Origin of the sequence: Lentzea waywayandensis (assembly GCF_900115955.1) — a bacterium.
Classification (GTDB): Bacteria; Actinomycetota; Actinomycetes; order Mycobacteriales; family Pseudonocardiaceae; genus Lentzea; species Lentzea waywayandensis.
Map to the genome: position 1 here is coordinate 113042 of NZ_FOYL01000012.1, position 193503 is coordinate 306544.

Genomic DNA, 193503 nt, shown 5'->3' on the forward strand with positions numbered 1-193503 from the left:
GTCGATGTCGTCGTTCGCGCGCTTCGGGTTCCTGGACGAACGCGCCGAACGCGTCCGGTCGGCGCAGCTCACCGAGACGCTGGACGTCCGGCCGGCCGGCGTCGACCGCGTGGTGCGGGGGCTGTCCGGAGGCAACCAGCAGAAGGTCGTGCTCGCGCGGTGGCTGCTGCGGGAGTGCCGGGTGCTGCTGCTGGACGAACCCACCCGCGGCGTGGACGTGGGTGCGCGCAGCGAGATCTACGAGCTCATCCGCGCACTGGCGGACTCCGGCGTGGCCGTCGTCGTCGTGTCCAGCGACGTCGAGGAGGTCCTGGGTCTGGCCGACCGGGTCCTGGTGGTGCGAGAGGGCCGGGTGGTCCACGACGGTCCTGCCGACGAGATCGACGAGTCCCGGGTCCTCGACCTGGTCATGGAAGGACATTCCGCATGAGCGAGGACACCGCCGCCGTGGCCGCGCCCCAGAGCACTCCGGTCGCCAAGGAGTCCAGCGTCGCGGCGCTGCTCGCCTCTCCTGCCGGGCGCAACACCGGTCTCGTGGTCGCCCTGGTCCTGTTGTGCCTGGGCGGCGTGGTCACCGCGGGCGACCGGTTCGCCGACGTCGACAACGTGCTCACCATCCTGCGGCTCGCGGCGGTGATCGGCGTCGTGAGCGTCGGCATGACGTTCGTGATCACCGGCGGCGGGATCGACCTGTCGGTGGGCGCGATCGTCGCGTTGTCGTCGGTGTGGGCGACAACCCTTGCCACCCAAGGGATCGCCAACGACACGCACTGGATCGTCATCGTGTTCACCGCACTGCTGGTGGGCGGGGCGTGCGGACTGGTCAACGGCATGCTCATCGCCTACGGCCGGGTCGTGGCGTTCATCGCGACGCTGGCGAGCCTGGCCGCCGCCCGCGGACTCGCCGAGATCATCTCCAACCGCAAGACGCAGATCGTGAACGTGCCGGGCTTCGCCGCGTTCTTCGACGCATCGGTGCTGGGGGTACCGGTGCTCGTGGTGATCTTCGCGGTGGTCGCGGTGGCCGGATGGGTGCTGCTCAACCGCACCACGTTCGGCCGCCGCACGTTCGCGGTCGGCGGCAACCCAGAGGCGGCCCGGCTGGCGGGCATCGACGTGCGGCGGCACACCGTCCTGCTCTACGCGCTGCTCGGCCTGTGCTGCGGGCTGGCCGCCGCCATGCTCATCGCCCGCACCACGACCGGCAGCGCGACCCACGGCGGTCTGTACGAGCTCGACGCGATCGCCGCGGTCGTGATCGGCGGCACGCTGCTGTCCGGCGGCCGCGGCACGATCGCGGGCACCGTCTTCGGCGTCCTGATCTTCACCACGCTGTCGAACGTGTTCACCCTCAACAACCTCTCCATCTCCGCCCAGGCCGTCGCGAAGGGCGCGATCATCGTGGTCGCCGTCCTCCTCCAGCAGCGGCTGGCCAGACGCAGCGGCGCTTGACGCCGCATCCACGACCGCTGCCACCCGAGGAGACAAAGAAACCCATGCAATTCAAGAGAATCACTCTTCTCGTCGCCGCCTCAGCACTCGCGCTCACCGCCTGCACGGGCAACACGCCCGAGCCGCAGGGCGGTGGCAACCAGAGCGGCGGTGTGAAGGTCGCCAACGACGAGCCGGGCAAGAAGGTCGTCATCGGCTTCTCCGCGCCGGCCGCCGACCACGGCTGGATGGCCGCCATCACCAACGCCGCCAAGGCCGAGGCGACCAAGTACTCCGATGTGGAGCTGCGCGTCGTCGAGGGCACCAACGACGTCAACCTCCAGATCAGCCAGGTCGAGACGTTCATCAACGACAAGGTCGACGCGATCGTCCTGCTGCCGTTCGACGGCGCGGCGCTCACCCCGGTGGCGCTCAAGGCCATGAAGGCCGGCATCACCGTGATCAACGTGGACCGCCAGTTCGACAGCCCGTTCGCCGCGCGGTCCACGGTGCTGGGCGACAACTACGGCATGGGCGTGTCCGCGGGCACCTACGTCTGCGAGCGGCTCAAGGACAAGCCGGGGTCCGTGGTCGCGGAGATCGCCGGCATCGACTCGCTGCCGTTGACCCAGGACCGCAGCAAGGGCTTCGCCGAGGCGCTCGCGGGCTGCGGGCTGAAGGTGAACAACCGCGTGGCGGCCGAGTTCACCGTGGAGAGCGGTGAGCGGGCCGCCGCGAACCTGCTCCAGGCCGCACCCAAGATCGACGCCCTCTGGAACCACGACGACGACCAGGGCGTCGGCGTCACCGCCGCGATCAAGAACTCCGGCCGCAGCGAGTTCTTCATGGTCGGTGGCGCGGGATCGGCCAACGTGATGCGGGAGATCAAGGCGGACAACGGCCCGCACAAGGCGACCGTCATCTACCCGTCCACCCAGGGCGCCGACGGCATCCGGCTCGCGCGGCTCGCGGTGCAGGGCAAGAGCCTCGGCGACCTCGTCGAGGTGGAGGTCCCCCGAGAGGTCCAGCTGTACGCCCCGGTTGTCACGAAGGACAACGTCGACCGCTACCTGCCGACCGCCTTCGAGTCCTGAGAACACGAGAGGACCGCACGTGACTGAACTTGGCATCGCGATGATCGGCCACGCCTTCATGGGAGCGGCCCACTCCCAGGCGTGGCGGGTCGCGCCGCACTTCTTCGACCTGCCGGTGCGGCCGGTGATGTCCGTGCTGTGCGGCCGGGACGCCGACCGCGCCCAGGCGGCCGCCGAACGCCTGGGCTGGGCGGAGGCCGTGACCGACTGGAAGTCCGTGCTGGAGCGCGACGACGTGCACGTGGTGGACATCTGCACGCCGGGTGACACGCACGCCGAGATCGCGGTCGCCGCCCTGGAGGCGGGCAAGCACGTGCTGTGCGAGAAGCCGATGGCCAACACCGTCGCCGAAGCGGTCGCCATGGCGGAGGCCGCCGAACGCGCCGCCCAGCGCGGTGTGCGCGCGATGGTCGGGTTCAGCTACCGGCGAGTGCCCGCCCTGGGGCTGGCCCGCGACCTGGTCGCCCAGGGCAGGCTCGGACGGATCCACCACGTCCGCGCCCAGTACCTCCAGGACTGGATCGTCGATCCCGCCGCGCCGCTGTCCTGGCGGCTGGACAAGGAGAAGGCCGGTTCGGGCGCGCTGGGCGACATCGGCGCGCACATCGTCGACGCCACCCAGTTCATCCTCGGCGAGAAGATCAGCGAGGTGATGGGGACGCTGGTGACGTTCGTGCCGGAGCGTCCGCTCGCCTCCACCCACTCCGGTCTGTCCGGTACCGCCGCGACCGGACAGACCGGGCCTGTCACCGTCGACGACGCCGCGCTGTTCCTGGCGCGCTTCGCCGGCGGCGCACTCGGCTCGTTCGAGGCCACGAGGTTCGCCAACGGCCGCAAGAACGCGCTGCGCATCGAGATCAACGGTTCGGCGGGCAGTCTGGCCTTCGACTTCGAGGACATGAACGTGTTGCAGTTCTTCGACGGCACCGAGGACGCCGCCGTCGCGGGGTTCCGCCGGATCATGGTCACCGAGCCGGAACATCCGTACGTGGCCGCCTGGTGGCCGGCCGGGCACGGCCTGGGCTACGAGCACGCGTTCACCCACCAGGCCGTCGACTTCGTGCGGGCCGTGGCCGAGGGCACGGACCCCGCGCCGTCGTTCGCGGACGGTCTCCAGGTGCAGCGCGTCCTGGCCGGGGTCGAGGCCAGTTCGGCGTCCGGTTCGTGGCAGCAGGTCTGAGGAGGAGACATGGCACGTCCGATCACGTTGTTCACCGGGCAGTGGGCCGACCTGCCGTTCGAGGAGGTCTGCGGACTGGCCTCGGGCTGGGGCTACGACGGCCTGGAGATCGCCTGCTGGGGCGACCACCTCGACCCGTGGCGGGCCGCGGAGGACGACGACTACGTCGCGGACCGGCTCGCGATCCTCGCCAAGCACGACCTGAAGGTGTGGGCGATCTCCAACCACCTCACCGGTCAGGCCGTCTGCGACGACCCCATCGACGAGCGGCACCAGGGCATCCTTTCCGCCCGCAACTGGGGTGACGGCGATCCCGAGGGGGTGCGGCAGCGCGCGGCGGAGGAGATGAAGATGACCGCGCGGGCCGCCGCGAGGCTCGGCGTCGACACCGTCGTGGGCTTCACCGGCTCGTCGATCTGGAAGACCGTCGCGATGTTCCCGCCGGCGCCCCAGTCGATGATCGACGCCGGTTACCAGGACTTCGCCGACCGCTGGAACCCGATCCTGGACGTGTTCGACGAGGTCGGCGTCCGGTTCGCGCACGAGGTCCACCCGTCCGAGATCGCCTACGACTACTGGACCACCGTCCGCGCGCTGGAGGCGATCGGGCACCGGCCCGCGTTCGGCCTCAACTGGGACCCGTCGCACTTCGTCTGGCAGGACCTCGACCCGGTCGGGTTCCTGTGGGACTTCCGCGACCGGATCTACCACGTCGACTGCAAGGACGCCCGGCGTCAGGTCGGCAACGGCCGCAACGGGCGGATGGGCTCGCACCTGCCGTGGGCGGACCCGCGACGTGGCTGGGACTTCGTCTCCACCGGACGCGGTGACGTGCCGTGGGAGCAGTCGTTCCGGATGCTCAACACGATCGGCTACTCCGGCCCGATCAGCGTCGAGTGGGAGGACGCGGGGATGGACCGGCTCGTCGGTGCGCCTGAGGCGCTGGAGTTCATCCGCCGCAACGCTTTCGACCCGCCGTCGGCCTCGTTCGACGCCGCGTTCAGCTCGGGCGGCTGACCCGGCCCGCGCACTGCCTTCCGGTTCCGATGTGACAATTGTTCGATGGAGAGCACCTTGGGTGTAGAGGCGGGTTCGCCGGCCGCTGTGCTGCGCATGCTGATGGACGGCAGCCCGCGCACCCGAGCGGAGATCGTGGCCGCGACCGGCCTCGCCCGGTCCACCGTGCGCGCCAGGCTGGACCTGCTCGTGGCCGCCGGCCTGGTGAGCGACAGCGGCACGGGGGAGTCCACCGGCGGACGCCCGGCGGGCCGGTTCGGGTTCAACCCCGGCGCTCACCACGTGCTGGCGGCCGAGGTGGGCGCCACCCACGCCACCGTCGCCGTCTCCGACCTGGCGTGCCGGTTGCTCGCCGTCGAACAGGTGGACCTCGACGTGGCGGACGGCCCGGAGAAGATCCTGCCGCTCCTCGCCACGACCTGGCGTTCGCTGCTGAAGACCGTTCCCGACGCGGAGATCGCCGGCGTGGGCATAGGCCTGCCGGGGCCGGTCGAGCACTCCACCGGCAAACCGAACAACCCGCCGATCATGCCGGGCTGGGACGGGTTCGACGTGCCGGCGGCGATCACGGCGGAGTTCGGTGTGCCGGTGCTGGTCGACAACGAGGTCAACCTGATGGCGCTGGGCGAGCACACCGCCTCGCATCCGGACGTGCGGCACATGATCGTGGTGAAGGCGGCGACCGGCATCGGCGCCGGTCTGATCAGCAACGGCGTGCTGCACCGCGGCGCGGCGGGCGCGGCCGGCGACCTCGGCCACATCCGCGTGCCCCAGGGTGGCGAGGCGCTGTGCCGGTGCGGCAACACCGACTGCCTGGAAGCCGTCGCCGCCGGTCCCGCGCTCGCGGCGAGGCTGCGGGACCTCGGACATCCGGCGCACTCGACGGCCGACGTGGTGAACCTGGTCCGCTCCGGCAACCTCGAGGCCGGTCGGGTCGTGCGGCAGGCGGGCCGGGACATCGGTGAGGTGCTCGCCGGGTGCGTGAGCATGTTCAACCCGTCGCTCGTGGTCATCGGCGGCCTGCTGGCGGAGGCGGGGGAGATGCTGCTGGCGGGTGTGCGCGAGTCGATCTACCGGCGTTCGCTGCCGCTGGCGACCGAGAACCTGCGGATCGTCGCGTCGGGCGCCGGTGTCACCGCCGGGGCGCTGGGCGCGGCGGCGATGGTGGTGCGGCACGTGTTGTCGCCGGAGGTGCTGGACGCGCGGCTGGACGAGGTGTCCGCCGGTGCCTCCACCGGTGAGGTGCAACTGGCGGAGTAATGGCGGCGCTCATCCTGAAGATAGGTGCGATCTGACAGCGAACAGCCGACTTTTGATTGACAGCCGCCAATAGTCCGGCCTACCGTCGCCGTATGACGGTGACCCACGTAACACCGGGGGTGGTCGCACACCCCGTAGGGCGGACGCGCGCGCTCGTGGGGTCCGTGGGCAAGGAACCCACGACGGCGACCCAGCACCTGTTGCGGCTCATGCGCACCGGCGCGACCGACCGGGCGATCGCCCGTGAGCTGGACGTCAGCCTGCGCACCCTGAACCGGCGCATCGCGCGTCTTCAGTCGTTGCTCGGCGTGCAGTCGCGGTTCCAGCTGGGCGTGCTCGCCGCCGAACTGGAGTGGCTCGCGGTGCCTCTACCGGCGCAGGCCTCGGGCGAGTGAGCGACGGCTCCCGCGCGGAAGCCGTCGCTCTGATTCACGCCACCAGCTCTAAATGCCGCAGTTCGGTGCGGACCAGAAGCGGCTCGACTTGTGGGCGACGTGCACGTGGTCGTTGTGTCCGGTGTAGCCCGGGCCGAGGATCTCGTTGAAGCCGTGGTTGCGGGCCTGCTGCGCCAGTGCGCAGAAGCCCTGCGGCCCGGCGCCGAGGTCGACGGCGTCGCCGTACAGGTGCCGGCTTCCGGCGGCTCCGCCGACGGCGTTGTTGCACGAGACGCTGCGGAAGCCGCCGTTGACGTCGATCGGCCGGTCTCCCATGGCGTGCCGCATGGCCTGGAGCTTCCACATGGACACCAGGGCGTTGGCGCGTGCGGTCGCCGCCGAGACGTTGCCGCCCGACCAGTCGGAGTTGCAGTTGTTGAGCTCGTCGTAGGTGAAGTTGACCGGCGTGCAGTCGTTGTCCTGCAACGCGTAGATCTTCGAGAACGTCGCGGACCCGGCGATGCCGTCGGCGCCGAGGCCGTAGGCCTGCTGGAACCGGGTCACGGCCGCCTTCGTGCCGGCCCCGAACTGCCCGTCGATGGCGAGCACGGCGCCGTAGCCGGGATAGCCGGCCACGCGGATCTGCAACTGCCGGACGTCCTCGCCCGACGCTCCTTGCGAGAGGGTGCGTCCCCAGGTGTAACAGGCGTCGGCGGCCTGCACGGGGTCCGCCTGCGCCGTCGCGGCAGGGGTGACGACCACGGCGGAGAGCAGGGCGAGGACCGGTAAGGCAAAGCGGAGTTTCATGACAAGCGGCACCTTTCGATCACAGGGAGGTGCAGCGTGTCGAGTCCGCGCCGGGTCTGTCAATGAGCAACCAAATGAACTTCGAGTGTGGCGAGGAGAAACCACCCGAACAGCCGTCGCGACAGAAGAAGCGCTCACGATCATGACATCTGTCATGGCCAGGTCGTGACGCCTGAGCCCCGCACCGTCCCGCTCCGGCGCCGAGCATCAGGGCATGACGGAGACAGCTGTGCGGGCAGGCGCCGCGGTGGCGCTGAGCGGCCTGCGAAAGCGGTTCGGTGAGGTCCGCGCGGTCGACGGGGTCGACCTGGTGATCTCGCCCGGCGAGGTGGTGGCGTTGCTCGGGCCGAACGGCGCGGGCAAGTCCACGACGGTGGACATGCTGCTCGGACTGTCCGTTCCGGACGCGGGGGAGATCAGGGTCTTCGGCAAGTCGCCGCGGGACGCGGTCGTGGCGGGGCAGATCTCGGCGATGCTGCAGAGCGGCGCTCTGCTGGACGACGCGACGGTGGCCGAGGTCGTGGGCCTGATCGCGGCGCTGCACCTCAAGCCGATGCCGGTCGCGCAGGCGTTGCGGCAGGCCGGGATCGCCGACCTGGCCGGGCGCAGGTGCACGAAGCTGTCCGGCGGGCAGAAGCAGCGGGTGCGGTTCGCGCTGGCGCTGGTGTGCGAGCCGGACCTGCTGGTGCTCGACGAGCCGACGGTCGCGATGGACGTGGAGACGCGGCGGGCGTTCTGGCAGCAGATGCGCGCGTACACCGACACGGGCCGCACGGTGCTGTTCGCGACGCACTACCTCGACGAGGCCGAGGAGTACGCGGACCGCGTGGTGCTGATGCGCTCGGGCCGGATCGTGGCGGACGGGTCGGTGGCGCAGGTGCGTGCCACGGTGTCCGGCCGCACGTTGCGCGCGGTCGTGCCGGGAGCGGCGGACCTCGACCTGCCCGGTGTGCGTGCGGTCGAACGGCGCGGCGACCAGATCATGTTGACCTGCTCGGATTCCGACGCTGCCGTGCGCGCCCTGCTGACCCGCTATCCGCACGCCCACGACATCGAGATCACCGCGCTGGGCCTCGAGGACGCGTTCCTCGCGCTCACGGGGGAGGACAACCGATGAACACGCGTTTTCTGGGCCTGGAACTGCGGCGCGCGGTGCGCAACGGCCGGTACCTGATCTTCACCGTGGTGCTGCCCTCGGTGATGTTCGTGCTGTTCGTGAACCTCTACGGCGACGGTGAGGGCACGTTCCCGAACGGGCTGCCGGTCACCACGTCGCTGATGATGAACATGGCGTTGTTCGGGGTGATGGCCGGGCCGTTGTCGATCGGCGCGCGGATCGCCGTGGAGCGCGGGCTGGGCTGGCAGCGGCAGCTGCGGCTGACGCCGTTGACCGGGGCGGGCTACCTGACCACCAAGGGCGCGCTCGGCATGCTGGTCGGGCTGCCGGGGATCCTGCTGGTGTGCGTGATCGGCGCGGTCGAGGGCGTGCGGATGGACGCGCCGCACTGGTTCGGCGTGCTGGCGACGCTGTGGCTGGGCGCGATCCCGTTCGTGTTGCTGGGCATCGTGATCGGGCTGATCGCGACCCCGGACGGCATGCAGGCCGTCACCGGTCTGGCGTCGATGCTGTTCGGTCTGCTGGGCGGGATCTGGATCCCCGCCGACGTGGCGCCGGCCTGGCTGGCGGGGATCATGAAGGCGCTGCCGACGTTCTGGGTGAAGCAGCTGACGCAGGCGCCGTTCGTGTCCGGAGTGGACGTCAAGCAGGCGTTGCTGGTGATCGCGCTGTGGGTGGCCGGTCTGTCCGTGATCGCCGTGCGCCGCTACCGCGCGCAGAACTAGGTTCATGGTCGTGCGCCGCGGCAAGGACAACACCAAGTGGTTCTGGTTCGCCCTCGTCTTCGTGCTGCTCTACATCCCGTCCGTGATCTACGAGGTCGTCGTCAGCGATCGGGGTGTGGTGGCACGGGTCGTTCTGGTGCTGTTGCTGGTGGCCTACGCGGTGGGCTGGATGGTGGTGCCGCGGTGGTTCTGGAGCAGCGGCAGCGAGAACCTCAACACGCTGCTGGCTGTGGGGCTCGCGGCGCTCGGCCTGGTGGTCGTGTACTGGCTGGGGATGTCGTACGCAGGGCTGATGGTCTACATCATGTCGTCGGTCGCGGTGGTGCTGAAGCCGTGGCGGGCGATCCTGATCGACGGCACGGTGCTGCTCGCGCTGGCCGGCACGATGTTCCTCGAACAGGACCTGGCCATCGACGGCGGCCAGCTCGCCACCCTGCTCTCGATCTCGCTGGGGATGCTCGCGGTCGGCAGGATGATCAGGGCGAACATGGCGTTGTCCGCGGCACAGGAGGAGATCGCCGCGATGGCGCGCACCGAGGAACGCAGCCGCCTGGCCCGCGACCTGCACGACATCCTGGGGCACAGCCTGACCACGATCGCGCTGAAGGCAGGGGTGGCGCGGCGGCTGCTGGAGAGCTCCTCGCCCGACCGGGCGCTGGAGGAGATCCGCGAGGTCGAGCACCTGAGCCGGCAGGCGCTCGGCGACGTCCGCACCACCGTGTCGGGCTACCGCGAGGTGTCGCTGTCGGCCGAGGTGGCCGGGGCGCGGGCGGCGTTGCGCACGGCCGGGGTGGAGGCGGACCTGCCGCACGCGGTGGACAACGTGCGACCCGAACTTCAGGGGGTGTTCGGGTACGTGTTGCGCGAGGCGATCACCAACGTGCTGCGCCACGCCGCCGCGACTCGGTGCTCGGTGCGTCTGGGCGACACCTGGCTCGAGGTGTGGGACAACGGACGGGGCACCGGGGTGGGGACCCCGGGGAACGGGTTGAAGGGCCTGGAGGAACGGCTCGCGCCGCACGGCGGCACCGTCCTCGCGGGACCGTTGGACGACGGTGGCTACCGGCTGCGTGCCGAGGTCGCGTGACAGAGGAGAACGGTGTGATCAAGGTGCTGCTGGCCGACGACCAGGCACTGGTGCGGGGCGCGTTCGCCGCGATGCTGGGCCTGGAGCCCGACATCGAGGTCGTCGCCCAGGTCAGCGCCGGTGACGAGGTCGTGGCTGCCGCCCGGCGCACCACGCCCGACGTCGCGTTGCTCGACGTGCAGATGCCGGGCAAGGACGGCCTGAGTGCCGCGCTGGACCTCCGCCAGGCCGTGCCGAGCTGCCGGGTGATCGTCTGCACGACGTTCGGGCGGCCCGGTTACCTGGCGCGGGCGATGGCGGCGGGCGCGGCGGGGTTCGTGGTCAAGGACGCCTCCCCGGAGCAACTGGTCGACGCGGTCCGCCGGGTGCACGCGGGACTGCGTGTGGTGGACCCCGTTCTGGCGGCCGAGTCGCTGGCAACGGGCCACAGCCCGTTGACCGACCGGGAACGGGACGTGCTCGCCGTCGCCAGGGACGGCGGCACGGTGGCGGATCTGGCGAAGGCGCTGCACCTGTCCGAAGGCACCGTGCGCAACCACCTGAGCGCGGCGATCGGCAAGACCGGGGCCCGCACGCGGGCGGAGGCGGTCAAGGTCGCGGAGGACAGCGGCTGGCTTTAGAGCCCGTGCCCGTGCAGGAACCGGCGCACGACGGCCTCGGGGTCGGCGGGCGCCTGGGTGGCCCGCTGGTCGACCCGCCGGGCGATGGCCCGCATCATCACCGGTCCGACCAGTGCGAAGAACGTGTGCCGCGGCGGTTCGACGACGAGAGCGCCGCGTCGTTGGTGGTGCAGGATGACCGCGTCCACCCGTTCCAGCAGCGTCTCCGGTTCGGCGAGCACCGATGCCACCTCCGGGCTGAACTTCGCTTCTCTCATCAGGGTGAGCACCACGCCGCCGCGGGTCTCGTAGAGCCTCGAGTAGTAGCTCACGATCGTGAGCAGATCGGCGGCCACGTCGTCGCCCGGTGCGTCGAGGTCGAGCGCGAACCCCGCGAAGTTGCCGCGGACGGCCTGGCGCAGCAGGTTCTGCTTGGAGGTGAACCGGCGGAACAGCGTCGCCTCGTTGATCCCGGCGGCGTCGGCGATCGCGCGGGTGGTCGCCCGTTCGTAGCCCTGTTCGGCGATCACCGCCAAGGCCGCGGCGAACACCGTCTCGTCGGTGACCCTGCTAGCCACACACCCTCCTCGATCCGCTGATGCAAGTGGACACTTGCATCAGCGTGACCGGATGGCTACCTTGTTTGCAAGTGACCGCTTGCAAATCAGCCTACCGAAGGACAGGGCACATGGCCGACACCAGCCTCCCCGCTCGCTCCTCAGTGCTCGCGCCCAGCGTCGGAGAGGTCGTCGTCGGCCTTCTCGGTGCCGCGGTGATCTCGGTCGTGGTCAACTCGCTGATCGCCCTGGTCGCGGGCAAGTTCGTCCCCGCCGGCGTGGAACGCATGGGCCTCGCGTTCGCGGAGTACGCGCCCGCCACGGTGCTCGGCATCGCGCTGGGCACGCTCGGCTGGTACCTCGTGCGCCGCTTCGCCCGCACTCCGCAGCGCGTGCTGCGCGTCCTGGTTCCCGTGGTCGTGGTGCTGTCGTGGATTCCGGACCTGGGCATTCTCGCGGGCGGCGCCTCGGTGGTGAACTCGCTCGCGCTGATCCTGATGCACACGGTCGTCGCCGCGGCCACGGTGCCCGTGCTGTCGCGGGTCATGCCGCTCGGTGCCAGGTGAGCATCAGCCGGCCGCGGTGACCCGCTTGGTCTCGGCCCGGTGCAGCCAGCTGTCGAACAGGTCCCGGTAGTGCCCCGCGCGGGGCGAGTGGTCGTCGGCGCCGATCCGGTCGTAGAACTCGAACGGCCGGATGCGCCCGTTCTCCGTCCACTGAAGGTAGGACAGGAACACCGTGCCGTCGCCGAACCGGAAGCCGTGCACGACGGGCACGCACGCATAGGCCCGGATCTCCACGCTGATCCGGTGCCGGGCCAGGTAGTCGGACTCCTCGGCGAGGAACGACCGGATGCGCTGCTGGCTGCGCCGCGCCTCACCGGCCCACTCGGCGGGCAGTTCGCCGGAGCGCGCGACGAAGTCCGGGTCGAGGCAGTGCAGGGTGATCTGCCAGCCGTGCGGCTGTGCGTTCGAGGTGAGCCACGTCGCCAGCGCGGGCCACGTGGTGTTCAACGTCAGCCCCAGCACCTCGACCCGCCGCGCTCGCCGCCCGGTCCCGGTCCGCGCCGTGGCCGACAGCACGTCGGTGATGGAGTGCGTGACGTCCTGCCGTTCCCGTTCGGTCAGGAGGGCCCGCAGCGCCCGGACCTCCTTGCCGTGCTGGTAGATCGCGATGGTGGCGATCTCCAGCATCACCGCGACCAGCGCGACGAGTCCCTGCAGGTCGAGCTTGCCGACGTAGCGCTCCAGCACGATCCGGGTCGGTTCGATGGTGATCAGGATCAGGTAGACCCCGGTCAGCAGCGCCAGTGAGGTGGTGACCACCTCCCACCCCCGCCGGACCCGAGCAGAGACCCCGCCGCCGGCTCGTCGCTTCTTGATCGCCACCGCCGAACCCTCACCCACCCAGCCGTCACGCACAACGTCCGAACGGATGACCGCGTCCTAAGCGAACCAACCGGCCCACGCGTTTGTAGGCTTGCTGCTGCGTGCGGAACCTGCGGCGGTCGGCGCGCGTCGACTCGAACGGACAAGGCGCTCGGGACACGAGGACGATGACGGAAGAGACGTTCGGGCCGTACCGGATCGAGCAACTGCTCGGTCGCGGCGGGATGGGCGAAGTGCACCGCGCCTACGACACGGCGCACGACCGGTTCGTGGCGCTCAAAAGGCTTACGCCCGGCTACCACGACGACGAGGACTACCGCGCCCGCTTCCGCCGCGAAGCGCGGATCGTCGCACGGCTGCGCGAACCGCACGTCATCCCCATCCACGCCTACGGCGAGATCGGCGACCGCCTCTACCTGGACATGCGGCTGGTCGAGGGCTCCGACCTCTCGGACATGATCCGCGACCAGACCCTCGAACCGGCCCGCGCCGTGCGCATCGTCGACCAGGTGGCGAGCGCTCTGGACGCCGCACACGCCGACGGACTCGTCCACCGCGACGTGAAGCCGTCGAACATCCTCGTGACCTCCGGCGACTTCGTGTACCTGGTGGACTTCGGCATCGCCCGCAGCGTCTCGCCGTCCGCCACGGGCCTCACGGCCTCCGGCTCGGTGGTCGGCACCCTCGACTACATGGCCCCGGAACGCTTCGAGAGCGGCCCGGTCGACGGCCGCGCCGACGTGTACGCCCTGGCCTGCGTCCTGTTCGCCTGCCTGGCGGGCCGGCGCCCGTTCACCGCCGACGGCACCGCAGCCCAGATCTGGGCGCACCTCAACGAGGCGCCGCCCAAGGCGTCCCCGCTGAACCCGGCGGTCCCGGCGGCGCTGGACGACGTCATCGCGAAGGGCATGGCCAAGGACCCGGCCGACCGGTATGCCACGGCGGGTGCGTTGGCCCAGGCGGCGGCTCAGGCCCTGACGACGGGCACGCCGCCGCCTGCGGGACAACCCGGACCAGCCGCTCTCGCTGCACCGCTCGCGGGGCTGCCCGCTCCCGCGACGCCGCCCGCGGGACAGCCCGGGCCAGCCGCTTCCGCTGCGCCGCTCGCGGGGCTGCCCGCTCCCGCGACGCCGCCAGCGGGACAACTCGGACCAGCCGTTCCCGCTGCACCGCTCGCAGGGCGACCCGGACTATCCACGCCGCCCTCGGGGCAGCCTGACCTCGCCGCTCCCGCGATCCCACCGGGCGGCCAGTCCGCACCCGCGACCCCGCCGGGCGGGCACGTCACACCTGCGGCCGGTTGGCCCCCGCTGGCGAGCCCTCCACGCGGCCTGCCACTGCCCGTCGCGACGGGCCCGCAGTTCCCCCAGTCGGGACCCCAGTCCGGACCACCGACCCCACCCGCCTTCCAACACCCGGCGACCGGCCCCCAACCCGTCGCCGCACAGCCGTACCCACCAACGCGTGCCCACACCGGCGTCGTGTCACCGGCCAGACGCGCCGCCCTCGCGGTCGGCGTGCTCGCCGTGGTGGTCGGGATCGTCGTGACGTCCCTGATCGTCGCGAACAAGGACAAGATCCTCGGCACGGGCACGACGTCCAGCAGCAGCCCGAGCAGCACCCCCACCAGCACTCCGTCCAGCACGGCCGGCACCTCGACGCCCACCACGACGACGCCACCGACCAAGACCCGAACGCCCCAGGACAACGCGCTGCTGGACGCCCTGCCGGCGGTCTACCGGACCGTCAGCACCACGTGCGCGCCCACCGCGCCGGACGACGGCACGGTCGCCACCGTCCGCTGCGGCGACGTGAAGTCCGACGACCCCTACGCGCCGCCGCCCGCGGCGGCCGAGTTCCGGTTGTTCGCCGACCGCGCCAAGCAGGACGCGTTCTTCCTGGCGCTGGTGAGCAGCCGGGGCATCCCGCGGATGGACGAGCGCGGCGGGTGCCGGCCCAAGTCCGACCCCATCCACTACGCGCTCTTCTACCGGGACACCTCCGGGCCGCTGGAGGGCGAGTTCACCACCTGCTTCCTCGCCGACGGCAACGCCCAGGTCTGGTGGGTCGACACCAAGAACCTCACCATCGGCACGCTGAAGAAGCCGGGCGACGTCGACACCCTCGACAAGCTCGACCTGTGGTGGAACCACCAGATCCTGTCGGCGTTCTAGGCCGCCGACCGATGCCGATCGCCGCCGCGGCAACTGTCCACAGTGGACTGGCCGTGAGTGGCTCCTGTGACCCCGAAGTGCACCCACGGGAACGGAAACCACTCACGACCCGGACACCCCACCCGGCCGTGCGCAGGCCGAACTGAGCACCGTCGGGGGTGCCCGCTGGGGGGTTCGATGACCGAGCCCTGGGCGATCGTGTCGCCGGCTCGGGATGCGGGCCGCGCTGTGGCGTGCCCGTGCGGATCAAGTGTGGCAAGGGCCGGGTCCGGGGCCCAGGGGCCAATCGCGGTCAGATCAGGCCGAGTCGCCTGGCCACGAGCACGGCGTCACGCCGCTGGTTGACGCCCAGCTTGCGGTAGATGCCGCGCAGATGCGTCTTCACGGTGTTGACGGAGACGAACAGGGAGTTGGCGATCTCTTCGGTGGTGCGCATGGACGGCAGCTCGACGAGCAGGTCGCGTTCGCGGCTCGTCAGCACGCCCGTCGACGTCGTCGCCGCCGCCGGCAACGCCGTCATCGTCGTCGTGGCGAACCGGTCGAGCCTGCCGAACCGGCCGGCGCCGCGGGCGAGGAGCTCGCGGACCGGCTTGCCCGCGTGGACGAACGGCCGGATCGTGCCGACGGGCTCTGCGACCGCCAGCGCCCTGGTGACGGCCTCGTGGGCGCGTCGCTGGTCGCCGGAACGCTCCACCAGCACGGCTTCCAGCAGCCAGGCGTCGACGACGGTCGGTGCGGCGACCGCGGGGAGATCGCCTGACAGCAGGGGCTCCACCAGTTTGCGGGCCTGGTTGACGCGAGAGTGGTGGGAGTGCAGCACGGCCTGGAGCACTGCCTGTTCTCCGCACGGGCCGAACATCGCCTCGACCTGGCCGGGCATCGCCGCGGCCCACTGCTCGTCCCCGGTTCGCAGCGCCATCCGTTGCAGCGCCGGTGCTATGTGCGCGACCACCGGTGGCGTCACCTCGCGCCCGGCGACGTCCTGCCACTGCCTGCGCAGGCGGCCGGCGACGGCGCGCGGGTCGCCGGCGGTGGCGAACGACACCGCCGCGTCGAGGGTGCGGACCGCGATCCCGACCCCGAGGTCTGGCCGGTCGCCCAACGCCGCGGTCGCGCGCATGGACAGGTCCGTCGCGTTCGCGTCCTCCATGCGCAAGTAGGCGTGCACACCCATCAGCGAGTAGGCGAGCGCGCAGGTGAAGGTCGACTGCCACCCCTCTCTTTCCGCGAACTCGACGGCCGCCCGCGCCTGCCGCGCTCCCTCCGCGATGTCGCCCATCGCGCTCGCCAACGCCGCCAGGTGCACCCGGCAGTCCAGTTCCGCGTGGGTGAACCCCTCCTTCCTGGCGAGCGCCGCCGCACGGATCAGGTCGGCCTCCGCGGCGCGGTACTCGCCGCGCGACAACGCCGCGACGCCGCGGTCGAGCAGGGCGGCGACGTCCGCGTCCGGTGCGCCGCTCAGACCGGCGGCCGTCCTCGCCATGATGTCGAGCGCCTCGCCGACGTGCGCGTCGAAACGGCCGCGCCGCAGCAACGCGGTGCCGTGCAGCACCCGGACCCGTTCCGGCCGCAACGCGGGTGAACCGCCGCCGATTCCCCCGAGTGCCCGGTCTGCGGCGGCGAGGTCACCCGCGTCGAGCGCTACGAGCGCCGCGACCACGCCGACCGCGGGTCTGGCCAGCACGTGGCCGGGCACCGCGCCCAGCACCGCGTGCACCTTCGCGCCGCCCACGTGGAGCATCTCCCGCAGAATCGAGTGCTCGACGATCTCCGCGGTGAGCTGGTCCTCGCCGGCCGCGACCGCGTGCCGCAACGCAGTCAGGGGCAGGTCCTGCTCGTGGTGCCAGCGTGCCGCGTTCCGGTGCAGCGCTGTCTCGTCGGCCGGTCTGGTGCGGCGGAGCTCGGCGAGAAGATGCGCCCGCAGCACCGGATGGCAGCGGTACCACTCGGGTGTGCTGCTCAGCCTGGTCACGAACGCGTTGCTGCGCTCGAGCTGGTCGAGCACGACGCCGGGACTCGCGTGCTCCGGTGCCAGCGCGCTCGCGAGGCCCGTGCTCACCGTGTCGCAGACACTGGTCGAGACCAGCAGATCGTGCGTGCTCGGTGAGTGGGGCGCGAGCACCTCCTCGGTCAGATAGCTGTTCACGATCTCGTCCTGCCCGGTGAACATGAGCAGGTCGGCCGGTCTGGTGCCGGTCGTGTTCATCCGCATCGCCGCGAACGTCAGCCCGCCCGCCCAGCCCTCGGTGGCGTTGAGCAGCGGCACGACCTCCTCGGGTGAGAGCGGGACGTCGTACGCGGCGAGCAGCGCCTCGGTCTCCGCCCGGTCGAACGCGAGCTCGTCGGGCAGCACCTCGCGCAGCCGTCCCTCCAGGTGCAGCCGGGCGAGGTGCAGTGGTGGTGGGAACCGGCCGAGCAGCACCAGCCTCAGCCGGTCTGGTGGCTGCCTGGTGAGCAGGTCGATGGTGGCGAGAGCTTCCGGATCGCGCAGTTCGTGCACGTTGTCCAGCACCAGGCACGCGGACGCGGGCAGGTGGTCGAACGCGGCCACGATCGCCGAGGAGAAACCCGGTTCCGACCACGGGATCGCGTCGAGATGGCCCTGGTCCGGCCAGACGCCGGTGAGCGCGTCTCTGATCGCGACGCGCAGCCGGGCGGGCATGCTGTCGTGTTCGTTCAGGGTCAGCCATGCGACCCGGCCGGCGCGGCGTCTCGCCCACTCCGCGAGCAGCGTGGTCTTGCCGCACCCCGCGGGCCCGGTGACCAGGGTGACCGGTGCCGCCGCGACGTGACCGTCCACAATGGATAGCAAATGGTCTCTTGACACGAGTGGAACGGCCGAGACGGGAACCCGGAACCTGGGCGGACTGGTGTCGTGCGCTGCTCGCTCGCACTCCGAACTGTCGGACATGAAGATGACTCTCCCCGATGGAATTGCCGTGAATGATCATGCGATCGAACCGCATCACTTCGCCGCGCAGGGGGGCCGGATCGCCTTGCCCGGCTGGGCTAACAGCACCAGTACGCGTCCCGCCACCCCGATCATCCTGGGCAGCAGACCGGCGGCCGCGAGGACACCGGTGACCGTGAGCGGAGAGGTCTCCCCGCACTCGTCGTCGCCGGGGGCGGCGACGATGAAGGCGAACAGCGCGACGGCGAGCACGATGCGACGGGAGCGGGAACGATCAGGTTGACGGCTCATGGAAGTCCGCACCTCCTTAGAGCTCCGACGCTGCTCGCCGCGCACGGGGCGGACTTCCCCCGCACGGGGCGAGCGCCGCACCCGTGCGGGTAAGCCGGTTCATCCGCGCCGGGTGAAGAAGCGGATCACCGCCGCCCCGGACTCTGTGGCCAGTCCACGAAGGGGAAGAGGAGTCGCTGCTGTGCCCAAGACCTGCCTGCCCGCACTGCGGGATCTGATCGACGTCGTCCGGCCCGCACGGCCGGTCGCGTCCGTCTACATGGGATCGAGTCCGTTGCGTTCGTGGCGGTCGCGCTGGGTTCGCCTCGCCGACCAGCTGCGCAGCGACGGAGCGGGTGACGACGTGGTCGGTGCGATCGGTGCCGCGCTGCACCGGGCCCACGACGATGATCCGTCCGCGGGAACGCTGGTGGGGTTCGCGGGCGGCGAGGTGCCCCCGCGCGTCTTCCAGGCGCCCGGACTGAGCCATCTGGACCTCGCGTGGTTCAGCTCGCCCGCGCACGTCCTGCCACTGCTCGCCTGGGTGCAGGACCGGCCGCCGTGCGTGGTCGCCGCCGCCACCCGCGAGACCGCCGAACTGGGTACGCCCTCCGCGGAGTGGATGTCGCTGCACTACGAGGATCGGGACTGGCACGAGGGCGTGCGATCCGCGGCGGCGGCGGTCGCGGCGATGCTGGTCCGGCAGCAGGCCAGGCTGCTGATCGTGGCGGGACAGGACGAGGTGGTGGCCACGCTGTGGAGCGCGCTGCCGGCTCCCGTCCGGCGGGAGACGACGGTGCGCTGGGTCGGCACCGACCTGAGCCCTGCCCGGATCGAGGACGAGGTGCGCGCGGCCGCCCGCACCTGGACCGAGGGGGTGCTGGCGGACTTCCACGAACGCGGCCGGGCGCGGCGGCTGGGGGTCGAGGGTGTGGACGACACCCTCGGCGCGCTGGCCGACGGCCGGGTGGACGAGCTGTTCGTCGGTCAGCCGGAGGACGTCACCGCCACCGCGTGGTACGGCCTCGCGCCGACGGACGTGGCTCCGGGGCAGCCGGAGGGGTCCCGCCGCCGCTGCGGGCTGCTCGCGGACGTGGCCGTGCGAGCGGCGTTGCTCAGCGGCACGCGGGTGCACGTGATCAACGCGGGTACCCGGCAGGCTCCCGAGGACGGCATCGGGGCGCTGTGCCGCGTGCCGCTGACGCTGGTGCGGCCGTGACCGCGGAGCTGGTGCCGCTGCGCACCGGGTTCGACGTCGCGTGGCTGGGCTTCCGGCGCGACCAGGTGTGGCACTACGTCCACGAGGCCGAGCGCGATGTCGAGACCCTCACCGCGGACCGCGACGCGGCGGAGGCCAGGGCGGAGGCACTGGCCCGGCACCTGGAGTCGGAGCGGGAGGACAACCGCGCGTTGCGGGAGCGGCTCGACCGGCTGCGTGCCCTGCCGCAGTCCCCGTACGCGGTCGGTGAACGTCTTCGGTACGTCGTGGAGCGCACGCTCGCACAGGCGGCCGAGATCACCGACCGGGCCACCGCGCTGGAGGACCACGCGTGGGAGTCCGCGCGCCGCACGCACGCCGAGCATCGGGAGCTGCTGGCGGAGACCCGTGTGCGGATGGCGCGGATCCTGCGGGACGGGGAGGCGGGCCGCCGTGCGCTGGACGAGGCGGCGGCCCGCCATCGGGCGGAGGTCACCGAGGACTTCGAGCTGGCGCTGGCGTTGCGGCGCAAGCAGACCTGCCAGGACGTGCGGCTGATGGAGGAGACCGCGCGCCGCCGGGCGGAGAGCGTCGTGCGGGAGGCGACCCGCCGGGCCGAGGTGATCAGCGAGCACCGCGACCACGTCGCGGACGTGCTGCGGGTCGTGCACTCGCTGCTGGGCGAGGCGGCCGCGCGGGTGCGGGTGGCGGGCCCGGCACGGTGAACGCAGGAACCGGCCGGAGCGCGCGGTCGTCCGCGCTCCGGCCGGTTCATCGGCAGGCGGTGGCAGGCCGGCATCGGCACCCCGGCAGTCGTTGCCGGACCGTCACCGCCGAGATCATCGAGTGGTCAGGACGCGAACGTCTCCCGCAGCAGCTCCTCCTGCTCCTTGGTGAGGTTGGTGGTCAGCAGGGTGGCGCCGGTCTGCTTGAACCTCTCGGCCACCCGGTCCACGACGGCGCCCTCGGACATCACGAACAGAGCGGACGTGCCAGGCGTGACGGTCTCCCGGATCTCCTTCACGAAGTCGTCGTCGATGCCCGCGCGGGACATCGATCCCGCCAGCGCGCCGACACCGGCCCCGATGGCCGCGCCCAGCACGGGCACGAAGAAGATCAGCCCGAACAACAGCCCCCAGAAGCCGCCGCCGAGCGCTCCCGCGCCGGTGAGCTTGCCGAGCTCCCTGGTCTTCGGCCTTTTCGCGTCCGGGTCCCAGTACACGTAGGCCGCGTCGCGAACGATGATCAGCTGCTGGTCCTGCAGCTTCGTCAGCTCCTGCAGCGCGCTGTGCGCCCCGTCGGTCGTGTCGAACTTCCACACGGTCAAAGTCGCCATGCCGATCACTGTGCGAGGCGGGCGCCGCCGCGTCCTCACCCGTCGCGAGTGAGCTGCTCGTCGAGGGTGACGGCGGCGTCGATGAGGGCCAGGTGGGTGAACGCCTGCGGGAAGTTGCCCAGCTGCTCCCCGGTCACCGCGATCTCCTCGGCGTAGAGGCCGACGTGGTTGCCGTAGGTCAGCATCTTCTCGAACACCAGCCGTGCCTCGCGGGCCCGCCCGGACAACGCCAGCGCGGTCACGTAGTTGAAGGTGCACAACGAGAACGAGCCCTCCGAGCCACGCAGCCCGTCGGGTGCCGCGTCCGTGTCGTAGCGCCGCACCAGGCTGTCGCTGACGAGTGACTCCATCGCGGCGAGAGCATCCAGCCAGACCGGGTCCCGTGGCGCCACGAACCCCACCTGTGCCATCCGCAGCAACGACGCGTCGAGGACCTGCGAGCCGTAGCGCTGCACGAACGCCCCGGTGCGGTGATCCCAGCCCTGGTCCCACACCTGGCCGTAGATCCGGTCGCGCTGCGAACGCCACCTCGCCACCGGCGCGGGTTTGCCCTCGCTCTCGGCGATGCGGATCGCCCGGTCGAACGCGACCCAGCTCATCACCCGGCCGTAGGTGAAGTCCGCGCGTCCGGCCCGCGTCTCCCAGATCCCCTCCTCCGGCTGGTTCCAGTTCTCCGCCAGCCAGTCCAGCAACTCGACCACCGCGTGCCAGCCGCGATGCCCGATGCGCACGCCGTGCAGGTGGGCGGCGTGCACGCTGTCCAGCAGTTCGCCGTAGATGTCGAGCTGCAGCTGCCCTGCCGCGTCGTTGCCGACCCGCACCGGCGACGACCCCCGATGTCCCTCCCAGTGGTCGAGCACGTGCTCGGTGAGGTCGGCCGACCCGTCGACCGCGTACATCACCCGCAGCGGCTCACCCTCCACGAACCGCTCGCCGAGCCAGCCGCCGAACGCCGCCGCCTCGTCGGTGAATCCCAGCCGCAGCAACGAACCGACGGCGAACGAGGCGTCCCTGATCCAGGTGTAGCGGTAGTCCCAGTTCCGCTCGCCGCCGAGCTGTTCCGGCAGGCCGGCCGTCGGGGCGGCGACGATCGCCCCGGTCGGCGCGTAGGTGAGCAGCTTCAGGGTGATGGCCGAACGGTCGACGGCCTCGCGCCACCGGCCCCGGTAGTTGCCGCGGGCGAGCCACTCGTGCCAGAACCGCACGGTCCGCTCGAACAGCTCCTGCGCCTCGGCCGCGGCGACGGCACGCGGTGGACCGTCCACACCGGACTCCAGCACGATGCCGCGGGTCTGCCCCTCCTCCAGGCCGATCGTCGCGCGCAGGTCGCCGGTGTCGGTGATCTGCCCGGACACCAGCCGGGCGTCTCCCGGTTCGCGCACGGCGTGCAGCACCAGGCCGAACTGGCCGCACGCGAAGATCACGCCGTCGTCGGTGAGATGCGTGCGGTGCGCCCGGCGGCCGTAGTCGAAGCGAGGGGCGACGTCGAGCTCGAACGTGATCCGCCCCCGGACGCATCGCACGAGGCGCACGATCCGGTGCCGTTCGGTCGGGCCCTCGTCCGGCAGCGGCGGCATGAAGTCGATTACCTCCCCGGTGCCGTCCTCGGTCATGAAACGGGTGATCAGTACCGCCGTGTCCGGGAAGTACAGCTGCTTTCCCGTGCCGGTGAACCCGGCGGGCCGGATCCGGCAGAACCCGCCGCGCTTGCGGTCCAGCAGCGAGGCGAACACCGAGGGCGAGTCGAACCGCGGGCAGCAGAACCAGTCCACCGTGCCGTCGGTGGACACCAGCGCGGTGGTCTGAAGGTCGCCGATCAGCCCGTGGTCGGCGATCGGCGCGTACGGGGGTGTGGTCATGGTGACGAGGCTTGTCCGCCGAACGGCCCAGGTCTTCACCCGCCGGAGCGGACACGTGCCCAGGCACTCACACGCGGCGGGTGAAGATCCACCCGACGGCGCCGGGGGACGGTGGGCCCGACCAACGCTTCGGGAGACAACGGAGGCACGATGCAGGACACAGGCTGGCTCGGCTGGATCTGGTTCGCGGGCATCATGATGATCGTCATGGGGGCGTTCAACGCCATTGAGGGGCTCGTCGGGTTGTTCCGCGGCGAGTACTACGTCGCCACCGGCGAGCAGGTGATCGTCTTCGACCTCACCACCTGGGGCTGGATCACCCTGCTGCTCGGCGTGCTGGTGGCGCTCGCGGGAGGCGCGCTGCTCTCCGGCGCCGCGTGGGCCAGAGTGGTCACGGTGATGCTCGCCGCGGTGAACGCGGTGGCACAGCTCGCGTTCGTCTCGGTGCACCCGCTGTGGTCCACGATCGTCATCACGCTGTGCGTGGTGGTGATCTGGGCCGTGGTGGTGCACGGCAACGAGGCGGCGGCAACGCTTGAGTCGTCATCTCGTTGATGCCACGCGCATTGACGATTCTGCTCGGCGCCGCGTCGGCGGTGGTCGTGGTCGCCGGGGTGAAGGCGGTCGCGTGGCTGGTGGCGCCCACCGTGCTGGCGGGGCTGATCGTGATCGCGATCAGCCCCGCGCACCGGTGGCTGCGCGGCCGGGGCGCACCGTCGTGGCTCGCGACCACGGCAGTCGTGGTGCTGGTGTACGCGGTGCTGGGCGCGATCGCGGTGACGGTGGTGGTGTCCGGTGTGCGGCTCGCCGGGATGCTGCCGGAGTACGCGGCCCACCACCTGGTGCAGCAGGCGGAGCACGTGCTCGCCGGCCTGGACCGGGGCAAGGTCCTCGCCTCGATCACCGGACTGCTCTCCGACCTGACCGGGCTCACCACGAGCCTGGTGTTCCTGCTGGCGCTGCTGCTGTTCCTCGGCGTCGAGGTGCACTGGACCGACAGCAGGCTGGCCGAGATCTCCGACCAGCGGCCGAAGTTGACGGTGGCGCTGCGGGAGTTCGCCCGCCGCACCCGGCGCTACCTGCTGGTGACGACCGTGTTCGGGGCGGTGGTCGCGGTGCTGGACACGGTGGCGCTGGCGTTGCTGGGCGTCCCGCTCGCCCTGCTGTGGGGCGTGTTGTCGTTCGTCACCAACTACGTTCCCACCGTCGGGTTCGTGCTCGGGGTGCTGCCGCCCGCCGCGCTCGCCCTGCTCCAGCACGGTCCGCGCCGCGCACTGGCGGTGCTGGCCGTGTACGGGGTGCTGAACTTCATGGTGCAGTCACTGGTGCAGCCGCGCTACACCGGGGACGCCGCGGGGCTGTCGACGACCACGACGTTCCTGTCGCTGGCGTTCTGGGCGTGGGTGCTCGGCCCGCTCGGCGCGTTGCTGGCGGTGCCGCTCACCGTGCTGGTGAAGGTGTTGCTGGTGGACGCGGACCCGCGCGCGGGCTGGGCAGCCGCCCTGCTCCGCGCGCGGGTTCGATCAGGCCACCGACAACACGTGGAAACCCCACGGGCGCAGTGACACGAAGAGTCCCTCGGCGGTGAGGTCGCGGTCGAAGACCTCACCGCCGAGCAGGTCCGTGAACCGCCAGGGCCGCGGCTCCCAGTCGAGCGGGATCCGGGCCTGCGCGGGTGAGTCGGAGAAGTTGACCACCACGACGTGCCGGGCCCCGCCGACCTCGATCCACTCCCACGCGAGCAGCGAGCGGTGCGACTGGTTGTCCGGCCAGCCCTCGGTGCCGAGCTGGAACCACTCGCCGCACCGGAGGCGGTGCTCCCGCACGGTCGCCAGCAGGTGCCGGTACCAGGCGGCCAGGTCGTGGTCGAGCGGCTCGTCCGGGCGGCGGTTGAGGAACACCGGCGGCCGGACCGTCCTGCCCTCGAACTGGCCCTCGTGCCACAGCGTCGCGCCGGGCAGCGTGGCGATGACGACCGCGGCCGCCCTGGCGGCGTCCGGCGGGAGCGTGGCCGCGAGCCGCGGCTCGTCCTGGTTCTCCAGGAACCGCACCAGCCCCGACTGGTAGCCGATGTCGGCCCCCAGGTGGGCGCGCACCCCTTCCACGTCCCGTGAGACGAGCCGGTCGTAGAGGCGTTTGTCGTAGCAGAAGGCGAAACCCTGCTGCTGCAACGTCCACTCCATGTCCCAGTACGCCTCGGCGATCAGCACGGTCTCCGCGTGTTCGGCGCGCAGACCTTCGATGATCTCGGGCCAGAACTCCCGTTCGGGCGCCTCGCGGCCCCACGTGCGGGTGAACACGTCGTTGGTCATGAGCATCGCCATGTCGCAGCGGATGCCGTCGCAACGGGCCGCGATGCCGGCGAGCGTCATCGTGGCCGCGGTCCGCAGGGCGGGGGAGGAGGCGTCGAGCTGCACGACGTCCGGCCACGGCGGGAAGTACGGATCCCGCCCGCGCGCGAAGATGTGCTCACCGATCGCGAGCCAGTGCTCGGGGTTGTCCGCGTAGTCGTCCACGTCGCCGCGGACGAACAGCTCCGGGTGGTCGGTCACCCACGGGTGGTCCGGCGCCACGTGGTTCGGCACGTAGTCGAGCACCAGCCGCACCCCGCGCGAGGCGAGCTCCGCCCGTGCCTTCGCGAGCGCCTCGTCGCCGCCGAACTCGTCGGCCACGACGTAGCGCCGCACGCAGTACGGCGACCCGCTCACGTCCTGCGGGCGCAGGTCCGGCAGCGCGGCCTGGAACGAGGCCCGCAACCCGCTCCGCGCGTTGGCGAGCGCCAGCCCGGTCGTGCTGCGCTCCCACACGCCCATCAGCCACACCGCGTCGACTCCGGCCGGTGTCACGGAGTCCCAGGCGGAGGCGGGCACCTCGGCGAGCGTCACGGGCCGCTCGGCCTCGCGCGCCAGTTCGCCCAGCCACACCGCGGTGTTGACCTCGTAGACGACGGGCCGGTCCGGCCATCCGCTCATCGCACGCCCTCCCTCACCGGCACGCGGGACAGCAGTGCCACGAGCGCCGTCCAGCCCGTCTGGTGGCTCGCGCCGATGCCCGCTCCGTTGTCACCGTGGAAGTACTCGTAGAACAGCGGCAGGTCCCGCCAGTGCGGGTCGTCCCGGTACCGCGTCTGTCCACCGTGGACCGGACGGCGGCCGTCCTCGCCGGGCAGGAACGTCGCGAGCAACCGGTCGCCGATCTCGCGCGCCACCTGCTCGAGAGTGAGGCGCCGCCCCGACCCGGTCGGGCATTCGACGGTGAAGCCGTCCCCGTAGTAGCTGTGCAGGTGCAGCAACGCGCGCACGACCATCGCGTTGATCGGGAACCACACCGGGCCGCGCCAGTTGGAGTTGCCGCCGAACATGGAGCTGTCCGACTCCGCGGGCTGATACCCGACGCGGTGCTCCACGCCGTCCAGCGTCAGCACGTACGGATGCTCGGCGTGCCACCGGGAGAGCGACCGGACGCCGTACGGCCCCAGGAACTCGTTCTCGTCGAGCACCCTGGTGAGGATGCGGCGCAGGCGGCTCTCGTCGAACAGCGCGAACAGCACCGGCCCGTCGGTGTCGGTCTGCGCGCCGTGGCCCCACAACGCGGCCCGCACCGCGGGATGCCGGTCGAGGAACCCCCGCATGCCGTCGACGAGTCCGGGATGCTCGTGCCGCAGTTGCGCCCCGACCACGGTCGCGGCGGCGAGCGGGATCAGCCCGACGGCCGACTGGACGCGCAGCGGCGTGGACGTGCCGTCCGGGTGCCGCAGCACGTCGTGGAAGAAGCCGTCCTCCTCGTCCCACAGCCCGTTGCCGACGTGGTTGGTCGCCGCCGCGATCCACGCGAGGTTCTCCAGCAACGTCGCGGCGTGCTCCAGGTACGCCGGGTCCTCGTGCGCGAGCTCGAGCGCGATCTGCAGCAGGTTCTGGCAGAACAGCGCCATCCACGCGGTGCCGTCCGCCTGGTCGGTCCGCCCGCCGGCCGGCAGCGGCGCGTTGCGGTCGAACACGCCGATGTTGTCCAGCCCGAGGAAACCGCCCTGGAACAGGTTGCGGCCGTCGGCGTCCTTGCGGTTGAGCCACCAGCCGAAGTTGCGCAGCAGCGGCGGGAACACGCGTTCCAGGAACGCCCGGTCACCGGAACCGGTGGTGTCGCGGTCGTACTGGTAGACGAACCAGGCCGCCCACGCGTGCACCGGCGGGTTGACGTCCCCGAAGTTCCACTCGTAGGCGGGCAACTGCCCGTCCGGGTGCAGGTAGCGGCGGCCGAGCAGCAGTTCCACCTGCTGTTTCGCGGCCGCCGGGTCCACCACCGCGAGCGGCACCGCGTGGAACGCGAGGTCCCACGCGGCGAACCACGGGTACTCCCACTTGTCCGGCATGACGACGACGTCCCCGGCCACGAGATGCCGCCAGTCCTCATTGGACAGACCGGTCGGCGCGCCGATCGGGTCCGCGCCGCGTTCGGTGAGCCAGCGTTCGACGTCGAGCCCGTAGTACTGCCGCGACCACAGCAGCCCGGCCAGCGCCTGCCGGCACACCAGCCGTTCGTCGCTCGCCGGATCGCCGCCGAGCACCTCGTCGTAGAAGTCGTCGGCCTCCTCGCGGCGGGCGGAGATCACCGCGTCGAACCCGCCGAACGGCTCGTCCGTGGCCGCGGTGGTGAGGCGGACGCGGACGGTCTCGCTGCCGCCAGGAGGAATCGTCAGGACGTGGTGGGCGGCGGCCTTGGTGCCGACGCCGTCCGGCGCGAGTGCGGTCAGATCTCCGTGCAGCACAGCGCGTTCGATGCCGTCCTTGACGTACGGGGTGGTGTTGGGAATGCCGAAGACCCGTTCGTCGTCGGTCTCGTTGCCGGTGACCATCAGCTGGCCGTCGGCGTACCACCACCACACGCCGAGATCGGGGTGCGCGGCCCGCACCGTGCCCGTGCCCAGCGTGTGCAGCGAGGGCTCGGTGGTGCCCGCCCACGACCACGTGTGCCGGAACCACAGCGTCGGCAACAGGTGCAGCGTCGCCTCGTCCGGCCCGCGGTTGTGCGCGGTGACCCGCATCAGGACGTCCTCGGGTCCCGCCTTGGCGTACTCCACGACGACGTCGAAGTAGCGGTCGTCGTCGAAGACACCGGTGTCGAGCAGCTCGTACTCCGGGTCGTCACGGCCGCGCTTCCCGTTGGTGGCGACCAGGTCCTCGTAGGGGAAGGCCCGCTGCGGGTACTTGTAGAGCATCCGCTGGTACGACGAGGTGGGTGTGGCGTCGAGGTAGAAGTAGCACTCCTTGACGTCCTCGCCGTGGTTGCCCTCGCCGTTGGTCAGGCCGAACAGCCGTTCCTTGAGGATCGGGTCGGCCCCGTTCCACAACGCCAGCGCGAGACACACCCGCTGCCGGTCGTCGCTGAAGCCCGCGAGCCCGTCCTCGCCCCAGCGGTAGGCGCGATAACGCGCCTGGTCGTGGGTGAACGACGTCCACGCGTCGGCACCGTTCGAGGCCTCCCGGACCGTGCCCCACTGCCGTTCCCCCAGATACGGTCCCCAGCGCCGCCACTCGTCCGGTTCTCGCAGCCTTTCCTTCTCCGCACCGGCCACGTCGTCCGCCTTTCGCTCGGCACATCAGGTGATCGCCAGGCTGGTGGCGGGCGGCCTGCGGCGGGTCACCCGGCGCGGGTGGTTCGGCCGGGCGGGCGGGGGACTGGCGCCTGGTGGTGCGGGGCGTCTGGCGCGGCGTGGTCGGGCAGGGCGGGTGGGGGACCGGCTGCTCGTGATGTGGGCACCTGGTGTGGGTGGTTTGGCTGGGGGTCGGTTTCTCGTGATGCGGGCATCCGGCGTGGGTGGTTCGTGGCCGGGGGCCGGCCTCTCGTGACGCGGGCACCCGGCGCGGGTGGTCCGGCCTGGGACTGGCCCCTCGCAGGCCGGGAAACCCGGCGGCAGAATGGCTCGATGAAGACCGCGTTCGTATTCGCTGGCGGCGGAAGTCTGGGCGCGGTCGAGGTGGGCATGCTCGCGGCGCTCGTCGCCGAGGGCATCCAGCCCGACTTGGTCGTCGGTACATCAGTTGGCGCGGTCAACGGCGTTTGGCACGCGGCCCACCCTGGCCCCGAGGGGGTCGGCACCCTCACGGATCTGTGGACGTCGTTGTCCCGAAACGACATCTTCCCGATCCGGCCGGTGCGCGGCCTCCTCGGTGTCTTCGGGCTGAGCGACCACCTCGTGCCCAGCGCGGCGCTGCGGCGCCTGCTGCGGACCCACCTCTCCGGCATCACGCTCGGGACCATGCCGACGCCCGCGCACGTCGGCGCCACGGACGTGTTGTCCGGAGAGGAGGTGTTGCTCTCCGAGGGCGACGCGGTGGACGCGTTGATGGCGAGCACCGCGATTCCGGCGGTGTTCCCGCCGGTGTCGCTCGGCGGCCGGTACCTGATGGACGGTGGCGCTGTGAACAACAACCCCGTGTCGTACGCGGTGGCGCTGGGCGCGGAACGGGTGTGGGTGCTGCCGACCGGGTACGCGTGCGACCTCGAACAGCCGCCGCGCAGCGCTCTCGGGATGGCGCTGCACGCGTTGACGTTGCTGGTGAACCACCGGCTCGCGGTCGACGTCGAGCGCTACCGGGACGAGATCGACCTGCGCGTGGTGCCGCCGTTGTGCCCGCTCAGCGTGTCACCCGCCGACTTCAGCCGGTCCCGAGAGCTCATCGACGCCGCCCATCGGAGCACTCAGGAGTGGCTCTCGGCCGGTCGGCCGGTCGGACACGGCCTCCTGCACTCCGTCACCGGATGAGGCCGGCCCGGCGGTCCGCCGAGGTCACGATCACCAACGGGCAGGGCGCGTGCGAGACGAGGGCCTGACTCGTCGAGCCGATCAACATGCCGTCGAACCCACCGCGGCCGTGACTGCCCACCACCAGAAGTTGTGCCTCGGCGCCGTATCGCATGAGCGCCCGCACGGGGCGGTCCCGCGGCAGCGCGCGTTCCACTCGCACGTCGGGATACCGGGTCTGCCACCGATGGAGCACCTCGCGCGCGTCGTCGTCGGCCTCGTCGCGGGCCGCGGCGAACCGGGCGGTGCGGTAAGCGCTCTCCACGGTGAATCCGGGCCTGCACAGGATCACCGTGAGCCGGGCGGCGCGCAGCGAGGCGGCGGCGAAGGCGAACCCCACCGCGGCCTCGCTCGCGGCCGAACCGTCGTGGCCCACCACGATCGGGCCGTCGGTCGCCGCCAGGCCGCGCACGATCACCAGCGGGCACCTCCCGTGCGAGGCCAGTGCGGCCGCCGTCGACCCGACCAGGAGACCTCGTACGTTGCCGAGGCCCTGCGCCCCGAGCACCAGCAGCCGCGCGTGCTGGGACTCCTCGATCAGCAGGCTCGTCGCGCCACCGCTGACCGGTTCGGTCGAGATCTCCACGTCCGGACCCGCGGCGAGGGCGGCCTTGGCGGCCTCGGCCAGGCACGCCGCGGCCCGCTCCTCGGCCGCGCACCGGACGTCCTCGCCGGTCCCGGCGAACGCGAGATGTCCTTCCACGGGCAACGAGAACGCGTGCACCAGCCGCAGCGGCGCGTTGCGCCGGGCGCATTCGTCGGCGGCCCACATGACCGCGGCCAGCGCGGACGACGAGCCGTCGACACCGGCCACCACCGGTGCCGTCATCGCAGGGGCCCGAACGGGAGGAGCTCCTCGACGCCGCCCCGCGCGACGACGCAGGTCGACTCGGGCACCTCGCGCCACGCGCCGTGCAGGTCACCCAGCGGCTCCGACACCACCAGCCGCGTGTCGGGGGACAGCCCGTGCAGGGTCGGGTTGTCCGGGTACTGCTGTCGCAGCGTCGTGATGTCGGTGCTGTGGAACAGGGTGCGCGAGCGGCGTTCGCTGGAGTAGCGGAAGGCCCAGGTGGTCTCGCCGTCGGTCGTGGCGACCGTCATCTGGAGCGGATGCGCCACGCCGTGGTTCCTGCCGATCGCCTCGACGAACCCGGCGGTGCGGGCGACGGCAGTGGGCGGGTCGTGCTCCAGGCCGAAGGTCAGCGCGAGGAAGAAGAGGACCTCCGAGTCGGTCGATCCCTCGATCTCCGCGTAGAGCGAGGGATCGACGACCAGCGAGAGCTCCCGGCGCAGCAAGGGGAAACCGGTGATGAGCCCGTTGTGCATCCACAGCCTGCGGCCGTGCCGAAAGGGATGGCAGTTGGTCTGCTGGACCGCCGTGCCGGTGGACGCGCGGACGTGTGCGAAGACGAGGCCCGCCGTGATCTGCGCGGACAACTCCCGCAGGTTGCGGTCGTTCCAGGCGGGTTCGGTGCTCAGGAACAGGCCAGGCAACGGCGCGGTCGAGTACCAGCCGACACCGAAGCCGTCACCGTTGGTGGTCTCCACTCCCAGCCGCGAGTGCCTGCTCTGGGTGACCAGCGAGTTCGCCGGCGCGTAGAGGAGCTCCTCCAGCAGAACCGGGGAACCGGAATACGCGAGCCATCGGCACATGTGGCCTCCTCAGAAGGAATTCTTTCCTGGCAAGAGATCGTCAGAGTCCACTTCGGACCTTGATGCGTCCGTCCCGCGCCGCCCGCGTGACGAGCCGGTAGTCCTGTTCGTTGCGGTCCGCGTAGCTCTCGGCGAACTCGACGAGTGCGTCGTCGAACGTCCTGCCGTCGTCGAGGTACGCGGCCATCGCGATCCGGTCGCCGGTGCGCGCGTGCGCTCGGGCCAACGTCCACCCGCACAGCGCGCCGTACAGCCGCAGGCCCGCCGCGTCCATGGTCTCGATCGACGCCGAGCCCTTCCAGTCGCGCAACTGCCGGACGTGGAAGTCCCTGGTGAGCCCGTCGATGCCCTCGGCGGTCTCCCAGCCGAGGAAGATGTCGCCGGCGGCCTGCATCAGCCGTTGCCCGGCGACGACCCGTTCACCCTCGCTGCGGTGGTTCGCGCGCACGCCGTCGGGAACGTGGTCCGCGAGAACCGACCGCGACGCCTCCTTCACCTGGAGCAGCAACGGATCGTTCTCGTCCCGTCCGTACAGCAGCACGATCCAGCACCGGGTCCCGACACTGCCGACACCGACGACCTTGCGCGCCATGTCGACGAACCGGAACCCGTTCATCAGATGACGCCGATCGGCGGACAGGGTGGCCGTGTAACCGGCGAGCAGGTCCTGGATCATGAACTCCAGGTCCTCGCGGTCCGCGTCGGGCACCAGATGCCCGACCGGCACGAGCAACGGCGGATCCGCCGTGATGCGGCGGCATCCGTCGACGACGGAGGTCAGCTTGCGGTAGGCCTGCAGGCTGTCCCGCGCACGGGCTTTCGCTTGCTCGTGCGCGAAACGGCGCTGCTTCGCCTTGTCCGCACGTGCCTTGAGCAGGATCTCGACCTCGTCGACACCGGCGTGGGCGTACCACACCTCGAGATCACCCTGCCCCGCGAAGCCGATCATCGCCGACCGGTAGCGGCCGACGGCGGTGCGCACGGCGGCCGCCCGTGCCTTGCGCCCCAGCCCGTTCTCCCGGCCGGCGACGGCGATGCTGGCCGCGAGGCGTTTGACGTCCCACTCCCACGGACCGGGCAGCGTCTCGTCGAAGTCGTTGAGGTCGAACACCAGTCGCCGCTCCGGGGAGGCGAAGACCCCGAAGTTGCTCACGTGCGCGTCCCCGCTGAGCTGGCAGGTCAGGCCGGAGTACGGCGTCGTCGCGAGGTCACCGGCCATGACCGCGGCCGCGCCCCGGAAGAACGCGAACGGCGAGGCCAGCATCCGTCCGTACCGGATCGGCACGAGCTCCGGCAGCCGCGTGCCGTCCTGCCCGGTGAGCACCTCCACCGGGTCGGGACGGTCACGATCGGCGGGGAGGTCCGCGTGACCGGCGAGCGGAACCACCTTGCGGGCAGCCAGACCCGTGGCGATCCTCGCGGCCACTGAACCGGTCATCGCGCACCTCCCCGCCGACGGGACCGGTGGGGCTCCGGTCCACCTCCGACGCAACACCGCCGCGGCCGCCGGCACACCACCCGCCGCGGGGGAGCACCGCCGCGGGACCTCATCCGCGCCGCGTGAAGCGCTCGGGACGTGGCCGCCGGAGTCTGCGTGAGTGGACTCCAACGCCTTGCGCAGAGTGCTCGTGCCCCTCGCCCTCGCCCAGTTCATCTGCAGCTTCGCCGGCTCCAACATGAACGTGATGATCAACGACATCAGCCGGGACCTGGACACCACCGTCCAGGGCGTCCAGCTCGCGATCACGATCTTCCTGCTGGTCATGGCGGCGCTGATGATCCCCGGCGGCAAGCTGACCGACCGCTACGGCCGCAAGCGATGTCTCACCGCCGGTCTCGCCGTGTACGGCCTCGGCGCGGTGCTGAGCGCGTTCGCGCCCGGCCTGCCCGTCCTCATCGTCGGCAACTCGATCCTGGAGGGTGTCGGCACCGCGTTGCTGATCCCGCCCGTCTACATCCTGGCGACGATGCTGTTCACCGGCGTCACCTCGCGGGCCCGTGCCTTCGGCGTGATCAACGGCATGGCCGGCATCGGCGCGGCCACCGGGCCGTTGATCGGCGGGCTCATCACGACGATGCTCAGCTGGCGGGTGGCCTTCCTGTTCCAGGCGCTGGTCGTCGTGGTGATCTTCGTCCTGAGCCGCAGGTACGTCCGTGATCCGCGGCCACCGGATCCGAGCCGTCCGTTCGACATCCGCGGCGCGGTGCTGTCGTCGGCCGGGCTCGTCCTGATCGTGTCGGGCGTGCTGGCTGCGGACAACAACGTTTGGCTGATGCTGGGGTTGCTCGTCGCCGGAGCACTGACGCTCGTGTGGTTCTTCCACTCGGTGCGCGCCAAGGAACGAGCCGGCGTGGAACCGTTGCTGTCGACGGAGTTGTTCCGCAGCCGCACCTCGAACCTCGGCCTGGTCACGCAGAACGTGCAGTGGCTCGTGCTCATGGGCATCTCGTTCGTGGTCTCGGCCTACCTCCAGGTCGTGCGCGGCTACAACGCGATCGAGACCGGCCTGATCCTCACGGCCGCCACGGCGGGCGTGCTGCTCGCGTCCCTCTCGGCCGAGCGCCTCGCGCGCCGGCACGCCCAGCGCAGCCTCGTGCTGACCGGTTTCGCCGTCACGATCGGCGGCATCGCGCTCTTCCTCGCGCTGCTCGCGCTGTCGCAGCAGGCGTGGACCTTCCTACCTGGCCTGTTCCTGATCGGGCTCGGCATCGGCGCGATGCTGACGCCGTCGGTGAACGTCGTGCAGTCGAGCTTCCCGGACGCGCTGCAGGGCGAGATCTCCGGCCTGTCCCGCAGCGTGTCCAACCTCGGGTCCTCCCTCGGCGCCGCGATCGCGGGCACCATCCTCGTCGCCGGCATCACCAGAACTCCCGAACGTTCCTACGCGCTGGCCTTGGTGGTGCTGGCGGTGATCGCACTCGGCGGCATGGTGGCGGCCGCGTTCCTGCCGCGGGCCGCGCAGAGCCAGGCCCGGTGACCGCGATGACCGGCGAACCTGACGAGCTGCCCCGGTTGCGGGCAGAGGTGTACGCGTTGCAGGCACGGCTGGACCGTCGGGAGCGGCGCGCTGCCACGGTGCGGATGCTGCGCCGCATCGGTGCCGCCGTGCTGATCGCGGTGACGGCGTTCGCGCTCGTGATGAGCGTCGTCGGCATCTGGAGCGCGCGCACCGCGCTCAACACCGACCGGTGGGTCGCCACGGTCGCGCCCCTGCCGAAGGACCCGGAGGTCGCGGCGGCGGTGGCGGACTTCGCGACCGTGAAGCTCTTCGAGGCGGTCGACGTCGAACAGCGGCTGCGATCGGTGCTTCCCGAACAGGCCGCGTTCGTCGCCGGGCCGCTGGCGAGCCAGCTGCACGCCCCGGTGCGCGCGACGGCCACCAAAGTCCTGGGCAGCGACCAGTTCCAGCGTGTCTGGATCGAGCTCAACCGCCGCACCCACCAGCGCGCGCTCGCCGTCGTCGAGGGCGACAGCGAGCTCGTGGCCGTCCACCAGGACCGGGTCGAGATCGACCTGCTGCCGTTGATCAACGAGGTGCTCCGGACGCTCAGCGCGCAGCTGCCCACCCTGTTCGGCAGACAGCTCTCGTTGCCGGACCTGAGCAGTGGTGAGATCCCGGCGGATCTGCGGGTCCGGGTGGAGGACTCGCTCGGCGTCACGCTGCCGGAGAACTTCGCGCAGTTCACCGTCTACGACTCCGGGCAGCTGTGGGCCGCCCAGCAGGCCGTGGCGACGGCCAAGCGAAGCCTCGTCCTGTTCCTGCTCAGCACACTCGTGCTGCTCGTACTCGCACAGCTCGTCTCGCCCGATCGCCGGCGCACGTCGTTGCAACTCGGCCTGTGGCTGGTGGTCGCCGCCGTGGCGGTCACGGCGGTGCTGCGCGCGGTCCGTGAGCAGATCCTCCAGAACGTGCCGGAGGGGCTTTACCGCGACGGCGCCGCGGACGTGCTGACGGCGGTCTTCAGCCAGCTGCGCACACGCGGCTGGCAGATGCTCTGGACAGGCGCGTTGCTCGCCCTGCTGATGTACGTGATCGGACCCGGCAGGGGACCGGTGTGGTTGCGCCGCAGGACAGTCGCGGCCTGGCACGCGATCCGCCGCGGTGCCGTGACGGGTGGGCAGGCGCTGGCCGCGCACGGTCCAAGTTGGACAGCGCGGCATCTCGACGCTGTGCGCGTGGGCGGTGTCGCCGTGGCTGTCGTGTTCGCGCTGCTGCTCTCGTCGTGGACGGCTCTGTTGGCGATCGTGGTGGTACTGGCGGCCTACGAATTGCTCGTGACGGTGTTCGCCCTGCGTTCCACCCGTGCCGGATGAGGTGACCGGCGCCGGTGCGCCGTGACGATGAGGCAACTGATCGAGTCGAGGAGGAGTCGTATGGCCATCGGGCCGATCCAACTGATCGTGCTGGGCTTCACACATCCGGACTTCCGCGGTGAGGTGATCGCCGAACTGGAGAAGCTCCGCAGGACCGACACCATCCGCGTGATCGACGCCATCGCCGTCCACAAGGACCCGAAGGGCACCATCGCGGTCGAGCACCTGAGCAACCTCTCGCCCGCCGAAGCGGTCGAGCTGGGCAGCAAGATCGGCGCGCTGATCGGCCTCGGCGCCGCGGGACAGGAGGGTGCCGAGGCCGGCGCGGTCAAGGGAGCCGAGTCGGTGCGGGAGAAGGGAGGCGTCCACCCGTTCAACGACGCGGACGCGTGGGACGTGCTCGCCGAGATTCCCAACGACAGCGCGGCGGCGTTGCTGCTCATCGAGCACCACTGGGCCGTGCCGCTGCGTGACGCCGTCGCCCGCGCCAAGGGCTTCCGCATCTCCGACGGGTTCATCAGCCCGTTCGACCTGATCGCGATCGGGCTGGTGAACGCGGAGGAGGCCCAGGAACTGCACGACCTGGAAACAGCAGGATCGACGCGCTGAGGAGGCGGACATGTTCGGTTCACGCCGCGTGGCCCGCCGCACCGCACGACGCACGGTGCGGCGAACCGGGGGAGCTCCGGGGATGTTCAGGGCACGCCGGATAGTCCGGCGCCGCTAGCTGGTGGCCGGTGGCCGTGAGCCGGTGGCCGCGAGCCGCGAGCTGGTGACTGGTGGCCGGTGACTGCCAGCCTGTGGCCGCGAGCCGCGAGCCGCGAGCCGTGGCCGGTGGCCGCGAGCTGGTGACCGGTGGCCTGTGGCCGGTGGCTGTCAGCCTGTGGCCGTTAGCCGCCAGCCGCGTACCCACCACCCGCGTACCGCCAGCCGCCAGCCGCCAGCCGCCTGTCCCGAGCCGCTAGCCGGTGGCTCGGGTCAGGGCCAGCCTGCGCAGCCGCGCCCAGTCCAGCTCCGGCCGCGGCTGCGGCACCCCAGGCCGGTGGCGCGGCACCCGCACCCGCAGCGCCCCCGGCCTGACCACGCACCGCACGGGAGTCGTCATCGTGACCGCCTCGCCGTCCACGCCGACCGGCAGCAACGGGGTGTCGGCCGTGATGACGACCTCCGTCGCGGTCCGCAGGAGCACGGCTTCCGACCGCCGCCGGCCACGCACCAGGCCGGCGGCCTCCGCCGCGTCGCGCACCGTCACCGCGAGCACGCCCAGCACGCCGCCGTCCAGTCGCGGCCTGCGGCCCAGCCCGGCCAGATCGCTTGACCCGTAAGGGTTGTTGCTGACCAGTACCGCCTGCGCCCCGGCCAGCCAGGCCCCGCCCGCCCGCAGCCGCAGTGCCGCCGACCGCGGCCCGATCAGCAGGCCTGGCAACAGGTTCAGCGTCGTCCGGGTCTTGCCGTCGCGGTAGGCGGGGCTCCGCACCACCTCGGCGTACGCGCCGAACGACGCGTTGTTGACGAAGGTGCGGTCCCCGGCCACGCAGAGATCGACCCGCACCTCGACGCCGTCGGTGAGCGCGTCGAGGCAACGGCGGGGATCGTCGCGGTCCAGGCCGAGGTCGAGCGCGAAGTGGTTGCGGGTGCCTGCGGAGATGACCATGAACGGCACCCCGTGTTCCGCCGCGATGCCGGCCACGATCGCCTGGGTGCCGTCGCCTCCGGCCACCCCGAGCAGGTCGGCGCCGTTGTCGAGGGCGTGCCGGGCGAGCGCGGCGACGTCCTGCGAGCCGTCGAGCACGCAGACCTCCGCACCCAGCACCGCGGCCAGGTCGGGAAGTCCGAACCGCCCGACCTTCCCCTCACCGGACCGCGGGTTCATGATCAGGTACGGTCGCCGGGGCCGGGGCACCTCGAACTCGACCGGACGGCCGGCCCCGCCGTTCGTGACGAGCGCGCGCCGTCCGCAGGCCACCGCGACTAGCCACAGCAGGGCGCACACCACGACCACCCACGCCAGGCGGGCCTGGACGTACAGGACGACCACGGTCAGCGGCACGAGCACCACGAGCGCGCCGGCGAGCCACCGCACGAGACCGCGGTGGGCGAGGATCCACCAGGCGCCCGCCAGCGTGATCACCGTTCCCGTCGCACCGACCAGCACCAGCCCGACACCGGCGCGCACCCCGGCCGCCACCAGCACGACCACGACGGCCGCTCCCGCGGCCAGGAACGCGAGCCGGGCCAGCCGGCGTTGTTCCGGCTTCGTCACATCGGTCAAGGCTTCCTCCAAAGTGGAATGTGCCCCCAAGCCTTGCCATCCACGGCGCGGGCGGCCTCACCCCCGGCGGATGAACGGGCCCGGCGGGCTCACCCGCGACGGCGGAAGCGCCCCGGTCGGATCGGCACGACGCTCGGTGCGGTGAAATCGTTGTGCGTCAACAAAGTCCTCTGCTCGGCGACCGCGGGGCTGCTGGCCCTCACCGCCTGTTCGGCTCCCCAGCGCGTCGCCCAGGTCGCTTCGGCACCGGCGGCCACGGTCACTCCCGTGCCGATAGCCACGAACTCCACCGCGCGGCACTTCAGCGCACAGGTCCTCGCGCGGGTGCCCACCGACCGGGCCGACGCGCGTGGCCTGGAACTGGTCGGCGACCTCCTGGTGGAGAACACGGGCCCGGTGATCCGTGCGGTGGCCCCCGCCACGGGTGAGGTTCAGGCTCAGCAGACCGTGCCGCCGGGCAGCGGAACCGCGCTGACCCCGGCCGGGCTCTGGCACACCGGCGCCGTCGCCGCGGTGCTGCTGGATCCGCGCTCACTGGCGGAACGACGCCGGGCCACGATCGCCGGCGAAGTCTGGGGACTGTGTTACGACGGAACGCACCTCGTGCAGTCCGACGGCACCACCAGACTGCTGCTGCGCGACGGCGACACCGCGGAGCTGGTCCGCGAACTGCGGGTCGACGCCCGCGAGTGGGGAGCCGCACGGCTCGGTGAACTCCACTGCGTGACCGTCAACGGCCGCTCGCAGGTGTGGGCGGCGGTCACCGGCTCGGACTGGATGATCCGCGTGGACCTCGCCTCGGGCACCGTCACCGCGGACGCCGACCTCACCCCCGTCACCGTCGCCGAAGTGCCGACGGGCCGCAACCAGGTGATCGGGGGCATCGCGGCGGTGCCGGACGCGGCGGGGGAGCTGTGGCTGACCGGCAGGCACTACCAGCACCGCTACCGGGTCCGGCTGCTGCCCCGGCCGTGACCCGCGGATCAGGAAGCGATGAGGCTCAGTTGCCGCAGCCAGGTCTCGACGGCCTCGTCCGCCTCGCCGACCTCTTCACCTTGAACCGCCAGACCGTCGGCGAACGTGGCGCCACGGCAGGACTTCGCGTAGTCGCGTGCGGTGGTGCCCAAGCCGCTCATGGCGTGCGTGGTGAACGGAACGACGACCTTGCCGGAGAAGTCGAGCTGCTCCGTGAACGTCGTCATGATCATCGGCGCGCGCACGTTCCAGATAGGACTGCCCAGCAGCACGGTGTCGTACGCGCCGATGTCGGGCAACGGGTTCTTGATGGCGGGCCGGGCGTCGGTGTCCTGTTCGACGACGTTGCGCTTGACGGTGGCGTCGTAGCCTTCCGGGTAGGGGTCGGCGGGCTCGATCCGGTGCACGTCGCAGCCGATGAGGTCGCGGATCTTGCCGGCCAGGACCTCGGTGTTGCCGACGGTCAGGGTGGTGCGCCCGCCGTAGCGGTAGTTCTCGCCGGGCCGCGAGAAGTACACGAGCAGCACCTTGCCCCGCGCCTTGTTGCCCGGTGACGCCTGTCCCCGTTCGGGTTCTGGCTGATCGCTGGGGGAGGAACAGGCGGTCACGGCGGCGGCTCCGGTGATCAGTGCGGCACGCAGGATCGTGCGGCGCCGGACCGGGTTGTGATCCCGTGGCCCGTTCATGCGTCCAGGCGGCGCCCGGCGAGCCAGGTGACGATCGCGGGGTCCTGGTGGTCGAAGAACAGGGAGCTGCCGGTGTCGAGGGTGGCGATCCGGGCCATCTGCTCGTCGGTGAGCTCGAAGTCGAAGACGTCGAGGTTCTCGGCCATCCGCTCGGCGCGCACGGACTTGGGGATGGCGATGACACCGCGCTGGGTGAGCCAGCGCAGCACGACCTGGGCGACCGACTTGCCGTGCTCCTCGCCGATCCCGGCCAGCAACGGGTTGGTGAACAGGTCGTTCTTGCCCTCGGCGAAGCCGCCCCACGACTGGATCTGCACGCCGTGCTCGCGCATGAGGTCCTGGTAACCGGCGCGCTGGAAGAACGGGTGGGTCTCGATCTGGTTGACCGCGGGGACGATCTCGTTGTTGACGATCAGGTCGACCAGCCGGTCGGGGTAGAAGTTGGCGACACCGATCGCCTTGGCCACGCCGTCGCGGTGGAGTGCCTCCATGGCGCGCCACTGGCCGTAGACGTCGCCGAAGGGCTGGTGCATCAGGTAGAGGTCGAGGTGGTCGAGTCCCAGCTTGGTCAGGGACGTCTCGAACGCGCGCCGGGTGTTGTCCTCTGCTGGAGCGTCCTGCACCCACAGCTTGGTGGTGACGAACAGGTCCTCGCGGGGGATGCCGCTGGACTTGATGGCGTGGCCCACGGCTTCTTCGTTGCCGTAGGCGGCGGCGGTGTCCAGCAGGCGGTAGCCGGCGGCCAGCGCTTCGGACACGGCGCGTTCGGTGTCCTCGGCGGGGATCTGGTAGACGCCGAAGCCGAGCAACGGCATCTCGACGCCGTTGTTGAGGGTGACGGTCTTCTGCATGAGCGCGATGTCCTTCACTGGGAGATCAGGGGCGGAGAAGTGCTGGAGAGAGCTGCTCGTCTGAAACGGTGATCAGCGTTCGAGCATCTGCGCCTGGGCCGCGGTGTGCGTGTCACCGGCGGCGGGAGGCATGCTGCCGAGCTTGTCCAGTTGCCCGGCGGTCAGCACGACGGCGTCCGCGGCGGCGTTCTCCTCGACCCGGCTGACCCGCTTGGTGCCGGGGATCGGGACGATGTCCTCGCCCTGGGCGAGCAGCCAGGCCAGCGCCACCTGGGCGGGCGTGGCACCGACCTCGGCGGCCACCGCCGCGACGTCGTCGGCGAGCGCCAGGTTGTGCCGGAAGTTCTCACCGGTGAAGCGGGGGTTGTCCCGCCGGAAGTCGTTCTCGTCGAACTGGTCGGGGGAACGCACGGCGCCCGTCAGGAACCCGCGGCCCAGCGGGGAGAACGGCACCAGGCCGATGTTCAGCTCCCGCAGGACGGGCAGGACGCGCTCCTCGACGCCGCGCGTCCACAGGGAGTACTCCGACTGCACCGCGGTGACCGGCTGGACGGCGTGGGCGCGCCGGATCGTGTCCGGGCCCGCCTCGGACAGCCCGAAGGCCCGGACCTTGCCCTGGTCGATCAGCTCCCTGACGGCGCCGGCGGTGTCCTCGATCGGCGTGTTCGGATCGACCCGGTGCTGGTAGTAGAGGTCGATGTGGTCGGTGCCGAGCCGCTTGAGCGAACCCTCGACGGCGGTGCGGATGTTGGCCGGGCCGGAGTCGAGGTTCCACTCGCCGCCGCCGGTGTGCGAGACCAGGCCGAACTTGGTGGCCAGCACCACATCGTCGCGGCGGCCCTGAAGCGCACGGCCCAGCAGTTCCTCGTTGACGTAGGGGCCGTAGATCTCGGCGGTGTCGATGAGCGTCACGCCCAGCTCCAGCGCCCGGTGCACGGTCCTGATCGACTCCGCGTCGTCGGTGCCGGAGCCGGTGTAGCCGTGGGACATGCCCATCGCGCCCAGGCCGATCCGGGAAACCTCCAGGTCGCGCAGTGTGACGTGCCGCATCTCGCCCTCTTCCGATCGTGGGGTCACCCACTCTCGCGCGGCCTGGCAGGTCGTGCCCGGTGACGGAGAGGGGCGTCTTCCTCACCCACCTTCGACCGGATCGCGCCGGCGAGGCAGGGCGGGCTCTTCAGGGGTAACGACAGGGCCCCTCTGCGGTCTGCGGGACGGGCGGCCGGCGGGTGAGACTGGAGGCATGGCATCCGAGAGCGCGCACAGCGAGGGCGCCGAGTTGGGCCGCTACCTGCGTGCCCGCCGCACCCAGACCAGTCCGGAACACGCGGGCCTCACGGTCGGCACCGGCATCCGCCGCACTCCCGGCCTGCGCCGCGAGGAACTGGCCACCCTCGCCGGCATCAGCATCGACTACTACGTGCGCCTGGAACGCGGCAAGGAGACGCGCCCCAGCCCCGCCGTCCTCGACTCCCTCGCCCGCGCCCTGCAGATGGACGACCAGGAACACCAGCACCTGCGCGAACTGGCCGCCCGCGCCGCCCGTTACGCCGGGGAGCCGCCGCCCGCCCCGAGCCGCACCGTGCGCCCGCACCTCAAGCTGCTGCTCGAGTCACTGCGCCCGAACCCGGCCTACGTCATCAGCCGCAGCATGGAGATGCTCGCCTGGAACCCCGGCGGCCTCGCCCTGTACGCGGGTCTGGACGACTGGCCGGTCAAGCACCGCAACCTAGCCCGCTACCTGTTCCTGCACCCCGCCGCCCGCAGCCTGTTCCCCGACTGGGACCGGCAGATCACCGCCTGCGTCGCCCGCCTGCGCGCCGTCGCGGGCACCGCCCCGGACGCCCCCGACCTCACCAACCTCGTCGGCGAACTGCTCCTGAAGAGCCCCGACTTCGCCGGACTGTGGGAACGCTACGAGGTCGCCGGCCGCAAACCCGCCCGCAAGACCTTCCAGCACCCCCTGGTCGGCGCGGTCACCCTCACGTCGCAGTCACTGCAGGTCGAAGGCACGCCAGGTCAGCGCATCGGTGTCTACACCGCCGAACCCGGCAGCCCCGACCACGACGCGCTGATCCTCCTCGACAACACCGCACCTCGACCGGCGCAGGTCCCCACGACCGTGGAGCAGTAGCCGGACGTCACTTCCTCCAGAACAGGTGATGGGTCACGCCGCTCGCGCTGGGCACGACGTCGACGTGGAACCGGTCCAGCAGCTCGTCGGGCGACTTCCACAGCGGCACCCCGTGACCGAGCTCGACCGGGGACACCGCGACGTGCAGCGTGTCGATGAGGTCGGCGTCGAGGAACGACCGGATGGTGGTGGCACCGCCGCCGATCCGGACGTCCTTGCCCCGCGCGGCCTCCTTGGCGAGCGCGAGGGCGTCGGCCGGGTCGCCGTCGACGAAGTGGAACGTCGTGTCGGAGAGGGTGAACGACGGCCGTTGGTGGTGGGTCAGCACGAAGACCGGGGTGTGGAACGGCGGCTCGTCGCCCCACCAGCCCTGCCAGTCGTGGTCCTGCCACGGGCCGCGGTGCGGGCTGAACTTGTTGGCGCCCATGATCTCCGCGCCGATGTTGTGCGCGAAGTCGCGGGTGAGGTAGTCGTCGAGGCCGCGGCTGCCACCGGGGTCGGTGCGGTTGGGCCAGCTCGCCGTGGCACCCGCCCACGCGAACATGGTGCCGGGATCGGCGTGGCCGAACGGCCTGTCGAGGGTCTGGTCCTCACCGGCACCGAACCCGTCCCGCGACACGACGAAGTTCTGGACCTTCACCAGCTGGGTCATGGGCTTCCTTCCGCTCTTGGTCGACGTGTGGACCACGGGGGCCGCGCGAACTCATCGGTCCGGCCGGAAGATCATGCTCCTACGCCGGACCCGCTGCCTCCCGGCGGGCGAAAGGACGATGTCGAAACGGTGCGGCTCCACGGCTGGCGTGGCTCGCCCACAAGCCGAACGGAAGCGGCGCACGGTGAAACGTGCGCCGCTTCCGTTCGAGAGTCACCGAGCGTTACTGCGCGGTCGGTACGGGGTGACCTTCCGACGCCTGCACGACGACGATGCCCTGACCCGTCAGCGCGAGCTGGTACGCCTCGCCCGAACCGCGTCCGATGACGGCGCCGAGCTTGGCCGTCTTGCGGATCGAGGACTGCAACGAGGTGGACCACAGGACGGCGGACTGCATGTCGACGTACGTCGGCACGTCCACGTTCAGCACGACCGGCGTCCCGTAGGCGGTGACCGCGAGCGCGCCGGTGCCCGTGAACGTGGTGTTGAACAGGCCGCCGCTGAGCATCGACGCGCCCTCGGTGCGGTTGATGTCCCACTTGAGGCTGCTGTCGAAGGCGAGCACGTTCTTGCCGTTGACCGTGACGCCTTCGTTCTCCAGGTACAGCACGAAGATCTCGTCTGCGTCCTGGGCGAGGAACACGTCTCCGCTGCCCGACACCTTCATCAGCGACATGCCCTCACCGGTGAAGGCCTTCTTGAACAGCTTGCCGAGACCACCGCTGCCTTCGTAGGCGAAGTCGACGTCGCCCTGGTAGGCGACCATCGATCCCTGCTTGGCGAAGAAGAACCCGCCGCTGCCGGTGAGGTCCACCTTGAGCATGCGTTCGTTCTGCAGTTGGAAGCTTCCCGGCTCGACGGGCCGCTCTGCGTGGTTGAACAGTGAGCTGCGCATGGTCAGATGATGCAGGTGATCATGACGGCGCGCATCCGTGGGGTGATCCTCCCGCGTCGGCGTGACCTCACGGATCGATCCTGTAGTAGCAGTACCCGTCCTCTCTCGGGGTCCAGGTGGCGAAGGTGGGGAACACGGCGAACGGGAAGCCGCCTTGTCGTGTCTTCGGGCCGTACCGGCCGTCGACCGCGAGACCGGCGTTGTACCACTCGTTGAGCTTGGCCTGGACGTTCCTCACCGCCTGTTGGGTCTTCGGGCCGAAGTCGCGGTCGTCGGCGATGTTCTGGCCCATGCACCGCCGCATCGACACCTGGATGACCCGGACGGCGTCGCCGAAGTTGCCCCTGCCCAGATCGCAGTTGTAGGCGCCGGTGTCCCACCCGATCGTGGGCACTCGCATGAATCCGCCTGGGACGGAGTACGTCGTGAAGCTGTTGCAGGACGCTGCCGCCTGCGCGACTCCCGGCGATGCCATGGGGATCACCGCGGCCAGAACCGCTGTGGCGGCGAGTGTTGCGCGGATCGATTTCATGATCGTCCCCCCGGTCAGTTGGCGAAGTAGAGCGAGGCTCCCTGGCACGAGTACGGGCAGTGCAGCTCCGCCCGGTAGTTCCCGGGCTTCCAGTCCTTGCCCCAGACGTCGTGCTCGTTCCCCCGCCTCTTGTTGTCGCGGAGGATCTCCGGATCGCCGGGGCCGTCGAGGTACCGGACGAGGACGAACGAGTTGACCGGGTCCGGGGTGCCCGGCTCGTACGGCGCCGTCCACGGGATGTTCGCCGTCGCGATGTGCGGGTTCGCGCCGCTGCCGACCCACAGCGGCGCGGTCACGCACGTCCACTGGGTGGTGACGGTGCACGACCTGACGGCCATCGCGCCCGGATCCGCGGTGGCCGGTTGCCCCGCCGTCAGAACGGCGCCCAGCGCGGCCACGACCACGCCGGCGGTCCTGAGTTTGTGCTCGAACTTCCCAGTTCGCATGTAATTTCCCCCTTCTGATGCGTTGTCCCGCGTTCCCGCGGTTACGCCAACACCGTGAACTCGGCCGGTTTCACGACGGTTTCATCGGCGCGGTGCCACCGTCGTCCGGCGGGAGGCGACCATGAAGACGGAGTTCGGCGTGCTCGGCCCACTTCGCGTTGCGGTGGAAGGGGAAGACGTCGATCTGGACCAGCCGATGCTGCGCCGTCTGCTGGCCCTGTTGCTCTGCGCGGCCAACTCGCCGGTGTCCGCCGAGGCGCTCGCGGACGCGCTGTGGGAGACGACGCCGCCCGCGTCCGCGAGGAAGACCTTGCAGCTGTACGTGCATCGGCTGCGCAGGAGGCTCCGTGATCCGGCGCGGATAGCGCACAGTCCCGCCGGTTATCGGCTCGTCGTGGAACCGGGCGAGTGCGACGCCGACGAGATGCGGCGGCTGGTCGCGGACGCCCACGCGACCGTTGACCTGGGCAGGCGTGCGGCGTTGTTGCGCGACGCGTTGGCGTTGTGGCGCGGTGTCCCGCTCGCCGAACTCGTCGACGTGCCCGCCGTGCTGACGATGTCGGACGCGCTGACCGACCGGTGGCTCGCGTTGCTGGGAGAGCGCGTCGACGTCGATCTGGAGCTCGGCCGGCACAGCGATCTCGTGGCGGAGCTGACCGAGGTGGTGGCGCGGCACCCGTTGCACGAACGGTTCCGGGCACAGCTGATGCTGGCCCTGTACCGGTGCGGACGGCAGGCGGACGCGCTGGCGACCTACCACCAGGCGAGGGAAGCGCTCAGCGACGAGCTGGGAGTCGATCCGTCCGAGGCCCTGTGCGCCCGGTACCAGGAGGTGCTGCGGGCTGATCCGGCGCTGGACCTTCCCGTGCGGCCGAGCCGTCCCCGGCCCGCGCAACTGCCCGCCGCTCCCCGCGACTTCAGCGGCCGTGCGGACGAGCTGAAGGAGCTGGACGCCTTGGTGGCCGGCGGAGCGGGACTGGTGACGATCTCGGCGATCGCGGGTGCCGCCGGCGTCGGCAAGACGGCGCTGGCACTGCGGTGGGCGCATCAGCGGCGTGACGATTTTCCCGATGGCCAGCTGTACGTCGACCTGCGCGGAGCGTCCACCGCGAACCCGGTCGACGCGGCACACGCGCTGGGCGAGTTCCTGCGCGCACTGGGCGTGCCGGCCGAACACGTTCCGCAGGAGCTCGAGAGCGCCGCCGGGCTCTACCGGTCGCTGGTGGCCGACCGCCGGGTCCTCGTGCTGCTGGACAACGCGCACGACGTGAACCAGGTCCGGCCGCTGGTGCCCGGCACGTCCACGACCGTGACTCTGGTGACCTCGCGGAGCCGTCTCGGCGGTCTGGTCGCGATCAACGGCGCGCGCCGCCTGTTGCTGGCTCCGCTGCGCCCGCAGGAGTCACACGAACTGCTCGTGACCCTCCTCGGCAGCGAACGGGTCGGCGCCGAACCGGACGCCGCGGCCGAGGTCGCCCAGGCCTGCGGGCACCTGCCACTGGCACTGCGGATCGCCGCCGCGAACCTGCTGGACCAGCCACGCCGGCGGCTCGCCGACTTCGTCGCCGACCTGAACCGCAACCGGTTGAGCACGCTCACGGTCTCCGACGACGACCAAGCGGCCGTGCGGTCGGTGTTCGCGCTGTCGTACGAGCGCCTCGAACCGGCGGCGCGCCGGCTGTTCCGGCGGCTTGGCCTGGTGCCGGACCTCGATGTCACCTCCGAGGCCGCCGACGCACTCGACACCGTGGGCAGCACGCGACTGCTGGAGGTGCTGCACGACGCTCATCTGCTGGACTGCCGGACACCCGGCCGCTACTCCTTCCACGACCTGATCGGCCTGTACGCCAAGGAACTCGCGGAAGCGGAGGAGGATCGGCCGGCCCGTGAGGCGGCGCTCGACGGGCTCTACGCCTGGTACGTCGGCAGGCTGGCCGCGGCGGACCGGTTGCTCGTGCCCTACCGGCCGGCCGTCGTCGAAGCCGACCCGGCGGCGCCGTTCGACACCGCGCTGGACGTGCTGGCGTGGCTGGACGACGAGAAGTCCGCCCTCTCCGCGTTGGTCCACCACGCCGTGGCCACGCGGCGACGCGAAGTGGCCTGGCAGATCCCGTTCCTGCTGAGCGGCTACTTCGAGCACCGCGGCACGTGGTTGCTCGGCGTGCGCCTGCTGCGGTTCGCGGTCGACGCCGTGATGGAGCTCGACGACACCGACCTCGAATGCCGGGCGAGAGCACAGTTCTCGATCGCCCTCGTGCACGCCGGACGCGTCGCCGAGGCGGTGCGCGAACAGCAGCGTTGCCTCGCCATCGCCAGGGAGGCCGGCAACACGCAACGGGAAGCGGCGACGCTGAACAACCTCGGCTGGATGCACCACGAACAAGGCGACACCGCCGGCGCCCTCGCCTCGTACGAGGCGGCGTTCGCACTGTTCGCGGCACTCGACGACCGCGGCTACATGGCCATCGTGCTCCAGAACATCGGCGACGCGAAGTCGTTGCTCGGTGATTTCGCCGGCGCGGTCGAGCATCACGAACGATCCCTGGCCATCGCCCGCGAGGACGATCTCATCGGCCAGCAAGGGGATTCCCTGCTGTCCCTCGGCCAGGCACACGCGCGGGCGCACCGGCACGACGACGCGGTCCGGGTCTTCCGGTCCGCGCTGCCGCCGGTCGTGGAGGCCGGCAACAAGATGACCGAAGCCCTCGCACACCGCGAGTTCGGCCACAGCCTGCGCGCCATCGGCGACACCGCCGCCGCAGCCGACGAGTTCGCGCTGGCCGCGAAGCTCTACCACGACACGGACGACGTGCATCTCGCCGTCGCGGCCTATCTGGACTTGAGCGGCGTCCGCGCCGAGACAGGCGATCTCGGCGCCGCACAGCGGGCGTTCGACTCGGCCCGGCAGCTGCACCTCCGCGCCCCCGACCCGATCAACGCCCGGCGGCTCGACGCGATGGCGAGTGGACTCACGAGTGGATGTCCGAAGGGTGTTTCGCCAGCGGAGTCACCTTGATGTCCAGGTAGGGGAACAAAGGCAGCCCGGATCTACCGCGGCTCGGCGTGCGCTCGCGCACCGAACTGGCGGCGTCGCGCGCGTCCTCGGCGTGATCACGCCCGGACGCTGTCCGGGTTCCTACCGAGTTCGCCGGCGAGCACCGGCGCGCCCGTCCTCGCCACCACGTCCTCGACCGTGCTGCCGGGTGCGAGCTCGACCAGCCGGAACGCCCCGTCCGCGACGTCCAGCACGGCCAGGTCGGTGATGACGCGGGAGACGACCCGGCGTCCGGTCAGCGGCAGGGTGCAGGTGGCGACCAGTTTCGGGTCGCCGGCGCGGGAGACGTGGTCCATCAGGACGATGATCCGGCGGGCGCCGCTCACGAGGTCCATCGCGCCGCCCATGCCCTTGACCATCGCGCCCGGCACCATCCAGTTCGCGAGGTCGCCGTGCGCGGAGACCTGCATGCCGCCGAGCACGGCGGTGTCGATGTGGCCGCCGCGGATCATCGCGAAGCTGGTGGGGGAGTCGAAGAACGAGGCTCCCGGCAGCACGCTGACGGTCTGCTTGCCCGCGTTGATGAGGTCGGGGTCCACTTCGTCGTCGTAGGGGAACGGGCCGACGCCGAGGATGCCGTTCTCCGCGTGCAGCGTCACCGTGGAGCCCGCCGGCAGGTGGTCGGGGATCAGCGTGGGCAGGCCGATGCCGAGGTTGACGTACTCGCCGTCGCGCAGTTCGAGTGCGGCGCGGGCGGCCATCTGGTCGCGGGTCCAGGCCATGTCAGTTCGCCTCCTGGCGGGCGCGGGTGGTGCGTTTCTCGATGTCCTTGCGGGCGGCCTGGTCCGGGGTGAGCGCGACGACGCTCTGCACGAACACGCCGGGCAGGTGCACGTGGTCCGGGTCGATCTCGCCGATCTCCACGACGCGTTCGGCCTCGACGACGGTGAACCGGCCGGCCATCGCGGCGGCCGGGTTGAAGTTGCGGGCGGCGGCGTGGAAGACGCAGTTGCCCGCGCGGTCGGCGATCGCGGCGCGCACGAGTGCCACGTCGGTGACGATCGACTCCTCCAGCACCATCTCCTTGCCGTGGAAGGTGCGGACCTCCTTGGGCGGTGAGGAGAGCGCGACGGTGCCGTCCGGGTGGTACCGCCACGGGAGGCCGCCCTCGGACACGGGCGTGCCGACACCGGTCGGCGTGTAGAAGGCGCCGATTCCCGAACCGCCGGCGCGCAGCCGTTCCGCGAGTGTCCCTTGTGGAGTGAGCTCCACGGTCAGCTCTCCGGCCAGGTACTGCCGGGCGAACTCCTTGTTCTCGCCGACGTACGACGCGACGACCCGGCTGATGCGGCGGTGTTCGAGCAGGAGCCCGAGACCGGCGCCGTCGACACCGCAGTTGTTGGAGACGATCGTGAGGTCGTCCGCGCCCTGCTCCAGCAAGGCCTCGATGAGGAACCACGGGATGCCCGCGAGCCCGAACCCTCCGACCGCGACGCTCGCGCCAGACCGGACGCCGGCGACGGCTTCGGCCGGCCCGACGGCCACCTTGTCCAGGCTCATGAGTGGCTCTCCTTCGTGAGGTGGTCGACGAGCGCCGCCGTGACGACGTCCGGTTGCTCGGCGTTGGCGAGGTGCGCGGCGCCGGGGACGACGAGCAGCCGGCCGTCCTGGACCGACGTGGCGATCTCCTCGAGGTGCCGCGGAGGCGTCGCCGGGTCGTCCGCTCCCGCGATCGCCAGTGTCGGCGCGCTGATCCTGGCGAGGTCCGCGCGCTGGTCCATGGCGGCGATCGCCTCGCAGCAGCCCGCATAGCCCTCCGCCGGGGTGGCGGACACCATCGCCACCCACCGCGCGCGGTCCTGGTGCGCGGGGGTGAACCACCGTTGGACGACGGCCTCGGCGACCGCCTTCGTCCCTTGCGCACGAACGAGGGCGGCGCGGTCGGTCCAGTTCGCCGCCGGTCCGAGGCAGGCGCTGGTGCACAGGACCGCGAGCCGGTCCACGCGTTCGGGGTTGCGGGCGGCCACCCGCAACGCGGTCATGCCGCCGAGCGACAGCCCGACGAGGTGCGCCTTCCGCACGCCCAGGCGGTCGAGCAGCACGACGAGATCGCCGGCCAGGGCGTCGATGGTGTGCGGGCCGGGCACGACGGGGGAGCGGCCGTGGCCGCGGGTGTCGTAGCGGACCACCCGGAAGTGCTCTTCGAGCGCGCCGACGTTGGCGTCCCACATCTCCAGCGTCGACCCGAGCGAGTTGGACAGCACGACGACCGGGCCGTCCGGCCTGCCGGTGACGACGTGGTGGACCTCGGCGACGTTCATCAGCGCACCGCTTCGAAGACGGCGGCGAGACCCTGACCGCCGCCGATGCACATCGTCTCCAGGCCGTAGCGGCTGCCGCGGCGGCGCATCTCGTGCGCGAGCGTTGCGAGAATCCGTGCCCCGGTCGCGCCCACCGGATGCCCCAGCGAGATGCCGGAACCGTTGGGGTTGAGCCGTTCGTCGCCGGCGTCGACCTTCCACTCGCGCAGGCAGGCGAGCACCTGGGCGGCGAACGCCTCGTTGAGCTCGATCACGTCCATGTCGTCGAGGGTGAGCCCGGCCCGGTCCAGCGCGGCGGCCGTGGCGGGCACCGGTCCGATGCCCATCACCTCCGGCCCGACCCCGGCGACGGCCCACGACCTGAGCGTGAGCACGGGCCGCAGCCTGCGCTTGTCGGCTTCCTCGCGGGTGGTGACCACGCACAACGCGGCACCGTCGTTCTGACCGCTGGCGTTGCCCGCCGTGACCGTGGACTCGGGGTCGAGCTTCAGCCGCACCGGTCGCAGCGCGGCGAGGTCGTCGAGCGTCGTGTCCGGGCGGGGGTGCTCGTCGCGGTCGACGGTGAGATCAGGCTTGCCGCGGCGGCCGGGCACGGTCACCGGCACGAGTTCATCGGCGAACCTGCCCGCCTGGTCGGCGGCACCCCAGCGCTGCTGCGACCGCACCGCGAACTCGTCCTGTTCGGCCCGCGAGATGCCGTACTCGCGGCGGAGGTTCTCGGCTGTCTCGAGCATGCCGCCGGGCACCGGGTGGAACCGGCCACCGGCCGTCTCCCTGGCCCGGTCGAGCCGGTCGACGAGCTCGATCCCGCCGCTGCGGACACCGGTGCGCAGCCCCAGCGCGTAGTGCTCGACCTGCGACATCGACTCCGCGCCACCCGCCACGACGACCTTCGCCGCTCCGGTCGCGACCTGACCCGCCGCGTAGAGCACGGCCTGGAGCCCGGATCCGCAGCGCCGGTCGATCTGGAGGCCGGGAACGCCGACGCCGAGGCCCGCGTCGAGCGCCGCGATCCGGCCGATCGCCGGCGATTCACCGTTGGCGTAGCTCTGCCCGAGCACGACGTCGTCGACATCGCCCTCCCGCAGCCCCGTGCGGCGCACCAGTTCCGTGAGCACGGCGGTGGCGAGGTCGGCGGCACTGAGCGAGGCGAGGGCCCCGCCGAACCGTCCGACCGGGGTCCGGAGGGGTTCGCAGATCACGACGTCGGTCATGCCCTCGACCCTAGGGCGGTTCGGTGATATCCAGAAATACTCATTTAACGGCGACTGAGACTCTGCGAGTATCAATCGGTGGAACTTCGTCATCTGAGGTACTTCGTGGCGGTCGCCGAGGAGCGGCACTTCGGGCGCGCCGCCGAACGCCTGCACATGGCACAACCGCCGCTCTCGCAGCAGATCCAGCAGCTGGAGGCCGAGCTCGGGGTGACGTTGCTGCACCGCACGACCCGAAAGGTCGACCTCAGCGCCGCCGGGCTGGTCTACCTGGACCGGGCTCGAGCCGTGCTGGCCGCTGTGGACGACGCGGCGGCCGAGGCACGACGGGTGGCCGAGGGCATGCAGGGCCGCCTGGTCGTGGGGTGCGTCGGTTCGGCCACCTACAGCCTGCTGCCCGCGTTCGCCCGAGCCCTGCGAGAGGAACTTCCGGCCGTCGACTTCGTGTTCCGGGGCGAGATGCTGGCACCGGACCAGCTCGAGTCCCTGCTGTCCCGCCGCATCGACCTCGCGCTGCTGCGCCCACCTGTCGAGCACTCCGCGCTGCAAGCGACCTCGGTGCGCCGCGACCAGCTCATCGTGGCGTTGCCCGAGGACCACCGCCTCGCCCGGCGAAAGCGGCTGAAGATCGAGGACCTGCGCGAGGAGGACCTGATCGTGCACGCGTCAGGTGGCCGTTCGGTCATGCACGGGATCGTCACGGACCTGTGCCGTTCGGCGGGGTTCGAGCCGCGGATCCGCCACGAGGTGGCAGAGACCTCGACCCTGGTCACCTTCGTCGCCTCCGGACTGGGCGTGGCCGTCGTGCCGGAACCCGTGGCGGAACTCGGCGTGCCCGGCACGACCTATCGCCCGTTGGCGGGAAAACAGGGCATCGAGCTCGTGGCCGCCGTGCGCGCCGACGACGACTCGCCGGTGCTCGCGAGGGCGCTCGGGCTGCTGGCGCGGTGGCAGGAAAGGACAAGACCGCAGGCGCGCTGAGCCGACCGCGGCACTGGCCACTGGACGGGCGAGTTCCTCGCCGGGTACATCACCGAGTACTCGCTGAGCGTCGACAACCTCTTCGTCTTCCTGATCATCAGGACGGTCCGCGTGCCCGCGATCCACCAGTACGAGGTGGTGCTGATCGGCATCCTGTTCGCGCTCTTCGCACTCGGCTCGATCCCCGCGATCTTCGGCGTCACCGAGGAGTCGTTCCTGGTCTTCGCAGCCGGTCATCCTCGGCTTCAGCGACGTCGAGCTGTCTCTCGAGGGGCTGCGCGGCAACCAGGTGGTCTTTTCGGGTGAGTCCGGTTGTCGCATCGTTGCCGGCCGCAGGGAGAGTTGAGCGGTTCCTGCCGGTTGCGCAGGTTGGTGCGCCGCACCCTTGTTGGCGCTGTGGCGGAGGCGGCGGTCACACTGATCTGTGCGGAGAAGCGGGAGGTGGCCATGTGGTCTGGTCTCGGTGCGGCCGGTGTTCTGGCTTTGCTGGGTGTCGTGGGCTCCCGCGTCCTGATCATGTTGATCGCACTTCGTGGCACGAAGCCGTCCGAGCGCCCGGCGATCATCCGCGCCCTCAACGACACCACTCGACGATCTGTCCCTCTAGGACGTGGGCGCACTGCCGCGCGGCGTGACGGCCACAACTTTGTCCAAAATGGATAGCAAAGCGGCTATGTCGTCTGGCTCCAGGGCGGACAACGGACTGTGTTCGACCACGGTGCGCATGACCTGCGAACGCACCTGTTCGCCCTTGGCGGTGAGGACGAGCGCGCGTGAACGTCGGTCTCGCGGGTCGGGGACGCGTTCGACCAGTCCACGTGCGGCGAGCTGGTCTGCGACGAACGAGAGGTTGGGGGCGTTGCAGTGCAGGCGGGTGGCCACGGTCTTCATCGACGGTGGCTCGTCGTCCGGATCGAGCGCCCACAGCGCTTGAGCGGTCGCGGTGGTCAGGCCCATTTCCGCGAGGGGGCCGGTGATCGCCGCATCGGTGCGCATGAACACCTCGTGGATGGCTCGTACGGCCGCCACCGGCCCGTCCTCGTTCATGGCGGCAGTCTAGCAACTTGCTTCGAGTCTCGAACTTGTTATGCTCGCCGGGAGATACTTCGAGACTCGAACGACTGGGGTGGGTCATGGACTCCTTCAACGGCATCACGGCGCTCGTCACCGGAGCGTCGAAAGGGCTCGGGCGTGCGTATGCGCTGGAACTGGCGCGCAGGGGCGCCAACCTGGTGCTCGTGGCACGCACCACGGCGGCGCTGGAAGCCCTCGCGGCGGAGGTGCGGGCCGCACATGGCGTGACCGCCGAGGTCATCGGCGTTGATCTTGCGGCTCCTGCCGGCTCCGAGGTGCTCGCCAAGGCTGTCGCCGACCGCGGTGTTCAGGTCGACCTGCTGGTGAACAACGCCGGCTCGGGCTCGGCCGGCAGGTTCTTCGAGCGTCCCTTCGACCAGAGCGCCCGCTCGGTCGCGCTCAACGTCGGGGCCCTGATGGAGCTCACCTACCTGTTCGGTCGCGAGATGGTGGCCAGGGGAGCGGGCGGCATCATCAACGTGGGCTCGACGGCAGCGTTCCAGCCGATGCCCTACCAGGCGAGTTATGCCGCGACGAAGGCGTTCGTCCTGTCGTTCACCGAGGCCGTCGCCGAGGAACTACGTGGCTCCGGGGTCCGCGTCATGGCCGCACATCCGGGAGCGACCGACACCGGCTTCTTCGACGGCACAACGGCCACGATGGATCCGCGCGTGACGGATCCGCCGGAGTCGGTCGCCGCCCGCACGCTCGACGACTTCGCGCGCGGGCGCGTCGCCTCCTATCCCGGCCGCGGGGTGAATCGGCTGACGACGCTCGTGGCGCGGGTGATGCCTCGCCGGACGGTCACCAACGCCGTCGCCGCTCTCAACCGCAAGCTCGGCCTCGACGTGGTCACCGATCTGCATTGAGTACGCGGTCGCCGCGCTGGCGCGAGGCACTCCGCCGACCCCGTCCGCGCGGCGATATTCGATCGCTGCGACCCGGCCCATTGCGGCAGCATGAGGAAGCCGAGGTGTCCGGAGGGGGGTCGGATGGTCGCGCCGGAATCGGAAAGGCCTGTCCGCAAGAACGCGGTGCCGCTCGCCCTGCGCCTGTACGGAAAAGAACTGCGGCGCCACGGATTCATGTCCGTGGGCGCACTCGTGCTGCCCGCGCTGGGCGTCACCTGTCAGCTCTATCTCGCGCCGTTGGCGGTGGGCGGGCTCGTGGGAAAGCTTGCTGGTGGCGGCGACACAAGCCCCAGCACCGTTCTGCCGTACGTGCTGGCCTTCGGCGGTTTCATGCTGCTCTCGGAACTGTTGTGGCGCATCGGTCTGCACTGCCTCAACCGCGTGGACGGCCGCGGGATCGAGAACCTGTCCGCCCTCGCGATGGACGAGCTGTTGGGGAAGGACGCGGCGTTCTTCCACGACAACTTCGCCGGATCGCTCACCAAACGGGTGCTGAGCTTCGCGTTCCGCTTCGAGGACTTCGTGGACGCGCTGGCGTTCAAGATCTTCGCCAACCTCATCCCGCTGGGTTTCGCCTGCGTCGTGCTGTGGAGCTACAACCCGGTGCTCGTCGCGGTGCTGGTCGGCCTGATCCTCGTCACGGGATGTGTGGTCGCGCCGCTCATCCGCCACCGCCAGCGGCTGGTCGACCAGCGCGAGGCCGCCATCGCCCAGGTGTCCGGACACGTCTCGGACACGCTCACGAACATGGAGACGGTGCGGGCGTTCGCCGCCGAGCGGCGCGAGGGCGCGGAGCACCGGACCCGTGCCGCCAAGCAGCGAACGCTGGCACTGCGGTCGTGGGACTACAACAACCTGCGCATCGACACCGTGATCGCGCCGCTGTCCGTGCTCACCAACGTGCTCGGCCTCGTGGTCGCGATCGGGGTCAGCGATGGCCTCGGCGTGGAGGCGATCGTGGTGACGTTCGCCTACTTCGGGAACGCGACGCGGATCATGTTCGAGTTCAACCAGATCTACCGGCAGGTGGAGAGCGCGCTCACCGAGGCGGCCCAGTTCACCGAACTGCTGCTCGACCCGCCGACCGTGCTCGACCTGTCGCACCCGGAACCGTTGCGCGTGAAGGACTCCCGGGTCCGGTTCGAGAACGTCGTGTTCACGCACGGCGGCGGCGAGCCGCTGTTCGACGGGCTCGACCTGGACATCCCGGCAGGCACGCGGATAGGGCTCGTCGGCCGCTCCGGCGGCGGCAAGACCACGCTCACCCGGCTGCTCCTGCGGCTGATGGACGTCGACCGGGGCCGCGTCCTCATCGGCGGCCAGGACATCGCCCGCCTGAGCCAGGCCGACCTGCGCGGCCTGATCGGGTACGTGCCCCAGGACCCGGCCATGTTCCACCGGACGCTGCGCGAGAACATCGCGTTCGCACGGCCAGGCGCGACCGACGCCGAGATCCACCGCGCCGCGCACGCCGCGCACGTGACGGAGTTCGTGGACGCGCTGCCCGACGGGTTCGACACGATGGTCGGCGAACGCGGCATCAAACTGTCCGGCGGACAGCGGCAGCGGGTCGCGCTGGCCCGCGCCATCCTGCGGGACGCGCCGATCCTGCTGCTGGACGAGGCGACCAGCGCGCTGGACTCGGAGAGCGAGGTGCTGGTCCAGGAGGCGCTGTGGCGGCTCATGGAGGGCCGCACCGCGATCGTCGTGGCACACCGGCTGAGCACGGTCGTGCGGATGGATCGGCTGATCGTGCTCGACCGGGGCCGGATCGTCGAACAGGGCACCCACGCGGAACTGCTCGACGCCGAGGGGACGTACGCGAAGCTGTGGCGCCACCAGTCCGGCGGCTTCCTCGACGAGGCCGTGTCCGACGAATCCCTGTCCGGTGAACGGGCCCGGTGAGCCCGAAGCGACAGGACACGCCCTATCCGGAAGCGGCGTGATCAGGTGCCACGAGCAGTCCGGTCGCCCTGGCCGGTGTGGCGTGCGAGCGGCGCAGCGGATCGGCCGGGCCGGATGCCTCCGGGATCGACCCGGCCCGCTTCCTGCGCCGGGAGAACGAGACGGGCACGGTCGAGGAGGCCGACCTCGTCCTGCACGGCCGCTCAGCCGGTCGTGTTGGTCGTGACCTGGCCTGTCGTGGTGACCGGCGGGCTGTCCTGCCGCTCGGGAACTCCTTTCGGAGTGGTGCGCACGCCGCTGGTCGTCGTGGTGGACGTCGGAAGGGGTGGACCTGGTACCGGCGGCGGGCTCGAGGTGTCGGGCAGGAACGCCAGCGCCAGCGCCGTGACCCCGGCTGTGGCCACGGCACTGCCGGCCACGGCGATGGTGCGGCGCCGAGATCGCACGGCACGGCCACGGGTGATCACGCCGAAGGCGGAGTTGGCGTTCGGGGGCGGCACTTCCCCGCGCAGCACGGAGAAGGTCGTTCGCAGCTTGTCCTCGTGGTCCATCACGTCCCCAGCCTCGACGGGTCGAACTCCGGGCCCAGCTTGTGCCGCAACGTCTGCAATCCCTTGCTGCTCTGCGACTTCACCGTGCCGGTGGAGCAGCCGAGCGCGGTGGCGACGTCCTCGACGCTCAGGTCGTTCCAGTAGCGCAGCACCAGAACGGCGCGCTGACGCGCCGGCATGCTCGACAACGCCTCCCACACCACGAGCCCGTCCTCCGCGCCGGGCGCGACGAACAGGCTGTCGGGTAGCGCGTCGGTGAGTTTCTCGCGTCGCCACCGCACGCGTCTGCGCTCGGCGATGAACGTTCGGACCAGGATCTGCTGCAGATACCCCTCGATTCCACTGTGGTCGGTCAGTTTGGGACCGGCGAGGTAGAGCTTCAGGAACGCCGACTGCAGCACGTCCTCGGCCTCGTGCCAGTTGCCGCACATGAGGAAGGCCGTGAAGCGCATGGACTCGTTGCACCGGTCGTAGAGCTGGGTGAACTCACTGTCCCAGTTCAGCGTCATCACCTTTCCGGCCGGCTGGGCTGGGAGGACGGCTGGGGTGATGGAGTTCTCCACGACGTCATCTCGTCGGTCCGGATCACTGTCGGCCGTTGCTCGGGAGCGCGTTCGTCGTCGACGAGCGTGAGCGCGGGAATCACGACGGCCGCGACGGCGATCATGGACACCATCGCCGCGATCACCTGTTCTCTGCGCATCGCGAAGCTCCGAAGGTTCAGGGGCACCGGTCAGGTGCCCTCACCCTCATCAATGCGATCGGGGGCGCGTCAGGTTGCCCTGCCGAACGAAATTCTCGGCGATCGGTCGTCCACTTCGGACCACCTCGGCGGAAGTGGCGCGGCTCACCTGAATTGGGACGCCCGAGGACTTGAACTTGACGCTGGCGTCAAATTCTAGGTTGGGGGACATGAAACGTCTGCTCGTTCTCGTCGCCACCCTGCTGTTCGTCCCGACCTCGGTGGCCTCCGCCTCAACCGGGCCCTACGCCCCCGTGAACCAGCCCGGCCCGCGGCTCTCGGTGCCGGTCGCCGACCTCCAGGCCGCCGTCAGGTGCACGCCGTCGGCCTACGGTTCGCACCGGGAGGTCGCCCTCTTCGTACCGGGAACGGGCGTCGGGCCGGACGAGGCGTTCTCCTGGAACTGGTTCCCGGCCCTCGACCGGATCGGCCACCCCTACTGCTCGGTCACCCTGCCCGGTGGTTCGGTCGGTGACGTGCAGGTATCGGCCGAGTACGTGGTGCATGCCATCAGGTACGCCCGTGCGATCAGCCGCGGCAAGATCGCCGTCATCGGCCACAGCCAGGGCGGTGTCAGTTCCCGGTTCGCGTTGCGCTTCTGGCCGGACACGCGGGCGATGGTGGCCGACCACGTCGGTCTCGCCGCGGTCAACCACGGCAGCGTCCAGAACGACGACCTGTACCCCCACGGCAACGGACCCGCCTTCGCCCTGCAGCTCAAGAGGACGGCCGAGTTCGTCGAGGCGACGAACTCGCGGCAGGAGACCTTCGCCGGCATCTCCTACACCTCCCTGTCCACCACCCACGACCAGTTCGTCACCCTGGCCGGCACGACGGACCTGCGCGGTCCCGCCGGCCGCGTCGCCAACATCTCGCTGCAGGACGTCTGCCCGGACAACCCGAGCGACCACATCACCATCGGCACCAGTGACGCCCTCGCGTACGCCCTCACCGTGAACGCGATCACCCGCCGCGGTCCGGCGAACCCGGCGGAGATCCCCGCGTCGGTCTGCGCACAGGAGAACATGCCAGGGGTCGACCCGAGCACCGTCGGCGACGATCTGGCGGGGTTCCTCGAGACCGCTCTCGACGTCATCGCCGCGGCCCCGGTCACGCCCGCCGAACCCGCTCTGAAGCCGTACGTGTTCGCACGACGCTGAAAGCCGGCCGAGTTAGGCTCGAAGTCCGTCCAACGACTCGGGGGCAGTGGTGCGCATCGGTGATCTGTCGGCGCGGACCGGGGCGAGCACCCGTGCCCTGCGGTACTACGAGGAGCAGGGCCTGCTGACCAGCACCCGCAGCGCGGGAGGTCATCGCCGCTTCGCCGAGGAGGACGTCGACCGCGTGCGGTACCTGCAGCGGCTCTACCTGGCGGGGCTGAGCAGCCAGACGATTCGCACGCTGCTCCCGTGGTGCTTGAGCACGCCCACCCGCGACAACACCGATGCCGCGTTCGTCCGCATGACCCAGGAACGGGAGAAGCTCGACGCCCACATCGCCGAGCTCTCCCGGACCCGTGACTCGCTCGACGAGCTGATCTCCGGCAACCGAGCCTTCCAGGCCTCAGCGACCTGGTGACCACCGCGGCACGGCCGAGCCCGGGTCGACGCCGGAGAACGCCAGGCCGATGACGAACCCGGCGACCACCTCGAGTTGCCGGGCCCGGGCCAGCCCTCCCGGCCGCGTGCCCACGGCGCGGCCCAGGTCGGGGTGATCCGCAGCGCGTCCTCGTGGTCACCGGCCAGGCGTTCAGTGAACCGTTCAGCGATGTGAAGTCCCAGCGCGGCAATACTTTCGCGGGTCCAGTGGAACGCGGGGGGAGATGGCTGCGGATGAGCCATGAGCCGGACCACGGGGTTCTGCCCCGGCTCGCGGCCGATCTGCTAGCAGCCAGTCGCGTTCCGCGCCGTCTTCCAGGTCGTCGAGGCGAGTGCGGTACTGCTGGACCGCCGCACGATCCTCACCGCGCACCACGACCTCGGCGCAGCCACTCGGAGCCGGATCTGGCTGCGGGGAGAGCTTGCCCGGCTGCCGCGATTTCAGCAGCGCGAACGTGACCATCAGTGCCTGGTCCGCGCCGCCCGTCAACGACTGGCCACACCGGCAATGCACTGCTGTTCCTGCGATTGTGGAACCGGAGCACCTCGCACGGCCGAGCGGGCAGACGATGTCGTCCACCCGCCCGGATCAGGGCATCGACGGCCTCGCGTCGGTGCCCAAGATCACTAGGCCTGTTCGCGAGCGATCAGGCCTAGTGCATGGCTTCGCGGACCTTCGCGGTGTCCACGAACTGTTCGAATCGGACGATCAGTCCATCGCGGACGGTGAAGTGGTGCGCCACGCGAACGTCGATCGGCTTGCCGGTCGCTTTGTTGACGGCGGTGTACCTGGCGAGCGCGACGACGTTCTCTCCGTCCGCGACGAAGGTGTCGGGATGGACGGCCCAGTCGTCCCATTCCTGGGCGAGCTTCTCCATGACGTTGGAGGTGACGCCGTCTGGCGTGTGGTAGGTGCCGGCCAGTGGAAAGCCCGCCATCTCGGTCCACGCCACGTCCGGTGCGAGCGTGCTGCGCAGGGCGTACAGGTCCCGGGCCGCGGAGGCTGCGTACTGCCGGCGCACCACTTCGATCGGTGTGGTCATGTCAGCCCCACGTCATTTCGCCCTTGGCGACCTTGGCGCCGATCGTCGCCGCGATCTGCATGCCGTGGTCGGGGTAGCGCTTGACGAGCGCGTCGGTCAGCGCGGCGCCGTCGGCGGCGTTGGCCAGTTCCTCTTCGAAACTGACGAGGTACTCGCGGGTCGCGGCGATGGCCGTGGCGTCGGCCGCCGTGTCAGGCAGGCGGTGGCCGGGCACGACCAGTTGCGGGTCGAGGGCGGCCATCTCGTCGAGCAGTGCGATCGAGGCGGCGCGCTCCTGCTGCGTGGGGGTGTCGGCGACCCAGACGTGCTCCTGCTGGAAGAGCAACACTCCGCCGAGGACGGAACGGGACTCGGCGTGCCACAGGTAGCTCCGGTCGGGGCTGCCCTTGAGTTCGAAGCGCTCGCCTTCAAGCGTGAGGCCCTCGAGCGGCTCGATGTCGACCAGGCGGGTCGGCAGGTTGGCGCCGAGTGCGGCCCACGCCTTGAGCTTGCCCTCGTAGGAGTGCTTGATGTGCTTGATGGTCTGCGGGGTCGCGACGAACTTCGCGGCGGGGAACGCGTCGGCGACCACCTCGGCGCCGAAGTAGAAGTCAGGATCGCCGTGGCTGATGAACACGGTCGTCAGCGTCTTGCCTGAGTCCAGCACGGCGGCGACGAGCCGGTGCCCGTCAGCGAGCGTGAACCCGGCGTCGACGAGCAGTGCCTCGGTCGAGCCGGTGACGAGGGTGGCGGTCTTGTTCTTGCTGCCGACGGGGAAATCGAGGTCGAAAATGGCGAATGCCAGCATGGTTCTGTCTCCTCAGACAAGGGTGACCAGGTGGTGCTCGACCTGGTCGGCTGTGGCGTGCCCGCTGGCGAGCACGACGGTGTCGGTTCCGTTGACGGCCAGCAGCGTGGGAAAGCCGCTGACGCCGAGCCTGGCCGAGCGTTCGAAGTCCTTTTCGGCCGCCGCCTGTCCACTGTGGAACGCGGCGACCACGGCATCGGCGTCGAGCCGTGCCTCGGCGGCGATTGCCCGATAGGTTTCCGGGTCGGAGAGGCTCAGCCCGTCCACGTAGAAGGCGTTCTGCATCGCGGCGGCCAACTCGGCGGCCCGCGGGGGAGAGGCTTGCCGCAGCGCGGCCAGACCGCGGGCCGCAGCCTCGGAGTCCATGACGAACGACCCCTCGGCGACGAGGTCCTGGTAGGCGTCGCCGAAGTGAGCCCCGGTCAGCTCGCTGATCTGGGCGTTCGCGCCCTGGACGTAGCCGAACTTGCGGATCGGCACCCGTCGCGACCCGGTGAACAGGCCACCGGAGACGACCTCGACCGGGAGGCCGGGGTGGCGGGCCGTGATGGTCCGCATCGTGCTGGAGAAGCCGTGTGACCAGCCACAATAAGCATCGAAGACGTAGACGAGCTGCACGGGAACCTCGGGTCGTGGGGGCGCTCGCCGGGTGCGAGCGGCTCACCCACTACAAAGTATCTGACTAGTCAGATATTTCCGGCTATGACCTACGTCATGATTCAACGCAGCTGCGGCAGCGCGTCCCGCGCCGCGTGGCTGAGAATCCGCAGGTCTTCGGCGAAGCGCTCGCGGTGCTCTGCCGGCAGGGGGTCGAGGAAGTACCGCGTGATGTTCTCCACGTGCACCCGCGCGGCCGCGACGAGAGTGTCCGCACCCGCCGGTGTCAGTCGCACCAGCCGCCCGCGCTTGTCGCTGGGGTGCGCGGTCCGCACCACCAGTCCCGCCGCTTCCAGCCTGTCGATCAACCGAGTCGCCCCGCCCGTGGTGAGCACCTGCTCCTGGCTGATGGCCCGCATGGACATGCCGGGGTCGCCGGCCCTGCCGAGGATCAGCAGCACCTCGAAGTCCAGGTGGCTGATCCCGCACTCCTGTTCCAGCGCACGGCCGAGCAGGTACTCCAGCCGGTTCGCCGCACCCTGCAGCCGACCGAACGCCAGCACCAACGAGTTGGTCGCCGCTTCCTCAGGTGTTGAGATCCCGGCCACGGCACCAGCCCCCGTTCATCGAGTGAAGATCGTGACGGCCTGCTGGGCCGGCCACCGTTCGGCGTCGTCCCCTGTCCAGCCGCGCTCCTCGACCAGTGTGCGCTATGCGGTGAAAGCCGAAGCAGGCCCACGGTGTTTCGGCCGCCAGTCCTGTTTCTCGTCTGCCAACGCCGGGGTGACACGCTCAGGCTTCGACCTCTTCCGGCCAACGCTTCCTCCCGCGTCTTCCTCACCTGGAGTTGACGCGCGGGCCAGGCGTTCAGTGAACCGTTCAGCGATGTGAAGTCCAAGCGCGGCAATACTTTCGCGGGTCCAGTGGAACGCGGGGGAGATGGCTGCGGATGAGCCAGGAGCCGGACCACGGGGTTCTGCCCCGGCTCGACGAGTACTTTCTCGAACAGGTCCGGTTGCGACCGGACGCCGTGGCCGTGGTCGGTGACGGCACGGTGCTCAGCTACCGGGAGCTCGCCAGGCGGGCTGTCGCTGTCGCCGGTGGGCTGGCCAGGCTGGGTGTGCGGCGCGAGACGTTGGTCGGCATGTCGTTCGACCGCGGCGTGGACGCCGTTGTGGCCACCGTGGGGATCATGCTGGCCGGCGGCGCGTACGTGCCGGTGAACCCGGCGTTCCCGCGGCGGCGCATCACCGAGCTGATCACCAGCAGCGGGACCGGACTCGTGGTGTGTGCCGCGGACGCGGTCGCGCCGGTGACGGCGGCCGCGCCGGACGGCGTGGAGGTGCTGGAGCTGGCGCAGGTGTCGGCGTGGGGGCGGGACACCGACCTGGACACCTTCGCCGTGCCCGCGCCGTTGCCGGAGCACCGCTCGCCGCTCGCGCACGTGTTGTTCACGTCCGGCAGCACCGGCGAGCCCAAGGGGGTCATGGTCGAGCACGCCGGGATCTGCCGGATGGCCAGGGAACCCGACCACCTCCGGTTCTCGCCGAGTGACCACGTGCTGCACGCGCACCCGCTCGAGTTCGACGCCGCCACGCTCGAGATCTGGAGCGCGCTGCTCAACGGCGCGCGGCTGTGCGTCGTGGAGACCACGACGATGGTCGTGCCGGACCGGTTGGCCGCGTGCCTCCGCGAGTACGGGATCACGTTCGCCTGGGTCACCGCGCCGCTGTTCAACCAGCTGGTGGACGAGGATCCGGCCATCTTCGCGCCGCTGACCAAGGTGTTCACCGGCGGTGACGTGGTGTCTGCCCGGCACATTGAGGCGGTGCGGGCACAGTGCCCGCACCTGGCCGTCCACAACGGATACGGCCCGACCGAGAACACCGTGTTCACCACGTTGTTCCGGATCGACGAACCGGTGCAGGGGCCGGTCCCGATCGGCCGGCCGATCCGGGACACCACGGTGCTGGTCCTCGACGAGAACCGCCGGCCGGTGCCGGCAGGGGTCGTCGGTGAGCTGTACACGGGAGGCCTCGGCGTGGCCCGCGGCTACCTGAACAACCCGGAGCTCACCCGGGAACGCTTCGTCGACATCGGCGGTGAGCCGCACTACCGCACCGGTGACTTCGTCCATCAGGACGCCGACGGGCTGTTGCACTTCCACGGGCGAGCCGATGGACAGGTCAAGGTGCGCGGTCACCGGGTCGAGACCGCCGAGGTGACCGCCGCGTTGCTGGCCGTGCCGGGCGTGCTCGACGCGCACGTCCGGGTGGCCGGGGATGCCGTGCAGGACAAGCGACTCGTGGGCTACCTGGTCGCTCCGGAGATCGGCGAGACCGAGGTCCGGGCCGCGCTCGCCGACGTCCTGCCCGGCTACCTGCTGCCGGACCAGTTCGTCTGGCTCGACCGGCTTCCTCTGAACGCCAACGGAAAGGTGGACGGCCCGGCGCTGCCTGCGGCCGGGGCGCGACCGGCGCGGCGGCACACCGCCGAGCAGCACGGGCTGGCCGAGCTGTGGTCCGAGGTGCTCGACCTCGCCGCGGACACGATCGGGCAGGACGACGCGTTTCTCGAGATCGGCGGCAACTCGATCAAGCTGGGTGCGCTGCTGGGCCGGATCGACCGCCGGCTCGGCGTGCGGCTGCCGTTCGGCGACGCCCTCCAGGCGCGGACCCTCGCCGGGATGACCGCGGCCCTGGCCTCGGCCGCGCCCGGCCGGATCGGGCCGATTCCTCGCCGGAGTCCGGCCACGCCGGTCGATCTGCATCCCCGCCAGGTCGGGCTCTACCTGCGCTGGCAGGCCGACCCGCAGTCGCTGGTCTACAACGTCCCTGTCCGGTTGCGGATCTCGGGAGCCGTTGAGCCGCAACGGATGCGTGCGGCGTTGGGCAGGTTGCTGGACCGCCATGACGCGCTGCGGATGAGGTTCGTGCCCGGCGCGAGCGGCGTCCGGCAGATCCCGGACGACGGCCTCGCCCCGGAGTTCGACCACCTCGACGCCCCGGAGGAGGACGTGCTCGCCCGGTTCGTCCGGCCGTTCCGCGCGGACCACCCACCTCTGCTGCGCGCTCTGCTCGTCCGCACCGGACGCGAGACCGCCGAGCTGTACCTGGACGCGCATCACATCGTCCTCGACGGGGTCTCCCTCCGGGTGCTCGTCGACGAGCTGCTCGATCTGTACGCGGGGATCGAACCGGCACAGCCCGCCACCACCTACGCCGCTGCCGCGCAGTGGTGCCACGACCGGCCCGTCGACCCCGCCGACGAGGCCTACTGGCTGTCCGAACTGGACGGTGCGCCATCGGGGCTCGCCCTGCCGGCCGACCACCCCCGCGGGGCCCGGCGGGCGGTGCGGGGCGGGCTCGTCCGGCGCGAGCTCGACACCGCCACCCTGGTCCGCCTCGAGCAGGCCGCCCGGCGTGCGGGCACGACCGCGTTCACGATCACCCTGGCCGCCTACGCCGCGACGCTGGCGAGGGTGTCCGGGCAGCGGGACATCGTGATCGGCACCCCGGCGAGCGGGCGCGGTGCGCACCCGGAGCTCGAGTCGGTGGTGGGCATGTTCGTGAACATGCTCTGCCTGCGCGCCCGGATGGCCGGGCGGAGCAGTCTCGGCGGGCTGGCCAGACGGCTCGACGAGGGGCGTCGCGACGCGCTGACCCACCAGGACTGTCCGTTCGAGCACCTGGTCAAGCGGCTCGGCGTGGTCCTGGACCCGGCCCGCAACCCGTTGTTCGACGCCGTGTTCGCCTACCAGGACATCGACTTCTACGAGTTCGACAAGCACGGGCTGCGCGTTTCCGCGGAACTGGTCAACCCGGGCACCACGCGGTTCGACCTGAACCTGCAGCTGTACCGCCGCCCCGACCGGATCGTGCTCGAGCTGGAGTACGCCGCCGAGCTGTTCCGCCGGGACACCGCGGAGAACGTGGTCAGCGAGTACCTCGCGACCCTGTCCGAGCTGATCGAGAACCCAGCCACACCCGTGTTCAGCGAACCGTTCCGGAGGTCACCGTCCAGATGATCACCAGCTCAGATCAGGAACACATGCGATCCAACCAGCGCGGGTGGAACACGCGGGTCGCCGCGCACCTGAACTCGACCTACTACAACCTGGACGAGTTCCGTGCCGGAAAGTCCAGTCTGCGCCGGCTGGAGAAGGAGACGGTCGGTGACGTCCAGGGCCGTTCCCTGCTCCACCTGCAGTGCCACGTCGGGCTGAACGCGATCGGCTGGGCCAAGCTCGGCGCCAGGGTGACCGCGGTCGACTTCGCCGAACAGGCACTGGCGACCGGCCGGAGCCTCGCCGACGACGTCGGTGCGGACGTTCGTTTCGTGTACTCCAACGTCTTCGACCTGCCGAAGAACCTGGACGGCGAGTTCGACATCGTCTACACCGACTACGGTGTGCTCGGCTGGTTGCCGGACCTCGGGGAATGGGCCCGGGTCATCGCCCACTTCCTCAAACCCGGCGGCGTGTTCCACCTGGTCGAGATTCACCCCGTCACGGCTGCGTTCACCGAGGCCGACGGCGATCTCGAGCTCACCCCGTTGCTGTTCACCGACGGCCCGTACGAGTACGAGGTCACGTCGACCTACGGCGACGAGTACGGGGAGAACCGGCAGATCCCGTCCTACACCGAGTACTTCTGGCCCTACACCACCTCCCGGGTGATCACCGCGCTGATGGACGCGGGACTGCGGCTGGAGGTGTTCCGGGAGACCCCGGTGGACTGCCGCCAGCGCTTCCGGACCATGGTTCCCGACCCGGACGAGGAGGGTTGCTGGCGGCTGCCCGGCGATCCGATCCCGCTCACCTTCGCGGTGTCGGCCAGGAAGCCGGCATGACCACGGCGAGCCAAGACACGTTGCACGGCCGGATCGCTGAGCAGGCACGCCGCCACCCCGCCGCCATCGCGGTGTCCGGAGTGGACGGTGTGCTGAGCTACGCCGAGCTGGTCGAGCAGGCCGGGGCCGTCGCCCACCGGTTGACCGCGCTGGGCGTCGGCCCCCACCGGCCGGTCGGCCTGGTGGCGCCGCGGTCGGCGGCGCTGATGGTGGGGATGCTCGGCATCCTCCAGGCCGGTCACGCCTACCTGCCGCTCGAGCCGTCCCACCCGTCCGCGCGCCTCGCCGAGCTGGTCGAGCGGGCCGGCGCGGTGGCGCTGGTCGGCACCCGCGAGCTCGTCAGCGGGCTGGGCACCGGGCTCCCCGCGGTGCTGCTCGACGAGCCGGCACCGGCGAACGAGGAGGTGAGCGCTCCACCGGCCGTGCCCGGTGAGGCGCTCTGCTACGTGCTGTTCACCTCGGGCTCGACCGGGAGACCGAAGGGCGTCGCGGTCGAGCACCGGCAGTACCTGCACTACCTGGACGGTCTCGCCGAGCACGTCGAGCCGGCCAGGTCCTGGGCGCTGGTCTCCACGTTCGCCGCGGATCTGGGCAGCACCAACGTGTTCGCCGCGTTGACCACCGGCGGCACGGTGCATCTCGTGCCGCACGAGACCGCCACCGACTCCGCCGCGCTCGCCGCGTACCTCCGCGAGCACGAGGTCGACGCGATGAAGCTGACGCCCAGCCACGTCGAGGCGCTGGGCGGGCCGGACGGCGAGTGGCTCGCCGCGATCCTGCCGCGCCGGCTGCTCATCTGCGCCGGCGAGCCGCTGAGCTGGGCCCTGGTCGACCGGATCCGCGCGGCGCGGCCCGGCCTGGCGGTGCAGAACCACTACGGCCCGACCGAGACCACGGTGTCCATGCTGGCCCACCACGTCGGCCGGGACCGGCCGGACAGCGCGACCGTGCCGCTCGGCATGCCGTTTCGCGGCACCGGGGTGCGCGTGCTCGGCGTGGACGGCGAGGAAGTCCCCGCCGGCGTTCCGGGCGAGTTGCACGTCCACGGTGGCGGCCTGGCCAGGGGCTACCTGGACGACCCGGGGTCGACCTCGCGGCGGTTCCTGCCGATCGCCGGCGGGCGGAGCTACCGCACCGGGGACCTGGTGCGCCGGCTCGACTCCGGCGACATCGAGTTCCTCGGCCGGATCGACGACCAGGTCAAGATCGCCGGCTTCCGGGTGGAGCCGGGCGAGGTGCGGGCGGTCCTCGCCGAGCACCCGGCGGTGCGCCAGGCGGCGGTGCACGTCCGGGAGGACCGGCCGGGGCGGCGGCAGCTGGTCGGCTACGTCACCGGTCCGGACTCCACTGTGGACGGTGCGGAGCTGCGGCGGTTCTTGGCACGGCGGCTACCGGACCACATGGTGCCCGCCGCGGTGCTGGTGCTGGCCGAACTTCCCCTGACGCCCAACGGAAAGCTGGATCGCGCGGCGTTGCCGGCGCCCTGGCGGGCGGGTGGCGCGGCCGACGCTGTGCCCGCCAGTGACCTGGATCGCGCCGCGTTGCCGGCACCTTGGCGGGCGGCCGACGCAGTGCCCGCCGGTGACCTGGAGGGCGTTGTCACCGCCGCGTGGCGGGAGACGCTGGGCGCCGACGGGGTTGGCCCGCACGACAACTTCTTCGACATCGGCGGCAACTCGCTGCTGCTGATCCAGCTCAGGGCCCGGCTTCAGCGGGCGCTCGGGCGAGACGTCCGGACCGTGACGTTGTTCCGGAACCCGACCGTGCGGATGTTCGTGCACCACCTCGCCGAGTCCGGCCAGGCGCCCACCGAGCAGGTCAGGTCCCAGCGGACACCGAACAGCTACGCCGAGCGGTCCCGGCGGCGCGCGGCCTTGCGGAGGAACGACGATGACGGCTGAACCTAGTGGCCTGGAGATCGCCGTCGTCGGGATGGCGGGCCGGTTCCCCGGCGCCGGCTCGATCGCCGAGTTCTGGGACGTGGTGCGGCAGGGCAGGAACTCCCTGGCCACGTTCTCGGTCGACGACGCGCTGCGCGATGGCGCCGACCCGGACCTGGTGGGCCGTCAGGACCACGTGCGCTCGTACGGCGTGATGTCCGATGTGGACTGTTTCGACCACCGGCTGTTCGGCTACACACCTAGGGATGCCGCGCTGCTCGACCCGCAGCAGCGGCTGTTCCTGGAGACCGCCTGGGCGGCCATGGAGGACGCCGGGTACGCGCCGCGCGAGACGGCCGAACCGGTCGGCGTCTACGCCGGGGCCGGGCAGAGCGCCTATCTCATCCGCAACCTTCTGGCGAGCCCCGACGTGCTGGCCACGATGAGCCACCACGAGCTGATCCTGGCCACCGAGAAGGACAACCTGGCCACCAGGGTGGCCTACCACCTCAACCTGCGCGGGCCGGCGATGTCCGTGCAGACCGCGTGCTCGTCCTCGCTCGTCGCGGTGCATCTGGCTGGCCAGGCGTTGCTGAGCGGGGAGTGCGACCTGGCTCTGGCCGGCGGGGTGGCCGTGCACCTGCCGCAGCACGAGGGCTACCGCTATCAGCCCGGCTCGGTGTTGTCCTCCTCTGGCCGCTGTTACCCGTTCGACAGTCGCGCCGATGGCACCGTGCCGGGCAACGGGGTCGGCGTCGTCGTGCTCAAACGCCTGGCGGACGCCGAGCGGGACCGGGACACGATCAGCGCGGTGATCCTCGGGTCCGCGGTGAACAACGACGGCGCCATGCGGGTCGGCTACACCGCGCCGGGGGTCGATGGCCAGGTGTCGGTGATCCGCGCGGCGCACGGCCTGGCCGGGATCGACCCGGCCACCATCTCCTACGTCGAGGCGCACGGCACCGGCACGTCGCTGGGCGACCCCATCGAGTTCGAGGCCCTGTGCGACGCCTACGGGATGGACGGGCCGGCCTGTGCGCTCGGCTCGCTCAAGGCGTTGATCGGCCACCTGTCGGCCGCGGCGGGGGTCGCCGGGCTGATCAAGACGGTGCTCGCCCTGCGGCACGGGACGCTGCCGCCGAGCCCGTACTTCACCGAGCCCAACCCGGCGATCGACCTCGACGGCAGCAGGTTCTTCATCCCGGCCGAGGCACGGCCGTGGCCGGCGACCGAGCGCCCCCGGCGAGCCGCGGTCAGCTCGACCGGCATGGGTGGCACCAACGTGCACGTGGTGCTGGAGCAGGCCCCGCCGCTCCCGGCGTCCCCACCCGTCGCGCGGGCCGAGCAGGTTCTCGTGCTCTCCGCGCGGGACGACGCGGCGCTCGCCGAGGCGGCGGGCCGGCTGGGTGACCATCTCCTGGCCCAGCCCGGGATCCCGCTCGCCGACGTGGCGAACACGTTGCGGCACGGTCGAAGCGGACTGCCCCGGCGGCTCGCGGTGGCGTGCACCGACCGGGAGAGCGCCGCGGCCCGGCTGCGCGCGCCGGTACTGCCCGCCGGGGACGCGGGCGAGCCGGGCGTGGTCTTCCTGTTTCCCGGGCAGGGCAGCCAGTACGTGGGCATGGGCCGGGCGCTGTACGAGCGCGAGCCGGTGTTCCGGCACTGGGTGGACGCCGGGGCCGGCGCGCTCGACGTCGATCTGCGGGACATCCTCTACCCGGCTGAACCGGACCTGGCCGGGGACCGCGCGGCGGTGCTCGCCGACACGGCGGTGACCCAGCCCGCGCTGTTCGTGATCGAGTACGCGCTGGCCCAGTTGCTGATGGAGTGGGGGATCCGGCCACGGGCCGCGATCGGGCACAGCGTCGGCGAGTACGTGGCGGCGGCGGTCGCCGGCTGCTTCGACTTTCCCACCGGGCTGGCCCTGGTGGCCGATCGCGCCCGGCTGATGGCCGAACGGCCGCGGGGCGCGATGCTGAGTGTGTCGATGCCCGCGGCCGACGTCCTCCCGCTGCTGACCGACGGGGTGGACCTGGCCGCCGCCAACGCACCCGAGCTCAGCGTCGTGTCCGGACCGGACGGCGCGATCGAGCGGCTGGCGGCCGAGCTGACCGCGCGCGGGGTGCGGCACCGGCGCCTGCACACCTCACACGCCTTCCACTCCGAGATGATGGCGCCGGCCGTGGCACCGTTCGAGCGACGGGCTCGGCAGGTGGACCTGCGCGTGCCCCTGATCCCGTTCGTGTCCAACGTGACCGGTCACTGGATCGAGGCCGCCGAGGCCACCGATCCGGCCTACTGGGCCCGCCACGTGCGGGCCACCGTGCGTTTCCACGAGGGGCTGCTGACCCTGCTGCGCGAGCCGGGGCAGGTGCTCCTGGAGGTGGGACCGGGCAACACGCTGGCGGCTCTGGTGCGCCAGCACGGCGACCTGGCCAAGGGGCAGGTCGTGCTCGGCACGCTGCCGCATCCCCGTGACCCACGGCCGGCCGGGCTGTGCCTGGCGCAGACACTCGGTGACCTCTGGTCGGCCGGGGTGGCGGTGGACTGGGCGCGCTACGAGGACCCCGGACGGAGCCGCGTGCCGCTGCCCACGTACCCGTTCCGCCGGGTCCGGCACTGGGTGGAGCCGTCCGGCCTCGCCTCCGCCGCGGCCGAGCTCGCACCCGTCCCCGTGCCGCCTCCGGGCCCGCGTGACCGCGCGGGGCAGGTGCTGGCGATCTGGCGGGAGATGCTGGGCATCGACCCGGTCGGCCAGGACGACGACTTCTTCGCGCTCGGCGGGCATTCGTTGCTCGCGACCCGGATCGTGGCGCGGATCAAGGACCTGCTGGGTGTCGAGCTGCCGGGCAGTGCCCTGTTCGACGCGCCGACACCGCGCCGCCTGACCGAGCTGGTCGAACGGACCGAGCGCGAGGCCGGAGGCGGCGAGCCCGGCGATCTCGACGAGGAGTCGGTGGCCGCGCTGGTCGCCGAGATCCAGCGGCTCTCGCCCGACGAGCTGCGGGACCGGCTGCGGGACGCCGAGGTCGGCGCCGATGACTGAGCCGGGGTTCAGTGCCGTGTTCAGCGATGCGTACTCACCCGGCGGCCACGCTGATGCCGTGCCCTCAGGGGAGGGGTCGCACACACGGGGGAGTCACGTGGACGAGTCGGAATGCCTGCACCAGCTGTTCGCCGCACAGGCGAGCCGAACCCCGGACCGGGTCGCGGTCACCGACGGGCGACGCCGGCTCACCTATCGCGAGCTCGACGACGCGGCCGGGCAGCTGGCCCGGCGACTGCGCCTGAACGGTGTCGGACCCGAGGTGCTGGTCGGCCTTTGCGTCGACCGCGACGTCGACCTGGTGGTGGCGATCCTCGCCGTTCTCCAGGCCGGTGGCGCCTACGTGCCGCTCGACCCGCGTTACCCGCGGGCCCGGCTGGAGTTCGTCCTCGCCGACTGCCGGTGCCCGGTGGTTCTCGGGCAGCAACGGTTCGCCCACCTGGTCGCGGCGACCGGCCTGCCGTTCGTCGCCGTCGATGCCGAGCCGGCCGACGGGCAGGAGCCCTCGACCGGGCCTGACGGTGGCGGGGTCCGGCCCGCTGGCACCGCCTACGTCCTCCACACGTCCGGCTCCACCGGGCAGCCGAAGGGGGTGATGGTCAGCCACGCCAACGTGTCGCGGCTGTTCACCGTCACCCGTGACGAGTTCGCCTTCGACCCGGACGACACCTGGACGCTGTTCCACTCCTTCGCCTTCGACTTCTCGGTGTGGGAGATGTGGGGCGCGTTGCTGCACGGCGGCCGACTGGTGGTCGTGCCCTACCCGGTCAGCCGCGACCCCGAGTCGTTCTGGCGGCTGCTGACGGCGGAGCGGGTCACCGTGCTCAACCAGACGCCTTCGGCGTTCCGCCGGCTCATCCGGGCGGCCGAGGCGGACGGCTGGCCGGAGACGACGCTGCGCACCGTCGTCTTCGGTGGCGAGGCGCTGCCACCGGCGATGCTGCGGCCGTGGTTCGACCGCTACGGCGACGCGACGCCGCGGCTGGTGAACATGTACGGGATCACCGAGACCACCGTGCACGTCACGGTCCGGCCACTCACCGCGGCCGACGCGGACGGCCAGGTCAGCCCGATCGGGGTGCCACTGGACGATCTCGACGCGGTCGTGCTCGGTCCGGACCTCCGCGCGGTACCGCACGGCGAACCCGGCGAGCTGTTCGTCGGTGGCGCCGGCGTGTCCACCGGCTACCTCGGGCGTCCCGGCCTGACCGCCCGCCGGTTCGTCCCCGACCCGTCCGGCCCGCCGGGCGCGCGCCGGTACCGCACGGGCGACCTGGCGGTCCTGCGGGACGGCGAGCTGGAGTTCCTCGGGCGCACCGACGACCAGGTGCAGTTCCGCGGGTTCCGGATCGAGCCGGCCGAGATCGAGGCGGCGTTGCTCACCAGGCCCGGCGTGTCCGCCGCCGTCGTGCTGCTGGACGACCGCGACGGCGAAGCCCGCCTGGCCGGTTTCGTCCTCGCCGCGGTCGGGGCGTCGGTCCGGCCGGAAGAGCTGCGTGCCGGCCTCGCCGAGCAGCTGCCCGTGCATCAGGTGCCGTCGGTGCTCCTGGTGGTGGACGCCTTTCCCCTCACCGTCAACGGAAAGCTCGACCGCGACGCACTGCTCTCCCTGGCGCGGAACCGTCCGGCCGCCGCCGCACTGTCCACATCGGACACCGCAGGTGGTGAGGACGCGGACCGGCTGGCGGCCATCTGGGCGGACGTGCTCGGTGTCGCGCGAGTCGACCCGCACGACAACTTCTTCGCGCTCGGCGGGGACTCCATGTCCGCCATCCGCGTGGTCGCCCGCGCCAGGGACGCGGCCATCCCGGTGAGCGTGGAGAGCCTGTTCAAGCATCCGACCGTCGCCGAACTGGCCACCGCCGCGGGCGATGATCCGGCCACGCCCGCCGAGGCGCTGGGGACCGAGCCGGCGGCGCCGGCCGACGGGGTGGCCGACACCTTTCCCGCCTCGCTGGTACAGGTCGGGGTCGTCTACGAATGCGAGATCACCGAGGATCCCACGCTCTACCACGACGCCAGCGCGGTTCGGCTGTCCGGGCCACTCGACCCGGCCGCGTTGCGCAGGGCACTCGACACCACCTCCGCCAGGCACGAGTTGCTCCGGGCGTGCTTCGACCTGGTCGGCCACGCCGAGCCGATGGTGCTGGTGCACCACGTCGCGCCGATCCCGCTGGCCGTGCTGGACGCCCCCGCCGCCCCCGATCCGGCCGCGGCGGTCCGTGCCTGGTGGACCGGCCAGTGGCGGCGGCCGTTCGAGCTGACCGCGGCGCCGCTGGTCCGGTGCCACGTGCTGAACCATCCGGACGGGACGTTCCACCTGGCACTGTCGGTGCACCACTCGGTGGTCGACGGCTGGAGCTTCGCGGTGGTGATGCGGGACCTGCTGCTCGCCTACGATCGCGAGCTGGGTTCGCCGGCGCCCGCCGAACCACCGCTTGCGTCGCGCTACCGCGACTTCGTGGCGCTGGAACGGCGGGCCGCCGCCAGTCCGGCGACCACCGCCTACTGGACCGAGTCGCTCGGCTCGTACCGTCACACTCCACTGTGGACGGAGAGACCCGCCGGCCCGGCCACCGAGTCCACCGTGTCCGTGCCGGTGGACCCCGCGCTCGCCAACAACGCGCGGCAGCTCGCCGTGCGGCTGGAGGTACCGGTGCGCAGCGTGTACCTGGCCGCCCACGTCTGGGCGCTCAGCGTGCTCCGGCACACCTCCGACGTGCTGACCGGGCTGGTCACGAACGGCCGGCCGGAGCACACCGGGGCCGAGTCGGCCGTCGGGATGTTCGTCAACACGCTGCCGCTGCGGACCCGTCTGCCGGACGGGTCGTGGAGCTCGCTGGTCCGGGCGGTGTTCGCCGCCGAGCAGGCCCAGCTGCCGCACCGCCGGTTCCCGCTGGCGAAGCTGCGTGCCGTCACCGGGGTCGGGCCGCCGGAGGCGCTGTTCAACTTCGCCGACTTCCGCGTCTACGACGTGCTGGCCGGTCTGCGGAACCTGCGCGCGCACGAGTGGTGGTTCGCCGATCGCAACGAGTTCCCGCTGTCGGTCACCGTCACCAGGGAGCCGATGTCGCCGGAATGGCAGCTGGTGGTTCGGGCCGGGGCGGAGCACGGCGGGCAGGCGCTGGCGGAGACGGCGGCGGAGCTGTTCCTGGACGCGCTCGGCCGGACCGTGACCGACCCCGACGGGCGCGTGGCCCTGGGCGTGCACCCGGTGGTGGTCCCGTGAACGACCAGCTTGCGAGCCAGATCGCGCGGTTGACGCCGGAGCAGCGCCGGTTGCTCGAGATCGAACGCCGGCAGCGGGCGGCTCCGGCGGTGACCGAGGCGCCACTCTCACCGGCGCAGGAGCGGCTGTGGTTCCTCGACCGGCTCGACCCCGGCAGTCCCGCGCTCGCGGTGATGTTCGCGACCAGGCTGGCCGGACCGCTCGACCCGGCCGCGTTGCGACACGCGCTCGACGACGTGGTGGCCCGGCAGTCCGCGCTGCGCACGGTGTTCCACGACGACGGCGAGGGACCGCGCCAGCGGGTGCTCGACCGGGTCCGGGTGGAGCTGCCGGTCGTGACCCTGGGGCAGGACGCCGGCAGCATCGCCGAGGCGGTGGCCGGGCACGCCGGCCGCCGGTTCGACCTGACCGTCGCGGCCGTGCCGCTGTGCACGCTGGTCGAGATCGGGCCTGCCGAGCACGTGCTGCTGACCAGCGTCCACCACATCGTGTTCGACGGCTGGTCGGCCGGGGTGTTCCAGGCCGAACTCGCCGGCTGCTACGCCCGCCGCGTCGGGGAGAGCGTCGACCTGCCCGCGCTCCCTGTCCGGTTCATCGACCACACGGTGGCCGAACGGGCCGCCACGACCGGCCCGGCCCTCGCCGAGCACCTGCGGTACTGGCGTGAGCGTCTGGCCGGCGCCCCGGAACTGTCGACGGTGCCGCCCGACCTGCCCCGGCCGCGGGCACCCACCCGGACCGGCGCCCACCTGCCGTTCGAGCTGCCCGCCGACGTCACCGATCGGCTGATCCAGGTGGCCCGGCGCGAGGACGCGAGTCTGAACAGTGCCGTGCTGGCCGTGTTCGGCGCACTGCTGCACGGGTTCACCGGCGCCGAGGACGTGCTGTTCGGGGTACCGGTGGCGCGCAGGACCCAGGTCGACGTCGAGGGGGTGATCGGCTGCTTCGCCGACATCGTCGTGGTCCGGCTCGACCTGGCCGGTCGGCCGACCGGCCGGAACCTGGTCCGGCGGGTTCACCGGGCCGCCGGTGAGGCGTACGCCCACCAGGCCGTGCCGTTCGCCGTGGTCGTCGAGCACGCCGGAGTCGATCGCTCACCTCGGCACAACCCGCTGTTCCAGGTCATGCTCAGCGTCAACGACGTCGTGGCCGCGGACGCGCTGACCGCCGGTGGGCTCGAGCTCACCGCCGCGGAGGTGGAGACGGGCACCACCGACTTCGACCTGTTCCTCACGATCCGGCGCACCGCGTCCGGGTTGTCCGGCGTGCTCGGCTACAACACCGACCTGTACCTGGCCGAGACCGCGGAGCTGGTCGCCGACCGGTTCCGCACGCTGCTCACCGCGTTCGCCGACGACCCGGACCTCCCGCTGGACCGCCTGGCCGAGCCGCGCCGGCGCAAGGTGTGTCTCGCCGCGTCGTTCTCCGCCGAGCCGCTCGGCGACACCGTGCGGTTCTGGTCGGACTTCCTGCGCCTGCCGATGTCGGTCGACTTCGCCGCCTACGGACAGGTCGTCCCGCAGCTGCTCGCCGGTGACCCGGCCGCGGACGCGACCGTCGTCCTCGTCCGGTGGGCGGACTCGCTGCGCCACCGGCCGGGCGGCTCGCCCGAGGTGGTCACCGACCTGCTCGCGGCCGTGCGTGCCTTCCGTGCCCGGTCCGGCTCGCCGCTGCTGCTCGTGATGTGCCCAGGGCCGGCCGACGACGGGCTGGACGAGAGGTTCGCCCGCGGTGTGGCCGGCATCGGCGGGGTCGAGGTGTGCTGGGCGGAGGAGTGGCAGGCCCGGCTACCGGTCGAACTGATCGACGACCCGGCCGCCGAGGAGCTCGGTCACGTGCCCTACACCGACGAGTTCTTCGCCGTGCTCGGCACGCTCGTCGTCGAGAGGCTGCGGGTGGCCTGGCGGCTGCCGGAGCCCGGTCCCGAGCGGGTCGCGTACCGCTCGGAGCACCTGGACACCGCCGCCGCGATCGCCGAGCGCGCACGGGTGACGCCGGCCCGCCCGGCCGGTGCGGGCACCGAGGTAGTCGCCCCGCGCACGCCGACCGAGGAACGACTGGTCGCGCTGTGGCGCGACTTGCTCGGCGCCGGCGAGGTCGGCGTCACCACGAGCTTCTTCGGCCTTGGCGGGCATTCGCTGCTGGCCACCCGCCTGCTGTCGCGGGTGCGCACGGAGCTCGGTGCCGGTGTCGCACTGCACCGGTTCCTGCTCGCGCCCACCATCGCCGAGCTGGCTCGCCTGGTCGACGCGGGCGAGCCGGATCGGGCACCAGAGGCGGTCATCGCGCCGGTATCGCGCGACCGGATGATCGAGGCGGCCTCGACCCAGCACCGGCTGTGGGCACTGTCCCAGTTGGACGGCCGGTCGGGGTACGGCATCACGTTCGCCGCCACGTTGCGCGGTGCACTGGACGAGGCGGCGCTGACCGCCGCGTTCGACGACGTGGTCGACCGGCACGAGGTGCTGCGGACCACGTTCGCCGAACAGGATGGGCGGCCGCTGCTGGCGATAGCCGAGCGGACGGACTGTTGGCTCACACCGGTCGACCTGCCGGCGTCGGCCGAGGCGCTGCCGGAACTGGTGCGCACGCACGCCACGGCGGCCTACGACCTGAAGGCGGGACCGCTGTTGCGATCCTGCCTGGTGCGCTCCGGCCCGGCCGAGCACCACCTGGTGATCGGGATGCACCACATCATCTGTGACAACCGGTCGTGGCACGTGTTCCTCGCCGACCTGTCCGCCGCATACCGGGCACGGTCGGGTGCGGGCGCGCGGCTCGAGCCACTGCCGATCCAGTTCGCCGACTACGCGGCCTGGCAGCGGGACCGGCTCGCCGGGGCGGAGGTCGCGGCCGACGTCGGCTACTGGCGGGACCTGCTGCGTGACGCGCCGACCGAGCTCGACCTCGGTGGCGGCCACATCGGGTCCGCGGGCGGCGTGCGTCGGCGGGAGCTGCCAGGAGAGCTCGGAGAGCGGGTCCGGCGGGCGGCGCGGGCCGCCGAGGTGACCCCGTTCGTCGTGCTGCTCACGGCCTATGCGCTGATGCTGCACCGGGAGAGCGGGCGGGACGACCTGGTCGTCGGGGTGCCGGCGGCCGGGCGGGACCTGCCGGAGCTGGCGAACCTCATCGGGTACTTCGCCGACCTGCTTCCGTTCCGGCTCGACCTGTCCGGCCGGCCGAGCGTCCGCCGGCTGCTGCGCCGGGTGCACGGGGCGACGCTGGCCGCCCAGCGGCACCGGACCGCGCCGCTGGCGGCGATCGTCGACGCGGTCGGCCCGCCACGCGACCCGGCGCGGCATCCGCTGTTCCAGCACGTGCTCAACGTCGTCGAGGAACCGACGGCCGGCCTGGACCTGCCGGGGCTCGAGGTCAGCACGCTGGACGTGCCGACCACCGGCACCGAGTTCGACCTGTTCGTGCACCTGTCCTGGCGGGACGGCCGGCTCACCGCGACCGCCGAGCACCGCGCCGGGCAGTTCGACGCCGGCCGGGTGGACGCGCTGCTCGACCGGTACGTGGCCGAGCTGGACACGCTCACCGCCGATCTCGACGCCGTCCCGTTCGGACCCGCCGAGCGGCCGTCCGGCCCGCTGGGCGTGACGATCACCGGCACCGGCTCGGTGGAACCGGTGCGGCGTGCCGCGAAGGACGCGGCCGCAGGGCTTCCGGTGCCGGTCGCGGTGCGGACCACCGCGCCGGGACGGCTGTTCCGCACTCTGCTCGACCCGGCAGGGGCGTTCGGGTCGGGCCGGCTCGGCGTCGTGGTGCTGCGCTGGCCGGACCTCCTGCCCGACGGCCCGGTCACCCTGGCCACGCGGGTGCGGGTGCTGGAGCAGGCGGTCGAGGACCTCCTCGCGGCGGTGCGGGCGCACCGTGCCTGGTCGGAGACGCCGCTGCTGCTGGTGGTCGCCGGGACCGGTGACGGGCTGGAGGAGCGGCTGGTCGCGTGGCTGCGGGACGGGCTGGCCGGACTCCCAGGAGTCGACGTGCGGACCGCGGACCGCGGCGATCAGGCGGTGGGCGCCTTGATCGTCCGGCGGTTGTGCCGGCTCGTCGGCTCGCCGGTGCGGTGGGTGGTGACCGACCGGAACGGCTGGGGGCGCGCCGAGCTCGGGCGGTTCATCCGGGAGCAGCATCGGCACGGCCGGCGGGTCGCGCTGTGCGGGCCCAGCGCGGCTGCCGGCTCCCCTCCGGGGGATCCGGCAGCGGTCCGGCTGGTCACCGGTGACGCGGGCGCCGCACTGGCCGAGTTGGCCGGCGCCGGGCTGGCCGACCCGGCCGAATGCCTCGTTCTCACCTCTGGCGAGCCGGTCGTGCCGGGTTCGGCCGGCGCCGTGCGGCTGCCCGCGGACCCTGGCGAGCGGGGGCGGCTGCTGGCCCGGCTGTGGGCGCTCGACAGCCCGTTCGTGCCGCCGGGCGAGCACCGGACCACGATCTCCGGTCTGCCCCTGGAGCTCGCCGGTGCGACGGTTCGGGCCGCCGCACGGCCGGGAACCGACACGGAACGGACCCTGACCGCCATCTGGGCGGAACTGCTCAGCCTCGATGTCTCCGCGATCGACGTGCACGACGACTTCTACGCGCTGGGCGGTGACTCGATGCTCGCCATCCAGGCGGTGTTCCGGACGAACGTGTCCGGCATCGCGCTGACCCCGGCGCAGTTCACCGATCGCCCGACCATCGCCGGACAGGCCGCGCTCGAGGCCCCGGTCCTCGCGGGGAGTGGCGGGCCGGACGCCGGCGAGGTACCGCTGACACTGCCGCAGCACTGGTTTCTGGCCAACCTCGAGCCGAACCTGCCCAATCCGTCGCACTTCAACACCCCGTGTTACCTCAGCCTGCGCCGGCCGGTGCCGGCCGGAGTGCTGCGCGCCGCGGTCGAGGCGGTGGTCACTCACCACGACGCACTGCGGCTGCGGTTGTCCGCTGACCGCCGGCAGACGCACGCCGACGCCGCGGACGGCGTGGTCTTCGAGAGCCATGACCTGACCGGTTCGTCCACTGTGGACCTCGAGGAACAGGTCACCGCGCTGTGCGTGCGGGCTCAGGCAGGCCTTGGTCTCGCGACCGGTCCGCTGGTCCGCGCCGCGCATTTCGCGCTCCCGGAAGGGGAACCCGACCGTCTGCTGCTCGTCGTCCACCACTGGGTGATCGACGGGGTGTCGCGGGACGTGCTGCTGGACGACCTGCAGACCGCCTGCCACCAGCTGATGGCAGGCGAGACCGTCCGGTTGCCGCCGAAAACCACGTCGTACCAGGAATGGTCACGCAGGCTCACCGAGCACGCCGCGTCTCCCGCGCTCCTCGCCGAGCTGCCGCTGTGGCTGGCCCAGCAGGCCAGGACCGCCTCGGTCCCGCGCGACTTTCCCGACGGCAGAGCCACTTTCTCCTCACGGCTGGAAGTGGACACCTGGCTCGACGAGCGGGTCATGGCGGGGCTGCGGGACCGGTCCAGGGCCCACCACACCAACCTGGTCCCCTTGCTGGTGCACGCGGTCGGCGACGCCGTGACCGCCTGGGCCGGCGGTGCGGGATGCGGCCTGTGGCTGTCCTCGCACGGCCGAACCGCGCCCGGAGGCAGTGGCCTGGACGTGTTCCGCACGGTCGGCTGGTTCCAGCACTTCTACCCGTTCCTGGTGCGCCAGAACGAGGACGTCGGCCAGGTGGCCGAGCGGCTGGCCGGGATACCCGACGGCGGGATCGGCTGGGGGCTCGCCCGGTACCTCTGCCCCGACCCCGCCGTGCGGGACACGCTCGCCACGCTGCCCGTGCCGGAGATCAGCCTGAACTTCACCGGGCACTTCGACTGGACGCACAGCGAGCACGGCGGCGAGCTGTTCGAGATGTGCCACGCGCCGTACGGGCTCGAGCAGGACGAGGCCGGAGTCTGGCCGCACACCATGGATGTCATGGCCAACGTGCTGGACAACCGGCTGCGGCTGTGCGTCCGGTACTCGGCGAACCTGCACCGCCGGGCCACGGCCGAGCACCTGCTCGCCGAGATCGAGGACCGGGTGGTGCGCCTGTCCGGCCGGGCGGGCACCACCGAACTGTTGCCAGGGGAGGAAACCGCATGACGACGGTCGACCGGAGTGGTGGCGTCGACTGCCTCGTGGTCGTGAACGACGAGGAGCAGTACTCGATCTGGCCGTCCGGCAGAGAGATCCCGGCCGGCTGGCGTCCGGTGGGCGTGACCGGCACCGAGGACGAGTGCGCCGCGTACGTCGACGAGGTGTGGCAGGACATCCGCCCGCTCAGTGTGCGCGCGGCCCTTGCGGTGCCGCCGCCGGTCGCGGTGCCCCCGCCGGTCGCGGTGCCGCCGCCGATCGCGGTGCCCCCGCCGGTCGCGGTGCCGTCGCGGGTCGCGGTGCCGTCGCGGGTTGCGGTGCCGTCGCGGGTTGCGGTGCCGTCGCGGGTTGCGGTGCCGTCGCGGGTTGCGGTGCCGTCGCGGGTTGCGGTGCCGTCGCCGGTCGCGGTGCCGTCGCCGGTCGCGGTGCCGCCGCCGGTCGGCGAGGCGGCGGAGGACCGGCTGGCCCAGGTGGTCGCGGACGTGCTCGGCGTCGAGCCGGCCGAGCTGACCGACGCCACCGCGGCGGTGACCGAGGCCCGGTGGACCAGCCTCAAGCACGTCGAGTTGGTCATCACGCTCGAGGACGTCTTCGGCGTGTCCTTCTCACACGCGGAGATCCGGGCCATGACCTCGCTTGCCGTCATCCGGAAGACGTTGCGTGACAAGGAGTCCTCCCGATGACGGTGGTTGACGCCGACACGGCGCAACTGGGCGCGACCGCCCTTTCCGCCCCGGCCGACGAGGATCTCGACCTGCTCCTGCTGATCCGGCACTTCGAGCTGCGGCTGCTCGACCTGTTCACCGCGGGACAGCTGCACGGCACCACGCACACCTGCCTCGGCCAGGAGTACGTACCGGTCGCCCTGCAACCGCTTTTGTCCACTGTGGACTTCGTGTTCAGCAACCACCGCGGGCACGGCCACTACCTGGCGCGGTACTCCGATCCGGTCGGGTTGCTGGCCGAGATCATGGGCCGGGCGGGCGCTGTGTGCCACGGTGTCGGCGGCAGCCAGCACATCCTGCGCGACGGGTACCTGTCGACCGGGGTGCAGGGCCAGAGCCTGCCGGTGGCCGCGGGGGTCGCGATGCACCTGCGGCGGTCGCGACCCGGAGCGCTGGCTCTGGCCTACGTCGGCGACGGCACCTGGGGTGAGGGCGCGGTCTACGAGGCGCTGAACATGGCCGCGTTGTGGCGGCTGCCGCTGCTGGTCGTGGTGGAGCACAACGGGATAGCGCAGTCGACGCCGACGTCGGCGCAGCTGGCCGGGACCATCGCGGGCCGGGCGGCGGCGTTCGGGATTCCCCACCACCGCACCGAGTCCGTGGACGTCAACGTGATCCGCGCCGAACTCGGGCCGCTGGTGGCCAGGGTGCGCACCGAGTGCGTGCCGCTGGTCGTCGAGTTCGCCACCCACCGGCTCGGCCCGCACAGCAAGGGTGACGACTCACGGCCACCCGAGGTGATCGAGCACGCCCGCCGCCATGACTGGTACGCACGCTACCGCGAGGCGTTTCCCGAGCGGTTCGCCGAGGCCGACGCACGGGCCGCGGCCCGGATCGCCGCGGTCGCCGACGAGTGTGCGGCCCGGCCTCCCGTGACCTGGCAGGCGAGCGCATGAGCCGGCCGGAGCGGGTGGTGGAGAACCTGAACCGCGCACTGCACGCCCACCTGGCGGCCGATCCCCGTCTGTACCTGCTGGGCGAGGACGTCGAGGACCCGTACGGCGGTGCGTTCAAGGTCACCAAGGGACTGTCCACTGTGTACGGGGAACGGGTGATCGGCACGCCGTTGAGCGAGGGCGGCATCGTCGGCGTGGCCGGCGGTCTGGCACTGGCCGGGGACAAGGCGCTGGTGGAGATCATGTTCGGCGACTTCGCCGCGCTGGCCTTCGACCAGCTGCTCAACTTCGCCAGCAAGTCCGTGTCGATGTACGGCCGGCCGGTCCCGATGCACCTCGTGGTGCGCTGCCCGTCCGGTGGCGGGCGCGGGTACGGGCCCACCCACAGCCAGAGCCTGCAGAAGCACTTCGTCGGCATTCCCGGCCTGGCCCTGTACGAGATGTCGCCGTTCCACGACAACCACGACGTGCTGGGCCGCATGCTCGGCGCCGGCTCGCCCGGCGTCTTCTTCGAGGACAAGGTGTTGTACACCCACCGGATGGCCGCCGCGGGCGTGGTCGACGAGCTGTTCCGGTTCGACTTCCTCGACCAGGCAGGGGAGTTCGCCCGGATCTACGCGGACGACCCCGGTGAGCTCGACTGCCTGCTCATCGGGGCCGGTGGGATGACCGACCGCGCGCTGACCGCCATGCGGGAGCTGCTGCTGGTCGACGAGATCGCCGTCCAATTGGTGGTGCCGTCCCGGCTGTACCCGTTCGACGTCGAGCCCGTGCTCCCACTCGCGGCCAAGGCCGGCGTCGTGTGCGTGGTCGAGGAGAGCACCGCGGGCGGCACCTGGGGAGCGGAGGTGGCAGCCGTTCTGCACACCCGGTTGTGGGAGACGCTGCGCCGGCCGGTCCGGCTGGTGCACTCCGCCGACAGCATCATTCCCACCGCCACCCATCTGGAGCGAGAGGTGCTCGTGGGCGCCGCCACGATCCGTGCGGCTGTGAAGTCCGAACTGGCCTCGCGGCGGGAAAGGAGCCTGACGTGATCGACGTCGAGGTGCCGAAGCTGAACAACAACGACGCCGGCTACGTCCTGACCGACTGGCTGGTCGAGGAGGGACGGTGGGTGCGGCCCGGTGATCCCATCGCGGTGATCGAGACGTCGAAGACGGCCGAGGAGCTGATCAGTGAGCAGGGCGGGGTACTGCACCAGGTCGTGCCGGAGTCGGCGGAGTGCCAGGGCGGCGACGTCGTCGGGCACCTGTTCGACTCGGAGGAGGACCACCGGCGGTTCACCGCGGAACTGGACACCGGTGTGCCGGCTCCGGACGAGGCGGAGGTCACGACCGGGCCGGTGCTGACCGAACCGGCGCGTGCTCTGGCCGAGCGGCACGGGATCGGGCTCGCCGAGTTCGGCGGCCTCGGGCGAGCGGTGGTCCGCGAGTCGGACGTGCAGCGCCTGCTCGACGAACGGGGGAGCACCGGCGAGTCCGATGTGGACGTCCACGAGCCGGGCCGGGTGCAGCGTGCGGTCGCGGCCGCGGTCACCGAGTCGCATCGGTCCATCCCGGCCGCGTTCACCGCGATCGCCGTACCGGTCGACGCCGCGCTCGCGGAGGCGGCCCGGCGCTCCGCCTCCGGTGACAGCTGGATCGGGCTGCCCGAGTTGCTCGTCGCCGTCGTCGGCGCGCTGCACCGGGACTTTCCGATCTGTTATGGACATCCGCTCGCCGACGGCACGGTCGCGCTGCCGCGTGGCGCGCACGTCGGGGTCACGATCGACGTCGGGAAGGGCCTGAAGGTCCCCGTCGTCCGCGACGCGCACCAGCGGTCAGTCGCCGAGCTCGCCGACGTGCTCATGGACTTCCGGATCCGGGCCATGCGGGACACGTTGCGCCCGGCCGATCTCGAGGGCGGCAACATCCTGGTCTCGCTCAACAACGAGGAGGACGTGCTGGTGGCGACGCCCATCGTCATGCCGGGGCAGATCTGCGCGCTGTCCCTGGCCGGCACGCGGCAGGAGCCGGTGCCGGGCGCGGACGGGACACCGGCGTTCCGCTCGGTCGTCCACATCGGACTGGCCTACGACCACCGCTTCGTCAACGGCCGCGAAGCGATTCGGTTCCTGCGCGCGGTGCGGGCCGGGCTGGAGACCGCGGGGAGTGACGCAGATGCGGCCCGCTGAGCCCGCCGTCGCACTCCGAGCCCGGTGGCAGCGGACCAAGGACAGCCAGCCCGCGCCGGAGCTGACCATCGGTCTGCTCGCCAGCTACACGATCGACCCGGTCGTTCCGTACCTCCAGCTGTTGTCGTCCGATGTGGACCTGCCGGTGGCCGCCACCGTCGGGCCGTTCGGCCAGATCATGGCGCAGTGCCTCGACGACCACGGGGAGATGGCTCGCCTGCGCCCGGACGTCCTGGTGGTCGCGCCCCGCCTGGAGGACCTGCCGGCAGGCGCATTGGACGGCGCCGGCGCGGCGGACGAGCTCATCGGGATGGCAGATGCGGTGCTGGCGGCCGCGGGGCGTTGGGAGTGCTGCCCGCTCTTCGTGCTGCCGGCCCTGCCGTGGCATGCGCCGAACGGTGTCGGCGACGCCGGCCGGGCCGACGGCGTCATGGCGACGGCGAACGCCGCCCGCGCGGCGCTGCGCGCACACCTGTCCGGTCGGCCCGGGGTGCTGGTGGCCGACGCGGAGGAGGCGGTCCGCACGGTCGGCACCTCGCACGCCTTCCACCCCGTGATGTACCGGTTCGCTCGCATTCCGTACAGCGAGGAGGTCTTCCGCGAGCTGGGCGCGAACCTGGCCCGGTTGCTGCGGATCCGCTACGCGGGCCGGCCGCGGACGGCGCTCGTGGACGCGTCCAGCCTGCTGGAGTCCCTGATGGACGACAGCGTCGTCACCTTCCTGGCCGACCTCAGGGCGGCCGGGTTCCGGCTCGTGCTGCGCGCCACCGGGGATCCAGAAGCGTTGTGGGACACCGTGGTCGGCGCCGCACCGCAGCTGGCCCACGAACTGCTCGACGGCTGGGTCGTGGACGCCCGGCCGGCCACCGAGCAGCTGGCCGGCGTGGTCGCCGACGCCGGCCGGCTGCTCGTCCTCACCGCCGATCCCGCTCTGGCCGCACTGGCAGAGGACGTCGACGGTGCCTCGGCCCTGCTGCTGGACGTCGCACCGGAGTCCTGGTCGTCGGCGGCGCACGCTGCCGGGGTGTTCGACTGGCTGCCGGGCGGAGCCGTCCGGGTGCCGGAGCGGCGGGATCGCCCCGCGGCGGCGCTGTCCCTGCAGGACTACATCGCCGGGCTGGCTGTGTCGGTCGGCTTCCACGAGGTCACCGCCGGTCTGCGGGACAAGGCGGTGGAGATCGTCGCCAGGGCCAAGGACTTCGTGTTCGGCCTGCCGGATCCGTCCGGCCGGCTCACCGCGACGCCCGGCAGGCAGGTGTTCGCCGCGAAGGTCACGGACCGGACCGGCGACTACGGGTTCGGCGCGGTGGTCGGGATGGACTGCGCCGGTGACCGGTGCACGGTGGATCTGCTGTCGATCTCCTGCCCGGTGATGGGCCGCGGCGTGGAGGACACGCTGCTCGACGAGATCGTGCGGCGGGCAGGAGACGGCGGCTGCGACACCGTCGAACTGTGCTGGCAGGCCACCGGCCGGAACGGGGTCGCCGTCGAGTTCGTCGAGGCCGCGACGCGGCGGACGTGGACTTCGCCCACAGGGCGTGAGATCAAGGTCCGCGGCGTCGAGGTCCACTAGGCGTACCCGACTCCGCGTGGCGTCATCGAGACTGCGCGCAGGGGCCGACGGCGCGGGCGTCCGAGCCCGGCTTGAGGTCCGTGGCCAGCAGTTCGGCCACGAAGCGGGCGATGCCGAGCTCGCGTCGCCCGGTGAGCTGGACCGCGACGACCCGCAGCGCGATCGGCTGCTGCTCGCAGATCGCCACCAGGTCGTCGACGGCGGCCGGCTCGGCCGCCGTGCGTCGCTCGCCGACGATCGAGGTGAGCAGGTTCCGAGCGTCCGATCTGGACAGTGCGCCGAGCCGGATCGGCTCGGCGCCGTCCCGCGCCACCAGGTCGTCGAGCGTGTTCCGCGAGGTGACCATCGTCTGGCAGGACCGCGTGCCCGGCAGGAGGGGACGTACCTGAGCCGATGTCGCCGCGTCGTCGAGCACGATCAGCATCCGGGCCGAGGCGAGCAGCGAGCGGTAGTCGGCCGCGGCCTCGGCGACGTCGGACGGGATCCGCTCGGGCGGCATGCCGAGCGCGCGCAGCACGTGGGCGAGGGCGGCCGCGGGTCCGACCGGGTCGGGGCTTGAGCCGCGCAGGTCCAGGTACAGCTCACCGTCCGGGAACTCCTCGGCCGCTCGGTGTGCCCAGTGCGCGCAGAGCGCCGTCTTGCCGATCCCGGCTGGTCCGGACACCACGACCGTCACCCTGGACCGGTCACGTGCGCAGAGCGCGTCGAGCCTGGCCAGTTCGGCTCGGCGGCCTTCGAAATGCGCGACGCCGTGCGGCAGCTGACGTGGCCTGGCCGGTGGGCTCCACCCGGTTCGCGTGCTCACGGACTCACGGCCCGCCGCCGGCACCGCCTCGACTACCAGTTGCCGGGCCGGTACGCCACGCAGGATCGCCAGCTCCATTTCACGCAGCTCCGCGCTCGGCTCGATGCCGAGCTCGTCGTTGAGCAACCGGCGACCGGCGCGGTAGGCGGCGAGGGCGTCGGCGGCCCGGCCCGTCCGGTACAGGGCGAGCATGTACCGGCGGCGGAGTCCCTCGTGCAGCGGATAAGGGTTGAGCAGACCGGCGAGCTCGGACACGAGCTCCGCGTGCCGGCCGAGGGCCAGCTCGGTGTCCAGCCGGCGTTGCAGCACCAGCAGACGGCGCTCCTCCAGCCGAGCCGTCTCCGACTCGGCGAACCGGCCACCGAGCCCGTCCAGCGGGATACCACGCCAGACCCCCAGTGCCGTGCGGAACGACGTGAACGCTTCCGTCAACCGTCCAGCGGCCAGTGCTCGCTCACCCGCCGCCGCGGCGTCCTCGAATCTCTCGACGTCGACCACGACCGGCGGCGAATGCAGGATGTACCCGGTTTGGGTGGTCTCCAGCGCGGCCGGTTCACCGGTGCTCGCCGTGAGGGCACGGCGCACGGCGGAAACGTGCACGTGGATCTGGTTGCGGACGGCGACCGGGGTGTCCTCCTCCCACAAGGCGCTGATGATCCGGGAGACCGGGACCAGTTGGTTGACGCGTGCGGCCAGCAACGCGAGAAGAAGCCGTTGTTTTCGGCGTCTGATGCGGATCGGCGTGCCGCCGGACATGATCTCGACAGGACCCAGAATGTGAATGTGCACGTTTCCCCCCGTGCGGCGAGTGCGGGGAGAAGCCGTGTTCCCCCCGGAACACCGCCAACCATGGCAAGCCTCGTCGACAACCCGTCGACAATCCGTCGACAGGAACGATCCGTTACCGGTCGGCGTCCTGCGGCTGAGGCTCGGCAGCGCCTTCGACGGCCTGGTCGGGCAGCAGCTTCTCGGCGTCGCGGATGGCGGGGGTGAGAAAGCCGTACACGGCGAGGAGAACCGCAGCGGCTCCGGACAGGACGTACAGCACGGCGATGCCGGTGCCCGGCCCGGTTCCGGTGATGGGTCCGAAGATCGCGGCCAGCACACCGTCCGACCGCATGGCGGGTTCGAGGAGGTGGTCGGCGAGGAGGCCCGCGGAGATGTACGCGATCGGCAGCGCGACGTTCTCGGCCGCCTGCTGGGCGGCGAAGACACGACCCTGCAGGGCGCGTGGCACCTTCGCCTGCCAGATCGTCTGGTTGTAGCCGTCGATGAACGGAATGGCGCCCCAGCCGAGGGCCAGCGCGATCGACCAGATCAGGACGCTGTCGAAGCCGAACAGCATCCGGCCGGGGATGGCGAGGACGAGGACCCCGATGAGCATCCGGCGCACCATGTGCGGCGTCGGCTTGAGCGTCGCGAGCCAGATGCCCGCCACGGTGCCACCGATCGCGCCCACCACCTGCACGATGCCGACGGCGTTGCTGTCGTTGCCCGTCCTGGCAAGGATCATCGGCGCGAACAGGACCCAGCCGACCGCGGAGAGGAAGCTGATGGAGAAGGTGATGAACAGCAGCCCGCGCAGCGAGGGACGGGCGGCGATGTAGCCGAACGCCATGGTCGTGTCGCGCAGGAAGCCGGGCTTGTCCGTGGTCTCGTCGCGCGGCGGCAGCGGGGGTAGCGCGACGGCGAACATGACGGCGGTGGCGATCAGGCAGGCCACGACCTGGATGGCCAGAATGGGCTCGACACCGACGGTCGCCATGAGCGGGGCGGCGATGGCGGGCGCGAAGATGGCGGGTGCGGCGCGCAGCATTCCTATCATCGCGTTGGCGCGCGTCCAGCCCTCCTTCCTGACCATTCCGGTGATCGTCGCGGTGTAGGCCGGGACCTGGAACGACAGAAATGCCCCGGTCGCGAAGTTCACCACGTAGATGAGCCACAGGTCGACGTGACCGAACAGGTAGACGGCCAGCAGGATGGCGGTGGCCACGGCGGTTCCGACGTCGGCGGCGACGATGGTGACGCGGCGGCTCCACCGGTCGACCAGGGCGCCGGCGATGGGGGAGAACAGGATCGTCGAGCCGAACGCGACGAACGCGAGCAGCGTGACGGCGGTGGCGGACTCGGTCTTCTGCCACAACCAGATCCCGATGGCGAACGTCGTCATCCGGGTGCCCACCGCGGAAAGCATCTGTCCGATCCACAACACGCTGAACCCGGTGAAACCCGAAACACGCCGCACGGATAACCCCAATCCCTCGATCGCCGTCAGTCGTGACCAAGCAGCCCGCCGGCCTGGTCAGGCGTGCGTTCTCGCCGCCGGATCCGGTCCTGCGAGTTCGTGCCGCCAGCCGTGCCGGTCGGGGACACGCCCGCGCTGGACGCCGACCAGCGCCGTGCGCAACCGAGCCGCCGCCGGTCCCGGCCGGCCGTCGCCGATCCGGAACTCACCCGACTCCGCCGCCACGTGCCCGACCGGGGTGATGACCGCCGCGGTGCCGCAGGCGAATGCCTCGGTCATCGCGTGGCTCGCGCAGTCGGCCCGCCACTGCGCCAGTGACAACATCCGCTCTTCGACGGTCATCCCCAGTTCGGTGGCCAGCGTCAGCACCGAGGACCGGGTGATGCCGGGCAGCAGGGTCCCGGACAGCGGCGGGGTGACCAGGTGGTCGCCGTAGCCGAAGAAGATGTTCATGCCCCCCATCTCCTCGACCCAGGTGTGCTCGGCCGCGTCGAGCCACACCACCTGCCGGCAGCCGTGCTCGACGGCCTCCACCTGCGCGACGAAGCCGCCCGCGTAGTTCCCGGCGCACTTGGCCTCGCCGGTGCCACCGCGCGCGGCGCGGGCGTAGCGGGTGCTCGCCCACACCGACACCGGCGGCGCGCCCTCGCCGAAGAACGTCTCGGTGACCATGGCCAGGACGAGCAGCCGATACCGCGTGCCAGGCCGCAACGCGAGGCTCGGGTCGGTGGCGTACAGGATCGGCCGCAGGTACAGGCTCTTCGTGTCGTCCTCGGGAACCCAGCGTCGATCGGCCGCCACGAGCTCGGCCAGCGCGTCCAGGAACAGCTCGACCGGCGGCTCGGGCATGGCCAGCCGGGTGGCGGAGCGCTGGAACCGGCGCGCGTGGTCGACGGCCCGGAACGCGGCGACCGAACCGTCGGGCTGGCGGTACGCCTTCAGACCCTCGAAAACGACCTGGCCGTAGTGCAGCCCGACCATCGCCGGGTCGATGAGCATCGGCGCGTACGGCACGATCTCAGCCTGATGCCATCCCTGTTCCGCCGACCACTGAACCGAAACCATGTGTTCGGTCAGCACTTCTCCGAACGCCGGCCGAACCACCCGCGCGGCCAGTTCCGCGTCGGAGATCCGCTTTTCCGCCGGCACGACCGTCCTGGTCCATTCCAGTGATCGCGTCGCCGTCATCACTCACACCATCGGCGCGAAGAAGAAGGTGTCCCGCCGCGCGAACAATCCGTCGTCGGCGAGGGTGAAGAAGTCCGCGAACCGCAGACTCACCTGGCGGCCGTCCTTGAGCACCCCGGTGAACTCCCCGTGGACGGCGACCCCGTCCCCTTCCGCGGTCACCTGGCTCAACGTGTGCCGACCGGACTCGATCACCCGCTGACCCCGGTAGAACTCCGCCATCGCCGCGCGCCCCTCCATCGGCGAATAGCCGGGCCGGTGGTAGACGGCGTCCGGAGCGAAGAGCTCAAGCAGCTCTCCCGTGTTTCCTGTGTCGACGCACTCGTAATATCTGCGCACCTGATCCACATTTGCCATGCGAACTCTCTCCCCATTCGCGGCTCGACGCGGGCAGACGTTACGCGCGCGGCATTAACGTCCCGCTGTACGCCGAAATGGGTTGGCGGCGTCGCGTCCGACGCCGCCGACGTGGTGGAGGAGAGTCCTAGCTGACGGTGTTCATGAGGTCCAGCGCGCTGTGCTGACGGGCGGCGTCACTGCGCTGGAACGGGCCTGCCCACGGCTGGTCGTACGCGTCGGCGCTGGAGCGGTCCCGCGCGTAGGCGGTGTCGGCCTGGCGCCGCAGATACGAGGTGTACGGGCGGTCTGCCAGTGCCCTGTTCAGCGCGGACAGGCCTCGGACGTAGATGCCTTTGAAGGACGGGACATCCCCGCCACCGCCGTTGTCGAACAGGATGCCACCGGGATTGAGGAAGCTGCTGCTGGTCGAGGCGTCGGCGAGGGTGCGTGCCTTGGCGAGCAGGCTCGTGTCGCCGGTGGCCCGGTACAGCTCGGTCAGCGCGGCGAGCGGAACGCCCTGGTTGTAGCTCCACGGTGTGAAGTTGTTGTTGGCGCAGGTGGCTGTGGTCAGGCCGTCGTTGACCAGGTTGGCACTGTTGATCATCTTGCTGTTCACGAACCAGGTCCAGCCCGCCCTGGCGCGCTGGAGGTAGGTGGTGTCGCCGGGGATTCTGTTGTGCAGGGCGGCATTGAGCTGGACGTACAGGGAGTTGGTGATCGCGTTCTTGTAGTTCCTGCTCGAGCTCCACCACACGCCGCCTCCGCACACCGAGTCCCAGAACCGGAAGATGTGGTCCGCGCCGGCCCGGGCGGTGTTCAGGTATCTGCTGTCCCCGGTCAGGTCGTAGGCGGCCAGCCACGCCAGGCCCCACCAGGCGACGTCGTCGTTGTAGTCGTTGATGAAGTTGCCCTGCCAGGCCAGTCGATTGAGGTCGTAGGTGCGGGCGATGGCGTAGCGGTAGCTGTTCATCCCGGTCACCCGGATGTTGTCGATGATCGCGGTGAGGGCGTTGGCCGAGTTCCACCACCCTGTCGTGTCGAACAGGCCGTTGCCGAGGTTGTAGCGCTCCATCATCGCCGTGGCCGCGGCGGTACGACGTTCGCCGGCGTTCCACGTCGTGCGATACCAGCTGGTGCACGCGATCGTGGACGACCCGGCAGGGCGTCCACAGGCTCGCAGCAGACCGACACCGAGATTGGCCCAGTCGTCCACGTTGAACATCATCGTGCGCCAGTCGCCGAAGCCCGCCGGGACCGCCGTGTTCCCGAGCCTTGATCCCGAACCCCAGCTGACGCCGGCGTCGAACGATCGGTCCAGCCACACCTCGTCTCCCTGCCGGGCAACGGAGATCACGGCCCAGCCCATCGCGTCGGGATCGTCGAAACGCAGCGAGATCTGACGTCCTTCGACAGCGACGGTCTGGGTCAGGCGCTGCGCGGGCGCGAGTGCGGGATCACGGGCGTCGCAGTACTTGTTGCAGATGACTGCTGCCGCGGCGGGCGCGGTGCTTCCCGTCGACGGCGGCCCACCGGTGGGCGGTTGTGTGCTGGTGCCGGGCCGGTAGGCGGAGCGCCGTGCACTGAGGGGTAGAGCGGGATCGCGGTCGTCGCAGTAGTTGTCGCAGTCCACGACCGACTGGTTCGGTGCCGCCGCAGCGGCCGTCGACTCGGACTCGGACGGCAGGGCCACGACGACGGTGGACATCATCAGGGACACGAGAAGAGCAGCTCTCAGCATGAGACCTCCCGGTGCAGGGTGGGCGGCCCGACAATTCGTGAGAGCGCTCTCAAAATCTGAGGCTAGGGTTCGGGTGATTCCGTCGTCAACGCTTTCGGCTGGTCAGGTTTTTGTCATATCGTGGCGCCCTGGGGGGACGGCACCACTCCAGGAATGCGGCCCGGCCGTGCCGCGACCGGGGGAGCGATGACACGCTCTTCATCGCGAGGCAGGAAGCCTGATCTCCGCGATCACGCCACCCTCGGCCCGATCGGTCAATCGCACCGAACCGCCGTGCAGCTGGGCCACCCAGCGCACGATCGCGAGCCCGATGCCGTGCCCTGTCCCGGAGCGGGACCGCCCGAGGCCCGGCCCGTTGTCCACAACGGACACCGCGCCCGCGGTCACCGACACCTCGACGTCCCCTCCGCCGTGCCGCATCGCGTTGTCGACGAGGTTGCGGACGGCCTGGGCGAACAGTTCGGGATCGCCGTGCACGACCACGGGTTCGGCCGTCAGCCGGACGCTGCCGGGTGCCAGCTCGTCGATCACCTGCTCCACGAGCTGGTCGAGCCGCAGCGGGGTGCGTTCGATCTCCTGAGTCCCGCCCCTGACCCGCGCGCGGGTGAGAAGCCCGGTGACGAGATGGCCCAGCCGGTCCACCTGTCGCCGCACCTCGGCGGAGCCGGCCACCAGGCGCAGGGTGGCGAGCGGGGTGCGCAGTTCGTGGGCCGCCTCGGCGAGGAACTGCTCCTGCTCGGTGAGGCTGCGCACCGCCGGCCGCATGCTGAGCTTCGACAGGAGGTGCCCGGCGGCGGCCGCGACCAGCACCAGAGCCAGGCAGCCGATCCACAGCCAGCGGACGAGGACGGCGTGGCCTTCCCCGGCGGGTCCGGCGGCGACGAGCACGATCGCGCCGATCCGGCTCTCGTCCCACACCGGTGCGGCCGCGAGGCGGCCATCAGGACCTCCGGTCAGCACGACGTCCTCCGCGCCGAGCACCTGCTCGATCGTCGCGGGGTCCGCCACCGGCTTGCGTCCGCGTTCGTAGCGAGGCTCCCAGCCGCGTTCGGACCGTGCGACGACCAGGACACCCTCGGCGTCGCGCGCCAGGTAGTCCTCGCCCAGCGGTTCGAGATGCAGTGTGCCGTTCAGGTAGTAGACGGCCCTGGACAAGCCGGTCGCCTGCCGGTTGATCTCGGCATCGGCCGCGTCCGACCGCGACCTCTGGTCGATCACGCCCGCCAGGATCGCCAGCACTGCCAAGCACACCGCGGTCGTGAGCGTGAACAACGCGGTCAACTGCCAGCGCAGCCGGCGAAGGCGGCTCACTCAGTCGCGCCGACGATGAAACCGGCACCGCGCACGGTGGCGACGAACGGCGGCTCACCGAGCTTGCGCCGCAGCTGGGTCACGACGACGTCGACCACATTGGACATCGGCTCCGCCATCTCGTCCCAGCAGTGTTCGATGAACTCCGACCGCGACACGACGTGTCCCGCCCTGGTGAGCAACAGCTCCAGCACGGCGAACTCCTTGCTGGTCAAGGACAACAGCACGCCGTCACGCCGGACGCGCCGGCGGGGGAGGTCCATCTCCACCCCGAGCAGGCGCAGCACCGTCTCGCGCGGCGGCTCCGCCCGCCGGCACAGCGCGCCCACGCGCACCACCAGCTCGTCCATCGCGAAGGGCTTGCCCAGGTAGTCGTCGGCCCCGTCGGCGAACCCGGCGATCCGGTCCGGCACCGCGTCCAGCGCGGTCAGCACCAGCACCGGGGTCCGCTCGTGCCGCGACCGCCAGCCCCGCAACAGGCCGAGCCCGTCACCGTCGGGCAATCCCCGGTCCAGCACCACGCAGTCGTAGGTGTGCACCGAGTGTTTGAGGTCCGCGTCGGCCAGACCGGCCGCCCAGTCCACGGCGAAACCGCCCGCACGCAACCCGGACACCACCGCCTGCCCCAGCTCGTGGTCGTCCTCGACGAGCAGCACCCGCACGATGGGCGAGGGTACACACCCGCGCCCACCCGCGCCGACCGGCGATTCACCCGTTCAACTAACGCCCGTGTCCTTTCCCGAACTGACCAGACCGGACAGAGGCATCGAAGGATTGAAACGTTCTATCGATGGCTCACCTGGCCGCGAGAGTGAAGGCGAGCAACGCGGTCGAGGTGAAGTCGATCGCGACCTCCGCGCTCGCCCAGGCACCCGCGTGGTCGAGGAACCGCGCGCCCCTCCCGTCGAACTCGGCGTGAGGATTGCCGCCGTCCTCGGGACAGGCGCGCAGCGTCGGGAACGTGTTCAGCTCGTCGAAGTGCTTGGCCGCGTTGGGGCCGTTGACCACGGCCCCGACGGGGACCTCGCCGGTCAGGTTCGCCACCTGGTGTGAAGCGCAGCGCAGAGACGTCGTGCCGGCACCGATGACGAACGAGACGCCCCACGGGTTGGCGCCGAGCACCCAGTTGCGTTGCCGTGTCAGGAACTCGTCGAAACTGGTGTCCCCGGTCAGCTTCCGGTTGAGCAGTGCGGTGATCATCAGTCCGAACGTGTGCGGCACGGCGTCCCAGTCCCAGTAGGCGACGCCGGAGGCGAACCGGTCCTGGCCGGCGAGCGCGACCGCGTCCTGCAGGGGCCTGCGCACGTCGTCGATCAGCTGTTGCCGCCGTGAGTCGCCGACCAGACCTGCCAGGTCGGCGTGGGCCATCGCGCTCACGTCGGCGATGCCGGGCGAGCCGCGGCTGCCGGAGTCCACGTACCGGGCCGCCCACTGGTCGGCTTCGGCCGTCCAGCCGCCTTCCCTCGGGTCACCCAGCGCACGGGCCGCCAGCGCGAGTTCGGTCGCGCCGAACTCCAGGTCGTCGAGCCACGAGCTCTCCGGGTAGTACTCCGGCGGGTAGGCGGTGACGAGCGCGCCGGGGTCGTGGTCCGCGCGGGCGTAGATCTCCGCGGCGATCCGCAGCTGCTCGGCCGCGTTGGTGCGGTCGTGCTCGGCGTTGAGCTGAGCGGACAGCGCGAACACGGCGGCGACGCGACCGGCCAGGTTCGGGCTGATCGGCGCGCCCGGCTGGTTGGCGGGGAACACCGGCCGGTGCTTGATGTGGTGGTCGACCGAACCGGGCGGCGCGTCCAGCCGGTCGTCGTCCTCGGGCAGGCGCCACACGTCGTGGTCCGTGCGCACGGTCTCGTTGCCGACGCCGATGCCGACCTGGGCGTACAGCACGTCGCCGGTCCACATCTTGCGCAGCCACTCGACGCCGTGCCGGGCCTCGGCGGCGAGCTCCGTGTCGCCGCTGCCATCGCGTTGCGCCAGCAGGAGTTGCGCCGTCGCGTAGGAGGTGGTGTGGGTGAACTTCAGGAAGTCGCCCGCGTCGAACCAGCCGCCCTCGACGTCGACCGGCCCGCCGATGCGGGTGAGCGCCGGGTCGAGCAGCCTGTAGGCCTCCATGTCGATGCGCGGCGGGGCGTAGACGTTCGCGGACCGGTCGGCGAGGTGAGAGGGCTTGCGGCGCAACAGGCTGCCGTCGACGTTCGCTCCGTCGCGCTGAGAGCGGAAGAACCGCACGTTGCCGGCTGCGAGCCCGCCGAACAGCTCCTGGCGCGTGCCCACCCGGAACTCGGGGGACTTCCCGGTGACGGCACCGCTGACCTCGACCCGGTACCGGCCCGGTGTGGTGAGGTCCGACAGGTCGAGCACGCTCACCGCGCGGTATTTGGCGTTCCACGAGCCAGTGGACGCGCCGGTCGTACCGCTCAGCACCGTCTCTCCCGACTCGTCGACGACCCGGAACCACGCTCCGGAGGACGATCGCTGCGACACGACGTAGGCGTGTTTCCTCTCGTCCGCCGTGTAGCCGACCTGATCGACCCTGACCAGGGCGAACCGGGCGTCGGCGCCCGCGGCCGGCGCGCACGCGCTGACGCCGAGGAGCACCACCGTCGCGATCACTGGGATTCTCATGGCAGGAGGGTGAGTCCCCGTCTATGAGGAAATCATGAGGCCGGCGGAGCGCGCTCGCCTGCTGACCCACCACGTGTAGGCCAGCGTGGCGACGGTGCCGGGCAGGATCTGCGCCGCGGTGTAGTCGCCGCTCTGGCTCAGGTCCGGGGCGCCCTGCGTGGTCGCCAGGAGCAGGCCGACGGCGTTGTTGACGACGTGCAGGGCGATCGCGGCCTCGAGCCCGCCGGTGCGGATCGTCAGCCAGCACAGGGCGAACGAGAACACCGTGAGGTCGATGATCACCAGCGGGTCGGTGTAGTCGTGCAGTGACACGAACAGGGCGGTCGTGAGCACCATGGCGGGCCACGGGGATCGCGTCCACGAGGAGATCGCCTGGAACAGCCAGCCCCGGCACAGGTACTCCTCCGCGGCGGCCTGGAGTGGGACGACCAGCACGATCACGAGGGCGAACTGCGCCCAGGAGCCCCAACCCGGCCACTTGGCGGCCTGCCAGCCGTCCTGGACGAGTCCGACGAGCAGCACCGTGCCGATGGCGAGAACCGCCCAGCGCGCGCAGTCGAGCTGCCACCTCCACCGCAGCCCTCCGGTGACGCTGGACAGCGTTCCCGGCGGCCTGCGCCCGGCCCAGCGCACCGTGAGGAGGAGAGCGGGCAGCATCACCGCCACGACGCCGAACCCGAAGGCGAGGTCGAACACCGGATCGGCGAACCCGTCGTCCTTGCCCGCGATGCCGGCCAGGGAGGCGATCCCGTGGGCCAGCAGCACGAACGCCGCCAGGAACACCCCGAGCAGCACCGCGAAGAGCAGCACCTCGGTCAGCGGACGCCACCAGCGGTACCCGGCGCCGCGGCCGAGCAGGTGGTACGGCGCCGCGGTGCGGACCTGGTCCGGTGCTGTGTGCATGGCTGCCCCTCGCTGTGCCGAATCCGTCCCGGCCGACACTAGGAACACCAGGTGTTTCGCCGCGTGCCCCGATCGGCCACGAGCGGCGAGCCGACTGGCCATGATGGACGGTCCGTTCGGGCTGCCGCGCCCGTGAGAGCGCGGCCAAAGTTGCCGCCGGGTCCCGGTTCGCATCTTGACCGACTTCGTCCGAGAGCCATAGTCTCCTACCCACCAACGATTGAAACGTTTCAATCGCCCGGTCGCCGCAGACACACCGGGAGGTGTTCCATGCGCGTGCCATCACGTCGTGCGGCCATAGCCGCGAGCGCGTTGCTGCTGCTGGGTCTGGTGAGCGCTCCTTCGTCCGCCGCACCGCCGGGTCCGCGGGCCCTGCCGGACGCGCTGGCCGCGGTGGCGGCACCGCCGGGCGCGATCGAGGCGCTGAACCTCTCGCCCACGTCCCGGACCGTGCGACCGGCCGGCGTGCAGGGCACCTCCGGTTCGGTGGCCAACCCGCAGAACGTCCTGTCGGGAGCGCCGACCCGGATCTCCGGGACGAACTCGTCGATCACGCTGGACTTCGGCAAGGAGGTCGGCGGGATCGCGACGCTGTCGTTCGGCGGCACCAGCGGGGGACAGCGGGTCGGGCTCGCGTTCAGCGAGTCCTCCCAGTACATCGGCCGGGCGAGCGACGCCAGCAGCGGTGACAAGCCCGACGGCGCGATCTACGGCAACGCCACGACCAACGGCACGTACGTCATGCCCGCGGCGAGGCTGCGCGGCGGGTTCCGCTACCTGACGATCTTCCTCAGCACGTCGGGCTGGGTGGACCTCACCGGTGTCTCGCTGAACTTCACGGCGGCGCCGGGCAAGGCGAACCCCGCCGCGTACGCGAACTACTTCTACTCCAGCGACAACCTGCTCAACCGGATCTGGTACGCCGGTGCGTACACCGTGCAGACCAACGTCATCGCGTCGAACCAGGGCAGGGTCTGGCCTCCGCCACCGTCCGAATGGGACAACAGCGCGGTCGTCGGCGTGGGAAACAGCGTGCTGGTCGACGGCGCGAAGCGGGACAGGACCGTGTGGCCGGGTGACCTCGGCATCGCGGTTCCGACGGCGTACGCGTCGATGCACGAGCTGGAGTCGACCCGCAACGCACTGTCCACGATGTACGGAGTGCAGGACGCGAGCGGCGAGATCCCGTGGTCCGGCCCGCCGTTCAACCTCAAGGGCTCGGACACCTATCACACGTGGACCCTGCTGGGGACGTCGTTGTACTACACCTATTCCGCCGACCGGGCCTGGCTCGACTCGGTCTGGGAGAACTACACGCGCGGGATGCGGTTCATCATCGCCAAGATCGGCGGCAGCGGCCTGCTCAACGTCACTCGCACCCAGGACTGGGCGCGCAGCGGCCAGGGCGGGGAGAACATCCAGGCGAACGCGTTGCTCTACGCCGCACTGACTGCGGGCGCCACCCTCGCCACGGTCAAGGGCGACACCGCGCTCGCTGCCGGCTACTCCAGCCGGGCCGCCGCGCTCAAGTCCGCCGCGAACTCCCGGCTGTGGGACACGAACGCGGGACTCTACCGCGACAACCCGTCGAGCAACCTGCATCCGCAGGACGGCAACTCGCTGGCGGTCTGGTACGGCCTGACCGACTCGGCGGCGAAGGCCAGGACCATCGTCGACAGCCTCCGCACCCGGTGGAACGCTTTCGGTGCGACGACGCCGGAGTGGGGCGGCGGCGTGCATCCCTTCACCGGCGGCATGGAGGTGCACGCACGCTTCACCGCCAACGACGACATGACCGCCCTCGCCCAGATCCGCCGCACGTGGGGCTACATGCTCGACAGCCCGATCGGCACCAAGAGCACCTTCTGGGAGGGCATCAACGCCGACGGCAGCCTCGCCTACGGCGGGTCGTTCATGAGCCTCGCGCACGGCTGGTCGAGCGGCCCGACCTCGGCGCTGACGTTCAACGTGCTCGGCACCGCTCCCGAGCCGCAGGTGGGTCAGTACCGGTTCGTCCCGCATCCGGGTGACCTCACCAGCGCGGAGGGCCGCCTCACCCTGCCGCAGGGAGCACTGGAGGCCGCCTGGACCCGCAACCCGGCAGCGGGCACGTACACCGCCCGGCTCACCAGCCCCGGCGGCACGACCGGGCGGATCGGCGTGCCGAAGCTCACCGGCACGAACATCACCGTGTCGGTCAACGGTTCGGTGGTGTGGAGCAACGGAACGTTCACCCCACGACCGGGCATCGGTGGTGGAACACAGGACGCCGACTACGTCTACCTCACCGGAGTGACCCCGGGAACCTACGACGTCACGGCGTCCGGGCTCGGCAACCCCGCTCCGCCGCAACCCCCTGCCGCGGCGGGACTCCCGGCCGGTTACACCCACTGCGCGGCCGAAGCGGGCCGGTGCGAGTTCAGCGGCACCCGCAGCGTGGCCTACGGCGCGGGCAACTACACGTTCAAGACCGCGACGTCGGCGACCGACTGCACGAACGACGCGTTCGGCGGCGACCCGGCGCAGAATCTGGTCAAAGCCTGTTACGTGGCCCCGCTCGGCGGTCCCGCCGGATACACAGCCTGCGCGAGCGAGGGCGGCAACTGCAATTTCACCGGATACGGCCGGACAGTCGCCTACGGCGCGAACGGAGCGTTCGTGCAGAGGGTGTTCACGGCGAGCACTCAGTGCACGAACGGGGTGTTCGGCGACCCGATCGCCAACGTGGCCAAGAGTTGCTATCTCGCGCCGGACGGGCCACCTGCCGGCTGGACCCGGTGCGCGGGTGAAGGCGGAACCTGCCCGGCCGTCGCCGGTCAGCCGGTTGCCTACGGTGGCTTCGGCTCGTTCCGGTACGTCACCGCGTCCGGGAATCTCGCGTGTTCGAACGCCGCGTTCGGCGGAGATCCGCTGCCCGGTGAGTCGAAGGCCTGCTACACGCGCGACGGGAGCCCGCCCGGCTATGGCACCTCGTGCGCCCAGGAAGGCGGGACGTGCGGGTTCTCCGGGCAGCGCACCGTCGCGTTCGGGGCCCGGGGTGCGTTCGTCTACCGCACGTTCGCCGGTGGAACACCCTGCACCACAACGGCTTTCGGTCTCGATCCGCTGAACGGCGTGCCGAAGACCTGTTACCTGACCCCGTAGCCGTCAGCGTGAGACGTGGGTGGGAATCGGCCCGTGGCGAAAGCCGCGGGCCGATCATCGAGGACTACGCGCGGCGATCTCGTCGGCGAAGGCCACGAGCGCGGCGTCGTCCAGGGCGCGGCCGAGGCGCTCAGACCAGCGGTCCCCGAGCACGGCCAGCGCGTGATCCCGTGCGGCGGCCACGAACGGCGTGATCTTCTTGCGTCGCAGGCGGTCCGCCGATCCCAGCAGCACAGCGGCCGACCCGGGATCGCGGGTGCAGAGGTACCGGGCGTGCAGGGTCAGGGCCTCCGCGACCGAGTCGCGGTCACGGGTCGTGTGGCTCAGCGAGATCCGCATGGCCTCTGCCAGCTCCCGCCACGCCGTCGCGTCGCGGAGCGCGTGCCGCACCACGCTCGCCCGCAGGTGGACGGTGGCCTCGACGCGGTCGTTCCCGTTCTCCCCGACGGTGTCCGCGAGCAGGCGGTCGGCGCGGTGCACGCAGGCGGCGGCCGCCGCCGGATCCTGGTCCAGCAGCGCCAGTGCGGCGGTGGTCTCGGCGAGAGCGGCCAGCAGGGTGTGGCCGCCCTCGGTGAGCAGGCGGACGGACTCGGCGGCCCGGCTGACGGTGGTCTCCAGGGCACCGACGTCCAGAGCCAGCAGCGCGAGGTTGAACAGCGTGCGACCCAGTTCGAACGGTCCTGCGCCCGCTCGGCGTTTCGCCGCCAGCGCCGCCTCCAGCTGACGGATCGCCTGCTGCGGGCGCCCGATCTCGGCGAGCGCCGACGAGAGGTTGTTGAGCACGCGGCCGAGCGTCGCGTCGTCGCCGGAGAGGCGGGCGACGGCCAGCGCCTGGCGCAGGTGCGCCAGGGCGGCGCCGGGGTTGCCCCGCTCCACCGCGACCATGCCGAGCAGGCTCAGACCGGCGGTTCGCGTGCTGTGGTCGTCGTCCGCCGCCACGGCCAGCGCACGCTCCGCCGACTCGCCCGCCGCGTCCAGGTCGCCGCGCAACGCCGCCAGCTGGCCCGACCTGATCAGCAAAGGCGGGATCCCGCCCGTGCCCACCTGGCGCAGCAGCTCCGCGCCTTCACCGAGCCGTCCGGTGGCCTCGTAGAACCGGGTCAGCGCCATCGCCGCGGCCGCGTCGAGCCGCGTGGGGTCCTCGGCCGCCGCCCAGCGCACCGCGGCCCGGATGTTGGCCGCGTCGAGGGCACCGAACGTCGAACCGGCGCGCAACCGGTCGAGGTAGTGCGAGGCGATCCGGGCGTCGGGGGAGTCGAGCTGCTCGGCGGCCAGTTCGGCGACGGTGTCCGGCAGCGTGTAGCGCGACGTGTCGCCGTCCGGGGTGAGCCGGACCAGGTTGATGTCGACCAGTTCGGTCAGCTCCGGCAACGGTTGTCCGAGCAGCGTTTCGAGGTCTTCCAGGCGGACGCCGCCGTGGAAACCGCCCAGGAAGCGGAACGTGGTGCGCGCTTCGGCGGTCACCAGGTCCAGCGTGGCCTCGATCGCCGCGCGCAGCGAACGGTGCCGGGCGGGCAGGTCGCGCGGCCCGTCGGTGAGGTAGCGCAACCGGTGCGTGAGGCGCGTGGCCAGGTCCGCCGGGCTCATCAGCCGCACCCAGCCCGCCGCCAGTTCGATCGCCAGCGGCAGGTGCTCGACCTTCTGGCAGATGGCGTGCACCGCGTCGTCGGCGAACTCCAGCCCGGCTCGTCGCACGAACAGCGCTGCCGCCGCCTCACGGGGCAAGCCGCTCAACGCGAGCACGTGTTCGTCGCGCACCCGCAGCGGCCGCTGGCTCGTGACCACGACGGTCAGGCCGGGGCAGCGGCGCGGCAGCGCGGCGAGTTCCGCCGCGGCGTCCACCAGTTGCTCGAACCGGTCGACCACCAGCACCACCCGCCGGTCGCGCAGGTGCGCGGCCACCCGGTCCGGCGGCGCCAGCCGGGACGGACCACAGCCCAGCGCGTCTGCCACTAGATCACCGACCAGCGCCACATCGCTGACGGCGGACAGGTCGAGCGTGCACACCACCAGATCGGTGCGCCCGCCGAGCAACGCGGCCAGTTCGGCGGCGAGGCGCGACTTGCCGGCGCCCGCGGGGCCGGTGATCGAGACGAGCCGGTGCCGTGCCCGCAGCACCAAATCCAGCAACGACCGCAGCTCGTCGTTCCGCCCGACCAGGCCGTCCGTGCTGACAGGCGCCGAGGGGGCCGACGGCGTCGAAGGACGTGCCGCGGCGAGGAACGCGGTCAGGTCGTCGCCGGTCAGCTTCAGCGCCGTGGCCATCAGCCGCGCCGACTGCGCTCGCGGAACCCTCCTGCCCTGCTCCAGGTCCCGCAACGCGCGGTCACTGATCCCACTGAGTCGCGCGAGCTCGACCTGGCTCAGCCCGGCGGCGGCCCGGTGACGGCGCAGCAGTTCGGCGAACGCGGACACCGGGCCGACCGTATCGGAAGTTCACCGGAAACTCCGGCGGTTTCACTGGCTTCCGCCCGGACCGGGCAGTCATCGTCGGTGCCGGACGTCGGGGGACATGTCCACGATTTCGTTGGGAGGACGGAATTGTCGTACTCATCAAGACGGGTGGTGCTCACCCTCGCCCTAGCTGCGCTCGCTGCCGCGGGGCTGGCCACACCCGCGACGGCGGCACAGGGCGAGATCCGCGTGGGCGCGGGGGCGAAGACCATCGCGGGCCGATACATCGTGGTGCTCAAGGAGAACGCGGACGCGACCGACATCGTCACCAAGAACGGTGGCGGTGAGGTGCGGGAGACCTGGCGGCACGCGCTCAAGGGGTTCGCGCTCGGGGCCGACGAGACCACGGCCAGGCGGATCGCGGCGGACCCGCGCGTCGCCTACGTCGAACAGGACGCCGAGATCACCGCGGACGCGACCCAGCCGACGCCGTCGGCGTTGTGGGGCCTCGACCGGCTCGACCAGATCACGGGCCGGTCCAACGGCCAGTACGTCTCCGCCGGTTCCGGTGCCCGCGACGTGCGCGCGTACGTGATCGACACCGGTATCCGCACGACGCACACGGACTTCGGCGGCCGCGCGAGCTGGGGCACGAACACCACCGGCGACAACAACAACACCGACTGCAACGGCCACGGCACCCACGTGGCGGGCACCATCGGCGGCGCCACGCACGGCGTCGCGAAGTCCGTGCGGCTGGTGGCGGTGAAGGTCCTCAACTGCTTCGGTTCGGGCACCACCGCCGGTGTCATCAGCGGTGTCAACTGGGTGACCCAGAACGCCGTGCGCCCGGCCGTGGCGAACATGAGCCTCGGCGGCGGCGCCAGTGCGACGCTGGACGCGGCGGTCGAAGCCTCGATCGCGGCGGGCATCACGTACACGGTCGCCGCGGGCAACTCGAACGTAGACGCCTGCCAGACCTCGCCGGCCCGCGCGCCGAACGCGATCACCGTCGGTGCCACCGACCGCAACGACGTGCGACCGACGAACTGGAGCAGCGGCGGCAGCAACTTTGGCAGCTGCGTGGACGTCTTCGCCCCCGGCGACGACATCACCTCGCTGTCGAACACCAGCGACACCGCCACCAGGTCGCTCAGCGGAACGTCGATGGCCGCGCCGCACGCCGCCGGTGTCGCCGCGCTGTACCTGCAGCGCAACGCGAACGCCTCGCCGACCACCGTCTGGTTCGAGATGGCGTTCGTCGAGTCCACAAAGGACGTCGTGGTGAACGCGGGCACCGGCTCGCCGAACCTGCTGCTCAACTCCCGCTACACCTTCGGCGGGCCGGACGGCGACTACAACGACGACCAGCGCACGGACACCACCGTGTGGCGTCCGTCGACGGGCCAGTGGTTCGTGCGCAACCAGTTCACCCAGCAATGGGGCCAGCAGGGCGACGTGCCGGTGCCGGGCGACTACAACGGCGACGGCGTGTCCGACGTGGCGGTGTGGCGTCCGTCCACCGGGCAGTGGTTCGTGAACGGCCAGTTCACCGTCGCGTGGGGTCAGCAGGGCGACGTCCCGGTGCAGGGCGACTACAACGGCGACCAGATCACCGACGTCGCGGTGTGGCGTCCGTCGACCGGGCAGTGGTTCGTGCGCAACCAGTTCACCCAGCAATGGGGCCAGCAGGGCGACATCCCGGTGCCCGCCGACTACGACGGCGACGGCGCGGTGCAGGCCGCCGTGTGGCGTCCGTCCACCGGGACCTGGCACTACATCGGTGTTTTCGGCATCGTCGTCTCCGTCCCATGGGGACAGAGCGGTGACGTTCCCGTGGTGGGCGACTACAACGGTGACGGCGGTTTCGACCTGACGGTGTGGCGTCCGTCGACCGGTGAGTGGCACGTGCACGGCGTCAGCTCGACGCAGTGGGGTCAGCAGGGCGACATCCCGGTACCCGGCGACTACAACGGTGACGGGGTGGGTGACCTGGCGGTCTGGCGCCCGTCGACCGGGCAGTGGTTCGTGCGCAACCAGTTCGCCGTCGCGTGGGGCGTGCAGGGGGACAAACCCCTGGCGTCCTGACGACAGAGCCGGGGCCGCCTTCCTCGCGAAGGCGGCCCCGGCCGTCATGGGCTTGTCCGCGCGGAGAACGGTGTCGTCGAAGGAGTCCGCGGTGTCAGGAGAACTGCTGGACGCCGATGACTTCCAGCAGGCGGAGCTGATCGACGGCGTGGCTTCCCGGTGTGGCGACGAAGAACTGCAGCCTTTGGTGACCGTCTTCGCTGAACAGGTTCTGGCACTGGACGTCGACGACTCCGAGTTCGGAGTGGACGATCCGTTTGCGCTCGCCGCGGCGGACCGCGACGTCACCGGTGTCCCACAACGCCGCGAACTCGTCACTGGCCTGCCGAAGGCGCGTGACCATCGCGGCCGCCGCACCGCCGGGGGCGTGCCGGGCGACGGCGGCGCGGAGGTCGGACACCAGGACCTTCGAGTGGTGCGGGTGGTCGTCCTCGGGGTAGATCGCGCGGACGGCGGGGTCGGTGAACCACTGGGACAGGAAGCTCTCGCTGGTCGCCGGGCCGAGCAGCGCGGTGGCGAGCCGGTTCTGCACCAGGGTTTCGTGCAGGTCGGTGATGATGCGCGCCGGTGTGCCGTCGAGCCGGTCGAGCAGCGCGAGCATCGCCGGCGCCACGTGGGCCGAGACGCCGTGTGCCGGTGGCACGGGCCTGCCCGCCAGCTGGAACAGGTGCTCGCGTTCGTCGGAGTCGAGGCGTACCGCCCTGGCCAGCGCGGTGAGCATCTGCGCCGACGGCTGTGCGCCGCGGCCGCGTTCGAGCTCGATGTAGTAGTCGACCGACGCTCCGGCGAGCTGGGCGACCTCGTCACGGCGCAGTCCGGGCACGCGACGTCGTGAACCGGTCGGCAGGCCCACCTCGGCGGGTGTGATGCGGGCACGCCGCGACTGCAGGAACAGGCCGAGCTCAACGAGATCCACATCCTCAGTATCGCCGCAGGCCGCCACCTCAGCCAGGGGACGCCATCCCCTGGGTCAGCGGCAACTGGTTACCGGCTTGGCGGCTCGAAATGCTGACCTCACAACGAAGAAGAGGAGCACGACATGCCGTTCGCCAACCTGAAGGTCCCCGCGGGCACGCTGTCCGCCGAGCAGAAGCAGACCCTCGTGGAGAAGGTCACCGACCTCTACGCCGACACCTTCGGCGACGCCGTCCGCGACAACACGATGGTCCTCGTCGACGAGGTCGTCGACGGCGGCTGGGGGATCCGCGGCGAGGTCCTCACCCTCGCCAAGCTCCAGCAGGGATGATCGTGACGGCGGCTCGCTCGGAGCCGTCGTCCCCTGGTTCGGATTCCGCCCTGGACCGCGGGTCCACACGTCGCCGGCGAGTTCTCGGCGGCTTGATCAACAAGCATGAACCCACAGCGGCCTGACGCGCACGTCAGGCCGCTGTGCCGTGTTCTGGCACCCCACAGGCCACCGCGCTGAGCGGCGATCTCACGCCCGTCTGGAGTGCGGCTCACTCTCCGCCGGTGATGTCGGCGAGGCTGCCGTCGGCGAGGTGCTCGCCGATCGAGCGCGCCAACAGGTAGCCGCGACCCCCGCCGGGCTGACCGTGCCACGGCACCGTCGTCCCGGCCAGCACGCGCAGGTCGCGCGTCACCCGGTAGCGGCGTGATCCTTCGGCTTCCCGCTCGGCGCGCAACGACGTCTCCGGGAACTCGGTGTTCGGGGTGAACACCAGGTTGCCGCCGGGGCCGCCGTACCGGACGACCTCCCGGCCCGCCATCAGCGTCGCCATCCGCTTGTGCGTCAGCAGGGTCAGCGGAGGCTCGCCGGGGAGAGGCTGGATCGGCCAGTCGTTGAGGGCGGCGACGGTGTTGGTGTCGGGCCCGCCCGCGCGCAGGCGAGCGGGCAGGATCGTCAGCGTGCCGAGCAGGTACGCCCCGGCCTCGAACAGCGTGGGGAAGCTGCGCGCGGCGAAACTCAGCCCGCGTTCGTACTGCGCCACCTGCCACTCGTCCCCGGCGCGCTCGAGGCACCAGCTCTCGTCCACAGGTCCGTCGAGGCTGTACGCCCTCGGGTTGATCCCGGCCTCCGACAGCGCCAAGGCGATCTGCGCCAGCTGCTTGCGGTCGCCTTCGGACAGCTCGGCCGGCGCCGGTTCGGCGGACACCTCGCCGGTGAGCGCGGTGTGTGCCAGTGCCGCGGTCGCGGCGTCGACCGGGGGCGGGGTGAAGTTCGCCGCCCGGATGTGGGCGACCAGCTCGGGCTCCGGCGGCACGCCGTGCTTGGCCAGGTAGTGCGGGATCGACGCGGGCCACAGCCAGGTGCCGTCGGTGTGGAAGCCCGCGGGGACGTCCGGTGCGCTGTCGGGCGCGAACAGGTCGGTGTCGTGTCCTCGGCCGCCCAGCACGAGGTGGGCCTCGTTGAGGTAACGCAGCACACCCGCGACCTCGTCGGCGGGTACCGGCGGGCGTTCGACCACGGGGCGGCCGTTCGCCTCGCGGCGGTCGAACACCCGCGCCTCGCGGAACCGCGCACGGGCGGCCAGCACCTTCTCGACGTTCGGCACGATCGCCCGCATCCACTCCGGCACGTGCTCCGGTGACCGGGGGAAGCGCCGCAGGTCGTCCAGCACGGCGGCTGCCGGCGGCTTGGTCTTCCAGCCGGGGTCCTTGTGGGTGTAGCTCGTGGAGGAGCGCAACGGGAACTCGATGATCATCTGTGCGCCCGACCACGGGCCCACACCAGGCGGGATCATCCTGGCCCGCAGCGCCGCGAGCTCCTCGGCTGCCGCCGCGGGCGGGTTCCACGGCCTGAGCTGCCCGTTCATGCTCTCCACGAAGCCGGGCATTTCCACAAAGGACCCCGCGGCGCGGTAGGCGAGCCGGATCTGGACCCAGTCACTGGGCGCGTGCATCACCAGCAGGTCGGCGATGTGCCTCTCCATGTCCCGGTGCTCGACCAGCCCCGCACGCTCCGTCTGCGGCGGGAGCTGGGGCATGCCGAGCTTGCGGCGCAACCAGTTCGGGACCTTCTCGTCCGGCCTGGGGAAGCGCTCCAGGTCCTTGCGGAACACCTCGTCGGGCACTGGCGGGTCCCAGACCGGGTCGTGCTGGTAGTTGTACAACACGTGGTACTCGGAAGGCGGGTTCATGATGAACCGCGCGGAGAACCACGTGCCCCGCCCAGGCAGGTACATCAGCTCGCGCAGCGCCACGAACGCCTCAGCCGCCTCGGACGGGGCCTCCACCTGTGCCGTCGTTCCGTTGTCCAGCAACACCACCAGGCCGAAGTCCTGCACGCTGGACGCCAGGGTCGCCACCAGGTCGAGCCTTGCCCACCCCTGCGGTGCGGCCTCCAGCAGGGCGTTCCCGATCAGCTGGACCAGTTCCTCGTACCGACGGCCCCGCTCGGCGTCGGTCGCCCCGTGGTCCACATCAGACATTGTCAAATCTCCTGAGCTTGATTCTCGGGGCTCCGCTGGCGTCGACCATCACGAAGCGGGAGTGCACCTGGTACGGGACCGGGCCGCCGTCAGCTTGAAAATCGTGCCAGGCAACCCTACTGCCGGCCCGTTGCTCCCTCGCGGCCTGCATGTCCGCGCCGTACCAGGTCTCGCGGTTGTCCGCGGTGCCCTTGCCCTGGTTCTGAGTGGTGAGCTGCGGGAACTGGCCGACGGCGTCCGGGGTGGGCCTGGTCACCTGGTTCGGCTTGATGTGGCCGCCGTCGAAGTTCGGGCCGCCCACGGCACCGACGATGTCCTGCGACCACTGGCTGCGGGTCTCCCGCCTGCTGGGGCCGTAGGTGCGCTCGTCGGTCGCCTCTGCCGCGAGGCCGTGGTCGTTGGTCACGATCACGTAGTTGCCGTCGAGGACATATCGGCAGTTCGGGCGGAAGTTGTTGAGGTCCGGGTTGGCGTTGTCCCTGACGCCGCCCGGGCTCGAGGCTGCCTCGACCCCCACCACCTGACCGAAGCCGTTGGCGTCCGGCGGTCCGGTGTAGAACGTGCCGCGGCCTTGGACCTCGAACATGGTGTTCGGCGGCAGGTCCGTGCGATCGCTGAAGGCTTCCCGGTGCCCGAGCGGCCCGAGCGGGTCGCCCGGTTGCGCGCCGAAGGCGGGCACCTGCACCGGGTCGTTCGGGTTGACGGTGCTGGGCTCGACCCACTCCTGGTATCGGGGTGGGAACCCCTGGTCATCGGTGGTGTAGCGGTGCTCGGCCCCGTCGACGTCCACCCGGTAGGTGGTGTTCGGTGCCGGGTACTCCACGTCGGGGTTGTTGCCGTTGCGGGTGTTCGGTGACTCCAGGTCGGCATGGGTGATCACGCCGCGGTGGTCGGTGTAGTAGGTGCCTCGGCCGTCCACTCGGTAGGCGGTGCTGGGGGTGAGACCCGGCCTGCCGATCAACCGTTCGTCCGTCGCCAGCGGCCGCAACGGCTGGCCCTGCAGGGCGGGGTCTGCCGCACCCCGGTTGTCCACCGGGATGGGGATCGGGTCGTTCGGGTTGTTCACCCTGGGCGGGACGAACGGCGACTGGATGAGCCCGCGCGACGGGTCCGCCGGGGCGTCCGGCGAGGCCTGCGGGGTGACGCTGTCCGAAGTGGAGCCGACGGGCAGCCCGCCCGACCCGGTCGGGGTCATGTCCCCGGTGGGGGAGAAGGCGTTCCAGCCGCCGTCCGGCGGGATCCTCGGGTACGTGCGTCCGTCCGCGTCGACGTAGTCGGGGCTGGACGAGTACGGCGTGGTGTTGCCCTCGCCGGACCAGGCCCGCTCCGTGGGCGCGATGACCGTGGCCCCCGAGTTGCGCGCCAGGTCGGCGGCGAGGCCGTCCGGGTGCCGTCCCGCCTCGCACCCGACGAGCACGATCGGGTCTGTGCCGTTCCAGCCGAGCCCTCGCGCGAGCGCGGCCAGTTCGGCACCGTTCAGCTGCTGTCCGCCGACGTGCGCGGTCCTGCCGTCGCTGTGCACGTCGAGCACGAAGTGACCGGGGATCGGCGCGACCGCGTTCGCCGCGTTCCTGGTGCGCACGTCCGACGGGTCGAACAACGCCCCGCCCGCCGGGGTGGCGAACCCGTTGGACTCGGCCAGAGGCCGCAGCCCTTCGGGAACGGCGTCCAGGTTCGGCATCCGGTCGCCGTCGCCGGGAGTGCCCGAGTCGGCCGGACCGTCCGGCGGAGTGTGCGCGAGGGCGTCCGGTGTCGGCGTGCCGTGGGTGTCGCCGAAGTCCGCGGGCAGGATCGGGTTGCCCGGCGGGGCGACGTGCACCTCGCGGATCGCGCCACTGGCGAGCAGCTGCTCGACGCTAGCGGTCTCGGGCAGGGTGAACTGGCGTCCGCCGCCCGGCTGTCCCAGTGCGGGTGCCACGTCGGCGAGCTCGCCGCGCAACCCGTCCGGGTCCGCCACGACGTAGACGTGGTACCCGGACTCGGCGTTGTCCGGGAAGATCGCCCGGTCGCGGTAGTGGTAGGGCTGCCCGTTCGGGTCCATCGGCGACAGGAACCGGCCGGTCTCCCCGCCGAACCGGTCGAGCACGGTTCCCGGCGGCAGCGTGACATCGCGCTGCGACCCCGGAACCGCGCCACCGTGCGGCGGCCATTGGTTGGTCCGGTAAGTCCCGTCCGGCCGGTGGTGCTGGTTGAAGTCGTCCCGATCGCTGTGCGACCCCCAGGGGGCGTGGTCGCCGATGAGGTCACGGGTGCGCTGGTCGTAGCTGCCCATGCCGTTGGAGCGGTCGCCGCCCATCGGCACGTACTCGCCCATGTCGGCGAAGGGGTGCTCACCCTGGCGCGTACCCAGATAGGTGAGCGGTACGCCGTTCTCGTCGACCCGTGGTCCGGGCGTCGGAGCGGGACCGTCGGCGCCGTCCGTGCTGGGCCCGTCCGAGTCGGGCGCGGGCCCGTCCCCGGCCTCTCCGGACAGGTCCGGCGGTGCGGACCGGTCCACGTCACCGAGCCCGAGCGGAGACGGTCCCGTGTCCGCACCGGACGGCTGGTCGGGCCGGGCCGCAGGGTCCCGGCCAGGCTCGCTGGTACCCGTTTCGGCTGGTCGGGTGCCTGGCGCGGGGCCGGCAGGCGGGGCGGTGTCCGGACGGGTGGGAGAGACGGCGTCCGGGCGGGCAGTGGGTGCGGGCCGAGTGGCGCCGTCCGTCCGCTCGGGGGAGCGGCCGGCGTCCGGCAGACCCGTGGTGTCGTGCCTCGCGGGCACGTCGGGTCGAGTGGAGCCAGGCGGGGTCCAGATCGGCCGCTGACCGTCCGGTGCCCTCGTGGTGTCGGGCCTGAGCTGGTTCGGGCGTGGCTCGGGGCGGTAGCCGCCCGCATCGGGGTGAGGGGACTGGCGAGCCGGGCCACCCTGCTGTGGCGTGCCAGGTGCCGTGGGTGCCCCGCCGAAAGCACTCGGGCCGCCGAAAGCAGGTGGCCCGAATGTGTTCGGCGCGCCACCGCGTTGATCGGGGGCTCCGGTGGGCGGCATCCCGCTATCAGGGCGTACTGGGTTCCACAACGCCTGCGGCGCCACGGTGTCCGCCCGGCTGCTGGAGGTCGCACCCGCGTCCGGGCGTGGCTGACCACCCGCCGTGCCAGGAGCGGGCGAGGGCCCACCCGGCCAGGTACTCGTGGTCGGCCCGCCGTTCCCGCCCGGCGCCGGGTGGGCACCGGGACCGTTCACCGGGACGCCTCCACCGGCTGTTCCTGAGCCCGGACCGCCCAGCGGTCCTGGCGCGTTGCCCGGCGTTGCCGGGCCACCGAACCCGCCGCTGCCCGGTCCACCGGCCGAGCCGTGTCCCGCCGGAACGCTCTGTCCACCCGCGCCGAAGCTTGTCGGACCGCCGGGATTGGCTGGTCCGCCAGGGGTGCCTGGCCCGGCGAAGTTGGCCGGTCCACCTGGGGTGCTTGGCCCGCCAGGGGTGCTTGGTGCGCCGAAGTTGGTCGGTCCACCTGGGGTGCCTGGTCCGCCAGGGTTGCTTGGCCCGCCGAAGTTGGCCGGACCGCCTGGGGTGCTTGGCCCGCCAGGGGTGCTTGGTGCGCCGAAGTTGGTCGGTCCGCCGGGGCTGCCTGGTCCACCTGGGGTGCCTGGTCCGCCGAAGCTGGTCGGTCCACCTGGGGTGCCTGGCCCGCCAGGATTGCCTGGTCCACCGAAGTTGGCCGGTCCACCAGGGCTGCCTTGCCCGCCAGAGTTGCCTGGCCCGGCGAAGTTGGCCGGTCCACCTGGGCTTCCGGATGCTCCGGTGGCGCTCGGGCCGCCTGGGGCACCGGATGTGCCCGGCCCGCCGTGTCCGGGGAAGCTCCCGTGGCTGCCTGGCGCAGGGGAGCCGGCGGGGGAGCCGTAGCCGCCTGACGGGCCAGGTCCGCCAGTGCCGTGAGATCCGGGCGCGCTCGACGAGCCCGGGTTACCGGGTGCGCCAGGAGTGCTGCCGCCAGGGCCGCCCGGTGCGTTCGAAACGTGGCTTCCGTGGCCGCTCGTGCCAGGACCACCTGACGAGGGTTGGCTTCCCGGAGCACTGTGAGTGCCGGGTCCGTGTGCACCGCCCGTCGCCGGACCGCCGAAGCCGCTCGGACTCGGCGGCGTGAAGCCGGCCGGTCGCGAAGTGCCGCCCGACGGGCTGCCACCTGCCGGGTTCCCGCTCGGCGCACCGCCGGACGGAACGCCACCCACGGGCGCCCCGCCACCTCCGAACGGCGCGGGTCCGCCGGGGGCAGGGGAGCCGCTGTGGGGCGGCGATGTCGGCGCGTGCGGAACGGGCGGAGCGGGCGGAGCGGCGGCCGCGGCACTGGTCTCGGAGTGCGTGCCGGTGCTCCCTGGAGCGTTCGAGGGGGCTGCGGGCGGCGCCGATGGCCCACCGGACGGCCCACCAGAGGGTCCGCCGGACGGTCCGCTAGGAGGCCCGCCAGGAGGCCCGCCAGAGGGGCCGCCGGAAGGTCCGCCGGACGCGCCAGAGGGCCCACCAGACGGTCCGCCAGGAGGCGCGCCGGGCGGACCTCCCGGAGGCGGCGGAGCACCCGGCCCGTCACCGATGTTCGGTGCCGTCGGCGCGTCGTAGTGCGACTTCGCCCCGCCGATACCACCGGAAACGCCACCGGAGACGCCGCTGCGCGCGAGGTCGCCCGCGGTGATGTCCTGGCCGGTCACCGCCGCGTTCGCAACAGTCGAAGCGACGCCCTCGACGCCACCGCGGACTGCGCCCTCGACGATGTTGCCGCCGAGACCGGTCGCCTTGGTCGGGATGAAGTCCATCCCGCCACCGATGGCGCCGGAGATGGCGCCGGAGAGCGCGGCGCCGCCGGTCTTGCTCCAGTCCCAGCTGTGACGGTCGCCCTTGGCGATCTGGATGCCCTGGATCGCCGCGTCGATGGCGACCTCGGTGAGAACTTCGCGCAGAATCGCGGTGATCAGCTTGCGGAAGATCATCTGCACGGTGATGCGGGTGGCCGCCTGGGCGATCGGGATGCCCGCCGTGGACGTGCCGAACGTGCCGAAGGCCGCCGCGATCAGAGCCGCGATCTCGATGGCGAGCATGATCAGTGCGGCGATGATGGCGTACTTGGCGTACTCCACCTCGAGCGCGGTGTTGTCGCACGAGCCGGCGAGGCCGTCGCAGGACTTCTTCAGCTTCACCAGGTAGGCGTCCGCGCCGTCGACGAACTTCTTCCAGTACTCCTGGAAGGCGTCGGCGGCCTGGCCCTCCATGGCGCCGAACGACTTCGTCGCGGCGTTTCCGGCCTGCGTGATGACCTCGTCGATGTCAGCGGACGCCGCCCGCCAAGCCTCGCCGAGTGCTCTCAGCTTGTCCTCATCGCCCTCGGGCCAGCTCTCGCCGACGACGATGGGGAACAGCCAGGTGATCTCCGATGGAATGGTGATCGACATGATCCCCGTTCAACCCCCTACAGCGCGCCGAAGCCACCGCTGCTGGACTCGTCGGTGTTCTGATGCGTGTTGGCGGTCTCGTTCAGCGCCGTCTTGATCGCCTGGATCGCCTCGCTCAGCTGGTTGAACGCCTTGACCGTGCCCTCCGCGGCGGGCACGTAGTCCTTGGAGAACTGCTGTCCTGACTCGTCGCCACCCCAGCAGGCACCCTGCGCGGACAGCGCGCTGGAGAGCGTGCCGCCCGCCTCGGCGAGCATCTCCGCGGCCACTCCGAACGCGCCGGCGCCCGCTCGGACCTCGTCGACCTGAATCCGGAAGGAGCCGGTCATCGCGGACCCTTGAGCACGCTGCCGAAGCCTTCGTCGTCATCGGGATCGTCACTGCGCGGGGGCCTGCCCCGCTGCGGCGGTGCCTCGGCACCGGGCGGAGGCGGAGGCGGCCGCAACAGGTCGACGAACGAGGGCGCACCCTCGATCAGTTCGGACAGGTCGGTCTGCCCCTGCAGCGGCGCGAGCACGCCCTCGACCTGCTCGCGCGCCGACCGGGCCGCGACCTGCGCGGTCTCGATCACCGAGCGCGCCAGCTTCTCCGGCGTCGACCGCTGAAACGCGGCAGGAGCGAACCGGAGGTCCGTCAGCACCCCGGCCGGGTTCACCTGGACCTGCACCAGCCCGTCCGGCGAGGTGGCCGCCCCGGTCACGGCGGCCGCACGGGCCTGCGCACCGGCGAACTCACTCGTGCGACGACGCAGGTCAGCCATCAAGTTGTCGACGTTCTCCCGCATGGCGGCGTTGCGCGCTTCCAGCTCAGCCCTGCGCGCGGCAGCGTCACTCATGTGTCCCCTCCCCTGATTGCCCGAAGGACACACGCACGCATCCCGAAAGTACTGACGCCAAACTTAGCGAGTCGGCCTCGCTCACCTGAGCGGTTTCGCGATGATGATCTGAAGTCGGCTCCGGAGGGCTGCCGGCGTCGTCGTTGCCGATCACGAGCGAGGTCAGCGCTGGGCCTCGGTCGGGCACAGGGCCAGGCTGCGTATCCGCGCGACGTCCTCGGGTCGCGGCACCCCGCACGGCTCGTACCGAAGAGGTCGACACCCGTCATGCCGGGCATCATCCAGCCTCAGCGCGCCGGGTCACGTCACAGCGTGGTGTCGAGCATCCGCGGCAGGTCCGAAGTGGACCGCTGGAATGCTCAGCCCCGCGGGCCAGTCGACGCGTCCTCGCCACACGACGCGATACCGGCCGTCGCACGCGACTGCTCGTCCCGGTCACCGGTCTCGGTCGCGATGGCCAACGCCTCCCGGTGCGCGGCGGGCGCTCCCGGCCGGTCCGCTGCGCGCAGGGCCTCGGCCAGGCCGTTCAGCGTGTTCGCCTCGCCGTAGCGGTGCCCGGTCGCCCGGAAGATCTCCAGCGCCTCTTCGTGCAGCCCGATCGCCTCGTCGGCGCGGCCCAGGTGGACGTGGACCTGGCCCAAGGTCGACAGCGCCGCGGCCTCGCCGTAGCGGTGACCGAGGTCGCGGAAGTGGGCGAGTGCCTGGTGCAGGTGCGCCGCGGCGGCGGTGTGGCGGCCGAGGTACGTGTACGCGTCGGCCAGGTTGGTCAGCGCGGTCGCTTCGCCTGCTCGGTCGCCGAGTGCGCGGAACAGGTCCCTGCCCGCGTTCAGGGCTTCGGCGGCGCCCGCGTGGTCGCCCGTCTGGCCCTGGACGGTGCCGAGGTTGGTCAGCACCGAGGCCGTGCCGTGCCGGTCGCCGAGTTCCCGGTACCGCGTGAGCGCCTGCTGGAGGTAGCCGATGGAGGCGCCGACGTCGCCGAGGCGGTCCTCGACGATGCCGAGGTGGGACAACGCGCGGGCCTCGCCGGCGCGGTCGGAGTGGTCGCGGTGCAGGCGCAGCGACTGGCGCAGGCGGGCGGCCGCGGGGCTGTAGCGGCCGAGCAGGCGGTGCACGGCGCCCAGGTTCGTCAACGCCCGCGCCTCGCCCTCGCGGTCGCCGACCAGGCGTGCGGCGCGCAAACCGTTGGTGTGCATGACAAGTGCTTCGGAGTGGTGCCCGGCTTCGAAGTACCGGTACAGCATCTCGGCCAGGCGCATCGCCTGCTCGGGGCGGTCGTGACCGGCGGCGAACGCGCAGAGGTCGGTCAGGTTGGGTCGTTCGGCGTCGAGCCATGCGCGCATCCGGGCCGGGTCGGCCACCGGTGCGGTCGCGGCCACGCGGCCAGTGGGGTAGACGACGTCCATCGCCGCAGCCGCGGAAGTCAGGTAGTGGTCCAGCAACCGATCGAACGCGGCGGTCCGCTCGGGCTCGTCCTGCGCCAGGTCGACGGCGTAGGCGCGCAGTAGGTCGTGCATGCCGTGACGCCCGGCCGGACCGCGGTCGACGAGGTGCGCCCGGACGAGCACGTCCACCAGCCGGCCCGCGGTGTCCTGGGCGAGGTCCGCGAGCGCGGCGGCGCAGGCCACGTCGAAGTCGCGGCCGGGATGCACGCCCAGCAACCGGAACAGCCGTGCGGCCTCGGCCGGAAGGTGCTTGTAGGACCAGGAAAGCACCTCGCGCACCGCTGCCCGGTCGTCACCGCCGCCGTCGAGCAGCCGCAGCCGCCGTTGCCGGTCGCCGAGCTCCCCGACCAGCTCGGCCAGCGCGGTCTCCGGCCGGCTGACCACGAGCTCCGCGGCCACCCGCAACGGCAACGGCAGGAACGCGCACTGCTCGGCCAGCGCCACCGCCGCGGACTCGGCCAGCGGCCGATCGCTGATCAGCTTGCGCAGCAACACGATCGCGTCACCCCGCCGCAACGGCCGCAGTTCGAGCCGCCGCGCGCCGTGCACCGCGACCAGGCCCGCCAGGCTGTCCCGGCTCGTCACCACGACCACGCACGACGGCGCACCGGGCAGCAGCAGCCGCACCTGCTCGACCGCCGCCGCGTTGTCCAGCACGATCAACAGCCGCCGGTCGGCCACCTCGGTCCGGTACCGGGCCGCACGCGCGTCCACGTCGACCGGGATCGCGGACCCGGCGACCCCCAAAGCCTGCAGGAACCCGCCCAGCACGTGCGCGGCGGCGAGGGGCTTCCCGGCCTCGTATCCGCGCAGGTTCACGTACAGCTGGCCGTCCGGGAACCCGGAGCGCAACCGGTGTCCCCAATGGACAGCCAGTGCCGTCTTGCCGACGCCGGCGGTTCCGCAGACCGCGATCACCGCCGTCGCCGCGGGGTCGCGTTCGGCGAGCATTCCGTCGAGAACGGCCAGTTCCGTTGCGCGGCCCAGGAAACCGGGTGTGTTGGCAGGCAGCTGGGCCGGCACCGGATCGGCACGACGAGACGTGGCCGGCACTGGTTCGTCGAGCAACGCCGCATGCGCACCAACGAGTTCCGCTCCCGGGCCGATCGCGAGTTCGTCCCGCAGCACCCGCAGAGTGTTGTCGTAGACGGTGAACGCGTCCGCTCGTCTGCCGGCTGCGGCATAGGCGCGTACCAGGAGCGCTTGCACCGCTTCGTCCAACGGGTGGTCGGCCGCGTGCTCCACCAGCAGTGGCAGGAGGTCCACGGCCCGGCCCAGCCCGATCATCGTCTCGGCGTGGGCGAGCAACGCGTTGCGTCGTTCGTTCAGCAGCGCGACGACTTTCGCGTGCGTGGTCAGTCCGGGGTGGTCGGCGAACGGCCGTCCCTGCCACAAACCGAGCGCGGTGCCGAGCAGACCGGCGACCTCCTCCGCGACGCTCGTCCTTCCGGCTGCGGACACGAGGGCGTGGAACCGGTCCACGTCGACCTCGTCGTTCGGGATCCGCAACGCGTATCCATCACCGACGAACGGAATGCTGGTGCTGCGCGCATATCGGTGCCGCTGGGGATCGAACAACCGGCGCAGGTGCTTGACGTACGTCTGGATCACGTTGGTGGCACTGGGCGGCGGGTTCTCGCCCCAGAGCGCGTCCACCAGGTCCGCCCGCGGAACCACCCGCCCGCCGGCCAGGGCGAGCAGGCCGAGCACTGCGCGTCTGCCCGCCGGACCCAGCTCGATCTCCTGACCGTCGTGCCAGGCCCGCACCGGGCCGAGAACCTGGACGCGCAACGACACCCCCAATGCCGATGCCATGCTGGCACAGGCCGTTCGACCACGGCAACGATCGGATCCTGTTGGTACGCGGTCGAATCAAGACCCGTTCCCGAGCCGCGATCTCACACGGGCATGTGGAAGTAGCACTGACCGGGGTCGGTCGGCGGGCCCAGCTGCTCGCAGTCGAAGCGGATCGAACCGAAGTTCTGGGTCGTGGCCCTCGAGTTGCTCCACCCCGGGTCGATGACCTCCCAGGCGAACGCCAACTGGTACGTGCCCGCGTCCGGCAGGTAGAACGTCGTGCCCTCCTCGACGTTGGGGACGCTCGGCGGCATCGGCGAGATCGGGCTGGAGATCGGTCCCGAGCAGCCCGCACCGCCGGGCAGGCACGTGATGGCGTGCCGGACCTGAAGCGACAGCGGCGTCAGGTTCGTCATCACCGTCCTGATGTCGCGCGCCTGGTGACCGTTGAAGTTGAAGCTGGCCTGCACACCGAGGTCGCCCTGATTGACGCAGTTGGCCGGCTGGCCGCCGACCTGCCGGCAACGGAAGTAGGGCAACTTGAGGTAGACGCTCTTCGTCAGCTTCCAGCCGTAGAAGCGGCCGTTCCGGCCGTCGTGGGTCCGGTAGCCCGACGAGGGAACGAAGCTGGCTTCGATCTCGGACTTCCGCTTGGCGGCGGCGTCCAGGTAACGGGCGACGGCGGCGGGATCGGTGCCGGCCTTCGCTCCCGCCTCTTCGCAGACCTCCAGGGTCAGCGTGCACCCGTAAGTGAAGGAGTTCTTCGACGTGGCCGCAGCGGTCGCCGTTGGCATGACCAGCGTGGCCAGCAACGCGCCGAGACTGACCGCGATAGCTGTGGGGTTCCGTAGCACGAGCCTCTCCCGAAGTTCAGTGGTTGGGAGCGCCGACTCAAACGGAGGAGACTGGACGTGAACTGAACGCCGGCTGGACTTCGCGGACGGGTGCGGAACGCCGGTCGGTCACCATCGACGCGTACGTGGGTTTCCGGAACGGTCAGGCGTCGTCGTGTGCAAGCGAGGACGACAGGTCGCGGTGGGCGTCGGCCTGTGCGAGCAGGGTCTTCGCCTTCTGTTCCAGCGCGCCGACCGCGTCGGCGCCCGCGGCCCAGCGCAGGGGCGGTTCGCTGGAACCGGTGAGCTGGATCAGCGCGGCGGCGAGTTTGGCGGGGTCGCCGCCCTGCAGGCCGTTCATGCTCGACCAGGCGGCGACGGTCTGCTTCGTGCGCTCGATGTAGTCGTCGATCACCGGGTCGGCGTAGCTGGTGGACTCCGGCGTGAGCAGGTCGGTGCGGAAGAAGCCGGGATCGACGATCATGGTGCGGATGCCGAACTCGGCCACTTCCGGGGTCAGGGACTCCATCCAGCCTTCGACAGCGAACTTCGCCGCCGCGTAGGCCGAGGTGAACTCGCCGCCGACGATGCCGGCGGTGGACGAGATCGTCACGACGAGTCCGGAACGCTGTTCGCGCATGACGGGCAGCACGGCGCGGGTGACGTTGAGCGGGCCGAACAGGTTCGTCTCGACCTGGGCGCGGAAGTCCTCGGGGGTGATCTCCTCGAAGAACCCGGCGTAGAAGTTGGCCGCGTTGTTGACCAGCACGTCGATGCGCCCGAACCGGCCGACGGCGGCCCGCACCGCGGCGTGGGCGTCGGCGGGGGCGGTCACGTCGAGCCGCACCGTCAGCAAGTCGTCGGTGGCACCGATCGCCCGTGCGACCTTCTCCGGGTCGCGGCCAGTGGCGACGACCGCGTACCCGGCGCTCAAGGCCGCTTGGGCGATGTCCACGCCCATGCCGCGCCCGGCACCGGTGATGAGCAGAACCTTCTTCTCCGTCATGTGCTCGTCCTCTCTCGAATCGGCCACCTGGCTCCGTCAGACCTTGCGGAAGCGGTGGCGATCTTCAGAGAACCTCGTTCCGCCGGCACGAGGAAGTTGCTGCTGGAAGGTGTACTGGCAGCCCACTGCTCGCCCGGTCGATCCGGCCTAGCCTGAACGGTGTGGACAACCGTGACGAGGTCAAGGCCTTCCTGAGCTCCCGCCGGGCGAAGATCACCCCTGAACAGGCCGGCCTGACCAGCTACGCCCGCAACCGCCGGGTGCCGGGGCTTCGTCGCAGTGAGGTCGCCGACCTGGCGGGGGTCAGCGTCGAGTACTACGCCCAGCTCGAACGCGGCAACCTGGCCGGTGTCTCCGACAGCGTCCTCGACGCTCTCGCCCGTGCGTTGCGGCTCGACGAGGCCGAGCGGACGCACCTGACCGATCTGGCCCGCGTCGCCGGCCCGGCCGCCCGGCCGCGTCGAAAGACCCCCGCCCCGCACATCCGGCCCAGCGTCGCGCGCGTGCTGGAGCTGATGACCGAGGTGCCGGCGTTCGTCGGCAACGGCCGCGGCGACGTGCTGGCCGCCAATCCTCTCGCGCAAGCCTTGTACGCGCCCATGTTCGACGATCCGCACCGCCCCGCGAACCATGCCCGCTTCGCCTTCCTCAATCCCCGCGCGCGCGACTTCTGGCGTGACTGGGACCGCATCGCCGGCGACACCGTCGCCATGATGCGCACCGAAGCAGGCCGCGATCCCTACGACAGGGCACTGACCGACCTCGTCGGCGAACTGAGCACCCACAGCGAGGCTTTCCGCACCCGTTGGGCCTCCCACGACGTGCGCCTGCACCGCACCGGCGTCAAACAGTTCCACCACCCGGTCATCGGCGACCTCGACCTGAACTTCGAGACCATGCAGCTCACGGCAGACCCCGGCCTGGCCATGACCTTGCTCAGCGCCCCTGCGGGCTCCGCGGACGACGACGCTCTGCGCGTGCTGGCGAGCTGGGCCGCCACGCGCCGATCCGACGTGCGGACGGCACCCCCTCGACCGCAGTAGCCGCGGCCTGAAGGAACAAATCGCTGACCACAAGTTCATATCGCTGAAACCAACGTGGTGCCCTCGCTGACATAGCGTCTCGGCATCCTCGACGAGATTGATCCTTTCATCGGAACGGCTGCCACCTCACTGCCTGCGGCGCAGGGGCTGGCGGCCACTTGGTGGTGGCCGAAAGCGCAGGTCGGCAACACCCACCCCGGCGCGACGTCCCCGCTCGGCATGGTGTCCGCCTGCGCCTACTCCGGTGCCTATCCGACCGGCTACGGCCTCTACATGAAGAACACCGAGGGGCAGCCGGAGGAACTGTTCGACGGGCTGCAGGCGTCCGGTTTCACCCACTTCCAGCAGTCCGGCACCGGTGCGATCCGCAAGTACTACAACTACGTGCGGGTGACCCCGATGGTGCAGCAGCTGGACGTCCTCGGCCAGGCCTGGCCGCTGCACGACGAGACCGCCGAAGCCGGGTACTACGCGGCCACTCTCGACACCGGCATTCGCTGTGAGGTCACTGTCGGCGCCAAGGTCGCCGTCCACCGCTACGCCTTTCCCGAGCATCGCAGCGCACGGATCGTCGTCGACCTGTCCTGCGGCGGGCTGGCCATCGACCTCGGCCGCACGGTGCCGCTGCGGGCGCACGTGGAAAGCCTTGGCAACGGCCGCGCCCAGGGAACGGTGGTCGTCGAAGGCGTGCCGCTGTCGGTGTACATCAGGGTCGACAGTCCGGGCTGGCGGCAGATGCTCTGGCACGACCGCCGGCTGATCGAGGGTGGCACGCGGCTCGACTTCGACCGCATCAGGCAGACCACGCTGCGCCCGTTCGGGATGCTCTACATGGGCCCCACCACCGCCGGGCAGAGCGTCGAGATCCAGATCGGATTCTCTCTGCGCGGCTGCGAACAGGCCCGGGAGAACCTGTATCGCGAATGCGGTGACGGGGCGCCGGCGTTCGACGTCGTCCGGGCGCAGACCAAGTCCCGGTGGCGCGACCACGTGGGCCGGGTGGAGGTCGAGGGCGGGTCACCCGCCAGGCGGCAGGTGTTCGCGACGGCCCTGTACCACTCGCTGATCAAGCCGTGCTTCGCCGACGACGAGAGCCCGTTCTGGCCGTCCTCCGGGCCCTTCGTGTTCGACATCTGCACGATGTGGGACATCTACAAGACCCAGCTGCCGTTGCTCATGGCCATCTGCCCGGACCGGGCGGTCGATCTCCTGGAGTCACTGATCCGGGTCTGCGAGGAGGAAGGCAACTTCCCCATCGGATACCGGATGGCTCGCGGCGCGGACAGGTTCTTCCGGCAGGCGAGCGCGTTGGTCCACACCGCGCTGGCCGACGTGCACGCCCTCGGCCTCGGCGACCTGGACTGGACCTGGGCGCTGGTGCACATGTACGACGACCTGCGCCGGATGTACGGCGAGGACTTCTACGAGCACGGCGTCGTGCACCCGATCTCGCACACACTCGACCTCGCCTACGCCTGCCACTGCACCTCCGGTGTGGCCCGGTCCCTGAACGACGTCCAGCTCGCCGACGACCTCGACGCGCGAAGCCGCCTGTGGTCCAACGCGTTCGACCCGGACACCGGCCTGCTTCTCGACTCGTCGTTCTACGAAGGCGGCAAGTGGAACTACTCGTTCCGGCTGCTGCACGACATGGCCGCGAGAATCGCGATGGTCGGCGGGAACGAAGCCTTCGTCAGCACGCTCGACGCGTTCTTCGGCTACGGCGCCCCGCGCGTGGTGCAGCCCGGTAAGCAGCCCGACCCGGCGGAGATGGCGGCCGGCTACCTGCTGAACCGGTTCGAGGGGCTGAACAACGAGCCGGACATGGAAGCGCCGTGGTCCTACCACTACGCGGCTCGGCCGGACCGCACGGCCGAGATCGTGCACGCGGCGCTGACCTGGCAGTTCGGCACCGGTCGCGGCGGCCTGCCGGGCAACGACGACTCGGGCGGGCTGAGCTCCTGGTACGTGTGGGCCTCGCTCGGCCTGTTCCCGGTCGCCGGGCAGAACCTGTTCCTCGTCAACGCGCCTGCCTTCAGCCATGCCACTCTGCACCTCGGGGACCGCGACTTCGTCATCGAGACGCGGGGACACCGCGAGACGTCCATCAGTTCCGACGGGCTGGACGAGCACCCGCCGCCGCAGTACGTGCAGTCCGCCCGGCTGAACGGCAAACCTCTGGACGCGGCGCATCTGCGCGCATCCGACGTCCACGCCGGCGGTCGCCTGCTGCTCGAACTCGGCCCGCACCCCTCGGAGTGGGGACGCAAGATCCTGCCGCCATCAGTGTCCGACCCGCTCGGAAAAGGGGCTCGCACATGAGCAGGCCAAGCCGCCGTCTCGTCATCGTGGTCCGGGCCGACCCAGTCATCTGCGGTCACTCCGGAGAAGCCCGCAACCTGGCCGAGGTCGCGCTCACCCGCGGCTTCGACGACGTCCGGCTGCTGACCTGGCCGATACCCGTGCTGCAGGCGGCAGGCCTGCCGCTCAAGCCGCTGGATCGGATCATGCCCTACAGCGAGGGCATCACCGTGGAGCGGCCGGAGCCGGTCGGCGACTACCGGGTACCCGATGGCCGATATCTGGCCGGGCTGACGGGACGCTTGGTCGAACTGCTCGCCGAGCCGGTCCCGACCACCTGCGTGTCGATGTACCTCGCTCCCCACGACGCCGTGGTACGCGACGCCGTCGACGCGGCACGCGCGGCCGGCTACGCACCTGACGTCCACACCATCGCGAAGGCGGTCGGCTCGGACGTCACCAACGTGATTCGCTCGTGCCTGCGCCAGAAGCGATTCGGGGCAGCCGTGGTCCTGTTCACCCGGTTCCTCGCCAACGACCAGGTGATCGCCGTGTCGGAGTACACCAGGCAGGAGATCATCGCCTGCGCGGAGGCCGTCGACACGCACTGCGGCACCCGGTTCGCCCGCCAGTGCGTGCGCCGGATATCGGTCAGCTACCCGCCGATCGACACCTCGGCGTACCTCGACCTCGATCCGGCGCTGGTGGACATCGCCCTGAAGCGACGCGGCCTGGAACGCGACGGGTACGTGTTGTTCCTGTCCCGGGTGACACGGGCCAAAGGCATCTACGACCTGGTGGACGCGTTCGCCCAGTGCCAGGCGCGGTCACGGGTGAAGCTCGTGGTCGCCGGCAAGGGCCCCGAACTGGAGCACCTCCAGGCGATCACCCGGCACGACGACCGGATCCTCTTCCTCACCGACGTGGAGGACGAGGAAAAGCCGCTGCTGATGAACGGCTGCGCCGTGTACGCGCTGCCGACCAAGCCCGAACCGGACTTCGTCGAGACCTTCGGCATCGCGCTGACCGAGAAGATGCTCGCAGGCGGCGGGCCGGTGATCACGACGACCACCGGAGGCGTCGGCGAAGCCGTGGGCGGGACGGCCATCCTCGTCGAGGCAGGGAACACCAGCCACATCGCCGCCGCGATCGACCGGGTGGTGCTCGACATGTCAGCCGAGGAACGGCAACTCATGGCGGACCGAGCACGCGAGCACGCCCTGTCCTTCGACCGCGTCCGGGTGTTCGACAGCCTCTTCGCCACGTCCGACCCAGCTGTCGTCCTAACGGGATGAACCTGTGCGTCCCCCCTCGATGACCGTTGTACAAGCCGACTTGGAAGTTGTTGTCCGCCGCTTCGGTGCTACTGCGCGGTGAGGCCGTGAGGGACGCGGAGCTTGTCGTGCTGCGGCGTGCCCGGTCACGTCTCCAGGCCCCATCCGGCCACGTCTCCGGCAGTCCGCGATCCCTTGGCGCGCAGCGGTGACGCGATCGCGCCGGGGGACTCGCCGTCGACCACCGCCCTGACGGTGCGGGTGATCTGGTCGCAGGTCGCCTGTACGAGCTCGAACGCGCCGCGGGTGGCGCCGTACAGGGCACCCGCGACGTCGTCGAGGTCGATCGAGAGCGTGATGATCGGCACGAGGGTGGCCGGTGCGTCGTCGGGCCAGGTCAGTCCGTCGGCCGCGGCCAGCACCCGGTCGGCGAGCGGCGGCGGGACGACCGCGGTCACCCGGATGCCGGGGAACTGCCCGTTGCCGGGCAGGGGCTGCGGAATCGTCGTCCGGGTGAGCCACAGGTGCAGTTCGGCCCGCGCACTGCCGTCGGTGAGTCGTTCGGCGGTCAGGAACCGGCCGGTGAAGCTGGTGCCGTCCGGCCACTCGCCCCGCACCGAAGGGGGGCGGTGCCACAGCTCCGCCTCGAACTCCAGCCGGGCTCGCAGGGTCAGCGGAGCCAGAGCACCAAGGCCACCACCAGCACCAGGATCGCGACCACCGCGACCACCTTCGACGTCGGGGGCTTCGTGGCCGGACGGGGGTCCGGCCTCCCGGCTTTTCCCAGGCGCGTCACGCCCGTCACCGTCGACTGCTCGCTGAGAGTCAGGACGGCGGTGCCGGCGCCGAGAGCCGCTTCCGCCCGCGCGGCCCCCTCCGTGCTGACCACCTGGTGCGTCGCCAGGGCGTGGCCGTCTGCCTTCCCGGCGAGCAGGGCGTCGAACCTGCCGAGGAACCGGGCGGTCGACTCCTCGTCGTGCACGGCCCCCACCCACGAGCCTGGCCGGTCTTGCCGAGGACCGGCGCCCGTTTCCGCGCTCGACAGCGGTTCGAGGGCGTCGAGGACGGCGTCACCCAGTTCGCCGATCGGGCGGGTGCGGTCACCGAGGAGCTCTTCGACCACGGGCCCGGTGAGCACGGCGTCGAGCTGGACGCCCGCGTTGTCGCGGTCGCCGTCGTCGAGCACGGCGCGCACCAGTGCGCGGAGCACGTCGGGCCTGTCGTCGCCCGCCAGGACCAGGGTGACCCGGATCAGACGGTGGGAGGTGTCCCTGCGGGCTGACGGGATACCGCTCACCAGCACCCGCAGCCCGTTGTCGTCCCGCAACGCGATGACAGCGGGCTCGTCCATGTCGACGAAGCCCGCCGCCTCGGCCCACCACTCGTCGCCGGGCACACCCAGGTATCCGTAGTCCTTGGTCAGGCCGCGCGTGATCACGGCCGTGACCTGCGTCCGGTTCACCAGATCTCCACTCTGTCGTCTTGCTGGTGCGCGGCCAGCGCCTCCAGTGCGGCGGCCAGTTGCCGATGCCGCTGTTCGATCACCGCCAGCCGGGACGTGCCGGACTCGATGCCGGCGGCCACCTTGGACGCCTCACCGCTGACGAAGTAGCGCAACGCCCCGAAGAAGCCCTTCTTCTGGTCCCGCCGCCCGGTCAGCGCGTCGACCCTCCGCAAGGTGCCCGCGCGGTCCAGCTCCTCCTCGGCCCTCCGCGCGGTGACGATCGCCTGGCACAGCTCCTGGGTCACGGTCGACGCGGCGCGGATCGAGATCTTCGGAGGCGCGCCGCGGAACCGGTAGCGGGTGGTGAGCTTGAGGTCGCCGTCCGGGCCGGGTTCCCAGCACGCCTCCATCAGCTCGACGCACCCGTAGGTGTCGATCGGGGCGTACACGATCCTGATGGGACGCAGGGAGGCCTGGTCGCGAGCCGCGTTGAGCACGTCCTCGTACACCGCGCGGACCTCGGTGGCCAGCTCATGACCGGTGAAGCCGGTGTCGCGGCCGTTGTCGGAGAAGTACTTCTCGCACTTGAGCGGTGCGAGTACGAGGATGGCGGGCTCGTCCGGGACCTGGTTGCGCAGCCGTGCCCACTTCCGCACGACCTCCACGACCTCCGGCAGGCCCAGTCGCACCACCCTGGCCGCGCGTTCCTTGCCGGTCGAGGTCTCCATCAGCACGGCCGCGTCGATCGGCACCACCAGCATCATGCTCTGCTGGATGTGGTCCATGCACCGGGCCCATTGGGCGCCCGCCTGAGGAGAGCCGGCCCGCGCGTCAGGGTCGAGCCAGCCACCGGGGAAGTCGAGGATCGCGAACGGGACCGACAGCGAGGGCACGTCGATCGACCGGAGCCGCACGTCGTAGTTCGTCACCTGCTGGGTGCTGCGCAGCGCGGCCACCTCGAACTCCTCCGCAGCCAGCGCCTTGGCAAGCTCCTTGCGGTTGGTGGCGAGCTTGCGCTCGGTCTCCTCGGCGGCGGCCACCTCGATCGGGGTGCCGTTCAGCAGGGTCTGGGTCTGGTCGAGGATCGCCGACAGGAGGGTCGTCTTCCCCACCGCGGTGGGACCGACCATGGCGACCTTGAAGGGTTGGGTCACGCCGCCGCCTTCCACTCGTCGGAGAGGGTGGCGTGCAGGTCCGCGAGAACACCGCGCAACCGCTGCAGCCCGATGCCGACGGCGGCGTCGGCCTTGCCCTCGACAGGCCACATCTGGTCCCGGAACGCGTCGACCACCCGCGCCAGCTCGTTCTCGGCCTCCTTGCCCCGGATCAGCGTGTCCTCGAACTGCTCGGCGAAGGCCAGCAGCACCTTGGCCGCGCGCTCGGGGATCGTGGTCATCACCCGTCCGCTGTCGTGCACGCCCTGCCTGGCCAGCTGCGTGACCCGTTGGTAGAGAAGGGCCGCGCCTCTGGCGTCGTGCGTGACGCCGAGCAGGGACGCCATGTGCACGCCGTCCTCGCCCGGTGGTTCGGGGTAGAGCAGTTGGAGGGCGTCGCGCACGTCGGGAAGGACCAGGGTCCGGAAGTCGAGGCGCACGTCGAGGACGAACTCGAACGCCTCCACGGTGGCCGGACACGGCTCGGGGAGCTCCCGCAGGACGTCGACCAATCGGGTCAGCGCGGTGTGCGGGTCGTGCTCGTCCGCGCACAGCACCCCGAGCCGGCCGAGCCCGCCCACGAGGCCTGCCCAGAACTCGGCTCGCCTGGCCAGCAGCACGTCGTCCACGGCCGCCAGCCTGCGCGCCAGCTCGACCCGGACGCCGTTCAACGCCGCGGCGGCGAACGGGCGGGACGCCTTCTTGCGGCTGAAGTCCTCGACGGCCAGCTCCTGCCAGCGTTCGGGGCCGTCTCCGAAACCACCGTCGATCCACGCCCGGATGTCGGCCCGCACCTCCTGCGCGCGGGACAGGAAGCTGTCGCTCACGTCGTCGCGGGAGACCTGGTCCTCCAGGTCGGCGATCCACCCCTGCAGGGACTGCGCCAGCTCGGCCTGCACCGACCGCGCGAGCGCGACCAGCGTCTCGCTGGACGTGGGCGTGACCACCTTGCGCATCGCGCGCAGTGCTTCACGCACCCGGCCGACGATGGTGTCCCGATTGCGCGCGCAGCGTTCCATCGCGTCGCCGATGACCGCGGCGTCCATCCTCGGCAACGCGTCGGCCAGGTGGTCGAGCACGGTGTCGAGCACGGCTTCGCGAACGATCTCGGGAACGGCGACGTCCGCCTCCAGCACCCGGAAGTACGCGTCGTCGGTGCGGTTGTTGACCCGTTCGGACAGGTCGGCCCGGAGCGCTGCCACGTTCGCCGGATCGCACTGGCCGGTGTTCACCTGGATCATCGCGAAGTCGCGCATCGCGGCGGCACCCCGCGCCTTGTTCGCCAGGTCCATCGCCATCGCGTCCGCGGTGGTCCACAGCGCGTTGGTGTCAGTCGGCCACTTCACCATCAGCACCAGGTCGACGTCGTTGTGCAGCCCGGCGATGTGCCGTTCCTCGGCTCGCGGCGTCAGCTCACCGAGGCCGGGCAGGTCGATGAGGCCGATGGCCACGGCGTCGGTTCTGGGGAACGGGCAGTGGATGACCGCCTCCCGCACCGCGAGGTAGCGGCGGTCGGGGTCGGCGGACTCCTCGGCGGGGTAGGCGATCCACGTGCGCAGTTCGTCCAGCGGAACGTCGACGGCCGCGCCGGTCAAGAACCGGCGCCAGGTGTGGGCGCTGGCGTGGATCTCGCGCAGCCGCGCCAGCAGCGGGCCGGTCCGGGGATCCGCGGCCAGGCGATCCGCGAGTGCGGTGTCGGACAGCACGTCCGGCATCGCGGTGAACTCGCCGAGGTTCGACGGCGCGGCTACTACGCCGAACTCGGCGTAGTAGGGGTAGAGCACCTCGTCCAGGAACGACGACTCGGTGTGCGTCGTCAGGCGGGCGTTGTGGTGCTCGGTAGAGTGGAAGATCCGGCTGCGGACCGCGGTCACCGGCCGGCCCTTGCCGGTCGGAACCTGATCGTCGTCGAGGCCGGACAGGGACCGCAGCAAAGTGCTCTTGCCGTTGCGTGCCTGGCCGCTGACCCCGATGTTCACCGTGCGCCGCGACACGCGCGATCGCACCCGCCCCAGCAGGAGGATCGACTCGGCCGCGAGCCCGGCGAGGTCGGAGAGATCGGCGTCGAGCAGGCCCGCCCGCTCCAGCACGTGATCGTCCACACCGAACGGGCGCAACCGGGCGAGCAGCTCGGCGATCTTGTTCCACCTGGCGATCTCGTGGTCCACCAACGGCAGTTGGACCTGTCTTCGCTCCAGCACTGCACTGATCTTGCGACTGGTTTGCGACACCCGCTGACGCCTTTCGTGTTCGAGGTCCCTGGCGACCTGTGGATCTTCAAGACGGCGCACCCGGTCGCCGCCGCGACAACGCATTCGCGGAATTCGGTTGTCGGATCACTGCCGCCGATGAATTCCGCGACACTCGATGCGGCCGACCACTTGCCGGCGCCGGCGGCACGTCGCTGATTTCGAGGTCGGAGGGAATGCTCCAATCGGCCGCGGGCTTTGTCGTGCGCAGGTCACATCGCGCATCGGCGTCCTGTCTGCGCTGGACATACGTACGTCTCTCGCTGTTCGGACGCGAATGGTTACATGCGTGACTCGAATGCATCAACAAGAAGTTCAAAGTGGACGCGAGAGTGGTCATGGGTGGTTTCTATCTGGCCGCGAATTCGTCACCTGTTCGAGTGAAAACCTGCTCTCGAAACGCGACAAGGTTCTAAACAGGGCCGTAATCACCGGGGGTGGGCGTCATACCGGCTCGTCGGCAACGCGACGAAGTCAGCCGTGCGGCGAAAGGTGGTATCCGTCGCTTACATGGCCGCGTCTGACGGCGCACGGCGGAGGCGGGCGGGAGCGCCCCAGCGACGTGATCGTGCGCGTCGACGTCGGCGCCTTCGTGCCACACCAGGTACGGATCTCCGAACACCTCTCGACGGAACTCGTGCCAGGCATCGCCCACCCGCGTGAGGCCGGCGGGCTCGTCTCACGCGGTCGGAGCCGCGATCACCTCGAAGGCGAACGACATGTCCTGCGCCTTGATGAGCCCCTGCGCCGGATGCCGACCGACACCGTCGACGGCCCCGAAGGCCTGGTGGGGGAGCAGGGTCGTGCGGTACACGCCGATGCTCTTGCCCTGCAAGGCGGTGAGCACCTTCGCGGCGGTGCGGACGAGCACGGCCACCGCCGCTGCGCCTCCCGCGACCGCTGCGGCCGCGGGGGCCGCCACGGCGAGTGCCGCCAGTGTGACGATCGCCGCCGCCACGTCCTTGTCGGCGGTCTGCTGCACGAGCAGGTCGGCGAGGTCGGCTTCGCGCGTGTCGTCCTTCGCGACCCAGATGGCGATGTCCAGGAACCGCGCGACCGGCCCGTCGTAGATCAGCACGTCGTCGAACGGCAACCGGTGTCCGTCGCCGATCCGGTCGAAGCGCATGGTGCTGGCCCGGTAGGGGTCGCCGGTCTGAGCGGCTGTGATGACCACCGCGTCGACCCGCACGCGGGACTTCAGGAACGCGAGGTTGTTGTGGACGGTGAGTTCCTTGAGCCGGACCGACACGTGCGTGGGCGGTGTGGTGCCGCGCGGGGTGAGTGAGCGGAGCGACGGATCCGGGCGTTCGTCGATCTCGAACCCCGGTTCGTCGGCGGTCGGCCTCGCCGTGGGGTGCAGGAGGAAGTCGAACCGCTCCACGCGCCAGCGGACTCCGCCGACTGAGCCCAGGCGAGGTACGTCCCTCGTGCCGACCGCCAGATCGGTCACGAGGTGCTCCAGCGCGTTCTGGTCGTGGCCGCGGGTCAGCCCGCGCTGTCCGAGCCTCCCCAGCCGGTCCACCTGGAGGTCCGCGATGACGGTGACGAAGCTTTCGAGTCGTGGGGCGCCCTTGGGCAGGGTTTCCGGCCAGACGAGGGGAATCCCGCCGCGCCAGTCGTGGCCCAGTTCGTACGTCTCGTTCTCGGCGAGCGTGACGCCGCTGGGTTGCGAAGTGGTCAGCGGGGTCACGGCGCCTGCCAGGCCGATGTCGAACACGCAGGCGTACCGCTGCCCGTTCGACGAGTTGGAGATGCGCATGAACAGTCTGTCGCCGACGTGCAGATGATCGCCGGACGAGATCTCGGTCTTGTCGCCGTTGGGCAGCACCCGGACGTAGGACACGGTCACGTCCCGAGGCAGCGACGCGTCGCCGGCACCGCTCGGCAGGGTGCGGACGTGTTCGGCGATCGCCAGTTTGCGCACCGCCTCGACCGCTTCGGTGTGGGACATCGGCTGGGCGTTCAGCGGTTCGCCGCCGCCGTCCAGCAGAAACACGTGGTCGCCTTCCACGCGTGCGGTCGCGAACGCCTCCGCCCCTGCCTCCACGGGAACCACGCCCGCTGTGTCGCTGAGCTCGGCAGCGAGCTCATCACGGCGCGGGGCGCCGGGCGGGACCACGGCGACGGGGCGGCGGGTGAGCGCGACCTCGACCGGCCACGCGGACGTTCCGGCGGGCAGGTGTGCAGGCCCGTCGTGCCGGAGAACCGCGTCGCCGTCCACGAAATCGTCGACGATCGCGTCGTGAACCAGGATGTCGGCGCCCGGTGCGCGCAGGTCGTACCGGTCGCCGCGCGCGACCCCGAAGATCGCCGCGTCCGGCAGCACCGTTCTCCCGTTCTCGACCCGCACCGGGAGGACCCCCACGGCGTCGCGGGTCCGGAGGGAGAACAGGAGCCGCTCGGCGGGGCCCTCGACGTCCGGCCGCTGCTCGGTGGTGACGGCGTTCCGCATCAGCTCCAGGGCGTCCAGCCACGTGATGGTGCCGCCGGCGTCGGTCAGCAGCGGCACGAGTGCGCCGGTGAGCATTCCGTGCTGCGCGCCGAGCGCCGGGATGTAGTCCTCGTACGCGCTCTGGTCGGGGGAGCACGCGACAACGCGGACGGCGTGCAGGTTCCCGTCGCCCGTCCGGTGGTGCCGGGCGCGGACCTCTGTCCAGCGCGAGACCAGGTCTTCCTCGGGAAACGCGAGCTGTGTCGCCTTGGGCAGCGCGCCGCGGCGGCGGGACATCCTGGCGGAGTGGCAGCAGTCGAGGATCACCGTCACGTTGGTCGTCTTCTCAGTCAGCTGGTGTTGCAACTCGCTGAGCTCCTCGGCCAGCACGCACCGTGCGCGGCCGTTGGACCGGTCGTCGGCGTCGGTGGGCACGATGTACTGCAACCAGGTGGGCAGCGTGGGGTCCTGGTCGGCCAGCGGGTTGCGCATCCTGCCACCGTGACCGGAGTAGTACACGACAACGGTGTCGTCGGGGCCGCTGTCCTGGATCAGTGTCCGGTACCGGTCGAATATCGCGTCCGTGGTCGCGTTCTTCTCGATGCTGGGAATGGTGTCGAAGCCGAGCTTCGAGAGCGCGTCGTCCATCAGCTCGATGTCGCCGTGCACGCCGGTGAGCCCCTGGATCTGGCTTCCGATCAGCAGTGCTCGTTTCATGGCGGGACCTCCGGAGGATCAGATTCCTATGTGGACGAACGGGGCCCACCACGACGGGTGGCCGGCGGACCTGTCCGGGTTCGCCGCGAGCGGTTCGACGTCACGGGTGGTGCGGCGGCCGCCGGTGTTCACGGGTGCGCCGGCCTGCTCGGCCAGCTGCGCGTACCAGTCGCGCCGGTCGGCCTCTCCGGCCAGCCGGACGCGTTGCTGCGCGGCCGAAAGTGCTCGTGCGACGGGGGTGCCGCGGGCGATCTCCTCGGCGAAGGCGACCATGGTCAGACAGCCGGCCTGGTCGTCGACCGGCCACAGCGCCACGACGGAGTGGCGCGCTCCGGCGGCGAGCAGGCCGCGGGCGAGGCCGACCACGTCGCCGCCCATCGTGATGGAACCCCGGCCCGTGTCGCAGGCCGACAGCACCGCGAGGTCGATGTCGAGCCCGACCCCGAGCAGTTCGGCGAGGGTGATCTGGTCACGGCCGGCGAGGACGAGCGCGCTCAGGTTCGGCGCCTCGTCGTCGAGCAGGCCGTGGGTCGCCATGTGCAGGATCGGGTGACGGGCCGCGAACGCGGACCGGACGCCCGCCTCGTCGGCACGGTCACCGACGACGGCGTCGGCCTGCAGCAGGCGTGCCACGGCAAGAGCCTCGACCCGGGCACCGGGCAGCCGGTGCAGGCCGCGCGAGGGATGGGTCGCCGGATCACCGACGACCGTCGCGCCGCTGAGGCGGGGCGCGGGGCGTCCCGACAGCTGCGGGACGAGCGCGGCGGACGGCAGGTGCGACACGGCGCGGTCGTGCCCGAGCGGCCGGCCGCGATGGGGAAGCGCGTGGAACGGCAGCAGGTTCATCGTTCCGAACGGCACCACGACGATCCGGTCGTGGTGGTCGAGCAGGTGACGGACCGGGCCGAGGAGCGTGTCCGCCACGAGTTCCTCGTCGGTGGACACGCGCCGGTCGCCCTGCCAGGCGGCGTGCAGGCGGTGCATGGCGCCGGTCAGCGCCAGCGAGTCGACGTCGCGCCGCCACCCCGTGCAGGTCGTCGCGGTGAGCGCCCACACCAGCAGTTCGTCGTCGCCGAACAGGTACTCGACCAGCAGGGTGCCGGGGGCGAGGTGGTGGGCGACGGACTCGGCGGTCGCCGGCGGAAGCGAGACGGACCTGCGCCGGGTGGCACCGGGAGCGCGCCGCTCCAGGTCGGCGCCGGCCGAGTCCAGCCGGTCCTGCGCCGCTGCCAGCTCGTCGGCGGTCCGGCTGTGCACAGCGGGGTCGCGCTGACGCCACGCCGCTCGTCGCCGGTCGTAGAAGCCGATCCACTCCGCCTGTGCCTGCCGCCAGGCCCGGAAGCCGGGTGCGGCCGCCGGGGCACCTGCCGCCCAGGCGGCGTCCGCGACCAGGGCGCCGAGCGAGAACGACCGCGTGCGGTCCGCCGCGGCGAACCCGGCCGAGTGCTCTCCTCGCGCGATGGACGCCGCGGCGGCGGCCTGGTAGAGACGCCGGATCATGGCGTCGTCCAGCACGGCGACCCGGAACGCGTCGCTGGTGAGCGCCGAGAACCAGCGTTCGAACCTGACCGCGCCGTCAGCGGCGAACGAGGCCGCCTCGGTGGAACGCCCGAGCCCGAGCGCGATGCGAGCGCGCAGAACGTGGCCTTCCCAGTCCTGCCTCCAGACCGGAGAGTCCATTGTGGAGGGAAGTGTCCATTCCGCACCGAGTGCGCTCTTCGCGTTGCCGAACGCCCTGGCGTTGAGCCACAGCGTGGCGGCCTGCTCCGGGTCGATCTCGGGAGATCCGTCGAAGTACGCCCTGGTCCGGGTGAGCAGCTCGTCCCTGCGGCCCCACCCCGCCAGCACCGCGAGCGCCAGGCTGTGCCCGGCCGAGTCGGTCGCGGCCAGCGCCGCGGCGAACTCGGACTCGGCCTTCGCGGTGTCGCCTCGTTGTGCGGCGGCGAGCGCACTGGTCTGGTGGGTCATGACATCGGCCATCGCCACGACGTCGGCCAGGCAGCGGGCGGCGATGTCCACGTTCGCCTGCTCCATCGCGGCCCAGTCCTGTCCTCCCGCGTGAGGACCGCCTCGTGCCTCCCTCAGCACCGTGAGGTCGCGCTTCGCCTGTTCGATGCGTGACAACGGATCCTGGACGGGGGCGTGCAGCGGCCTGGGCCCGCCGGGCGCCCTGGCGAACAGCAGGGCGGCGCGGTCGTGCAGTCCCGCCAGGCTGTCGGGGTCCCGCTCCCTGATGAGCTGGTCGCCCAGCCAGGCCAGCAGGTGAACGACGCCCAGCCAGGTCACGGGATCGAGCTGTCCCGTTCCCGAGAGTCCGTCGTGAGGAGCCATCCGTTCGACGAGCGTCTCCTCGATCGTCGCGATGGTGGCGCCTCTGCTGTTCAGCCGTGCGTACAACTCGCCGAGGTCGCTGATCACCGTCAGCTCGGCATCGGGGTCGCCGAGCGCGCGCACGAGCCGTCGCGACAGCTCGTAGGCCGCCAGCGATGCCTCGACGTCGCCGGCGTCGTGGAACGCGTTCGCGGCGCAGTGGACGATCCCGGCACACCCCAGCGCGAAGCTTCGGCTTCCGCCGCCGGTCACCCAGGCGGTGGCGTGGGCGACCAGGTCCGGTTGGTCCGGGGAAGGCCGTTCGTCCGAGAGGCCTGCCACCGCGAGATGGGTGAGTGCCAGCACGTGGCCCGCACCGTCAGCCGCCGCGCGAAAACCTTCAGCCGCTGCCTCGAGCGTCTCCCGAGCCGCGTCGGGGCGGCCGTCGAGGCGGTGCAGCCAGGCCAGGCGGAGGTCGGTCGAGGCGACACCGCGAGGTGAGCGCGCGGCCACGAACGCGGCCCGCGCGTTCCGGTAGTGGTCCAGGACTTGAGCCCTTGCTCGCGCATCACCGAGCACGGCCGCGTCACCCCGGGCCGCGAGGTCGAAACCCAGCGTCTCCGGTGACTGCAACGGCGTCAGAGCCGCGTCGCCGGCCGCCAGGTGGACCAGTCCGACGCTGAGCGCGTCCATGTCCGCAGCGCGGGAGTGGACCATCTCCAGGAGCGCAGCTGTGCGTTCATGACGGCCCGCACGGCGCTCGACGTCCGCACGCAGGAGCTCGACGTAAGCCGCTGCCGTGCCGTCACCGGCCTGCTCGGCGAGAGCTTGCCACTCGGTGATCGTCGGAAGCAGCACGGTGCCGAGCATCTGGGCGCCCTGGTCCTCACCGGCGCGGCGCGCACCGGTGGCCAGCGTCCGGAGCACCAGGGACACGGGCACGATCTCCTCGGCGACGGCGCTCAACAGGGTCCGCGCGGACCGCGGCGTGGGTTTCGGCGGCGGGAGCACTCCGCAGTCGGTGCCGCCCGGCCACCACTGCGCGTCGAGGTAGGTCGCGCAGTACCGCAACGCTTCGACCGCGTCGTCGCCGGATCCGTTCTGGCCGAGGTCTTCCAGCAGCCGCAGCGCTCGGCGCGGTTCGCCCGCACCGATCGCGGCGCAGACCTCCTCCAGCGGTGTGCCGGCTTCCGCGGTGACCCAGAGGTCTCTGGCCAGTGCGGCGATGAGGTCCACCACGTCACCTCCCCGCCCCGTCGCGCACCGAGACCGGCAACGCCGGCAGCCGGGTCGTCGGGTTGCCGTAGAGCGCGTAGGCAGCCCAGGCGATGTGGAGCTGGTTCGCTGCCAGGAGCTTCTCCCTGGTCTGCCGGACGGCCTCGCCGACGATCGCGCCGCCGAGCAGCTTCTCGTAGAAGTCCAGCGCGAACTGGGCGGCGAGATCGTCGTAGAGGGGCCACAACGCTCCGACGCACGCGCTGGCACCGCCGTAGACGAAGGCGCTCGCGAGCCCTTTGTGCTCCTCGCCGAGGTAGGTCGTGTTCGCGTCGTCGTCATCGGTGGCGACCCGGCTGCTGTCGCAGGCGTTGAGGAACACGAACGGGCTCCCGCGGGTGATGCGCTGGATCTTGTGGGCGGTGAACGGTTCCCCGCCGGCGAGCAACAACCTGCTCTCCTCCGGCTTTTCGGGACAGAACTGCGCGTGCCCGGCGTAATGGATCACGTGGTACTTGCCGGACAGCAGCGCCTCGTTGAGCGCGTACCCGGTGGCCTCGTCCCCGAACAGCGTGGTGATCCCGATCAGCTTCGACCTGCCCGCGTTCCAGGTGGTGTCGAGGTGGTTCGCGATCGCCTCGACCTCCTTCTTCGCGTGGGAGAGGTTCTTGCCGGGGTCCGCGTAGACGAGCAGGAACTTCAGCTGCCCGTCGGTGTCGCGTGGCTGGTGCTGCACGCGGCGCGGAAATCCGTGGCTCACCGGCATGCGGGCGAACGGACGGCGCCGGCTCAGGAACTCCTCGCCGTCGTGCATCAGCTCCCACGGGATCTCGACGTCGTCGGTGGTGATCGTCAGGCTTCCCGAGGTGTCGGCGGCGAGCATCCGCTGCGTGCTTTCGGGGATCATGAGGCTGTACAACAGGTCTCCGATCGTGCGGAGCTGCTCCGCCACGTCCGTCGCCGGCGGCGTGGACGGCTGCGGCCGCTCACCGGCGTCGCGGATCCGCCCGCGGGCACCGTCGTTCACCGCGCTGGTGACCTTGTCGATGAGGCGCACGATGCTCGCTCTGTCCTGCGTGCTCACCACAGTGGTCCCGGGCAGCAAGGTTGTCGGCGAGGATTCGCCGTAGATGCGCAGCAACGAGGTGTACTGGACGAGGTCGTCCTTCCTGTCCCGTCGCAGCACAATGAGCTCGGAACGGCGCTTGAGCCGTTGGGCGTCCTCGAGCTTGTTCTGCAGCACGGCGAGGAGAGGATCGCCGTGCTTGTCCATGTACGCCTGGTCGATCCTGCCGAAACGGGCGCTCAGCTCGTTGAGCGTGACGAAGACGCGGTTGCACTGATGCGCGTCGAGTGCGCGCTTGATCTGCAGGAGCAGCGATTCGAGAGCGACGACGTGCGTTCGGTCGTCGATCACCGAGGCGCCCTCGTTGCTCGCCTCCGCCAGTGCCGCCGTGAGCTCGGCGACGCGAGCGGTCCAGCTGAGAACGTCGATCCTCGCCTGGGCGTGCAGGGTTTTCTGCTGCTCCAGCAAGGACTTCAGGACGGGCGCCGCCGCCTCGGCGCAGAGCCACAGGGGACCGTCCAGCAGGGCGGCGAGGTGGTCGAGCAACGGGCTGACCGGACTGGTTCTCGCGGAGCGGATGATGTCCTGGACTTCCTTCGCGCGCTTCTCGGCGGCGTCGAGCAGATGCGCTTCGCCCGTGACGGCGAACAACCGGTCCCTTTGCAGAGGACCGATGAGGTTCCTGAGCTGAAGAGTCAGGGTCGTGCGTTCGGCGGCGCGCATCGAGAGGTGGGCCAGGTGGCTCGCGATCGATCGGGACGGGGGAGCGTCGGAGGTGTTCGGGTGGGTTTCCTCGAGCGCCTCGGGACCGGTCGCGAGCGTTGTCAGCTGCCTGAGGACCTCCTCGGGCATGCCCGCACGGGTGTCCTGTGGCCAGTGCAGGCGCAGGGTCTCCAGGTTTCGGCGCGCGATGTCGAGGCGGAGTTCCCGGTGCTCGGCATCCGGCCAGGAGGCGCTGGGGCCGGGGAACTGGCCGGCGTCGGACGGACCGCGTCCGCGGGTGCTCAGACAGATCGGCGGAGCCGCGCTCTCCCCCTGGTACAGCACGGAGAAGGACCAGTCCGGTCTGCCCGGCTCGGCGAGGTCGACCGCGGCGCGGGCGCAGGCCACCGCGGCCTCGGCCGTGTCGCCGGCGGCGAGTGAGTGGTAGAGAGCCGCCATGAAGTTCTCTCTGATGGCGCTGTCGCTGCTGGTGCGGAACCCGATGACGGTCGGCACCTGAGCGGCGAACCCGGCGGCGGTGATGTCGGTGGGGCATCCGTCGAGGATCAGCAGTCGTGGCGGCGGCCGGCCGGACAGCGCGAGGAACATGTCGGCGGTGGACGTCGTCGCCTGGTCGGGCAGCAGGTGCACCACGTGCGGGAACTCGGTCAGGTCCTCGCGGACCGGAACCTCGTTCTGTCTCATGACCTCCGTGTCCGCGGGGAGGAAGGACACCGGTTGCTCGGCGTCACCCACGACGAGCACACCTGGCCGAGTGGTGGCCGTCGGCTCGCCTGCCGTCTCACAGTGTGTCTGCCGCAGGACGGTGTATCCGGGGATCAGCGCGAGGAAGTCCTTCGCGATCGCCCGGTCGTACAGCAGTTCCCACGGCAGGGCTTGAAGATCGCGCGACCTGGTGACCACGCGGAGTCGCACACCGGTCCGCTGGAGTTCGGCGGCGCAGATCGCCCAGGCGTACAACTTGGTCGCGGCACCGAGGAACACCGCGCCGAACAGCCGCATGCCGATGTCGCGCGCGAAGTCGGTCTCCGCGTTGCCCGCGGTCTGCTTGAACACCAACGGACTCGTGAGCGTGCTGAGATCCGCCTGGTCGACCGGGATCGTGAACTCGACCTGCCGCGAGCCGTGTTCGGTGCGGATCCTCGCGCTGTCGGTCGAAAGCTCCACCCAAAGGTCAACGGGGTCGCTCATGGTTCCTCCCGAAGCTGACCAGACGCGTCTGCCGGGTTTGCCGTCGTGCAGCAAGTCAGTCTGCGTGGCTCGCGCCGCCGTTACGCTCCGCTATCTATCTCATCCGAATGGTCCAACAATTCCAGTGGATGCGAAATTGGCTGGTCTTTACGGGTGATGCGGGGTGTTTGTCGCTAACCGAGGGTGATTGGCGGGCGATGCTCCGGCAGGAGCGAATCCGGAAACCGGGTGGCGACATGAGCACAACGAACACGTCTTCCTTCGTGGACCTCGCCGCGGTGCGCGCGGAGGTGGCGTTGCTGGTCACCGCCGACCGGCTGGAGGAGCTTCGCCGCGAGCTTCGAGGTTCGGTCCGCGTGCCGGACGACCGGCTCGAACTGTGGGTGGGGCTGGTCGCCTCCGCGGTGCAACTGATTCCCCATCGCCTGGACGAGCTGGCCGCCGCGGAGCCCGGCCCCCACGCCTCGTTGCAGTTCGAGCAGGTCCGGAAGGGAATCCGCGCCTACTGGGGCTGCGCGGACGACATCGTGCCCGACCGGCGCGGGCTGGTGGGGCGCGTCGATGACGCGGTCGTCGTGCACACGGTGCTCGATCGGCTGGCGCGGTTCCTGCGTGCCAAGGAACCGATCGAGTCCACCGCCGGCGGCGGCTGGCCGGAGGTGGATCTGCGGATCGTGTTGGACGCAGAGGTCGTCGAGGCCGTCGACCTGGTGGCCGACCGGATCTGGTACGGCGAGTTCGAGACCGCGGACGTCGTCTCGCTCGGCCCGGACGCCAAGGTGTTCGCGCTGTCGTCCCAGCTGCCCCTGACGCGACGGACCCGGAGTGCTCGCGGAGCGGACCAGGCCGTGGTTCGGCAGTGCAGGATCTGGTTCGGCACCAATCGCGAGCCCGTCGTTGGTCAGAAAGGCCCGGAATTCGGGCCCGAGCGCGACCAGTCAGGGAAAGTCCACTTCGGACATTGCGACGTCATGATCCCGAAGACGCACAAGTTCGGCAGCACTGGAACGAACCCGTTCATTCGCCTGCTGCACTTGGACTTCGCCGACGACAGGATCAGAGTGACGGGTCGGCACTCCAACCGTGACTCCGATGAGTTCTACGGAGATCTCCGCAAGGCGCTCACGGAAACACCCGGCAGGCAGTTGCTCTTCTACCTCCACGGCTACAACGCCGGCTTCGACGAGGCCGCGGTCAGGACCGCCCAGCTGTTCGCCGATCTCAGGGTCGACGGCGCGGCGGCCTTCTTCAGCTGGCCGTCGTGCGGGGAGACCGAGCACTACCTGCACGACAGGGACCGCATCGAGGAGAGCGAGGCCGAGATCGCGCAGTTCCTGCAGGGACTGGCCACCAGCCTCGACGGCGCGACCGTCCACATCATCGCCCACTCGATGGGCAACCGCGGACTTCTGCGCGCGCTGCACCGCATCACCGGCATGGCGGCCGGCGACTCCGGTGTTCGGTTCGGGCAGATCATCCTGGCCGCGCCCGACATCAGCACGAAGCTGTTCAAGGAGCTCGCGGTCGTCTACCCCTCGATCTCCCGCCGCACCACGATGTACGTGTCGGCCAAGGACAAGGCGCTCGACATGTCGGGATGGCTGGCCGGCGCATCGCGCGCCGGCCTGACGCCACCCGTCACGGTCGTGCCGGAGATCGACACGATCGAGGTGACCGACATCGACCTCTCGGTGCTCGGCCACAGCTACTACGCCGAGGCCGAGGCCGTGCTCTACGACATCGACGAACTGCTGCGGCACGACCCGGATCCGGGCAACAGGATGCGGCTGCGGCCGAGTGTGCCGTCACAACCCGATCAGCCGTACTGGATCATCAACGCCTAGGGTGCGCCGGCGTGATCAGCCGCGCCTCACCGTTGACTCCCAGCCGTCCGCCGTGACCGGCCTGCTCCACCTCGTTGTAGCGCACAGCGTCATCCAACCAGCCCGGCCCGCGCGCACTGATGCCTATCACCACGGATGCAGGACTTGCTCCTAGGACATGAGCACCGTGCTCCTGCCGAACGCCTCTACATCGCAAGCGGGGATTGCTGCCCCGGCGGCCCGGCTTTCGCGACTGCGGGTCAGTGTGGCGTTGATCGGTGGAACACATGTGGGGGTTCGGGAGTTGGGGGATGGTATGAGTCAACTCGTGGACCGCACGATCACTGCCCTGCGTGCCGAGCATGACGTGCTCGCCGGTCTCGTCCGCACCTTCACCGACGAACAGCTGGCCTTCACCAGCGGCGCCGCGGAATGGACCGTCGCTCAGGCTCTGTCCCACCTTGGCAGCGGCGCGGAGATCGGCCGTGCGCCGATCGCCAGGGCCGCCGGAGAGACCGTGGCGGCCGAGGACAACCAGACGATCTGGGCCCGCTGGGACGCGTCCGTGCCGCGAGCGCAGGCCGAGGGTTTTCTGGAGCACAACGGTCGCTGGCTCGACATGGTCGAGGCACTCACGCCCGAGCAGCGCTCGTCGCTGACCGTCGACCTCGGCTTCCTGCCGGAGCCGGTCCCGCTGCTGACCGCCCTGGGCATGCGGCTCAACGAGGTGGCCAACCACTCGTGGGACGTGCGCGTGGCCTTCGACCCACACGCCGGCGTGAACGCCGACTCGGCCGCGGTGCTCGTCGACCTCCTGGCCGGGCCCATGAGCTTCCTGCTGGGTTTCCTCGCGAAGCCTGCCGAGCTCGCGGCCCCCGTGTCCGTCGCGATCCCCGGCGCCGGTCTGGTGATCGACGACGCGGTCACCGTGGTGGACCACCTCGAGTCACCTTCCGCGACGTTCAACGGGGCGCAGGAAGCGCTCGTCCGCCTGATCAGCGGCCGTCTCAAGGCACCCTACGACAACGGCGTCACCGTCGAGGGCAGCGTCACGCTCGACGACCTGCGTCGCGTGTTTCCCGGCTTCTGACGAATCAACACGCTCGCGACGAGACCGACTTCACGGTGCGACCGTCGAGCGCGAGGCGTTGCCGCGCCGCGGTCTCACGGTAGAGCGTGCTGGTCGCGGCCTTGAACCGCGGCGCGCCTGGATCGTCGCCGAGCAGGTGCCCAGCCGGCACGCGCTCAGCCGCGTGCCCGGCGTGTCGAACGCGCACGTCACCGTCCACGATCCCCTTGAGCACCAAGGACGTCTACCGGCATCCGCGGCTGGGCGACCTGGCCGAGCACGTGCGGCAGCTGTCGGCCTGACGTCACCACCATGGTCACGTGCGTGAGCCCAGCAGACCGCGGGCGGCGAGGTTCTCCATCAGCGCGGTGATGCCGAACGTCCAGTCTTCGGCGTCCTCGGCTGTGTTCACGACGTTCGTCAACGCGCCCAACCGGGGCGAGGAGATGCGAACGACGTCCCCGACCTTGTGGGTGAAGCCTTCGCCGGGCCGGTCCCGGTCCTCGGTTGGAGCGAACATCGTGCCGGTGAACAGAACGAAGCCGTCGGGATAGCGGTGGTGGGCGCCGAAGGCGTGGGACACGAGGTCCTCGAGCTCCCGGCTGATCTCGGAGACCGGATTCACGCCGTGCAGCTCGAAACCGTCGGGGCCGGTGATGTCCAAGGCGATCTCGGTGGCTTTGGCGTCCGCCAGGGTGAACCCGTCGTCGAACAGCCGGAGAAACGGTCCGACAGCGCAGGAAGCGTTGTTGTCCTTCGCCTCGGTGAGCAGAAGAGCGCTGCGGCCCTCGAAGTCGCGCAGGTTGACGTCGTTGCCGAGCGTCGCGCCGACCGGGTTTCCGCGCGAGTCCACCACCAGGACGAGCTCGGGCTCGGGGTTGTTCCAGGCTGAGCGGGCGAGAACGCCGATGTCGGCTCCCAGCCCCACCGCCGAGAGCACCGGGGCCTTGGTGAAGATCTCAGGGTCCGGGCCGATACCGACCTCGAGGTACTGCGACCACAGGCCCTCGGCCTGAAGAACCTTCTTCACCTCCGCGGCCTCCGCGGAACCGGGCTTCAGGTGGGAGATGTGGCCCTGGACGATCGCGCCCACCTTCTCCCGGACTTCCTCGGCCCGCGCGGGATCGCCGTCGGCGCGCTCTTCGATGACCCGCTCGAGCATGCTGCGGACGAAGGTCACGCCGGCGGCCTTGAGCACCTGCAGGTCGACCGGTGCCAGAAACCGGGGAACAGCATCGGTCGGGTTCGTCGTCGCGGCCAGAACCTCCGCGAGCGGCCACGACGTGCCGCCTGGGTGATTCCTGACGATCTCCAGCGCGTCCGGCCGCTCGAGTAGTGACGACACGGTCGATGCCGGCGGCGACAGGTCGACGACCTCGTCGCCGCGGATCGTCACGACCGAAGGGCCGCCCGCGGACGGGTCGAAGACCCTCGCGACAAGTGTGGCGTCCGCTGCGTCCTGGGGAAGAACGTTGGCGGCGTTGAGTGAGATCCCCATCGAAATCCTTCCTGCTCGCACCGCGGAGCAGCGCGAAGTCTCGACGAGCTTCCTCTGCCTCGTAGGCGGTGAGTATGGCTTCGGGGGGGCGGCGGTCAACTTCCAGTCGCGTCGTGTGCCGCTGCGCCGACGGGCTCGCCGAGTTAACGCATGCGGGATGCGCTAACTCGTGAACCGGTGCTATGGTCCGTGTAACGCATGCGAGATGCGTTAACGGAGGGAAGGTCACCCATGAAGGCCATGCAGCTCACCCGGTTCGGCGCACCGCAGGGGTTCACCGTCGCTGACCTGCCGAACCCCGCGCCCAGGCCCGGCCAGGTCGCGATCGACGTCACCCACGCCGCGGTCGGCCTGATCGACGTCCACCTCCGCCAGGGCCTCTACGAAGGCGTCCCGGGGATGCCCGAGGTGCCGTACGTGCCGGGCCTCGAAGTGGCAGGCACCGTCCGCGCCCTCGGCGAGGGCGTGACCGGCTTCCGCGTGGGGGAGCAGGTCGTGGCACTGTCCGCTGACGCGACCGGCGGGTACGCCTCGATCTACGTCGCCGACCAGTGGCGAGTCGTCTCGACCGAGGGGCACGGCATCGATCCCGCGCTCGCGGTGGCTGTCGTTCCGAACGCTGTCATGGCACATGTCGCCCTGACCGGGCCCATCCGGCTCAACGAGGGCGAGAACGTCCTCGTCCACGGCGCGCTCGGCGCACTCGCCGCGGCTTTCCCGGGAATCGCCCGGCGGTTGGGTGCCACGCGAGTGGTGGGCACGGTCCGCGGCGACAAGACCGCTTCCGCGGCAGCGAGCAGGTTGCCCTACGACGCCATCGTCGACTCCGCTCAGCTGCCCGACGCGCTCGACGGTGAGAAGTTCGACGTCACCATCGACCCCGTGGGCGGAGAACTCCGCACCCACAGCCTGAACCTGCTCAAGCCCTCCGGGCGACTGCTCCTGGTCGGCAACGCCTCCGGCGACTGGGGCCACGGCGTCGACGGCAACCAGATCTGGCGGACCAACGTCGTGGTCGCCGGGTTCAACGCCGGAGCCTGGCTGCCGAGCCACCCCGAGGCCATCAGGTCCGCGGCCGAGGCGGCGCTCCTCACCGTCGCCGCCGGCCAGGCCGACACCGAGCTCGACGTCCTGCCTCTCACCGAGGCCGCCGTCGCACACCAGCGGCTGGAGGACCGTTCCGCCACCGGTCGCCTCGTTCTCGCCGTCTGAGTTCGGCGACGTCCCTCCGAACCGTTGTGTCCCAAGACTTGATCGAGCAGGAGCAGCACGTGACCACACGACCGAAGATGGACCGCACGATGCGCGCCGTCGGCTGGGCAGCGCAGCGGGCGTTGAAGTTCCCGCCCGCCGTCGACCGCGGAGTCACCGTCGAGAAGGACCTGCAGATCCGCGCCGACGACGGTGTGCTGCTGCTGGCCGATCACTGGGCGCCGGCCAACGCCCCCGACGGCGAACGGGTCGAGCAGTTGCCCGTAGTCCTCGTGCGCACCGCCTACGGATCCGGAGGCCCGCTGGGCTGGATGTACGGACGCGCACTGGCCGAGCGCGGCATGCACGCACTCGTCGTTCGCAGCCGCGGAACCTTCGGTTCCGGAGGAGAGTTCCTCGCGATGCGCCACGAGCGCGAGGACGGCCTGGCCACGCTGCGCTGGCTCGCCGACCAGCCGTGGGCCGGTGGTGGTGTCGTGCTGGCGGGGTCCAGCTACTTCGGCTACACCCAGTGGGCCGACGCGCCTGTCCAGGTCAAGGCCATGGTGCCCCACATCGCGTCCTCGCGGCTGGCGGTGACGCTGCTCCGTCCCGACCGAATGGAGCTGGACACGCTCATGAACTGGGTGTGGAACACCAGCACTCAGGAACGTCCTCGCGCGCTGATGCGCGGAATGCTGGGCTTGGACCGCAAGCACATCGACAAGGCGATGAACGCACTACCGCTCGTCGACGGGGACAAGGTCCTCCTCGGTGAGGAGAGCACCTTCTACCAGGAGTGCCTCCACCACGACCAGGACGACCCGTACTGGAAGGGCGTCGACCTCTCCGGCACCGTCGGCGACGTCACCGTGCCGGTCAGTTCGGTGACCGGCTGGTACGACATCTTTCTCGCCGACCAGCTCAGGGACTTCCAGAAGCTCATGGAGGCCGGGCGAAACCCGAGACTCACCGTGGGGCCCTGGTGGCACGCCAACGCGCGAGGCATGGCCGCCTCCATCTCGGAAGTCGTCGACTGGGGTGCCGCCCTCGCCCGCGGCGAAGCCCCCGCCGAACGGGCGCCGGTCCGGTTGTTCGTGATGGGAGCCGACCAGTGGCGTGACTTCGACCAGTGGCCTCCCGCGGGTTACGTGGAGCAACGCTGGCACCTCAACCCCGGCGCGGCTCTCGGGGCCACTCCGACCCAAGAGGCGCCGCCGTCGTCGTTCACCTACGACCCGATGAGTCCCACGCCGAGCCTGGGCGGACCCAAGCTCGACGCCAACGGCGTCGGTCCGAAGGACAACCGCCCGCTGGAGAAGCGTGACGACGTGCTGACCTTCACTTCCGAAGTCCTCGAGACAGACGTCGAGGTCATCGGTGAGGTCTCCGCGGAAGTGTGGGTGCGTGCCGACCGGCCGAGCTGTGACGTGTTCGTGCGGCTGTGCGACGTCAGTCCGAACGGGAAGTCGACCAACATCTGCGACGATCTGGTCAAGGTGCGCCCGGACGGGATCACCGAGGTCACCGTGCGGCTGTCGCCGACCGCGCACGTCTTCCGCCGCGGTCACCGGATCCGCGTGCAGGTCTCGGCCGGAGCGTTCCCGCGCTTCGCCCGCAATCTCGGCAGTGGTGAGCCGATCGCGACCGCTGTGACCCCGCACAGGACCACCATGGAGGTCTTCCACGACGCCGAACACCCGTCGGCGATCCTCCTGCCGGTCAAGCCGGCGACGGCGCAGCACCGCTGATCCGAGCGAGATCACGCCCGGCTGCGGAACGAAGGGGGCGTGGGTCCGATCCTCGTGTCTCCGAGATCGCTCTGTGTGACAACGACGAGCCCCACCATCGCCAGGCCGGCAACACCGCTTAACGCATGCGAGGTGCGTTATTTGACGGCGCTGGCTAGGATCACACTTGTGAACCAGCGAGCCCGTTCGGCGGAGGACAAGGCGCGTCGCACCGAGGACCTGCTCAAAGCCGCGGAGGTGCTCGCCGGCGAGCTCGGGGGTGCTCGGCACGTCACCGTGACGGCTGTCGCCCAACGCGCCGGGATCGACCAGTCCGGAATGCGCCGTTATTTCTCCAGCAAGGAGGAACTCCTGCTCGAACTGGCCGAGCGGGGCTGGACGCGCTGGAGGGAACTGGTCCTGGCGGTGCCGGGAGGTCCTGATCTGTTCAGTCCTGCCGAGGCGGCCGGGGTTCTCAGCAGGACGATCGCCGAGCTTCCGCTCTTCTGCGACCTGCTCACCCACGTGCCGCTCAGCCTGGAGGGTGACGTCGACATGGAGAGGGCGCGTCGCTACAAGATCAACGCGTTCGCCGCCTACGACGACATGGCGCGCCACTTGGAGGCGGTGAGTGTGATGTCGAGCCCCCAGGTCGCGGACCTCATCACCATCACGCTCGCGCTCACCGCCAACCTCTGGCAGGTCGCGCATCCCACGCCGACCCTGGCGGCCCTGTACGAGCAGGTGCCGCGCTGGGGACACGTGGCACTCGAGTTCGCGGGCAACCTGACCCACCTGCTCGAAGCCAGCGCCGTCGGTATCCATGCCAGAGGACTCGTCGCCCCGGCGAGCTGAGCGTTGCTGCCTGGCGACGCGGACTCGCACGGTGCCGGCCTCGGCCGGCACCGTCACCCACTTCTCGTTCACCGGCGGGCCGAGCTCGTAGAGCAGGGGGCTTCGCCGTCGCGTCCGCGAACTCCTTTGGTCCTCAGTGGACAGTTGGGTCGTCGTGCTCGGCCTCCACGGCGTCGAGCAGGGTGTGCAGCCCGATCTCGTAGCGTTGGGCGTCCGTCGGGTCGAATCGCCAGTCCTCGATCGGCTCGCGCATCTCCTCGTCGGGCCTGCTCGCCTCCACGAGCCTCAGCTCGTCCTCCACCTCGCGTTCCAGGTCACGCCCGTCTCCGATCACAGCTGCCCCGCCTTCCTGTCCGGTTGTCAGTAGAGACCGGACACGAGCGTGTTCTGTGACAAGCCGCGGCGTGCTCCTGCCCGGTAGGAGATCGGCGGGAAGAGGGGATGGCGGAGGATCCGGTCGGTCGTGATGCGTCTTCAGGCGAATAGCCGCTTCCCCGGTTGGGGTGGATGCTGTCCGGGCCAAGACTGGAGGCATCATGTTCCCTCGATTATCGAGAGCTCTGGCGGTTGGATTGCTTGTCGCGGTGGGACTTTCGCCCGCACCCGCTCATGCCGGGCCGGGCGGTCCGGCTGTCGTCACCGACTGGAATACGATCGCTGCCCGCACGATCTTCACCGAGAACGCCACCCCGGTTCCGGTGTCGGGCCTGTACTTCGGGTTTGTCTCCGTTGCCGTGTACGACGCCGTCGTGGCGATCAAGGGCGGGTTCGAGCCCTATGCCAGGCAGCCTCGCGCACCTCGCGGGGCATCGCCGGAGGCAGCCGCGGTCACTGCGGCGTATCGAGTGCTGACTCACTACTTCCCGGCCTCCGCGGCGAACCTGTCCGCCGACTACGCGGCCTCCCTGGCGCAGCTACCGCCCGGATCTGGTCTGGAACGGGGAAAACGCGTCGGTGAGACCGCCGCCGCGACCATCATCGCGTTGCGGGAGAACGACGGCCGCAACGCGAACGTGTCGTTGGACGTGACTCCGGCGCCGGGTGTGTGGCGGCCGACGCCGACCGCGTTCGCCCCTATGCTGGCCCCCTGGCTGGGATTCGTGCGGCCGATGGTCCTTCGGTCGCCGAAGCAGATGCGGTTGCCGGGTCCTGACGGGCTGGACACGAAGGCGTACGCCCGCGATCTCGCGGAGGTGACCACCTTCGGCGCGCTGAACGGGTCGTCGCGAACACCGGAACAGACCGAGACCGCGTTGTTCTGGAACGCGAACTCCGTCCTGCAGTACCAGGAAGCCCTACGAGATCAGGTGGTCCGCCGTGGACTTGGTGTCCTGCAAGGGGCACGGGCGTTCGCGTTGCTCGGCACCGCGACGGCGGACGCGCTGATCGCGTGCTGGCGGGCCAAGTACGACTACGCCTTCTGGCGTCCGATCACCGCCATCCGCACGACCGACCCCGGCTGGACACCGCTGGTGCAGAATCCGCCGTACCCGGACTACACGAGCGGGCATGCGTGCGTCAGCGGAGCTGCGTCGAACACCTTCGGCGAGCTCTTCGGGCACAGGTCGCTGGACCTGCGGGTCTTCTCGTCGGTCACGTCGACCACCAGGACCTTCCAGACGGCGCGCGAGCTGGACCAGGAGACGATGAACGCGCGGATCTGGCTCGGCATCCACTTCCGGCGGGCGATGACCGACGGCAACCGGCTCGGCCACCGGGTGTCCGACTGGACCATCGACCACTGGTTCGAGCCGACCCGCTGAACCGGGGTCCGCGCAGCCGGAATGCCTGGCGGCCGTGCACAGACCGCCAGGCATGCGCCTACCCCAGCTCGGTCTGGAGCAGGCGACGAAGGTGCCGACCGGGTTGTTCCAGTCTCCGTTCGTGTTGCTGACGACGAGGTGTTCGCCGTCGCTGCTGCCCATCGCGTAGGTCCGGGAGCCGTTCCTGAGGTCTGCCAGGAGCACACATGGCATCTGAACGTCCCGGACAGACCCTTGGACAGGCTGACGAGGCCGAGGTACGAGCGGGCGTTCCACGGTGATCAGTTCCGTGAGGTCGTGTCAGGACTGAACCTGCTGGGTGTTGCGGTGTGGTTGCCGGAGACGATGAAGGGATGGACCGGCCAAGCACGTGGCGAATCAGAGCGCGGCAGTAGTGCCCGCTGCGTAGGCGGACTCGTCCTTGCTGATGACCCGCTGGGGCCGGACCGCGCCTAGCGTTTTCCCGGTGATTCCCTGGTGGTTGCTGGTCGTCGCCGTGCTCGGCGTCAACTTCACGCTGTGGGGAACCATTGGGCTGTTGCGTGCCCTGACGAGTCGTGGCCGTGCGGACACCCAGCCCCCGACTCGGCTGACGGTCGACGACGTGGCCGTGCTGATGGCCGCGCACAACGAGGAACTCGTCATCACCGACAGCCTCGGGTCCGTGGCGAAACTGCTGCCGCGCGGCAACATTCACGTCGTCTCGGACGGGTCGAAGGACCGCACCGTGGAACTGGCCCGGCTGCAGGGCGTCAACGTGATCGAGACCCCGTCGAACATCGGCAAGGCGGGCGCGCTGGAGGAGGGCATCCGGCGGTTCGGGCTGGTCGAGAAGTACGGGGCCGTGCTGTTGCTGGACGCGGACACGCGGCTTGAGGCCGACTACTTCGAGCACTCCCTGCCGTTGTTCGACGACGACCGGGTGGTGGCCGTCGCCGGATGCGCGACGAGCGACTGGAGCACCCCGCCCCGGACGACGCTGGGCGCGCTGCTGGTGACGCACCGGGCGCGCGTCTACGCGCTCACCCAGCGGCTGCTGAAGTTCGGGCAGACCTGGAGGCCCACCAACGCCACGTTCATCGTGCCGGGGTTCGCGAGCATGTACCGCACCCGTGCGCTGCCGTCGATCAAGATCGACCAGCCGGGGCTGGTGATCGAGGACTTCAACATGACCTTCGAGGTGTACCGGCAGCGCCTCGGCAAGGTCGGCTTCTCCCTCTCGGCCCAGGCGGCGACGCAGGACCCGGACACGTTCGACGACTACCTCAAGCAGACGAGGCGGTGGGCGCTCGGGTTCTGGCAGTCCGTGCGCAGGCACCGGCCGCGGTTCGACCTCTTCTCCGCGATGCTCACCCTGTACGTGCTGGAGGTGCTGGTCAGCAGCCTGCTGCTGGTGGTGGCGCCGGTCCTGCTGGTGCTGGTGCTGTTGCCCGAGGTGATCCCGGAACTGGCGAACTGGGGCGTCAGCGCGGTGATCTCCGAGTACGTCAACGCCCGCTCGCTCCTCCTCGGTGTGCTGCTGCCCGACCTGGTGCTGACGGTGGGAGTCGCGCTCGCCGAACGGCGAGCGCGGTACCTGCTGTTCGCCCCGTTCTACCTGCCGATGCGGGTGATCGACGCGGTGACCGCACTGCGCACGCTGCCCCGCGCCTGGCTGGAGCACTCGACCGGCAGGTGGGTCAGCCCCGCACGACGCAAGCTCGACCAGCCCGGTGCTCGGGGCGCCGCGGTGCCGAAACTCGGGGCGGTGCTGGCCGGAGTCGCCGCGCTCGCCGTGGCGTTGCGCGTCTGGCTGGTGTCGCCGACGCTGCCCGCGTCCAGTGCCGAACAGCGGTTGATCGACTCCGTGTTCGCCTCGTTGCGGGATCTTCCGGGCGGCAGCACGGGAATCACCGAACTCCAGCTGCAGGGCTACCTGTCGCTGACGCGCGCGTTGGAGAGGTACGACTCCGTGCTGCTCGCGGCGCGGGAACTGGCTGTGGTCGCAACGGGTGTCGCGGCGCTGTCCGCGGTCGCATTGCTGGTGTTCGGGCTGCGGATGCGCCTGGCCGCGGTGGGGATCGCGGTGTTGCTGCTGGCGTTCAGCGGTCCGTCGGTCGTGGTGCTGGCCTCGGCAGGCACGGGAGCGCTGGCGATGGCGTGGACGACGCTCGCCTGCGCGCTGCTGGCGCCGGGACTGCAGCGCAAGGACGGTTTCCTGCTGACGCTCGGCGGCGTCGCGGCACTGGCCGCCGTGCTGACCGCGCCGATCCTGATCATCCCGCCGCTGGTCGTGTGCGCGCTGCGGACGCGGTGGTACCTGGCCGTGCCGCTCGCCGGTCTCGCGGTCGTGCTGCAGGTGGTGCTGGCCGGGCGGATGCCCGTCGCGGTCGCCGAGGCGTTGACCGGCCAGCAGCGGGTCGTGCTGCTGGCGACGGCATTCCTGGTCGCGGTGCCCGCGTTGCTGCGCAAGGAGATCCGGCTGCTCGCCGCGGGAGTGCTCGTGATCGCCGGGCAGAGCGCGTGGCTCGGCGAGACGGGTGACGTGCTGCTCCCGGCGCTGGTCGTGCTGTCCGTGACCCTGCTCGCGGGCCTGCTCGACGCGGTGCGCCGCCCTGCGCTGCTGACTCACGCGATCGTGGTCGTCGTCCTGGTCGCGGTCGCCGGGACGCTGTTCGTGCCGCGCACCGGCCGGTGGCAGGACGAAGCGGCACTCGCCGGGTGGATCGCCGAGAACACTCCGCCGACCACGGTCCTCACCGCGTCCGCGGGAGTGTGGTCGGAACTTCTGCGCGCGGGCCTGCCTCCGGATCGCGTGCGCCGCGACGGCCCTGCGACGTTCGACGTGGTGCAGGGGAGCGGAAGCGGTGCGGTGGTGGCCAGGTTCGGCGGCTACACCGTGCAGTACCGCGACAGACCGTCCGTCGAGGACCTGGTGGTGCGGTTGAACGCGGGCCGCCAGCTCGCGGCGAATCCCCGGTTGCTCGTCACCGACGACGTCCGCCGCGCCCTGCACGACGGCCAGGTCGATCTGCGCGCGATGACGTTGCTCGCGGGACTGAGCGCCGACCACGAGATCGTCGTCGCGGACGTCCGGACGACCAAGCCGGAACAGGGTCTGGGAATGCCTCGCCGTGAGGTCGTTCTGTCCGCTGTGGATGGTCGCGGCGTCGACTACCCGGCGTCCAGGCAGGTGCTGACGATGTGGCTGAACGCACAACAGGCGCCGTTCGCGCCTTCGAGCACTCGGATCACTCCTCAGGGAGCGGTCATCACCTGGCTAGTGCAGGAGGAATCATGAGAAGAGCGTCCATCGGACTGGTGACCGCAGTGCTCGCCTCGATGGTGTTCGTGGTCCCGGCTCAGGCCGCGACGGGCACCTATCTGAGGCTCGCGCACCTGTCGCCGGACACGCCGCAGGTCGACGTGACCGTGAGCTCGTTCGAGCACCCGGAGGCGACCTTGCGCATTCCTGGCGTGGGGTATGGGGTTCTCTCCGAGTACAAGCGCGTCGAACCTGGCACGTACACGATCGCGATGCGCCCGTCGGGCGCTGATCCGAACAGCCCGCCGGTCATCTCCGCCACGCTGCCCGCGGCCGACGGCAAGGCCTACACCGTCGCCGGTCTGGGCAAGTTCGCCTCGCTCGCGTTGAAGGTCCTCGACGACGACATCACGATGCCGCCGGCCGGACAGGCCAGGATGCGTGTCGTGAACGCCGCGCCGCTGACCGGCGACCTGAAGATCGTTCGCGGTGACACGGCGCTGATCGACAACGCGGCCTTCGGCGCCGCGACGCCGTACGCGCTCGTGCCCGCGGGGACCACGGGGCTCAAGGTGACGCCGAAGTCCGGCAGCCAGGTCGACCTGGCGGTGCCACTGGAGGCCGGCGGTGTCTACAGCGTCCTCGTGCTGGAACACAACGGCCAACTGTCCACTGTGGTCCGCACCGACGCCAAGGGTGCCGAGGTCGTGCCGGTGGGAGGACAGCAGACCGGTGTCGGCGGAGCCGGCGTGCCGTGGCAGCCGTTCGTGCTGGCCGGGGTCATCGTGATCGGTCTCTTCCTGCTGCGGCGCAGGATTGCATGATCCGCGGGTTGCTGGTCGCGCTGCTGCCCGCCCTGGTGCTGGCAGCGGATGCGGCCACGACCGCGGCGCGACCCGTCGCCTCGCCACCGGTGGCACCGCTGACGTCCGGCTGGGGACCGGTCTCGTCACAACCGCCTGCCCCGATGGCGGCCGATGGCGCGGTGCCACGACCGATCGCGGTGCGGGTGCCGGTGATCGGGGTGAGGAGCGCGCTGGTCGACCTGGCCGTCGGCGGTGCCGGGGAACTGGTGCCGCCGCAACGGTACGACCAGGCGGGGTGGTTCGCCGCCGGACCGGCGCCGGGTGCTCACGGCCCGGCGATGATCGCCGGGCACGTCGACTCCCGGGCGGGTCCCGGAGTGTTCGGCCGTCTGCACGAGCTGAAGGTGGGGGACGAGGTGATCGTCGCGCGCGTGGACGGGAGCGAACTGCGGTTCGTCGTTCGCAAGACCTACTCCACGCCGAAGACCGCGTTTCCGACCGACCTCGTGTACTCGCCGACGCCGGTGTCCGAGCTGCGCCTCGTCACCTGCGGTGGAGCTTTCGACCAGGCGTCCCGCAACTACCAGGACAACGTCATCGTCGAAGCCGTCCTGCGGGATCCCTAACCCGGGTCTCCTACGTTTGTACGAGTACAAGCACGCCTTTTGGTAGGACCGTGGTGCCATGAACCAGCTGCGGGTGCTCCTCGTCGACGACCACCAGATGCTGACCGAGGCATTGTCGGCGACGCTTTCCACCGCGCCCGACCTGTGGGTGGTCGGCAGCCGCACGACCGACGACCAGCACCTCGCCGACACCGTGCTCCGGCTGCGCCCCAGCGTGATCGTGATCGAGATCGAACAGTACGGTCTCGCGATCGCCGACGTGCTGTGCACGTTGCGCGACGCCTCTCCCGCCGTCCGGATCGTCGTGCTGACGGCGAGCCACGACCACCTCCACGCGGTGGAGGCGGCACGGGCGGGCGCCGACGGCTGGGTGCACAAGTCGAGTTCCCCCGAGCACCTCATGGAGGTGTTGCGCGGGGTGTGCCGCGGCCAGGCCAGCTTCCCGTCCGAGCATCTGGGGGCGGTGCTGCGCGAGCTGCGCGAGGACGTGCGCCGCGTGCGCGACGGAAGCGGACCTCTCGACGCGCTCAGCGCGCGTGAGCGCGAGGTGTTGCAGGCGATGGTGAACGGTGGCAGGGGCGACGAGATCGCGTGCCAGCTCTCGGTCACCGCCAACACCGTGCGCACGCACACGAACAGCATCTTCACCAAACTGGACGTCCACAGCAGACTGGAGGCCGTGTCCATGGCGCGCGCCGCGGGTCTGCGGCCGGGTGCCCATGCCGATGGCGTAGCACCGCTCACCCAGCAACGTGATCCGGCGTTCGGCACCGGTGCCTAGTGTCGAATCGTGGATGTGAAGTCAGTTGCCATCATGGGCATGGGGTACGTCGGACTTCCGACCGCGCTCGAGCTCTACTCGGGTGGCGTGCGGACGATCGGCATCGACATCAGCGAGCGCAGGCTCGCCGTGATCAGGGACGGTTCGGCCGACCTGCTCGACGAGGACCGGCTCAGGCTGATCGAGGCGTTGGGGGACGAGGACTTCCTCCTCACACCGGACGCGTCCTTCCTGAGCGACGCCGGCGCCGTGATCGTGTGCGTGCCGACGCCGCTGGACCGCTATCTCACCCCCGACCTGACCGCGTTGCGTGCGGCGTGCGCGTCGGTCGTCGAGCACGCGGTGCCGGGTCAGGTGGTGATCCTCACCTCCACCAGCTTCGTCGGCACGACGCGCGAGCTGCTGATGGAACCGTTGCAGCGCAGGGGATTGGTGCCGGGCAGGGACGTCTACGTGGCGTTCAGCCCGGAACGGATCGATCCCGGCAGACCGGACCACCTCCAGCAGCGGACTCCGCGCGTCGTCGGCGGGGCCACACCGGAGTGCGCGGAACGCGCCCGTGCCGTGCTGACGCTCGTCGCGCCGATCGTGCACCAGGTGAGCTCACCGGAGGCGAGCGAGCTGACCAAGCTGTACGAGAACTCGTTCCGCGCGGTGACTCTGGCGCTGGCCAACGAGTTCGCCGAGATCAGCCGGGGCTTCGGGCTGGACCCCATCGAGGTGACGCACGCCGCGGGTACCAAACCGTACGGATTCCTGGTGTCCTACCCGGGACCGGGCGTCGGCGGGCACTGCATTCCGTGCGATCCGCACTACCTGTTGTGGCAGTTGCGAGGATCGCGCCGTACGGCTCCCATCGTGGAGCAGGCGATGCGGTCGATCGCCGCGCGTCCGCGTCAGGTCGTCGATCACGCGGTGGAGACCTTGTCGGCCGTCGGGTGCGGCTTGCGGGGTGCGCGGATCGTCGTGGTCGGCGTCAGCTACAAACCGGGCGTGCAGGACCTGCGCGAGTCGTCCGCGCTGGAGATCATCGCGGAGCTGGGCGCGCGGGGCGCCGACGTGTCCTTCTACGACCCGTTGATCTCCAGGATCGTGCTGCCGCACGGCGGTGCCATGGACAGCGAACCGGACCCGTCCGCCACGGACTGGGATCTCGCCGTCATCCACACGATCCACCCCGGCTTCGACTACCAGTGGGCGCACCAGTGTCCGGTCGTGCTCGACGCCACCTACCGATTCGCGAGGCCACACCATGAAGATCCTGGTCACCGGGGGCGCCGGGTTCATCGGCTCCCACCTCACCGAGCGGCTGCTGGCTGACGGGCACGAGGTCACCGTCCTCGACCTCATGACGACCGGGCGTGCCGAGAACCTCGCCGGGGTGGCAGGCCACACCGGACTGGAGATCATCCACGGATCGGTGACCAACTCGTCCACTGTGGACCGATGTGTCTCCGGTGTGGACGCGGTCTACCACCTGGCCGCCGCGGTCGGGCTGTTCACGATTCTCGACAAGACGTTGCTGAGCCTGCGCACCAACATCCGCGGCACGGAGAACGTGGTCGACGCGGCCTATCGCTACGGCACCCGGCTGTTGCTCGCGTCGACCAGCGAGGTGTACGGGAAGAACACCAAGGTCGGCCTGACCGAGGACGACGACCGGATCATCGGGTCCCCGCTGGTCAGCCGTTGGTCCTACGCCGAGGCCAAGGCGGTCGACGAGACGCTCACGCACATCTACGCCAAGGAGCTGGGGCTGAGGGCGGTGATCGTCCGCCTGTTCAACACCGTCGGGCCGCGGCAGAGCGGGCGTTACGGCATGGTCGTGCCCCGGTTCATCGGCCAGGCGCTCTCCGGGGAACCGTTGACCGTGCACGGCTCCGGGCAGCAGATCCGGTGTTTCTGCCACGTCGCGGACGTGGTGCCGGCACTGATCGCGTTGCTGGAGGACGACACCGCGACCGCGCAGGTCTTCAACCTCGGCAGCTCCGAGCAGGTGACGATCACCGAGCTGGCGAAGCGGATCATCGCCGCCACCGGTTCCAGCAGTGAGATCACCTATGTGCCGTACGGCGAAGCGTACGGCGAGGGGTACGAGGACATGCTGCGTCGCGTGCCCGACTGCACCCGTGCCTTTCAGCAGATCGGATTCCGTCCCCGGCGCACGCTGGACGACATCATCGCGTCGGTCATCGAGGACGTCAGCGCACCACTGGCTGGGTAGTGACGATGCGCTTCCACGGGCCGTCGGGCACGTTGCCGTCGTCGGTGAACCGCCAGTCGACCTCGTCGGACTCGCCGTCGAGGTCCGTGAAGCCCAGGCAGCCGTTCAACGCGGGCGACACGTCCATCCCGGCGCCGTTGAACTCCCGGTTGACCGGCCGCCGGTCGTCGGTGCCGAAGACGTACTCGGCGTCGTCGTACTGGGCGGGGCCGGCGTCCTGGATCTGGCCGTAGCAGGTCCGGCCGTCCTTGCGCAGCTGCACCCAGCGGTTCTTGAGGTAGCTGAAGCCCCGATCTGTCTCCCTGCCGCGGAATCCCGGCTGGTCCGCCCACGGCACGACCTTCGCTCGCCTGGCGAAGGCGAGCGGGTCGTTGAGGTCGTCGAAGGGCAGGTCGAGGTAGAACGGGTTGTGCTTCGGCGTCATCGCGGTGGGGAAGTAGTCGTTGGCGGCGGTGCGGGGTTCGGTCTCGCACGTCCCGCCGGACAGGACGCCGTCGCAGCCGCCGTAGTTCTCCTGCCACCGCGCGTCGTAGGTCGACAGGACCTGGCTCCCGTCGCTCGCGTCGGGGTCGAACACCTCGCCGACCCAGAACGTCGTGGCCACGACCCCGTTGTGCCACGGGTAGTCCGGGCTCGAAGCCGGTGGTTCCGGAGTGCACGCGGCGATCAGGAGGACGGCGAACAGGGGAGCGGTGCGCAGCGCTCTCATGACGCCTTGGCCCGAGGCGCGGTACTCGCGCGCGTCCAGCCGTAGTCGTCGGTGGTGAGCGAGCCGACCGAGACCAGGGCGAGGCCGAAGCTCATGCCCGTCGAACCCCTCGGCAGCGCCGGTGTCATCCAGGTCGCTCTCGACCAGGCATCGGACGGGCCGATCGTCGGGCCGGCCGTCCAGTAGACCCAGCCCCCGGTCGGCAGCCTGCGGTACAGCGCGAACTGGGTGAAGCCGGTGGACTTGAACCACGCGCTGACCCGGTAGGCCCGGCCGGGCGTGGCGCTCGGCGCGCACGTGCCGAGATCCTGGCTGGGCAGGATCTTCGTGTCGCCGTCGTGGTAGGAGATGACGTCGAGCCGCTGCGCCCATCGCCCGGAGTGCGCGTCGTCGGTGCGGGTCCTGGTGACCTTGTTCTTGCCGAAGCCCGCGGTCGACCAGCACTGGGGGAGGCCATCGGCGTTGTCGGGGCCGTTCTCGAGGCCGGGGTTCACCAGTTCGTCGCGTGCGGCCGGCGGAGCGGGGACGACGGGCTTGGTCGCACCACCCATCACCTCCTGCACCGTGCGCACCGGCGTGCCCCGGTCGCGCAGCCAGGCGAGGAACTGATCGAGGATCGCCGGACTGAGAGCGAGCTCCGAACAGCCGTCACAGATCTGATGCAGCACGAACGGGATCCAGCCCCCCGGCGCGTCGACCACCACTGACTTCAGGTCGTCCAGCGTCCACCTGGTGTTGATCAGATCCGGTGTCCGCACGTTGAAGGGGTCGGCCGGGGGAACCTGCTCGGTGAGCACGCAGTCCGGACAGTCCTGTGGAGAGCGGATGTCGCCCAGCGTGCGGGCACTGTTGTACCCGCATTCGCGGGCCACTCGCTGAATATCGGCGTTGAACGCCGTGTACGGATAGGCGAAGGAGGTCGGTGGAAAACCCCAGTCGCTGAGAGTGACCCTGTCGGTACAAATCTGCCGGCGCGCTTCGTCGAGCGCAATAGTCGTGAGATCGGGATGTGACACGGTATGTCCGCCGATCTCGTGCCCGGCCGCTTTCAGTGATTCCATCTGCGCGCGGGTGAGATATCCGGGCGTGTCGATCGCGCCGGAGATGACGTAGAACGTGCCACGCATGCCGTACCTGGCCAGGATGTCCGCGCCGGCCACCTGGTCCGCGGTGCCGTCGTCGATCGTGATCGAAACGACGACGGGGCTGGTGGGCTGCGCCGCGGCGGGCACGACGGCGGGCACGACGGCGAGCGCGGCGACGAGGAGCGCGACAGCCGGCAGCAGTTTCATCGAGGAGTACTCACATTCCGCGCGGTTGAACCCAACGTAGCTCGAACATGCTGATGGCGACTCCTGTAGGTGGACGAGCAGACGTACGTCTTTCGCGGGTCCGGAGTGCATTGGGTTCTTATGCAGGTCGTTGGCCTCTATTTTTCGTGCCAGTTCGCGCTGAGGCTCGTCATCGCGCAAACTGAATCTCTGATCGAGCAACGGCGTTATTGGGACAAAAGGAGTTACAAATGCCGAGTGCCGTGCGGGATCTGCTGCACGACCTCGGGCACGACCTCGCGACGCTCTCGTGCCTCGTCGAGGGGCTGCGCGACGATCCGAAGCTGTCCGCGCAGACTCTTCGGAAGGTGGAGCTCATCGATCATGAAATGGTCAGGCTCCGCAACCACGTGAGCCAGGTCGTCGAACGTTCGTCGACGCCGGGAGTCGTGTCGGTGCGCACGATGGCGGCACAACTGGTGACGCTCGTCGACGAGGTCGCGGAGACCTGCGTGGTGCTGAGCCCCGGCGACGACGTGTCGTTGAGGATCACCGAGTCCGTGCTGTGGCGGATCCTGAAGAACGTCGTCGACAACGCGGTGCGGGCGGCGGGGCCCACCGGGCGTGTCGAGGTTCGCGCGGTGCTGTCCAGGAGCGGCCAGGTGGTCGTGGAGGTGGCCGACGACGGCCCTGGTTTCCCGAACGGCGCGCCGGGTTCGGCTTCGCGGGGCCTGAACATCGTCACCGGGTTGGTCGAGGCCTGCGGGGGCAGCTTCGACATGCGTGCGCGGCTGCCGCGTGGAACCTGTGCCCGGATCGTTCTACAGGGGGACACGTGATCAACCTGGTGCTCGCGGACGACCACGCCGTGTTCGTCGACGCACTGCGGACCGTGCTGACACAGCGCGGATTCGAGGTGTCCGCGGTGGCGGGAACGGTGGCCCTGCTGCTCCAGCGCGTGCAGGCGACGCGACCTGACGTGTGCGTCGTCGACCGGCACTTCACCGACGGCGACGCCATCGACCACATCGCGGCAGTGGTCGGTACGGGTGTGAAGGTCGTGGTGCTGACAGCGGACGGAGACGGCGACACGGTGGTGCGGGCCCTCGACTCCGGAGCCACCGGCTACGTGCACAAGTCCTGCGGTGTCGCGGCGCTGGCGGCCGCCATCCACCGGGTCGCACTCGGCGAGGTGGTCGTGGACCTTCCCTCGCCTGCCGGCCCCAAGCGCTCTCCCGCGGCCGCGGACGCGTTCCGGCTCGCCACCTACCTGACCAAGCGCGAGCGCGAATGCCTGACGATGTTGGTCGAAGGGCTGGGGACCGCCGCGATGACACGCCGATTGGGCGTCTCCGCGACCACCGTTCGCACCCACGTCCAGTCGCTGCTGACCAAGCTGGGCGTCCACTCACGTCTGGAGGCCGCCTCACTGGCGGTGCGGCACGGCCTTCTCAACGCGGACCTCTTCGACCGCAGCGGTTGACGTCCGTCTGTCGGCGCGGCGTCATGCCGGGACGGCCGTGAGCGGAAGCGGCTGACCAACCGCACGGGTCGATGCGCCCTGGTGACCATGTTCGGCGCCGCGCCGATGCGTCGTGCGGTGTCATCGACCTCCTCGCGAAACCAAGGCCTGACACCAAGGCCAAAAGACCGCCGGACCAGGAGGTACGCGCGGCCTCTCCGGTGCTGGTTTTACCGAATCCCTACCGCTGGTTGGGCGTCGCCGAACCACGGATTCATACGGTGACTCGCGAGGCATCGGACTTCGCCGTTACCCGCTGGAGGTCACACGCCATGCCAGACGAGACCAAAGAACCCGAGGGTCAGACCCCTGAGGAGATCGAGGTTGTCGCGCACAGCGACGACGAGGACGAAGAGTTGAACGCCGGTTGCACCTTCAACTCCTCTGAAGCCCTGTAGCGACGGACTGCCCAGGGCATCCGGATCTCCTGACGCGCCTCCTCCGAATACCTGCGGTGGGCGGATCGGGACAGCCGGATCCCTGGGCGCCCGCAGCCGGAGAAGTCGTCATCGGGATCAGCGAACCCTGCGGAGTTTCTGTGAGCCTGGACCACGTCGAGTTGCACAGCGGGGCGCGGATCCTCGCGGGGAAGAAGAACTACTGGTTCCTCGGCCGGGGTGGCATAGCCCGTCTCCGAGCCGGGCAACTGTCCCCCGAGGGGACACTGACACCACGCGCGGAGCACAGCCTGCGCGAATCCGGGCTGTTCGCCGCCCCGCAGAACCGTTTGTACTCGTTGACCGTGCTGACCAGCACCGACTGCAACCTGGGGTGCGGGTACTGCTTCCAGAACACTGGCCCGGACCTGGCCGGCGGCAACCGTCCGCCGCGCATCGGGCACGTGCGGCTGAAGTCGCAGGACACCACCTCGATCCTCGACTTCGCGGGCCGCCAGATGGCCGCGGGCGGGCTGGAGAAGCTCAGCATCCTGCTGTTCGGCGGGGAGCCGTTGCTCAACCCGCGCGGCTGCCTGGAACTGCTCACCCGTGCGGCGGACTACGGCCTGGTGCGCGCCTGGATGATCTCCAACACCACGCTGCTCACGCCGGAGCTGGCGAAGGACCTGTGGGACGTCAAGCTGCGGCACATCCAGGTCACCTTCGACGGGGACCGGCCCGACCACGACCAGATCCGGGTCCGGCGGTCCAACGGCGGGACCTTCGACGCGATCGTCCGCAACATGGTCCGTGCCTCGGACGCCACCCCGATGTCGTGGGTCCTGCGGGTCAACGTCTCGCACCGCACCCACGGCGGGATCGACAGCCTGCTCTCGCGGCTGGCGGGGGAGCTGGACGTGTCGCGGTGCACGATCTCCTTCGACCAGATCAGGGACATGGGGGTCGGATACGAGAACGACCTGGACCACACCCGGAACCTGTCGGCCTCGTTCTCCCGGTGGCAGCGGCAGGCGCTCGAGCTCGGCTTCCGGGTGCCCCGGCCGCGCGCGACCGAGGAGTGCCGCACGTGCGGCTACGGCGACGGCCGCTACGGCGCGGTGGTGAACGCCGACGGAACCCTGTCCAGCTGCTGGGAGACTGCCGGGAAGCCCGGCTGGGAGGTGGGCACCGCCGCGACCGGTTACCTGCCCGCCGAGCAGACCCGCGACCGCTGGCTCCAGTGCGGCGACCGGTACGACCCCAGTCCTGATGCCCCTGACGTCCGGGCGTTCCGTGACGCCGTGGACGCCGCCCTGCTCGACTACCTCGCCGAGACCGGGCGCCTCTAACCATGCCGCCGCGCCAGTACCCGGACGCGACTCCCGAAGACCCCGTTGAACGGCCGCACGGCCTGCACGTTCGTGATCCGTACCGCTGGCTCGAAGATCCCACCGACCCCCGGACGCTTCGCTGGCTCGCTGCGCAGGAAGCCCTCTTCCAGGCCGAGCGAGCCGGCTGGCCGGACGCGGACCGGTGGCACGAGCAGGTGGCGGCGCTGAGCGCGCAGGACCGGGTGATGACGCCGAAGGTCCGCGGCGAGCGGGTCTTCGTCCCCCGGCGGCGGGCGGGGCAGGAACTTCCCGTGCTGTTCGTCCAGGACGGCGGGGTCGAGCGGATTCTGCTGGACCCGAACACCCTGGAGCCGGTCGGCCGCGCCACGCTGGAGGCCTGGCAACCGTCGCCGGCCGGTGACCGGGTCGCCTACCAGATCTCCCACGACGGCACCGAGGACTCGCTGCTGTTCGTGCTCGACGTGGCGACGGGTCTGGTCGTCGACGGGCCGGTCGACCGGATCCGCGGCAGGACGGTCGGCTGGCTGCCCGGCGGCGAGCTGCTCTACTACATCAGGTGCCTGCCACCGGTCGTCGGCGACGGCGACACGCGCTATCACCGCCGGGTCTGGCTGCACAAGGTCGGAGCCGCGCCGGACGCGGACGTCCTGGTGTTCGGCGAGGGGCGGTCCAAGGCCCAGTTCTACAGCGTGGCCGTCAGCGGGGACGGGCGCTGGCTGACCATCACGGCCACCGAGGGCACCGCCCCGGCCACCGACGTCTACCTGGCCGACCTGTCCGCCAGCCCGCCGGACCGTCCCGACCTGCGGCCGGTACAGCGTGGCGGGGCCCGCACCCGGCCGCACACGGCGGCCGGCACCGGACCGGATGACGTGGTGTGGCTGCGTACCGATCAGGGTGCGCCGTACGGCCGCGTCGTGGCGTGCTCTCCGGCGCACCCGACCGCGGACGCCTGGCGGCAGGTGGTCGCGGAACGCCCTGGCGTGGTGCTGACCGACTTCGCGGTGCTCAGGGGCAGCGAGCTCGCCCGGCCGCTCGGGCTGGCCGCCTGGCTCAGCCACTCCACAGCCGAGATCACCGTCCACGACCTGGTCGGCGGCCGCCGCGTCGGCACCGTGCCGCTGCCCGGGGCGGGCACGATCGGCGACCTCTCGGTGCGGCCGGAAGGAGGGCACGAGGCGTGGTTCGCCTACACCGACTTCGGCACGCCGCCGCAGGTCATGCACTACGACGCGCGGACCGGCCGGACCAGCGTGTGGGCGCGGGGTGACAACCGTGCGGGTGAGTACGGAGTGACATCGAAGCAGGAGACGTTCACGTCCCGGGACGGCACCACCGTGCGGATGTTCGTCGTCTCCGCGGCGGGCCGCCCGGACCGCCCGCGCCCGGCCATCCTCTACGGCTACGGCGGTTTCGGCACTCCGGTGTCGGCCAAGTTCTCCTCCGAGGCCCTCGCCTGGGTCCGTGCGGGCGGGATCTTCGCCGCCGCGTGCGTGCGCGGCGGCGGTGACGAAGGCGAGCAGTGGCACCGGGCGGGCCGCGGCGAGCACAAGCAGAACAGCTTCGACGACTTCACAGCGGCCGCCGAGCACCTGGTCGCAGAGGGGTGGACCGAGCCCGGCCGGCTCGGGATCATGGGCATCTCCAACGGCGGGCTGCTGGTCGGCGGGGCGATCACCCAGCATCCGGAGAAGTACGCCGCGGCGGTGTGCATGTCCCCGCTGCTGGACATGGCCCGCTTCGAGCTGTCGGGGCTGGGCCCGAGCTGGGTGCCCGAGTACGGCAGCGCCGGCGATCCGGACCAGCTGCGCACGCTGCTGTCCTACTCGCCCTATCACCACGTCCGCCTGGGAACCTCGTACCCGGCGGTCCTGTTCACCGTCGCGGACGGCGACACCCGCGTGGATCCCCTGCACGCGCGCAAGATGTGCGCCGCCCTGCAGCACGCCACGGCCGGCGACCGGCCGGTGCTGTTCTGGCTCGAACGCGGGGTGGGGCACGGCAGCCGGGCCGCTTCCCGCCGGGCGGAGCTCTACGGTCAGGCCCTCGCCTTCCTCGGTGCCCAGCTCGGCCTGCCCGCCCTCCGGGGCGGGACGTGAACGTCCTCCTTTGCCCGCTCAGCGATGGAGGCTTCCTCTATCCGGTGATCGCGGCCGGGCGTGAACTGGCCCGCCGCGGCCATGCCGTCACCGCGCTGGGTCATGCCAGGGTGGCGCCCGTCCTGGCCGAGGCCGGGCTGTCGTTCGCGGCGGTGGAAGAGTTCGGTGAGCGGACCGGGTTCTCGGCCGCACGCTGGGGCCGCACGGGGATGGAGCAGTACCGGGCCACGTTGCGCGCGGCCATCCAGGTGCGGGCTGACGTGCTCGTGACGTCGGTGCTCTGCCACGGTGCCCTGGTCGCCGCCGAGGTGCTGGACATCCCGGTGGTGGTGGTCGGGTTGTCGATCCACCTGTGGGACTACCAGGCCGGCGGGGAGGGTGAGCCGCTGGGGGAGACCCGGCGGGTCCGGACCCTGGACACCGTCGGGCATCACACCGCCCTGCGGGAGCAGGCCGGCCTTCCCCCACGCCCGTGTCGGCAGCCGCACAACCCGTTGCTGGGCACCGCGTTGCTGCTGCGCGGCTCGCCCGCGCTCGAGTACCCGGACGCGGTGCTGCCCGACCGGGTGCATCACGTCGGCCCGCTGGCCTGGGAACCGGCGGCCGGCCCCGGCGAGCTCGAAGAACTCTCGGCGCGCCTGGACCGCAGCGCCAAGCCGATCGTCTACGTGCATCTCGGCCGCTACTTCGAAGGCCTCAACCTGTGGCCGCTGCTGAACGCGGCCTTCACCGGAGGGCCGTTCCTGGGCGTCGTCGAGCGTGGGCGGTCACGAGACCCGCGGCCCGCTCCCGGTACCGACATGCTGCTCGTGCACAAGCCGTGGATGGGGCCGCTGCTCGACCGGGCCGGGCTGGTGCTGACCAGCGCCACGTCGGCGCCGGTGCTGGCCGCGCTGCGGCAGGGTCTCCCGCTCGCGGTGTCGCCCAACGGGGCGGAGCAGGCGCTGCTCGCCGCCGCCTGTCTGCGGGCGGGTGTGGCCGTCCGCGTCCCGGCCACGGTCTCCCGCGACCCGGCCGCCGTGCTCCGCAGGGCATGGCGGAGTCCCGGACTACGTGCCCGTGCTCGTGACCTCGGCCGCGAGCTGGCGGCCGAGGACAGCGCCGCCCGCGCGGCCGCTGTCGTGGAGCAGGCGATGTCCGGTGTGGCCGCGGCCGCGTCGCCTGCCCTCCGGAAAGGATGACCATGACCGGCACCACGGACGCCGAAACCCTCACGGGGGTACGAGACTGTCTCAGCGGTCTGGCCGAAGGGTGCATGAGGTGGCTCGGCCGGAACATGCCGTACTTCGACCCGTTCTCGCCCTCGTCGCCGTTGCCGGAGAACAGAAGGGTCAAGGCAGCGCTCGAACTTGCGATCTTCTGCCACCGGTGGGAGAAGCTGAAGCCGGACGACGAGCTGTTCCACGAGGCGACCGCGCTGCTCCGGGCGATCTTCCTGCGCCCGGAGTTCGTAGAGCTCATGGACACGCACGGGGACGTGCACGCCGGTTCGCAACGGATCGTGTACGTCGCGCTGGCGCCGCGTTCGGACCTGCGCGAAGCGGTGCTCGCGCGGCTGACGGAAGACGGTTACCTGTCACCGCAAGGGAAATCGGCGTACGCGCAGCTCGAAACCCGTTACTACGCCGACAAGGCGAACCTCGAACACACCCTGGAGTCCTACCGGGATCTGGCGGCGAAGAGCCTGCTCGGCACTCCGCCAGCGCCGCCGGTGTCCACTGGCACCGCCTACGCCCTGACGCACACGGCGTTCTTCCTCGGCGACTACGGACATCGGGACATGGGCCTGCCCGCTGACGTCCGTGAGCGAGCGGAACGCGCGGTCTGCTCGATGCTCGACTCGTCCGCCGACGAGGATCTCTGGGACCTGACCAGCGAGCTGCTCATCACGCTCGCGAGCCTCGGCGGCGACGTGCTCGCCACGCCGTCGGGGCGGGCCGGCATCCGGTGCCTGGCGCGGGCCCAGCGGGCCGACGGGGCCATCCCTGGACGCTCGGCCGCCAGCGGGGTGCCGCTGTCGCTGCCACCGGGCCGGTTCTTCCGCCGGTGCTACCACACGACGCTGGTGACCGCTCTCATGACGCTGGCCGTCAGGTAACCCGGATGTCCTCCCTGCGGCGGCTGACCAACTCGGCGTTGATCAGCCCCGAGTACGCCCGCCTCTGGTCCGGGCAGGCCGTGTCCTCGTTGGGGGACATGGTCTTCACCACGACACTCATGCTGTGGGTGGGCACGGTGCTGGTCAGGGAGCAGCCGTGGGCGCCGGCCGCGGTCAGCGGTGTCCTGGTCTCGATCGGCGTGGCGGTGCTGGTGGTCGGCCCGCTCGCCGGAGTGCTGGTCGACCGGTGGGACGCCCGCCGCACCGCGCTGGGCACCGAGGTCGTCCGCGGCATCCTGGCGGGACTGCTGACCGTCGTGGTGTTCGTCCCGGTGTCCGACCTGCCGATCGCGGTCTGGCTCGTCCTGATCTACCTGAGCGTCTTCGGGCTGAACGTCGCGAGCCAGTTCTTCCAGCCGGCCCGGTTCACGTTGATCCGGGACATCGTGAGCGGGGAGGTCGACCGGGCGCGGGCGGCGGGAATCGCCCAGGCGACGGCCCAGACGGTGACGATCATCGGGCCGCCGCTCGCCGCGCCGCTGCTGTTCACCGTCGGTGTGCAGTGGGCGCTGATGTTCAACGCGCTGTCGTACGTGGTCTCCTTCGTCGCGATCCGCTCGGTGCCGTCCAGGTCGCCCGAGGCCATCTCCGGCCGGCCGCGACGGGAACACGCCGGCATGTTCACCGAGTTCGCGGCGGGCCTGCGCTTCTTCCGCGGCAACAAGACCTTGGTGATCCTGCTGTCCATCGCGGTGATCGGCCAGTACGGGATAGCCCCGCTGGACACGCTGAACGTGTTCTTCGTGACCGACAACCTGAACGCGTCGACCCACCTGTACGGCTACATGGGCATGGCCCTCGGCATCGGCGGGGTCATCGGGGCGCTGTGCACCGGCCGGATGGTGGGCTGGTTCGGCGCCCGCAACGTCACCTGGGTCGGCATCGTCCTGCTCGGCGTCGGTCTGGCCGTCTACTCCCGCCAGACCGACTTCACCGCCGGGCTGGTCCTGCTGTTCCTGCTCGCCATCCCGATGACCATGGTGAACACGGCCGTGGCGCCGTTGCTGCTCGGTGCCGCGCCGCGGGAGTACGTGGGCCGGACGACGGCCGTGTTCACCCCGGTCACCAGGCTCGCCGGCATGCTGGCCACCCTGGTGGCGGGCTGGCTGCTCAGCTCGGTCCTGCGGGACTTCAGCGTCTCGGTGGCCGGCCTGCGGCTCGGGCCGGTCGACCTGATCTTCCTGGTGTCCGGAGGGCTCATCGTCGCCTCCGGGCTGTACGCGCGGATCGCGCTGCGGCGAGCCGTCGTCGCTCCGTTGTCCGACGCGGAGAACCCACCCGGCCGTCCCGTTCCCGACCCGGCGGACGGCACGTCATGAGCGCGCTGGCGGAACTGTGAGGAAGGTGAGCAGTTCGAAGGGCGGGGCATGCTCGGCGGGGGCCGCCTCCCGGTGCAGGTCGGCGAGCATCGCGGCGACGCCGAGCGTCACCACACTCGTCCCGGCACCGCGCTCCGCCCAGCGCCAGTCACCGTCGGGGTTCACTTCGAGGAATATCGGCGTGCCGTCGCGGACGAGGAAGTCGAACGCGCCGTAGCGCAGCAACATCGCGGTGGCGAGCAGCCGGGTGGCGGCGGCGACCGCGGCGGGCGGCGTGACCAGCCGGACGCCGACCCGGCCGGGCGCGAGCCAGGGGTCGGCGGGTGACTCCTTGGTGATCTCGAATCCGTGGATCCGCCCGTTGAGATAGTAGATCCGCAGCTCGGCGTCGTGCTCGACGTGTTCCTGCACGATGACAGGCGGTCCTGCGCGTGATCCGCCCGGCAGTTCACGCCGTTCGACGACCGCGGGAAAGCGGCCGGTCAGGCAGCCGGGCGTGGCCTCGGTGAAATGGCGGTGGACCGCCTTGACCACCAGCCGCCGGCACTGGAAGGCGGCGCGCGCCTCGGCCAGGTCGGTGGTCACGATCGTGCGCGGCACGCAGACCCGGTGCAGCCGCGCGATCCGCAGTTGTGCGAGCACGCCACCCGGCGGGGGTGCGACGTCCGTGGCCGCGAGACCGGCCAGCGCGGCCGCCGCCGCGTGCCAGGACTCGCGCAGGAACAGGTCGTCGCCCGGATCACCGGTCCCCTCGATCGCCTGGCAGGAGAAGTGTCTGGTCCAGCTCACCGTCGGGGTCGACCATCCGCTGTCCGTCCGCACGGTCCCGGCCGCGGCGTCGATCACCAGGCCGGCGTCGGCGAGTTCGTCGGCGTTGACCCGGACCACCGGGATCCCCGCGGTGGCGAGCAGGGCCTGCACGCCGCCGAGTTCCTCGTCGCAGGCGCGGCTGAGCAGCAGCACGGCCGGCTGCGGCCGGCGCCGCGAACCGGCTGCCCGGGCCGGGGCGGTGGCCCGGGCAGCCCGGGGGTGGACGTCGACGACCTGGCTGGGAAAGCGGAACTCGCCGGGCTGGGTCGCGCCGGCCTCAGGCATCGGGTCTGCCTGAACCCGCCGCGTCGTCGGCCAGCAGGTCCTCCGCCATCTGCAGGAGCCTGGTCACCGTGGCTCTGACCTGCTCGGAGGCCGCCGGGAGGCGGTCGGCGACCCGGTGCAGCACCGGCATGCCCCCGGCGTCGGCTCCGTCGCGGTCGTCGTGCGTGCTCTCCAGCGACCGGAGCCGGACCAGCAGCGCCAGGACCTCCGCGGTCCCGGTGGCGAGCAGCCCGAGCGACTCGAGGTCGCCCTGGTCACGCCGCGGCCTGCTGTCCCGGTCCAGGACTTCGAGCACGCCGATGCACTCACCGTCGTCCCGGAACAGCGGCGCCGCCATGATGCTCTGCGGCAGGTAGCCCGTGGACTCGGCGGCGTCGCGGGCGAACTGCGGGTTGGCGGACACGTCGTCCACGAGCAGGGACTGGCCGCACATCACGGTCCAGCCCGCGATGCCGGTGCCGGCCGGGAAGGTCGTCCCGGGCAGCCACCCCTCGCCTTCGCCCGCCACGGCCTCGAAGACCAGGTCCCCGGTCTCCTGGTTCAGCAGGAACACCGAGGCGGCGGCCGCACCGTAGACGCTGCGGGCCATCTCCACGATCGCCTGGAGAAGCCGGCGCTGAGTCAGGCCGGACGAGTTGACCAGGACCATCATGAGCCTCCCTGCGGTTCGGCCACGTTCTCGGCGGCCAGGTAGAGCACCGACCTGAGCTGAAACGGCGTGAGCGTGGGGTGTTTGCTGAGGATCAACGCGCAGATCGCGGCCATGTGCGGGGTGGCCAGGCTGTTGCCGGTGCTGAGGATCTCCCGGCCACCGGGCCACGCCACGCGCACCCGGACACCGCGGGCGTAGAACTCCACCGGCGGAGCGGGGTTGTAGTAGTAGGTCATCGGGTCGGGGCCGTCGTGGCTGGCCACCGAGATCACCGACGCGAACGGCCAGGGATAGCTCCGCACGGGCATGTTGTGGGCCGAGGCGACGATCACGCATCGCCGGAAGTAGGCGCGGTCGGTGAGCTCCGACAGGGCGCCGCGGAACTGCTCCTTGGCGGTCGACAGGCTCATGTTGATGACGTCGAAGCCCTCGTCGATGGCCCAGCTGAGCCCGGCCAGCAGCGCGGAGCCCGTGCCGTGCTTGCCGTTGCCCAGGACACGCACCGAGGTGAGCGAGACCCGCGGGGCGATCAGCCTGATCACGCTCGCGCACGCCGTACCGTGGCCCGCCTCGTCGACGGGGTCCACCGGGACCACGACCATGTCGTCGTCGTCCCGGACCACGTCCATGGCCTGGTCGATGCCGCCCACCAGCGGGTGCGTCGCGTCCACACCGCTGTCGAGCACGCAGACCCGGATCCCGCTCCCGTCGGCGCCGCCCCACGCCCAGTCGCGGGTGACCGGGCCGATCTGGCTGAAGGCCACACGCTCCTGCGGCACCATCGTCGACGGCATGCCCCAGGCGGGCACACCGGGGAAGTGGTCGCGCGGGGGACGTCGCCAGGGCGGCAGGTCAGTCACCAGGTACCTCCGAGGGACCGGTCGACAGCCACTCACGGACCCGTCCGGCGAGGACCTCGGCACCCTTGGTCTCGAAGTCGTGCAGGGCGGCCGATCCCGCGGCCGTCGCGTCCGCGGCCCGGCCGGCTGCGCGGAGCACCACCGCCAGGTCGAACGTCGTCTCCCCGGCCAGGCACAGGTCGTCGGTGCCTTCGCTCAACGACCGGGCGGCGGTCGCGGCGCCGATCGCCGCCTCGTGCAGTCCCATGACCGACGCGAGCCGGCCACGCAGCGCGGTCGCGGCGATCCGGGCCCGCGGGCTGCTGGGGTCGCCGCCGGCCATCACCCGGTCAAGGACCCGGGTGGCGTCGCCGAGCCGGCCCTGCTCGAAGATCTCCCTGGCGACCTGGACCTCGACGTTCTGGGTGTCGGGGGCGTGCTCGCCGGCCCGGAGGATGTCCAGCGCGCGGCGGTAGCAGACCTCGGCGCGATCGTGCCGGCCGGACAGCGCCTCCAGCGCGCCGGTGACCCCCAGTGCGGCGACGGCCGCCAGGTCGACGTGGATCTCGTCGACGTGCTCGACGAGCGTCGCGAGCTTGCGCCGCGCGCCCTCCAGATCGCCTGCCAGCGCGAGCAGGTTCGCCCACGTCACGAGCACCGGCACCAGCAGCGCCCGGTTGGCGGCGAACCGGGCCGCGAGGGTCTCGCACAGCGCCAGCCCGGCGCCGACCGGGCTCGGCGACCACTGCGCGACCTCGCAGATGGCGCACAGCAGCCGGTCCTCCTCGTAGCCGTCTCCCATGGCGCGGGCACGGGTCAGCGCGAGCCGCAACGCGGTGTCCGCCGCGGCGGTCCGTTCCCCGACGAGATGCAGGCAGGCCTGGAGGTAGTGGAGCCGGCACAGGCTCAGGTCGTCGCCGGGTTCGCGCTCCAGGTCCGCCTGGATCGCCGCCGCGTCCACCGCCACCTGGCCGGGCGGCGAGAGCCCGAGCCGCAGCGAGACGATGCCGCGCTGGATCGCGCAGAGCGCCGTGTTGGCCCGGTCGCCCGGAAGCGCGGCCTCGGCGACGGCCAGTGCGGTCAGGCACTTCTCCACGTCCCACAGCCACAGTCCCGCGTCGCTGATGTGCAGCGCGAGTGCCGTGTGCCGGGCGTCGCCCTCGGCGAGGAGTTCCCTGGCGCGTTCCAGCATCTGCACCGCGGACGGCAGGTCCCTGCGGTTGAGCGCCCTGTTCCCTTCGGCTGTCAGCGTGCCGGCCGCCGCGGACGCCAGCCGCGGCAGATCCGGGTCGCCTGGCCGCAGTTCCCTGCGCAGCCGCCAGGCCGCCTCCACGTGGTAGGCCACGGCCAGCGCGTCCCCGCGCTCGTCGTACAACCCGGCGACGAAGTCGTGCCACCGCTGCCGGCGGGTCTTCGGGGTGAACTCGTACGCGGTCTCGCGCAACAGGGTCTGGGCGAACCTGATCGTCCCGGCCGAGCCGCGGACCAGGATCCGGCGCCGGACCAGCGTGGCGATCAGCTCGGTGGCCGTGGGCTCGATGGTCCCGTCCGCCGCGGCCATGGTGCGCAGCACGTCGCCGGTGAAGTCCCGGCCGATGATCGCCGCCAGCTCCACCATCGTGCGTTCCTGGCCGGGCAGCTGGTCCAGCCGGGCGCCGAGCAGCGCGTGGATCGTGGGCGGGGTCTGGGCGTCCAGACCGGTCTGAGTGAACACGTCCATGATCAGCTCGGCGAACAGCGGGTTCCCGTCGCACTGCGCCGCGACGCGTTCGTAGGTGTCGGTGTGCTCGTGCGCGTACACGTCCTCCCGTATGGCCAGCTGGCCGACCAGCACCGAACTCTCCTCGTGCGTCATCGGCCCCAGCTCGAGCGTCATCGCCGACGGCTTCCCGCCGCCCCAGGTGGGCCTGGTCTCGAGCAGCTCGCCGCGGGTCACGCACAGCATCAGGACCGGGACGTCGGTCAGCCTGGTCACGACGTCGTCGATCAGGTCGAGCAGCGTCTCCTCCGACCAGTGCAGGTCCTCCCAGACCAGGACCACCGGGCGGTCCCGGCCGAGCGCGTCGAGCAGGGACCGGACCGCCCAGGCGATGTCCACGGTGCCGACCGTCTCGCTGCCGATCGTCTCGGCGGCCATCACCGTCGCGAGCGTGCGCGCCGCCAGGCCGCCGGTGCCCAGCAGGTCCGCCAGGACGGGCCATCCGCCGGGGAACGCGGCGAGCATCTCCGCCAGCGGCTTGTAGGTGATGCCCCTGCCGTAGGCGGCGCAGCGCCCGGACAACACCAGCGCCTGGTCGTCCGACAGGGCGCCGACGAACTCACTGACCAGCCGTGACTTGCCGATCCCCGGCACGCCGAGCACGGTGACCAGCCGCATCTGCTGGTCGCGGACCACCCGGCGGAAGCTCTGCCGCAGCTCCAGCAGCTCGTCGTCGCGGCCGACGAACGGCGTCGGCCCGGTCCCGTCGCCGACGGACACGGGATCGATGACCAGGTAGGCGGAAACGGGTTGCGCCTTGCCTTTCAGCCGCAGCGGCGCCACGGGTTCGATGCCGACCTGGGAGCGGACCATGGCGGCGGTCCCGGCGTCGAGGAGGATGCCGCCCGGCGGCGCGGCGTTCTGGAGCCTGCTCGCGGTGTTGCCCGCGTCCCCGACGAGCCGGAAGTCGCCGCCCGGCCTGATGATGACGACCACGTCGCCGGTGCAGACGCCGCAGCGGGCCTCCAGCGTGACCTGGTAGCGAGCGGCGAACTCGGCGCTGAGATCGCGCAGCGCGGCGAGCGCCGCCGCGGCGGCGCGAACGGCACGGACCGCGTCGTCCTCGTGGGCGACAGTGGCGCCGAACGCGGCCATGACCGCGTCGCCGATGAACTTCTCCACCGCTCCGCCGTGGTCGGCGACGCAGGCCGCGCAGGCGGCGAAGTATGCGTCCATGATCTCGCGCAGCGGTTCCGGGTCCAGCCGCTCCGCGAGCTGAGTGGACCCCACGATGTCCACGAACAGGACCGACACCTTCTTGCGCGCCTCCTGGGGCGCGGCGGGAACCCCCAGAGCGGCACCGCAGCTCGCGCAGAAGCGATCGGACTCGGAGGTGCGGCCGCCGCATGCGGCGCACGTCATCGCGCGACGCCTTCAGACCGGAAGGGTGCCGGGGTGCCGGCCGACGTGGTCCACGCTCACAGTGACCTCCGTGATGGTGGCTCTTCCGGCTGTGTGCGGGAAAAGGGGCGTGCGAGAAACATCGCTTTCGTGGGTTCTGAAACGCACAACCACCGGTTTGAAACCGGTAAAGCCACCGCCGGTGACCATCGACAGGCGTTCGCGCGGAGATCACGCTGATGAGGACGGGAGCCGTCAGCGACCCTCGGGAGGACCGTCCATGCCGGAGGCCATCGCCTATCGGACCGGCGCGTACCGGGCCGTCGACCCGGCCCGGACCTGGCAGCGGGTGGAGCCTGCGCTGGAACGCTTCGGCATCACCAGGGTCGCCGACATCACCAGGCTGGACGAGATCGGGCTGCCGGTCCACGTGGCCTACCGTCCGGCCGGCCTCGCCTACGCGGTCAGCATGGGGTTCGGCGTGACCGTGCCACATTCACGGGTCAGCGCGGTGATGGAGAGCATCGAGGCCTGGCACGCCGAGAACCTCCGCCTGCCCGTCGTGGCCCGCGCTCCGGCGGCGGCGCTGGATCTCGGCTACGACGTGCGGGGATTGATCCTGGCTTCGCGGTCGCCGTTGACGTCCCAGGTCGTGCTGGACTGGGCGAGCGGCTACGGCCTGCTCACGGGCCGGGAGATCCTGGCGCCCGTCGACAGCATCCGGCTCGACGGCACCGAGCCGCGGGACTGGGCCACCGTGCTCTTCCGGGCCACCAGCGAGGGCCTGGCCACCGGGAACACGGAGGCCGAAGCGGTGCTGCACGGTCTGCTCGAGCTCATCGAACGGGCGAGCCTGGTCGGGCGCCACACCCGGCCCGGGCGTTACGTGGACCCTGGTACCTGCGACGATCCGGTCACCAGCCAGATCTACGCCGCTCTGCGGGCGGCGGAGTGCACCGTGGCGGTCCGGGACGTCACCGGGCCCACCGGGCTGCCGTGCTACACCGCCACCATCTGGTCGTGCGACGTGCCGATGCGCTGTGCCGGGTTCGCCTGTCACCTGAATCCGGAGATCGCGCTGGGCCGTGCGCTGGGCGAGGCCGTGCTGACCCGGCTGGCGGCCATCTCCGGAGCCCGGGACGACATCGACGGCGTCGCCTACCGGGAGATGGCCGAGCCGGTCGTGCCCGCCGCGCTGGCCGATGTCCGCGATCATGACGGCTGGGTCGACGACGGCGACCTGCGGTCGGTGATCCGGCACTGCGCGTCCCTGGTGGCGGCGGCCACCGGCTTCGAGCCGTTCGCGGTCCGGCTGACCCACGAGGACATCGGGATCCCCGCGGTCAAGGTGTTCACCCCCGGTCTGCGAAACCTCGGACAGGCCTCGTCATGACCACGTGCACGGTGTTCGTCGGGCCGACGCTGCCCCGCGCACAGGTCGAGGCGCTCCTGCCGCACGCGCGGATCCTGCCGCCGGTGCGGCACGGTGACCTGCTGCGGCTCGGCGCGCGCGCCGGGGACACGGTGCTGATCATCGACGGGTTGTTCCTGCAGACCGCGTCGGTGCGGCACCGGGAGATCATGTACCTGCTGAACCGCGGGGTGGTCGTGGCCGGCAGTTCCAGCATGGGCGCGCTGCGCGCCGCGGAGCTGTGGCGGTTCGGCATGCGCGGGTACGGAGAGGTGTTCCGGTTGTACCGCGACGGGGAGATCGACGGGGACGACGAGGTGGCCATCGTGCACGGCACCGCCGAGGACGGTCACCGCGCGTACAGCGACCCGGCGGTCGGCATCCGGGTCGCGCTGCGCGACGCGGCCGCCGCCGGGGTGCTCAGCCCGGCCGAGGCGGACCTGGCGCTCGCCGAGGCCATCGCGTTGCCGTTCCGGTCCCGCAGCTTCCGGGCGGTGGAGACGCGGATGCCCGCGGACACGGCGGAACGGTTCCGGGCCTGGCGGTCGGCGCACGACGCGGACCTGAAGGCCGCCGACGCCAGGCTGCTGTTGACAGCGGCTGCCACGGGCGACCCCGGCCTGCGCCCCGCGGGACCGGGTGATGAGCCGGCCCGCAACGTGCACACGTGGATCTTCGACATGTGGGAGCACCGCTACCACGGCGGGACGGCGGAGGGGGAGTGGGTCTCCGACGCCGACGCCGGTGCCGCGATCCGGTTGTTCCACCCCGGGTTCCGCGACCACCACCGCCGGCACGTCCTGTCCTGGGTCGCCGGGATGGCGCCGGACCACCCCGGGGTGGCCGAACGCGCCGTCGCCGTTGCCAGGGCCAGGGGGCTGCGGCTCCCGGAGCCCGGCGGCTGGCTCACCGAACGTGACCTGGCCAGGCCGTCGGACGACGTGTTCATCACGTTCCTGGTGCGGGCCTTCGGCGCCGCGCGCCGCTGGGCCCCGAGCAGGTGGGACCTGCCGCCGCAGTTGCGGACCGAACGGTCGCTGGCCGCCGGCCGGGCCGTCGTCCTCGCCGCCCGTCGCCATGACCGGGGCCGGCCCGGCGCCGAGGAGATCGACGATGTGGTCGCCGCAGTCTGGGGTTGTGCACCCGGCGACCTGGAGCCGCAGGCGTGGGACCGGGGGATTCCCGATCTGCCCACACTGCGCGGGATCGCCGCGCCGTTCGCCGGTTACGTGCGGGCCGACGAGACCATCAGCGCCATGAGCGCGGTCATGAGCGTCACCTGATACGCCTTGCGGAAGCGCTCGGTCGGCGTCGCCGCCGGGCCGGGCGTCAGCCCGATCGCCTTGGCGGGGATCGCCCCGGACTCGGCCCAGACTCCGGCGAGCATGCGGATGCCCGCCGCTCCCGACGGAGTGCGGGCCGGATCCAGGCCGAGGCAGAACTGTGAGAGCACGAACTTGGCGACGTTGTCCCATTCCTGGCGCTCGATGTAGTGCGAGGTCAGGTCTACGACGACGTGCCGCGCCCGGTCGAGGTCGGAGCGGTCCAGATCCGGGGCCCGCAGGCCGTAGTCGCTGAGGTAGAAGATCGTGTGCGCGACGGTGCACGCGTCGGCGTCGGTGATGGGCAGCGCTTCGGCCCGTGCGGCGAGCAGGCTCGCCGCGTACAGCTCACGGTAGGAGCCGTTCCCGTGCGCCACCCCGGCCATGTCCGCGTAGTACGCGACTTCGAGGCGAAGGTACGGCGATCCGGTGACCATGGACAGGTAGCCGTCGGCCGTCAGCCGCGCGAGCCCTGCCCGGCTCCGCTCGGCCGCCGCCGGCGCCAACGCGCAGTACATGAGGCTGAACTGACTTGCGTAGCGCGGGTTGGCGGCCAGCGCGTCCGGCAGCTCGTCCCGCGGCCACACCCGCCGGACCAGGGCGCCGACCTCGGCCAGGTCCGGGTCGCCGGACCGGACCCGGTCCCAGCAGCGCGCCAGCCCCGCCAGCTGCAGGAACGCCTTGGCTCGGGGCACCGTGGGCAGCTCGGCCCGTCCCGACGGCGAGTCGAGGAAGTCGGCGTTGCGCCGCACCCAGCCACAGGTGCCCGCGCGCAACCGCGCCAAGTCACCGGACACCGGAGCCTCCTGCCTGTGCCGCCGCCATCTCCCGTGCGTAGGCGTAGGTGAGCGGCGGCATCTCGTAGCGGACCGCGTGGGCGAACGTCTCCGTGCTCGGCACGGTGATGAGGCTCGCTTCGAGCAGGCTCTCAAGGACGCGCACCGCCGTGCGCTCGTCCGCGTCGAGGACGGCGGCCGCCTCGCTCAGCGTGAACACCGCCTCGGACAGCATGCCCAGCCGGGCCACCCACTGGCGGGCGTGCCGCGGCAGTTCGCTGATCGCCTCCGCCAGCCGCAGCCGGATCGTCGTCTCGCCCGCGTTCAGCTCGTCGAGCAGGGAGGGCGTGCCCGTGAGCCGTGCCGCGTACTCGCGTAGCGGCACGTGATGCAGCAGCGCCAGCCGCTCGGCCACCAGGCTCAGGCCCAGTGGCAGCAGCCCGGTCGCCAGGACGATGCGTTCGGCCGAGTGCGGGTCGGCGGCCACCCGGCGCGAGCCGATCGTCTGCTGGAGGAACTCCAGCGCGGCGTGCACCGACAACGGCGGGATCGTCAGCCGGAAGGCGTCGAGGCTCGCCAGCCTGGAGCGTGCCGTGACGATCACCGCGCTGTCCCCGGTCTCCGGCAGCAGCGGCCGGATCTCGGACTCGCGACGGGCGTCGTCGAGGATGACCAGGGCGTGGTGCCTCGCGAGCCATCTCTGCCCGGCGCGCAGGTAGTCGTCCGGCCGCCCTCTCCAGGCCCCCTGCAGCAGGGAGGGTGGCAGGAACTCGGCGACGATCTGCTCGACCGGGCGGGGTTTTCCGTCGGCGTCGTGCAAGCGGACGAAGAACCGGCCGTCCGGGAACCGGTCACCGAGCCGGTGCGCGGCATGCACAGCGAGGGCCGTCTTGCCGGTACCCAGCGGTCCCGTCACCACGACGAGCCGGTGCTTGCCGCGGGCGACCGCGTCGGTCAGCTGCCGGGTGGTCTCGGTCCGCCCGGTGAAGTTCGGCGGGTCCCAGGGCAGCCGGCGCGGTGGCCGGCTGGCCGTGCGGATGGCGGGCACGTGCCCGCGCAGCACCGACTGGTAGAACGACTCGAGCGCGGAGCTCGGTGACAGCCCGAGCTCGTGCGCGAGCGAGCGCCGCATCTCGTCGTAGACCGCCAGCGCCTCGGGCTGCCGGCCGGCCTGGCAAAGCGCGGTCATCTGCAGGATGCGCAGCCGCTCGCGGAGTGGGTGCTGCTGCGCGACCTCGGCAAGGCGTTCCACCGTGCCGGCACCGCAGTCCATCTCGATCTCGGCCTCGGCCCAGTCCTCGATCGCGGCGAGGAACTGCCGGTCGAGCCGCTTCGCGGCGGCGGCGAGCAACGGCACGTCCCGCATCCCGTCGAGCGCCTTGCCGCGCCACAGCGAGAGAGCGCCGGCCAGCGCCTCGGCCACGGCCGCGGGCGACTCCACGCGCCGCAGCCTCCCCGCGTCCCGCACCAACTGCTCGAAGCGGAGCGAGTCGAGTTCGACCGGTTCGACGTGCAGCACGTACCCGCCGGTCTGGTGGCGGATCCGGGAACCTGGCCCCGTGCCGATCATCCCGCGCAACGTGGACAGGTACACCTGGATGTTCTTGCGTGCCGTCCTCGGCGGCGAGCCGAGCCACAGGGCTTCGGCCAGCGCGTCGACCGACACCAGCGAGTTCGCGTGGCACAGCAGGGCGGCGAGCACGATCTGCTGCTTGCGCGGCCCGGCGTCCAGGGAGTCGCCGTGCGCCTCGACCCGCATGGGACCGAGGATCCCGAAACGCACCTCCGGCCTGCTCGCCGTCGGTGGTAAGCCGGCCATTCTAGGCGATTTTTACGCTCGTGTGGCCTTCGACATCGGGATCCGACAGGGCGTCCAGCCGTCTCTTGACGGAGTTCAGCACCGCCACCTCGTCCTCGGTGAGCTGGGCGAACACGTCCCGCTGCTCCGCGGCGAGCATGTCGACCGGGTTCCCTGCCTCGCGTAATGCGGCAAGTGCGTCGAACGTCATGATGGGCTCCCTCGCAGTGCCCGGAGATGTCCTAAATGGACACCCGTCAATGTCCGGACCCGCAGCGGGAGCCGTTCGACAAGCCTCGGACCGGCTGGGTCCGGCCCGCGCTCAGGACACACTCACGCATCGCGACGAATGACGCCGGAGAAAGGAAATATTCTTATTCGCCTTCTTCGGCGTCTAAGTCAACGCGCAATGTGCCTGCTCGATCGCAACCCCCGCTCAGGGGCCATATCAAGAATCTCGCCGCCGAACTGCGCAGTCAATCGACCGAATGGCGGGACACGGGCGAAGCGCTGACAACGATCTTCCCGCGCCACCCCCACCCGGCGCCAACACCCTGCGTGGCGTGCGGTACCCGCACCGAACGTGGACGGCAGCGGGGCAGTTCCAGAGAGGTCACCTCCCGGTGGGCGGTGAAGTCCCCAGCTTCGCTCGACTGCCTCACGTGCACCCCGCCTGCGCTCCGTCCCCGTCCTGCATCTCGTTTCGTCACCCATTTGGCGGGACTGGGGGACGATTTCTGGTCATGCCCGCCTGTTTTGCATCGGGTTTACCGAATGTCTTTCCTGTCGCCGATTCGCCCGATGTGAAATTCCATGGTGGACCAGGAATGGCTCGCCGGGTTCTCCGGGGCCGGCGCACGGTTCCGCCAAAGTCGTTCCGAGTACGTTCCACGAGCACCGGAAGGTCCGTCTACGCCCCCGGCACCACGCCGATCCAGTGGTTGGTATCGCCCTGGTGCCAGGCGACTACAGCTTGATTCCGGTCCGCGATGTGCCGAGCGCACCCACCTGAACCGCCCAATCGCATGCGCAACGATCAGGTCCGCAACGACGATTAACCCATGAGGGGGAACCCAGACATGCGGAGGTACCTCTATGCATGCGACCAGACGGCTCACCGCGGCTGCGGCGGTCGTCCCTCTGATTCTCTTGAGCACGACAACCGGGGCTTCGGCGGCACCCTTCTCGCTCGGCGCCGATGTGCTGGTCAGCGGCGCGTCGACGCTGACAGCCTGCCCGTACGGCGCGTCGGCGGACTTCGCCGCCGCCTACGACAACACCGAGGTCGAGCCGCAGGTGGCGGTCAACCCGGCCAGCCCGAGCGAGATGATCGGCGTGACCCAGCAGGACCGGTGGCCGGACGGCGGTGCGCGCGGCCTGTCCTCGTGGATCACGCACAACGGCGGCGCGAGCTGGACCAAGCTGCCGGACGTGCCGTGGAGCGGCTGCCAGGGCGGCCCGACCCGGTTCGGCAGGGTCACCGACCCGTGGGTGACCTACGACAAGGCAGGCAACGCCTACTTCATCGGCCAGCCGATCGACTCTGCCGCACTCGGCCTGTCCGCGATCTCGGTGACCAGCTTCGACCGAGCCGCCGGCACCTGGCGGCCGCCGCAGATCATCCAGGAGGACCTCGGCGACCGGGGTGTCTTCAACGACAAGGTCTCCATCACCGGCGATCCGACCCGCCCCGGCTACGCGTACGCGACGTGGCTCCGCGGGAGCTACCCCAACGACGGCCGTCAGCACCCGATCGCGGACCTGCACTCGTTCGCCTATCGAGGAAAGCCGATGTTCTCCCGGACGACCGACGGCGGGCTGACGTGGTCCACACCGGTGCCGATGCGCGACTCGAACACCTACATGCAGGGCAACCAGATCGCGGTAGGCCCGGACGGCACGCTGTACGACGTCGCCGCGAACCTCTTCACCGGCGCGGGGCTCAACGACAAGGGCGTCTACATGGGCGTCATGACCTCCCATGACGCCGGGCTGCACTGGTCGGCGCCGGCGAAGATCGCGCCGATCACGTTCGCCCAGCTGGTCGTGCCCGACGACGACTTCCCGATCCGCGCCGAGGACTACCTGCCCGACATCGCGGTCGACATGACCAGCGGCGCGGTCCACGTCGTGTGGGCCGACGGCCTGGGCACCGCCCTGAACAAGGTCGTGCTGGTCAAGTCCACCGACGGCGGCAGGCACTGGAGCGGCCCGACCGTGGTCGCCGCCGGTGGCGCGGGCGTGCAGTCCTACAACCACGCGATCGACGTGTCGGACACCGGCATGGTCACCCTGACCTACTGGGACGACCGGAACAACGTGCCCGGTGACGGCATCGCCACCACCGACATCTGGGTCCGCCACTCGCACGACGGCACCCAGACCTGGGAGCCCGAACAGCACCTGCACGGGCCGTTCAACCACTACACCGCACCGGTTTCGTACTTCGCGCCAGGCGATCCGAGGGGACTGTTCCTCGGCGACTACATGGGACTCGAAACGATCTCGGGCAACGACACCATCGCGTTCTTCACCTCGACCGGCAACGACGGGGCCGACGTCCACGCCGTGCGCCTGAACCACAGCTGACAGCGTGACGGGTGCGGGCGGCTCGCCCGCACCCTGTGCTTGCGGAGGCGACTTTGCTGCCCGCCTTCAGATTCTGGGGCCGGTGACACCGCGCGGCTTGTAGACCGCGAGCGCCATCGCCACGACCAGCACTACGGGCGCTCCGCCGGCGCTCGGAAGGACGTCGCGCCGGAGGAGCTCGCCGCCTACTGCGTCCACGCCCTCGCCGCGGCCGGTTTCCTCCTAAGCTGGATAGTAGAGGCCAACGTCGCGTTGCGAGCGGGACCTTCGAATTCCGCTGGTCACGACGTGGTGCTCTGATGATCGCCGGTTCAGGCGACGAGGCTCGAAGACGTCCAGGTAGCAGAGGAGGACGTCATGAAACGTCAACACCTCGGGCTGTACGCGATCGCACTCGCGATCCTGATCGTCGGCCTCGCATTCGCCGGGGTTCCGCTCCAGACGATGTTGTTCGGCCTGTTCGTGCTGGCTTGCCCGCTGATGATGATGTTCATGATGCGTGGCCACGGCGGCGGATCTGACCAGGAGAAGCAGGACCACCACACCACCGGCCATCGTGATGGCTGATGCCGCGTACTGGCCGCGAACGACATGAGCCCGTTCACTCGCCGGGCCTTTCTCGGCACCGTCGCACTCGGACTGGCCGGGTGTACGTCCGGCAACCCGCTGATCCTGCCGACCGATCCACTGGTGAGCCGCACGGAGTCGGCCCGCGGTGGCACCGGCCGCACCCGTGCGGTCACGTTGACCGCGACCAGAAGCCAGGTCGATCTCGGCGGTCCGGTGGTCGACACGTGGACCTACGACGGCGCTCTGCCCGGCAGGGAGATCCGCGTCGGCGCGGGCGACCTCGTCGAGGCCCGGTTGGTGAACCGGCTGCCCGCGGACACGTCGGTCCACTGGCACGGACTGGCGCTGCGCAACGACATGGACGGCGCGCCTCCCGTAACGCAGGCCGCGATCAAGCCGGGGGAGGACTTCACCTACCGGTTCGTCGCGCCCACGCCCGGTACGTACTGGTTCCACCCGCACACCGGCACTCAACTCGACCGCGGCCTGTACGCGCCGTTGATCGTCGAGGACCCGGCCGAACCCGGCGGGTATGACGCGGAGTGGGTGATCGTGCTGGACGACTGGCTCGACGGGACCGGCACGGACCCGGACGAGGTGCTCGCCGGACTGCGCCGGCGCGGCGGGCACTCGATGCACGGCATGACCGGGCTCGGCGGGGACGTGCCCCATCCACACCACCTGATCAACGGCCGCGTCGCGGCAGCTCCCGTCACGTTCGCCGCGAAACCTGGCCACCGCGTGCGGATCCGTTTCATCAACGCGGCCGCGGACACCGCGTACCGGGTCGCACTGAGCGGACATCGCATGACGGTGACCCACACCGACGGTTTCCCCGTCACTCCGGTGGACACCGACGCCCTGATCATGGGGATGGGCGAGCGCTACGACGTGCTGGTCACCCTGGGAGACGGCGCGTTCGGGCTGGTGGCGCTCGCGGAAGGCAAGAACGCCACCGCACGGGCCATCGTGCGCACCGGCTCCGGCGCCGTTCCCGACGTGCGGCCCGCAGAGCTGGACGGCAAGGTCGTGACGTACGACGAGCTCAGGGCGGTAGCGCCGCTGTCCGCGAGAAAGCCGGACGTGGTGCACCGGATGGCGTTGACCGGCGGAATGATGAGCTACGAGTGGGGCATCAACGGCCGCACAGGCGACCTCACCCCAGCGCGTGTCCGAAGTGGACAGCGAGTCAGGCTGGAGTTCGCGAACACCACGATGATGTGGCACCCGATGCACCTGCACGGCCACACCTTCCAGCTCGGCGGACCGCGCAAGGACACCGTGATCGTGCGGCCTGGCCAGACGGTGGCGTGCGAGTTCGACGCGGACAACCCAGGCCAGTGGATGGTCCATTGCCACAACGCCTACCACGCCGAAGCAGGGATGATGACCGCGCTTGGTTACGAGGAGTCTCGATGAACACCGTGGTGCTGGACGTCAGCGGACTGCACTGGGCGTCCGAGCAGAACGTCGTCAACGCCAAGCTGGGCAGGCAAGCCGGTGTGCACGACGTCGAGGTCAACCCGGCCGCGCAGACGGCGACCGTGCACTTCGACCCGGCCGTGACCTCCGTGGCGGACCTGCGGCAGTGGGTGATCGACTGCGGCTACCACTGTGCCGGCCAGTCGGTGCCGCATCACATCTGCGATCCGGCCGCGGAACCGGGCGCCGAGCACTCGCCGCACGAGATGATGGGCCACGGCGGGCACACCGGCATGTCGATGGCCGCGATGGTCGCCGACATGCGCAACCGGTTCCTGGTGGCGTTGCTGTTCTCCATCCCGATCGTGCTGTGGTCGCCGATCGGCACTGACGTCTTCGGGTTGCACCTGCCCACACCGTTCGGGATGCGCGCGGACGTGTGGTCGCTGGTGCTCAGCCTGCCGGTGATCTTCTACTCGTGCTGGATCTTCTTCGACGGTGCCTGGCGTGCGTTGCGCGCCAGGACACTCGACATGATGGTGCTCGTCGCTGTGGCGGTCGGCGCGGGCTGGCTGTACTCCGTGGTGATCACGTGCACCGGCGGGGGAGAGGTCTTCTACGAGGCCGCGACGGTACTGGCCGCGTTCGTCCTGTTGGGACACTGGTTCGAGATGCGTGCCCGAGGTGGCGCGAACGACGCGATCCGTGCCCTGTTGAACCTGGCACCGCCCAAGGCCGTGGTCCTGCGCGACGGTGAGCCGGTCGAGGTGCCGACAGCCGAAGTCGCGGTCGGCGACCTGCTCCAGGTGCGACCGGGTGCGAAGATCGCGGTGGACGGTGTCGTCGAGGACGGCGAGTCCGAGGTCGACGAGTCGATGGTCACGGGCGAGAGCCTGCCGGTGCACAAAGCACCCGGTTCGGCCGTCGTCGGTGCCACGATCAACGCCAACGGCACGTTGCGCGTCCGCGCGACCAAGATCGGCTCGGACACCGCGCTGGCCCAGATCGTCAAGCTCGTCCAGGAGGCGCAGAACTCCAAGGCGCCAGGGCAGCGGCTCGCCGACCGGGCGGCGTTCTGGCTGGTGCTGGTCGCACTGGTGGGTGGTGGGCTGACGTTGGGAGCGTGGCTGCTCTCGGGCGCCTCGTTCGCGACCGCGATGCTGTTCGCCATCACGGTCGTCGTGATCACTTGCCCGGACGCCCTCGGCCTCGCGACCCCGACCGCGATCATGGTCGGTACCGGGCTCGGCGCCAAGCGCGGCGTGCTGTTCAAGAACGCGATGGCGCTGGAGGTCTCGGCACGCATCGACGTCGTCGTGATGGACAAGACCGGCACGCTCACCAAGGGCGAGCCCGAGGTCACCGACGTGATCGCTGACGGCTTCGCCGAGGCCGAGTTGCTGCGGATCGTCGCGGTGGTCGAACGCGAGTCCGAGCACCCGCTCGCCGAGGCCATCGTTCGCCGCGCCGGCGACCTCGACGGGGCGCGCGCCGAGCGCTTCGAGAACGTGCCAGGGCACGGCGCCATCGCCCACGTGAACGGACGGCGCGTCGTGGTCGGCAACCGGCGACTGCTGGAGCGGGAAGGCATCGACCTCGGATCCCTGGCGGCACGCCGGGACGAACTGGCCGCCACCGGCCGCACCGCGGTGCTGGCCGCGGTCGACGGCGTGGCTGTGGGCGTGTTCGGCATCGCGGACGCCCTGCGGGAGACGTCGGTGGCCGCCGTCGAGGCGTTGCACGACCTCGGCGTCGAGGTCGTCATGCTGACCGGGGACAACCAGGCGACCGCGGAACGCATCGCCTCGCGGCTCGGCATCGACACCGTCATCGCGGAGGTGCTGCCTGGTGACAAAGCCGCCAAGGTGGCCGAGTTGCAGCGGTCCGGGCTCAAGGTCGCGATGGTGGGCGACGGCGTCAACGACGCTCCGGCGCTGGCCCAGGCAGACCTCGGCATCGCCATCGGCGCGGGCACCGACGTGGCCATCGAGACCGCTGATGTGGTGTTGATGCGTTCCGATCCGCTGGACGTCCCGACCGCGTTGCGCATTGGCCGCGGCACGGTGCGCAAGATGCGCCAGAACCTCGGCTGGGCCATCGGCTACAACACCATCGCCCTGCCGATCGCCGCAGGTGTCTTCGAGCCGGCCTTCGGGTTGATGCTGCGCCCGGAGATCGCCGCGCTGTCGATGTCCGGCTCGAGTCTCATCGTCGCGGTGAATGCATTGGCGCTCAAACGACTTCGGCTGCCCGCGGCCGTCGCCGACCACCCAACTACCTCACCTAGTAGATCCTGACAGGAGACTTACGCGCGGCTTCGTAGAATGCCGGCCATGACAGCCATCGGCGCGCGAACCGGGCGAGAACACTTCGCCCGGTTCGTCGTCGTCGCCGTGCTCACCGGGCTGGCCTTCATGGTGGGCGTGCAGTGCAGCGATGGCATGAGCATCGCCATGCCAGGCTCACACAGCTCGACGATGGTCATGCCGATGGGCGAGCACGAATCCGATCCGGACATGGGCACCGGCACGGGCGAGTCGCTCACCGCGTGTCTCCTGCTCTTCGTTGCGGTCGCGGCGGCAGCTGTCGTCCTGGCACTGCCTGCTGTGCGAACAACTGTCGTGACGAACGCGGTTGGTTCGGTGTCGAGGCCGGAGAGCGCGCAGTCGCGTGCTCCGAGCCTGACAAGGCTCTGTTTGCTGCGGATTTAGGAGAGGTCTGTCCACACCGCGGTGTGCGCGGTTGTTGGACGTGCGGTCCTCCCTCTCCTCTTCCTTCTCCGCAGGAGTTGTTCGTGAACCTCGTTCCTGTTCTCGCCACCGGGTTGTTCGCCGGCGGTGTGTCCTGTGCCGCCGTGCAGGGCGGCCTGCTCACCGGTCTGATCACTCGCCAACGCGCCGCTGTCGGATCTCAGAGCACCCCGCGCGACTGGCGGGGCCGGCTCGGTGACGACCTGGCCCCCGTGAGCGGTTTCCTCGCGGGCAAGCTCGTCTCCCACACTCTGCTGGGCGCGTTGCTCGGTGCCCTCGGCAGCGTCGTCGAGATCGAGGTCGGCATCCGCACCTGGTTGCAGATCGGCGCAGGGCTGCTGGTCGTGGTGTTCGGACTGGCGCAGCTCGGCGTACCCGGTTTCCGCCGCATCGTGATCGAACCGCCGGCCTCCTGGTCGAAGGTCGTCCGAAGCCGCGCCCGTTCACAGTCGGCGATCGCACCGGCTGTGCTGGGGTTCGTCACCGTGTTGATCCCGTGCGGGGTCACGCTGTCCGTGGAGGCGCTCGCGCTCACCTCCGGCTCAGCGCTCATGGGAGCCGCGACGATGGCGGTGTTCGTGCTCGGTACCGCACCTTTGTTCGCGATCCTCGGCTACGCCGCCCGCAAAGCGGCGACCGTCTGGAAGGGACGGCTGAGCGTGGTGACCGGACTCGTGGTCGTCGCGACGGGGCTCTACACGCTCAACGGCGGGCTTGAGCTCGCCGGTGCGCCCTTCGCGGCGAGCCGAATCGTGGAGGCGGCCACAGACAGCGACGGTCCGGCCGACACCACGGCTGTCACCGTGGCGGACGGAAAGCAGACTGTCGTGATCACCGCTCGGACAGGCGCCTACAGTCCGGACAACGTGCAAGCGCAGGCGGGGCTGCCGACCACCCTGGTGGTGAAGTCGGACAAGGCTCAGGGCTGTGTGAGGTCCTTCGTCGTCCGGGATCAGGAGAAGATCCTGCCGGTCAACGGTGAAACACGCATCGACCTCGGCGTGCTGGAGCCAGGCCGAGTGGGCTACGCCTGCGGTATGGGCATGTACACCGGCGTCATCGACATCGCCTGAAACGCCGTCTGAGGAAGGAGTCCACTGTGGTCACGACACACGTGTTCGAAGTTGCCGGTATGCATTGCGGCAGCTGCGCTTTGCTCATCGACGACGCCCTGGAGGATCTGCCCGGCGTGGTGGAGGCACGGACGTCGGTGAAGCTACGACGAAGCACTGTCGAGTTGGACCTGAGTCGCAGCAGTCCTCAGGACGTGATCAGTGCCATCGAGGAACTGGGTTACACGGCCTCGTTGACCGGGACCGACAGCTAGCCTCCGCGCGTGCGGACAGCGCTCGGCCGGTCTGGTTCGGCGACCTGCGGACAAGGTGCTTGAGCGGACGAAGACATCGTGTCCGCAGCGCGCTGGCTACTGTCTGCCGTAGTAGAGATGGCACGCGATGTGCCGAGGTTCGCCGCAGGTCAGGCAGGACAGGCGAACGCGACCACCGTGAGCACCGCGCCGGAGGCGGCAACGGTAGGCAGCGCAAGGGTGATCGCCCCGGCGACTGCGCAGTTCACCAGCTGGCGCACGCGACCAGCGGGACGCCCTCCGGCGCGCAGGCGTGAGATCCGGACGTCGATCGAGGAGCCGCTCATGGTGAGCGCGGTGCCCGGCGCCCCGTGCTCTGCGGACTTCACTCGCGGCATCGGGAACGCCACCGCCAGGCTCACCAGCATGTGACAGTCGGGGCGTGTCGATGAAGTAACAACTGATGCGGGCTTCGCGACTGTGGCAGTGAAGCTTGGCCTTAGTGCGAGACGACAGCACTCGGCTTGCTGTGATTCCAGCTCAATGAAGAAATGCGTGAGCAGTGAGGCAGAACCGATGACCATCGAGCCGTTGCCGGCGAACCCTGAGTGGACGGCGTCCTGGAGCGCGGCGGTTCACCTGTATCGACACCTCGTGACGGGTGGTGTTCCAGGGGAGGTCTCCACATCGTTGTTGCTCGCACCTGGCGAGGCGACATACTCCGATCTCACGCTCGGCTACGCGCGGTTCTACGGCATGGACGTCACCTACCAGCAGTCCGGCGCTTACTTTCGCGGGGGACTGCTGTTCGTGGCGGCAGGCTTGGCGGCCAACGCCGTGAGCAACAACATCGCCAAACAACGTGCGGAGAACCAGGCCGCCCCTCAGTGGCGAGAGCACTGCGCAGCGCGAGTAGTCGTGACGAACTACTGCGTCATGTGTTTCGTGCACGGCAGGTGGCTGCGATTCGCGTACTCGAACGTCGTGGACTTCAACGCCGACATGCTCAACGGTGTCTGCTATCTGATCTTCGATGGCGCAGAGCCGCTGCAACTCGCCGGCCTCCAGGTCCCTTGGCTGGTCGTCCTGCTGTCGAGCTTCCTCTACGGTCCGAAGCGACTGTCGGCGTTGCCCTTCCTGGAGACGATCGCGCGAGCTTGACACGTCGGTGCCCGAGCGTCGCCGATTGAGCTGGGCTTGCGGCAGGCGATCAGCGTTGCAGCGTCAGCACGCCCGGCCGGCCGGGCAGGCGGCCGTAGTTGCCGGAGTTGGGGCCACGCCGCTGCTGTGCAGGGTGGGTTGCCGGCAAACTGCCCGTTCAGCGAGCCGTGTGCGAGATCAAGGCGCGTCCGTGCGTGCAGGACGATGCGCATCGCCGTCCATTATCCCTTGCCGCCGAACGATTTCGAGCGTCTGCAGGACGAACTGCCACGGCCCGACGCCGAGCTGTCGCAGCCCTGGCGCGTGGTCGCGCGCGACCGTCACCACGGCCCCGGCGAACAGCAGCCACCAGAACGCCCGTGCTGGCAAGCAGATCCGGCCGAGCCGGGCTTGGTGGAACGGAACGTGCCGCTCCTCGTCCTGCAGAATCCGATTCGCGACGTCAGCGGTGAGCGGGTCACGACTGCCGTCCCGCAATGCCCGGTAGTACCGCAGCGCCACGGTTTCCGCGATGAGCAGCACCATCAGTTCCAGTCGCAGTCCCAGCGCACGACGTAGCCGCACGAACACCGCGTCCGTCCAGTGTGAACTGATTGTCGGCTGGCCTGCCGCCTGCAACAGATGCTCGAGCATCCGCGCGTGGTTCTGCTCCTCGGCGACGAACAACCGCACCGCCGTGCCGTAAGTCCCGCCGCCCGCCTTGGCGATCAGGTTGGCGCCGTCGCCGGATTCGCCGACCTGGAACCGTTGCACGCTCTTGACGACGTCGGGGTGCAGCCGGGCGCCGACGGCCCAGTCGGGATCACCCGTGCAATTCCGGCGCGCGGCTTCGGCCTCGAAGTTCTCGACCCATGTGGTGAACATGACGGGAAGACGGCCAAGTCGCCGCATGCGTTGGCCGGGTTGTGGGGAGGTTCTGTGAAGGTTTCAGCGTGCGTGTTCAAACAGGCCCGCCCACGACCGCGGCTGCGCCGGCGGTGTGAGCAAGATCGGGTCGCGGCGCTGCGGATTTCGCCCGCGAGTCTGGGGAGGGTGGGCGATGACGTGTCGGCGTGAACGCACAACGAGAACGGCACCAAGGTCTGTGGCCGCTTTGTTGGCAGTACTGGGCGTCCGCGCTCAGCGAGGATCGCAACGTGCGCGGAGATGGACTCCCAGCAGCAGGATCCGACTGGGGGACAACGTTCCCCGTGCCGGCTGGAAGGTGCCATGAGCGAGTGAGGGTGCCAGGCGCGGTTACCTGACTTTGCGGCCTGCGACCTGGATGAACGCGGCGAGCATTTTCTCACTCTGTTCCTCTGGCGCCTTCAGTTCGGAGCGGTGCTTTGCGTTGATCAGTCCGTCGACTGGCTCGAACACCGTGTCTGCGAGCCGCAGGATCTCTGCGTCGTCGGTGAGCAACTGAATGCTGAATCGGGCATGGTGGGCGGTGGCGCCGCGTTTGTCCGCCTCCGTGCGGGCCGCCCGTGCATCTGCGGCGTCTGGCGTCTCATGCTTGAGGAACCACAACGAGATCAGGGCTTGACGAAGTTCGGTCATCGCTCCTGCGAACGTCGTGTAGGCGGTGATCCTTTCCTGGCGAAGTCGTTCGTCTCGCGCGACGCGTTCGGTTCGTCGCGCGGTGAGCCGCCCGAACAGGTAGGTGAGGCTCGATCCCGCCAGGGTTCCGATCACCGCGATCAAGCTGGTGAGCACGCTGTTCACGGCTGGAAGTCTGGCAGCCCTGAGGGGTGAAGCCCACTGCGCCGCACCACGTCGAGGCTCGGTTCGAGGGCAGGTGCGCGGTCCTTGTTGTCACGATTCCTTCAGTGTTGACCAAAACCAATCGTCACCCGAAGGTCCTGCGACATCAAGGAATTGCCGATACGGATCAGCGACCTTCAGGAATCACGCAGCTCGGTCACCGCCCACGCGAGTGCTCCGATGAGTACAAGCCACGTCAGGCACATCAACGCGCCGAGTCGTGGGCGGCAAACCAGGTTCCGTCGTCACCATCGACAGCGTGGCGCCGAACGGGAGGAGTGTTGCCCCTGCGAAAACCATTGGTGAACCGACTTACTCCGCTGATGTACTGATGTGCCACCGTGAGTCTGCCGCGTGACGGAGGTAGTAGTTGTGACGGGTTATGACGCGCTTGCCGAGGTGTACGAGTGGCTCATCTCCGATGCGAAGCTGGCTCCGGCCGAGTTCGCTGCGTCGTTCGATGATGTCCTCAGTCTCCTGCCGTCGAACGCCCACGTCCTCGATTGTTCGTGCGGAACCGGACAGTTGGCGGTTGGCCTCGCCGGTCTTGGCATCCAGGTTGTCGCAACTGACGCCAGCGAAACGATGGTTCGTCGGACTGCGGAGTTGTCTGAGGAGTTCGGGGCATCTGTTCGGACAGTGCGGGCGGACTGGGAAGAGTTGCCCGACCATTTCGATGACGTCACCTTCGACATGGTGTTCTGCGTTGGCAACTCGCTGCACCATGCCGTCGGCGCGAGAGGCAGGGTTGCTGCTCTGGAGTCGATGTCACGGCTTCTGCGCCGTGGCGGGCACTTGGTGCTCACCTCCCGCACGTGGGAACTCGTGAGGGCCAAAGGTTCCCGACTGGACGTCAGTGACCGACTCGTCCGCCGGAACGGTCGCGATGCCGTCGTGGTCTACCGCTGGGACATTGCGCCGAATTGGGAGGAGGAGCACCACATCGAGATTGCGGTCGCGCAAGTTGATGCGGCTGGGTCGGTTCTTGTCCGCTCGGAACTGCTGTCGTGCTGGCCCTACCGATACGACGAACTCGAAGTCGAGTTGCACCGGGTCGGACTTCGGATGGAAATGAGCACGTTCAACCCTGAGGCCGAGAACTACATGGTGGTGGCGAGCAAGGTGTAGACAACGGGCTCACAGTCCCTGGCCGGACCGCGCGGTCGCTCGCAGGAGGCTTGCGCTCTCTCATCGGCATGGTGGGACGCTCGTCCAGCGCGTGCCCATCTCGTGTTGGTGAGCCGGAAGCGGGCGCCGCCGAAGTGCTCGAGCCTAACCTCGCGGAGGCCACCCCTTGACATGAAGGGTAGTCATGGGCGCGCCGTTGACATGCGAAAACAATGGCTTGGATCCGTTTCAGCGATTCCTGATTCGGGTGAGCTCGAGGCGAACGGGGGAGGCGTTGTCGTCAAAGGTTCCGGTGATCACCAGTCGATCGCCGGTCAGCTCATAGGCACCGTTGAACAACAGGGGCGTGTCTTTGCGGAGCCATTGTTCCCATATCCGCAGCTCTCGCCGTGCGGGGTCAACCTCGAAATGGTGCTCGATCCATTGGGTGTCGAAGCGGAAGACCACCAGGTGGGCGCGGTTGTACTCGAAGTACAGGCGCTCAACAGAATGAACAGTGCCGACTGGATGGTAGGTCCCGGTACGGACGTCCCAGGCGCCATCCAACGGCGTCGGCGCACGGTTGTTCTCATTGGCAATCCAGTATGTGCCAGCGAACGCGGCGACCAACACCGCGACCTGGATGATCACCCTTACGATGACCTCACGCATACCTTGTGTGTCGGTGGAGTGCTGGTCGGTCCAGAGCACGCGCACGAGGTCAGCACGATGCCGGGCCACCACGAAACCCAGGCAGGCGGTGGTTGCCGCAGCCATCACGGTACCGCTGGCGTCGACGCCATAGGTCAGATCGATCAGCGTGATCGTGGCGAGCACGCCCAGTCCGCCGCACGCTGCCATCAATGTGGTCTTGCGCCAGCACAGCAGTACTCCGAGAGTGATCTGGACCAGCGCGACCAGCGTGCCGAAAATCGGCGAGAAGCCGAAGTAGTGCCAGGTCAGCCAGAAACCTGAGACATCACCCATTGGCTTGTCCAATTCGGACGACAGAACCGTGAACTGCGACCCGTTGAGCTTCGCGAATCCATAGACGACCAGCACCAACGCGGCCCCGTATCGGCAGAACGCGTACAACGTCTACCCCCATCGCATCGCTTCTGTTGACAACCGTGATCGCCGGACACCTGACTAAAAGTAAAGCCTGAGGTGCCTGCGTCTCATGCCCTCAGCAGTATCTCACCGATCCGGCAAACACATTCAAATCGGCATGGTGGGACGCTCGTTCAGCGCGTGCCTATCTCGGGTTGGTGAGCCGGAAGCTGGTGCCGCTGAGGTGCTCGAGGTTGAGGTGCGGGGGTGCACCCTTCGGCCATGGCGCAAGCTGTTGGGTGATAAGCCAACGGCCTACGTCCGCGCTTCGCAATTCGGTGCAGGCTCGCCAGAACGAGGCGGACAGGGCCACGTTGGTCATGCCGTGAGGGCCAAGATCGATCTGGATGGACGTCCACTCGCGACGGAAGTGCTGATCTCGATCCGCGGCGGAGAGCCGCAGCCCGTAGCCCGCGCCGGAGAGCCGCCGCGATCCGTTGCTCCATCCTCGGACGATCATCCTCGATCACTCCCTCCTGGCTTACCAGTGTGGCCGCCATCGTGGGCGACTGCGATACGACGATCCGGTTCGTTGCAGGTGTGTTGTCAGGTGGCTGAGGCCATGCAGGCGGCGAGGATGTAGTTGGGGTGGCGGTCGAGGTTCTTGCGGGCGCGGTCGTAGCGCACTTCCTGCATCCAGCGCACGTACAACTGGGCCTGACCCGTTTTGACGGACATCTGAGATCAGGGGTTCTGCCCCTGGAAGGATGTCCTTATGAAGACCACGGGCTCGAACAAGCCCCGGCGTCCTCGTCGTGCGTTCACCCCGGAGTTCAAGGCGGAGATCGTCGAGCAGTGCCAGCGTGGTGACCGCTCGATCGCCCAGGTCGCGAAGGACTTCGACCTGACCGAGACCGCCGTGCGCGAGTGGGTCCGCCAGGCCGAACGTGACGCCGGGACCCGCGAGGACGGCGGGCTGAGCAGCGATGAGAAGGCCGAGCTGGCCGCGTTGCGGCGGGAGAACCGGCGGCTGCGTGAGGACGTGGAGATCCTCAAGCGGGCCACGGCTTTCTTCGCGAAGGAGACCCGGTGAACGTGTATCCGTTCATCGAGGCGGAGAACGCCGGCAGCGGCAACGTCAAGCGTGCCTGCGAGTTGCTCAAGGTCTCCCGTGCCGCCTACTACACCCGCCGTGCCAACGGCCCGTCCGCCCGTGACCGCGTCGACGCCGCGCTGACCGAGAAGATCATCGCGGTGCACGACGAGTCGAACGGCACCTACGGGACGCCGCGGATCCACGCCGAGCTCGCCGACCAGGGGCATCGGCACTCCCGCAAGCGCGTCGCCCGGCTCCTGCGCGAAGCCGGCCGAGCCGGGCGGGCGCCGAAACGCTGGCGCACCACCACGATCCCCGACCCGGCCGCGACCACCCCGGCCGACCTGATCAAGCGGGATTTCTCTTGCAGCGCAAGAGAAATCAACAGCAGGTGGTGCGGCGACATCACCTACATCAACACCTGGGAAGGCTGGCTCTACCTCGCGACCGTGATCGACCTCGGCTCCCGGCGCGTCGTCGGCTGGGCCACCGCCGATCACCTGCGCACCGACCTGGTCGAGCAGGCCCTGCACAACGCCGTCACCCAGCGCCGACCCGAGCCAGGAGTGATCTTCCACTCCGACAGGGGCTGTCAATACACCTCCAGTCAGTACGCCCGCGCGGCCACCGACGCCGGAGTGCGGCTATCCGTCGGCCGCAAGGGCCAATGCTGGGACAACGCGGTCGCCGAATCGTTCTTCGCCACCATCAAGACCGAGCTGCTCGACCGGCAGCCCTGGCCCACGAAAGCCAAGGCACACAAGGCAATCTTCGAATACATCGAAGGTTGGTACAACACCCGCCGACGGCATTCCAGCCTCGGCTACCTCAGCCCCGCCACCTACGAAGCCACCCGATACCAGCCTGCCGATCAGGTAGCGTGACCACACCTCATCGACCCTGTCCGTCAAAACGGGGCAGCCCCA

154 protein-coding genes and 1 pseudogene (1 of these 155 running past the window's edge) are annotated in these 193503 nt (G+C 70.6%); 80 read left to right on the forward strand and 75 right to left on the reverse strand.

Annotation, left to right across the window (positions count from 1 at the left end):
• The 7 genes from BM417_RS35555 to BM417_RS35585 all read left to right on the forward strand — a co-directional run.
• Positions 1 to 430, forward strand: the 3' end of a protein-coding gene (locus tag BM417_RS35555; RefSeq protein ID WP_093603615.1) for a sugar ABC transporter ATP-binding protein. 1079 nt of this gene lie to the left of the window's left edge; the window shows 430 of its 1509 coding nt (coding positions 1080-1509); its start codon lies off the left edge, out of view; the stop codon is at positions 428 to 430.
• Positions 427 to 1452, forward strand: a complete 1026-nt coding sequence (locus BM417_RS35560; protein WP_093603617.1) for an ABC transporter permease — start codon at positions 427 to 429, stop codon at positions 1450 to 1452. The genes BM417_RS35555 and BM417_RS35560 overlap by 4 nt, the downstream gene beginning before the upstream one ends.
• A gap of 44 nt (positions 1453 to 1496) precedes the next feature.
• Entirely contained in the window at positions 1497 to 2525 is a 1029-nt protein-coding gene (locus tag BM417_RS35565; protein ID WP_093603619.1) for a substrate-binding domain-containing protein, read from the forward strand.
• A 40-nt stretch (positions 2526 to 2565) separates the two neighbouring features.
• Entirely contained in the window at positions 2566 to 3705 is a 1140-nt protein-coding gene (locus tag BM417_RS35570) for a Gfo/Idh/MocA family protein (RefSeq protein ID WP_177320792.1), read from the forward strand.
• Positions 3706 to 3714: 9 nt separating this feature from the next.
• On the forward strand, positions 3715 to 4722 hold the full coding sequence (locus tag BM417_RS35575) for a sugar phosphate isomerase/epimerase family protein (protein WP_093603623.1): 1008 nt from the start codon (positions 3715 to 3717) through the stop codon (positions 4720 to 4722).
• A 45-nt stretch (positions 4723 to 4767) separates the two neighbouring features.
• A complete protein-coding gene (locus BM417_RS35580) occupies positions 4768 to 5982 on the forward strand; it encodes an ROK family transcriptional regulator (RefSeq protein ID WP_093603625.1) in 1215 nt (404 codons plus the stop codon).
• Between the two features lie 92 nt (positions 5983 to 6074).
• On the forward strand, positions 6075 to 6377 hold the full coding sequence (locus BM417_RS35585) for a LuxR C-terminal-related transcriptional regulator (protein WP_143138933.1): 303 nt from the start codon (positions 6075 to 6077) through the stop codon (positions 6375 to 6377).
• A gap of 48 nt (positions 6378 to 6425) precedes the next feature.
• On the opposite strand, the gene BM417_RS35590 is transcribed toward BM417_RS35585, so the two are convergent.
• Positions 6426 to 7163, reverse strand: coding sequence for a D-Ala-D-Ala carboxypeptidase family metallohydrolase (locus BM417_RS35590; RefSeq protein WP_093603629.1), 738 nt, complete (start codon positions 7161 to 7163; stop codon positions 6426 to 6428).
• Between the two features lie 214 nt (positions 7164 to 7377).
• Here BM417_RS35590 and BM417_RS35595 point away from each other — a divergent pair, with 214 nt between their 5' ends.
• From BM417_RS35595 to BM417_RS35610, 4 genes are read left to right on the forward strand one after another with little or no spacing between them, the layout of a single operon-like run.
• Positions 7378 to 8280: an ABC transporter ATP-binding protein gene (locus BM417_RS35595; protein WP_093603631.1), complete on the forward strand. Its 903-nt coding sequence runs from the start codon at positions 7378 to 7380 to the stop codon at positions 8278 to 8280.
• Entirely contained in the window at positions 8277 to 9005 is a 729-nt protein-coding gene (locus tag BM417_RS35600; protein WP_093603633.1) for an ABC transporter permease, read from the forward strand. Before BM417_RS35595 ends, BM417_RS35600 begins: the two co-directional genes overlap by 4 nt.
• 10 nt (positions 9006 to 9015) lie before the next feature.
• Positions 9016 to 10092 (forward strand): sensor histidine kinase, encoded by a 1077-nt coding sequence (locus BM417_RS35605; RefSeq protein ID WP_245822419.1) that lies wholly within the window; start codon positions 9016 to 9018, stop codon positions 10090 to 10092.
• A 14-nt stretch (positions 10093 to 10106) separates the two neighbouring features.
• Positions 10107 to 10712, forward strand: a complete 606-nt coding sequence (locus BM417_RS35610; protein ID WP_093603904.1) for a response regulator transcription factor — start codon at positions 10107 to 10109, stop codon at positions 10710 to 10712.
• Here the strand turns inward: BM417_RS35610 and BM417_RS35615 are convergent.
• On the reverse strand, positions 10709 to 11269 hold the full coding sequence (locus BM417_RS35615) for a TetR/AcrR family transcriptional regulator (RefSeq protein WP_093603637.1): 561 nt from the start codon (positions 11267 to 11269) through the stop codon (positions 10709 to 10711). The genes BM417_RS35610 and BM417_RS35615 overlap by 4 nt on opposite strands.
• 110 nt (positions 11270 to 11379) lie before the next feature.
• Between BM417_RS35615 and BM417_RS35620 the strand changes: the two genes are divergently transcribed.
• Positions 11380 to 11814: a DUF6069 family protein gene (locus BM417_RS35620; protein WP_093603639.1), complete on the forward strand. Its 435-nt coding sequence runs from the start codon at positions 11380 to 11382 to the stop codon at positions 11812 to 11814.
• Positions 11815 to 11817: 3 nt separating this feature from the next.
• Here BM417_RS35620 and BM417_RS35625 read toward each other — a convergent pair whose 3' ends face one another.
• Positions 11818 to 12573 carry a hypothetical protein gene (locus BM417_RS35625; RefSeq protein ID WP_245822421.1) on the reverse strand — a complete coding sequence of 252 codons (756 nt, stop codon included), beginning with the start codon at positions 12571 to 12573 and terminating at the stop codon, positions 11818 to 11820.
• A 230-nt stretch (positions 12574 to 12803) separates the two neighbouring features.
• On the opposite strand from BM417_RS35625, the gene BM417_RS48780 reads away from it, so the two are divergent.
• Positions 12804 to 14810, forward strand: coding sequence for a serine/threonine-protein kinase (locus tag BM417_RS48780; RefSeq protein ID WP_093603641.1), 2007 nt, complete (start codon positions 12804 to 12806; stop codon positions 14808 to 14810).
• Between the two features lie 292 nt (positions 14811 to 15102).
• Here BM417_RS48780 and BM417_RS35635 read toward each other — a convergent pair whose 3' ends face one another.
• On the reverse strand, positions 15103 to 17610 hold the full coding sequence (locus BM417_RS35635) for a LuxR C-terminal-related transcriptional regulator (protein ID WP_143138934.1): 2508 nt from the start codon (positions 17608 to 17610) through the stop codon (positions 15103 to 15105).
• A 165-nt stretch (positions 17611 to 17775) separates the two neighbouring features.
• Positions 17776 to 18012 carry a hypothetical protein gene (locus tag BM417_RS35640; protein ID WP_143138935.1) on the reverse strand — a complete coding sequence of 79 codons (237 nt, stop codon included), beginning with the start codon at positions 18010 to 18012 and terminating at the stop codon, positions 17776 to 17778.
• A 181-nt stretch (positions 18013 to 18193) separates the two neighbouring features.
• Here BM417_RS35640 and BM417_RS35645 point away from each other — a divergent pair, with 181 nt between their 5' ends.
• Positions 18194 to 19210 (forward strand): hypothetical protein, encoded by a 1017-nt coding sequence (locus BM417_RS35645; protein WP_093603647.1) that lies wholly within the window; start codon positions 18194 to 18196, stop codon positions 19208 to 19210.
• A complete protein-coding gene (locus tag BM417_RS35650; protein ID WP_143138936.1) occupies positions 19207 to 19914 on the forward strand; it encodes a coiled-coil domain-containing protein in 708 nt (235 codons plus the stop codon). Before BM417_RS35645 ends, BM417_RS35650 begins: the two co-directional genes overlap by 4 nt.
• A gap of 125 nt (positions 19915 to 20039) precedes the next feature.
• On the opposite strand, the gene BM417_RS35655 is transcribed toward BM417_RS35650, so the two are convergent.
• Both BM417_RS35655 and BM417_RS35660 read right to left on the reverse strand, forming a co-directional pair.
• Positions 20040 to 20525, reverse strand: coding sequence for a DUF1269 domain-containing protein (locus tag BM417_RS35655; protein ID WP_093603908.1), 486 nt, complete (start codon positions 20523 to 20525; stop codon positions 20040 to 20042).
• A gap of 35 nt (positions 20526 to 20560) precedes the next feature.
• The gene (locus BM417_RS35660; RefSeq protein WP_093603651.1) at positions 20561 to 22384 is read right to left on the reverse strand and encodes a glycoside hydrolase family 15 protein; all 1824 of its coding nucleotides are present in this window, start codon (positions 22382 to 22384) and stop codon (positions 20561 to 20563) included.
• Positions 22385 to 22534: 150 nt separating this feature from the next.
• On the opposite strand from BM417_RS35660, the gene BM417_RS35665 reads away from it, so the two are divergent.
• The gene (locus BM417_RS35665) at positions 22535 to 22939 is read left to right on the forward strand and encodes a DUF7144 family membrane protein (RefSeq protein WP_093603910.1); all 405 of its coding nucleotides are present in this window, start codon (positions 22535 to 22537) and stop codon (positions 22937 to 22939) included.
• Positions 22939 to 23949, forward strand: coding sequence for an AI-2E family transporter (locus BM417_RS35670; RefSeq protein ID WP_093603653.1), 1011 nt, complete (start codon positions 22939 to 22941; stop codon positions 23947 to 23949). The genes BM417_RS35665 and BM417_RS35670 overlap by 1 nt, the downstream gene beginning before the upstream one ends.
• On the opposite strand, the gene BM417_RS35675 is transcribed toward BM417_RS35670, so the two are convergent.
• Entirely contained in the window at positions 23908 to 25356 is a 1449-nt protein-coding gene (locus tag BM417_RS35675) for an alpha-amylase family glycosyl hydrolase (RefSeq protein WP_093603655.1), read from the reverse strand. The genes BM417_RS35670 and BM417_RS35675 overlap by 42 nt on opposite strands.
• Positions 25353 to 27956 (reverse strand): MGH1-like glycoside hydrolase domain-containing protein, encoded by a 2604-nt coding sequence (locus BM417_RS35680; RefSeq protein ID WP_093603657.1) that lies wholly within the window; start codon positions 27954 to 27956, stop codon positions 25353 to 25355. Before BM417_RS35680 ends, BM417_RS35675 begins: the two co-directional genes overlap by 4 nt.
• 351 nt (positions 27957 to 28307) lie before the next feature.
• Between BM417_RS35680 and BM417_RS35685 the strand changes: the two genes are divergently transcribed.
• Positions 28308 to 29147: a patatin-like phospholipase family protein gene (locus BM417_RS35685; RefSeq protein ID WP_093603659.1), complete on the forward strand. Its 840-nt coding sequence runs from the start codon at positions 28308 to 28310 to the stop codon at positions 29145 to 29147.
• Here the strand turns inward: BM417_RS35685 and BM417_RS35690 are convergent.
• From BM417_RS35690 to BM417_RS35700, 3 genes are read right to left on the reverse strand one after another with little or no spacing between them, the layout of a single operon-like run.
• Positions 29137 to 30015 carry a universal stress protein gene (locus BM417_RS35690; protein WP_093603661.1) on the reverse strand — a complete coding sequence of 293 codons (879 nt, stop codon included), beginning with the start codon at positions 30013 to 30015 and terminating at the stop codon, positions 29137 to 29139. The two genes, BM417_RS35685 and BM417_RS35690, sit on opposite strands and share 11 nt — an antisense overlap.
• Positions 30012 to 30839: a class II glutamine amidotransferase gene (locus BM417_RS35695; protein WP_093603663.1), complete on the reverse strand. Its 828-nt coding sequence runs from the start codon at positions 30837 to 30839 to the stop codon at positions 30012 to 30014. Before BM417_RS35695 ends, BM417_RS35690 begins: the two co-directional genes overlap by 4 nt.
• 40 nt (positions 30840 to 30879) lie before the next feature.
• Entirely contained in the window at positions 30880 to 32277 is a 1398-nt protein-coding gene (locus BM417_RS35700) for a DUF2252 domain-containing protein (RefSeq protein WP_093603665.1), read from the reverse strand.
• A gap of 160 nt (positions 32278 to 32437) precedes the next feature.
• On the opposite strand from BM417_RS35700, the gene BM417_RS35705 reads away from it, so the two are divergent.
• From BM417_RS35705 to BM417_RS35715, 3 genes are read left to right on the forward strand one after another with little or no spacing between them, the layout of a single operon-like run.
• The gene (locus BM417_RS35705; protein WP_245822423.1) at positions 32438 to 33817 is read left to right on the forward strand and encodes an MFS transporter; all 1380 of its coding nucleotides are present in this window, start codon (positions 32438 to 32440) and stop codon (positions 33815 to 33817) included.
• A 5-nt stretch (positions 33818 to 33822) separates the two neighbouring features.
• Positions 33823 to 35154, forward strand: a complete 1332-nt coding sequence (locus BM417_RS35710; protein WP_218164669.1) for a hypothetical protein — start codon at positions 33823 to 33825, stop codon at positions 35152 to 35154.
• A gap of 60 nt (positions 35155 to 35214) precedes the next feature.
• Positions 35215 to 35763, forward strand: a complete 549-nt coding sequence (locus tag BM417_RS35715) for a hypothetical protein (RefSeq protein WP_093603667.1) — start codon at positions 35215 to 35217, stop codon at positions 35761 to 35763.
• Between the two features lie 352 nt (positions 35764 to 36115).
• Here the strand turns inward: BM417_RS35715 and BM417_RS35720 are convergent, their stop codons facing one another.
• Positions 36116 to 37417, reverse strand: a complete 1302-nt coding sequence (locus tag BM417_RS35720) for a diacylglycerol/lipid kinase family protein (protein ID WP_245822435.1) — start codon at positions 37415 to 37417, stop codon at positions 36116 to 36118.
• 150 nt (positions 37418 to 37567) lie between these two features.
• Here BM417_RS35720 and BM417_RS35725 point away from each other — a divergent pair, with 150 nt between their 5' ends.
• Positions 37568 to 38401, forward strand: coding sequence for a glutaminyl-peptide cyclotransferase (locus BM417_RS35725; protein ID WP_177320781.1), 834 nt, complete (start codon positions 37568 to 37570; stop codon positions 38399 to 38401).
• Positions 38402 to 38409: 8 nt separating this feature from the next.
• Here BM417_RS35725 and BM417_RS35730 read toward each other — a convergent pair whose 3' ends face one another.
• The 3 genes from BM417_RS35730 to BM417_RS35740 all read right to left on the reverse strand — a co-directional run bounded on the left by BM417_RS35730 (position 38410) and on the right by BM417_RS35740 (position 40988).
• Positions 38410 to 39087, reverse strand: coding sequence for a flavodoxin (locus BM417_RS35730; protein WP_093603673.1), 678 nt, complete (start codon positions 39085 to 39087; stop codon positions 38410 to 38412).
• Entirely contained in the window at positions 39084 to 39938 is an 855-nt protein-coding gene (locus BM417_RS35735; RefSeq protein ID WP_093603916.1) for an aldo/keto reductase, read from the reverse strand. The genes BM417_RS35730 and BM417_RS35735 overlap by 4 nt, the downstream gene beginning before the upstream one ends.
• 72 nt (positions 39939 to 40010) lie before the next feature.
• Entirely contained in the window at positions 40011 to 40988 is a 978-nt protein-coding gene (locus BM417_RS35740) for an aldo/keto reductase (protein ID WP_093603675.1), read from the reverse strand.
• Between the two features lie 193 nt (positions 40989 to 41181).
• Between BM417_RS35740 and BM417_RS35745 the strand changes: the two genes are divergently transcribed.
• The gene (locus BM417_RS35745) at positions 41182 to 42072 is read left to right on the forward strand and encodes a helix-turn-helix transcriptional regulator (protein ID WP_093603677.1); all 891 of its coding nucleotides are present in this window, start codon (positions 41182 to 41184) and stop codon (positions 42070 to 42072) included.
• 7 nt (positions 42073 to 42079) lie between these two features.
• Here the strand turns inward: BM417_RS35745 and BM417_RS35750 are convergent, their stop codons facing one another.
• From BM417_RS35750 to BM417_RS35765, 4 genes are all read right to left on the reverse strand, one after another.
• Positions 42080 to 42724, reverse strand: coding sequence for a dihydrofolate reductase family protein (locus tag BM417_RS35750; protein WP_093603918.1), 645 nt, complete (start codon positions 42722 to 42724; stop codon positions 42080 to 42082).
• A 223-nt stretch (positions 42725 to 42947) separates the two neighbouring features.
• On the reverse strand, positions 42948 to 43619 hold the full coding sequence (locus tag BM417_RS35755; RefSeq protein ID WP_093603679.1) for an AIM24 family protein: 672 nt from the start codon (positions 43617 to 43619) through the stop codon (positions 42948 to 42950).
• Positions 43620 to 43686: 67 nt separating this feature from the next.
• Positions 43687 to 44151, reverse strand: coding sequence for a peptidoglycan-binding domain-containing protein (locus BM417_RS35760; RefSeq protein WP_093603681.1), 465 nt, complete (start codon positions 44149 to 44151; stop codon positions 43687 to 43689).
• 14 nt (positions 44152 to 44165) lie between these two features.
• Entirely contained in the window at positions 44166 to 44597 is a 432-nt protein-coding gene (locus tag BM417_RS35765; RefSeq protein ID WP_093603683.1) for a hypothetical protein, read from the reverse strand.
• 121 nt (positions 44598 to 44718) lie between these two features.
• Here BM417_RS35765 and BM417_RS35770 point away from each other — a divergent pair, with 121 nt between their 5' ends.
• Positions 44719 to 47613 (forward strand): AfsR/SARP family transcriptional regulator, encoded by a 2895-nt coding sequence (locus BM417_RS35770; protein WP_093603685.1) that lies wholly within the window; start codon positions 44719 to 44721, stop codon positions 47611 to 47613.
• Between the two features lie 95 nt (positions 47614 to 47708).
• Here the strand turns inward: BM417_RS35770 and BM417_RS35780 are convergent, their stop codons facing one another.
• From BM417_RS35780 to BM417_RS35795, 4 genes are read right to left on the reverse strand one after another with little or no spacing between them, the layout of a single operon-like run.
• Entirely contained in the window at positions 47709 to 48374 is a 666-nt protein-coding gene (locus BM417_RS35780) for a CoA transferase subunit B (protein WP_093603687.1), read from the reverse strand.
• A 1-nt stretch (position 48375) separates the two neighbouring features.
• Positions 48376 to 49152: a CoA transferase subunit A gene (locus tag BM417_RS35785; RefSeq protein ID WP_093603689.1), complete on the reverse strand. Its 777-nt coding sequence runs from the start codon at positions 49150 to 49152 to the stop codon at positions 48376 to 48378.
• Positions 49149 to 49913 (reverse strand): 3-oxoadipate enol-lactonase, encoded by a 765-nt coding sequence (pcaD, locus tag BM417_RS35790; protein WP_093603691.1) that lies wholly within the window; start codon positions 49911 to 49913, stop codon positions 49149 to 49151. Before pcaD ends, BM417_RS35785 begins: the two co-directional genes overlap by 4 nt.
• The gene (locus BM417_RS35795) at positions 49913 to 51127 is read right to left on the reverse strand and encodes an acetyl-CoA C-acetyltransferase (RefSeq protein ID WP_093603693.1); all 1215 of its coding nucleotides are present in this window, start codon (positions 51125 to 51127) and stop codon (positions 49913 to 49915) included. Before BM417_RS35795 ends, pcaD begins: the two co-directional genes overlap by 1 nt.
• A 78-nt stretch (positions 51128 to 51205) precedes the next feature.
• Between BM417_RS35795 and BM417_RS35800 the strand changes: the two genes are divergently transcribed.
• Complete coding sequence (locus BM417_RS35800) at positions 51206 to 52108, forward strand: LysR family transcriptional regulator (protein ID WP_093603695.1); 903 nt, start codon at positions 51206 to 51208, stop codon at positions 52106 to 52108.
• A 15-nt stretch (positions 52109 to 52123) separates the two neighbouring features.
• A pseudogene (locus tag BM417_RS49485) lies at positions 52124 to 52273 on the forward strand (TerC family protein); the annotation flags it as partial.
• Between the two features lie 438 nt (positions 52274 to 52711).
• On the opposite strand, the gene BM417_RS35810 reads toward BM417_RS49485, so the two are convergent.
• Entirely contained in the window at positions 52712 to 53155 is a 444-nt protein-coding gene (locus tag BM417_RS35810; RefSeq protein WP_093603698.1) for a MarR family winged helix-turn-helix transcriptional regulator, read from the reverse strand.
• An 86-nt stretch (positions 53156 to 53241) separates the two neighbouring features.
• On the opposite strand from BM417_RS35810, the gene BM417_RS35815 reads away from it, so the two are divergent.
• Complete coding sequence (locus tag BM417_RS35815) at positions 53242 to 54051, forward strand: SDR family NAD(P)-dependent oxidoreductase (RefSeq protein ID WP_093603700.1); 810 nt, start codon at positions 53242 to 53244, stop codon at positions 54049 to 54051.
• Positions 54052 to 54174: 123 nt separating this feature from the next.
• Positions 54175 to 55998 (forward strand): ABC transporter ATP-binding protein, encoded by a 1824-nt coding sequence (locus BM417_RS35820; RefSeq protein ID WP_093603702.1) that lies wholly within the window; start codon positions 54175 to 54177, stop codon positions 55996 to 55998.
• A gap of 203 nt (positions 55999 to 56201) precedes the next feature.
• Here BM417_RS35820 and BM417_RS35825 read toward each other — a convergent pair whose 3' ends face one another.
• From BM417_RS35825 to BM417_RS35835, 3 genes are read right to left on the reverse strand one after another with little or no spacing between them, the layout of a single operon-like run.
• On the reverse strand, positions 56202 to 56552 hold the full coding sequence (locus BM417_RS35825; protein WP_143138937.1) for a hypothetical protein: 351 nt from the start codon (positions 56550 to 56552) through the stop codon (positions 56202 to 56204).
• Positions 56549 to 57058 (reverse strand): SigE family RNA polymerase sigma factor, encoded by a 510-nt coding sequence (locus BM417_RS35830; RefSeq protein WP_093603706.1) that lies wholly within the window; start codon positions 57056 to 57058, stop codon positions 56549 to 56551. The genes BM417_RS35825 and BM417_RS35830 overlap by 4 nt, the downstream gene beginning before the upstream one ends.
• Entirely contained in the window at positions 57058 to 57252 is a 195-nt protein-coding gene (locus BM417_RS35835; RefSeq protein ID WP_143138938.1) for a hypothetical protein, read from the reverse strand. Before BM417_RS35835 ends, BM417_RS35830 begins: the two co-directional genes overlap by 1 nt.
• A gap of 209 nt (positions 57253 to 57461) precedes the next feature.
• On the opposite strand from BM417_RS35835, the gene BM417_RS35840 reads away from it, so the two are divergent.
• A complete protein-coding gene (locus BM417_RS35840) occupies positions 57462 to 58451 on the forward strand; it encodes an esterase/lipase family protein (protein WP_093603710.1) in 990 nt (329 codons plus the stop codon).
• 49 nt (positions 58452 to 58500) lie between these two features.
• Positions 58501 to 58869 carry a MerR family transcriptional regulator gene (locus BM417_RS35845; protein WP_093603920.1) on the forward strand — a complete coding sequence of 123 codons (369 nt, stop codon included), beginning with the start codon at positions 58501 to 58503 and terminating at the stop codon, positions 58867 to 58869.
• Between the two features lie 673 nt (positions 58870 to 59542).
• Here BM417_RS35845 and BM417_RS35855 read toward each other — a convergent pair.
• From BM417_RS35855 to BM417_RS35870, 4 genes are all read right to left on the reverse strand, one after another.
• A complete protein-coding gene (locus tag BM417_RS35855; protein WP_093603712.1) occupies positions 59543 to 59932 on the reverse strand; it encodes a nuclear transport factor 2 family protein in 390 nt (129 codons plus the stop codon).
• Position 59933: 1 nt separating this feature from the next.
• The gene (locus BM417_RS35860; RefSeq protein ID WP_093603714.1) at positions 59934 to 60719 is read right to left on the reverse strand and encodes an MBL fold metallo-hydrolase; all 786 of its coding nucleotides are present in this window, start codon (positions 60717 to 60719) and stop codon (positions 59934 to 59936) included.
• A gap of 12 nt (positions 60720 to 60731) precedes the next feature.
• Positions 60732 to 61337, reverse strand: a complete 606-nt coding sequence (locus BM417_RS35865; RefSeq protein WP_093603716.1) for a DsbA family protein — start codon at positions 61335 to 61337, stop codon at positions 60732 to 60734.
• A 101-nt stretch (positions 61338 to 61438) separates the two neighbouring features.
• Positions 61439 to 61924 (reverse strand): MarR family winged helix-turn-helix transcriptional regulator, encoded by a 486-nt coding sequence (locus BM417_RS35870; protein WP_093603718.1) that lies wholly within the window; start codon positions 61922 to 61924, stop codon positions 61439 to 61441.
• A gap of 341 nt (positions 61925 to 62265) precedes the next feature.
• On the opposite strand from BM417_RS35870, the gene BM417_RS35875 reads away from it, so the two are divergent.
• From BM417_RS35875 to BM417_RS35925, 11 genes are all read left to right on the forward strand, one after another.
• A complete protein-coding gene (locus tag BM417_RS35875; RefSeq protein ID WP_093603720.1) occupies positions 62266 to 65343 on the forward strand; it encodes a non-ribosomal peptide synthetase in 3078 nt (1025 codons plus the stop codon).
• 23 nt (positions 65344 to 65366) lie between these two features.
• The gene (locus BM417_RS35880) at positions 65367 to 66167 is read left to right on the forward strand and encodes a class I SAM-dependent methyltransferase (RefSeq protein WP_177320782.1); all 801 of its coding nucleotides are present in this window, start codon (positions 65367 to 65369) and stop codon (positions 66165 to 66167) included.
• On the forward strand, positions 66164 to 68068 hold the full coding sequence (locus BM417_RS35885) for a non-ribosomal peptide synthetase (protein WP_177320783.1): 1905 nt from the start codon (positions 66164 to 66166) through the stop codon (positions 68066 to 68068). The genes BM417_RS35880 and BM417_RS35885 overlap by 4 nt, the downstream gene beginning before the upstream one ends.
• Positions 68058 to 71093, forward strand: a complete 3036-nt coding sequence (locus BM417_RS35890) for a type I polyketide synthase (RefSeq protein WP_093603724.1) — start codon at positions 68058 to 68060, stop codon at positions 71091 to 71093. Before BM417_RS35885 ends, BM417_RS35890 begins: the two co-directional genes overlap by 11 nt.
• 97 nt (positions 71094 to 71190) lie before the next feature.
• Positions 71191 to 74322: a non-ribosomal peptide synthetase gene (locus BM417_RS35895; RefSeq protein WP_177320784.1), complete on the forward strand. Its 3132-nt coding sequence runs from the start codon at positions 71191 to 71193 to the stop codon at positions 74320 to 74322.
• Positions 74319 to 80402 (forward strand): condensation domain-containing protein, encoded by a 6084-nt coding sequence (locus BM417_RS35900; protein WP_177320785.1) that lies wholly within the window; start codon positions 74319 to 74321, stop codon positions 80400 to 80402. The genes BM417_RS35895 and BM417_RS35900 overlap by 4 nt, the downstream gene beginning before the upstream one ends.
• Positions 80399 to 81076 (forward strand): MbtH family NRPS accessory protein, encoded by a 678-nt coding sequence (locus tag BM417_RS50470; protein ID WP_093603730.1) that lies wholly within the window; start codon positions 80399 to 80401, stop codon positions 81074 to 81076. The genes BM417_RS35900 and BM417_RS50470 overlap by 4 nt, the downstream gene beginning before the upstream one ends.
• The gene (locus tag BM417_RS35910) at positions 81073 to 82014 is read left to right on the forward strand and encodes a thiamine pyrophosphate-dependent dehydrogenase E1 component subunit alpha (RefSeq protein ID WP_093603732.1); all 942 of its coding nucleotides are present in this window, start codon (positions 81073 to 81075) and stop codon (positions 82012 to 82014) included. Before BM417_RS50470 ends, BM417_RS35910 begins: the two co-directional genes overlap by 4 nt.
• Complete coding sequence (locus tag BM417_RS35915; RefSeq protein ID WP_093603734.1) at positions 82011 to 83048, forward strand: alpha-ketoacid dehydrogenase subunit beta; 1038 nt, start codon at positions 82011 to 82013, stop codon at positions 83046 to 83048. The genes BM417_RS35910 and BM417_RS35915 overlap by 4 nt, the downstream gene beginning before the upstream one ends.
• Complete coding sequence (locus tag BM417_RS35920; protein WP_093603736.1) at positions 83045 to 84187, forward strand: 2-oxo acid dehydrogenase subunit E2; 1143 nt, start codon at positions 83045 to 83047, stop codon at positions 84185 to 84187. The genes BM417_RS35915 and BM417_RS35920 overlap by 4 nt, the downstream gene beginning before the upstream one ends.
• The gene (locus tag BM417_RS35925) at positions 84174 to 85760 is read left to right on the forward strand and encodes a hypothetical protein (protein ID WP_143138940.1); all 1587 of its coding nucleotides are present in this window, start codon (positions 84174 to 84176) and stop codon (positions 85758 to 85760) included. Before BM417_RS35920 ends, BM417_RS35925 begins: the two co-directional genes overlap by 14 nt.
• Before the next feature lie 22 nt (positions 85761 to 85782).
• Here BM417_RS35925 and BM417_RS35930 read toward each other — a convergent pair whose 3' ends face one another.
• The 9 genes from BM417_RS35930 to BM417_RS35970 all read right to left on the reverse strand — a co-directional run bounded on the left by BM417_RS35930 (position 85783) and on the right by BM417_RS35970 (position 96911).
• Positions 85783 to 87354 carry an AfsR/SARP family transcriptional regulator gene (locus BM417_RS35930; RefSeq protein ID WP_143138941.1) on the reverse strand — a complete coding sequence of 524 codons (1572 nt, stop codon included), beginning with the start codon at positions 87352 to 87354 and terminating at the stop codon, positions 85783 to 85785.
• Positions 87355 to 87466: 112 nt separating this feature from the next.
• Positions 87467 to 88810, reverse strand: coding sequence for an MFS transporter (locus BM417_RS35935; protein WP_093603742.1), 1344 nt, complete (start codon positions 88808 to 88810; stop codon positions 87467 to 87469).
• Positions 88811 to 88867: 57 nt separating this feature from the next.
• Positions 88868 to 89998, reverse strand: coding sequence for a branched-chain amino acid aminotransferase (locus BM417_RS35940; protein WP_093603924.1), 1131 nt, complete (start codon positions 89996 to 89998; stop codon positions 88868 to 88870).
• A gap of 3 nt (positions 89999 to 90001) precedes the next feature.
• Complete coding sequence (locus BM417_RS35945) at positions 90002 to 90355, reverse strand: nuclear transport factor 2 family protein (RefSeq protein ID WP_093603744.1); 354 nt, start codon at positions 90353 to 90355, stop codon at positions 90002 to 90004.
• A 127-nt stretch (positions 90356 to 90482) separates the two neighbouring features.
• A complete protein-coding gene (locus BM417_RS35950; protein WP_245822425.1) occupies positions 90483 to 92075 on the reverse strand; it encodes a glycoside hydrolase family 76 protein in 1593 nt (530 codons plus the stop codon).
• Between the two features lie 198 nt (positions 92076 to 92273).
• Entirely contained in the window at positions 92274 to 93386 is a 1113-nt protein-coding gene (locus tag BM417_RS35955; RefSeq protein ID WP_093603746.1) for a sensor histidine kinase, read from the reverse strand.
• Positions 93383 to 94048: a response regulator transcription factor gene (locus tag BM417_RS35960; protein ID WP_093603748.1), complete on the reverse strand. Its 666-nt coding sequence runs from the start codon at positions 94046 to 94048 to the stop codon at positions 93383 to 93385. The genes BM417_RS35955 and BM417_RS35960 overlap by 4 nt, the downstream gene beginning before the upstream one ends.
• A gap of 133 nt (positions 94049 to 94181) precedes the next feature.
• The gene (locus tag BM417_RS35965; RefSeq protein ID WP_093603750.1) at positions 94182 to 96008 is read right to left on the reverse strand and encodes a glycoside hydrolase family 9 protein; all 1827 of its coding nucleotides are present in this window, start codon (positions 96006 to 96008) and stop codon (positions 94182 to 94184) included.
• 21 nt (positions 96009 to 96029) lie between these two features.
• Positions 96030 to 96911 carry a CPBP family intramembrane glutamic endopeptidase gene (locus BM417_RS35970; RefSeq protein ID WP_177320786.1) on the reverse strand — a complete coding sequence of 294 codons (882 nt, stop codon included), beginning with the start codon at positions 96909 to 96911 and terminating at the stop codon, positions 96030 to 96032.
• A gap of 270 nt (positions 96912 to 97181) precedes the next feature.
• On the opposite strand from BM417_RS35970, the gene BM417_RS35975 reads away from it, so the two are divergent.
• Complete coding sequence (locus tag BM417_RS35975) at positions 97182 to 100055, forward strand: alpha-L-rhamnosidase-related protein (RefSeq protein WP_093603754.1); 2874 nt, start codon at positions 97182 to 97184, stop codon at positions 100053 to 100055.
• Between the two features lie 54 nt (positions 100056 to 100109).
• On the opposite strand, the gene BM417_RS35980 is transcribed toward BM417_RS35975, so the two are convergent.
• Positions 100110 to 102470: an ATP-binding protein gene (locus BM417_RS35980; protein WP_093603756.1), complete on the reverse strand. Its 2361-nt coding sequence runs from the start codon at positions 102468 to 102470 to the stop codon at positions 100110 to 100112.
• A gap of 150 nt (positions 102471 to 102620) precedes the next feature.
• Here BM417_RS35980 and BM417_RS48785 point away from each other — a divergent pair, with 150 nt between their 5' ends.
• Positions 102621 to 104537, forward strand: a complete 1917-nt coding sequence (locus BM417_RS48785) for a S8 family serine peptidase (RefSeq protein ID WP_218164670.1) — start codon at positions 102621 to 102623, stop codon at positions 104535 to 104537.
• Positions 104538 to 104631: 94 nt separating this feature from the next.
• On the opposite strand, the gene BM417_RS35990 is transcribed toward BM417_RS48785, so the two are convergent.
• Positions 104632 to 105453 (reverse strand): helix-turn-helix transcriptional regulator, encoded by an 822-nt coding sequence (locus BM417_RS35990; RefSeq protein ID WP_093603758.1) that lies wholly within the window; start codon positions 105451 to 105453, stop codon positions 104632 to 104634.
• Positions 105454 to 105576: 123 nt separating this feature from the next.
• Here BM417_RS35990 and BM417_RS35995 point away from each other — a divergent pair, with 123 nt between their 5' ends.
• Positions 105577 to 105783 carry a tautomerase family protein gene (locus BM417_RS35995; protein WP_093603760.1) on the forward strand — a complete coding sequence of 69 codons (207 nt, stop codon included), beginning with the start codon at positions 105577 to 105579 and terminating at the stop codon, positions 105781 to 105783.
• Positions 105784 to 105994: 211 nt separating this feature from the next.
• Here the strand turns inward: BM417_RS35995 and BM417_RS36000 are convergent, their stop codons facing one another.
• From BM417_RS36000 to BM417_RS36040, 7 genes are all read right to left on the reverse strand, one after another.
• Positions 105995 to 107926: a TNT domain-containing protein gene (locus tag BM417_RS36000; RefSeq protein WP_093603762.1), complete on the reverse strand. Its 1932-nt coding sequence runs from the start codon at positions 107924 to 107926 to the stop codon at positions 105995 to 105997.
• Complete coding sequence (locus BM417_RS48190; RefSeq protein WP_177320787.1) at positions 107919 to 113342, reverse strand: TNT domain-containing protein; 5424 nt, start codon at positions 113340 to 113342, stop codon at positions 107919 to 107921. The genes BM417_RS36000 and BM417_RS48190 overlap by 8 nt, the downstream gene beginning before the upstream one ends.
• 17 nt (positions 113343 to 113359) lie before the next feature.
• The gene (locus BM417_RS36020) at positions 113360 to 113671 is read right to left on the reverse strand and encodes a WXG100 family type VII secretion target (protein ID WP_093603770.1); all 312 of its coding nucleotides are present in this window, start codon (positions 113669 to 113671) and stop codon (positions 113360 to 113362) included.
• Positions 113668 to 114177, reverse strand: coding sequence for a YbaB/EbfC family nucleoid-associated protein (locus tag BM417_RS36025; RefSeq protein ID WP_093603772.1), 510 nt, complete (start codon positions 114175 to 114177; stop codon positions 113668 to 113670). The genes BM417_RS36020 and BM417_RS36025 overlap by 4 nt, the downstream gene beginning before the upstream one ends.
• 359 nt (positions 114178 to 114536) lie before the next feature.
• Positions 114537 to 117434 (reverse strand): AfsR/SARP family transcriptional regulator, encoded by a 2898-nt coding sequence (locus tag BM417_RS36030; protein ID WP_093603774.1) that lies wholly within the window; start codon positions 117432 to 117434, stop codon positions 114537 to 114539.
• An 83-nt stretch (positions 117435 to 117517) separates the two neighbouring features.
• On the reverse strand, positions 117518 to 118270 hold the full coding sequence (locus BM417_RS36035; protein ID WP_143138946.1) for a hypothetical protein: 753 nt from the start codon (positions 118268 to 118270) through the stop codon (positions 117518 to 117520).
• 142 nt (positions 118271 to 118412) lie between these two features.
• A complete protein-coding gene (locus BM417_RS36040) occupies positions 118413 to 119255 on the reverse strand; it encodes an SDR family oxidoreductase (protein ID WP_093603930.1) in 843 nt (280 codons plus the stop codon).
• A gap of 152 nt (positions 119256 to 119407) precedes the next feature.
• Between BM417_RS36040 and BM417_RS36045 the strand changes: the two genes are divergently transcribed.
• From BM417_RS36045 to BM417_RS36055, 3 genes are all read left to right on the forward strand, one after another.
• On the forward strand, positions 119408 to 120298 hold the full coding sequence (locus BM417_RS36045; protein ID WP_218164676.1) for a helix-turn-helix domain-containing protein: 891 nt from the start codon (positions 119408 to 119410) through the stop codon (positions 120296 to 120298).
• Between the two features lie 108 nt (positions 120299 to 120406).
• A complete protein-coding gene (locus BM417_RS36050) occupies positions 120407 to 122620 on the forward strand; it encodes a glycoside hydrolase domain-containing protein (RefSeq protein WP_281251394.1) in 2214 nt (737 codons plus the stop codon).
• Positions 122617 to 123894: a glycosyltransferase gene (locus tag BM417_RS36055; RefSeq protein ID WP_093603782.1), complete on the forward strand. Its 1278-nt coding sequence runs from the start codon at positions 122617 to 122619 to the stop codon at positions 123892 to 123894. Before BM417_RS36050 ends, BM417_RS36055 begins: the two co-directional genes overlap by 4 nt.
• A gap of 125 nt (positions 123895 to 124019) precedes the next feature.
• Here the strand turns inward: BM417_RS36055 and BM417_RS36060 are convergent, their stop codons facing one another.
• From BM417_RS36060 to BM417_RS36090, 7 genes are all read right to left on the reverse strand, one after another.
• Positions 124020 to 124490, reverse strand: coding sequence for a hypothetical protein (locus BM417_RS36060; protein ID WP_093603784.1), 471 nt, complete (start codon positions 124488 to 124490; stop codon positions 124020 to 124022).
• A 53-nt stretch (positions 124491 to 124543) separates the two neighbouring features.
• A complete protein-coding gene (locus tag BM417_RS36065; protein ID WP_093603786.1) occupies positions 124544 to 125335 on the reverse strand; it encodes a hypothetical protein in 792 nt (263 codons plus the stop codon).
• Positions 125332 to 126471 (reverse strand): P-loop NTPase family protein, encoded by a 1140-nt coding sequence (locus BM417_RS36070; RefSeq protein ID WP_143138947.1) that lies wholly within the window; start codon positions 126469 to 126471, stop codon positions 125332 to 125334. The genes BM417_RS36065 and BM417_RS36070 overlap by 4 nt, the downstream gene beginning before the upstream one ends.
• Positions 126468 to 128672: a hypothetical protein gene (locus BM417_RS36075; protein WP_143138948.1), complete on the reverse strand. Its 2205-nt coding sequence runs from the start codon at positions 128670 to 128672 to the stop codon at positions 126468 to 126470. Before BM417_RS36075 ends, BM417_RS36070 begins: the two co-directional genes overlap by 4 nt.
• Before the next feature lie 727 nt (positions 128673 to 129399).
• On the reverse strand, positions 129400 to 131868 hold the full coding sequence (locus BM417_RS36080; protein WP_093603792.1) for a caspase family protein: 2469 nt from the start codon (positions 131866 to 131868) through the stop codon (positions 129400 to 129402).
• Between the two features lie 18 nt (positions 131869 to 131886).
• Positions 131887 to 135417, reverse strand: a complete 3531-nt coding sequence (locus BM417_RS36085; RefSeq protein WP_093603794.1) for a CHAT domain-containing protein — start codon at positions 135415 to 135417, stop codon at positions 131887 to 131889.
• A 1-nt stretch (position 135418) separates the two neighbouring features.
• Positions 135419 to 138373 carry a CHAT domain-containing protein gene (locus BM417_RS36090; protein ID WP_093603796.1) on the reverse strand — a complete coding sequence of 985 codons (2955 nt, stop codon included), beginning with the start codon at positions 138371 to 138373 and terminating at the stop codon, positions 135419 to 135421.
• Between the two features lie 236 nt (positions 138374 to 138609).
• Between BM417_RS36090 and BM417_RS36095 the strand changes: the two genes are divergently transcribed.
• Both BM417_RS36095 and BM417_RS36100 read left to right on the forward strand, forming a co-directional pair.
• Positions 138610 to 140217: an alpha/beta hydrolase gene (locus BM417_RS36095; RefSeq protein WP_143138949.1), complete on the forward strand. Its 1608-nt coding sequence runs from the start codon at positions 138610 to 138612 to the stop codon at positions 140215 to 140217.
• A gap of 295 nt (positions 140218 to 140512) precedes the next feature.
• On the forward strand, positions 140513 to 141286 hold the full coding sequence (locus BM417_RS36100) for a maleylpyruvate isomerase family mycothiol-dependent enzyme (RefSeq protein WP_093603800.1): 774 nt from the start codon (positions 140513 to 140515) through the stop codon (positions 141284 to 141286).
• A 4-nt stretch (positions 141287 to 141290) separates the two neighbouring features.
• Here BM417_RS36100 and BM417_RS36105 read toward each other — a convergent pair whose 3' ends face one another.
• Both BM417_RS36105 and BM417_RS36110 read right to left on the reverse strand, forming a co-directional pair.
• A complete protein-coding gene (locus BM417_RS36105; protein ID WP_177320774.1) occupies positions 141291 to 141473 on the reverse strand; it encodes a hypothetical protein in 183 nt (60 codons plus the stop codon).
• 108 nt (positions 141474 to 141581) lie between these two features.
• Entirely contained in the window at positions 141582 to 142763 is a 1182-nt protein-coding gene (locus tag BM417_RS36110; protein ID WP_093603804.1) for a fumarylacetoacetate hydrolase family protein, read from the reverse strand.
• A gap of 231 nt (positions 142764 to 142994) precedes the next feature.
• Here BM417_RS36110 and BM417_RS36115 point away from each other — a divergent pair, with 231 nt between their 5' ends.
• The 3 genes from BM417_RS36115 (at position 142995) to BM417_RS36125 (ending at position 146539) form a co-directional block, all read left to right on the forward strand.
• Positions 142995 to 143975 carry a quinone oxidoreductase family protein gene (locus BM417_RS36115; RefSeq protein ID WP_093603806.1) on the forward strand — a complete coding sequence of 327 codons (981 nt, stop codon included), beginning with the start codon at positions 142995 to 142997 and terminating at the stop codon, positions 143973 to 143975.
• Positions 143976 to 144034: 59 nt separating this feature from the next.
• A complete protein-coding gene (locus tag BM417_RS36120; RefSeq protein ID WP_322789010.1) occupies positions 144035 to 145705 on the forward strand; it encodes a CocE/NonD family hydrolase in 1671 nt (556 codons plus the stop codon).
• Between the two features lie 168 nt (positions 145706 to 145873).
• A complete protein-coding gene (locus BM417_RS36125; protein WP_093603808.1) occupies positions 145874 to 146539 on the forward strand; it encodes a TetR family transcriptional regulator in 666 nt (221 codons plus the stop codon).
• A gap of 133 nt (positions 146540 to 146672) precedes the next feature.
• Here BM417_RS36125 and BM417_RS36130 read toward each other — a convergent pair whose 3' ends face one another.
• The gene (locus BM417_RS36130; RefSeq protein WP_093603810.1) at positions 146673 to 146873 is read right to left on the reverse strand and encodes a hypothetical protein; all 201 of its coding nucleotides are present in this window, start codon (positions 146871 to 146873) and stop codon (positions 146673 to 146675) included.
• A 250-nt stretch (positions 146874 to 147123) separates the two neighbouring features.
• Between BM417_RS36130 and BM417_RS36135 the strand changes: the two genes are divergently transcribed.
• From BM417_RS36135 to BM417_RS36165, 7 genes are all read left to right on the forward strand, one after another.
• Positions 147124 to 148302 (forward strand): vanadium-dependent haloperoxidase, encoded by a 1179-nt coding sequence (locus BM417_RS36135; protein ID WP_143138950.1) that lies wholly within the window; start codon positions 147124 to 147126, stop codon positions 148300 to 148302.
• 466 nt (positions 148303 to 148768) lie between these two features.
• The gene (locus BM417_RS48790) at positions 148769 to 151582 is read left to right on the forward strand and encodes a glycosyltransferase family 2 protein (protein WP_218164671.1); all 2814 of its coding nucleotides are present in this window, start codon (positions 148769 to 148771) and stop codon (positions 151580 to 151582) included.
• Positions 151579 to 152370: a DUF4397 domain-containing protein gene (locus tag BM417_RS36145; RefSeq protein WP_093603814.1), complete on the forward strand. Its 792-nt coding sequence runs from the start codon at positions 151579 to 151581 to the stop codon at positions 152368 to 152370. Before BM417_RS48790 ends, BM417_RS36145 begins: the two co-directional genes overlap by 4 nt.
• Complete coding sequence (locus BM417_RS36150) at positions 152367 to 152978, forward strand: sortase domain-containing protein (protein WP_093603816.1); 612 nt, start codon at positions 152367 to 152369, stop codon at positions 152976 to 152978. The genes BM417_RS36145 and BM417_RS36150 overlap by 4 nt, the downstream gene beginning before the upstream one ends.
• A 58-nt stretch (positions 152979 to 153036) precedes the next feature.
• Complete coding sequence (locus BM417_RS36155; protein WP_093603818.1) at positions 153037 to 153759, forward strand: LuxR C-terminal-related transcriptional regulator; 723 nt, start codon at positions 153037 to 153039, stop codon at positions 153757 to 153759.
• Positions 153760 to 153774: 15 nt separating this feature from the next.
• Positions 153775 to 155079 carry a nucleotide sugar dehydrogenase gene (locus tag BM417_RS36160; RefSeq protein WP_245822427.1) on the forward strand — a complete coding sequence of 435 codons (1305 nt, stop codon included), beginning with the start codon at positions 153775 to 153777 and terminating at the stop codon, positions 155077 to 155079.
• The gene (locus tag BM417_RS36165; protein ID WP_093603822.1) at positions 155012 to 155983 is read left to right on the forward strand and encodes an NAD-dependent epimerase/dehydratase family protein; all 972 of its coding nucleotides are present in this window, start codon (positions 155012 to 155014) and stop codon (positions 155981 to 155983) included. Before BM417_RS36160 ends, BM417_RS36165 begins: the two co-directional genes overlap by 68 nt.
• Here the strand turns inward: BM417_RS36165 and BM417_RS36170 are convergent.
• Both BM417_RS36170 and BM417_RS36175 read right to left on the reverse strand, forming a co-directional pair.
• Positions 155961 to 156692, reverse strand: a complete 732-nt coding sequence (locus tag BM417_RS36170) for a hypothetical protein (protein ID WP_093603824.1) — start codon at positions 156690 to 156692, stop codon at positions 155961 to 155963. The two genes, BM417_RS36165 and BM417_RS36170, sit on opposite strands and share 23 nt — an antisense overlap.
• Entirely contained in the window at positions 156689 to 158185 is a 1497-nt protein-coding gene (locus BM417_RS36175) for a polysaccharide deacetylase family protein (RefSeq protein WP_143138951.1), read from the reverse strand. The genes BM417_RS36170 and BM417_RS36175 overlap by 4 nt, the downstream gene beginning before the upstream one ends.
• 29 nt (positions 158186 to 158214) lie before the next feature.
• Here BM417_RS36175 and BM417_RS36180 point away from each other — a divergent pair, with 29 nt between their 5' ends.
• The 8 genes from BM417_RS36180 (at position 158215) to BM417_RS36210 (ending at position 166790) form a co-directional block, all read left to right on the forward strand.
• Positions 158215 to 158802: a sensor histidine kinase gene (locus tag BM417_RS36180; RefSeq protein WP_093603828.1), complete on the forward strand. Its 588-nt coding sequence runs from the start codon at positions 158215 to 158217 to the stop codon at positions 158800 to 158802.
• Positions 158799 to 159446 (forward strand): response regulator transcription factor, encoded by a 648-nt coding sequence (locus tag BM417_RS36185; RefSeq protein WP_093603830.1) that lies wholly within the window; start codon positions 158799 to 158801, stop codon positions 159444 to 159446. Before BM417_RS36180 ends, BM417_RS36185 begins: the two co-directional genes overlap by 4 nt.
• A 311-nt stretch (positions 159447 to 159757) precedes the next feature.
• Entirely contained in the window at positions 159758 to 159883 is a 126-nt protein-coding gene (locus tag BM417_RS49980; RefSeq protein ID WP_281251390.1) for a hypothetical protein, read from the forward strand.
• 140 nt (positions 159884 to 160023) lie between these two features.
• Complete coding sequence (locus BM417_RS36190) at positions 160024 to 161211, forward strand: radical SAM protein (protein WP_093603832.1); 1188 nt, start codon at positions 160024 to 160026, stop codon at positions 161209 to 161211.
• A 2-nt stretch (positions 161212 to 161213) separates the two neighbouring features.
• A complete protein-coding gene (locus BM417_RS36195; protein WP_093603834.1) occupies positions 161214 to 163313 on the forward strand; it encodes a prolyl oligopeptidase family serine peptidase in 2100 nt (699 codons plus the stop codon).
• A complete protein-coding gene (locus BM417_RS36200; protein WP_093603836.1) occupies positions 163310 to 164494 on the forward strand; it encodes a glycosyltransferase in 1185 nt (394 codons plus the stop codon). Before BM417_RS36195 ends, BM417_RS36200 begins: the two co-directional genes overlap by 4 nt.
• Before the next feature lie 2 nt (positions 164495 to 164496).
• Positions 164497 to 165411 carry a DUF6895 family protein gene (locus BM417_RS36205; RefSeq protein WP_093603838.1) on the forward strand — a complete coding sequence of 305 codons (915 nt, stop codon included), beginning with the start codon at positions 164497 to 164499 and terminating at the stop codon, positions 165409 to 165411.
• 5 nt (positions 165412 to 165416) lie between these two features.
• Positions 165417 to 166790 (forward strand): MFS transporter, encoded by a 1374-nt coding sequence (locus tag BM417_RS36210; RefSeq protein ID WP_093603840.1) that lies wholly within the window; start codon positions 165417 to 165419, stop codon positions 166788 to 166790.
• On the opposite strand, the gene BM417_RS36215 is transcribed toward BM417_RS36210, so the two are convergent.
• From BM417_RS36215 to BM417_RS36230, 4 genes are read right to left on the reverse strand one after another with little or no spacing between them, the layout of a single operon-like run.
• Positions 166785 to 167885 carry an ATP-grasp domain-containing protein gene (locus tag BM417_RS36215; protein ID WP_093603842.1) on the reverse strand — a complete coding sequence of 367 codons (1101 nt, stop codon included), beginning with the start codon at positions 167883 to 167885 and terminating at the stop codon, positions 166785 to 166787. The genes BM417_RS36210 and BM417_RS36215 overlap by 6 nt on opposite strands.
• Positions 167878 to 168537, reverse strand: a complete 660-nt coding sequence (locus BM417_RS36220; RefSeq protein ID WP_218164672.1) for a GAF domain-containing protein — start codon at positions 168535 to 168537, stop codon at positions 167878 to 167880. The genes BM417_RS36215 and BM417_RS36220 overlap by 8 nt, the downstream gene beginning before the upstream one ends.
• On the reverse strand, positions 168534 to 169397 hold the full coding sequence (locus BM417_RS36225; RefSeq protein ID WP_093603846.1) for a S8 family serine peptidase: 864 nt from the start codon (positions 169395 to 169397) through the stop codon (positions 168534 to 168536). The genes BM417_RS36220 and BM417_RS36225 overlap by 4 nt, the downstream gene beginning before the upstream one ends.
• On the reverse strand, positions 169390 to 172497 hold the full coding sequence (locus BM417_RS36230) for an ATP-binding protein (RefSeq protein ID WP_093603848.1): 3108 nt from the start codon (positions 172495 to 172497) through the stop codon (positions 169390 to 169392). The genes BM417_RS36225 and BM417_RS36230 overlap by 8 nt, the downstream gene beginning before the upstream one ends.
• Before the next feature lie 259 nt (positions 172498 to 172756).
• On the opposite strand from BM417_RS36230, the gene BM417_RS36235 reads away from it, so the two are divergent.
• Entirely contained in the window at positions 172757 to 173869 is a 1113-nt protein-coding gene (locus BM417_RS36235; RefSeq protein WP_177320788.1) for a YcaO-like family protein, read from the forward strand.
• Positions 173866 to 175170, forward strand: coding sequence for a TfuA-like protein (locus BM417_RS36240; RefSeq protein ID WP_093603850.1), 1305 nt, complete (start codon positions 173866 to 173868; stop codon positions 175168 to 175170). Before BM417_RS36235 ends, BM417_RS36240 begins: the two co-directional genes overlap by 4 nt.
• Here the strand turns inward: BM417_RS36240 and BM417_RS36245 are convergent.
• From BM417_RS36245 to BM417_RS36255, 3 genes are read right to left on the reverse strand one after another with little or no spacing between them, the layout of a single operon-like run.
• Positions 175113 to 176006 (reverse strand): DUF6895 family protein, encoded by an 894-nt coding sequence (locus BM417_RS36245; RefSeq protein WP_093603852.1) that lies wholly within the window; start codon positions 176004 to 176006, stop codon positions 175113 to 175115. The genes BM417_RS36240 and BM417_RS36245 overlap by 58 nt on opposite strands.
• Entirely contained in the window at positions 175996 to 177768 is a 1773-nt protein-coding gene (locus BM417_RS36250) for an AfsR/SARP family transcriptional regulator (RefSeq protein WP_177320789.1), read from the reverse strand. Before BM417_RS36250 ends, BM417_RS36245 begins: the two co-directional genes overlap by 11 nt.
• A gap of 37 nt (positions 177769 to 177805) precedes the next feature.
• Positions 177806 to 177994, reverse strand: a complete 189-nt coding sequence (locus tag BM417_RS36255) for an aroma-sacti cluster domain-containing protein (protein ID WP_093603856.1) — start codon at positions 177992 to 177994, stop codon at positions 177806 to 177808.
• Positions 177995 to 178932: 938 nt separating this feature from the next.
• Here BM417_RS36255 and BM417_RS36260 point away from each other — a divergent pair.
• Positions 178933 to 180372, forward strand: coding sequence for a sialidase family protein (locus BM417_RS36260; RefSeq protein WP_143138952.1), 1440 nt, complete (start codon positions 178933 to 178935; stop codon positions 180370 to 180372).
• A gap of 66 nt (positions 180373 to 180438) precedes the next feature.
• On the opposite strand, the gene BM417_RS49985 is transcribed toward BM417_RS36260, so the two are convergent.
• A complete protein-coding gene (locus BM417_RS49985; protein WP_281251391.1) occupies positions 180439 to 180570 on the reverse strand; it encodes a hypothetical protein in 132 nt (43 codons plus the stop codon).
• Positions 180571 to 180729: 159 nt separating this feature from the next.
• On the opposite strand from BM417_RS49985, the gene BM417_RS36265 reads away from it, so the two are divergent.
• The 6 genes from BM417_RS36265 (at position 180730) to BM417_RS36290 (ending at position 186441) form a co-directional block, all read left to right on the forward strand.
• Entirely contained in the window at positions 180730 to 180939 is a 210-nt protein-coding gene (locus BM417_RS36265; RefSeq protein WP_093603860.1) for a DUF2933 domain-containing protein, read from the forward strand.
• Positions 180940 to 180963: 24 nt separating this feature from the next.
• Complete coding sequence (locus tag BM417_RS36270; protein WP_093603862.1) at positions 180964 to 182361, forward strand: multicopper oxidase family protein; 1398 nt, start codon at positions 180964 to 180966, stop codon at positions 182359 to 182361.
• Positions 182358 to 184661, forward strand: a complete 2304-nt coding sequence (locus BM417_RS36275; protein ID WP_093603864.1) for a heavy metal translocating P-type ATPase — start codon at positions 182358 to 182360, stop codon at positions 184659 to 184661. Before BM417_RS36270 ends, BM417_RS36275 begins: the two co-directional genes overlap by 4 nt.
• A 36-nt stretch (positions 184662 to 184697) precedes the next feature.
• A complete protein-coding gene (locus BM417_RS36280) occupies positions 184698 to 185075 on the forward strand; it encodes a DUF6153 family protein (protein WP_143138954.1) in 378 nt (125 codons plus the stop codon).
• An 83-nt stretch (positions 185076 to 185158) separates the two neighbouring features.
• On the forward strand, positions 185159 to 186187 hold the full coding sequence (locus BM417_RS36285) for an urease accessory protein UreH domain-containing protein (RefSeq protein ID WP_093603936.1): 1029 nt from the start codon (positions 185159 to 185161) through the stop codon (positions 186185 to 186187).
• Positions 186188 to 186213: 26 nt separating this feature from the next.
• Positions 186214 to 186441, forward strand: a complete 228-nt coding sequence (locus tag BM417_RS36290) for a heavy-metal-associated domain-containing protein (protein ID WP_245822429.1) — start codon at positions 186214 to 186216, stop codon at positions 186439 to 186441.
• A gap of 149 nt (positions 186442 to 186590) precedes the next feature.
• On the opposite strand, the gene BM417_RS36295 is transcribed toward BM417_RS36290, so the two are convergent.
• Positions 186591 to 186848, reverse strand: coding sequence for a hypothetical protein (locus BM417_RS36295; RefSeq protein ID WP_093603868.1), 258 nt, complete (start codon positions 186846 to 186848; stop codon positions 186591 to 186593).
• 127 nt (positions 186849 to 186975) lie between these two features.
• Here BM417_RS36295 and BM417_RS36300 point away from each other — a divergent pair, with 127 nt between their 5' ends.
• On the forward strand, positions 186976 to 187581 hold the full coding sequence (locus BM417_RS36300; protein WP_143138955.1) for a hypothetical protein: 606 nt from the start codon (positions 186976 to 186978) through the stop codon (positions 187579 to 187581).
• 177 nt (positions 187582 to 187758) lie between these two features.
• Here the strand turns inward: BM417_RS36300 and BM417_RS36305 are convergent, their stop codons facing one another.
• Both BM417_RS36305 and BM417_RS36310 read right to left on the reverse strand, forming a co-directional pair.
• Positions 187759 to 188445 carry a ferritin-like domain-containing protein gene (locus tag BM417_RS36305; RefSeq protein WP_093603872.1) on the reverse strand — a complete coding sequence of 229 codons (687 nt, stop codon included), beginning with the start codon at positions 188443 to 188445 and terminating at the stop codon, positions 187759 to 187761.
• 372 nt (positions 188446 to 188817) lie between these two features.
• Positions 188818 to 189285 carry a hypothetical protein gene (locus BM417_RS36310; protein WP_245822431.1) on the reverse strand — a complete coding sequence of 156 codons (468 nt, stop codon included), beginning with the start codon at positions 189283 to 189285 and terminating at the stop codon, positions 188818 to 188820.
• Between the two features lie 411 nt (positions 189286 to 189696).
• On the opposite strand from BM417_RS36310, the gene BM417_RS36315 reads away from it, so the two are divergent.
• Entirely contained in the window at positions 189697 to 190452 is a 756-nt protein-coding gene (locus BM417_RS36315) for a class I SAM-dependent methyltransferase (RefSeq protein ID WP_093603940.1), read from the forward strand.
• A gap of 228 nt (positions 190453 to 190680) precedes the next feature.
• Here BM417_RS36315 and BM417_RS36320 read toward each other — a convergent pair whose 3' ends face one another.
• Positions 190681 to 191496 carry a hypothetical protein gene (locus BM417_RS36320; protein ID WP_143138956.1) on the reverse strand — a complete coding sequence of 272 codons (816 nt, stop codon included), beginning with the start codon at positions 191494 to 191496 and terminating at the stop codon, positions 190681 to 190683.
• A 591-nt stretch (positions 191497 to 192087) separates the two neighbouring features.
• Positions 192088 to 192219, reverse strand: a complete 132-nt coding sequence (locus tag BM417_RS49990; protein WP_281251392.1) for a hypothetical protein — start codon at positions 192217 to 192219, stop codon at positions 192088 to 192090.
• Positions 192220 to 192256: 37 nt separating this feature from the next.
• Here BM417_RS49990 and BM417_RS36325 point away from each other — a divergent pair, with 37 nt between their 5' ends.
• Together BM417_RS36325 and BM417_RS36330 are read left to right on the forward strand one after the other, a co-directional pair.
• Positions 192257 to 192574: a transposase gene (locus tag BM417_RS36325; RefSeq protein WP_093595980.1), complete on the forward strand. Its 318-nt coding sequence runs from the start codon at positions 192257 to 192259 to the stop codon at positions 192572 to 192574.
• Positions 192571 to 193461 carry an IS3 family transposase gene (locus tag BM417_RS36330; protein ID WP_093595977.1) on the forward strand — a complete coding sequence of 297 codons (891 nt, stop codon included), beginning with the start codon at positions 192571 to 192573 and terminating at the stop codon, positions 193459 to 193461. The genes BM417_RS36325 and BM417_RS36330 overlap by 4 nt, the downstream gene beginning before the upstream one ends.
• The last annotated feature ends 42 nt before the right edge of the window (positions 193462 to 193503 follow it).

Bases quoted from the DNA above. Each gene is read 5' to 3' on its own strand.
- BM417_RS35560 (WP_093603617.1), top strand. From the start codon at position 427: ATGAGCGAGGACACCGCCGCCGTGGCCGCGCCCCAGAGCACTCCGGTC.
- BM417_RS35565 (WP_093603619.1), top strand. From the start codon at position 1,497: ATGCAATTCAAGAGAATCACTCTTCTCGTCGCCGCCTCAGCACTCGCG.
- BM417_RS35570 (WP_177320792.1), top strand. From the start codon at position 2,566: ATGATCGGCCACGCCTTCATGGGAGCGGCCCACTCCCAGGCGTGGCGG.
- BM417_RS35575 (WP_093603623.1), top strand. From the start codon at position 3,715: ATGGCACGTCCGATCACGTTGTTCACCGGGCAGTGGGCCGACCTGCCG.
- BM417_RS35580 (WP_093603625.1), top strand. From the start codon at position 4,768: ATGGAGAGCACCTTGGGTGTAGAGGCGGGTTCGCCGGCCGCTGTGCTG.
- BM417_RS35585 (WP_143138933.1), top strand. From the start codon at position 6,075: ATGACGGTGACCCACGTAACACCGGGGGTGGTCGCACACCCCGTAGGG.
- BM417_RS35590 (WP_093603629.1), bottom strand. From the start codon at position 7,163: ATGAAACTCCGCTTTGCCTTACCGGTCCTCGCCCTGCTCTCCGCCGTG.
- BM417_RS35595 (WP_093603631.1), top strand. From the start codon at position 7,378: ATGACGGAGACAGCTGTGCGGGCAGGCGCCGCGGTGGCGCTGAGCGGC.
- BM417_RS35600 (WP_093603633.1), top strand. From the start codon at position 8,277: ATGAACACGCGTTTTCTGGGCCTGGAACTGCGGCGCGCGGTGCGCAAC.
- BM417_RS35620 (WP_093603639.1), top strand. From the start codon at position 11,380: ATGGCCGACACCAGCCTCCCCGCTCGCTCCTCAGTGCTCGCGCCCAGC.
- BM417_RS48780 (WP_093603641.1), top strand. From the start codon at position 12,804: ATGACGGAAGAGACGTTCGGGCCGTACCGGATCGAGCAACTGCTCGGT.
- BM417_RS35640 (WP_143138935.1), bottom strand. From the start codon at position 18,012: ATGAGCCGTCAACCTGATCGTTCCCGCTCCCGTCGCATCGTGCTCGCC.
- BM417_RS35655 (WP_093603908.1), bottom strand. From the start codon at position 20,525: ATGGCGACTTTGACCGTGTGGAAGTTCGACACGACCGACGGGGCGCAC.
- BM417_RS35660 (WP_093603651.1), bottom strand. From the start codon at position 22,384: ATGACCACACCCCCGTACGCGCCGATCGCCGACCACGGGCTGATCGGC.
- BM417_RS35665 (WP_093603910.1), top strand. From the start codon at position 22,535: ATGCAGGACACAGGCTGGCTCGGCTGGATCTGGTTCGCGGGCATCATG.
- BM417_RS35670 (WP_093603653.1), top strand. From the start codon at position 22,939: ATGCCACGCGCATTGACGATTCTGCTCGGCGCCGCGTCGGCGGTGGTC.
- BM417_RS35675 (WP_093603655.1), bottom strand. From the start codon at position 25,356: ATGAGCGGATGGCCGGACCGGCCCGTCGTCTACGAGGTCAACACCGCG.
- BM417_RS35685 (WP_093603659.1), top strand. From the start codon at position 28,308: ATGAAGACCGCGTTCGTATTCGCTGGCGGCGGAAGTCTGGGCGCGGTC.
- BM417_RS35690 (WP_093603661.1), bottom strand. From the start codon at position 30,015: ATGACGGCACCGGTGGTGGCCGGTGTCGACGGCTCGTCGTCCGCGCTG.
- BM417_RS35695 (WP_093603663.1), bottom strand. From the start codon at position 30,839: ATGTGCCGATGGCTCGCGTATTCCGGTTCCCCGGTTCTGCTGGAGGAG.
- BM417_RS35700 (WP_093603665.1), bottom strand. From the start codon at position 32,277: ATGACCGGTTCAGTGGCCGCGAGGATCGCCACGGGTCTGGCTGCCCGC.
- BM417_RS35710 (WP_218164669.1), top strand. From the start codon at position 33,823: ATGACCGGCGAACCTGACGAGCTGCCCCGGTTGCGGGCAGAGGTGTAC.
- BM417_RS35715 (WP_093603667.1), top strand. From the start codon at position 35,215: ATGGCCATCGGGCCGATCCAACTGATCGTGCTGGGCTTCACACATCCG.
- BM417_RS35730 (WP_093603673.1), bottom strand. From the start codon at position 39,087: ATGAACGGGCCACGGGATCACAACCCGGTCCGGCGCCGCACGATCCTG.
- BM417_RS35735 (WP_093603916.1), bottom strand. From the start codon at position 39,938: ATGCAGAAGACCGTCACCCTCAACAACGGCGTCGAGATGCCGTTGCTC.
- BM417_RS35740 (WP_093603675.1), bottom strand. From the start codon at position 40,988: ATGCGGCACGTCACACTGCGCGACCTGGAGGTTTCCCGGATCGGCCTG.
- BM417_RS35745 (WP_093603677.1), top strand. From the start codon at position 41,182: ATGGCATCCGAGAGCGCGCACAGCGAGGGCGCCGAGTTGGGCCGCTAC.
- BM417_RS35750 (WP_093603918.1), bottom strand. From the start codon at position 42,724: ATGACCCAGCTGGTGAAGGTCCAGAACTTCGTCGTGTCGCGGGACGGG.
- BM417_RS35755 (WP_093603679.1), bottom strand. From the start codon at position 43,619: ATGCGCAGCTCACTGTTCAACCACGCAGAGCGGCCCGTCGAGCCGGGA.
- BM417_RS35760 (WP_093603681.1), bottom strand. From the start codon at position 44,151: ATGAAATCGATCCGCGCAACACTCGCCGCCACAGCGGTTCTGGCCGCG.
- BM417_RS35765 (WP_093603683.1), bottom strand. From the start codon at position 44,597: ATGCGAACTGGGAAGTTCGAGCACAAACTCAGGACCGCCGGCGTGGTC.
- BM417_RS35770 (WP_093603685.1), top strand. From the start codon at position 44,719: ATGAAGACGGAGTTCGGCGTGCTCGGCCCACTTCGCGTTGCGGTGGAA.
- BM417_RS35780 (WP_093603687.1), bottom strand. From the start codon at position 48,374: ATGGCCTGGACCCGCGACCAGATGGCCGCCCGCGCCGCACTCGAACTG.
- BM417_RS35785 (WP_093603689.1), bottom strand. From the start codon at position 49,152: ATGAGCCTGGACAAGGTGGCCGTCGGGCCGGCCGAAGCCGTCGCCGGC.
- pcaD (WP_093603691.1), bottom strand. From the start codon at position 49,913: ATGAACGTCGCCGAGGTCCACCACGTCGTCACCGGCAGGCCGGACGGC.
- BM417_RS35795 (WP_093603693.1), bottom strand. From the start codon at position 51,127: ATGACCGACGTCGTGATCTGCGAACCCCTCCGGACCCCGGTCGGACGG.
- BM417_RS35810 (WP_093603698.1), bottom strand. From the start codon at position 53,155: ATGAACGAGGACGGGCCGGTGGCGGCCGTACGAGCCATCCACGAGGTG.
- BM417_RS35815 (WP_093603700.1), top strand. From the start codon at position 53,242: ATGGACTCCTTCAACGGCATCACGGCGCTCGTCACCGGAGCGTCGAAA.
- BM417_RS35820 (WP_093603702.1), top strand. From the start codon at position 54,175: ATGGTCGCGCCGGAATCGGAAAGGCCTGTCCGCAAGAACGCGGTGCCG.
- BM417_RS35830 (WP_093603706.1), bottom strand. From the start codon at position 57,058: ATGACGCTGAACTGGGACAGTGAGTTCACCCAGCTCTACGACCGGTGC.
- BM417_RS35835 (WP_143138938.1), bottom strand. From the start codon at position 57,252: ATGCGCAGAGAACAGGTGATCGCGGCGATGGTGTCCATGATCGCCGTC.
- BM417_RS35840 (WP_093603710.1), top strand. From the start codon at position 57,462: ATGAAACGTCTGCTCGTTCTCGTCGCCACCCTGCTGTTCGTCCCGACC.
- BM417_RS35855 (WP_093603712.1), bottom strand. From the start codon at position 59,932: ATGACCACACCGATCGAAGTGGTGCGCCGGCAGTACGCAGCCTCCGCG.
- BM417_RS35860 (WP_093603714.1), bottom strand. From the start codon at position 60,719: ATGCTGGCATTCGCCATTTTCGACCTCGATTTCCCCGTCGGCAGCAAG.
- BM417_RS35875 (WP_093603720.1), top strand. From the start codon at position 62,266: ATGAGCCAGGAGCCGGACCACGGGGTTCTGCCCCGGCTCGACGAGTAC.
- BM417_RS35880 (WP_177320782.1), top strand. From the start codon at position 65,367: ATGCGATCCAACCAGCGCGGGTGGAACACGCGGGTCGCCGCGCACCTG.
- BM417_RS35885 (WP_177320783.1), top strand. From the start codon at position 66,164: ATGACCACGGCGAGCCAAGACACGTTGCACGGCCGGATCGCTGAGCAG.
- BM417_RS35890 (WP_093603724.1), top strand. From the start codon at position 68,058: ATGACGGCTGAACCTAGTGGCCTGGAGATCGCCGTCGTCGGGATGGCG.
- BM417_RS50470 (WP_093603730.1), top strand. From the start codon at position 80,399: ATGACGACGGTCGACCGGAGTGGTGGCGTCGACTGCCTCGTGGTCGTG.
- BM417_RS35910 (WP_093603732.1), top strand. From the start codon at position 81,073: ATGACGGTGGTTGACGCCGACACGGCGCAACTGGGCGCGACCGCCCTT.
- BM417_RS35915 (WP_093603734.1), top strand. From the start codon at position 82,011: ATGAGCCGGCCGGAGCGGGTGGTGGAGAACCTGAACCGCGCACTGCAC.
- BM417_RS35925 (WP_143138940.1), top strand. From the start codon at position 84,174: ATGCGGCCCGCTGAGCCCGCCGTCGCACTCCGAGCCCGGTGGCAGCGG.
- BM417_RS35940 (WP_093603924.1), bottom strand. From the start codon at position 89,998: ATGACGGCGACGCGATCACTGGAATGGACCAGGACGGTCGTGCCGGCG.
- BM417_RS35945 (WP_093603744.1), bottom strand. From the start codon at position 90,355: ATGGCAAATGTGGATCAGGTGCGCAGATATTACGAGTGCGTCGACACA.
- BM417_RS35950 (WP_245822425.1), bottom strand. From the start codon at position 92,075: ATGCTGAGAGCTGCTCTTCTCGTGTCCCTGATGATGTCCACCGTCGTC.
- BM417_RS35965 (WP_093603750.1), bottom strand. From the start codon at position 96,008: ATGAGAATCCCAGTGATCGCGACGGTGGTGCTCCTCGGCGTCAGCGCG.
- BM417_RS35970 (WP_177320786.1), bottom strand. From the start codon at position 96,911: ATGCACACAGCACCGGACCAGGTCCGCACCGCGGCGCCGTACCACCTG.
- BM417_RS35975 (WP_093603754.1), top strand. From the start codon at position 97,182: ATGCGCGTGCCATCACGTCGTGCGGCCATAGCCGCGAGCGCGTTGCTG.
- BM417_RS35995 (WP_093603760.1), top strand. From the start codon at position 105,577: ATGCCGTTCGCCAACCTGAAGGTCCCCGCGGGCACGCTGTCCGCCGAG.
- BM417_RS36000 (WP_093603762.1), bottom strand. From the start codon at position 107,926: ATGTCTGATGTGGACCACGGGGCGACCGACGCCGAGCGGGGCCGTCGG.
- BM417_RS48190 (WP_177320787.1), bottom strand. From the start codon at position 113,342: ATGTCGATCACCATTCCATCGGAGATCACCTGGCTGTTCCCCATCGTC.
- BM417_RS36020 (WP_093603770.1), bottom strand. From the start codon at position 113,671: ATGACCGGCTCCTTCCGGATTCAGGTCGACGAGGTCCGAGCGGGCGCC.
- BM417_RS36025 (WP_093603772.1), bottom strand. From the start codon at position 114,177: ATGAGTGACGCTGCCGCGCGCAGGGCTGAGCTGGAAGCGCGCAACGCC.
- BM417_RS36030 (WP_093603774.1), bottom strand. From the start codon at position 117,434: ATGGCATCGGCATTGGGGGTGTCGTTGCGCGTCCAGGTTCTCGGCCCG.
- BM417_RS36040 (WP_093603930.1), bottom strand. From the start codon at position 119,255: ATGACGGAGAAGAAGGTTCTGCTCATCACCGGTGCCGGGCGCGGCATG.
- BM417_RS36055 (WP_093603782.1), top strand. From the start codon at position 122,617: ATGAGCAGGCCAAGCCGCCGTCTCGTCATCGTGGTCCGGGCCGACCCA.
- BM417_RS36080 (WP_093603792.1), bottom strand. From the start codon at position 131,868: ATGAAACGAGCACTGCTGATCGGAAGCCAGATCCAGGGGCTCACCGGC.
- BM417_RS36090 (WP_093603796.1), bottom strand. From the start codon at position 138,373: ATGAGCGACCCCGTTGACCTTTGGGTGGAGCTTTCGACCGACAGCGCG.
- BM417_RS36095 (WP_143138949.1), top strand. From the start codon at position 138,610: ATGAGCACAACGAACACGTCTTCCTTCGTGGACCTCGCCGCGGTGCGC.
- BM417_RS36100 (WP_093603800.1), top strand. From the start codon at position 140,513: ATGAGTCAACTCGTGGACCGCACGATCACTGCCCTGCGTGCCGAGCAT.
- BM417_RS36110 (WP_093603804.1), bottom strand. From the start codon at position 142,763: ATGGGGATCTCACTCAACGCCGCCAACGTTCTTCCCCAGGACGCAGCG.
- BM417_RS36115 (WP_093603806.1), top strand. From the start codon at position 142,995: ATGAAGGCCATGCAGCTCACCCGGTTCGGCGCACCGCAGGGGTTCACC.
- BM417_RS36145 (WP_093603814.1), top strand. From the start codon at position 151,579: ATGAGAAGAGCGTCCATCGGACTGGTGACCGCAGTGCTCGCCTCGATG.
- BM417_RS36150 (WP_093603816.1), top strand. From the start codon at position 152,367: ATGATCCGCGGGTTGCTGGTCGCGCTGCTGCCCGCCCTGGTGCTGGCA.
- BM417_RS36155 (WP_093603818.1), top strand. From the start codon at position 153,037: ATGAACCAGCTGCGGGTGCTCCTCGTCGACGACCACCAGATGCTGACC.
- BM417_RS36165 (WP_093603822.1), top strand. From the start codon at position 155,012: ATGAAGATCCTGGTCACCGGGGGCGCCGGGTTCATCGGCTCCCACCTC.
- BM417_RS36170 (WP_093603824.1), bottom strand. From the start codon at position 156,692: ATGAGAGCGCTGCGCACCGCTCCCCTGTTCGCCGTCCTCCTGATCGCC.
- BM417_RS36180 (WP_093603828.1), top strand. From the start codon at position 158,215: ATGCCGAGTGCCGTGCGGGATCTGCTGCACGACCTCGGGCACGACCTC.
- BM417_RS49980 (WP_281251390.1), top strand. From the start codon at position 159,758: ATGCCAGACGAGACCAAAGAACCCGAGGGTCAGACCCCTGAGGAGATC.
- BM417_RS36195 (WP_093603834.1), top strand. From the start codon at position 161,214: ATGCCGCCGCGCCAGTACCCGGACGCGACTCCCGAAGACCCCGTTGAA.
- BM417_RS36205 (WP_093603838.1), top strand. From the start codon at position 164,497: ATGACCGGCACCACGGACGCCGAAACCCTCACGGGGGTACGAGACTGT.
- BM417_RS36210 (WP_093603840.1), top strand. From the start codon at position 165,417: ATGTCCTCCCTGCGGCGGCTGACCAACTCGGCGTTGATCAGCCCCGAG.
- BM417_RS36215 (WP_093603842.1), bottom strand. From the start codon at position 167,885: ATGCCTGAGGCCGGCGCGACCCAGCCCGGCGAGTTCCGCTTTCCCAGC.
- BM417_RS36220 (WP_218164672.1), bottom strand. From the start codon at position 168,537: ATGATGGTCCTGGTCAACTCGTCCGGCCTGACTCAGCGCCGGCTTCTC.
- BM417_RS36230 (WP_093603848.1), bottom strand. From the start codon at position 172,497: ATGACGTGCGCCGCATGCGGCGGCCGCACCTCCGAGTCCGATCGCTTC.
- BM417_RS36235 (WP_177320788.1), top strand. From the start codon at position 172,757: ATGCCGGAGGCCATCGCCTATCGGACCGGCGCGTACCGGGCCGTCGAC.
- BM417_RS36240 (WP_093603850.1), top strand. From the start codon at position 173,866: ATGACCACGTGCACGGTGTTCGTCGGGCCGACGCTGCCCCGCGCACAG.
- BM417_RS36255 (WP_093603856.1), bottom strand. From the start codon at position 177,994: ATGACGTTCGACGCACTTGCCGCATTACGCGAGGCAGGGAACCCGGTC.
- BM417_RS36265 (WP_093603860.1), top strand. From the start codon at position 180,730: ATGAAACGTCAACACCTCGGGCTGTACGCGATCGCACTCGCGATCCTG.
- BM417_RS36270 (WP_093603862.1), top strand. From the start codon at position 180,964: ATGAGCCCGTTCACTCGCCGGGCCTTTCTCGGCACCGTCGCACTCGGA.
- BM417_RS36275 (WP_093603864.1), top strand. From the start codon at position 182,358: ATGAACACCGTGGTGCTGGACGTCAGCGGACTGCACTGGGCGTCCGAG.
- BM417_RS36280 (WP_143138954.1), top strand. From the start codon at position 184,698: ATGACAGCCATCGGCGCGCGAACCGGGCGAGAACACTTCGCCCGGTTC.
- BM417_RS36295 (WP_093603868.1), bottom strand. From the start codon at position 186,848: ATGCTGGTGAGCCTGGCGGTGGCGTTCCCGATGCCGCGAGTGAAGTCC.
- BM417_RS36305 (WP_093603872.1), bottom strand. From the start codon at position 188,445: ATGTTCACCACATGGGTCGAGAACTTCGAGGCCGAAGCCGCGCGCCGG.
- BM417_RS49990 (WP_281251392.1), bottom strand. From the start codon at position 192,219: ATGTCCGTCAAAACGGGTCAGGCCCAGTTGTACGTGCGCTGGATGCAG.
- BM417_RS36325 (WP_093595980.1), top strand. From the start codon at position 192,257: ATGAAGACCACGGGCTCGAACAAGCCCCGGCGTCCTCGTCGTGCGTTC.